Here is a 228842-nt window from a genome sequence, read left to right on the forward strand (position 1 = left end):
CGAACTGCCGAACTGCCGAACTGCCGAACTGCCGAACTGCCGAACTGCCGAACTGCCGAACTGCCGAACTGCCGAACTGCCGAACTGCCGAACTGCCGAACTGCCGAGCAGCCTGATCCGCCGGGCAGGGTGGCGTGGGCGTGGTCAAGTGCCGAGTCACTGTGAGGCGAACGCTGCGAAGCGACGAGGTGTGCCCCGAAGCCGCGGCGGAGGAGAAGGGGCGGCCTTCGGCATGCGTAACCCCGCCCCGCCGCCCCTCCTCCGCGCAACTACCCCGCCGAGACCCCCTCCGCCAGCCCGTCGAAGCGCTCGGCCTCAGCCTGCGGCGCAGTCTCCCCGCCAGCCCCGTACCCCACCCCGGCCCCGCCACCAGCCCCGTACCCCGCCCCGCTCCCCGGCCCACCTCCCGCCACCGGAACCGGAACCACAGCGCCCGCCACCCCCACACCCCTCGATGCCCCCGAACCCCCTGACGCCCCCGCCATCCCCGTCAGCACGATCCGGTCCAGGTCCGGCTCCGGCGGCCCGACCCCCACCCCGCCCCGCGACCCCACGCCAGACCCCGCCCCCGCCCACACCCCATCCGCCCGCTCAAAGGTCGCGAACCCCCACCTCAGGTCGTGCCCGACCGCCCTCGCCTCCACCTCGTACCCCGCCTTCCGCACGCCATCGTCCATGTAGCTCTTCCCCCCGAACCTCCCGTGCACGATCACCGGATCCCCCTTCCCCACCGACTCGAACACCCGGTCCGCCAGCTCCCGCCAGCAGGTCACCTGCACGCACAAACTGTCGCCCTCGTACCACTCTCCGGTGTCGCGGCGGTACTTGCGGGTGGTGGACTTGAGCAGGAAATCGGTCACCGATACCCCCGAGGGCTGAAGTCGGCGGCGGCTCGGTTTGGTCATGACATTGCCGATGACGGTCAGCGCGGTGTCGGACATGAGACGGCTCCAGGTCTGTCGGGTGTCTTGTGGTGTTCTCGACGATCCCGCAGGTCGGAGGCGATGCCCAGAGGTGGGAGGGTGGGGCTGTGGATTACCGGCCGGTTGTGGATAACTTTTGGGGCGGCCGGTTGCCAAAACACACGGATACGGCGTGGGGCACCGGGAAGATGGATGATTCTTCCTGATGCCCCACACCGTTTCGCTGACCCACCATACGAATAGCCGTAATTGCATACGCGAGTCAAGTCGCAGCGCCGTAGATGTTATGCGGATGTTACCGCGAGCGGACTGGCCGTCATCGATCGTGACGGCGGGATAACCCCGCCGCACCCGACCTGACCTGGGAGTCTGATGGAGACCGGTCGCTTCGGCGAACTCGCGGAGTCCATTCTGGACCGTCCGTCCTTTTTGGGGGGTATTCGGGCCGTGGCCGTCGACGGCGGCACCGGCGCGGGCAAGTCCACAGTGGCCGACTCGCTGGCCGGAGCCCTTCGCGCCGCCGGTGTCTCGGCCTACGTTCTGCACACCGACGACCTGCTCGACGGCTGGTCCGATCTGGACGGTTCCGGCCGCCGGCTCACCGCGCTCGTGCTCGACCCGCTGGCGGTGGGGCGACCGGCCGCCTATCGCGCCTACGACTGGCACGCCTCCCGCTTCGGTGATCGCGAACACCACGTCGGATCCCCCGACGTCCTGATCCTCGAAGGCGTCGGCAGCGCCCGCCGCGCCAACCGCCGCTTCCTGTCCTTCATCGTCTTCGTCGACGCCCCCGTCGAGGTGCGCGAAGCGCGTGTCCTCGCCCGCGACGGCGCGCAGGTCGCCGCGCCCCTGCGTCGCTGGATCGCCGACGAGACGGCGCATTTCGCCGCCGAGGGCACCCGCTCGTGCGCCGACGTCGTGATGGACGGAAACGCGCGCGTGGGGCACGATCATGAAACCGAGTACGTTCGCCTCGACCCGCCCCCGGGGCAAGGAGCCTGAGCCCATGGCCGACGCCGACCTGACCCAACGCCGCCGCACCGTCCTGCGCGGCATCAGCACCCGCGCCTGGGAGCACCCCGCCGACCGCGGCGCCCTGGTCGCCCTGCGGGAGCTGCGCGGCTTCGACGTCGTCTTGCGCAAGCTCTTCGGCATGTTCGACGAACGGGCCTTGAGACTGCGCTACCTCGGCTCGGCGATCCGCGCCGACCACCGCCAGTACTCGAAGGTCCACGCGATCTACGCCGAGGCCGCCGCGACCCTCGACCTCGCCGAACTTCCCGAGCTCTACGTCAGCCGCGACCCAGATCTGGGTGCGATGACCATCGGGATGGACAAGCCCTTCATCGTCATCACCAGTGGCACCGTGAACCTCTACGACGAGGCCGAACTGCGCTTCGCCCTCGGCCACGAACTGGGCCACGCGGCCTCCGGTCACGCCGTCTACCGCACCATGCTCGACCTGATGGTCAACCTCGCCCTCGGCGTCTCCTGGATTCCCATCGGATCCCTGGCGCTGCGCGCGATCGTCGCGGCCCTCTACGAGTGGAGCCGCAAGGCCGAACTGTCCGCCGACCGCGCCGGGCTGCTGGCCGGCCAGGACCCGGCGGCGGCCATCCGCGCGCTGGCCAAACTCGCCGGCGGCGGTGATCTGTCCGATGTGGACATCACCGCCTTCCTTGCGCAGGCGCGGGAGTTCGAGTCGGCCGGCGATATCCGCGACAGTCTGCTCAAATTGATGATGCTCGAACGGCGCACTCACGATTTCGCCGTCGCGCGCGCCGCTTCTCTTCAGCAATGGGTCGATGAAGGCGAATATGGCAGAGTTCTGCGCGGAGAATATCCGCGCCGGGACGATGACGACAAAGTCTCCATCACCGACGAGGTGCGCGCCGCCGCCCGGTCTTACCGGGAGGCTTTCAGCAGGTCACAGGACCCGATCGCCGGCCTCGTCCGTCGTCTTCGCGGACGAGGCGACATCGACTGAACGTATGGAAATCCATTAGTCGACAGGCTCCCCGTAACCAATCCCTCCACATTCCGTTATGCAGAATTGGAGCGCCCACTGTCTGTGGGTGAGTGGGGACGATCCATGGGGAGTCGTATGGAGACAAAAGCTGTGCTTAAAATGGTCGGGGGCCTTGCCGCCGTCTTCGCGCTGACCGGGCTCGGGGTTCTCGCCCTGCCCTCGGTCGCCGCCGCCGAAGGCGGCCTCAGTCTCAGCGGGGTCGCCTCGGAGCCGACCGCGGACGGCGCGGGGCGGGTCGCGCTCACGATCGCCAACAAGGCCGAGGACGCCGTCCGCCTCACCGGTCTGACCGCGCCGGCCGGGTTCACCTGCGCGGAGGCGAGCCAGATCCTCCAGCCCGGCGGCACCGCGACGCTGCACTGCGACGGGAAGTACGGCGAGCTCACCGCCGCGCCCTTCGGCGTGACCGGGCTGACCGGCGAGACCGGACGCACCGAGTCGGCGGCGAGCACCATCGTGCCCCTGCCGGTCACCGCGACGGAGGCCGAGGGCGTCCTGGCCGTCGACGTCAAGGCCGACAAGACCACCGTTCACGCCGGTGACCCGGTGACCTACACGATCACCGTGAAGAACGTGCACCCGTCCTTCACCATCCTCGACGTCGTCGTGCGCTCTCCCGACGTCGCCGAATGCGAGCGCGACCTCGGCGACATGGAACCCGGCCAGACCGAGGAGTACACCTGCGTCTCGCCCGCGCCGAACCAGAGCTTCACGGTCCGCATCCGGGTGCGTGGCTACGACTCCGGCGGCACGGTGATCGGCAACCACGACAACGATGTGGTGATCAAGATCGTGCCGAAGCCCAGTCCTTCGCAAAGTTCGCCCTCACCGAGCGGGCCGCCCTTGGCCGTGACCGGCACGACCGCGACGGTCATCGCGCTGTCGGGCGTGGCGCTCCTCGTCGGCGGCACGGGACTGTGGCTGCTGGCCAGGCGCCGGCGAGTCGGGGAGTACTGAGCCGCCCCGCGCGGCCGTAGAGCGAAGGCGCACATGGGAACGGGCGGCCCGAAGGCCGCCCGTTCCCATGACAAGCCCTAGCCCTTCGGAGCGAGGTTGCGCAGCAGGTACGCCTCCGCCAGGCACACCCGGGCGAACTCGCCGAGGTGCAGGCTCTCGTTGGGGCCGTGGGCACGCGCGTCGGGGTCTTCGACGCCGGTGACCAGGACCGCGGCCTGCGGGAACATCTCCTGGAAGGTCGCGATGAAGGGGATCGAGCCGCCGACGCCGATGTCGACCGGCCGCACGCCGTCCCACGCCTCGGCGAAGGCGTCGCGGGCGGCGTCGTAGGCGGGCCCGGTCGCGTCGATCACGCAGGGCAGGCCGCCCTGGTCGAGGCTGACGGTGACCTCGGCGCCCCAGACGTCCTGCGCCAGCAGGTGCTTCTTGAGGTACTCGAAGGCCTGCATGTCGTTCTCGCCGGGCGCGATGCGGATGCTGACCTTCGCCCGCGCGTAGGGCTGGAGGGCGTTGGCCGACTCCTGAGCGCCGGGCGCGTCGATGCCCAGCACGGTCGCCGTCGGCTTGGTCCACATGCGCTCGACGAGGCGGCCGGTGCCGATGAACTCGACGCCGTCGAGCATCCCCGCCTCGGCGCGCAGGCGCTCCTCGGGGTAGTCGAGCGGCGAGGCCTCGGTGCGGATCAGCTCCGGGATCGCCACGTCGCCCTTCTCGTCGTGCAGGGTCGCCATGAGGCGGCACAGGACGGTCAGGGCGTCGGGGACGGTGCCGCCGAACATGCCGGAGTGGACGGCGTGGGTCGAGGTGCGCACCTCGATGTAGGCGTTGACGAGGCCGCGCAGGGACGTCGTCAGCGCGGGGTGCCCGATGTCCCAGTTGCCGGAGTCGGCGATGACGATGACGTCGGCGGCGAGCTCCTCCTGGTACTCCTCGATCAGCTTCTCGAGGGAGGCCGAGCCGTACTCCTCCTCGCCTTCGACGAAGACGGTCACGCCCACGGGGAGGTCGTCGCCGAAGGCGCGCAGGGCGGCGACGTGGGCCATCACGCCGGCCTTGTCGTCGGCGGCGCCGCGTCCGAAGAGGCGGCCGTCGCGCTCGACGATCTCGAAGGGGTCGTCCTGCTCCCACTCGGCGGGGTTGCCGGCGGGCTGCACGTCGTGGTGGGCGTACAGGAGCACCGTCGGGGCGCCTTCGGGCGCGGGGCGGCGGCCGATCACTGCGGGCTGGCCGGGGGTGCCGTCGGGCGCCGTCGTCGACACGATCTTGACGTCGGGCAGGCCGGCTCCCTTCAGGAGCTCGGCGACGGCCTCGGCGCTGCGCCGCACATGGCTGTGGTCGAAGCCGGGGAACGCCACGCTCGGGATGCGTACGAGGCGCTCCAGGTCGGCGCGCACGCCTGGAAGGACGGCTTCCACCGCGGAACGAAGATCACTCATGCCGCCATCGTATGACCCGCCCGGGAACCCCGGGGGATCCACCGCCGCACGTAGGCGACGGCGTTGTGGATGTGCGCGATCTGGCCGGCGGAGGTCACCGGCAGGCGCATCGTGTACTTGCCGGTGGTGTGCCGGATGGTGACCTTGACGTGGCCGCTGAACACTGTTTCCTTGACGGTGAGCAGCAGGAGGCTGAGCCCCAGCGTGAAGGGGATGCCGACCAGCCCGGCGACCGTCGCCCACTCGGGGGTTTCCTGGAACGCGCCGACGCGGTTGTCGACCCGCCACGACACCTCGCGCAGCGGCAGCGTCACGGCGGGCGTGTAGACGCGGCGATCGGTGACGCGAACCGGTCCGATGGAGGTGAGGAAGACCTCACCACTGCGCCGAACGGTGCCGCGCGAACGCTGCGACGGGGGACCGGTGACCGGGACCGGCAGCACCGGGACGCCGTGGGGCGCGGCGTCGAGCGAGAACTCGTTGAGCGGGTCGCTCGCGGTGCGGAAACGGGCGGTCGTCATACGCCAGAACGTACAGGTTCCCCGCCATCGACGCGGTCCCCGGAAAGTGCCTCCTTGGAGTCCCCGCGCTTCTCCTTGCGGGCGAGGATGACCAGCCCGATCGGGATGAGCGCGGCGAACAGCCACCACTGGTAGGCGTAGGCGAAGTTCTGCCAGCTGCGCTGCTCGGGAACCGGGATCGCCTTGAAGCCCTCCTCGGGCTCGTCGGGCGTCATGTACCCGGCCAGGACGGGGTATGGGAGGGCCCCGCCGATCAGCTCGGGGTTGAGGCGGCGGGTCTGGAGCGCGCCGTTGAGTTCGGCGATCTCGCCGATCGCGGTCTCCGGCGGGCGGATCCGGCCGTCGACGGTGACCTCGCCCGACGGGACCGGTGCCACGTCCGGGGGGTGCGTCGCGCCCTTGTCGCCCTGCGGAACCCAGCCGCGGTCGACGAGGACCGCGCGACCGTCGGGCAGGACGAGCGGGACGACGACCTCCCAGCCGGTGTTGCCGTCGACGGTCCGGCCGCGCAGGAAGATCTGGTTGGCGGCGTCGAAGGTGCCGGTCGCGGTCACCAGCGTCCACTGGTCGTCCTCGGCGAGGCCGGAGCCGGGCGGGAGGACCTCGCTCAGCGCGCGCGGCTGGGAGTCGGCGGCGGCGGTTACACGGTCGTTGGCCGCGGCGCGCTCCTCGTAGCGCCCGTACTGCCACTGGGCGAGGAACGCGCACAGCGCCATGGCCACGATCCCGCCCGCGATGATCCCGAGCCAGCGGGGCGAGGCGAGGAAGCGGTAACCGGGCGTCGACACGGCGGCGAGTTTACGCGCCCCGCCTGTGCCCGCCCCGGGCCACCGGCGCCGATGCGACCCGGTACACCGGGATTTGCCGAAGCCGGGCACTATTTAAGGCTCGCAACCATCCATCGGAGGAGTAATGACCGCCATCCCCCGTTTCATCGTCGCCTCGCCCTCCTCCGGGCACGGCAAGACGGCGGTCACCGCCGGCCTGCTGGCCGCGCTGAGCTCGCGCGGTCTGAAGCCGGCCGCCTTCAAGGTCGGCCCCGACTACGTCGACGCGGGATACCTCGGCCTGGCCGGCGGGCGGGTCGGGCGCAACCTCGACCCGCAGCTGACCTCGCCGGCGCTGCTGTCCCAGCTGTTCGCGCACGGCTCCCAGGGCGCCGACGTGGCGGTCGTCGAGGGCACCCTGGGTCTGTTCGACGGGCTCGGCGGGCGCGCCGACACCGAGAGCACCGCCCAGGTCGCCGGGATGCTGCGAGCCCCGGTCATCCTCGTCGTCGACTGCGGCTTCACCGGCCAGTCGGTGGCGGCGCTGGTGCACGGCTTCAAGTCCTTCCACGAACCCCTGTGGCTCGGCGGTGTGATCCTCACCCGGGTCGTATCCGACCGCCACGAGCACATCCTGCGCGAGGCCCTCGACGCGATCGAGGTCCCCGTCCTCGGTGTCCTGCGCCGCCGCGACCAGGTCGTCCTCCCGCCCCGCGCGCAGGGCCTCGTCCCGGTCGTCGAGCGCTCCGTCGAGGCGGTCCGCGCGATCCGCCGCCTCGGTGAGCTCATGCTCGACTCGGTCGACCTCGACCGCCTGCTCGGCATCTGCCGCTCGGTCCCCCCGCTGACCTCCGAGCCGTGGTCGGCCGAGAGCGCCATCGGCGACCCCGTCGAGTTCGAGGGCGAACCCCCGCTGATCGCCGTCGCCGGGGGCAGCATCTTCAGCTACTCCTACGCCGAGTCGCTCGAACTCATGACGGCCGCCGGCGCCGAGATCGCCGTCGTCGACCCCCTGCGCGACAGCGCGCTCCCGGCGGGCACGAAGGCCCTGGTGTTCGGCGGAGGCTTCCCCGAGCAGTACGTCGACGAGCTGTCGGCCAACGAGGAGCTGCGCGACGCCGTCGCCGAACTCGCCCGCTCAGGCGCGCCCGTGGTCGCCGAGTCCTCGGGCTTCCTGTGGCTCACCAAGGAGTACGACAACCGCCCCATGGGCGGCGTCCTCGACGCCGAGGCGCACTCCGCGTCGATGCTGGTGCTCGGCTACCGCAACGCCGTCGCCCAGTCGACGAGCGTGATCGCCGACGAGGGCGACGAGATGACCGGGCACAAAGGGCACCGCTCGATGGTCATGCCCCGTACCGGCGACGCTCCGGCCTGGCAGTGGGACGGCGGACAGCCCGAGGGATACGTCTGGCGCAACGTGCACGCGTCCTACCTGAACCTGCACTGGGCGGGCTACCCGCGGATCGCGCACCGGCTGGTCGCGGCGGCGGACGTGTCGACGTGAGCACTCGCCGGGGCGGACCGCTCCGGGCCCGCGCGCACCGCGCCGAACCGGGCTGACCTTCCCCTAAGGGCCGTTCCCAGGGATTCCTCAGGAGATGGTCAGCCTGAGGAAGGATTACCTACCGGCTATGTGGCACTAACGTCATCCATGTGTCTGTCATAGCAACCGAGGAACTCACCAAGCGGTATCCGCGTGTGACCGCCCTCGAACGCCTCTCCGTCGACGTGCCGGTCGGTGTCACCGGCCTTGTGGGCGCCAACGGCGCGGGCAAGTCGACGCTCATCAAGATCCTGCTCGGCCTATCCCCGGCCACCGAGGGGAAGGCCCGTGTCCTCGGGCTCGACGTCGCCACCGAGGGCGCCACCATCCGCGAACGCGTCGGCTACATGCCCGAACACGACTGCCTGCCGCCCGACGTGTCGGCGACCGAGTTCGTCATGCACATGGCGCGCATGTCGGGCCTGCCTGCGACGGCCGCGCGTGAACGCACCGCCGACACCCTCCGGCACGTCGGCCTCTACGAGGAGCGGTACCGGCCCATGGGCGGGTACTCCACGGGCATGAAGCAGCGCGTCAAGCTCGCGCAGGCCCTCGTCCACGACCCCCAGCTCGTCCTCCTCGACGAGCCCACCAACGGCCTCGACCCGGTCGGCCGCGACGAGATGCTCGACCTCATCCGCCGCATCTACACGGAGTTCGGCATCTCCGTGTTCGTCACCTCGCACCTGCTGGGCGAACTGGAGCGGACCTGCGACCACGTCGTGGTCGTCGACGGCGGGAAACTCCTGCGCGCACAGGCGACCAAGGACTTCACCCGCACCATGGGCGTGTTCACCGTCGAGGTCGACACCCACGAGGACGGCGCCGACGGCACCGACGACGCCTACACGGCGCTGGTCGGCGCGGGCCTCCAGGTCGAACGCGACGGCCGCCTGCTGCACGTCGGCGTCGACACCGAGACCGGCTACGACACCATCCGCGACACCATCGACGCGCTCGGCGTCGGCCTCGTCCGCCTCCAGCAGCGCAGGCACCGCATCGCCGAGGTCTTCCAGAGCCCGCAGACCGAGAAGGAGACGGCCGATGCCTAGCTCCGAAGCGGCCCACCAGGCCGCCCCCAGGGGTACCGGCGTCATCCACGACATCGGCTACCGCCACTACGACGGGCAGCGCGGCGGGCGCCGACAGATCCTGCGCGCCCTCTACGTGCACAGCCTCCGCGGCGTCTTCGGCCTCGGCCGCGCCGCGAAGTCGAAGATCATGCCGATGAGCCTGGCGGCCTTCATGGTCCTGCCCGCCGCGATCATCGTCGCCGTCATGATCTTCATGGGCGCCGACGAACTCCTCGTCCCCTACACGAGCTACGCGATCATCGTGCAGGCCGTCCCGGCGATCTTCCTGGCCGCCCAGGCGCCCCAGACGGTCTCCCGCGACCTGCGCTTCCACAGCCTCCCGCTGTACTTCTCCCGGCCGCTGACCGACCGCGACTACGTGGCCGCGAAGTTCGCCGGAATGACCTCGGCGCTGTTCATCCTGCTCGCCTCGCCGGTGGTCATCCTCTATGCCGGCGCGCTGCTCGCGAAGCTCGACTTCCTCGACCAGACCGGCGACTTCCTGCTCGCCCTGGTCGCGGTACTGCTGCTGGCGGCGCTGCTGACCGGGGTCGGCCTGCTCATCGCCTCCCTCACGCCGCGCCGCGGCCTGGGCGTCGCGGCGATCATCACGCTCCTGGCGGGCAGCTACACCGTCGTCACCGCCGTCCAGGGCATCACCTACGAGCTGGGCAACGAGAAGCTGGCCGGCTGGGCCGGGCTGTTCTCCCCGATGACCCTGTTCGACGGCGCGCAGGTCGCGCTCTTCGGCATCGAGCCGAACACGCCCGCAGGTCCTCCCGGGACCGTCGCGGAGGTCGTGTTCGTGGTGGTCCTGCTGGCGGTCATCGCCGGGACCTACGCCCTCCTGTCCCTGCGCTACAAGAAGGTGTCCCACTCATGACCACCATCAGCGTCGACCGGGTCTCCCGCTGGTTCGGCAACGTGGTCGCCGTCAACGACGTGACCATGACGATCGGTCCGGGCGTGACGGGACTGCTGGGGCCCAACGGGGCGGGCAAGTCCACCCTCCTGCACATGATGGGCGGATTCCTCGCCCCCTCGACCGGGACCGTCACTCTCGACGGGGCCCCGACTTGGCGCAACGAGGACATCTACCACCACATCGGCCTGGTGCCCGAGCGCGAGGCGATGTACGACTTCCTCACCGGCCGCGAGTTCGTGGTCGCCAACGCCGAGCTGTTCGGCCTGCCCAACGCCGGGTTCGCCGCCCAGACCGCGATCGACACGGTGCAGATGGAGTACGCCGCCGACCGGCGCATCGCCACCTACTCCAAGGGCATGCGGCAGCGCGTCAAGATGGCCTCGGCCCTGGTGCACAACCCGTCGGTGCTGCTCCTCGACGAGCCCTTCAACGGCATGGACCCGCGCCAGCGCATGCACCTGATGGACCTGCTGCGCAAGATGGGCGCCGAGGGTCGCACGGTGCTGTTCAGCTCGCACATCCTCGAAGAGGTCGAGCAGCTGGCGCACCACATCGAGGTCATGGTCGCCGGGCGGCACGCCGCCTCGGGCGACTACCGGCAGATCCGCCGTCTCATGGTCGACCGGCCGCACCGCTACACCGTCCGCTCAGACGACAACCGGGCGCTGGCCTCGGCCCTCATCGCCGACGAGAGCACCGCCGGCATCGAACTCGACCTGCGCGACGGGGTCCTGCACATCCAGGCGATCGACTTCGTCCGCTTCACCCGCAGGCTGCCGCACGTGGCGCGCGAGCGGGGGATCCGGCTCTACGAGGTGTCGCCGACCGACGAGTCGCTGGAAAGCGTCTTCACGTACCTGGTGGGTGCCTGATGCGGGCCACCCCTTCTGAGGAGTCGAAGTCATGAACCGCACCATCGCCCGCCTGACCATGCGCGGGCTGCTCTCCCCGCGCAGGCTCATGCTGCTGTCGCTGATCCCGCTGGTGCTCCTCGCCGTCGCGGGGCTCCTGCGGGGCCTGGCGGAAGGGCTTGAGATCGACACGGCGACGACGATCCTGTCGTCCCTGGCGATCGGGACCGTGCTGCCGCTGATCGCGCTCATCTGCGGGACCGGCGCCATCGCCACCGAGATCGACGACGGGTCGGTCGTCTACCTGCTGGCCAAGCCGATCGGCCGCCCGACGATCGTGCTGACCAAGTACCTCGTCGCCCTGTTCGGGACCATCCTGCTCGCGGTCGTGCCGACGGCGATCGCGGCCTTCATCCTGGCCGGCGCCGACAAGGGAATCGTGCTCGGCTTCACCGCCTCGGCACTCGTGGGGGCGCTCGGCTACTCGGCGCTGTTCCTGCTGCTGGGCGTCGTGACCAGGCACGCGGTGGTCGTGGGGCTGCTGTACGTGCTGATCTGGGAGAGCCTCGTCGGCGGTGCCGTGCCGGGCGCGCAGGCGCTGAGCATCCAGCAGTGGTCCCTGTCCATCGGCGAGAAGATCGCCGCCGACGGGCTGATCGCCTCGGCGGTGTCGCTGCCCGTGGGCGCGTCGCTGCTGACGGCCGTGGCGCTGTTCGGGTTGTACTTCGCGGTGCAGCGGCTCCGGTCGCTGACGCTGGCGGGGGAGCAGTAGGGAGAGGCAGGGCACGGCTGGAAGACCCGCGGGGGCGGGAGAAGGGCCCCGGCGTCCGGAAGGGGCGCCGGGGCTTTCGCGTGGGCGGGGGTGCTGGGGGCGGAGCCACCCAGCCGGGTTGAGGTGAGGAACCCGACGGGACGCAGTCCTGCTGAGAACTCGCCACCGGGAGCCACAGGGAGCGGTATCGGCGGCAGGCGGCGGGGCGGTGCTTGGCGGTGCGCTGGGGAAGTGCTGGTGAGTGTCAAGTGGCGTCGACTGTCAAGTGGCGGCGAGCAGTGAGCAGTGAGCAGCGAGCAGCGATGCGGTGGGTGGCGCCGGAACGGTGCATGGCGGTGGCGGCGCGGTTCAGAGCGCTGGGGAGTGTTGAGCGACGACATTGTGAGAGCGGTGATGAGCGACCTGCCGCCGAGCCACTGAGCAGAGGGCGGTGGGTGCGAGGGCCACCAGCGTGGTGGGAAGTGCTGGTGGATGCCAAATACTGGTGAGTGCCAAGTAGCAGTGAATGGCGAGTGGTGGTGAGCGTCGAGGGGCGGTCGTCGTGATGCTGCGAGAAATGCTGGTGAATGCCAAATGCTGGTGAGTGTCGAATGGTGGGTGAGTGGCGTGGGGAAGCGCATCGCGATGCCGCGCGAAGTGGCGGTGAGTGCCAAGTGGCAGTGAATGGCGAGTGGTATTGAGCGGCAATGCGGCTCGAATGTCGAGGCAGGCGGGCAGGCGGGCAGGCGGTGCGGGAGCCGGCGAGCACCGGGGCGGCGGGGCGGCGTTCAGCAGTGCGACTGGGAGGCGAGTGACAAATAGCAGTGAGTGTCAAGTGGCAGTGAGCGGCGGCATCCGAGTGCGAGACGTGCCAGTAACCGGGGAACGGTGAGTCGCGGGTGCGGGGGCATCAGAAGTGCCGGTAGATCAGATGTCGATGCGCGAGTGCCGACTAGCGGCAGACGGCAGACGGCAGGCGGCGAGTGGCGAGTGGCGTCGAGTGGCGATGCGGTGAGCGAGACGCACCGACGATTAGGGGCAACGTGGAGGAAGCATCGACGAGCGGCGGCGTTGTGGGGAGCGCGGGGAGCAGTGAGCGGCGAATGGCCACGAGCGGAGCGCGGTGATGGCGAGACGGGTGGACGCCCAGACCGCCCGGGCACCCAGAGTTCAGACGGACGCCGACAAGCGGTGGGCGGCGATCGCTGCGAGTGGAGCGCGGCCAAGTCCAATGAGCGCTGAGCCCTGAGCCCTGAGCCCTGAGCCCTGAGCGCTGAGCGCTGAGCGCTGAGCGCTTACGAGCGACGACGAGCGAACGGCGCCCCACCCTGCCCCCATCCCACCCCCTGTCCCAGCCCCCACCCGCACGCCAACACATTCACCCCCTCCAATCCCCACAACTTGGCGCGTTACCACCCATTTCCACACCATCTGCCTTAGCGTCAACGCTGTGACGCTGCAGGGGATTCGGCAAGGCGCAAGGGGAGCGGCTCTCGGTCTTCGCAGTCTGGTGCGCATCGGCGTGATAGCCGGACTGCTGGTCGCGGTGATGCTCTTCCCATTGGTGGCGCTCGGGGGTCTGACGGTCAAGTCCAGTGTGGACAACCTGGAGGACGTCTCCGAGGCGCTGGCGATGGACCCGCCGCCGCAGACGACGTACGTGTACGCCAACGACGGCAAAACGCTGCTCAGCATGTTCTACGACGAGTTCCGCCGCTACGTCCCGCTGTCGGACATCGCGCCGGTCATGCAGCAGGCGATCGTCTCCAGCGAGGACTCCCGCTTCTGGGACCACAACGGGGTCGACCTCAAGGGCATCGTCCGCGCCATGACGGCCAACCACAGCGCCGGCGAGGTCTCGCAGGGCGCCTCGACGCTCACGATGCAGTACGTCCGCGGCGCGCTCAAGCAGAGCGCCAAGACCGCCGAGGAGGTCTTCGCCGCCACCGACCGCACCAGCGAGCGCAAGATCCGCGAGATGCGGCTGGCCGTGCAGATCGAGGAGGAGCTGTCCAAGGAGCAGATCCTGGAGCGCTACCTCAACCAGGTCTACTTCGGGCACAACGCCTACGGCATCTACGCCGCCGCCTACATCTACTACTCGAAGTCGCCGCGCGACCTGACGCTCCCCGAGGCGGCCATGCTCGCCGGGCTGGTCCAGGCGCCGTCCTCGTACGACCCGGCGGCCACCGACAAGAAGGCGGCGACCGACCGGCGCAACTACGTCATCGACCAGATGGTCCGGCTCACCTACGTCCCGGCCGCCGAGGCCGAGGTCATCAAGGCCGAGAAGATCAGGCTGAAGCTGCGCAACCCGGTCAACTCCTGCATGATCCCCGCGAAGAAGGACCTGGGCTACGGCTTCTTCTGCGACTACGTCCGCCACTGGTGGCGCGGGGAGAAGGCCTTCGGGGCGACCCCGCGCGAGCGGGAGTCGAACCTGCGCCAGGGCGGCTACACGGTCATCACGTCCCTCGACCCGGACACGCAGAAGGCCGCGCAGCTCAAGATCGACGCGTCGGAGAAGAAGACGAGCAAGTTCGCCATCGGCGTCACCTCGGTCGAGCCGGGCACCGGCAGGGTGACCGCGATGGCCACCAACCGCCTCTTCAGCCTCGACCAGAGCAAGAACCTCGACCACTCGAACCCGGTCGCCCGCGCCGACGGCGTCAAGGGCAACTACCCCAGCACCGTCAACCCGCTCATGGGCGGCGGCGAACTCTCCGGGTACCAGGCCGGCTCGACCTTCAAGATCTTCACCATGCTGGCCGCGCTGGAGTCGGGCATGGGCCTCAATCACACGATCCAGTCGCCGGGCCGGGTCGTGACCAAGTACCCGGTCGCCTCCGGTCCCGCCTCCTGCGGCGGGCTGTGGTGCCCGTCGAACGCCAGCGGCGGCATGGCCGGCTCGCGCACGATGTGGTCGGGCTTCGGGATGTCGGTCAACACCTACTTCGCGCAGCTGATCCAGCAGGTCGGCGCGGACAAGGCCGTGAAGATGGCCGAGCGCCTGGGCCTGCGCTGGCGCAGCTCCACCGACAAGTACTTCGCCGACCCGGCGCGCTCCTCGGGCTGGGGCTCGTTCACCCTCGGCGTCGCCGACACGACGCCGCTGGAGATGGCCAACGCCTACGCGACCCTCGCGGCCGACGGCATGTACTGCAAGACCACGCCGATCCTGAAGATCATCGACTCGCGCGGCCAGGAGCTCGACGCGGCGGCGCCGCAGTGCCACCGCGAGCTCGACAAACAGGTCGCCCGCGCCGCGACCGACGCCGCCCGCTGCGTCACCGGCTACAAGTCCTCCCGGGGCAGCTGCGGCCCGTGGAGCACGGCGCCGAGCGTGTACCCGAAGGTCGGCTCACCCGTGGCGGGCAAGACCGGTACGACCGACCAGACGCGCGCGGCCTGGTTCGTGGGCTTCACGCCCTACCTGGCAGCCGCCAGCTTCATCGCCGACCCGGACAACCCCTTCAACGCGGTGGGGGACGGGAACTCGATGAAGCCGATCGACACGGCCTCGGCGGTGCTCAAACAGAACGCCGACGAGAGACCGAAGAAGGACTTCAAGCCACCCGGCGACAAGATATCCAGCCGAGGTTTACGGCAGTGACATGACGGCGGGCCGCGACGCGAGTCGCGGCCCGCCGCACGCTCGCCACCCCTCCCAATGCCTGGACCGGCCCCTCGCCACCGGGCAAGCCCCAAGATCTCGGACTACGCTCGGGAACCGTGAGCCTCTACCCACTCGGCCTCCGCCTCGCCGGCCGCCGGGTCCTCGTCGTCGGGGGAGGCGTGCTGGCCACCCGGCGCGTCCCCGCCCTCATGGCGGCCGGCGCGCACGTCGACGTCGTGTCGCCGGTCGTGACCCCCGCGCTCCAGGACCTCGCCGACAAGGGCCGCATCGGCTGGCACGGCCGGCCCTTCGAGCCCTCCGACGTCGACGAGGCCTGGCTGGTCCTCGCCGCGACGAACGAGCAGGCCGTCAACGCGCAGATTTCGGCCCGCTGCGAAGCCCAGCGCGTCTTCTGCGTCCGCGCCGACGACGCCGAGGCCGCCACCGCCTGGACGCCCGCCGTCGCCCGCCACGGCGAGGTCACCGTCGCCGCGTTCGGCGGCGGCGACCCCCGCCGCGCCGCACGCCTGCGCGACGAGATCGGCGAACGCCTCGCCGACGGCTCCCTCACCGGCAAGTCCTTCCGCGACGCCCCGAAACAGGGCCGCGTCACGCTCGTCGGCGCAGGGCCCGGCGACCCCGAGCTCATCACCGTCCGGGGGCGCCGCGCGCTCGCCGTCGCCGACGTGGTCGTCGTCGACCGCCTCGCGCCGCACCTCCTCCTCGACGAGTTGCGTCCCGAGGTCGAGATCTTCGACGCCGCGAAGATCCCCTACGGCCGCTACGCCGCCCAGGAGGAGATCAACGCGTTCATCGTCCAGCGCGCCAAGGCGGGCTGCGACGTCGTGCGGCTCAAGGGCGGCGACGCGTTCGTGTTCGGCCGCGGCGGCGAGGAGGTCGCCGCTTGCGTCGCCGAGGGCATCCCGGTCACCGTCGTGCCGGGAGTGACCAGCGCCATAGCCGCCCCTTCGGCGGCCGGAATCCCCGTGACGCACCGGGGAGTGGTCCACGACTTCACCGTGGTGTCCGGGCACGTCCCGCCGGGGCACCCCAAGTCGCTCGTCGAGTGGCCGGCGCTGGCCCGCATGAAGGGCACCCTCGTCCTGCTCATGGCCATCGAGAACCTCCCGGCGATCACGGCCGCGCTCATCGACGGCGGACGCGATCCGCACACCCCCGCGGCGGTCATCGCCGACGCGACGACATCGAGCCAGGAAGTCGTCCACGCGACGCTCGGCACACTCGGCGAACACGCCCTGCGACCGCCCGCCACCGTGGTGATCGGGCAGGTCACGGCACTCGCGGAAGAACTAAGGGGCACAGTTCGGTAAAGGTCGGGCTTTCCGGCAATCGGGGACTGGCGAGCCGTTGCCGGGCCCCAGTAGGCTGCGCGAGGTCTGTGTTGAGTACCTGCGGAGTCCTGGGGAGGACAGCCCACCATGCCAGGCGCAGCCGTTCGAAAGCTCAAGAGCAAAGGCGCGGTCATCAGCCTCGTCACCACCGTGGCGCTGATCGCCGCCATCGTCGCGACGCTGCTCGGCACCGGCTTCTTCAGCACCGCCGTGGCCACGCATGACGCCGCCGCCTGGCTGTGGACGGTCACCAGCGGTGAGATGGCGCATGTGAACGGTGACACCGGGCGGGTCGACATCCGCCACGAGCTCACCGACGCGCAGGGGCACGACGTCGAGATCGTCCAGACCGACGAGCAGATCCTGCTGCGCGACCTCGACACCGGCAAGATCAACGCCATCGACCCCGCGACGCTCCAGGTCACCGGCTCGGCCGAGACCCCGCCCGGCCAGGGCGTCAACGTCGCCCTGCACGACGGCAAGGCGTTCATCGTCGACTCCGTCCAGGGCATCGTCCGGCAGGTCGACGCGCGCACCCTCACCCCGATCGGCGAGCCGCTGCGCTTCGCGGCCGGCCTGACCGGCGGTGTCTTCGACAACGACGGCACGCTGTGGTTCGCGGTGCCCAAGGAGGGCACGCTCGTCGGCATCGCCCCCGGCGCCGACGGCAACGCCGCGACGGTCGCCAGCACCATCGGCGTCGCCGAGCCCAGCCACCAGCTCGTGCTGTCCGTCCTCCGTGAGGGCGTCGCGGTGCTCGACACCACCGGTGCGAAGCTGACGACCGTGTACGGCAGCGACGACGTCCGCAAGGTCGACGTGCCCCTCAACGGCATGGCGATCATGCCGATCAGCACCGACTCGACGATCGCGACCATCACCATCACCGACGGCCGCCGCGTATTCGCCGTCGACGGCACCAGCGTCAAGGACTACGCCGTTCCCGGTGAGGGCACCGAACTCGGCGCGGCCATGGAGTGGTGGGGTCGCATCTACGTCGCCGACAACGCCACCGACAAGGTCTACGTCTTCGACAAGGACGGCAAGGTCGTCGACGAGGTCGACATCCCCGCCGGTGACGGCCTGATCGAGATGGTGGCCCGCGACGGGCACCTGTTCATCAACGCGCCGTACACCAAGAACGCTCTCGTCGTCGACGAGAACCACAAGGTCAAGAAGGTCGACAAGGGCATCGGCGGCGTGCTCGGCGCCGACATCCCGCCCGAGGAGAAGGTCCAGGCCGACCCGCCCAAGCCCAAGGAGGGCCCGCCCGGAGCGCCGCGCAACATCCGCGCGACCCCCGGCGACGGCTCGGCGACCTTGAGCTGGGACGCCGCCCCGAACAACGGCGCCGCCATCACCAAGTACGTGGTGGAGGGCGCGCCGGAGAAGACCTACGAGGTCGCCGGGAACCAGCAGGTCCTCAAGATCACCGGCCTGGACAACGGCACCGAGTACAACCTCTCGGTCTACGCGGTGAACAAGAAGGGCGACGGCCCGAAGGGCTCGGCGAACCCGGTCGTGCCGACCGCAGAGGTCCCCGACGCGCCCGGCGCGCCCACCGGGACCGCCAACCCCGACGGCACCGTCACGATCCAGTGGCCTGCCGCCGACGGCCAGGGCAACACGATCGCCGGTTACAAGATCGACTCGGTCGGTGCGGCCGGCGCCTCGCAGCCCGTCGGCGAGGTCGGCGACGAGACCACGATGACGGTCCCGGCCGGTCAGCTCGCCTACGGCCAGCAGTTCGCGTTCACCGCGACCGCGATCGCCGAGAGCGGCGCGGCCTCCGAGCCCTCGCCCCCCAGCGCGACCGTCGTGCCGTTCACCAAGCCCGGCGAGCCGGACAACCTCCAGGCCAACACCGCTAACGCCAAGGGCGCGGTGCACGCGACCTGGACCGCCCCGATCGACAACGGCCGCCCGATCACGGGCTACAAGGTGACCGCCAACGGCCAGACGCAGACCGTCACCGGCACCGCGGCCGACATCGGCGGCATCGGCGACGGCGAGACCGTGCAGGTCGACGTCGTGGCGATCAACGAGGCCGGCGAGAGCGAGGTCGCCTCGACCACGGCCAAGGCGATGTCGAAGCCGACGGTCAGCATCGGCCAGCACAGCTCGACGACGAACGCGGTGACGGTCAACTTCAGCGCCAACGACGGCGGCGGCAACGCCACCTGCAAGCTCACCGTCGGCGGCAAATCCGTCGACGGCGGCTGCTCCTCGATCACCGTCGGCGGACTGTCGGCCTCCTCGAACTACGAGGCCGTGGTGACCGTGACCAACGCCGCCGGGCAGGCCACCGACAAGAAGAACATCGTCACCAACACGCTCTCCGGCGTCGTGCGCTGCATCAACGGCCAAAACGGTGAGACGGCCGTCTACTGCGACACCGGCATCGCCATTTACCCGCAGCCCAAGCAGAGCGGCACCCCGGACGGCCGGCTCATGAACGGCACCCGCAAGGAAGCCCTCTGCAAGGCCGATCAGGGCGACAAGGTCTTCGCCTCGCACTACAACAACAACAAGGAGAGCGCCTGGTTCGTCAAGATCAGTGGCGGGTCTTACATCCCCTGGGCTTGGTTCAACCTGGACTCGGGCGACAACCTTGACCTCCTGGCCCAGTGTTAGCAGGAGGCGACGTTGACCCATCCACTCTCCCCGCAGGAGGCGCAGTCCTTCGCCGATCTCTTCGACCGGCTCGCCGGCCAGATCGGGCAGATCGTGCTCGGCAAGCCCGAGGTCGTGCGCCTCGCCCTGGTGGCGCTGTTCGCCGAGGGGCACGTCCTCCTGGAGGACGTGCCCGGCACGGGTAAGACGACGCTCGCGCGGGCCATCGCGGCCAGCGTGCACGGCATCTGGCGCCGGGTGCAGTTCACGCCCGACCTGCTGCCCTCCGACGTGACCGGTGTGACGATCTTCAACCAGGCCAGCCGGGAGTTCGAGTTCCACCCTGGCCCGGTGTTCGCCAACATCGTCATCGCCGACGAGATCAACCGCGCCTCCCCGAAGACCCAGGCCTCGCTGCTGGAGGTCATGGAGGAGCGCAACGTGACCGTCGACGGCACGCGCCACCCGGTGCCGCAGCCGTTCCTGGTCGTCGCCACCCAGAACCCGGTGGAGATGGACGGCACCTACCGCCTTCCCGAGGCGCAGCTCGACCGCTTCCTCATGAAGCTGTCGGTCGGCTATCCCTCGGAGGACGTGGAGATCGAGGTCCTGCGCGGTGCGGCCCACCGCTCCCCGGAGGACCTGCGGCCGGTCGTGGACACCGAGACGGTGGCGCTGATGGCCCAGGAGGCGCGGCGGACCTACATCGCCGACCCGCTCTACACGTACCTGGTGCGACTGGCCGCCGCGACTCGCGAACTGCCGGAGGTGCGCGTCGGCGTGTCCCCGCGTGGGGTCATCGCGCTGTCGCGGGCCGCGCGCGTCTACGCGCTGTCGGCGGGCCGGACCTACGTGGTCCCCGAGGACGTCAAGGCGCTGCTCCGTCCCGTCTTCGGGCACCGGCTCGTGTTGGCTCCCGACGCCGCGATGCGCGGCGCCAACGCCGCCGACATCCTCGACCGCATCGCCGCCCAGGTCCCCGTCCCCGTTCCCGCCAACGCCTGAGGCGACCGACCATGGAGCGCCGCGCCATCACTCCTGCCCGTCCGCGATCACGTGAGGTGCGCCCGTGGTGACCTCACGCGGGTGGGGGATGGCCGTGGCGGGCGCGCTGCTGCTGTTCGCCGGCTTCTACTTCGGCTATCCCGAGCCGGCCACGATCGGCACGGCCGCCGCGACGTCGTTCCTGGTCGCGCTGCTGGTGGCGGGCTGGCGGCCGAAGCTGACCGTCACACGCTCCATCGAGCCCGAGCGGGTCGAGCGCGGTGAGACGTGCACGGTGACGCTGACCGTCCGCAACGAGGGAAAGCTGCGCGCGGTGAGCATGGTGGCCCACGACGTCTGCGACCGCATGCGCGTCCCGGTCCCGCTGCACCGCGTGCGGCCCCGTAAGGAGGCCGTCGTCGACTACCGCGTCCCGACCGAGCGCCGGGGAGTGCTGCGGCTCGGGCCGCTCACCGTCGGCCGCCGCGACCCGCTGGGGCTGGTGAAGCTGTCCCGCTCCTACGGGGACACCGGGACCGTGTGGGTCCACCCCGTCGTGCATCCGCTGTACACCTCCCCGCAGGGGGTCGCGCGCAGCATGGACGGGCAGGTCGACCGCATCGAGCACGGCAGCCTCACCTTCCACGCGCTGCGCGAGTACGTCGTCGGCGACGACCTGCGCCACGTCCACTGGCGCACCTCCGCGCGCATCGGCGACCTGATGATCCGCGAGCACATGGACACCTCGCTGCCGCACATCGTCGTGCTCCTCGACGACCGCGCCGAGTCCTATCGCCACGACGGCTTCGAGACCGCCTGCGAGGCCGCCGCCTCGGTCGTCGTCGCGGCCCTGCGTGAAGGACTGTCCGTTGCGATGGCACTGACCAGCGGCAAGACCGTCGTCACCGGCGGCCGCGACGACTACCTCGACGCGCTCTCCGAGGCCGAACTGACCCTCGACGAGGACGCCCTCAACGCCACCGTGAACCGCCTGCGGCACCAGCGGCTCGGCGACACGCTCATCTACCTGACCGGTTCCGGTCGTCCCTTGGAGACGCCCCAGCTGGCCTCGCTGCGCGGAGGGCATCCGGCGATCCTCGCCGCCGTCCTCGGGCCGGACAACCCCGGTCACGGCAGTGTCGGCGGCTTCCCGGTCCTGGGCGCCGCCGACGGCACCGAGTTCGCCGCCGCATGGCACGGAGCGGGCGCGTGGTGAGCCGGCTGCGGCTGCTGATCGTCCCGCTCAGCCTGATGGGGATGATCACGCTCGCGGGTGGGGCGCTGGGCCGCATCTACCTCAACGAGCTGCTGCTCTACCTCGTCGCCGGCGCCGCGTTCGTGTCCGTGGCGGTCGGGACGCTCCTGCGCAACCGCAGCCCCGTGTTCCTGCCGCCGCTGACGGTCGTGCTGCTGTTCGGGTACACGATCCTGTGCGTGCAGCTGACCGCCGGGCGCGCCACGATCAGCGGCACCTTCGCCGACATCTACGTCGACGCCGTCCGCAACAGCGTCCCGCGACTGCTCACCTCGATGATCCCCGTGGAGTCCCAGCCGGACACCGTCCTCGTGCCGGTGGTCGCGAGCTGGGCGGTCGGGCTGATCTCGACCGAACTGGCCGTCCGCTACCGGCGGGTGCTGCTGGGCTGCGTCGCGCCGATGATCCTGTACGGCGGTTCGCTCTACCTCGTCGGGCCCAACGCGTCCGGCCTCATCTGGTACGCGCTGCTGTTCGCCGCTCTGGCGGGGCTGGCGCTGGCGGTGTCGGCGATCGAACCGGCGCCCGAGGGCACGGTCGTCGCCGCGCAGGCGGGCACGGCCGGGCGCAGCGTGCGGTTGCGCGCCATCACGACCGGCGCGGCCGGGCTGGCGGTGCTCGTCGGGGCCGTCGCCGTGCTGGGGCCGGTCGCCGGTGGCGCGGTCAGCGGTTCGCCCAGCGACCCCCGGCAGTACGTCGTGCCGCCACAGCTCAACGACATCGACGCCAACCCGCTGATCCGCATGTCCGGCTGGGCGCAGAACCCCGACCAGCCGCTGCTGACGACGAACCTGTCGGTCGACTCGCGCCTGCGGCTGGCCGTGCTTCCCGACTACGACGGCATCACCTGGAAGGTCGGCGCGATCTACCGCGCGGCCGGGCGCGTGCTGGCGCCGCCGCCGAGCACGATCTCCCCGACGCAGGAGGTCACGCAGAAGATCACCATCGCCGAGCTGACCGGGCGCCTGGTGCCCTCGGTCGGCGACCCGGTCCTGGTCGAGGGCATGCGCGTCGCCTACGACCGTGAGACCGGCACGCTGATGAACCCGACCGGGCTCGTGCAGGGCGAGAGCTACACGGTGAAGTCGGCCGAACCTCAGATCCCCGTGAACCGCCTGACGACCGCCTCGACCGGCAGCGGCGAGCAGGTCGCGCGCTTTCTCGCGCTGCCTCCCGAGCTGCCCAAGGAGCTCGTCGACCTCGCCGCCTACCTCGATGACCAGGGCGGCGGTCCCTACCAGCGCGCGACGACCCTCGAACAGTTCCTGGCGTCGCACTACGCGTTCAAGGCCGACGCCAACAGCGGCCACTCGCTGCCCCAGCTCGGGTTCTTCCTCGGCGCGCCCCCGCGCGGCGGCGGGCAGCAGGGGACCTCCGAGCAGTTCGCGGCCGCGTTCGCCGTCATCGGCCGGATGCTGGACCTGCCGACGCGCATCGCCGTGGGCTTTCGCGCCTCGGCCGGCGAGTACACCGTCCGCGGCGCCGACGCCCTGGCCTGGCCCGAGGTCTGGTTCGAGGGAGCCGGCTGGGTGCCCTTCGACCCGATGCCGCAGCCCGACCAGAACATCACCCCGCCCGAGGACGAGATCAAGCCGCCGGAGGAGTCGAAGCCGCCGGAGTCCTCGGCGCCCCCGCAGGACTACGACGACCCCTCGGTCACGCCTCCCTCGGGCGACGACTCGGGCGTGCCCGGAGCGTCGGAGCCGACCCGGGAGGGCATTCCCGCCTGGGTCTTCGGCGCGGCCGGCGGCCTGCTCGTCGTCGTGCTGGTTCTGGTGACGGTGCTGGGGATGAAGAGAGCGAAGACCTCGAAACGCCTGTGGCAGGGCAGCGGCGCCTCGCGGGTGCGCGGGGCCTGGCAGGAGATCCACGACGCGTTGCGGCTGGCGGGCAAGCGACCGCCGCGGACCCTGACGGCGACAGAGGTGGCGGGCTTCGCCGTCGAGGCCCTCAAGGGCCGCGAGGGGCCGAGCATGGTGGCGCTGGTGACCGCGATCAACGAGGTCGCCTTCGCCGCCGACGCCGTGCGCGATGACGTCGCGGAGGCCGCCGTGCGGACCGCCGAGACCTATGTCGCGGCGCTGCGGGCGGCGAGGCCGTGGATCGGCCGCGTGCTGTGGACGGTGACGCCCAGGCCGCTGTTCTGGCGCGACGCGCCGCTGCCGAAGGCGCGCGGTTAGCCCACGTCCTCCAGGACGGCCGACAGCTCCTGCTCGGCCCACTCCTCCAGCACGCTGAACGCCGTGCCGCGTGAGGAAGCGGCGGGGGCGGGCGCCGACCCCGCGTATCCCGCCGCCACGAGCCGGGCGAGCAAGTCGGTGAACGCGGGATCGTCGTCGGCCAGAGCCACCGTCAGCCGCAGGATTCCCGCCCGGGGCGAGTCGCCCTCCGCGTCGGCCCACGCGCGGATCTCCGCGACGGGCGCCGTCTCGTCCGGGCACGCGGCGGCCAGCAGCGCCAGGCTGAAGCGGACGGCCTCGCATTCGTGATCCCACCGGTCGAACAGCGCCGGCGCGCAGGCCTCGACCGCCTCGCGGGCCGCGACCTCGCCGGCGTCCTCGTCGTGGGGGAGTCCCAGGGAATCGCGCCGGTCGGCGTCGGCGGCGGCGAGCCTGCACCCGACGGTGGCGGCGAGGAACAGGAAGTCGACGAGGATCGCCCGCAGTCCCGGGTGGACGTCGTCGCGGGCGGCCAGGGCCGCGAGGAGCGGCACCTCGGAGGCCGTGTGCGGATAGCAGGTGCCCTGGTGCATGAAAGCGTCGTAGAGTTCGAAGACCAGCTCGACGTCCGGGATCTCGGCGAAGCCGTCGGCCGCCTCGGACCGCCACCAGGAGTCTGCCGGAGCCGCGGCTCGCAGCGTTTCGAACAGCGGCGGATGGGCGGCGGTGCAAGGCGCGAGGGAGAGCGGGTCCAGCGGTTCGGGTGCCGGGACCGGCGTGGGCAAGCGCGCGATCCAGTGGTCTCTGAGGTCGTGGGCCTCGGCCGCGTCGAGGGCGTGCGCCACGTTGTCGGTGCCGAAAGTCTCCAGCGCGGTCGTCCGCTGGGAGACCATTCCGCCGCGGTGATAGCCACCGTGCTGCCGGGCGAGGGCGGCCACGGCGACGGACTCGTGTTCGGCCTGGGCCCACTCCCACTCGCTGTCGGCGGCGGGTTCGTCCACTAGGGACTCGACGAGATGGCGATCGTCCGTCGCCCGTACCCGCACGAAACGGTGCCCTCGCCTCGCCAGATCCGCCGCCAGCGCCCGCGCCGAGCCTTCATCGGGCACGTTCACCGTGTAGGTGTGGATCATCTCGCACAGGCGTCGCTCCGGCATCGCCCCAAGCTACCCTCACCTCCATGGCCCTCACCCACGCCGAACTCGCCGCCCTTCACGCCCGCGTGATGGAGACCGCCGTCGCCACCGTCCACAAGGTCCGGCCGGCGCACCTGGAAGCCGCGACCCCTTGCGCCGACTGGAATGTCGGCCAACTGCTGGCGCACATGATCGCCCAGAACGACGGTTTCGCGGCCGCCGCGCTCGGCGAGGTCAGCGACCGTTCCATGTGGACGCCCAGGCCCGTGCCGTCCGACGACGGCGCGGTCGGAAAGGCCTTCGAGGTCTCGGCGCGCTCGCTGCTGCGGGCGGTCGCCGAGGACGGATCCCTTGACCGTCCATGGGTCCTGCCGGACTTTCGGCCCGAACCCTTCCCGGGCTCGCAGGCGCTCGGCTTCCATTTGATCGACTATGTCGTGCACTCGTGGGATGTGGCGGTGTCCGTCGGTGAGCGCGTCGAGTTCGAGCCGGATGTGCTGGCGGCGGCGGAGGCCGTCGCGAAGGCGGTGCCCGACGGGTCGAACAGGCAGCGGACGGGCGCGGCGTTCAAGCCCGCGTTGTCACCCGGTGACGGCGGGACCTTCGACGACGTCCTGCGCTGGCTGGGCCGTGATCCGGGCTGGGGTCAGCGGGACGTGCAGATCTGATTCGACTTCGGGACCTTCTCGATCGAGTAGAGGGCGCCGACGCTGAAGCAGTAGTTCTGCTCGGGGTTGAGGCCGCTGATCGTGGCGGTGGTGGTACCCGGCTCGATGGTCTGCATGACCTCGACCTGGGCGCCCTTGCGTCCGCCGAACACGATGAAGGAGAGACTTCCCGCCGAGGGATCCGTCCACTCCAGACGGACGCCGTTCTCGTCGTCGGACACGATCTTGAGTCCGGTGGGCGGGTTCTCGGCGGTCACGTCGGTGGTGCCGTCGACCTGCTCGGGGCCGTTGTCCTTGTCGGCAGCGGGGAGCACGAAGCCGATCACGACGATGAGGATCGCCACGACCAGTAGGCCCGCGCCGCCGCCGAGGATCAGCGGCAGGCGGCTCTTGCCGCCGGGCTGTTGCGGTGGTCGGGGCGCGTACTGGGGCTGGTGCGGTGGCGCCGAGACGGGCGGGGCGGATACGGCGAAGGGGTTGTTCGGCGGCGCCGAGACCGGTGGCGTGTAGGGCTGCGCCGACACCGGCTGTGCCTGCGGGATGCGCAGCGGCACGGTCTCGGCGGTCGACGGCGAAGGCGGTGGCGTGTACGCCTGCGGCTGGTATTGCGGCGGCGGGGTGTACGCCGCCGGCGACGCGAAGGGGTCGGTGGCGCGGGTAGGCGGCGGGGGTGCCGGGGGCGTCATCGGTGCCGGCGATGACATCACCCCCGCCGCGGTCGCACCCGAAGGGGGGAAGGCGAAGGTGGTCAGTTCGTCGGAGGGGTCCGGCATCGGGGGCTGGACGGTGGCCGAACCGACCGAGGCGGAGGTGATGGCGCCGTAGGAATGGCGGCGCAGTTCCTCGGCGAAGGCGTAGGCGCTCTGGTGGCGGGCGGCGGGGTCCTTGGCGAGGGCGCGGGCGAGTTCGCGCTGGAGCCAGTCGGGGACGTCCGGGCGGGGCACGGAGGGGGCCAGGGAGTACTCGACGCGCTGGCGGAACTCGTCGGGGTCGGTGCGGCCGGCCGGTGAGGAGAAGGGGCCGCGGCCGACCAGCAGGTGCCACATGGTCGAGGCGAGGCTGTAGACGTCGCTGGCGGGGGACTGCTCGTCGCGGCGGAGCGCCTCGGGCGCCGAGTGCAGCGGGGTGAGCTTGTCGATGGTGCCGGTGGCGGCGAGTTCGTCGGCGGCGCGGGCGATGCCGAAGTCGGCGAGGGCTGGGCCGAACTTGGTGCGCAGGATGTTCTGCGGTTTGACGTCGCGGTGCAGGATCGACACGGTGTGGGCGGCGTGCAGGGCTTCGCCGATCTTGACGCCGACCTCGACGACGTCGCTGACGGGCAGCGGGCCGTTCTGCTTGAGGATCTGCGAGTAGGAGCCGCCTTCGCAGTACTCCATGACGATGTAGGGCTGGCCCTGACCGGAGGTGCCGGTGTCGATGATGGAGACGATGTGCGGGTGCGCGGAGAGGGCGACGGTCGTCTCGAGTTCCTTGGCGACCGAGGCCTGCGTGGTCATGACCTCGTCGACGCTGAGGACCTTGATGGCCACGTCGCGGTCGAGGCGTTCCTGGCGGGCGCGGAAGACCAGGGCCGTGCTGCCGTGCGCGATCAACTGCAGGTCTCGGTAGCCGGATATGTCCGGACCGGCTGACAGGTTATGGCTCAAGTGACGTACTCCTTCGCGCCCTGGGCAGGCTACCGCACGAGTCAAGGTGGAGACGAATTCGCATGTCTCGATCCAGAGGGGAAATGTCGGGTTCGTTGCGGCCGGTTGGGCGTACGCGCCCCGAACGCCTAGGTTCGCTCCATGACAGCACCTCAGCCGCCGTGGGTGGCTCCATTCGTCCTCGACAGTCCCGACGTGCCGCGTGAACGGCACGGACACTGGGACCTCTGTCTTCCCGACGCCGACGGTCCCCGGCCGCTGGTCGTCTTCGTGCACGGCGGCCCGGTGAACCCCTCCTGGCCGGCGTCCCCGCGTGACTGGCACGTCTACCGGGGCTACGGCGCCCAGGCCGCCGCGCGCGGGTTCACCGCCGCGGTCGTCGACCACCGCCTGTACGGCGTCGAGGCCTACCCGCAGGCGTACGAGGACGTGCTGGAGGCCGTCGAGGGCGCCCGTGCCGACGAGCGCGTCGACGCCGGCAGTGTCGCGGTGTGGGTGTTCTCCGGCGGGGGGCCGATGCTGGCGCCGCTGCTGCGCGAGCGGCCCGGCTGGCTGAAGGCGCTCGGCGCGACCTACCCGGCGCTCGACGCCTTCACCGACGCCGAGTTGCCGCAGGGCTTCCGGCCCCTCGAACTCGTGCCCGAGGGCACCCCGATCCCGCTGGTGTTCACCCGGGTCGGCCTCGAACACGACTTCCTCGCCGCCGCGCAGCCGAAGTTCGTCGAACTGATGTCCGGTGGACCGGTCGAGGTCGAGGTCGTCGAGGTCCCGAACGGCGTGCACGGCTTCGACCACACCGACTACACCGCCGAGTCCCGCGAGGCCGTCGAGCTGGCGCTGACGAAGGTCCTCGGCCACCTGGCCTGACCTCCCCGCACGCGCGCCGCCCCGCGCGTGCCCGGCGTGGTCCACGCCCGGAGTGTTGCCGCACAACGGGATCACGCCGACGGGTTCGCACGGTCGACACAGGACCGTCCACATGCGGCCGCGCCTGGACTTCAGGCCCTCTTTTCGGCGGCCTTCCGCTCGATGTCGTCGGCGACGTAGGTCGCCCAGTCCCGCAGCGCCGTCATGTTCAGCACGCCCAGCGTCGCCTGGTAGCGGTTGAGGTCGGAGTCCATCGACTCCGCGAGCGACTTGAGCCGGTTGACCCGGACCTGGTAGACGGCCGCCTCCGCGCGCAGCAGCGGCAGCGACTCCTCCGGGTCCAGCAGCGGGAGCATGAACAGCCGCAGGCACGCCTCGCTGCGCACGTCCCGGTTCGGGTCGGTCTCGATCAGCCAGCGCCGCAGCTCTCCCCGCCCGCCGTCGGTGATCTCGTAGGTGCGCTTGTTGCGCGCCCCGGACTCTTCCACGGCGGTGACGGCGCCGTCGGCCTCCATCTTGCGCAGCTCGGGGTAGATCTGGCTGTGCTTGGCGCTCCAGACGTTGCTGGTGGACAGGCCGAAATGCTTGGTGAGGTCGTAGCCGCTGGAGGGCCCGGCCTCCACCAGGAGGCCGAGCAGGGCGATGCGCAGGGACATGGGGGCAGTCTACGGCAACTTTGACATGTTGAAGTTGACAGGTCTGGATTCATATGTAAGTTTTTACATGTCAACCTGAGTCATCCCTTGGAGAGCCCCGTGTCAACCCAGACGTCCACCCCGGCGCAGCCCGCTCCGTCCGCAGTGAAACCCTAGGTCAAAGGCCTCGGGCTACTCCTCATCGCCGTCTTCGGCGGCATGTTCCTCGCCCTCCTCGACACCACGATCGTCGGTACGGCCCTGCCGCGCATCGTCGGCGAACTCGGCGGAGTCTCCCTCTACACCTGGACCGTCACCGCCTACCTGCTGTCGTCGACGATCACCGTCCCCATCTACGGCCGCCTCTCCGACGCCTTCGGCCGCAAGCCCTTGCTGATCACCGGCCTGACGCTGTTCCTGATCGGCTCGGCGCTGTGCGCGCTCGCCCAGGACATGGGCTTCCTCATCGCCGCCCGCGCCGTCCAGGGCCTCGGCGCCGGCGCCCTCATCCCGCTCTCCCTGGCCCTGGCGTCCGACATCCTGCCGCCCGAACGCGTCGGGAAGATGCAGGGCGCGGTCGGCGCGCTCATGGGCGCCAGCATGATCGGCGGCCCCTACCTCGGCGGCGTCCTCACCGACAACGCCGGCTGGCACTGGATCTTCCTGATCAACCTCCCCCTCGGCGCGCTCATCCTCGCCGTGATGCTCTGGAAGCTCCCGCGTCCCGTCCGCGACCGCTCGGTCCGCGTTCGCATCGACTACGCCGGGATCGCCGTGTTCACCGTCGCCGTCAGCTCCCTGCTGATCGGCCTCACCCAGAAGAGCTCCACCGAGAGCGGCGGCACCGGCCTGCGCGAGTGGACCGACCTCCAGGTCGCCGGACCGTTGGCGCTGTCGGCGGTGCTCCTGGTCGCCTTCGTGCTCATCGAGCGCAAGGTCGCCGAACCGCTCATCCCGCTGGGGCTGTTTCGCGACCGGGCCTACACGACCTTCAACCTCGCCTCGTTCTTCAGCGCCTTCGCCCTGATGACCGCCACGGTCTTCCTGCCCCGCTTCTTCCAGGGCGCGCACGGTGTCAGCGCCACCGAATCCGGCCTGCGAATCTACCCCATGATGATCGGCATGACCCTCGGCAGCATGCTCGCCGGGATGCTCATCAGTCGCACCCGCAGCTACCGCGGCCTGCTCCTCGGCGCCGCCGTGTCGATGATCGCCGGCACCGTCCTCTTCGGACAGTTGACCGCCGCCAGCCCCTCCTGGCAGATCGCGGTGTGGATGGGACTTCTCGGCCTCGGCGTCGGCCCCATGCTGTCCGGCCTGACCATCGCCGTGCAGGGAACCGTCGCACCCCGCCACATCGGCATCGCCACCGGCAAACTGTCCTTCTTCCGCCAGATCGGCGGCTCGGTCGCGCTCGCCGTCGCCGGCACCATGTTCACCCAGGAGATGGTCGACAAGACACCCGTCGACGGCCTCGCCGAAGCCACCTCGTCGGCGACCGGCACCATCCTCATGTGGGTCGGCGCCACGGGCGCCGTCATCACCCTGCTCGCACTGCTGGCCGCGCCCGCCCGCAAACTCGCGCTGCGACGCTGAACCCGGCCGTCCCCGGTGCCCACGCGGGCGACCGGGGACGGCCGGGTTCGCAGATTCGTAGATTTCCTTCTTCCCTGACCGACCCAATGTAGATAAAGTGCGGCCATGGCCCAACCTTTAACGAACAGGGGAACCATGAGCGTCCTCCGCAGACCTACCGGCAGGCGCGGGCTCGCCGCGGCCACCACCGCCGCCGTGCTGCTCGCCACCGGAATCGCGGCCCTCGCCCCGGCCGCACCCGCACTCGCCGACCCGGTCTCCGACCGGCAGGCCCAGTACACCGCCGCGGCCACCGAGTTCGGCGTTCCCGAGAGCATCCTGCTCGGAGTGTCCTATCTGGAGTCCCGCTGGCTCGACCACGCCGGGGACCCCAGCACCGGCGCCGGATTCGGCCCCATGCACCTCACCGACGCGACGGCCGTCGCGGCTGAGGACGGCACCCACCACGACGAGGGCACCGAGGACCCGCGCGGCGACGACAGCCGCCCCGCGCCCGAACTCGCCCCCATGCCCGACGCCCCCACCGAGGCCTCGCTCCAGACCCTCGACACGGCCGCGGCCCTCACCGGCGTCGACGAGACCACCCTGCGCACCGACCCGGCCCAGAACATCCGCGGTGGAGCCGCCCTGCTCGCCGAGCACCAGCGCGCGCTCAATGTGGACAGTGACGCGCCCGCCGACTGGTACGGCGCCGTCGCCCGGTACAGCGGCGCCTCCGACATCGGAACCGCCGCGCGCTTCGCCGACGACGTGTTCGCCACCATCCGCACCGGCGCCTCCGAGTCCACCGACGGCGGCGAGGTGAACCTGTCGGCGGACCCCGGCCTCCAGCCGTCGGCCGAACAGCTCGAAGCGCTCGGTCTGCGCGCCACCAAGGACGGCACCCGCACCGACTGCCCGCGCTCCCTGGGCTGCGAGTGGATCCCGGCGCCCTACGAGCAGTACGGCCCCGCGGTCGGGCAGTACGGCAACCACGACAAGGCCGACCGGCCCACCGACCTCGACATCCAGTACATCGTCATCCACGACATCGAGGGCTACTACCACACGGCCATCGACATGGTCCAGGATCCGACCTACGTGTCCTGGCAGTACACGATGCGCTCCACCGACGGGCACACCGCCCAGCACGTGAAGCCCGAGGACGTCGCCTGGCAGGCCGGCAACTGGTACATCAACTCGCACTCGATCGGCATCGAGCACGAGGGCTTCGCGGCCAACGGAGCCTGGTACACCGAGACCCTGTACCGCACCTCGGCGCGTCTGGTCGGCTACCTCGCCGACCGCTACGACATCCCGCTGGACCGCGCGCACATCATCGGCCACGACAACGTCCCCGGCATCAGCCCCGCCAAGATCCCCGGCATGCACTGGGACCCGGGCCCTTACTGGGACTGGTCGCACTACTTCGACCTGCTCGGCGCGCCCTTCCACTCCTTCGGCGGCAAGCACTCCGGCATGGTCACCATCAACCCCGACTTCCAGAGCAACCGGCCGGCCATGATCGGCTGCGACTCCAAGCAGCCCGCCCTGCCGTGCCCCGACCGCCCGTCGAGCACGGTGTTCCTCTACAGCGAGCCGAGCTTCGACGCGCCGCTGCTCTACGACGTCGGCATGCGGCCCAACGGCAGCCGCGCCACCCGGCAGGTCAGCGACCACGGCAGTCGCGTCTCCACCGGGCAGCGCTACGCCGTCGCGGACAGGCAGGGCGACTGGCTGGCCATCTGGTACCTCGGCCAGAAGGGCTGGATGTTCAACCCGGCCGACAACCCCGTCGCCACGCCCACCATCGGGTTGGTCGTGACGCCCAAGCACGGGCGCGTGAACGTGCTCACTCACGGTCGCGCACTGCCGGAGGAGGCCGCCTACGAAGGCACCGGCGCCACCTACCAGCCGCTCACACCGCTGCCCTACGTGCTGAACGTGGGCGAGCGCTACAGCCTCGGCGACTTCTCGCCCCAGACCGAGTACTACTGGGCGAAGACGCTGGAGGGTCCGAACATCGTCGTCAACGGTGACACCAGGTACTACCAGATTCAGCTGGGCCACCGGATCATGTACGTGAAGGCCGACGACGTCTACGTCGTCCCGTCCTTCCTAGGGGCGCCCTGACGCCTCTGACCTCGAACGCCCGGGGTCCGCGCTCGTGCCGGGAGCGCGGACCCTCGGGTCCCCTACAGGGTGGGGCCCTGACTTAAGTAAGGGGTGAAATCCTCCATCGGGCCCATGTGCCGGCTTGCGCGCCCGGCCTACCGTATGGAGGACGCGAACCCGACGGATTGGCCGGACTCGATGACCCAGAACATCATGAACTTCATGGAGCAGCTGATGAGCTCTCCATGGATCTACCTGGGGATCTTCCTGATCGCCCTGCTCGACGGCTTCTTCCCGGTCGTGCCCGCCGAGACGGCGGTGATCACGGCCGGTGTGTACGCCTCGACGACCGGTGAGCCGATCCTGTGGCTGGCCATCGTCGTCGCCGCGGCCGGAGCCTTCGCCGGTGACCACATCTCGTACTTCATCGGCCGGACCGCCGGGGGCGGCATCCGCCGCAAGATGAAGCCGGGGTCGAAGAAGGCGAAACTCTTCGACTGGGCCGAGAACGCCCTCGCCGAACGCGGGGGACTGGTGCTGATCATCGCCCGATACATTCCGGGCGGCCGCACCGCCACGACGCTGATCACGGGGTCGGTCGGCTACCCGCTGCGCAGGTTCGCGTTCTTCGACTCGATCGCGGCTATTTCGTGGGGGCTCTACTCGGCCGGGATCGGATTCTTCGCCGGGCACGCCGTCGAGGGAGATCCGATCAAGGGGCTCCTGCTGGGCTTCGGGATCGCGGTGTCGATCACGGTGCTGCACGAGACGGTGTCGTTCCTGCGCAAGCGCGCCAAGCGGCGCCGCGAGGCGCTGCTCGGGGTCGAGTCCGCGGGGGCGGTTGCGGGGGCCGCCGGAGTGACGGCGGGGGCGGAGACGCTGGTGACCGAGGCGCTGGTGCCGGAGGTTCCGGCGACGGCGGCGATGGCCGACGCGAAGGCGGAGTAGGCGGGGGAAGCGGGGAAGGTGTTGTGGCCGGCGGGGGCGTGATGCTCCCGCCGGTTTTTTGGGCCTAGCTCGGGCCGGCCTGCTCGACCCCGTCCCGCGCTGCTTCGCCCCGCCCCGCCCCGCCCCGCCCAGCGCTGCTTCGCCCCGCCCCGCCCAGCGCTGCTTCGCTTGGCGACGCTTCGCTTGCCCCGCTGCCGCCTGCTGCCCAAGCGGGGAGCGGCGCGCATCATCGCTCACTCGCGAGGTGTAGACCCCATTGCGCCCTCACGCCAACCCCGCGCCGCCCTCGCCGCTCGCACCCCCGTTGCCTCGTTGCCCCGCCCACTCCACGGCACGGACCCCTTGAATCCTATCGGATTAGTAGGATATCCTCGCCTCATGAGCAGGCGCACCGTCCACACCGGACCATCCGCGACGCGGTCGGTCGTGGTGACGTGCCGCGTGCCGGCCGCCGGGGCCTGTCGGCCCGGCCGCTGCCGCTGATCTCCGCGCATTCCCGCGCCAGCACCTCGCCGCCGCTGCGGCCTTTCACGGCCGCGTGCCCGCAACCACCGCCTCGCCTCTCCGCCGACTCCTGACCAGGGGGAACCACCCAGATGACCATCCAGCTCGACCACCCGCCGACGACCCGCCTTCCCGTACCCGCCACGGCACCCGCACCGACCGCGCCCCCCGTCACCGCACCTGCGCCCCTCGCGCCCACCACTCTCTCGCCCCCACCTCCTCCCGCCCCCCGAACCGTCCCCCGACCCGCTCCGCCCGGCCTCACCGTCACCATCGAACTCTCCGCGCCCGACTCCGCCCTCAACGAGGAACTCCTCGCCGCCCTCGACGCCGCGCGCGAGCACATCGCGCACCTCGGCGCGGTCACCGTGACGGTGCGGGCGGCCGAACCGCCGGCGACCGCGCTCGTCCAGGCACCGGCGGTCGACCCGGCCGACCACGTCCACATCTACCCCGACTCGCGGGTGGTCCGCCTCGGCGGGGACGAGCTGCCCCTCAGTCGCCTTGAGTTCGACCTCCTCCTCTTCCTCGCCGAGCACCCCGGCCAGGTCTTCAGCCGCTCGCGACTGTTGGAGGCGGTGTGGAACGACGCCCATGTGGGGCGCCGCACCATCGATGTCCACATCCGCCGCCTGCGCGCCAAGATCGACGACCGCTTCCCGCTGGTCACGACCATCCGGGGAGTCGGCTACCGCTTCGACGGCCGAGGCAGGGTCAGCGTGACGCGTTCTTGAGCCTGTCGAGGGCGTCGTCGGCGGGGCAGCGTCCGCGTTCGACGTACCTGGCGACGAAATCCGCGACGGCGTCGGCCACCGGGCCGCCGGCGCCGAGCCGCCCCAGCGCGTCGTGGGCGGCGGTGAAGCAGCCCAGGGCGGCCGCGGCGAGGTCGGGGTCGGCGAGGCCGTGGTGTGCGGCTCGCCACCAGGGGTCGTCGCCGGAACGCTTGCGCGACAAGGGTTCGAGCGCTTCGAGCGCCTTGTCGGCGGCGTAGCGGTCGTCGAGGAGGGCCGTGGCGACCGCCAGGGGCACGATCCAGTCGTCGCCGGCCTGCGCGTCGATCATCCGCAGTTCCAGATACCCCCGCGGGCGGACCGGCGGAAACAGCGTCGACAGGTGGTACTCCAGATCGTCCAATGTGGGCCGACGCGGCGCGCCGAACCTGACCCAGTCGGCGAAGCTGAGGCGGGTCGGCACGAGCCACGGACGGTCGGGGAAGCGGATCATCATGACGTCGGCCGACATCGCGTAGCGCGCCCAGGCCTCCCGCGGATCACCCGCGCCGACCGGCGCGGTGCGGCCCGGATCCATCCGCGACCACACCGACTGCCGCATCGACTTCCAGCGCGTCGGCCGCCCCAGTCGCACCGGCGAGTTCGCGAAGGCCGCCGCCAGTACCGGCCCGAGCTCGTGCGCCAGCCGCCAGCGCTCGCGGAAGCCCAGCGGCCCGGGCCGTTCGTAGCCGGCGTCGAGGCAGATCTGCACCGAGGCGGTGTTGGCCATCATCCAGCGACCGGCGCGGCCCTCCCGGTCGAAGTACTGCTCCATGGCGGTGTATCGCGGCGAGCGGGCGACCCGGCGCGGCGGGCGCTCGGGGTCGAGTCCGCTGCCCAGCAGGCGGATGCCGAGGGCGTCGAGCGCCGCGCGGACCCTGGTGAGGTCGGCCGACATTTGCCGGACGCACTCCGCGAGTCCGTCGGCGGGGTGGGAGCTGAGCTCTAAAGCGCCGCCCGGCTCGAAAGTGACGTGACCGTGTCTCGGCGCGGTGCCGGTCTCGTTCAGCAGCGCGTCGATGATCGAGGGGCGGGTCCGCGAGAGGCGGTCGTGCGAGGGGCGGACGAGCCACTCCAGCTCGACGCCGACCTTGGTCGGCGGACCGGTGCGGAAGGCGTGGTCGGCGATGTGCCGGAAGGCCTTCTCCTCGGTGAGCGCGTCGTGGTCGGCGGAGGTGCGGGCCGTTGCCGTCGGTGCGTCGAACATGCGCGGCTCCCTGTCGCGAGGCGGAACTCTGCGTGAGCTTCCATTGACCATAGGCGTACTGCTCGCAGGGGGCAATACCCTACTGTTCATATAGGACTACTTGGCTATGTCGCATGGTCGACACCGGGTAGAGGGGCCGATCCATTGTGGACCGGCCCCTCCGGTGGTGGCGGCGGATTCGCGGTTAAGCGCAGGAAGGGCACGGCGCGGACGAGGCCCGTGCGCGCCCATGGTTTGCCGAGGCCGAGCGTGTCGCCGCCCCGGACGAAGGCCAGGCCGAGCATCATCACGGCGTAGATCAGGTGCTCGTCGAGGAACGGGTTGGTGGTCAGCGGCAGTGAGGCCATCCACATGAAGACCATCAGGATCGTTCCGGTGATCGCGGCCAGCCACATGCCGATGCCGAGGATCAGCGCGAGACCGATGCCGGCGAGCCCGATCATGAACAGCCAGTCCGCCCACGTCTGACCCGCCATGGAGTTGAAGAAACCCTTGAAAGGGCCCTCGACGTTGTTGAGGTATCCGCTCGTCGGGCTGCCGCCGTTGATCCAGGACGCCTCCGACGGCGTCGACTTGCCGAGGCCGAAGAGCTTGTCGAGGAAGGCCCAGAAGAACACCCAGCCGAGCAGGATGCGGGCCAGCGCGAAGAGGTAGCGCCCCGGGGCCGAGGTGACGGCCATGCCGAGCGTCATCGCGCGTATCGGCGCCGAGTCGTTGTCCGTGGTGGTCGCGTCGGCCGGTGTCACGACGCCCGCCGCCGGCATCGCCGGTGCGGCCGCGGCCGGAGTCGCGGTCGTCGTGGACGTCGCGTCGGCCGTGGTGTTGGCGGCCGTGGCCTCGTCGGCGGCCTCGCGGGCTCGCTGCGCGGCCTCGTCGGCACCGATTCGCGAGGTCTCCGCCTGGTCGGCGGCGTCGCGGGCGCCGGTGTTGAAGGCGGAGATGCCCTCCTCGCCGGCGATGTTGCGGGTACCCGCCTCGCCCGTGGCCGGGTCGTTGAGGTTCTCGGGATCCGGTGCGGGCTCGGCGGCTCTCTCGCCCGCCTCTCGCCAGGGCTCGCGGCCCGTCGCTGAACTGCTCATGTCACTCCCGCCTCTCGCCATCCCGTAGCGGTCACGGACGAGATCAAGTCTAGGAGGATATGGGCGAACAGTCCCTAATTCATCCAACTCTCTCAATTCCTGCCGAAGGGGCCCGGGCAGAGCCCGGGCCCCGCCGTTCAGCGCAGCAGCGGGATCCTGCGCACGAGCGCCGTGCGTGACCACCACCGGCCGAGACCCCAGGTGTCTCCGGCCTTGGCGAAGGTCAGTCCGATGATCGTGAGCAGGTAGACCAGGTGCTGGTCGAGAAAGGGGTTGGCCGAGATGGGCAGCGAGGACGCCCACAGCGAGCCGAGCAGCAGAACCCCGCCCACCGACGCCGGCCGCAGGCCGATGCCGAGCACGAGGGCGATGCCGAGTCCGGCCATGCCGCCCATGAAGAGCCAATCCGCCCACGCCATACCGCTCATCGAGGCGAAGAGCCCGCCGAACGGGCCGTCGACTCCGCTGAGGTAGCCGGAGGTCGGGCTGCCGCCCTCGATCCAGCCTCGTCCGGATGGCGTGGGGTGGCCGAAGCCGAAGGTCTTGTCGAGGAAGGCCCACAGGAAGATCCAGCCGAGGGCGATCCGGGCTATCGCGAGCGCTCGTGCGGCCGCGGGGGTTGCGACGTCGGTGTTGCCGTCGCGTGTGGCGCCGTATAAGGGGTCGGGGCTGGTGTCCTGGCGCGCCGTGATGCCGGTCATGGAGCACCTTTCGGTGGTTTGTGCGCTTTGGTGGCGTCAGTATGCCCGAGAGCGCGGTTACTGTAAAGAGTCCGAGCTGATGTCGCGTTTCGCTGAGTTCGCCGCCAGATGGCCTAACCTGTTCCCAACATTCCCAGGGAGGCCGGATGTCCGCCGACGTCATTGCCGGGTTCATCAGTCTGGTGCTGCTCGAGCTGGTGCTCGGGATCGACAACATTGTCTTCATCTCGATTCTGGCGGCAAAGCTCCCCGAGAATCAACAGGACAAGGCGCGCAAAATCGGGCTCGGCCTCGCGCTGATCATGCGGTTGCTGCTCCTGCTGACCCTGTCGTGGGTGGTCAAGCTGACCGCGCCCCTGTTCACGGTGTTCGGGCAGGACATTTCCGGCCGCGACATCATCTTGATCCTGGGCGGGCTCTTCCTGCTGGCGAAGGCGACCTTCGAGATCCACGACAGCCTCGAAGGCAAGGAGGGCCACGACAACCCCAAGGGCGCGGTCTCCTTCGGTGGAGTGCTCGTGCAGATCATGCTGCTCGACATCGTGTTCTCGCTCGACTCGGTCATCACCGCCGTCGGCATGGTCGACGAGATCTGGGTGATGGTCGCCGCCGTGGTGATCTCGGTGGGGATCATGCTGATCGCGGCCGGACCGCTCGGACGCTTCGTCAACAGGCATCCCTCGGTGAAGATGCTGGCGCTGTCGTTCCTGCTGCTGATCGGCATGACGCTGGTCGCCGACGGCTTCGAGCTGCACATCCCGAAGGGGTACATCTACTTCGCGATGGCGTTCTCGCTGGCGGTGGAGCTGCTGAACATCACGGTGTCGGCGCGACGGGAGCGGCGGGCGGCGGCGAAGCAGAAGCCGGTGGAGCTGCACCGGCGGTACAGCGAGGACGAGGTGGAGGGGCAGGGGTAGAGGTAGAGGGGCATGGGTAGGGCAGCGATGGGGGAGGGCGGTACGGCGTGGGCGAGCGGGGAGGGCGCACGCCGGGACAGGGGTACGGAGCCGGGTTGGGGATGGCGGTCGGCGGCGGCGCGCGATGGCCGTGCGATGGCTGGATTCAGCGGGCGGGGATGGCTGTTCGGCGTGCGAGCGGGGAGCATTGTGGGGATGGTCTTCGAAGTCTTGCGGTGAGCGGCGCTCGACCGAGGGCGGGCGAGTAGTGGCCGTGGGGCGGTAGCCGGGGCGGGCTTCCAGCGTGTCGGGGATGCGTGCGAGGCGCTGGCCAGGGTGTGCAGCGGCCGGGGGAGGCAGTGTGCTGCGATTGCGGGGCCGGCCGGCGTGTGCACGCTGCCGGTTCGGCGGCGAGGCGGCCTGGCCCCACGAGTTGCGGAATGTCGGCGGGCGGTGCGGTGCAGCGGAGGACGGCAGCGGTTCGATGACCGCAGGGATGGCCGAGCGTAAAACGCGTGGCGGAGAATCCACCAGGCGCCGCGCTCGGCGAACCGCGCGAGCCCGCGAGCCCTGGGCGGCGGGCGCTCGGCGTTGGGTGACCGTGGCCGGTAATGAGGGCGGGCAGGGAGAGACCGGGCGGCGGTAGCGAGCAGAGCCCGCCGAGGCCGAAGCCATGCGTGTCCCACCCCGCCAGGCGAGATCCGGTGCGAGAGCGGAGACCCGGCTGGGCGAGCGCCGAGATGCTGCGAGGCAGCCGAACGCGGGGTTGCTCCGAGACGGCCGGGCGAGCGCCGGGATGCTGCAGGACGGCTGGGTGCCGAGCACCTGGAACGAGGCTGAATGCTCGCCGAGCGCTGCGGCGAGGCCGAGTATGCGGCCAAGCGGCAAGACGCTGCGGGCGGTGGGGTGCGCGGAGATGCTGTGACGCGGCCAGGCGGCGAGCAGCGGTGAGTCGGCCGGGCGGGGAGAGGTTGCGGAGGCGGTCGGGTGCGCGCTGAGGTGCTGCGGGAGGGCCGGGTGTCCAGTGCGGAACACCGGGGTGGCGGGGTGCGTGGCGGGCGGGGGTGCTGGGGCCAGGTGAGCGCCGAGAAGCTGCGGGGGGCGGCTGGGGCGAGCGTCGGGGCGCTGCGAGACCGCCGAATGGGTGCCGAGGGCCTGCGGCGCGGCTGAATGCTCGCCGAGCGCTGCGGCGTGAGGCCATGTATACGGCCAAGCGGCGAGAAGCTGCGGGCTGCCGGGAGAGCGGCGAAAGACGCGGGGCGACCGGGGTGCGCGGAGGTGCGGAGGTGCTGTGACGCGACCAGGTGGGCGACCGAGCGGCGAGAGGCTGCGAGACGGCATGGTGCGTGGGGCGGTGCTGCGAGGCGAGCGGTGAGAAGTCATCGGCTCGGTGTGGCGGGGTGGCGGGGTGGCTGAGTGGCGGTGCGGCGGGCGGCGGGCGGCGGGCGGCGGTCAAGCCGTTCCCGGGATGTCGGCGGTCTCGCGAGAACCATGCGGCTCTCAGCCGGACAGCCGCAGCGATACTCGCCCACAGCATCCTGCGCCCCGCCCGCTGCCCTCCGTGCCACCCGCGTGCAGTCGTCTGCGCCCACCCGCAGCCAGTCGCGCCCCCGTGGCCCCCACGCCCTCCCGGCCCACCCCGCCCGCTGCCCTCCGTGCCACCCGCGCGCAGTCGCCTGCGCCCACCCGCAGCCGCTCGCGCCCCCGTGCCACCCCCACCCCCACCCCCACCCCAAGACGAAGCCCGGCCCGCGGGGCACGTCCGCGGGCCGGGCTTTCTGTCACCGCCACCCCCCACCGGCCTGGTGACCGTCGTGGCCGGTGGGGGGCCACCGCCTCACCGGTGGCCGGGGGTGGCGGCTAAGCCGCCTTCACCACTTCGGGGATGCGGCGGCGGCCGAGTGCCTTGGAGAGCACGGCCATGGTGACGGCGGCCATGGCGACCATGGCGAAGGAGACGCGCATCGAGGTGAGGTCGGCGATGCCCCCGATGGCGGCGGGTGCGATGAGGCCCGCGGTGAAGGTGATCGACATGACGCCCGCGACGCCCTGTGCGGGAGTGGCGCCGAGGCGCCCGCCCGCGGCGGCGGCGAGGGGGATCGTCACGGCGGCACCGGTTCCGATCATCATGAACCCGGCGATGCCGACGGCGGGGTGGTTTGCCAGGGCCACGGTGAGGGCGCCGAGGGCGGCCAGCGACGCGCCGGTCCGCACGGTCAGCGCCGGGCCGATCCGGCGCACGACCTGGTCGCCCAGAAGCCTCGACACCGCCATGGCCGCGACGAAGGCGGCGTACCCGAACGCCGCGACGGCGGCGGTCGATCCGGTGATCTGCTCGATGTAGATCGCGGTCCAGTTGTGGCTGGCGCCTTCGACGAACGAGGAGCAGAACCCGACCAGCCCGATCGCCACGATCGCCTTGGTGGGCACACCGAAGCGGGGCGGCGGGGGAGCGGCGCCCGGGACCGGCGCGGCCGCCGCGGGCAGGGTCGCGCAGGCCAGCTGGGCGAGCGTGACGGCCGTCAGCGACAGCAGCACGAAGTGCAACCGCACGTCGAGTCCGATGAGGACGGCCAGCGCGCCGATCCCCGCGCCCGTCAGGTTTCCCACGCTCCACATGCCGTGCAGCCCGGTCATGATGGACCGCCCGTACGCGTGCTCGACCACGACGGCCTGCGCGTTCGTCGTGACCGTCGAGGTGCCGGCCGCCGCGCCCATCACGAACATGGCCGCCGCGAAGGTGTAGATGTTCGGCATCAGCGCCGGCAGCGGCAGCACCATCGTCCACGCCAGCATCGACAGGCGCAGGGCCCCGCGCTCGCCGAAGCGGTGGATGAGCCGGCCGGCCATCGTCATCGCGACGAATGCGCCGAAGGCCTGCCCCATCAGGGCGATGCCGAGCTGTCCGGTGCCGACGCCGAGTTCTTCCCTGATGGACAGCAGCCGGGCGGCGAAGGTGCCCGAAACCGTGCCGTGTACTGCGAATACGAGTGCGATGGCGATGCGCGCGCGCCGGGGGTCCATTGTCGACTTTCCAGGTGGTGGGGCGGTTTCCACCGGCAAAACTATCAGTGAGGCTGCCTATTAAAAAGTGATTCCGATCATGCCTTCGCCAAGGTCTCGGCGTCTGCCGAGGTCGTCGCCGCCCCGCGCTCGCGGACCGCGCCGGCTAGGACGAGCATCACCACCGCGACCCCGCCCAGCATCACGAAGGACCACGGCAGTGAGGTCACCTCCGCGACCCCGCCCATCGCGCCCGGCGAGACCAGCCCGGCCGGGTACATGATCGTGACGACGCCGGCGATCGCCTGGCTGGGCACGGTACTGGCGCGCCCGGCCGCCGAGATGGCCAGCGGGATGATGACGGCCACGCCGAGTCCGATGAGGACGAAGCCCGCGATCGCGGGCACCGGGTCGCGCGACACCGACACCACGAGCGTCCCGGCGATGGCGAGGATCCCGCTGCCGCGCACGGTCCAGACCGGCCCGATCCTCTGCACCACCATGTCGCCGACGATCCGGGCGAGCGCCATCGTCGCGGCGAAGAAGCTGAAGGCGAGGGCGGCGGTGCCCTGGCTGGACTCGGTCACGTTGGCGACGAACACCGTCGTCCAGTCGTGCGCGGCGCCTTCGATGAAGGCGGCGCAGAAGCCGACGATGCCGACGCCGATGATCGCCTTGCCGGGCAGCACGAAGCGCGGGGGCTTGGCGTCCTCGGGCCGGGTTCGGGCTTCGGGCAGCCGACCGCAGAAGTAGAGGCCGACGACGATCATCAGCGCCGCCATCACGCCGAGGTGGACGCGGGCGTCGACCTCGGCGTAGGTGATGGCCGCGCCGATGCCGGCGCCGACGAGGGCGCCGACGCTCCAGAAGCCGTGCAGGCTCGACATGATGGAGCGGCCGAGGCCGCGCTCGATGAGCACGCCCTGGGCGTTCATGGCCACGTCGGAGGTGCCGGCGGCGGCGCCGTAGAGCAGCAGCGCGACGCACAGCGCGGGCAGGGAGGGCATGAGGGCCGGGACGGCGAGGGCCATCGTCCACAGCAGGATCAGCAGGCGGGTGGCCGAGCGGCCGCCGAGCCGGTGCACGATCCCCGACGCCATGGGCATGGTGAGGAAGGCGCCGATGGCCGGGCAGATCAGGGCGAGGCCGAGTTCGCCGTGGCCGAGTTCGAGCCGGTCGGCGAGCCACGGCACGCGAGTCAAGAAGCTGGCTCCGACCATGCCGTGCACGGCGAATACCATGGTGATCGTGACCCGGTCGCGCCTGGTCATCGGTTGTTCCACGGTCGACCTTCCATCTGAGGGCTCTGTCCGGCTGGGTGACCGGGCCCGGCAAAACTAACAGGTAGGCTCCCTGATGACTAGTCTTTATCGAGGAGGACTCAAGTGACGGTTCGCACCGCGACTCCGCGCCTGGCCCGGGCGATCAACGACCGGGTCGCGCTCGACCTGCTCATCGCCCACGGTCCCCTCTCGGCGCCCCGCCTCCGAGAGCTCACCGGCCTGTCGCGCCCGACCGTCTCCGACCTCCTCGACCGCCTCGGTGAGGCCGGCCTCGTCCGCGCCGTCGGCGAGGAGGGCGCCGACCGGCGCGGCCCCAACGCCAAGATCTACGGCCTGGTCGCCGAGCATGCCCACGTCGCCGGCGTCGACGTCCGTCACGACGCCGTCACCGCCGTCGTCGCCGACCTGACCGGCAAGTCCGTCGCCACCGCCCGCCGCGCCCTGGCGCCCGGCGCGGTCCTCCAGAAGGTCGTCAAGCAGGCCGCCGCCGACGCCGCCCGCCGCGCCGGGGTCACCCTCGGCGGGCTCCACAACCTCGTCATCGGCGCTCCCGGCATGGTCGACCCCCGCACCGGCGACATGGCCTTCCCCGGCTGGCCCGCAGTGCCGCTTCCGGACCTGCGCGAGCTGCTCGGCGTTCCCGTCGTCGTCGAGAACGAGGTCAACCTCGCCGCCATCGCCGAACACGATGCCGGGACCGCGCAGGGTCACGACGACTTCGCCCTCCTGTGGCTGGACCGGGGCATCGGGGGAGCCGTCGTGATCGGCGGGAGGCTGCGGCGCGGCGCGAGCGGCGCGGCCGGTGAACTCGGCCGCCTTCCCCTCAACGAGAACGACGTGCCCGGCAGCGAGGTCTGCACCGGCGGCTTCCAGGACCTCGCCGGCAGTCCCGCCATCATCGACCTCGCCGCGCGCCACGGCGTTCCCGGTGACCGCCCCGCCGAGATCGTCGACGCGGCCCTGGCCGCCGGGAACACCGGCTTCCTGGACGACCTGGCCGAGCGCGTCGCCTTCGGCGCCGCCGCGGCCGTGGTGGTCTTCGACCCGGGCCTGGTCGTGCTGGCCGGGGAAACGGGACGGCACGGGGGAGAAGAGCTGGCGGGGAGGGTGGCCGAGCGGCTGACGGCGATCGCGCTGGTGCGGACCGAGGTGCGCCCGACCGCGCTGTCGGACAACCCGATCCTGGCGGGGGCCGTGCGCACGGCGCTGGAGTCGGCGCACGACGAGGTCTTCGGCGGCTCGGGGACGTGGACGGCGGAGCCGGCGGGCTAGGGCGCGGCGGAGCAGGGCCGGGGAGCTCAGGCCCCGGATACGCCGGAATGGCCCGAGTCTAGAAAGCCTGCCGGTGCCCCGTGCGTGCCGGCTGCCCGGCGCCGATCCGTTCTCCCCGGTCGCCGAAGAAGTGCAGCTGGCGCGTGTCGATCTGCACGGTCAGCCGGTCCCCGGGGCCGAGCCGCGGGTAGGGCGCCAGCCGCAGGGTCAACTCGATCGGCCGCTGGAGGTGCCGCTCCTGGCCGGGCGTGGCGGGCGGCGGGTGCGCGGCGATGGCCTGGAGCTCCCGACGACGGAAGAGTCCGCGCTTGGCCGTCCGCGGCGCAGGTTGCGGCACGGCTTCGGTCATCTCTATCGGCGCGGCGGTGGCGCCGACGTCGAGGTGCGCCAGCGACTCGTGCCCGGCGTGCTCCAGGTGCTTGACCCTGGTGTGCAGCAGCGGGTTCTGGCTGTTGGGGTCGGGCAGGCGCAGTGCTTCGGGCCGCATGCCGACGATGATGTTCTCGCCGTGGTAGTGCCGCAGCATGTGCGCGGTCACGTCGTGGCCGGGCAGGTCGATGGACTGCTCGCCGATCTGGAGCAGCACGCGCTTGTCGAGGTGCGCCATGACCCGCGCCTGGATGAGCGTCATCCGCGGTGTGCCGAGGAACGCGGCGACGTAGGCGGTCGCGGGGTGGTGGTAGACCTCGTTGGGCGTGCCCACGTCCTGAAGAACCCCGTTGCGCATCACGGCGATGCGGTCGGCCATGGTGAGCGCCTCGGTCTGGTCGTGCGTCACGTAGACCGTGGTGACCTTCAGTTCGTGGACGAGGTTGGAGATCTCGGCGCGCAGTTGCGCGCGCAGTCCGCTGTCGAGGTTGGACAGCGGTTCGTCCATCAGGAAAATCCGGGGTTTGCGCGCCAGAGCCCGGCCCATCGCCACCCGCTGGCGCTGACCGCCGGACAATTGCGCGGGTTTGCGGCCGAGGGTGTCGGTGATATCGAGAATCGTTGCCAGTTGGGAGACCTGGGCGTCGATATCGTTTTGCGCGCGCTTTCTCAACCGCAGCGGGAAACCGATGTTCTCCTCGACGGTCATGTGCGGATAGAGGGCGTAGTTCTGGAAGATCATCGCGATCTGCCGCTCGGCGGGGTGCACGTTCCCGACGGGTTCACCGTCGAGCAGCACCTCTCCCGAGGTGGGGTCCTCCAGGCCGGCGATCATGCGCAGCGCGGTGGACTTCCCGCAGCCCGAGGGGCCCAGGAGCACGAGGAACTCTCCGTTGTCAACGGAGAGATTGACATTGTCGACGGCGTGGGTGCCGTCGGGGAAGACTTTGGACAGTCCTTTTAGCTCGATAGCGGTCACTGTCGATCCCTGGCGAGAATTCGGGAGTGGAGACGCCGCGCCACATGTGACATGCGTGTTGCGACACTATGACCTCCGGGGGAATCGGGGCCATCCCCTGAATGTCCGACCTTGGGAAACCGACCGTGGGAACTTTCGGTACCTACGGAGCCGAAAAAAGGCGGCGGTCCACAAAGGACCGCCGCCGCACTCCTCGATCATCGGACCGGTGCCCGGCTAAACCGCCTTCCGGATGCGAAATCGGGCAGGCGGCGCGCCGAGTGGGCGAAGATCAGATTCCGGCGCTCAGATGAACCTTGGCACTTCCCTCGGTATCGCGGGGCGTTCCCATCCCGGAGATCAGATTCCCCGTCGACACGACCGTCAAGGACGCACCGTTTCCGATGTAATAACCGAGGCCGATGTCCTTGGCCGTTCCGTGCCCGACGGCGGCGTTGCCGGTGACCGTCGCGAAGGCGGCGCCGGTGCCGTTGACGCCGTCGAGGCCGATGTAGATGTGCGTGCCGGCCGGGGCGGGCCCGCCGTTCTCGGTGAAGAGGTTGACGCGGTTGCCGGTGATCGCGTTCGGCACGTCCTCCTGGAGGGTGCAGCGGATCCCGAAGTACCACTCCGCGGCGGTGCCCTGCTTGCCGAAGTCCTCGACGTAGTTGTCGTTGATCCCGGTGTTGAAGCAGCGGTGGGCGCTGATCGCGTGCACACCGACGCCGTAGAGGTGGTTGTTGCGGATCTGCCAGCCGGCGGAGTTGTCCAGGTCTATGCCCGAGCCGCCGCTCTCCTCGATCCAGTTGCGTTCGAGGATCCAGTCGGTGGCGGCGTTCCCGGGGTCGTTGACCCGCACTCCGCTGCCGCCGTTGTGGTGGATGTAGGAGTCGCTGATGATCGAGTTGACCATGGTCTGGCCCGAGGCCAGCGCCGTCCCGTTCGCCGACAGCGTGTCGATGTGGATCCCGTTTCCGGCGGCGGCGTGGATCTCGACGTCGTGGACGCGGCTGTCCCAGGCCTTGAGCACCAGTCCGTGCGTGCGGGTGTTCTGCGCGGAGTTGGCGTCGATGGTCAGCCGCTCGATCCGCACGCCGGTGTTGACCCAGTTCTGGTTCTTCGTCCAGGTGTCGGTGGAGACCAGCGCGGCGAGGTTGCGGCCGGCCGCCTGCCGCAGGATCGTGGCGTTTCGGGCGTCGCCGCGGTAGGTGCGCGCGTCGGCGAGTTCGATGGTCTTGATCAGCAGGCAGGTGCCGGAGATGACGATCTCATCGCCGGGTGCCGAACCGTTGATCTTGTCCTGGACGATCTTCCAGTCGCCGGTGGTGGTGCCGTTGCCCGCGGTGTTGGTGCAGGCGACGTCGTGGCGCGCTGCGGCGGCCGGGCGCACGTCGCCCAGCAGGAAGGCCCCGAAGAGCATGCCGAAGGTCAAGGACACGCCGACGGCCCACGACAGCGTGCGGTCGCGGACCTTCAGGGTGGGGCTCGTCTTGGGCGCGAGGGTCGTGCGCACGGTTCCTCCAAGCCTGGCGACCGGGGGATCCGGGCGGCCATGGCGCGGACGCTACCGGACCGGTGTCCTATGTGGAGGAACCAAGATCGTGGGTGCGGACGGCGGCACCCGCGACCTGCGTGTTCACAGTGTCATCTTGAAACCGATATGCGATCCGCTGTATCCCAGCCGCTCGTAGAAGCGGTGGGCGTCGGCGCGTGCGGAGTTGGAGGAGAGCTGGATCAGCGAGCAGCCGAGCTCCTTCGCCCGCGCCGCGGCCCACTCCATCAGGACGGTGCCGAGGCCGTTGCCGCGCTCGTCGCGGTGGACCCGCACGGCCTCGACCTGCCCGCGTGTGGCCGCCTTGAGCGACAGGCCGTAGATGACGGTCAGCTGGAGCGTCCCGACCACCCGGCCGCCGCGCTCGGCGACCACGATGTGCTGGTGCGGATCGGCGTCGGCGACGGCGAAGGCGGCCAGGTAGGGCGCGAGGTCGGCGGTGTCCTCCCGGGACTTGCCGAGCACGTCGTCGGCGAGCAGCGCGACGATCGCGGGTACGTCGCCGGCGGTGGCGGGGCGAATGTGCAGATCACTCATGATCTTGATCGTAAACGGCCGCCGGCGTCCTGCCGCACGCCCGGGTCGAGCGGGGGCGCGTCGTAGGCGCAGTGCGTGTGCGCGGCCGGGCGCGGGCAGTCCGGCTCGCGGGCCGGGTCGCGCACGAACAGCGCCGAGATCACCGCACCGGTCGCCAGCAGGCCCGCGCACCAGAACGTGGCGGTCCGAAAGCCCGAGGTGAAGGCCGCCGGGTCCTCGTAGGCGTCGCCGGTCAGTCCCGACAGCAGCGGCAGCGCGGCCACGGCGAGCAGGCTGGCGGCCCGCGCGACGGCGTTGTTGACGCCGCTGGCGACACCGGCGTGGCTCTGGTCGGCGGCGGCCAGCACGCTCGCCGTGAGCGGCGCGACCGTGATCGTCATGCCGATGCCGAGCAGCAGCACGGCGGGCAGGACCTCGGTGAGGTAGTCGGCCTCGGCGTCGATGCGCAGGAACAGCAGCACGCCCGCCGCGGAAAGGGCCGGGCCGACGGTCAGCGGCCGGCGGGGGCCGATCCGCTCGCCGAGCGCGCCGGCGCGCGAGGAGAACAGCAGCATCAGGATCGTGAACGGAAGCAGGGAGATGCCCGCGGTCAGGGCGGAGTAGCCCGCGACGACCTGGAGGTAGAGGACCAGGAAGAAGAGGACTCCGCCGAGGGCCGCGTACACGAAGAAGGTGGTGGCGTTGATACCGCTGAACTGGCGTGAGGCGAACAGCGTCGGCGGCAGGACGGGGTCGGCGGCACGGCGCTCCCAGATCAGGAAGGCCGCGAAGGACGCGACGCCGATGACCCCGGCGGCGATCGCCGGCCCGAGCGGGTCGGTCTGCACGAGCGCGTAGGTGATCCCGGCGAGGCCGACGGCGCCCAGGACGCTGCCCGCCACGTCGAAACGGCCGACGGCGCCTTCGCCGCGGCTCTCGGGCACCCACTTGAGCGCGGCCAGGACGGCCAGCACGACCACCGGCGCGTTGATGAAGAAGACCCAGTGCCAGCTCAGCGCGTCGACCATCCAGCCGCCGAGGAAGGGCCCGGCGGCCGCGGCCACGCCGCCCAGCCCCGACCACATGCCGATCGCGGCGGCCCGGTCGCCGCGCCGGATCGACGACTGGATCATCGCCAGCGAACCGGGGGTCAGCAGACCCGCGCCGATTCCCTGGAGGATCCGCGCGCCGACCAGCAGCGGCGTGTTGGGGGCGACCCCGCACAGCATCGACGCCACGCCGAACCAGATCACGCCGATCAGGAACACCCGGCGGCGCCCGTAGCGGTCGCCGAGGGCCCCGCCGAGCAGCACCAGCGCGGCCAGCGTCAGCGTGTAGCCGTTGACGATCCACTGGAGGCCGTCCATCTGCGCGCCCAGGTCACGGGCGATGTGGGGCAGCGCGACGTTGACGACCGTCCCGTCGAGCATCGCCACGCTCGACCCCAGGACCGCCGCCGCGACGACCCCCCGCCCCGCCGCCGAGCGCAGTGGAACGGTCGGTGCGGCGCTGTGATCCATAAGGCCTATTAAGACACGGTCGGGTCGGCGGCGGGTGAGGACGCCGGGACCCAGGCCTTCAGTACGTCGATCATGTACTTCGGGCGCATCCCGACCTTCTCGTAGATCTTGAACGCGCCCGTCGAGTTGCCGGTGTCCACCGAAAGCCCGACCCACGTGCGGCCCTTCTCGGCGAACAGCGCGAAGGCCGTGCCGAGCAGCAGCTGCGCCAGCCCGCGCCCCCGGAAACCGGGGTGCACGACCAGGTTGCGGATCCAGCCGCCGTTGTCGGCCGCCCCGATGTTGGCGGTCTGGAGGACCGCGGCCGGCTCGCCCTCGACGAACACGACCCGCCACTCGTCGTAGGGGGTGTTGCCGCTGGCGGCGGTGTTGGCCCACCAGGTGTCGAAGGCGATGCTCACGTGGTCGTCGAGGTCGGCGAAGCCGGTGTCCATGATGCGGTGGTGGATCCGCGCGGCCTCGTCGCGGTCGGGCAGCTCGGTGAAGACCTTCACCTCGACGCCCTCCGGCGGCTCCGGCGCGCGCTCGTCGCCGGTCAGGTCGATGTTCATCCGCCCGTAGTAGCGGTCGAGCTCGAAACCGGCCTGCTCGTAGACCGCCCGCAGGTCGGTCGCGCCGTGCGGGGCCGAGGCGCGCACGCGCATGCCCTCAAGGCCCTTCTCGGCGGCCAGTTCACCGGCCCGCGCCAGGAGCACCTCCACGAGGGCCTCGATCACCGGCCGGGCGTTGTCGGGGCGGGCGTTGACGTCGATGCGGACGCGCTCGCCGCTGTAGCTGTCGTCGACGTAGCCCCAGGCGGTGAGGGTACCGGCGGCGTCGGAGACCAGCCATTCGTCGGCGTCGAGGTGGTGGCCGGGTTTCTGCATCAGCTCGAGGACGTCCTCGATGGTGATGTCGGGTTCGCCGATGGTCGCGATGTCGTGCGCCCGCACGACGTCGAGGATCGCTTCGGCGTCGTCGATGGTCGGGCGGTGGATGCGGAACCCGTCGGGCAGAGCAGCAGACATCACGTCATTCTGGTGGCTCGCGGGTATCGGTGTCCACTCGGATGACCCCCGCGCGACACGCCGGCGAAACGAAGCGGCGGGCCGATCTTCCCCGCTCAGGCGGGGCCGAGGGCGATGACGTCCCCGGCGACGGGTGCGGTGATCACCCCGGCGAAGCCGGCGCGGGCCTCGGTGATCGAGACCGCCGGGTCCGCGCCGGGCCACAGGTGGGTGAGGACCAGGCGGCGGGCGCCCGCGTCGTGCGCGGCGCGGCCGGCATCGGTCGCGGTGAGCAGCAGGTTCCCCGAGGGGCCCGGCGGCGGGCCCTGGTCCATGGCGTTGACGACGAAGACGTCGGCGTCGCGGCCGAGTTCGGCCAGCGCCGGACTCGGCCCGGTGTCGCCGGTGTAGGCCAGGGTGAGGCCGGGTGCCGACAGTCGCACGCCGAAGTTGGGGACGTGGTGGGGGAGTTCGAAGGGCGTGAGCTCGAAAGGCCCGATGCGGACGGTCTCGGGCCAGGGGTGGATGTCGAAGGCCTGCGACAGCCCTTCGCCGGTGTCCAGACCGTTGACGCGCTTCACGACGCCCTCGGTGCAGAACAGCGGGATGCGCGCGCCCTCGGGGTGTCCGTACAGCCGCACCCGCATCAGTGCGTGCAGGTCGGTGCAGTGGTCGGCGTGTTCGTGGGTGATCACGACGGCGTCGACGGCGCCGTCCGGCAGGTACTCCAGGAGCCGCCCGACGGTGCCGTACCCGAGGTCGATGGCGACGGTGAAGCCGTCGTGCTCCAGAAGGTAACCGCTGCAAGGATTGTGGGGCTGCGGGTAGGCGCCGGATGAGCCGAGGACGGTCAGCGAGGACATGCCGGGAGCCTACGCGGGGCTTCATTCGGGCAGCCGGGCTTTATCGGCGCGGGCGCGCCGAGCCGGAGTAAGGGGGCCCTACCTCCGGGTGTCACCCGTTGGGGTTCAAATCCGCTGTCAAATCCTGTACACAGATCGACATGACTGTCTGACAGACAGGTACTCGGCCACCCCACTGTGAGCGGAGCATCTGAAGAGAGGACGCCGGCGTGACACCCCTTGACCGCAGCAGCGACCGCGCCATCTACCGGCAGATCGCCGACGACCTCCGGGCGGACATCACCGGGGGCGTGCACGGCCCTGGCGACCGCCTTCCCTCCGAGAGCGACCTGGTCGCCCGGTACAAGGTCAACCGCCGCACAGTCCAGCACGCCTTCGCCCTGCTCATCGCCGAAGGACTGGTCTACTCCGAGCACGGCAGCGGCCGTTTCGTGCAGGGCCGCCCGCCGGTGCGGCGCCTGGCCTCCGACCGCTTCGCCCGGCGGCACCGGCGCGCCGGGAAGGCCGCCTTCACCGTCGAGATGGAACAGGCGGGCCGTGCCTACGATCCGGCGACCGACGTCGAGATGCTCGACCTGCGGACCGGCCCGGCGCCCGACCCGATCGCCGGGCGGCTCGGCCTGACCGGTGACGGCGACCGGGTGCTGATCCGGGCGCGGCGCTATGTCGTCGAGGGCCTGCCCTTACAAGTCGCCACCTCCTACGTGCCGCTGGACCTGGCCGAGGGAACCGCGATCATGGAGACCGACACAGGGCCGGGCGGCATCTACGCGAGACTGGAGGAGGCCGGCCACCGGCTGACGCGGATCACCGAGGACCTCGCCGTCGAGGTAGCCGCCGAACCGGTGCAGCGGCTGCTGAAACTGCCGGTCGGCGCCCCCGTCATCCACCTGGTCCGTACGGCCTTCGCCGGCGACCGCGCCGTCGAGGTCTGCGACACCTACCTCAACGCCACGGCCTTCGAACTGTCCTACGAACTGCCCGCCCGCTGAGGGGGCCTCGGGGAGTGGCCGGGGTTGCCTAAGCTCGCCGGGGCGGCCCGACGGGGGCCGGCGTGTACGGCGGGAGCGGAACCGTTGAGAAGTGACGTCGAGACCGAGGACGCGCGCGAGGTCGAGTTCGACATCGTGCCGGAGAACCCCTACGGGCAGCGGTCGCCGGAGCCGCGAGCGCCACGGGACCGAGGGCTCTTCGGCGACCTGCGCGCGCGGCTGCTGCGGCCGTGGCCGAGGCCGGCCCTGGTCGCGGTGACGGCCGTGGCCACCTGCCTGCTCACCGTCGCCGCCGTGCGGTCGGGTGAGGAGGGCCCCGACCGGGCGGTTCCCGCTCCGGCGGCCTCGCAACCGCCGCTGCGGCCGGACGTCGAGCGGGAGTTGCGGGCGCGTGCCATGGCGGCGCTGCCGGCGCACGCCGACGGATACGGCAGCGTGCCCGCGCTCGCCCCCCTCGACTTCCCCGACATCACGGCGGGCCACTACCTGCTGGACGTCGCCTGCGCCAGCACCACCGTGGGCGTCGCCGTCGACCTGGTGGCCACCAGCCTTCCCAGCGGCACCTGGCAGCGGGTGACGGTCGAGGCCGACGGCGCCGTTGTCGAGGTCGAGGTGGACGTCGCCGAGGGCGGCGGGCTACGTCTGTCCCCTGTGGACAGCGCGGGTACCGCCTGCGAGTTCGCGATGCGCCTGGACTGAGGCCTTCCACCGTCCACTTTGATCCGATACGGTGACGGGCGTCCGATCATGGAAGCGTTCCCATGAATCGCCCGATCCGAGGAGGACCATGCCGCAGCTCTCCGCCCGGCATCCGGTGCGCGCGCTGGCGCTGATGACCGTCGCCGCCGTGCTCGCCACCGGCGCGCCGGCGCACGCCGAGGAGTCCTCGGCCGCCGCGGCGTTCCAGGTCGGCGTCACCTTCGAGAAGGCCAACGCAGACTCCTGGAACGATCCGGGCTCGGTCGCCGACGCCAAGGAGATCCTGGCCTCGCTGGGGCCCCTGCAGAACCAGCACATCATGGGCTTCGGCGCCGAGGATCCCGAGCCGAGTCCGGGCGTCTACGACTGGGGCAGCCTCGACGAGCGCATGGACCTCATCGCCGAGACCGGTGGCACCGCGGTGATCACGCTGTGCTCGGCGCCGGGATGGATGAAGCCCGGATGGGCCGAGGCCGCGGCGATCGAGGGCGAGGAGGAGCGCGAGGAGGCCCTCGACGCGATCCGCTGGAACATGGACCTCGCGCCGCTTCCGCAGTATTACGACGAGTTCGCCGCGCTGTCGGCGAAGGTCGCGCAGCGCTATCCGCAGGTGCGGTACTTCCAGGTGTGGAACGAGTTCAAGGGCTTCTGGGACGACGCGAGGAACCGCTGGGACCACGAGGGCTACACCGCCATGTACAACCAGGTGTACGCGGCGGTGAAGGCCGTGCGGTCCGATGCGCAGATCGGAGGGCCCTACGTCTCGCTCAACACCTACTGGGGCGGCCAGTCGCATCCCTCGACCGAGCTGAAGGACGCCACGTGGGGGACCGCCGACCAGCGCGACCTCGACGCGATGACCTACTGGCTGGCCAACAAGACCGGGGCGCAGTTCTTCACCATCGACACCTGGTCCCGGACCCGCGACGGCCACCACCAGAACGCGACCGCCACCAAGGAGATGTTCGCCGACATCACGGCGTGGGTCAGGTCGAAGACGACGCTGCCGATCTGGTGGTCGGAGTTTTACGCGCCCGCCGCTGCGGGTAGTGAAGCCAGTACACCCGCCCTCATGCGAGCGGCCGTCGAAGGCGTCCGGGACGGCGGCGCGAGCGTCGCCCTCTGGTGGGGACCGGAGTGCGACTCCGTCCTCCCGTGCCTGTGGACGTCGACGCAGAACCCCGGCGGCGGGCAGGTGACGGGGTACACCGCACTCGCCCGGGAGTTCTCCGGGCGGTGATGACGCCGGCGCACCGGGTTTCGCCATGCCCGGTGCGCCGGTTCCCCTGGCGCGTATGGCGAGGCCTCGGCCGCCTCCGGTTCTCCAGGACCGGTGGCGGCCGCTTCGCGTAGGGGACGGGACTCGGCGGAATACCGGATCCCGTCCCCGTCTGCGGATACCCGCGTGCGTTCATCCGTTCGGCGCGCGGGCATCCCGGACGTGCGGGCCGAGACCGTGTCTCCGCGGCGGACGGGGCGAGGTCGGCGTCCGCGGCCGGTTTCCGCTCCACTCGCCGTCGGCGGGGTATCGCGGCGGAACCGAACCGTATCGTGAGTCCATGCCGGCCGCCGCTGCGGCCGCGCTCCAGGGCCGGTGGGCAGTCGGGTCCGGGACCTTCGTCCCGTGCCGCTGCGCGACCGCCGGGACACGCGAGCGTCGGCCGTTCGGTCAGACCTTCGACGGCGGCTCCGACCCGGTTGACGCCCGTCGGCGGCGCTAACTAGCCTTACTCGGTATATCCCATCGGTGTACTAGGAAATTGCGGGTCGCGAGGCCCTCGAAGGAGTTCTGATGAGTTCGCGAAGGTACCGCCTCGGCGCGGTGATCGCCGCAATCGTGCTCGCGGCGGGAGCCCTGACCGCCTGCGGCGGCGATGACGCGGGCGGTTCGGGAGGCGACGGCGGAGCCCTCCGCCTCGGCTACTTCCCGAATATCACCCACGCACCGGCCCTCGTGGGCGTCCAGAACAAGATCTTCGCCGAGAAGCTCGGCACCACGACGCTGGAGACCAAGACCTTCAACGCCGGCCCCGAGGCGATCGAGGCCCTGTTCTCCGGAGCCATCGACGCCACCTACATCGGCCCCAACCCGGCCATCAACGGCTGGGCCAAATCCGAGGGCACGGCCCTGCGCATCATCGCCGGCAGCACCTCCGGCGGCGCCGGCCTCGTCGTCCGCGAAGGCATCAACGCCCCGGCCGACCTCAAGGGTAAGAAGATCGCCACCCCGCAGCTCGGCAACACCCAGGACGTCGCCCTGCGCGCATGGCTGAAGGCCAACGGCCTCAACGCCGACCAGGAGGGCGGCGGCGACGTCTCGATCCTCCCCACCGCCAACTCCGACACCGTCACCTCCTTCGCCGCCGGCGACCTCGACGGCGCCTGGGTCCCCGAGCCCTTCTTCAGCACCCTCGTCGGCAAGCACGGCGCCAAGGTCCTGGTCAACGAGAAGGACCTGTGGCCCGGCGGCCAGTTCGTCACCACCCACCTCATCGTCCGCGCCGAGTTCCTCGAAGAGAACCCCGAGGCGGTCAAGAAGCTCCTCGACGGCCACATCGCCGCCGTCGACCAGGTCAACGCCGACCCCGTCGCGGCCCAGACCGCCGCCAACGCCCACCTCGAATCCCTCAACGGCAAGAAACTCGACCCCGCCGTCATCGCGGCCGCCTGGCAGAACCTGACCTACACCGTCGACCCCGTCGCCACCTCGCTCCAGGCCAGTGCCCAGCACGCCCAGGACGTCGGACTGCTCGAACCGGTCGACCTCAAGGGCATCTACGCCCTCGACCTCCTCAACGAGAAACTGCGCGCCCTCGGCAAACCAGAGGTCAGCGCCGGAGAACTCGCGAAATGACGGTGACCGCTCGCGGCACCGACGCCGGGACGGACGCCACCACCGAGGTGGCCGTCCGTCTCGACGGCGTGTCCAAGACCTACGGGAAGGGCCGCACCGCACTGCTCGCGCTCGACGACGTCTCCCTCGACGTCCGGCGCGGTGAGTTCGTGTCCATCCTCGGCGCCTCGGGCTGCGGCAAGAGCACCCTGCTGTCCCTCGTGGCCGGACTCGACCCGCTCACCGGCGGCACCATCGACACCGCCGGGCACCGGCTCTCCCTGATGTTCCAGGAACCCGCGCTGTTTCCCTGGCTCACCGTGGCGGGCAACATCGAGATCGCCCTGCGCATGCGCGGCGTGGAACGCGCCGCCCGCAAGGAGCAGGCCGGACGGCTCCTGGAGGTCGTGCGACTGGAAGGCTTCGGCCGCAAACGACCGCACGAACTCTCCGGTGGCATGCGGCAGCGTGTCGCCCTCGCCCGCGCGCTCGCCCAGGACGCCGACGTCCTCCTCATGGACGAACCCTTCGGCGCCCTCGACGCCATGACCCGCGACATCCTCCACGACGAACTCGAGCGCATCTGGCGCGAGCGGGAGCTGACCGTGCTGTTCGTGACCCACAACGTCCGCGAGGCCGTCCGCCTCGGCGACCGCGTCGTCCTGCTCAGCAGCAGACCCGGCCGCGTCCTGGAGGAGTTCGCCGTCGAACAGCCCCGGCCCCGCCGGATCGACTCGACCCAGGTCGCCGCGCTCGCCTCGGCCATCACCGACCAGCTGCGGGCGGAGGTGTCCCGTCATGCCGGCTGACACCGAGGTGAAGACCGCCGCCGACCGGGTCGCCGGACTCGACCGGCTCGAACTGGGCCCCGCGACGCGCGACGAGGCGGTACTGGGCACCTGGGCGCGAAAGGCGTGGAAGGGGACCTGGCCGAAGGTCCTCGCGATCGCCATCGCCGTCGGCGCCTGGCAGCTCGTGGTGCTCTCCGAGTGGCGGCCGGTCTTCGTGCTGCCGCCGCCCGCCCGCGTGCTCGACGAGCTCGTCCAGGTCGTGCCGACGGCGAAGTTCTGGGACTCGGTGCTGCTCACCATGGGCCGCGCCGCCACCGGATTCGCCCTGGCGGTGGTCATCGGAATGGTCATCGGGATCGCCGTCGCCCGCTTCCAGCCGCTGCGCGCGGCCATCGGCTCGCTGATCACCGGCATGCAGACGATGCCGTCGATCGTGTGGTTCCCCTTCGCGATCCTGCTCTTCAAGATCAGCGAGGAGGCGATCCTCTTCGTCGTCGTGCTGGGCGCGGCGCCGTCGATCGCCAACGGACTGATCAGCGGGATCGACTACGTGCCGCCCACCTGGAAGCGCGTCGGGCAGATCCTCGGCATGCGCGGCTTCTCGCTGTACCGGCACCTGATCATCCCGGCCTCGCTGCCGTCCTTCGTGACCGGACTCAAGCAGGGCTGGGCCTTCGCCTGGCGCAGCCTCATGGCCGGCGAGCTGCTGGTGATCGTGCCGGGCGCGCTGTCGATCGGTGTGCGCCTGCAGACCTCGCGCGACCTCAACGACGCGCCGGGACTGCTCGCCTACATCATCATCGTGCTGTGCATCGGGATCCTCGTCGACATCGTGTTCAGCACGGTCGACAAGGCCCTGCGCAAACGTTGGGGGCTGACCGTCTAGGTCTTGTCCGGTGGTGGACGCGATCCCCGTTCCGTGCCCGGGACCGCGTCCACCACCGGCCGTCAGAAGCCGAGATCCTTCGCGGAACCCGAGAGCCCGTCCGACGAGCCGATCGAGATCCGGTTGATCCACGGGAGGAGAACGGTCTCACCGACCGTCCCGTCGGTGGCGTCGATGAGCCTCAGGCTCGGCGCGGTATCGCCGCCGACGTCGAACCAGACGACCGTCCGCTCGTCGTACCAGCCGACCGCGCGCCCCTGGAGCGGGATCGTCAGCACCTCGCGACCGGTCTCGAGGTCGACGACCAGACTCTGCCAGGACCCCTGCTCGTCCCCGCTCTCACCGGTGGTCACCAGCAGCCGTCGCGAAGGCGAGAACAGCTCCGCCCCTCCGACACCGGCCTGTGCGACATCGAGGCGCTCGCCGAGCTTCCCGTCGGCCTCGATGTAGAGCAGCGAGTCGCCCTCGGCGGGCAGGGCCAGATATCGCCGTGAGTCCGCCGCCCAGCCGATGTCGAGCGGCGTCCGGCCGAGGTCGACCGCGATCTGTTCGTAGTCGCCTTCATCGAGGTCGTAGCGCCAGATCGTCACGGCCGGTCCCGACGCGGCGCGCACGAAGGTCATGAGCGCCTTCCCGTCGGGCGACCAGCGCACGTCGCCGTGGTCGACCGGGATCTCGTCGAGCCAGGTCACCGCCGCCTCGCCGGACGCGAGGTACTCGTCCCGGTCGGCGACGCCGTCGCGAGCGGGCCACTGGCCCTTGACGAGGACCGTTTCCAGGTCCGGTGACGGGATGACAGGGTGGGGGACCTCGCGGTACTCGCCGCTCTCCGGATCGAGCAGCCGCGCGGGGCCGGTGTGGTTGAGGTTCTCGTAGTAGGAGTGCACGACGATCGGTCCACCCCCTTGCCGAGGAACCTCGGCCGGGGCGGAGGGCCTCACGTGCTCCGGGGCCGTGGGGGTCGGGTCGGCTCCGGCATGGGTGCCGGCGGGCTCTTCGCCACCGAGCACGATCGCCGGCACGGCCGCCGTGGCCACGACGGCCAGCGCGGCCGCCAGAACCATGTGGCGGGTCCGCCGGACCGTGTTCCGGCGCAGGACGGTGTCGGCCAGCCCGGCCGGAAGGATGAGTTCGTGCGGGCGCGGTGCCTCGTGCAGCTGCGTGCGCAGCCGGTCCTCGTCGGTCACGACATGATCTCCATTCGGGTCTGGTCTGCGGTGGCGCGCAGTTTCGCCAGGCCCTTCGACGCCTGACTGCGGACGGTGCCGAGGGAGACGCCGAGCAGGCGCGCCACCTCGGCCTCCGGTAGGTCCTCGTAGTAGCGCAGGACGACGACCGCACGCTGCCTCGGTGGCAGGCGGCGCAGCGCGGTGACGACACCGGCGCGGTCGGCGGTGCGGGCGGCGTGGTCGTCGCCGGGCGTCTCCGGCGGACGGTCGGTGACCGACTCGGGCCGCCGGCCCCGGCGCCGCCACCAGTTGATCTGGTGGCGGTACATGGCCTTGCGGACGTAGGCGGTCGGCTGTTCGCGGTCGCGGATGCGGTGCCAGCGGCGCGCGCAGGTCATGAGTGCGGTCTGCAGCAGGTCCTGGGCCAGGTGCACGTCGCCGGTGAGCAGGTAGGCGACATGCAGCAGGGAGTCGGAGCGGTGGGCGACGAAGTCGCGGAACTCGCGTTCGTGTTCTGGGGTCATCGCGGGCTCTCGGTAGGGGACGGTGCGGTGCATGGGTAGAGACACCGGCCCATCGAGCCCACGATGCCCGCGGACGAATTCTCCGCGCGGCGGTCTTCCTTAGCGCGGTTCCCAGGCGTCGGGAGCGGTCACCAGGCGGCGCACGCGGGCGGGGAGTTTCCCGCTGGCGACCTGGGCGAGCGTCACCTCGTCGAGGACGTTGCGGACCGCGGCCCGCACGGCGATCCACAGGTCGGGCAGGTGTGCGGCCGCGCCGCCGTAGGTCACGTCCTCGGGTCGCTGGCCCCGGACGCCGGCGAGAGGGCCGTCGACGGCGCGGAGGATCGCGCCGACGGTGGTCGTCGTGGGCGAGTGGGCGAGGCGGTAGCCGCCGTCGGCGCCTCGCACGCTGCGGACGAGCCCGGCGCGCCGCAGGTCGGCGAGCACGGCTTCGAGGAACTTGTGGGGGAGGGACTGCTCGTCGGCCAGGGTCTGCGCCGAGACCGTGTCCGGATGTGCCGAGGCGAGCGCCACCGCCGCGCGTACGGCGTAGTCACCGCGTGCCGATACCTGCATGGTCATATTCTGCCGCCCCGGCGCGCGTGGTGGCGCGACACGTCGTCTCGAATAGCCCATTATTCCTATCGAAGAAGTAGGATTATGCTCCAGGTTCAGGCCTCTGACCTGTAGTTTTCGGCAATGTTTCCGTAGGGAGAACCAGATGACGCTCACCCGGATCGACCACCTCGCGCTGGCCCGGGAGTACGCGGCCCTGCCCGAGTGGCCCGTACAGCCCCGCTTCGACCCCGATGAGCGCTGGTACACGCGCCTGGCCGCCGGGCCCGACCACGAGGCCTGGCTGCTCACCTGGCTGCCCGGGCAGGAGACCGAGCTGCACGACCACGGCGGCTCCGAGGGCGCCTTCCTGGTCGTGCGCGGCGTCCTCAACGAGCAGACGGTCGTCTCCTCGCGTGACGGCCTCTGGCTCGCCGATCGCGACTATGGTTCGGGTGTGGCCAGGAGATTCGGCGCGAGGCACGTCCACCGCATCCGCAACACCGGCACGGTGCCCGCGATGAGCGTGCACGTCTACGGACCGGCCCTGAGCACGATGAACAAGTACGAGATCGACAACGGCCGCCTGACGGTGACCGCGACCGACGTGGCGGGGGAGGCGTGGTGACCGCGCCAAAGGGTTCACGCGGCATCGACCGCATCCTCGCCGAGGCCCGCGCGCGTCTGCGCCGTCTCGGCCCGCACGAGACCTCCGTCGCCCAGCGCAACGGCGCCGTCCTCGTCGACATCCGCCCGCAGGCCCAGCGGGCGGCCAACGGCGAGATCCCCGGCGCGCTCGTCGTCGAGCGCAACGTCCTCGAATGGCGCTTCGACCCGCGCAGCGACGCCCGCCTGCCGATCGCCGACGACTACGACCTGCGCGTCATCGTGTTCTGTCAGGAGGGCTACACGTCCTCGCTGGCGGCGGCGGCCCTCATCGACCTCGGACTGCACCGCACGACCGACCTCGACGGCGGCTTCGCGGCCTGGCTCGCGGCGGGCCTGCCGATCGCCGGCACCGTCAGCGGGACCGTCGACCAGCTCGCGCACTGACATCGGCGTTCGGGTGCGGCCGGGTGATCGTTTCCGGTAAGACGGGGGTATGAAGGCATTTCAGCTGCTGGAACCCGGTGTCGCCGAACTCGTCGACGTCGAGGTCCCCGAGCCCGGACCGGGGGAGGTCCTGCTCAAGGTCGCCGGCGCCGGCGTGTGCCACTCCGACCTGCACATCCTGCACGCCGACGCGTGGCAGCCGCTGCCCATGACCATCGGGCACGAGGTGAGCGGGCACGTCGCCGCCGTCGGGACCGGTGTGACCGGCTGGGACGAGGGGGCCGGCGCGCTGGCGTACCTGTGCTGGGGCTGCGGGAAGTGCCGCACCTGCGCGGCCGGTTTCGAGAACTACTGCGAGGCCTTCGGCCGGGGCATCGTCCCGGGCCCGGGCCTGGGCTACCAGGGCTGCATGGCCGAGTACGTCCTCGTGCTCGCACGCTTCCTGGTGCCCCTCGGCGACCTCGACCCGGTCGACGCCGCGCCTCTCACCGACGCCGGGCTCACGCCGTACCACGCGGTGAACATGGCCCGGGAGGCTCTCGTCGCCAAGTCCACCGCCGTCGTCATCGGTGTCGGCGGCCTCGGCCACATGGGCGTGCAGATCCTGGCCGCCACGACCGGCGCGCGCGTCATCGCCGTCGACCTCGACAAGGCCAAGCTCGCCCACGCCGCCGAGCTCGGCGCGGCCGAGACCGTCGTGTCCGACGAGCGGGCCGCCGCCCGGATCCTCGACCTCACCCACGGCCGCGGCGCCGAGGCGGTCTTCGACTTCGTCGGCGCGCAACCGACCCTCGGCCTCGCCGCCTCGGTCATCGCCCCGCACGGCCGCATCGTCGTGGTCGGGCTCGGCGAGGGCACGCTGCCGTTCACCGCGACAAGTCCGCCGGCCGCCCTGCCCTGGGGCGCCGGGGTCGTCAAGCCTTACGGCGGAACGCGCGCCGACCTGCACGACGTCCTCGCCCTCGCCCAGCGCGGCGCCATCTCCGTGACGGTCGAGCGCCATCCGCTCGCCGAGGCGAAGGAGACCTTCGAACTGCTCCAGCTCGGCAAGGTCGCCGGGCGTGCGGTGCTGGTCCCCTAGGGCGTGTCCGGTGGGATCACCGGACCCGCCCTGAACCGGTCAGGAATCGAGAAGCGCCGGCCGTCGGCGCGCACATAGCCTGGTCAACGTAGCGAAACGACTTCGGGAGCGATCATGAGCGACTCGTCAACGCAGGGCGTCAAGACCATCCTGCACCCCGTCACCGACCTGGCCGAGGCCAAGCGGGTCTACACCGCGCTGCTCGGCACCGCGCCGATGGCCGACGACACCTACTACGTCGGCTACGAGGTCGAGGGGCAGCACATCGGGCTCGTCCCCGGCGGCGCCCAGCAGGGCATGGCCGGGCCGGTCGCCTACTGGCAGGTCGCCGACATCGAGGCGAAGCTCGCCGAGGTGACCGCCGCCGGCGGCACCGTCAAGGACGCCCCGCGCGACGTCGGCGGCGGGCGGCTCGTGGCCACGTTCACCGACCCCGATGGCAACGTCCTGGGAGTCCTTCAGGACAGTTGAGGCCCGCCGATCGGGGGGACAGCGCGCCGGTGCAGGGGATCGGACGCGTCGCGCGAAGCTGGTTGAATCGAGCGAGGCGACGCCGGCGGAGACCGTGCCGGCGGCCCGCCCGACGGATGGAGACGAAGAACGCATGGCCACCAGTAAGAAGGCGCGGTCGCCCGAGCAGCACGCCGCCGACAGTCACGACCTCATCCGCGTGCACGGCGCGCGGGTCAACAACCTCAAGGACGTCAGCGTCGAGATCCCCAAGCGGCGGCTGACGGCCTTCACCGGCGTCTCCGGCTCGGGGAAGAGCTCGCTGGTGTTCGGCACGATCGCCGCGGAGTCGCAGCGGCTGATCAACGAGACCTACAGCTCCTTCGTGCAGGGTTTCATGCCGAACATGGCCCGCCCCGACGTCGACGTGCTCGACGGCCTGACCACCGCGATCATCGTCGACCAGGAGCGCATGGGCGCCAACCCGCGCTCGACCGTCGGCACCGCCACCGACGCCAACGCGATGCTGCGGATCGTCTTCAGCCGGCTCGGCAAGCCCCACATCGGGTCACCGCAGGCCTTCTCCTTCAATGTCGCCTCGATCAGCGGCGCCGGCGCGGTGACGCTCGAAAAGGGCGGCCGCACCACCAAGGAGCGGCGCAGCTTCCAGATCATCGGCGGCATGTGCCCGCGCTGCGAGGGCCGCGGCTCGGTCAACGACATCGACCTGACCGAGATCTACGACGAGGAGAAGTCCCTCAACGAGGGCGCGCTGAAGGTCCCCGGATACAGCATGGACGGCTGGTACGGGCGCATCTTCGGCGGCACCGGCTTCTTCGACCCCGACAAGCCCGTCAAGAAGTTCACCAAGCGGCAGCTCGACGACCTGCTCTACAAGGAGCCCACCAAGATCAAGGTCGACGGGATCAACCTCACCTACGAGGGCGTGATCACCAAGCTCCGCAAGACGACCCTGGCCAAGGACGTCGACTCGCTCCAGCCGCACCTGCGCGCCTTCGTGGAGCGGGCGGTCACCTTCACCACCTGCCCCGACTGCGAGGGCACGCGCCTGAGCGCCGAGGCCCGCTCCTCCAAGATCAAGGGGATCAGCATCGCCGACGCCTGCGCGATGCAGATCAGCGACCTCGCCGAGTGGGTCGGCAAGCTCAAGGAGCCCTCCGTGGCGCCCCTGCTCGAAGCGCTCGGCGAGACCCTCGACTCCTTCGTCGAGATCGGCCTGGGCTACCTCAGCCTCGACCGGGCCTCGGGCACGCTCTCGGGCGGCGAGGCGCAGCGCACCAAGATGATCCGCCACCTCGGCTCGTCGCTCACCGACGTCACCTACGTCTTCGACGAACCCACGATCGGCCTCCACCCGCACGACATCGAGCGGATGAACGACCTCCTGCTGCGCCTGCGCGACAAGGGCAACACCGTGCTCGTCGTCGAGCACAAGCCGGAGGCCATCGCCATCGCCGACCACGTCGTCGACCTCGGACCCAAGGCCGGCAGCGGCGGCGGCGAGGTCGTCTTCGAAGGCACCGTCGACGAGCTGCGCGCCAGCGACACCATCACCGGCCGCCACCTCGACGACCGGGCGGTCCTCAAAGACGAGGTCCGCAAGTCCGACGAGGCCCTCGAAGTCCGGGGAGCCGACACGCACAACCTCCAGGACGTCGACGTCGACATCCCGCTGGGGGTGCTCACCGTCATCACCGGCGTCGCCGGGTCGGGCAAGAGCTCGCTGATCCGCGGCTCGGTGTCCGGTCGCGACGGCGTCGTCTCCATCGACCAGGGCGCGATCCGCGGGTCACGGCGCAGCAATCCGGCGACCTACACCGGGCTGCTGGAGCCGATCCGCAAGGCCTTCGCCAAGGAGAACGGCGTCAAACCGGCGCTGTTCAGCGCCAACTCCGAGGGCGCCTGCCCCAACTGCAACGGCGCCGGGGTGATCTACAGCGACCTGGCGGTGATGGCCGGTGTCGCCACGCCCTGCGAGGTCTGCGAGGGCAAGCGCTTCCTCGCCGAGGTCCTCGACTACAAGCTCGGCGGCCGCGACATCGCCGAGGTCCTGGCGATGTCGGTGGCCGAGGCCGAGGAGTTCTTCGGCGACGGCGCGGCCAAGCTGCCCGCCGCGCACAAGATCCTCGAACGGCTCCGCGACGTCGGCCTGGGCTACCTCAGCCTCGGGCAACCGCTCACCACGCTGTCGGGCGGTGAGCGCCAGCGGATCAAGCTGGCGAACCAGATGGGCGACAAGGGCGCCGTCTACATCCTCGACGAGCCGACGACGGGTCTGCACCTCGCCGACGTCGAGCAGCTCCTCGGCCTGCTGGACCGGCTGGTCGACGCGGGGAAGTCCGTCATCGTCATCGAGCACCACCAGGCCGTCATGGCGCACGCCGACTGGATCATCGACCTCGGCCCGGGCGCCGGCCACGACGGGGGCCGGATCGTCTTCGAGGGGACGCCGGCGGATCTGGTCGCCGACGGTTCCACGCTCACCGGGCAGCACCTCGCGGCCTACGTCGGCGGCTGAGCGACCGAGAGACTGAGCGGCGGCACGGGCCGGGACGGTCCGTGCCGCCGAGCGCTTCAGCGCCGCTCGCGGATGCGGATCAGGTTGCCCGCCGGGTCCCGGAACGCGCAGTCGCGGATGCCGCCGGCCCGCTCGGCCGGTTCCTGGACGACCTCGGCGCCGCCGTCGCGGACGCGCGCGAAGGCCTCGTCGAGGTCGGAGGTGGCCAAGGTGACCCCGGCGTAGACGCCCTTGGCCATCAGTGCGGCGATCGTGCCGCTCTCCTCATCGGTGATGCCCGGGTCGGTCACCGCCGGGGTCAGCACGATGGAGATGCCGGGCTGCCCGACGGGGCCGACGTTGATCCAGCGCATCCCCTGGTAGCCGACGTCGTCGCGGACCTCGAAGCCGAGGACGTCGCGGTAGAACGCCAGGGACCGCTCCGGGTCGTTGTGCGGGAGAAAGCTCGACTGAATGGTGACGTCCATGCGACCACGCTAGCCGCGGGCACGGCCCTGGGGCTTCTCGATTCCGGATCCGCGCGCCTCGGACTCGCGCGCCCCTCAGGTCGCCGGGAGTTTCGCCGCCGAGGACAGGTCGACCCCGCGCAGCTGGCCGCGCGCCGAGACGCCGACCTTCGTGAACACCTTCGCCAGGTGATAGCCGACCGTGCGCGGGCTGAGGAACAGCCTGGCCCCGATCTCGCGGTTGCTGAGCCCGCGCGCGGCCAGCGCCGCCACCGTCAGCTCCCGGGAGGTGAGGCCGGCCGCGGCCGTCGCCGCTCGTGGAACGGCGTCGCCGCAGGCGCGCAGCTCGTCGCGCGCGCTCGTCGCCCACGGGACGGCGCCCAGTTCGTCGAAGAGCCTCGCCGCCCGCCGCAGCGGCTCACGGGCGTCACGGGGGCGACGGGCTCGTCGCAGCCACCGCCCGTAGGCGAGCGCCGCGCGGGCCAGCTCGTACGGCCGCTCGGCACCGTCCAGAAGAGACAGTGCGTGCAGGAAGCGCCGCTCGGGCTCGCAACCCGAGAGCGCCAGGGCCAGCTCGACGGTCCACTCCGGACCGTCGACGCCCGGCTCGGGGGCGGGCGCCGAACCGCACCGGACGGCCGCCTCGACGGCGTCGGGCAGCGACTCCGCCCGCACCGCGCGGTGACCGCGATCGTCGCGGCCCGAACCGATCGCGGCGAGCAGTTCGACGGGACGGGCGGCGTCGCCGCGCAACGCCGCCGCCCGCCCCGACGCCCAGGTCGCCCGCGCCGCCGCGAGACGGTTGCCGTGCGCGCGGGCGAGATCCAGTGCCCGCGACGCGCAGCGCTCGGCCTCGGCGAGCTCGCCCCGGTCGGCGTGCAGGAGCGCCAGGAGGGCCAGCAGGTCCGCCTCGGTGACGGGCTGGCCGGAGTCGCGGGCCAGCGCGAGTCCTTCGCGGGCGTGTTCGAGGGCCTCGGTCCACATGCCGAGCCGGTGTTCGAGTTCGGCGAGCCAGAGGGTCGGTGTGGCGCAGAGTGCGAGCATGCCGGTGGCGCGCATCTGTTCGCAGGCGGTCAGGGCGAACTCGCGGGCCCGGCGCGGGTCGGAGCTGCCGCGGCCGATGGCCAGCGGGAAGATCCAGCGGTGCGCGCCGGAGCGGGCGATGGTGGCCGGCGCGGCGTCGTGGACGGCCCAGGGGTCGGCGGCGCTCGCGTCGAAGCGGCCGGTGGCGGCCGTGGCGAGCCAGCGTCCGTAGCGGCGATAGGCGGGGTCGGGATGGGTCTCGGCGACGCCGGTGGCGGCGGCGACGGCCTCGTCGCGCATGTCGGCGTGGAGGGCGGCGTCGACGGCCATGAAGGACAGCTCGGCGGCCTGGTCGAGGTGCCCGTGGCGGCGCAGGTTCGCCGCGCCCCGGACGAGTTCGGCGTAAGCGGTGGCGCGGTGGCCGCTGTGGAGGTCGATGAGCCCGCGCAGCCGGATGAGCTCGACGCCGCCGGCCCCGGCGCGTTCGGCCGACTCGACCAGGGAGCGGGCGAGCGTGGGGTGGCCCGACTTCCAGGCGGTGTGCGCGGCGTGCGCGATCCGGCGGGCCCGGTCGGCGGGGCGGGTGGACAGGCGGGCGGCGTGCAGGAGCGCCGAGGTGGTCGCGGCCATGCTGCCGCGTCCGCCGTCGGCGCGGGCGTCGCGTTCGAGGGCGGCGGCGAGGTTCTCGTCGGGGCGCTCGGTGGCCAGCGCGCGGTGCCTGCGGGCCCGCACGTGTTCGTCCACTTCGGACACCGCGGCTGCCAGGGCCGCGTGCGCCGCGCGGCGGTCGGGGCCGGTGGCCGCGTGGTAGGCGACCGAGCGGGCCAGCGGGTGCTCGAACTCGCCGGGGACCTCGGGCAGGCCGAGCTGTTCCCTGGCGGCCGCGATGATCTCGGCGCGGCCGGTGTCGTCGGCGGCGGCGACGAGCAGCGAGCGCCGCTCGGGTTCGGGCAGGGCGTCGAAGCGGTCGCGGAAGACTCTGCGCAGCACGTCGTCGACGGGGACCGAGCCGGTGAGCAGTGCGTCGGCGGTCAGCCGCGAGGGATCGGCGGCGGCGAGGCGGGTGAGGGCGAGCGGGTTGCCGCGCGCGGTGTCGAGGAGCAGTTCGAGGGTGCCGGCGTCCGCCACGTCACCGATGAGGGCGGCGGCCTCGTCCCGGTCGAGACCGGTCAGGCGCAGTTCGGGGAGGTCGTGGGTGTCGACCGCCCGGCGGCCGGGATCGCGGACGGCCATGAGGATCCCGAGCGAGGTGCCGGTCAGCCGCCGGGCGCAGAACAGCAGGACGGCCAGGCTCGCGCGGTCGAGGTGCTGGGCGTCGTCGGCGACGATCAGCAGCGGTTCGCGCTCGGCGGCCGTCGTGAGCAGTTCGTGCGCCGCCGCGCACACGCGCAGGTCGGTCGCCGGACCGTCTCCGTCGAGGGCCGCCCGCAGGGCCTCGGCCCGGTTGCGGGGCAGCGAGTCCACTTCGGACCGCAGTGGGGTGAGGAGCCGGTGCAGGCCGCTGAAGGCGAGTTCCACCTCCGACTCGACCCCGCGCACGCGAAGCACGCGCGGCACGTCCTCGACCGCCCGGTCGATCAGCGTCGTCTTGCCGATCCCCGCCTCGCCCCTGACGACGAGAACCCCGCCTTGTCCGCCCCTGGTCGCCGTGACCACCTCGGCGAGCGCGTTCCGCTCGAGGTCTCGTCCGTAACCCATGCGCCGAAGCTAGGCGAGAGGCACTGAGAGGCGGCTGAGACCGGTCACCGTGACAGATGGCGGACGGTGCCGGCCCGGACAGGCTTCGGGGTATGACGAACACCGATGACAAGCACGACAAGGCACTCGACGGCGAAGCGGTCGACGGTCCGCCGGCACCGGAGGCCGCACCGCCCGGGGAGAAGACGCACAGCCGCACGCGACGGCGTGTCCTGGCCGGCGCGGTCGGCGCCGGAGTGGGCCTGACGGCCGGCGCGATCGGGGCGGCGGCGGCCCTGCAGGGCGCCGGGACGCCACCGGTCGTCGAGCCCGGGGCGGCCCGGCGCTTCGAAGGGAAGGTCGTGCTCATCACCGGCGCCACGTCGGGGATCGGCCGGGCCGCCGCGAAGCTCTTCGCCGACGAGGGCGCCCGCGTCTCCTTCTGCGGCAGGCGCGAGGAGCTCGGCCGCGAGGTCGAGCGCGAGATCCGCGACGCCGGCGGTGAGGCGACCTACATCCGCGCCGACGTGCGCGTCGAGGAGGACGTGCGCGCCTTCGTCGAGCAGACCGTCGCCGTCCACGGCGGCCTCGACGTGTGCTTCAACAACGCAGGGATCTCCATCGAGCGGCGCCTCCACGAGATGACGGCCGCCGAGTGGGACGACGTGGTCGGCACCGACCTGCGCGGAGTCTTCCTCTCCATGAAGTACCAGGTGCCCCACCTGATCGAGCGCGGCGGCGGCAGCATCGTGGTGACCTCCTCGTCCAACGCGATCGCCACCAGCGAGACCCGCTCGGCCTACGCCTCGGCCAAACGCGGCCTCATCGGCCTCGTCCAGGCCGCCGCGCACGACTACGCGGCCGACGGCATCCGCGTCAACGCGCTGGTCCCCGGCACGACCAACACCGACTTCGTCCGCCGCCTCGCCGGCGCCGACGGCCTCCCCGACGAGGTGTGGGAGACCATGGCGACCGCTTTCGGCAAGGCCAGCATCCCCGGCCTGGCGCGAATGGCCACGCCCGAGGAGATCGCCGCCGGCGCGCTCCTGCTCGCCTCCGGCGACCTGCCCTACATGACCGGCAACCAGCTGGTCCTCGACGGCGGCAAGACCGCGCGTCAGTGACGAGCGAGGGCCTCCCCGGCGGCCGTCGCCGCCCGGCGCAGCGCCGCGACCGCCGCCCGGCCGATCGTGGTCCGGGCGGCGAGGCCGATCGCGCCCACCGCCCGCCCGTCCGGGCCCGGGATCGCGACGGCCGCCTCGGTCTGGCCTCGCCGCCACTCCTCACGGGTCACCGCGACCTCTCCCGACCGGACCCGAGCGAGGCGTGCCGCGAGCAGGCCGGGCGCCACGACGGTGTGCGCGGTCAGGCGCACGGAAGCCGTCATGACGTCGGCGCGGAGCTCCTCCCTCGCGTACGCCAGCAGGACCAGCCCGGCCGCGCTGGCGTGCCACGGCAGCACCGAACCGTCGGCGACCAGTCCACCGCGCTCACCGACGACCACGGCTCCGGCGCCGTCGGCGACGACCGCGTGCGACGCGTGGCCGGTCTCGGCGTGCAGCGCGGCCAGCGGCCCGGCCGCGGCGTCCCGCAGCCGCCGAGGGCACGGAGCACGCGTGCCCAGCGACCACAGCCGGGTCCCGACCCGGTAGGAGCCGTCGCCCTGGCGTTCGAGACCGCCCCAGGCCACCAGCTCGCGGACCAGTCGCAACGTCGTCGGCACGGGCAGGCCGGTGCGGCCTGCGATGTCGGTCAGCCGCAAGGACGGCGCTCCGTCCGCGAACGCGTCGAACACCGAAAGACTCCTCGCCACCACGGACATGCGCCACGCCTTTCACCTCGTGAAACCGCTTCCTTGCCGATCAGTGCAACGTCCTACGACGCTGGTGCTTCCCGACGGAAGGATCACGATGCGACTTCATCTCTCGGCCGAGGAGGTCCTGTCGACGACCAGGGCCGTGCGCAAGCGCCTGGACTTCGACCGGCCGGTTCCGCGCCACCTCATCGAGGAGTGCGTCGACCTCGCCACCCAGGCGCCCACCGGACGCAACCGCCAGCGCTGGCACTTCATCGTCGTCACCGACCGCGCCCGCATCAAGGCGCTCGCCGGGATCTGGCGGCGCGCCACGTCCATCGCGCAGGGCGCGCCCCTGACCGAGCGCGACATCGAGCGGATGTACGCCGATCCACGGTCGATGGACAAGGTCATGGACGGTTTCACGCACCTGTACGAGAACCTCCACCGTGTTCCCGCGATCGTCATTCCGGCGGTGGAGGGGCGCACCGACCGCGCCGACATCACCGAGCAGGCGGGGACCTGGGGGTCGATTCTCCCGGCGGTGTGGAGCTTCATGCTCGCCGCGCGCGAGCGGGGACTCGGGACGGTGTGGACGACCGGGCAGGGGCCGCTGGAACGGGAGATGGCGCGGTTGCTGGGAGTACCCGGCCGCGAGGTCATGCTCGCGGCGTTCATCCCCCTGGCTTTCACGGTGGGAACGGAGTTCCGACCCGCCAAACGCGTTCCCCGCGACCAGGTCCTGCACTGGGACCGCTGGAAGTGACGCGCCGGGAAACCTTTGTGGACGGACCGGCCGCCGACAGCGCGTCCACACCGATTGAAGCGACCCGGAAGCGGGTATCGACGATGCATGAATGTGGCAGCAGCAGTACTGACGGTCGCGCTCGGCGCGATCTTTACCTTCGTGGTCGACTGGAACGTCGGCGCCTTCGACCTCAGCATCGTCGGCCTGACCCTGATGGTCGGCGGCGTCATCTGGGCGCGCTACCTCCTCTCCGGCGAGAGTCACCGGCGCGCCGTTCGCCACTCCGCGCTCGGGCGCAAGTAGCGCGGTCGCCGACGGAGGGCTTCGGCGTTCACGCCCCCGGCAGCTCCACCGTGACCACCAGGCCGCCCTCCCCGCGGGGCTCGGCTCGCACCGCCCCGCCGTGGCCCCTGGCGATCGCGCGGACGATCGACAGGCCGAGACCGGCACCCGGCCGCGAGCCCGCCGCCGTCCGCTCATGCTCCAGCCGGCGGAAGGGCTCGAACATCGCCGGGACGTCGTACGGTGCCACCGGAGGCCCGCTGTTCTCCACCGCCACCACGACCTCGCCTCCCGCGCCGAGACCGCACGCCACCCGGACCCACCCCCCGGGAAGGTTGTAGCGCACCGCGTTCTCCACCAGGTTCTGCACCATCCGCTCCAGCAGGACCGGGTTGCCCATCACCGGCGCCTCCTCGGCATGCGCCCGCACGACCACGTCGCCGTGCGGCACCCAGGCGCTGACGTGTTCGACGATGTCGGCGAGGTCCACGTACGACCGCTCCCCGATCTCACGCTCCGAACGGGCCAGCAGCAGCAACCCGTCGATCAGCCGCTCGTGTCTCCCGTTGATCTCCAGCAGGGTGTCCCCGAGACGGCGGATATCGGGTGTCGCCTCGCGTCTGCTCACCGCCACCTCCAGAAGCGCCCGGTTCAGCGTCAGCGGTGTGCGCAGTTCGTGGGAGGCATTGGCGATGAAGGTGCGCTGGGAGTCGAAGGAGTGGTCGAGGCGTTCGAGCATCACGTCGAAGGTGTCGGCGAGTTCCCGGATCTCGTCGGGCGGGCCCTTCAGCGCGATGCGTTCGTGGAGGCCGCGCTCGCCGGTGCGCGGGTCGGCGATCCGGCGGGCCGTCTCGGTGATCCGTTGCAGTGGCTGGAGAACGCGGCCGGCGATCAGCCAGCCGAGCGCGACGGAGGCCGCGGTGACGATCACCAGCGCGCTCCCACCCCGCGTGACCAGCGTCCGCAGCGAGTTCTCCCGCGCGTCGTCGGCGACCTTCGCCAGCATCCGCTGGGTACCCGGCGACGGGATAGGAGCACCTTCACCCTCCGGGCCGACGACGTGGCTGCCGTCGGGCAGCTGTTGCGCCATGAGCACGTAGGTCACGCCCAGGATGACGATCCCGGCGACCAGCAGCAGCCCGCCGTACACGAATGTCAGCCGCGCGCGCAGGGTCAGCGACGGGAATCGGGGAGCCCTCATCGGATCCGGTACCCCACTCCCGGCTCGGTCAGCACGATCGGCGGCTCGCCGAGTTTGCGACGCAGCTTGTGGACCGTTATCCGCACGGCCGTGGTGAAGGGGTCGGCGTTCTCGTCCCACGCCTTCTCCAGCAGCTGTTCGGCCGATACCGCCGCGCCGTCGGCCCGCAGCAACTCGGTGAGGACGGCGAACTCCTTGCGCGACAAGGGCACGTACCGCCCATCGCGGTGCACCTGCCGCTGATGCTGGTCGAGGCGGATGCCCGAGCGCTCCAGCAGCGGCGCCACCGCCGGTCGTGAGCGTCTGCCCAGCGCGTTCACCCTCGCCGACAGCTCACGGAACGCGAAGGGCTTCGGCAGGTAGTCGTCGGCGCCGATCGCCAGGCCGGCGACCCGGTCGTCGATCTCGCTCGCGGCGGTGAGCATCAGCACCCGCGCGTCACTGTCGGCGGCGGCGATCTCGCGGCACACCTCGTCGCCGTGCACGACCGGCAGATCACGGTCGAGGACGACCACGTCGTAGGCGTTGACGCCGAAGCGCTCCAGCGCCGAGCCGCCGTCCAGCGCGATGTCGACCGCGTGCGCCTCGTCGCGCAGCCACTCGGCGACCGCCCCGGCGAGCAGGGGTTCGTCTTCGACCACCAGGATCCGCATCCGTCCATCATGATCCGCTCGGTGTTGCGCGGGCGTTTCCGTTTCCGTCCACGACCGCGCAACGCCCGCTCGTCTGTACTTCTCGGCACGGTCGGCGAACGTCCGGCCGGGAGACGGAAGACAAGACGATGCGCATCAAAACGACGCTGCTGCCGGCGCTCCTCGCGCTCGGCCTCGGCCTCAGTGCCTGTGGGTCCGGTGAGGGAGGAGACGGCATCGCCAGTGCCGGCGGAGACGGGGCGGAGCCCTCGTCGAGCGCCGCGCTCACCAACGAGGAGGCCGCCCTGCGCTTCGCCGAGTGCATGCGTGAGCAGGGCATCGACGTACCGGACCCGGACCCCGACGAGGACGGCTTCCGGATGCGCCTGCCCGAGGGCGTCGACCCTGAGGCGGCCAAGGCGGCCACCGAGGTGTGCAAGGAGTTCATGCCCCACGGCGGTGAGCCCCCGGCGCTGAACCCCGAGGACCTGGAGAAGCTCCGCCGGTTTTCGCAGTGCATGCGCGACAACGGCATCGAGGAGTTCCCCGATCCCTCCGGCGACGGCGGCGGCATCCAGGCCGATGAGGGTGCCTTCGACCCGGAGAGCCCGGAGTTCAAGGCCGCCGAGGAGACCTGCGCGGCGTACCGGCCGGAAGGCCCGGTCAACGGCGGAGTGGTGACGGACTGATGGCCGGTGCACGCAGACGCCGCATCGGCCGGGCCGGCCTCATCGCGGCCGTGGTCCTCGCCGTCGCCGCGACCGCCGCGGCCACCTACGGCTTCGGCTTCGGCGGAGCCGACGAGACCGCCGACGGCGCCGACCTCCCCCCGGCGACCGCCGAGGTCACCCGCCAGACCCTCGTCGACCGGCGAGGCGAGACCGGCGAACTCGGCTACGGCGAGGACAAGACCTACACCTCACGCCTCAGCGGAACCCTCACGCGCCTGCCGAAGGGCGACGCGACCATAAAACGCGGCAAGGCCGTCTGCCGCATCGATGACCAGCCCGTCGTCCTGCTCTACGGTTCGCTGCCCGCCTACCGGGAGCTGGCCGTCGGCAGCGAGGGCGCCGACGTGGAGCAGTTCGAGGAGAACCTCGCCGCACTCGGCTACGGCGGCTTCACCGTCGACGAGACCTACTCCGACTCCACCGCGACCGCCGCGGCCGCCTGGCAGTCCGACCTCGGCCTGCCCGAGACCGGCTCCCTCGAACTCGGCCGGGTCGTCTACGCCCCCGGGTCGGTGCGGGTCAAGTCCCTCGACGCGGGCGTCGGCGACGCCGTCGGACCGGGCACGGCCCTGCTCACCTACACCGGCAAGGACAAGGTCATCGTCGTGGAACTCGACGCCGAGGCCGCCGGTCTCGTCGAGGCCGGCGACGAGGTCGACGTCCAGCTCCCCGACGGCGCGCAGACCGCCGGGAAGGTCGACCGCACCGATACCGTCATCGTCCCCGGCGAGGGCGACGCCGACCCCGAGACCAAGATCGAGGTCACCGTCACCGTCGCCGACGCCGAGGCGCTCGCCGACTACGACAGCGCCTCGGTGAAGGTCCTGTTCACCGCCTCCCAGCGCGAGGACGTGCTGACCGTCCCGGTGACGGCCCTGCTGGCCCTCGCCGAGGGCGGCTACGGCGTCGAGGTCGTCGAAGGCGGCTCCACGCGGATTCTCACCGTTGAGACCGGTCTGTTCGCCGACGGCCGCGTCGAGGTCACCGGCGAGGGCCTGGCCGAGGGCATGACCGTCGGGATCCCGTCATGACCGGGCCGGTGGTCGTGCTCGACGGGGTCACCAGGACCTACCCGGGCGGGGTCAGCGCCGTCCGGGGCATCTCGCTGACCATCGAGCACGGCGAGATGGCCGCGATCGTGGGGCCCTCGGGGTCGGGGAAGTCGACGATGCTGAACCTCATCGGCACCCTCGACCGGCCCACCTCCGGCTCGGTCCGCATCGACGGCCACGACGTGGCCTCCCTGACCGACCGGCGCGTCTCGGCGCTGCGGGCGCAGCGGATCGGCTTCGTGTTCCAGTCCTTCCACCTCGCGCCGGGCCAGTCGGCCACCGACAATGTCGCCGACGGTCTGCTGTACTCCGGCGAGCCACTGCGCGAGCGACGCAGGCGCGCGACGGCGGCACTGGAGCGGGTCGGCCTCGGCGACCGCGTCTCGCACCTGCCGCACGAGCTGTCGGGCGGTGAGCGGCAGCGCGTCGCCATCGCCAGAGCGGTGGTCGGCGAGCCGCCGCTCCTGCTGGCCGACGAGCCGACCGGGAACCTCGACTCCGCGTCGGGGGCCTCGGTGATGGCGCTGCTGCGCGGTCTGCACGCGGCCGGGACGACCGTTCTGGTCATCACCCACGACCGGGACATCGCGCTGGGACTGCCGCGCCAGGTCTCGATGCGCGACGGGGAGGTGACGGCGTGAGCGGGGACACGCGTGCCCCGGCTGCGGATCTGACCCCGGCCCGGATGCGCTTGCCGGACGTCCTGCGGGTCGGCAGTGCGGGCCTGCGCACGCGGCCGCTGCGGGTCTTCCTCTCGGCGCTGGGCATCGCGATCGGCATCGCCGCGATGATCGCGGTGGTCGGGATCTCCTCGTCGAGCCGCGCCGAACTCGACCGGCGGCTGGACGCGCTGGGCACCAACCTGCTCACCGTGGCCCCGGGCGACACCATGTTCGGCAGCGAGGCGACCCTGCCCGCCGAGTCGGTGGAGATGATCGCCCGGATCGGGCCGGTCACCGACGTGGCGGCGGTCGGGAAGGTCGCCGACGCCGCCGTCTACCGCAACGACCGGATCCCCGAGGGCCAGACCGGCGGGATGAGCGTCAAGGCCGCCACCCTCGAACTGCTGGACACGGTCGGCGCGACCGTCGACGAGGGCCGGTGGCTCAACGCCGCCACCGAGCGGTACCCGGCGGTCGTCCTCGGATCCGAGGCGGCCCAACGGATCGGCGTCGCCAAGGCCGGCGCGCAGGTCTGGCTCGGCGGGCTGTGGTTCACCGTCGCGGGGATCCTCGACCCGGTGCCGCTGGTGCCGGAGCTGGACTCGACGGCGCTGATCGGCTGGACCGCCGCGGCCGAGTACCTCGGCTTCGACGGGTACCCGACGACGGTCTACACCAGGTCGCGGGAGGAGCAGGTCGAGGCCGTCCAGGACGTCTTGGCCTACACCGCGAACCCCGCGAACCCCAACGAGGTCGAGGTTTCCCGCCCTTCCGACGCACTGGCCGCCAAGCAGGCCACCAACGAGGCCTTCACCGCCCTCCTCCTGGGGCTCGGGGGAGTGGCGCTGCTGGTCGGCGGGGTCGGGGTGGCCAACACGATGGTGATCTCGGTGCTCGAACGACGGCCCGAGATCGGGCTGCGGCGCTCGCTGGGCGCCACGCGCGGGCAGATCAGGTTGCAGTTCCTCGCCGAGTCGCTGCTTCTGTCGGCGCTCGGCGGGCTGGGCGGGGTCTTGCTCGGGATCACCGTGACGGCGCTGTACGCCACGAGCCAGGGCTGGCCCTCGGTCGTGCCGGTCTGGGCGACGGCCGGCGGGGTCGCCGCGACGCTGGCGATCGGCGGGATGGCCGGGCTCTACCCGGCGATCCGGGCGGCGCGCCTGTCGCCGACGGAGGCGCTGACCGCCCGGTGACGGCCGGGGCTCCGCCGCCGGGCCCCGGCTCAGCACGACGTCCGAAAACCGCCGGTCGGCGGGCCGCAACCGCGCGAGTCTTGGTCCATGACCTCCCCGCGCACACCCGGCCTGCCGGCGGGCGCCCCGCCGTCACCGCACACCCCGGCCGAACTGGCGACGCTGCTGAGGCTGGTCACCGGCTCCAAGGCCGAGACCGTCGCGGTCGGCCACGGCCGTGACGACGCCTCCCGCGCCGCCGCACGCGCCTTCGTCGAGGAGTGGGAGGCGGCCGGGCGGCACGTCACCGCCGTCGTCGACTGGCCCGAGGAGGCGGCGTCCTGGCTGCGCGCGGCCCGTCGTCTCACCGAACCGCTTCCCGATGCCTGGGTCGTCGCCGGGGCCCCGCATGGCTGGGCCCGGCTGAGCCGCCGACTGCGGCACAGCACCGGCTGGGATCCGTTGCGCAGCTTCGGTTTCGCCTCCCTGAGCGACCCGGCGGTGGTCCGGCTGTCGGGCGCGGCGGTCCTCGGGATGAGGGGCGCGGGCGCCGACGGCTCGGTGTGGCAGACCGGTTGCGGGCGCATCACCCACCGCCTGCATCCGGCGAGGTTGAGCGCCGGGAGTTAGCTCAGTGCCAGCCCTGGTGGCTCAGCGCCCGGCAGACCAGTACCGGGCCGCCGGTGCGCGCGGACAGTTCCCGCCCGTCGTGGAGGGCGAAGCGAACCGGCCAGCTCGCGCCGAGGAGCTGGTGGCGGCGGTCCTCCCCGGGCGGCAGTAGCAACTGGAACGGCTGCAATGGCAGATCGGGGCCCTGCCGGACGTCGGGCCGCCACACCCGTACCTCCCGCCCGGCGTCGTACAGTGCGACGCGCTCCAGCAGCGACAGGCTCGTGTAGCCCATGGGGATCGCACGTTGCAGATCCGCGCCCGGCGGGTCGTAGTCGTCGGGGAAGACACGGGAGGGACGCTCGTGGCCCCAGTAGAACCGGCCCGCCTCCGGTGCCTGGCCGTCGAAGGGATCGCCGCCGCCATCCGGCCAGTCGACGCCCTGATGCCCGTCGCTCATCGTTTCCCCTAATCCACGTCGGTCGCCAGTGAGGCGTCCTTGTGGTGAGCCAGCAGCAGCGCCAGCTGCTCGGCGGTGGTCCGCCCGGTCGACAGCTCCGGCAGGTCCTCGACGGCGAAGAAGCCGACGTCGCTGGTCTCGCCGTCGAGACCGGCCTGCGGGGCGGCGTCGTCGGTGCGCTCCACCAGGAAGAAGAGCTTGTAGACGTGCCACGGACTGACCGGGTTATGTCCATTGTGGATGCTGCCGTCGTGCACGGCGGCCAGCCTCGTGGTGCGCACCCGCAGCCCGGCCTCCTCGGCGAACTCCCGCTCGGCGGCCGCACGCGGCTCGTCGAGAGCGTCGACCCAGCCGCCCGGCAGCGTCCAGCGGCCGTCGCGGACCTCCTTGACCAGCAGTACCCGGTCGCCGTCGAACAAGGCGCCCCGCACGTCGAGCTTCGGCGTGGCGTGGCCGAGTTCGAGGTCGAGTCCGGCGCGAAGCTGCGCCGGATCGGTCGCCGAGATCAGTTCCAGGATCTCCCCGGTCATCTCGCGCATCCGCCGGTAGCGCGCCAGATCGTACTTGTCGGTGGCGTAATAGAGCCCGTTTTGGGCCATCGCACCCAGTTCCACGGCCATCGTGTGCAGGGTGCGTACCGGATCGATCGTCATGACGGGAGCTTAGGCGCCGGGGCGGCCAGTTCCCGGACCACCTCGGCGAAGCCGCGCACGTGCGCGGTCTCGACGTCCTCGGCCCACGCCAGCGCCACCCGCAGCGGCTCGACGTCGGTCAGCGGCACCCACACCAGGTCGGGACGGGCGTAGTAGCGGGCCATGCTCGCCGGAGCGAAGCAGATCGCCCCGCCGCCCGCGACGGTCTCCAGCATCTCCTCGACGTTGTCGTTGCGCGGCCCCCACACCGGGCTCGACCCGTCGGGCCGCGGATTCACCGCCCACCAGTCGACCCAGGCGCGCGGCGCCTGGTCGGTCCACATGAGAGGCTCGCCGGCCACCTCCATGATGGACAGTTCGGACCGGTCGGCGAACCGGCGGGCACCGGCGCGCGAACTCCGCCCGCGCCCTCGTCGTCAGCTCGCCGGCACCGCTCGCCTCGAACCCGACACGCAGCACCGAAGCGGCGCCGTCGCGATGCCGGGCGGCGGCCGCGGTGATCCGCTCGGCCTGCCGCAGTGTCCGCCGGGCCTCGTCGACGATCTCGCTCCCGGCCGCCGTCGCCGCGACCCCGCCCGGATGCCGGTCGAACAACCGCACCCCGAGCTCCTTCTCCAGCTTCCGCAGCGCATAGGACAGCGCCGGCTGGCTCACGTACAGCACCGCCGCAGCCCGCCCCAGGTTCCCCTCCTCGGCGATCGTGACCAGATACCGCAGCTCGCGAAGCTCCATGCAGGCAGCATAAACACCGTTTATGACGCGAGAGGAAACCTGTCTTGGGCGTCACCGCGCCCACCGGGAGATAACTGATCCGTACACCGGAACCGAGGAGAACCACCGTGAACAGCACCCCCACCCGAACCGCCGAAGGCCGCGTCTGGCTCATCACCGGCGCCTCCGCCGGCTTCGGCCGCGCCATCGCCGAGACCGCGCTCGCCACCGGAGACACCGTCGTCCTGACCGCACGACGCGTCGCAGCCCTCGAAGACCTCCGCGCCCGGCACCCCGACCGCGTCGCCGTGCTCGCCCTCGACGTGACCGACCACGCGCGCATCACCGAGGTCGTCGCCGAGGTCGTCCTCTGGTACGGCCGCGTCGACGTCCTGGTCAACAACGCCGGACGAGGGCTCGTCGGCGCCGTCGAGGAGACCACCGACCGTGAACTGCGCGAGCTGATGGACCTGCACCTGTTCGGCCCCGCCGCCCTCACCCGCGCGGTCCTGCCGCACATGCGCCGGCGGAACTCGGGCGCGATCGTGCAGATGAGCAGCATGGGCGGACGTTTCACCTTCCCGGGCGTCGGCGGCTACTCGGCGACGAAGTTCGCCCTCGAAGGCCTGTCCGAGGCGCTCGCCGGCGAGGTCGCGCCCTTCGGGATCAAGGTGCTCATCGTCGAACCCGGCTCCTTTCGCACCTCCTTCGCCGGCGGCTCGCTGGACCTCGCGGCGCCGATCGAGGCCTACGCCGACATCGTCGGGCCGGTCCGTGAGGCGCTGCCCGCCAGCGACGGCAAGCAGCCCGGCGACCCGGCCAAGGCCGCCGCGGCGATCCTGCGGGCCCTCGACGCGGAGTCGACGCCGCTGCGCCTGGCGCTGGGCGACGACGCCGTCGACGGGGTCATCGCCGGCGCGGAGCGCAACCGGGCCGAACTCGCCGCGTGGGAGAAGGTCGGCCGGGACGTGGAGATCGACTGAGAAGCGAGCGAAACTCCCGGTGGTCATGTTCGATCCTCTGTGATTAAGTGTGAACGCGGTGGACTGCCCCGCCGCCATGCCACCCTTCAGCGGAGTCGATTCGAGACATGACGCACACCCTCACCGGAGCCCCCGTGGTCCTCACCGCGGGGGCCGCCAGCATCGTCATCGACACCACCGGCCCGGGCCTTCCCCGGGTCCTGCACTGGGGCGGCCGGGTCACCTCCGCGCCGTCCGTCGAGCAGTCCCGCGACGTCCTCGGCGCCGTCCTCCTCCCCGCCCAGTGCGACGGGTGGATGGGCCGCCCCGGTGTCTCCGGCCACCGCGACGGCGGAGGATCGCACCTGCGCCTGACCGTCGCCGCGCCGCCCGCCGTCCACGTCGATCCGGCCGGCGGCGGTGGCATCACCGTCGACGCGATGGACGACCTAGCCGGGATCGACGTGCGCAGCGAGCTGCATCTGTCGCCCGAGGGCCTGCTGCGCGTCCGCCACACCGTCTGCAACACCGGCAAGGGCACCTGGACCGCCGACGGCGTCCTCGCGCTCCTCCCGGTGCCCGCCGAGGCCGCCGAGATCCTCGACACCACCGGGCACTGGGGCCGCGAGCGCTTCCCGCAGCGCGTCCAGTTCGGACAGTCCACAGTGGTCCATGAGAACCGCCGCGGCCGTACCGGCTTCGACTCGCCGCCGCTGTTCGTGGCGGGCACACCCGGGTTCGGCTTCCGGCACGGCGAGGTCTGGGGCGTGCACGTCGGCTGGAGCGGAAACCACCTGCACCTCGCGCAGCGCCTGCACGACGCCGACGCCGTCCTCGGCGGCGGTGAACTCCTCACCGCCGGGGAGGTCCGCCTCGCGCCCGGCGGCACCTACCGAACGCCGTGGGTCTACTTCGCCTACTCGCCCAACGGCCTCGACGGGCTCTCCGACATCACGCACGCCTGGATGCGCGGTCGCCGGACCCACCCGTCGACCGAGCGCCCGCTGACCCTCAACGTCTGGGAGGCGGTCTACTTCGACCACGACCTGGCCAAGCTCAAGGCCCTGGCAGACAAGGCCGCCGCCATCGGCGTCGAACGCTACGTCCTCGACGACGGCTGGTTCCTCGGCCGCCGCGACGACACCTCCGGCCTCGGCGACTGGCACGTCGACCCCGACGTGTGGCCCGAAGGCCTGCACCCGCTGGCGCGGCACGTCCGCGAGGCGGGGATCGAGTTCGGCCTGTGGGTCGAGCCGGAGATGATCAACCCGCGCTCGAAGCTGGCCGAGGAGCACCCCGACTGGATCCTCGCGGCCCCGGGCCGCCTGCCGGCCGAGCAGCGCAGCCAGCACGTCCTCGACATCGCCCGCCCGGAGGCCTTCGCGCACATCCTCGAACGCCTCGACGCGCTGGTGACCGAGTACGAGCTGACCTACCTGAAGTGGGACCACAACCGCGACCTCGTCGAGGCGGTCCACGACGGGCACGCCGGAGTCCACGAGCAGACGCTGGCCGCCTACCGGCTCATCGACGAGCTGAAGGCGCGCCACCCCGGCCTGGAGATCGAGTCCTGCTCGTCGGGCGGCTCGCGCGTCGACCTGGGCATCCTCGCCCGCACCGACCGCGTGTGGGCCTCGGACATGACCGACGGCCTCGAACGCCAGCACATCCAGCGCTGGGTCGGGCAGCTGATCCCGCCCGAGCTGGTCGGCGCGCACGTCTCCGCCCCCGTCAACCACCAGATGGGCCGCGCGACCAGGCTGCGGCTGCGCACGGTCACGGCCCTGTTCGGCCACGCCGGCATCGAGTGGGACATCACCACCTGCACCGAGGAGGAACTGGCCGAACTCGCCGACTGGGTGGCCGCCTACCGGCGCCTGCGCTCGACTCTCCACACAGGACGGACCGTCCGCGTGGACCACGCCGACGAGTCGGCGCACCTCTACGGGATCGTGTCACCGGACCGCTCGCACGCGGTGTTCGCCTACGCGCAGCTCGCCACGTCCGCCTCGACGGCGCCGGTCCGCCTGCGCCTGCCCGGACTCGACCCGCAGGCGGAGTACTCCGTCGCGCTCCTGCCGGAGATCCCGGCGCCGGACTGGCGGCGCGGGGAGCCCTGGAAGCTCGACGTCGTCCGCTCCGGGGAGACCCTCGCCGGATTCGGCCTCGCCGGCCCGGTCCTGGCCCCGGCCGACGCCTACGTGCTCGAACTGCGCCGGATATAGGGCTCGCGGTGAAGGCCGGGTCTCGGCCCGGCCTTCACTTGGGTCGAAGCGGACGCCCGAACGCAGCGGAGGACCGGTTCGACCGGCTCCAGCCTTCCAGCCCGGCGGCCCCGGCGGAAGAGGAAAGCTGACAGTGGAAACGACGGGTTGGCGACCCGGGCCGCCCTGAAGTACGGCCGCCGAGCCTCGCCGCAACCGCCATACCGTGCTTTCCTGTTATCTTCTCAACATCCATAACAGGGAGGTGTCCCGGTGACCGGACGACACGTGTGGGCGGGCGTCGACCTCGGCACCCAGAGCGTCCGCGCGGTCCTGGCCGACGACGACGGCACCGTGCTGGGCCGTGGATCGGCCACCCTGACCGGTACCCGCGACGGCGAGCGCCACGAGCAGGACCCCGAGTCCTGGTGGCGCGCGGCCGTCGCCGCCCTCCGCCGGGCCACCGCCGACGCCGGGCGCCCGCCGGTCGCCGGTGTCGCCTGCTGTGGCACGTCCGGCACGATCCTCCTGGTCGAGGACGCGCCCGGCGATCCGGCTCGCCCGCTCACCCCGGGCCTGATGTACGACGACGCCCGCGCGGTCGCCGAGGCCGCCCGGGTCGCCGCCGCACCGGCCCCCGCCTGGGCCGAGGCCGGCCTGCGTCCGCAGCGCACCTGGGCCCTGCCGAAGGCCCTGTGGCTGCTCCGGCACCACCGCGACCACCCGCGCGCCCGCATCGCCCACCAGGTCGACGTCATCACCTCACGCCTGACCGGCCACCCGGCCGCCACCGACACCAGCAATGCCCTCAAGACCGGCGCCGACCCGGTGTCGGGCACCTGGCCGCTCGCCGACCTCGCCCGGCTCGGCCTGCCCGCCGATCGCCTGCCGCCCCTGGTTCGCCCCGGCGACACCCTCGGGCAGGTGAGCCCGGCGGCGGCCGAGGCGACCGGCCTGACCTCCGGCGCGCCCGTCGTCGCGGGCATGACCGACGGCTGCGCCGCCCAGATCGCCGCCGGCGTACTGGAACCCGGCCGCTGGAGCTTCGTCGCCGGCACCACGACGGTCCTCAAGGGAGTCGCCGACACGCTGCCCACCGACCCGACCGGCGCCTTGTACTCGCACCGCTCACCCGACCGACGCTGGTGGCCCGGCGGCGCGTCCAGCGCCGGCGCCGGACTGCTGACCCGCGAGTTCGGCGGCCCCCGGCCCGAGCTGGAATCCGGCGGCTCCGGCGCGGTCACCTACCCCCTGTCCGGACTCGGCGAACGCTTCCCCTTCCAGCGCGCCGACGCGCGGGCCTTCACACTCGGGACCGTGGCCTCCGACCGCGACCGCTACACCGCGATCCTGCGCGGAGTCGTCCTTGCCGCCCGCTTGAGCCTCGACCACGTCGCCCGCCTCGGGCTACCCGTCGAAGGCGCCGTGACCGTCACCGGCGGCGCGAGCCGCAGCGACCACTGGATGCGGCTGCACGCCGCCGGCCTGCGTCGTGAGATCCGCGTCCCGGCCGAGGCCGAGGGCGCCTTCGGCATGGCCGTGCTCGCCGCCGCCTCCGCGAACGGAGGCCTGGTCACGGCCGCCCGGCGAATGCTCGGCCCCGCGCGGACCTTCGCCCCCGAACACCCCGGCCCACTCGACGAGGCCTACGCGCGACTCGTCGGCGAACTCGCCGCGCGAGGCTGGATCGACGCGGGCCTCGCGGCCGCCGCGGCACCCGGAGGAGACCGATGAGCCGGCACACGATCATCGCCCTGATCCGCCACGGCGAGACCCCCTGGCACCGGGAGAACCGCTACTGCGGCCGGACCGACCTGCCCCTGACCGAGACCGGCGAGCGGCAGGCCGCCGAGCTCGCCGGCTGGGCCGCCGCGACCCCCGCCCTCAGCGCCGTGCACAGCTCGACGCTGACCCGCGCGATCCGGACCGCCGCGCCCGCCGCGGACGCCGCCGGGCTGCCGCACCTGACCGACGATCGCCTGGTGGAGCTCGACTTCGGTGCGGCCGAAGGGCTCACGGCCGAGGAGATGAGCCGACGGTGGCCGCGCGCACGCGAGGCCTTCGTCGCCGACCCGGTCGCCAATCCGCTGCCGGGCGGTGAAGACCCGTGGGACGCCATCGCCCGGGGGAGCGCGGCGGTGGACGACGCGGCGCGCGCCCACGTCGGGGGAGTCGTGCTGGTGGTGTGCCACAGCACCTTGCTGCGGCTGGTCGCCTGCCACCTGACGGGAGCCGATCCGGCGGAGTACCGGCGGCTGTATCCGAAGGTGGGCAACACGAGCGGGGCGATCCTTCGCCGCCCCGTCGACGCGGCGGCCGAGGCATGGGAGCTGCTCGCCTTCAACCCGGTGCTGACCCGCGAGGGGTTCGGCGCGGCGTGGTGAGAGCGGCTGGATCTGGTACCGGGCAAGGGATTTAACAAGATTCGTCGTTAAGAGGCCTTGACCTCGTGTGAACAACGCTCATATGCTCCGGACACCACTTGCGAAATCACCCCGAAACCCCGCCATCACCGCCCGCCCGCTTCCCCCGCGCGGGCACCGTTCCCACCTCGACCCCGGAGGCAAGAACGCCATGAACAGCGAACGATCCGCGCGCCACGGCATCGGCCGCCGTGAGCTCCTTCGCCTGGCAGGGCTGGGAACCGCGCTCTCGGCCGCCGCCCCGCTCCTGTCGGCCTGCGGCTTCGGCGGCGGACCCGCCGACGAGGGCGGCTCGGCCGCCGACGACGTCACCGGCGCCTTCGACTGGAAGAAGCACGACGGCAAGACCGTGAAGCTTCTGATGAACAAGCACCCCTACACCGACGCCCTCAAGGCGCACCAGGCCGAGTTCACCGCCAAGACCGGCATCACCCTCCAGATCGACGAGTTCCCCGAATCGAACTACTTCGACAAGGTCACCCTCGAACTCCAGTCCGGCCAGGGCGGCTACGACGCCTTCATGCTGGGCGCCTACATGGTCTGGCAGTACGGCCCGCCCGGATACCTCGAAGACCTCAACCCGTGGATCCGCAACGCCTCGGCGACGCACGCCGAGTTCGATCCCGCCGACTTCTACCCCAACCTGCTCACCGCCGGGCAGTGGGACTTCACCAACGGCAACCCGCTCGGCGGCGACCGCCAGTGGATGCTGCCCTGGGGCTTCGAGAGCAACGTCGTCGCCTACCGCAAGGACGTCTTCGACAAGCTCGGCCTCGTCCCCGCCGAGGACTTCGACGGACTCATCGAGCTGGCCAAGACCATCGACTCGAAGGCCTCGTCCAACGGGTTCGGCGACATGTACGGCATCGCCGTGCGCGGCTCGAAGGAGTGGGCGACGATCCACCCGGGCTTCATGACCATGTACACCCGGCTCGGGCTCAAGGACTTCGCCGTCGAGAACGGCCGCCTCAAGCCGCTGATGAACTCGCCGGAGGCGATCGCCTTCACCGACAAGTGGGCCGGGATGGTCCGCGACTCCGGGCCCGCCGGCTGGACCTCCTACACCTGGTACCAGGCCTCCAGCGACCTCGGCGCGGGCAAGGCCGGGATGCTCTTCGACGCCGACATCGCCTCCTACTTCCAAAACGAGAACACCGCCGCCGCCGGGAAACTCGCCTGGCACCCGGGACCGAAGGGCCCCGATGGCAACCTGAACACGAACCTGTGGATCTGGTCGCTGGCGATGAACTCGGCCTCCAAGAACAAGGAGGCGGCCTGGTGGTTCCTCCAGTGGGCCGAGTCGAAGGAGCACCTCCAGTACGCCGCCACCCAGGGCCAGCACATCGACGCCGTGCGGCAGTCGGTGGCCACCTCGGCGGAGTACAAGGACCGCCTCGCCCCCAACACCGGTTTCCTGGAGACCTTCGAGCAGGTCATCGACTCCACGAAGATCCAGTTCACCCCGCAGAAGAACTTCTTCGACGCCACCACGTCCTGGGCGGCGGCGCTCCAGGACGTCTACGGCGGCGCCGACGCCAAGGCCACGCTCGACGAACTGGCCACCAGCCTCGAACCGAGGGTCAACGACTGATGTCGGTGACCACCCCGTCCGAAGTGGACCGCGCCGAACCCCCGGCGCGGCCACCCTCGGGTCCCGAAGGACGACGGCCGACGGTGTCGCGGCGCCGGCGGCGCCTGCGCCCCTACATCCTGGCCGTCCCGGCGGTCCTGCTGTGCGTCGGCATCCTCTACCCGTTCTTCGTCGGGGTGAGCTACACCGTCTTCAACTTCTCGGCGGCCAACCCGAACCCCGCATTCGTCGGGCTGCGCAACTTCGCCGAGATCACCACCAGCGCGCCCTTCTGGAACTCCGTGCGGGTCACCGGCTCCTTCGCGCTGACCGCCACCGCCGTCGAGACCGTCCTCGGCGTGGGCGTGGCGCTCCTGCTCTACCGAGGCGGGATCCTCGGAAGGATCCTGGAACGCGCCCTGATCGTCCCGCTCATGGTCGCCCCGATCCTGGCCGCGATCATGTGGAAACTGCTGCTGCTCCCCGAGGTCGGCTGGGTCCGCCCGATCCTCGAAGGACTCGGCGTGACCGGCTACACCGGCACCGACAGTCCACTGTGGGCCTTCCTCTGGTCGGTCGTCGTCGACGCCTGGATCTACACGCCCTTCGTGGCGATCATCGCCCTCGCCGGACTGCGCTCGCTGCCGGCCTCGCCGTTCGAGGCCGCGGCCGTCGACGGTGCCGGCTGGTGGTTCACCTTCCGCCGGCTCACCCTGCCGATGCTGTGGCCCTACGTGTTCGTCGCGGTCATCTTCCGGCTCATGGACAGCCTGAAGATGTTCGACATCATCTTCGGCCTGACCACCGGCGGACCCGGCGACTCGACGACGACCCTCCAGATCAACGCCTACCTGGAGTCGATCAGCTACGCCCGCTACAGCCGCGGCATCACCTACATGGTCGTGCTGTGGGCGGCGGTCTACCTCATCTCGATGATCCTCGTCGGCTACCTCCGCCGGCTCCAGAACCGCACCGCCGGGGAGGCGGCATGACCGCGCCAGGACGCCCGCCGGGCCCCGAGACGCGCCGCAGGTCGCCGGTCGCGGCCGTCGCGGCCAACATCGCCCTCGTCGTCTACTTCGCGTTCTCGTTGCTGCCCATCGCGTTCATCATCGCGCTGAGCCTCAAGGCCGACCGCGACCAGACCACCACCTACCTGTGGTTCTCGCCGACCTTCGACAACTACCGCACGGTCCTCGGCCTCGACGGCGGCGGCTCCTCCTACGTCCGCTTCTTCCTGGCCAGCCTGACCACCTCGGTCGGCGCGGTGCTCGTGTCCCTGGTGATCGGCATCCCCGCCGCCTACGCCGCCGCCCGGTGGCGCTTCAAGGGCAGCGACAACCTCATGTTCACCCTGCTCAGCTTCCGCTTCGCGCCCGAACTGCTGGTGATCATCCCGCTGGCGGTCATCTACCGGCAGCTCGGCCTCTACGACACCGCCGTCGGCATGATCTGGGTCCTCCAGCTGGTCACCATGCCCCTGGTGGTGTGGATCCTGCGGTCCTTCTTCGCCGACTTCCCCGTGGAACTGGAGGAGGCGGCCCTCCTCGACGGCTACAGCCGCAGGCGCGTGTTCGTGAAGGTCGTCCTGCCGCTGGTGCGGCCGGGCATCGCCGCGGTGAGCCTGCTCGCCTTCATCTTCGCCTGGAACAACTTCATCTTCCCGTTCACGCTGACCTCCAGCAACGCCCAGACCGTCACCGTCAGCTCGCTGGCCTACCTGGGCGGCAACCTGGTCCGCTTCAACCTGGTCGCGGCCGGGGCGGTCATGGCGGCGCTGCCGCCGCTGGTGCTGGCCCTGTTCATCCAGCGCTACCTGGTCCGCGGACTGTCGTTCGGGGCGGTGAAGGGCTGATGGCCTCGGTCGAAGTGCGCGGGCTGCGCAAGAGGTACGGCAGGACCACGGCCCTCGACGACGTGTCCTTCGAGGTCGCCGACGGCGAGTTCTTCTGTCTGCTCGGCCCTTCCGGGGCGGGTAAGACGACGACGCTCAAGACGCTCGCGGGGCTCGTCGAACCCGACGCGGGCGAGGTCGTCATCGACGGGCTGCCCTCGAACGACGTCGAGCCGACCCATCGAGGTCTGGCGATGTGCTTCGAGAGCTACGCCCTCTATCCGCAGCTGGACGTCTACGGCAACCTCGCCTCACCGCTGAGGTCGCCGCTGTTCCGGTTGCCCGCGTCCGAAGTGGACGCCAAGGTCCGGGCGGTCGCCGGGACGCTCGGGATCGACGGTCTCCTCGAGCGCCCGGTGACCCGCCTTTCCAACGGCCAGCGGCAGCGCGTCGCGCTCGGCCGCGTCCTGGTCCGCCCGGCCCGCGCCTACCTCCTCGACGAGCCCCTCGCGCACCTCGACGCCAAGATCCGCGCGTCGATGCGCGCCGAGCTCAAGACGATCAGCCGCGACCTCGGCACGACCACCGTCTACGTCACCCACGACTACGTCGAGGCCCTGTCGCTGGCCGACCGGATCGGCGTGATCCGCGACGGCCGGATCCTCCAGGCCGGCACACCCGAGGAGGTGTGGGCCCGCCCGGTCGACGCCTTCGTGGCCCGCGCCTTCGGCAAACCCCGCATGACGCTGGTCGGCGGCGGTCTCACCGACTCCGCCGATGGTCCCGCCTTCGTCAGCGACGACGGCGCCCTGCGGCTCCCGCTGCCGCCTGTCGATGCCGCGCCGGGCGAGGCCGTGCAGGTCGGCGTCCGCCCGCGCGACCTGCGCCTGCGCTTGGGCGCCGACGAGGTCCCGGAAGGCTGGTCGGCCGTCGAAGGACGCGTCTGGGTGCTCGAACACCTCGGACGCGCCACCGAGGTCACCGTCGCCGTGGGCGCCGCCCGCCTGGCGGTGGTCGCGCCCCGAGCGGCGGTCGCGGGCCTGACGACGGATGACAGGGTGAGTCTGCTCATCAGGCCATCGACCGTCCATGTCTTCGCGACTGGGGACGAGGGGAAGCGGGTGTCACCGTGACGGGAAAGCAGCGCGGGTCGGAAAGTCCCGAGCAACGGCAGAAGAGGATCGCCGAGGTCGTGCTGGAGCGCGGCAGCCTCTCGGCACAGGAGCTGGCGCAGATCTTCGACGTCAGCGTCATGACGGTCCACCGCGACCTCGACGAGCTCGAACGGCAGGGCGTCGTGCGCAAGTTCCGCGGCGGTGTCACCGCGCAGCCCTCCGGTGTCTTCGAGTCCAATGTGGCCTACCGGCAGAAGTCGATGCGCGACCAGAAGCGCGCGGTCGCCGAGGTCGCCGTCGGCTACGTCGAGGCCGGCATGTCGATCATGCTCGACGACGCCACCACGACGGCCGCGATGATCCCCTTCCTCGCCGGGCGGACCCCGCTGCGGGTCGCGACGAACTACCTGGAGGGCATGCGGCAGCTCAGCCAGATCGGCGGCATCGGGCTGATGGCGCTCGGCGGCGACTACGACCCGTTGCACGACTCCTTCCTCGGCGGGACCTGCCTGGAGTGCATCGAGTCGATCCGCGTCGACGCCGTGTTCGTGTCCACCTCGGCGGTCTCCGGCCGCTACGCCTTCCACCAGGAGGACCGGATCGTCGCGGTCAAACGCCGGATGCTCGATGTGGCCGCCAAGCGCTACCTCCTGGTCGACCACACCAAGCTCGGCAAGGTCGCCCTGCACCGTCTCGTCCCGCTGTCGGTCTTCGACCTCGTGATCGTCGACGCCGGTGCGGACAAGGCCGACCTTGCCGAACTCGATCGCGACGGCATCCCCTACGAGGTGGCGAAGTGAGCGCGGTCAAGGGCGTCATCTTCGACATGGACGGCGTCATCGTCGAAAGCGAGCAGTTGTGGGAGGAGAGCTGGGCGGCCTGCTGCGCCAGGCGCCACACGGCCTGGACCCTCGACGACACTCGCACCTGCCAGGGCATGAGTTCACCCGAGTGGGCCGCTCACGTCGCCGCGAAGATCGGTGATCCGGCCCTCGCCGGCACCGTCCGCGCCGAGTGCGTCGGGCATGTCGCCGACGCCGTCCGAAGTGGACGCGCGCCCCTGCTGCCCGGCGCCCCCGAACTCGTCGCCGAGGCCCGCGACCGCGTTCCGATCGCCCTGGCCTCCTCGGCCGCGCGACCGGTGATCGACGCCGTCCTCGACCACTACGGCCTCGACGGCTTCGCCGCCACCGTCTCCAGCGAGGAGGTCGACCGCGGCAAACCCAGCCCCGACGTCTACGCCGAGGCCGCCCGCCGCATCGGCCTCGACCCCGCCGACGGCCTCGCCGTCGAGGACTCCGGCAACGGCATCCGCTCGGCCCGCGCCGCCGGACTCCACGTCGTCGCCATCCCCAACCGCGACTACCCGCCCGACCCCGAAGCGCTCGCGCTGGCCGACCACGTCGCCGCTGACCACGCGGGAGCGCTCGCCTACGTCCGTTCCCTGCTCCGCTGAGAGGAGTACGCCCATGACCAGGCTGTTCAACGACCCCGTCGCCTTCAAGGACGACATGGTCGAGGGCTTCGTCGCCGCCTACGGTCGCTACGTCCGGCGGGTCCCGGGCTGCTCGGGGGTCATGCGCGCGTCCGGGCCGGTTGCGGGCAAGGTCGGCGTCATCGTCGGCGGCGGATCGGGCCACTACCCGGCCTTCTGCGGCCTGGTCGGCCGGGGATTCGCCGACGGAGCGGTCATCGGCGACATCTTCACCTCGCCCTCGGCCGAGCAGGCCTACCGCGTCGGCAAGGCCGTCGACTCCGGCGCCGGGGTCTTGTTCAGCTTCGGCAACTACGCCGGCGATGTGATCAACTTCGGCATCGCCGAGCGCCGCCTGCGCGACGAGGGGATCGACTCCCGCACCGTCCTGGTCACCGACGACATCGCCTCGGCGCCACCGGAGGAGGAACCGAGTCGGCGCGGCATCGCCGGAGACTTCTGCGTCTTCAAGATCGCCGGTGCCGCCGCCGAACGCGGGATGCCCGTCGACGATGTCGAACGCGTCGCCCGGAAGGCCAACGCCCGCACCAGGACCCTCGGCGCCGCCTTCGCCGGCTGCACTTTCCCCGGTCGCGACGAGCCCCTGTTCACCGTGGACCCGGCCAGGATGGAACTCGGCCTCGGCATCCACGGCGAACCCGGCGTGCGGACCGTCGACCGCCTCAGCGCCGCCGGCCTCGCCGCCGCCCTCACCGACGCCGTCCTCGCCGAACGGCCACAAGGCGCCGTCGGCCGCGCGGCGGTCATCCTCAACGGCCTCGGCTCGACGAAGTACGAGGAGCTGTTCGTCGTCTGGAAGGACGTGCTGCCAAAGCTCACGGCCGCCGGAGTCGAGGTGGTCACACCCGAGGTCGGCGAACTGGTGACCTCCCTCGACATGGCCGGCTGCTCCCTGACGCTGTGCTGGCTCGACGACGAGCTGGAGGAGCTGTGGAACGCGCCGGCGGACACCCCGGCGTTTCGGCGCGGCGACCTGTCGGGCCCCACCTTCCGGACCCCGGCGGCGGCCGCCGCCGCCGCCGAACGGCCGCTCGCCGAAGCCGCCGAGATCCCCGCCGCCACCGAGGATTCCCGCCGCGCGGCCGCGACCGTCCGCGAATGCCTCGGTGCGATGCTCGCCGTCGTCGAGGACAACGAACGCGCGCTCGGGGAACTCGACGCGGTCGCCGGGGACGGCGATCACGGACGCGGCATGGTCCGTGGCCTGCGCGCCGCCCGCCGAGCCGTCGAGGGACCGGATCTGGGGGCGGGGGAGACCCTGCGTGTGGCCGGTGCGGCCTGGGCCGACAACGGTGGTGGGACCTCCGGCGTCCTGTGGGGCGCTTTACTGCACGCCCTCGGTGACGCCGTCGGTGACGAGGACGCCCCCGACCTCACGACCCTCGCCGGCGGAGTGGCCGCCGGGATCGTCGCCATCACCAACCTCGGCAAGGCCACCGCCGGAGACAAGACCCTTCTCGACGCGCTGATCCCGTTCCAGCAGGCCCTCGCCGACGCCGACGGGGACGCGATCGGTCCCGCCTGGCGTGATGCCGCCGAGGTCGCCGCCAACGCCGCCGAGGCGACGCGCGACCTCGCACCGAAGGTCGGCAGGGCCCGTCCGCTCGCCGAACGCTCGGTCGGCACTCCCGACCCGGGCGCGGTCTCGCTCGCCCTGTGCGCGCGGGCCGTCGCCGGGATCCTCGACCCCGGAGGTGCGGTGTGACCGTCCACAAGTGGCGGATCGCGGTCGGCGCGGACGCGGCCGGATTCGAGTACAAGGAGGCGATCGCGCGCGATCTGGCCGCCGACGAGCGCGTCGCCTCCGTCACCGACTTCGGCGTCGGCGCCGGGGAGCCGACGCCTTACCCGAACGTCGGGCTCAGCGTCGCCGAGGCCGTCGCGCGCGGCGAGGTGGATCGCGCGATCCTCGTCTGCGGCACCGGGATCGGCATGGCCATCAGCGCCAACAAGGTCCCCGGCGTCTACGCCGCGACCGTCGGCGACAGCTACTCCTGCGAACGCTCGGTGCGCTCCAACGACTGCCGCGTGCTGACTCTCGGGCAGCGCGTCATCGGCCTCGAACTCGCGCGGCGGCTGGTCGCCGAGTGGCTCGGCTACGAGTTCGACCCCGCGTCCCCGTCGGGCGCGAAGGTCGGCGTCATCCACGCTTACGAGGAGGGCCGGGCGTGAGCGACCTCGAACTGGCCGGTGTCCGCAAGACCTTCCGGCCCAAGGGCCGGCCCGAGGTGGAGGCGGTGCGCGGCTTCGACCTCTCGGTCGGCGGCGGTGAACTCGTCGGCCTGCTCGGGCCTTCGGGCTGCGGGAAGTCGACGACACTGCGCATGATCGCCGGGCTGGAGGAGGTCACCGACGGCGACATCCTGGTCGGCGGCCGCTCCCTGGTGGGGCTCGCGCCGCAGCGCCGCAACGTCGGCGTGGCCTTCGAGAACTACGCGCTCTACCCGCCGCTGACCGTCGCGGAGAACCTCGCCTTCGGTCTGGCGGCACGGGGAGTCGGGCGCGCCGAACGCAAGGCGCGCGTCGCCGACGTCGCCGAACGCATCGGCATCACCGGGATCCTCGGGCAGCGCCCGGCCGGGCTCTCCTCCGGCCAGAAGCAGCGCGTGGCGCTGGCCCGCGCGGTCGTGCGGGCCCCCGACGTGCTCCTCCTCGACGAACCGCTGTCGCACCTCGACGCCGCCCAGCGCGACGTGACCCGCCGCGAACTGCGGCATCTCCAGCGCGAACTGGGCTACACCACCATCCTGGTCACCCACGACCAGGAGGAGGCGCTGAGCCTTGCCGACCGGGTCGTGGTGATGAACGACGGCGTGGTCTGCCAGGTCGGCACGCCCGACGAGATCTACGACGACCCGTGCGGCCTGTTCGTCGCGCGCTTCGTCGGCGAGCCGGCGATGAACATCCTCGAAGGCGTCCACGACGGGCAGGGCGGGGTGCGGCTGTCCGGCGCGGTGACCGTGCCGGTCGGTGTTCCCGCGAGCGCCGGGCGAGAGGTGCTGGTCGGTGTGCGGCCCGAGGATCTCGCCATCGCCGAGAACCCCGACACCACGGGGATCGCGGTCGTCTACGAGGACCTGCGCGAGTACGGCCTGGTGACCGTCGAACTCGACGGCGTCGACGGCAGGGTCGTGGTGCAGACCGAGGCGGGCCGGGCCATCGCGCCGGGCGACCGGCTGCCGCTGGCCTTCGGGCGCGAGCGCACCTTTCTGTTCGACAAGGAGACGGAGGAACGGCTGCGATGACCGAACACGCGATCCTGGCCGTGGGAGACGACTTCGTGCGCACCGGCCTGTTCGTGGCCGCGCTGCGGGCCGAGGCGGGCGTCGACCGTCAGATCAGGGAGCTGCGGCTGCCCTGGCCCGGTGTGCCGTGGGGGAAGGTCGGGGAGGTCCACGAAGCCGCCGGCGACGAGGAGACCCTCATCGCCGCACTGTCCGGTGTGGACATCGCCGTGACGCACCTGGCCCCGTTCACCGAGCGGGTCTTCGCCGCCGCGCCCGACCTCCGGCTCGTCGTCGTCTCCCGCGGCGGGCCGGTCAACGTCAACCTCGAAGCGGCGGCCCGCCACGGCGTGGCCGTCTGCTACGCCCCGGGCCGCAACGCCGTCGCCACCGCCGAGTACGCCATCGGCCTGATCCTGGCCACCCTGCGCAACATCGCCCGTTCCCATGCCGCTCTGTCGGCCGGCGACTGGGCCGGCGACTACTTCGACTACGACAACGCCGGACTGGAGATCGAGGGCTCCACCGTAGGCGTTGTCGGACACGGCGCGATCGGCGCGAAAGTCGCCCGGATCCTGGCCGCCTTCGGTGCCGAGGTGCTGGTCCACGACCCCTACGCCGATCCGTCGACCGTGGACAGCGTCCCCCTCGCCGAACTGCTCGCGCGCTCGCGCGTCGTCACGCTGCACGCCCGCGCGACGCCCGAGACCGAGGGCATGATCGGCGCGAAGGAACTCTCCGCCATGCCGCGCGGTTCGGTCCTGGTCAACTGCGCCCGCGGATCCCTTGTGGACCACGACGCCCTCTGCGACGCGCTCGACGCCGGCCATCTCTCCGGCGCCGGGCTCGACGTCTATCCCGAGGAGCCGGTCACCGCGGGCTCCCGTCTGCTGCGCACACCGAACCTGGTCACCACTCCGCACATCGCCGGATGCAGCAAGGAGGTCGCCGAGAAGGCCGCCCGCATCTGCGCCGCCGAGGTCGGCCGCCACCTGCGCGGCGAGGCACTCGCCAACCGGGCGGCGTGACATGTACCTGGGCGTCGACATCGGCACCTCCGTCACGAAGGCCGCCGCCTTCGACGAGGAGGGCGCCCTGCTCGCCGTCGAGGCCCGCCGCACCAGGCTCGACAACCCCGCGCCCGGCCGGGTCGAGCAGGACCTCGAAGACGTCCTCGGCTCCGTCGGGGAGGTCGCGCGAGCGGTTGTGGCCAAGGCGGGCGCCGTGCCCCGGATCGTCGGCATCACCGGTCAGGGGGACGGCGTCTGGCTCACCGGGCCCGACGGCCGCGCGGTGCGCCCGGCGATCTCGTGGATGGACTCGCGGGCGGCGCCGATCGTGCGCCGCTGGCTCGCCGAGGGCGAGATCGAGAAGAGCTTCCGCCGCACCGGCAACGCCATGTTCCCCGGCGCCGCCGGCCCGATCCTCGCCTGGCTCGACGCCGAGGAGCCGGCGAGTCTCGACGCCGCCGACACCGCCGGATACTGCAAGGACGCGGTGATGCGCAGGCTGACCGGCGTTCGCGCCACGGACGCCTCCGACGCCTCGCTGCCCTTCCTCGACCCGTGGACGCGCGCCTACGACACCGAGGTCATCGACCGTCACGGCCTCGGCCACCGGGCCGGACTCCTGGCGCCGGTCGCCGACCCGCTCCCGGTCGGTGAGCTGACCGCCGAAGCCGCGCCGTTACTCGGGATCCCGGCCGGAACACCGGTCGTCGCCGGCCCTTTCGACCTGCCGGCCGGCGCTCTCGGATCGGGCGTGGTCCGGCCCGGCGACGGGCACCTCATCATCGGCACGACACTGGCCTGCCAGGTCCTCGTGGACACTGTGGACACCGGCGGCGAGCCGGTCGGGATGACCCTGGCCACCGCGACCCCCGGCCGCTGGCTGCGCGCGATGCCCGCCATGGTCGGCACCGCCGCCCTCGACTGGGTCCTCGGCCTGACCGGCGCCACGCATGAAGCCCTGGACGGGATGCTGTCGGCGAGTCCGGTCGGCGCGCACGGTGTCGGCTGTCTGCCCTTCTTCTCCCCGGCGGGCGAGCGTGCGCCTTTTCTGGAGCCGGCCGCCCGAGCGAGCTTCCACGCGCTGACCGTCCACAGCGATCGGACAGACTTGACCCGTGCGACCTGCGAGGCGGTCGCCTATGCCGCCCGGCACTGCTTCGAGGCCGCCGGGCTGGGCGGGGGAGTGGCGACCTGCGGCGGTGGCACTCGCAGTGCCGCATGGCTGCGGATCTTCGCCGACGTTCTGGGCCGCCCGATCCGCCTCGCCCCCCAACCCGAGACGGGCGCCAGGGGCGCCGTGCTGGCCGCCCGCCTGGCGCTGGGCGAGGATGTCGACCTGGCGGCCTGGACGGCCCCGGTCGCGGTGATCGAGCCCGATCCGGGCCGAGCGGCCCGCTACGACGAGCTCTACGCGCGCTACCGCTGTCTTGTGGACGGCGCCCGGCTCGGCTGGAGCGCGGCCTGATGGCGCGCCATGAACTCGATCCCGCCCACCGCGAGCGGACGCTGCGCCACCTCGCCGAGCGCGAGTACGACGTGATCGTCATCGGGGGAGGCGTCACCGGTGCCGGGGCCGCCCTCGACGCGGTCTCGCGCGGGCTGTCGGTGGCGCTGGTGGAGGCCGCCGACCTCGCCAACGGCACCTCCTCACGTTCCGGGAAGCTCTTCCACGGCGGGCTGCGCTACCTCAAGCAGCTCAACTTCTCCCTCGTGCGCGAGGCGCTGAAGGAGCGCGACCTCATGGTCGGCAGTCTCTGTCCGCACCTGGTGTCGCCCGAGCGCTTCACCTTCCCCTTCCGCCACTGGTGGGAGCGCGTCTACATAGGACTCGGTGTCCTGCTGTACGACCTGCTGCGCCTGACCGTGACCCGCACCGTCAAAGGGCACCGGCACCTTTCGCGCAAGACCGTTCGCCGTGAGCTGCCCGCCCTGGGGCCGGGCGTGCGCGGGGGAGTGAGCTTCTACGACGTCCGCGTCGACGACGCCCGCCACACGATGATGCTCGCCCGCACCGCCGCCGGTCTCGGCGCCGACGTCGCCACCCGCACCGAGGTCACCGGCTTCCTGCGCGACGGCGAACGGCTCACCGGAGTCGTCGCCCGTGACGCCGAAAGCGGCGCCGACGTGCCGATCCGTGGTCGCGCGGTCGTCAACGCCACCGGTGTGTGGGCCGAGCGCGTGCAGGAACTGGCCGGCGTCGCCTCGCTGTCGGTGACCGCCGCCAAGGGCATCCACCTCGTCGTCCCCGCCGACCGGATCGATCTGCGCACCGGTCTCATCGCGCAGACCTCCGACAGCATCTTCCTCATCCGCCGCTGGTTCGGGCACTGGCTCATGGGCACCACCGACACCAAGTGGGATCACACGCGCGACGACCCCGCTCCCACCGGGTCCGATGTGGACTACCTGCTGGCCCAGGCGAACCGGTGGCTGGAGAAGCCGCTCACCCGCGAGGACGTCGTCGGCGTCTACGCGGGGCTGCGGCCGCTGGTCAGCGGGAAGGGGGCCACCGCCGCACTCTCCCGTGACCACACCGTCGCCGAAGGACCCGCGGGTGTGTTCACCGTGGTCGGCGGCAAGTACACGACCTACCGGATCATGGCCCGCGACGCCGTCGACGCCGCCGCCCGCCACCTCGGCGGCGACGTCCCCGCCTCGGTCACCGAACGGATCCCGGTGATCGGCGCCGAAGGACTCGCGGCCGTCGCCGCCCAGCGCGCCCTCCTCGCCGAACGGCACGGGCTGACTCCACAGTGGATCGGCCATCTCCTGGACCGCTACGGCGCCCTCGCCCTCGATCTGCTCGACCTGATCGCCGAGCGCCCCGAACTCGCCGGGCCGATCGACGGCGCACCCGGCTACCTCGCCGTCGAGGCGGTCTACGCAGCCACCGCCGAAGGCGCCGTCCACCTCGACGATGTCCTGGTCCGCCGCACCCGGATCTTCATGGAGACCGCCGACCACGGCCTCACCGCCGCCGTCCACGTCGCGGCCCTCATCGCCCCCGCCCTCGGCTGGGACGACGAGCGCCGCGAATGGGAGATCGAGCGCTACGGCGCCGAGATGGCCGCCGACCTGGCCGCCGTCGCCGCCCTCACCGACGACGAGGCCATGGCCGCCCGCGCCGCCGTGCGGCCCGCGCCCTGGACCGTGCGGCCGCGCTGATCAGGACTTGGCGCCCAGGGTCTCGACGAGGCTCGTGAAGCCCTTCTCGCCGAGCCCGGCGTCGACGCCCCTGCGGAACACCTCGGCGACGGCCGAGGCCAGCGTGGTGTCCACGCCCGCCTCGGCCGTCGTGCGCAGGACGTGCTCGACGCTGATCAGGCCCATGCTCAGCCGCTCCAGATCGGAGGGGTAATCGCCGGCGTCGGCCTGCGCGGCCATCTGCGGGAAGAAGTGCGGGTTCGACTCGGTGGCCGACAGCGCGTAGGGGAGCAGGTCGGTGGCGCTGATCCCGTTGGCGCGGGCGATCGCGATCGTCTGAACGTGGGCGAGCATCGTCGTCCAGAAGATGTTGATGACGAGCTGGTAGTAGAGCGGGCCGAGGCCCGGGTCCTCGCCGCGGTAGTCGGGCGCGGCGATGAGCGAGAGCGTCGCGGCGTGCTCGTCGAAGAGTTCCCGGGGGCCGCTGTAGAAGGCTGAGGCGGCTTCGGTGGCGACGAGGTCGGGGGAGGCCATCATGGCGCCCGACAGATAGCCCGCGCCGTGCCCGGCGGCCCACGCGGCCGCTTCGCGCGCGCGGTCGGGCGTGTCCGAGCTGAGGTTGACCACGGTCTTGCCGGCCAGCGCGGCCGTGGCGGGTTCGATGATGGTGTACATCACGTCGAAGTCGGTGAGGCTCAGCACGATCAGGTCACCGGCGGCCAGCGCCTCGGCGGGCGTCGCGGCCAGTACCGCTCCCTGCTCGACGAGTCCGGAGGCCTTGGCCGGCGTGCGGTTCCAGACGGTGACCGGGTGCCCGGCTCGCAGGAAGGCGGCCGACATCGCCCGCCCCATGGGGCCGAGGCCGATCACGGTCAAAGGGGTCTTCGTCATGGTGCGACTCCTCGCTAAAACGAACGTTCTATCTGGAGTCCCGACCGTAGCAGGTTGCTGTAACGAACGTTCTATCCGGTAGGATTCGGCCCATGCCGAGCACCGTTGCGCCAGTTCAGGAGATGCAGACCCGCGAACGCATTGTCTGCACCGCCGCCCGCCTCATGCAGCGGCAGGGATACGAGGGCACGGGCATCAAGCTCATCGCCCGCGAGGCGAAGGCCACCCTGGGCTCGGTCTACCACTTCTTCCCGGGCGGGAAGAAGGAGCTGGCCCTGACCGCCATCGCCTTCAGCGAGAAGGAGTTCGGCGACCTGCTGGCCAGTTCGCTGGCCACCGAGAACGACCCCGGCGCCGCCATGCAGGCCTGCGCGAACACCCTGGCGGAGTACCTGGCCGCCGACGGCTGGGCCGACGGCTGCCCGGTGACGGCCACCGCCCTGGAGACCCTCGACGACCCCGACATGCGCGCCGCCTGCGAACACGCCTTCGCCCACTGGCGCGGCATCGTGTCGGAGGCCCTGGTGGCGGGAGGCGTCGGCGAGCAGGACGCGCAAGACCTGGCCTACACGGTGATCAGCGTCCTGGAGGGCGCCGAACTGACCGCGCAGGTCGCGCGCAGCCCGAAGGCGCTGGAGGTGGCGGGAAGGCACCTGGTGAGGTTGCTGGGGACCTACCGCTAGGCAGTACGGGTTCGCAACTCGACCGTGACTCCGCCATGACGTAGCTCACTCATCCTCGAACCATGCCCGCCATACGCGTCGCGATGCGATGGGTAGCCCACCCGTCGACGATCGCCGCCGCCCTCGTCCTGCTCGTCAACGACCACATCCTCAAGGCCGCGTTCCCGGGCCTGATCACCGGCAAGCTCAGCGACTTCGCCGGACTCGCGGCGGCCCCGGCGCTGCTCGCCCTCGCCGTCGCCCTGATCGTTCCGCGCCTGCCCGCCACTGCCCTGGCCGCCACCGCACTGACGCTCACCGGCGCCGGTTTCGTCTGGGTCAAGGCCACCGGGGCGGGAGCCGAGGCGGCCTCGGCTGCCTGGAGCGTGATCACGGGCCCGTCGGTGATCCTCGCCGACCCCACGGACCTGCTCGCCGTGCCCGCGCTCGCCCTCGCCTGGTGGACATGGCGCCGGGTGCGCCCGGCACCGGACGTGCCCGCGTCGACGCTCGCGCGGGCACGACTGTTCGTCGCGCTTCCGCTCATCGTCCTGGCCACCGCCGCGACACCGGCGGATCCACTACCCGACGCGGTGCTCGCCGTTGAGGAAGAGGCGGGCGAGGTCGCTCTGCACACCGGCTACGGCATCACGCGAGGCACACCCGACGGTGCCTGGTCGCCGATCGAAGATCTCCCCGACGGCGCCGCCGAGAAGGATCTTTCGAACGCCTCGGCCTGCGCGCCCGACGACCCGGTGCATTGCTATCGGCTGCACGAAGGCGAGGCCATCGGAGTCGACGAGACCTTGGACGGCGGCGCGACCTGGCGCACGGCCTGGGAGCTACCACCGGATCGGTGGCGATGGCTCTACCGGAGCCACGAACTCGACTCCAGCAACCGCCCGGGCATCGGCGACGTGCTCAAAGGCCTCGACATCCTCGTGCGGGCCGTGCCCGCAGGCCATCAGGTCGTCGTCGCCGCCGGGGTCGAAGGCCTCGTCGTGCGCTCGCCCGAAGGAGAGTGGAGCCGCGTGTCGGTGGACGCCGTCGGGGGCGCGTACGGGCCGTCGACGTTCCACGCCGGCCCGCTTCCCCTGACCGCGTTCGGCAGCGGGGCCTCGCGGGAGATCGGCTACGCCGTCCTGCTCGGTGCACTCGCCATGCTGCTCGCGACGACGATCTCGACCAGGCGCTCCCGGACACCGGTCGCGCGCATCTGGGGCATCATGTCGGCGGCGGCCCTCGCAGGGGTCGTTCCCGCCGTCGGGTTCACCATCCTCTCGGGCCCGGTCTGGACGGTGCTCTGCCCTATCGCGGTCCTCGTCCTCCATGCCGTCTTCGTCTTCCGCGGCCGCGCGCTTCCACGGGGCAGAACCCTGGCGAGCCTCGCGGTGGCCCTGCTCGTGGCGCCGGCCTTCGCCGCGCCGTACCTGGGCTGGAGTGTCGCGCGGCCGGCCGACTACGGCGTGGCCACGGCCGTCGCGGCGGCGTCGGCGGCCCTCGCGCTGCTCGTCTCCGTGCTGGTGACACTTCGCCTGTTCAAGAAGCGGGTCCCGCAGCCACGGCAGTGGTGACCCCCGAACACGTTTAGGCCCCCGCCGGCTTCACCGGCGGGGGCCTTGTCGTTCCTGTTCTCTACGCCTGACGGATCGCCGAGATGTCGAACTCCAGCGTCACCTTCTCCGAGACCAGGACCCCGCCGGTCTCCAGGGCGGCGTTGAAGTTGATGCCCCAGTCCTTGCGGTTGATCACGGTCTTGCCCTCGAAGCCCGCGCGGTTGTTGCCGTACGGGTCGACCGACGCGCCGGTGAACTCGAAGTCGATGGTGACCGGCTTGGTCACGTCCTTGATGGTCAGGTCGCCGGTCAGCTTGTAGTTCTCGTCGTCGACCTTCTCGACGCCCGTCGAGGCGAAGGTGATCGTCGGGTAGGTCGGCGCGTCGAAGAAGTCGTTGGTGCGCAGGTGGCCGTCGCGCTGCTCGTTGCTGGTGTCGACGCTGGCGACCTGGACGGTCACGGTCGCGTTGGACTTCTCGGGGTTGTCGAAGTCGAGGAAGCCGGTGCCCTCGTACTCCTTGAACTGCCCGCGGACCTTGGTGACCATCGCGTGGCGCGCGCTGAAGCCGAGGCGGCTGTGCGACCCGTCGAGGACGTAGGTTCCGGTCAGGGCGGGGTCGAGAACGGTGCTGCTCATTGTTTGACTCCTCGTTGCATGTTGTTGATGTATCAGCAAATATAGCGAAGGAAGGCTGACGTGTCAACAACAGGGTAAGATCGAGTCATGAGCGACCCCCGATGGCTCGACGAGAGGGAATCACGTGCGTGGCGCGGGTATCAAAACCTGCGCCGCGACCTCGACAGCACCCTCGAACGCCGCCTCTCCCGCGACTCCGGCCTGTCCGCCGCCGACTACCAACTCCTCGTCGTCCTCTCCGAGACCGAGGGCCAGCGCCTGCGCGCCCGCGAACTGCGCAACGAGGTCCGCTGGGACCGCAGCCGCCTCGCCCACCAGGTCCGGCGCATGGAGCAGCGCGGCCTGCTGCTGCGCACCGAGTGCGAGACCGATGCCCGCGGCACCATGGTCGAGCTCACCCCGGAGGGCCGCCGCGCGATCGAGGAGGCCGCGCCCCCGCACGTCGAGGCCGTCCGCAACTACTTCATCGACCTCCTCACCCCCGAGGAGCTCGACGTCTTGACCTCCATCGCCGAGCGCGTGCGCGCCAAGGTCGGCGACGAGGGCTGTGACGAGTGAGACGCCTCTCACGTCCCTGAACGGATCGCGCCCCCGACGCCCGTACCCCGGCCGCGTCCGGCCTCACCTCACAGCGGCGACGCCGTGAAGATCCGCCGGATGCGGTCGAGCGCGACGTCCCCGTCGGGCTCCGAAGCCGGCCACGGCTTCGTGGTCCGCCCGCGCGCCAGCCTCTCCAGCAACCCGTGCTGCTCGATCACCCCGCGCGCGGCGTCCAGCACCGCGAAAGCCTGCTGGGCCTCCCGACCCTGCCGGTGCGCGGCGGTGATCCGCTCGGCGACGGTCGCGGCCTCGTCGACCGGCCAGGCCACGGCGTTCGACAGGTGGCAGTAGAGCCGGTCGAAGGCATCGGTGTCGACGCCGACCGCCGCGTCGTCGGCGAGGATCGCCACTCCCGCGACGGTCGTGACCGCGTCGGCCGAGGCCAGTTCGGGACCGCTCAGCGGGCGTTCGCGCAGCAGCCCGACGACGCGTTCGGCGTTGTCGAGGATCCAGCTCGCCTTCTCGTACCAGCCGGGCTCACCGGTCTCCGTCTCGGCGGCCGGCACCGCCCGCAGGGCCTCCAGCGCGTCGAGCCAGGCGGCGGCGTGCGCGCCGGTGACGCCGATCGCGGCGAGGAACGCGGCGACCGCCGCCGCCGGCGGCCAGGTGCGCCTGCCGGGCTCGCACAGGTCGGCGAGCGTGCTCACCGGCACGGGTTTGGGCGCGCGGCCGCCGGTGTGCTCGGCGGTGCGCCGGGAAATCTCGCGCAGGCTGAGGTCGGAGGCGAGCCGAAGGTGCCGCATCGCGCGGGCGAAGTCCTGCGGTGAGGCGACCGAGGCGGGCGTCGGGTTGCGCGACCGGACCAGCGCGGTCACCTGTTTGAGCAGCTGGAGGGCCATGTCGTCGTCGACGGACGGCTCGCCGGGCTGGTCGGGCTGCCGCTCGTCGAGGGCGGCCTTCGTGCGCCGGTGGCGCTCCCGCCAGTCCCGGACGCCGGTCTCGTCGACGTCGCAGGCCCGAAGGTAGGCGCGGGTGGCCTCCCAGCTGGGCAGCGTGTGCCCGGAGGCGGCGCGGCACAGAACGCTGTGGGAGTAGCGCACGGCCTCGCCCATGTCGCGGTAGGTCGGCGACCCTGCGCGGCTTCGCAGCTCGCGCAGGTCGCGGGCGAAGGCCGCGAGCGGCCCGCCGGTGGTGATGACTCGTTCCCTGCGGGGCATCGGCTCAGCCGGTGACCGGGACGGGGCGGGATACGGGCATGGGTGTCCCCTTCGGGCGCTGTCCGCCGGCGGCGGAGCTTGGTGGGGACGGCCCGGTTCGGGCGCGTCCCCTCGGCGTGGGTCGTCTCACCCGGCGGCCGTGAGCGGCTCCGCGGTCGCATCCGCGGGGACCGGGCTCACCGGGTCCCGCAATCGTCGCCCGGCCGACCGTCCCTTGTCGACCGACGGTTGGTGCCGATCAATCGGCCCGGTGCGAATTCCCCCGCCTCCGGCGTGCACCAAAGCACGGTTGGTGCCGCACCAACGATTCCGGCGCAGGTCACCGCCGCCGATGGTCGCGTTTCGTCCGGCCGTCTGGTGCCCCGTGGCGCTTGGCTCCATGCTGGGAGCACCGGCGCCGAACCGCTTTCGGCGCCGACGGGATCGGCCCTCGTTGGCGTGGGTGAGTCTCGGCGGGGCCTCCCGTCGCATCGGGAGGCCTCCGCTCACGACGCGCGCAACCGTCGCCGCGCCAGCCACAACCGGTGCGAGAACAGACCCGCGTAGACCGCGAGGACCCCGGCCAGGATGAGCACGCCGTCGCCGGCTCCGTCGCGGAGCAGGATGTCGGCGATCACCCCGACGAGCGCCGCCGCGACGATCAGCGACACGTGGTTGGAGGCCCAGAACACGATCGGGGTCATCTTCTCGGCGATCACCTCGCGCATGTCGCCGCGGCGCAGGCGCAGCACCAGCCACACCGACATCGGCGCGGTCGCGGCCATCGGAAGCCAGACCAGCCAAGGGATCCAGCCCGACATCGCGAAGCCGGTCAGCAGCGCGTACGCCAGCACCTGCGCGGCGCCGATCACCAGGACGGCCCGATCGTGGCCGATCATCACCGGGATCGTGCGCTTGCCGACCGAGGCGTCGGAGACCCGGTCGCCGAGATTCATGATCATCATCCGCACGGTCTGCAGGATCGCCGTGGGAGCGAGGATCGCCACCAGCGGCCACGGCACCGTCCCGGCCTGCAGGATCACCGCGACCGCCGGCCACAGTCCATTGAGGATCGCCGCGACGGTGACCTCACCGAGGCCCCGGTAGTTGAAGCGCAGCGGCGGCGCGGTGTAGAACCACGCCAGCGCCAGCGTCACCGCGCCCAGGACGCGCGACTGCCAGGTCGGCATCATCACGACCAGCCCGAGACCGGCCGTCCACAGCACGAACGACGCCGCCAGCGAGGTCTCGGGCTTGACGAGCCCGTCGACCAGCGCGCGGCTCCCGCCGGTCCACGGCGTGAAGTACACGTTCGCCCGGTCGGCCTCCAGGTCGAAGTACTCGTTGCAGTAGTGGGTCATGACGTGCACGACCCAGGCGAAGACCTGCGCGAAGACGTACCAGCGCAGGTCGAGCGGGTATCCCAGGTGGACGGCGACGGAAGCGCCGAGCCCCACCGGGAGAACGTTGTAGAGCAGGAACTTGAAGCGGGCCAGGCGCAGGAAACCCTTTAAGCGCTCACCGGATGACACGGTCATGACGTCGACCACGACTACCCCCGTACGTCGGTTTGTCCAGTCCTCACCGTAGGCAATGCCCGCCGGTGAGCGAAGAGCCGCGCGCCGTGACGCTGGACACTTTGCCTCCAATGTGGAGCAACACGGCGTGGGGGATCATGGACGGATGCCGGAGCGAAACGCGCACGACCTCGTCGTCATCCTGTGGGACGTCGACCGGACCCTCGTCGACACCGCCGGCTTCGGCCGCGAGGTCTTCGCCGACGCGTTCCTCGCGCTGCACGGCAGGCCGATGGGCGCCTTCGTCGACACCGCCGGCCGCACCGACCTCGCGATCCTCGCCGAGACGCTCACCCTCAACGACGTGGCCCACACCGGCCCCTACCTCGCCTACTTCGAGGCCATCACCGCCGCCGCCCAGGCCCGCGCCGCCCTCGTCGCCGAGACCGGCCGGGCCCTGCCCGGCGCCGCCGAGACGATCGCGGCACTGGCCGCACCCGACGTCGTCCAGACCGTCGTCACCGGCAACCTCCGCGCCATCGCCCACCTCAAGCTCGCCGCCTTCGGACTGCACGAGCGCCTCGACTTCGAAGTCGGCGGCTACGGCGACGACCACCACGACCGCGCCGAACTCGTCCGCCTCGCCCACCGGCGGATCCAGGCCGAGTACCGCACCACCGTGGCGCCCCACCGCCTCATCGTCATCGGCGACACCGTCCACGACGTCAAAGGGGCCCTCGACACCGGCGCCCTCGCCGTCGGGGTCGCCACCGGCGGCACGACCGCCGACGACCTCCGCCGCGCCGGCGCGCACATCGTCGTCGACGACCTCACCGACCCGGCCGGACTGCGGGCGGCGATCCGGGAGAAGGTCGACGGTCCCCGCACCGCCTGAGCGGCCACCCCCACGTCCCCGGCCCGATCCACTACCCTGTGCCCCGTCGCCTACCCACGGAGCCTTCGATGTGGACACCAGCTCGCCGCGCACTCGCCTTCACGGTCACGGCGCTCGCCTGCCTCACCGCCGCGACGCTCGCCGAACCCGCTCCCGCACAGGCCGCCTCGGTGACCGTCCACATGAGCCCGTCGGGCAGCGACTCCGCCGACGGCGGCTCGGCCACCCCGGTGAAATCCCTCAAGCGAGTTAAGGCGCTGCTAACCGCAAGCAGTGCCACGACCGCCACGATCGTCGTTCGCGCGGGCACCTACTACGAGACCGCGACCGTCGCCTGGAACGGCGTCCCGCAGGACCTGCTCTCGTTTCGCCGCGAGGGAACCCAGCGCCCCGTCTTCGACGGCAGCCGCGTCACCGGCACCACCCGGTACTGGATGAACTCCGCCGGCGGCCCGCGCCTGGACGTGCGCGAACTGACCGTCCGCAACTACCGCACGGGCGCCCTGCGCCTCGACACCGACGGCAACACCGTCCGCAACATGATCTTCGAGCGCATCGGCAACAAGTACGTCCCCGACGGCCCCGGCTACGCCGCGGTGCACCTGCTCGGCTCCTCGGGCAACGCGATCGTCAACAACATCATGCGAAACCTTGAGAACACCGACTGCCCCGGCTGCGTCCACGGCGTCTACGCCGCCAACGAGAGCAGCCGCAACCTGTTGCAGGGCAACACCTTCAGCAAAGTCACCGGCGACCCGGTCCGGCTGCGCAACGGCACCGACGACAACATCGTCGAGGCCAACACCTTCACGACCTCGGGCCTGCCCGGAACCGACCGCGCCCTGATCACCTTCTGGCGCTTCACCGCCGACGAGGTCTGCGGCACCGGCAACAGGGCCGACGGCAACACCTACGACGGCCGCTTCCACACCGGCGCCGCCGGCCAGCGCGTCATCGGCTCGGGAGCCGAGGACGGCCTCGCCCGCTGCGCCACCGCGCTCACCGGCAGCGGAAACGTTCTGGGATAACCGATTCAGCGACCGGCCGACGCGCGCAGGAAGTCGGCGTTGAGCCGGCCGATCGTGGTCAGCGGGATGCCCTTGGGGCACACCGCGGTGCACTCGCCGGTGTTGGTGCAGCCGCCGAAGTCGGCGTCGTCGTGTGCCGCGACCATGTCCAGCACGCGCTCCCGGCGCTCCGGCTGGCCCTGGGGGAGCAGCCCCAGGTGGGTGATCTTCGCGGCGGTGAACAGCATCCCCGAGCCGTTGGGGCAGGCCGCGACGCAGGCGCCGCAACCGATGCAGGTCGCCGCCTCGAAGGCGTCGTCGGCGTCGGCCTTCGGCACCGGCGTGGCGTGCGCGTCGGGGGCGCTGCCGGTCGGCGCGGAGATGTAGCCGCCGGCCTGGATGATCCGGTCGAAGGCCGAACGGTCCACGACCAGGTCCTTGACGACCGGGAACGCCCGCGCCCGCCACGGCTCGATGTCGATGGTGTCGTTGTCCTTGAAGTGCCGCATGTGCAGCTGGCAGGTCGTGGTGGCCCGCTCCGGTCCGTGCGCGACACCGTTGATCACCAGACCGCACATGCCGCAGATGCCCTCGCGGCAGTCGTGGTCGAAGGCCACCGGCTCGTCACCGGCGAGGGTCAGCTCCTCGTTGAGCACGTCGAGCATCTCCAGGAACGACATGTCCGGTGACACGTCCTCCACCCGGTACTTCACCATCCGGCCTTTTTCCTCGGGGCCGGTCTGGCGCCAGATGCGCAAGGTCAGGTTCACTTGTAGCTCCGCTGGCTCAGGTGGACGTACTCGAAGTTCAGGTCTTCCTTGTGCAGCACCGGCGGTTCGTCCCCGCCGGTCCACTCCCAGGCCGCGACGTAGGTGAAGTTCTCGTCGTCGCGCAGCGCCTCCCCTTCGGGAGTCTGGCTCTCGGCGCGGAAGTGCCCCCCGCAGGATTCGGTGCGGTGCAGCGCGTCGACGCACATCAGCTCGGCGAGCTCGAAGAAGTCGGCGACGCGGCCGGCCTTCTCCAGCGCCTGGTTGAGCGAGTCGGCCGAGCCGGGCACCTTGACGCGGCGCCAGAACTCCTCGCGCAGCCCGCCGATCAGCTCGATCGCCTTGCGCAGCCCCTCGTCGCTGCGCTCCATGCCGCAGTACTCCCACATGATGCGGCCGAGCTCGCGGTGGAAGGAGTCGACGGTGCGGTCGCCGTCGACGGCCAGCAGCCTCGTGATCTGGTCGTCGACGGCCGCGCGCGCCTCGACGGCGGCGGGGTGCTCGGCGTCGACGGGCGCGAAGGTCTCGGTCGCGAGGTAGTTGTTGATCGTGTTCGGCAGCACGAAGTACCCGTCGGCCAGGCCCTGCATGAGGGCCGACGCGCCGAGCCGGTTGGCGCCGTGGTCGGAGAAGTTGGCCTCGCCGATCACGAACAGGCCGGGGACGGTCGACTGGAGGTCGTAGTCGACCCACAGGCCGCCCATCGTGTAGTGCACGGCGGGGTAGATGCGCATGGGGACCTCGTTGGGGTCCTCGCCGGTGATGCGCTCGTACATCTCGAAGAGGTTGCCGTACTTGGCCTCCACCGCGGCCTGGCCCAGACGCGAGATGGCGTCGGCGAAGTCGAGGTACACGCCCAGCCCGCCCGGGCCGACGCCGCGGCCCTCGTCGCAGACGTTCTTCGCCGCGCGCGAGGCGATGTCGCGGGGGACCAGGTTGCCGAAGGCCGGGTAGATGCGCTCCAGGTAGTAGTCGCGCTCATCCTCGGGGATCTCGGCGGCCGGCCGCGGATCGCCCTTCTGCTTGGGAACCCAGACCCGGCCGTCGTTGCGCAGCGACTCCGACATCAGGGTCAGCTTCGACTGGTGCTCACCGGCCTGCGGGATGCACGTCGGGTGGATCTGCGTGAAGCACGGGTTGGCGAACAGCGCGCCCTTGCGGTGCGCCCGCCAGGTCGCCGTGACGTTGCAGCCCTTGGCATTGGTGGACAGGAAGTACACGTTGCCGTAGCCGCCCGAGGCGAGCACGACGGCGTCGGCGAAGTCGGTGGTGATCTCGCCGGTGACCAGGTCGCGCACGACGATGCCGCGCGCCTTGCCGTCGACGACGATCAGGTCGAGCATCTCGTGCCGGGAGTGCATCTCCACGGTCCCGGCCGAGACCTGGCGCTCCAGGGCCTGGTAGGCGCCCAGAAGAAGCTGCTGGCCCGTCTGGCCGCGGGCGTAGAAGGTCCGCGAGACCTGAGCGCCGCCGAAGGAACGGTTGTCGAGGAGACCGCCGTACTCGCGGGCGAAGGGCACGCCCTGCGCGACGCACTGGTCGATGATCTCCACCGACACCTGCGCCAGCCTGTGCACATTGGACTCGCGCGAGCGGAAGTCGCCGCCCTTGACGGTGTCGTAGAACAGCCGCTGCACGGAGTCGCCGTCGTTGCGGTAGTTCTTCGCCGCGTTGATGCCGCCCTGCGCGGCGATCGAGTGCGCCCGGCGCGGACTGTCCTGGTAGCAGTAGGACTTCACGTGGTACCCGGCCTCGCCGAGCGTCGCGGCGGCCGCCCCGCCCGCCAGGCCGGTGCCCACGACGATGATCGTGCGCTTGCGCCGGTTGGCGGGGTTGACCAGCTTGCCCTCGAAACGGTGGCGGTCCCAGCGGGTCTCGATCGGCCCGCTCGGCGCCTTGGTGTCGGCGACCGGGTCGCCCTCTACGAACAGAGTCACGTGATCAGTCCCGTCGTGACGGCAAGTGGAACGGTCAGGAATCCCGCGCACAGCACCACCGCCGCGCCGAGCGCCACGAAACGGGCGCGGCGCTCGCCTGCCGGTGTGCGCTGCCCGAGGGAGCGCATGGCGCTGAAGATGCCGTGGCGCAGGTGGAACCCGAGGGCCAGGACGGCCAGGACGTAGAAGGCCGTGACGTACCAGCGCTCGGGCGCGAAGTCGGCGACCACGTTGGCGTAGGGGGTGGAGCCGTCGCCGACCGGGTTGAGATGACCGGTGGTCAGGTCGAGGATGTGGTAGACGACGAACAGCACGATGATCACGCCGCCCCAGCGCATCGTGCGGGCGGCGTAGCTGCCCTGGACGCGGTTGCGGTGGGCGTACTTGACCGGTCGCGCGGCGCGGGCCCGCAGCGCCAGGGCCGTCGCCGACCAGATGTGTCCGAGCACGGCGGCCAGGAGCACCACGCGCTGGATCCAGAGGTAGACCGTCTCGGGGAGGACCGGCGCGCCGATGGTGCGCAGCCAGTGGGCGTAGTGGTCGAAGGACAGCCCGCCGGCGAAGACCTTGAGGTTGCCGAGCATGTGGAGGAAGAGGAAGAGGATCAGCATGACGCCGGTGACGGCCATGACGACCTTCTTGCCGACCGTCGTGCCGACCATGTGGCGCCGGGTAGCCAGATCCATAGGGCTGAGACTAGGAAGAGTGGATCTATTCGTCCAATGCATGACGATGTAGGAGTCGATAGCAATAGGCTATGGAGGTGCAGATCCAACACCTCCGATACTTCGCAGCGGTGGCCGAACACCGACATTTCACCCGAGCGGCGGCCAGTCTCGGTGTGGCGCAGCCGACACTGAGTAGGCAAGTTCACACCCTGGAGACCGACCTGGGGGCCGAGCTGTTCCATCGCGAACACGGAACGGTGACGCTCACGCCCGCCGGGGAGGTGCTGCTGCCCATCGCCCGCCGGATCCTCGCCGACGCCGACACCGCCCGCCGTGAGGTCAACGAGCTCGTCGGCCTGCGCCGGGGGCGCGTGCGGCTGGGCGCCACCCCCAGCCTCGCCGCCGCGCTCGTGCCGCCCGTCCTGCGACGTTTCCGGGCCGCCTACCCCGGCATCGAGCTGCATATCGAGCAGAGCGGATCCCACGACCTCGTCCGCCACCTCACCGGCGGCGAACTCGACCTCGCCCTCATCATCGTCCCCGAGCAGGGCACCGACCCCGCCGTCCAGGCCGAGACGATCCTGCGCGAAAGCCTCGTGGTCGTCTCCGCCCGCGACGAGCCCTTCACCGCGCCCGTGCACATCGCCGACCTCCGTGACCGCCCCCTGGTGATGTTCAGGGCCGGCTACGACCTCCGCGACGCCACCCTCGACGCCTGCCACCGCGCCGGTTTCGAGCCGAACTTCGTCGTCGAAGGCGGCGAGATGGACACCGTGCTGGGCTTCGTCGAAGCCGAGCTGGGCATCGCGCTCGTGCCGGGCATGGTCCTCACCGGCCGCCCCCGCCTGCGCGCCACACCCCTCGCCCCGCCCGGCATCCGGCGGACCGTCGCGCTGGCCCACCGCCGCGAGTCGCCGCTGAGCCACGCCGCCGCCGCGCTGCGCGAAACGCTGCTGGGGCATGTCGCGGAGGCGGAGCTGCCGGCGGGCGTCGACCGCGACCCGGGGGTGGCGGGAGCGCGCTGACCCCTGCGGAGCCTCCTCCCTCCACAGTGGAGAAATCGAGGCCACGGAGGCCCGGCCCGTCCCGCTCGACCGCCACCCTTTTCGGCCGAAACGCCCGGCTCCGCCGCCCCGATCGAGCAGGATGGGAAGCCATGGAGACCATGATCTTCCCGAACCTGCCCGTCAAGGACCTCGACGCCGCCAAGGCCTTCTACCAGGCTCTCGGCTACTCGATCAACCCGAACTTCACCGACGAGAACGCCTCGGCCGTGGTCATCTCCGACACCATCGTCGTGATGCTGCTGCGCGAGGAGTTCTTCCGGACCTTCACCACCCGCGCCATCGCCGACACCTCCACGACCGTGGAGATCCTCAACGGCCTCGGTGTCGCGAGCCGGGACGAGGTCGACCGCCTCGCCGAAGCAGCCGCGGCGGCCGGAGGCCGCGCCACCCGCGAGCCGCAGGACCAGGGCTTCATGTACTCGCGGACCTTCGCCGACCTCGACGGCCACGAGTGGAGCGTGCTGTGGATGGACCCGTCGGCCGCGCAGTGAGGCCGGTGCCGCGGAGCTAGAGTCTCGACGATGCGGCTGCTGTTCGGTTCACGCTCGTCGGACTCACCGTGGATCGACGCGGTGTGGACGTGCGCGAGCGACCGGGTCACCGAGATGACCTCGGTCGCCTCGCCGACCTGGGGCCTGGTGTTCTGGGCGCAGCGGGGCGAGTACTTCGCCGCCGTCACCGGTCCCGAGAGCCGCTGCGGCAACGCCCCTGTGCCCGAGGGCGCGAGCTTCGTGGGCATCCAGTTCGCCGTCGGCACCTCGCTGCGGGCCGTCGCCGCGCCGAGTCTCGTCGACGGCGGGATCCTGCTGCCCGACGTCACCGGCCGCGGCTTCCGGCTCGACGGCGGCCGCTGGGAGACGCCCGGCCCCGACGACGCCGAAGCGCTCGTCGGGAGGCTCGTCCGCGACGGCACCGTGCTCCGCGACCCGCTGGTCACCGAGCTTCTGCGAGGCGGCCGGCCACCGGGCACCGACCGCACCCTGGAGCGCCGCTTCCGGGCCTCGACCGGCCTCACCCAGGGCGCCGTCCGGCAGATCGGGCGCGCACGCGCGGCCGCGGCACGGCTGGCCTCGGGCGAGGCGGCGAGCGAGGTCGTCGGCGGGCTCGGGTTCTACGACGAGCCGCACCTGGCCCGCGCGCTGCGCAGATACGTCGGGCGCACCGCGCGGCAGCTCCAGGGGAGCGCCGGCGGCGCGATAGCACTCGATCTCACGGTTCAGCGCACCACGTCGTAGACGAGCTTGGCGACACCGTTGGAGTAGGCCGCCGAGTCGCGCAGACGCAGATTGCGCTTGTCGCGGTCCTGTCGGCTGAACAGACTCTTGCCGGCGCCGAGCAGGACGGGGAAGACCAGCAGGTTGTAGCGGTCGATGAGATCGGCGTCCGACAGGCTCCGGGCGAGTTCGGCGCTGCCGTGAATGAAGACGGCGCCGCCGTCGGTCCGCTTGAGCGCGGCGACGTCGGCGGCCGAGCGCAGGATCGTGGTCGGTCCCCAGCCCTCGGCGAGCGCGTCGTCGGCGAGCGTGCTGGACACGACGTACTTGGGCAGGTCCTTGTACGCGGCGTGGTCCTCGGAGTCGATCCACACCGGCGCGAAGGCCTCGTAGCTGCGCCGGCCGAACATCAGCGCCGTCGTGTCGGCGAGTTCCTCGCCTTTCAGGGAGTACGCCTCGGGCACGAACTCGGTCTCGAACACCCATCCGCCGCTGCGGTGGCCCTCGCTCACGCCGCCGGGGGAGTCCACCACACCGTCGAGCGACATGAAACCGGTGTAGACGAGTTCGCGCATCACACTGCTCCTCAAGAGAGGCGGCGTGGCCGCCGCCGACCGTCGTCGAGCGGCTCGGGCCGCCCCACCTTCAGATTATTGAGGAACGGGGCGATGGTCTTGGACGAAAACGACAGTCGGCGCGGCCGCCCGCCGAGCTGGATCACCCTTCCTTTCCCCTGGCAGGCGGCTTATGTTCGGATGAACCCGCTGGGAGTCCCGATGCCGGCCGATCACTCGAAGCCCGACGAAGCTCCGCTCGCCAAACGGGACCGGCTGCTGGCGGCCGGCCCGTTCAACGAGGCGCTCCGCGCCGCGGTGGCCGTGCGCGGCCTCGGCATCGAGCGCCTGTGCGCACGCCTGGCCGAATCCGGCACCCCGGTGAGCGTCGCGACGCTCAGCTACTGGCAGTCGGGACGCAGCAGGCCGGAGCGACGCTCGTCGATGGCCGCGCTTTCCGCCCTGGAGAAGGTCCTCGGCGTGCCCGCCGGTGCGCTCGCGGCGTTGCTGGGGCCACCCCGGCGCCGCACCGCGACGACCACGAGGCCCGCGTTCAGCGCCTACTGGCCGCAACCCGACGAGGTCGTCGGGCTGGTGGACACAGTGGACCTTCGCTGGGACGAGCGCCTGACCCGGATCAGCCAGCACGACCGGGTCAGCGTCGGACACGAGCGGGGCGAGCGCTCGATCCGTTCGCGGCAGGTGCTTCGCGCCGAGGCCGACGGCGCCGACCGCTGGATCGCGGTCGTCCACATCGACGATCACGCGCTGCCGCTCCCGGGGATCAGGCCGGTGCGGTACTGCCGGCTCGGTCGCGTCGTCGGGCGTCCGGGGAAGGGCCTGATCGCCGCCGAACTGCTCTTCGAACGACCGCTGCGGCGGGGGGAGACGGTGATCCTCGAACACGAGGTCGTCGGCGCGGCGCCGTATCCGCTGGCGACCAACTACGAGCGCAAGTTCCGGCTGCCGGTGCGCGAGTTCACGCTCGAACTGTGCTTCGACCCGTCGATGCTGCCGCCCCGGCTGTGGCGTTTCGCGCAGGCGGGGGACCTCCCCGAGCAGGTCGAGGAGGTCCCGATGGGGTCGGGCGGCAGCGCGCACGCCGTCACCTTGAACTTCGGTCCCGGTCGCTACGGCTTCCGCTGGGACTGGGCGGGTTGAGGGAGCGTCAGCAGGATCCGCGCGCGCTCCAGTGGCCCCAGTCCCAGCGGCTGCCGGGCTGGACGCCGTAGGAGCTGTTCGTCGCGAGCCATTCCCTGCCGTTGAAGGAGACCAGGTCGCCGGCCCGGTACCACGTCCACTGGTTCCACGCCGCCGCCTCGCATCCGGGCGGATCCTCGCCGAGGACCGTCAGGCTGAGCACCGCGCTCTTGTCGACGGCGGTTCCGTCGCCCGTCACGGTGATCGAGGAGGTCCCGGCCGCCGCGCCGGCGGCGACGGTCAGCGTCAGCGTCGAACTGCCGCCGGCGGTCACCGACGCCGGCGCGAACACCGCGCCGACGCCGCCGGGAAGCCCCGTCGCCTTAAGTGCCACCGTTTGCGTGGCCCCGTTGGTCACCTGCGTGTTGACCGTGACGGTCGCCGAAGTACCCGGCGCCACGCTCACCGAAGTCGGTGAGAGCGCGAGGCTGAAGTCGTCGTCCACCGGCGGAGCGTCCTCCGTGTAGAGCGTCAGGTTCCACTTCCCGAGTGCCTCGCGCACCGGCTGGAAGATCGACTCGTCGCCGGGGCCCGGGTTGGAGACGCACTGCGATGGTCCGCCCGAATGCAGTCCCACCGCCAGATCCCCGGCGAGCCACGCACCCCCGGAGTCACCACCGCGCGAACAAGCGGTGCTCGTCGCCAGCCCTTCGATCACCACACTGCCGTAGTCGATCGTCTGGTTCACCCGCCGCACGGTCCCGCACTGCCACTTGGACGTGTTGCCCGAGTGGCACACAGCCTGCCCGACGACCGGATCCGTGGAACCGGTGACAGCCACAGCCCCGCCGCCCCACGTGTTGACGTCCGCCGACAGCGTCCAGCCAGCCTCGGTGACCGCGACGACGCCCATGTCGCCCTCACGCGCGTTGACGCTGCGCCCACCGCCCACATTGGACGTACCGATGCGGTTCGACTGGCCGCTCTGCCCGTACGCCGCCTGATTGACGTCGTTCGTGCAATGCCCGGCCGTCAGCACGTGCAGACCACCTGACGAGTCGGTCGCACCGAACCCCATCGAGCAGTTCGACTCACCGCCCGGCCACCACGGATCCCCCGGATTGGCCTCGCCGGCCTGCTGCCGAGGAGACGACGACGTCTCCACCACCGCGACACCATCACCCAGAGCGGCCAGCGCCCCCACAAAATCCCTGGCAGAACCGTTGGCCGCCACCACGTTCACGTACACGACCACCCGATTCGACGCCGGATCCACCCCCCAGCTGTCGATCCCCACCGCCCCATCGGGAATGAGGTCTTCGACCTGCTCCCGCAGTCGAGCGAGCTCCCCCCGATACCGCGAGACCAGGACACCCCGCACACCCACATCACGGGCTAGGCCGACCGCGTCGGCAGAAGTAACGGCGACAACTGCCTCGCCGGTCACCTCGTCGAGCCACCGCCCCACGACCTCGTCGCCAAGACGGTCGGGCAAGGACCTCAACTGCCCAAGCGATGCCGCCTGCCGATCGAGAAGTTCACGTGCGTCGCCCACCGACATGCCGTAGGCGTCGGCAAGCCCTTCGGCGACAGGATCGGACACCGGAGGATCGGCCGCCGCCGCCGCCGCCGCGGCGGTCGTCGACGGAATGGATAACGCCCCGGCGAGAAGAACGCCGCAGACGATGGTTCTGAAGATGCGCATGACGCTTCCTTTCTGAGTCGGACGCCATGATCCTAGAAAGCACAAAGCCCACGGAGAACCCGCTGACGTGCCTTAACACTTAACTTGGCCGCAGAACCGGGATCCGACCGCACCGCTCAAAGCGCCAATCTTGCGCCGTTCACCAAGAATCTTGAGCCGACCTTGCCCCAACCTTGAACGCCCCCGGCCAACGCCATTTCAACTGGTAGCGTCCCCGCCATGCCGACCCCCATTCGCGTGATCCTGCACGTATTCCAGGGAATCTTCCTACTCGCCACCGTCATCTGCCTCCTGGCGGTATTGACCGAACTACTCGGCTCCGACGGCTCCTACACCTGGAGCGCCGACGACGAACTCTCGACGATCGTCGCCACCCTCTTCGGCCTCCTGAGCATCGCCTTCTCCCCAAGGCTCTGGTCAGTCGAACCACGCGCCAAGGCCGCCGCCCCGACCTACCCGCAGCACCCCACCGCCGGCTACGACCCTCAGCGCCCGCCCACGCAGAGCGGGCCGTACGGCGGATGAGTCCAGCGCTTGGATACAGCACCCATCGCCGATCGCCGTGAGCCGTGGATCGTCTGTGACGACCTGGCTCTAGACCCTGGAAGGGAAGACGGGATCACCGGCGGATCTGTTGCGAGGACTGGGATCGGGGCAGATCGCGCTGACCCATGAGGCGTTCCATACCCTTCAGCCCTTGCGGGCCGCACCGCACCTCAGGGAACTGCTGATGGTGCCGGGTCCTGCCCGCTATCGACAAGCAGCTCTGCCTGTCCGAGCGGTGGCTCATTGAGCACTGGCCGGGATCGACGATCCCGCGCACGACCGGATCATCCGCCGCTTCGTCAACTGGTTCGCTGTAGGGCAGCATGGAAGCGTGTGGAAGACCCTCGTCAAGGCGCTGGGCCGGACGGTCGGCGCGCTGCTCGGCATCGTCCTCATCGGAGTGACCGCCGGCGCCTTCGGTCCCCTCCCCGGCTGGATCCTCGGCGACCGGGCCGCCTCCGGCCTCAACCCCAACGAGTGGGCCACCGCCGAGGCGGGCGTGCGCGGCGCCCTCCTTCAAGCCGTCGCTGGCGCCCTGCTGGTCCTCGGCGGGCTCACCGCCTGGCGACAGATGCTCATCGCCCGCCAGTCGCACCACCTCAGCCGCCGAACGGCCGTCACCGAGGCGTTCAGCCGGGCGGTGGAGCAGCTCGGGACCGCTGGGGAGTCCACGGCTGTCCGGCTCGGCGGCGTCTACGCCCTCGACCGGATCGCCGAGGACGATCCCCGCGAGCGCGGCCGCATCGCCGAGATCCTCGCCGCCTTCATCCGCGAGCATGGCGCCGCCGGGCAGGTGCCGCGCGACGTCTCAGCGGCCGTGACGGTCCTGTGCGGGCGCGACTGGCCCTCCGGGGCCGACCTCGCCGGTATCGGCCTGGCCGGGCGCCGACTCGCCGGGGCGCGGCTGCGCTCGGCGGCACTGGCGGGGGCAGACCTGTCCGGGGCGGACCTGCGCCGGGCCGACCTGTCCGGGGCCGACCTGTCCGGGGCCGACCTGCGCCGCGCCCAACTCGCGCGAGCCGACCTGTCCGGCGCTGAGCTGGCCGGGGCGCTGCTATCGGGCGCGGTCGGCGACGCGCGGACCCGCTGGCCGGAGGGCTTCGCGCCCGCCGATCACGGCGTGCTGCCGGAGGCCTGAGCGGCGTCCTCCTCAGCCGCCGACACCACGGCGAGGGCAGCGCCGAGCGCCGGGCCCAAGCGCACGTCCGGTTTCTCGCTCAGCAGCACCCCTCCGCCGGTGAGGCGGGGGACGAACAGGTAGGCCATGTCGTCGTTGACGAGCGGGCGCCGCTCAACGTACTCGACGGCCTCGGCGAGGCGCCGCCGGGCGCCGGCGACGTCCCCGGAGGCGAGGATGGCGATGGCGGCGTTGTAGCGGCTGAGCGCCGCCTCGTCGTTGGTCTCGGCCAGCTCAGCGGCCTCGTCGGCGCGCACGGCGGCCGTCGCGTGGTCGCCGAGGCTCAAGGCTAGGTAGGCGGCGGTGTTCAGCACCGACCACGAGCGCGTCAGCCGCTGCGCCGCCTCCATCTCGGCCAGTGCCCCGCGCCGGTCGCCCGCCCCGTAGAGCTTGAAGCTGCGGTTGCGGTGGGTATCTGACATGAAGTCCCGCTCATCGCCGGTGCTCGTCGCCTCCACCCAAGCGGCGAAGTCCGCCCGCACCGGCAGGCGCAGCCGCTCGGCGGTGAGTTCGCCGCCGAGCTCCGCCGCCTGCGCGGCCACCGCCGCGAAGCCGGGGTCGGCGGCGAGGTCGACGTCGGCGGTGTCGGCCGAGTAGATCCAGCGCACCCGCTCCTCCCCGCCGTAGGAGCAGCGGACCGCCGTGATGTCGACGGCGGCGGGGTAGCCCGACCAGACGACCGCACGGTGGACGTACGCGGCGTAGATGTTGGCCGGCTTGCTCCGGGAGACGCCGGTGAACTGCGCCACCCCTTGGTCGAGTTGCGCGGGGTGCATCCCGGGGCAGCAGGTCGGTAGCACCTGGGCGTCGAGCTCCTTGCAGACGCCGTGGAGCAGCCGCTCCAGGTTCGCGGTGAGCAGCTGGTCGAGGGGCCGCGTGCCCAGTACCGGATGGCCGTCGTGGGGAGAGAGACCGAGCCGCCGCATGCTCCACGAGCGGGCGTAAATCCGCTCGGGCATGCCACCGGCGAAGCCCACGACCCCGTCACGGATCTCCAGGAGGCCGTCGGCGACGAAGCGCGAGAGGTGCCCGAAGACCCGCTCGCGGGTCGTGGCGGCCTTGCCGGAGACGGTGTGGGCGAACCAGGCGTCGTCGGCGCTGACCTCGTGCAGGCCCGCCCCGAGGATGTTGAGCGACAACAGCTCGTCGTCGTCGAGTCCGCGCACCTTCGCCAGCACCGGCCGCTCCCCGGGCGCCAGGCCAGCCGTCAGGATCTGGTGGGTGTGGTCGAGTAGGGCGGGGGTGAGCGCCATGTACTCTTCGGCGCCGGCGCGCCAGCGCTCGAACATGGCGTGGCAGTAGAGCAGGGCGCCGTAGGGGCTGCCATCGCTAAGTTCGAAGAGGTCGCCCGCGACCTCGTGCTCGGCGTGACCGAACGCCAGGTGGACGTCAATGCCGACCGCGGTCAGCGGCTTGGATATGCACTCGAGGACCTCGCCGCTGTGCTGGAAGCGGTTCACCCGGACGTACTCGAACTGCCGCAGCAGGTGCTCGAAGACGCGGTGTACACGCTCCAGCAAGTCCGGCGTACCTGCGAGGACGAAGACGTAGCCGCGCAGGACCGCGCCGAGGGCGCGCAGGACGGAGAGGACGTCGTCGGACTCGGCGACGAGCTGGGCCTCGTCGACGAACAGCGCCACGGGCCGCCCGAGCCGCGAGGCCAGCCACTCCAAGTCGGTGCGCAGGGCCAGCTCCGAGAAGCGTCCGCCCGCCGCCGCCAGCGCGTAGGCCTCCGGGAACTCCAGCGGCAGGTCGCCGACGGCGCCGCCCATCGTCCGGCGCACCGCCCGCACAGTGACCGGCGCGCCGTCCTCGCCGGTCAGGCCCGCCTTCGCGGCGGCGCCGACCAGCTCCTCGTAGACCTTGCCGAAGAAGCCGACCGGGTCGGCGTCGCCCGGCACGAGGTGCACGCGCACCGGCAGCAGGCCCCGGTCCCGCGCCATCAGCGCCGCCATGTTGAGCAGGCTGGTCTTGCCGGCCGCGCGCTCGCCGTGGACGGCGAGGAGGCCGACGGGCGCGTCGAGCGCGGCCTGGTCGAAGACGCGGCCGAGGCGGTCGAGCTCCTCGCGGCGCCCGGCGAAGAGCCGGGGGTCGCTGACGGCGTTGCCGTAGTCGTACGGGTTACGCATGTCGTTGATCCGCACCGTCGTCCCCTTCCGTTGCGAGCTGCCCTTGTCCATGCTGGCGCCGGTGGGCGGCGGGGTATTCGCTCGACCATGCCCGCAGAGCTGCTGCGAAGCCTCGGACCGGTTTGTCCACTGTAGCCAGGCGGCCTAGTGGCGGGCTACGGTCGCACTCAGTCCACCGCCTGTCTGCTGGAAGGGATGAGTGTGGTGGTGCCGCCGCCGCTGTGGCCGAGGCGGCCGGCGATGGTGCGGACGTCGATGCTGGCGGCGATGAGTTCGGTGGCAGAGAAGTGGCGGAGATTCTTGGTGGTGGTGTCGATCCCTATGGCGCGGCGCATGCGGGCGTAGCGCTGGCTCACCGTCAAGGGCGTCAGCCAGGTTGAGTGGTTGGGGTCGTTAGAGAAGACGCGGCCGTCGGGGGCGATGGTGACGCCGAGCTCGGCGGCCTGCTGTTCGCGGCGTTGACGGTAGGCGCGGAGGATCACGATGTCGGCGGGGGTGAGGGCGACGTCGCTTGTGGTGGGTCCTGGTGTCCTTCTCCCAGGTGTCGGTGTCGTCTTGGGCGATTGAGGTTCTGATTCGCAGGGTGCTGGCCTCGAGGTCGAGGCGGTCCCAGGCGAGGGCGCAGATCTCGCCGCGGCGGGCGCCGGTGCGCATCTTCAGCCAGACCAGGACGCCCCAGTCGGGGTCCTTGAAGGCTCGGGTGAGGATGCGGGCCATTTCATCGGCTGACGGGGGCTGCGGGTCTGGTGCGGGGGCCGGCGGTGGTTCGGCCTGATGGGGCTGACGGCGATCCACTTCCATCGGACGGCGCGTTTCAGGGCGCCGGACAGGACACTGTGAATCTTGCGGACGCTCGCGTCGGCGAGGGGGGCGGCACCCGCGGTCGTGGCAGCGTTTGTCGCGCTCGTGTGTCCTCGGTGCGATGTTCGACGAAGGGTCGGCCGTCACAGTGGACGCGGCAACGCTGCAGTTGCGCGTAGAAGGAGTCGAAGATGTCGGCGTCGAGGCTGCCGACCTGGAGGTGACCGATCAGCGGTCGGATGTGGTTGTCGGCGTAGCCGAGGTAGGTCTTGCGGGTGGTGCGGCCGATCCGCAGCGGTGTCTGTGCTTGGTCGAAGTAGCGCTCGAGGAGCCGGTTGACCGTGGCTTTGGTGCGCGGGTTCCGGCGTTCTTGGATCTGGGTGCGGAACTTGTCCCTGACTGCCTCCGCAGCATCCCAGGCGGCCTTGCTCTCCTTCGCGGTCGCGTTCTTGGCAAGCGAGACGGTCTCGGTGAGGTAGTGTCGGCGGCCCGAGAGTGGATCGATGCCCGCCTAGACGCTCACTCTGAGTGAGCCGCTAGGGAGCGGGCGGATGCCTCCATGGTCGCGCTTCTTGGGGTTTCGTGCTGCGGCCATACCCCTGATTTTCGACTATTCGCAGCACGAGTGGCTGCATGTCGAAAGCCCGACCTTCAACGAAGGTCGGGCTTCAGGGGCCTGAACTGGGGCTTTGGCTGGTGCCCCCGGCAGGGTACGTCGCAGATGGGAACTGGGCTGACCAGCGGAAGCGCTCAAGGGCGACTCATCCTGGAGGCGGCCTTCCCGCTCAGTGACTTCGTGATCCCTTCCGGCAGATGAGAAGCAGTGTGCACTGAACTGCCGGACTGCTGGGGAGCAGCGCAAGCGCTGCGGCTAGCATTCGGCGGGAACAGCGTCCTGGTCCTCGCGGTCGTAACCGTGCGCCTGCAAGTATTTGTCGGTCTAGCGTGGCACGATCACTGGCGCCGGGCCGAACGGCTGGTTCTGTCGGCGCGGGGCCGACAAGTGGACGTCTAGGAGGCGATGATGGTGGAAGGCCCCTACACGTCTGTTGAGATATGTGCCGGTGCAGGAGGCCAAGCGATAGGACTTCATCAGGCGGGGTTCAAGCACCGTGCGCTAGTCGAGATCGACCCCTGGGCTTGTAAAACTCTCCGTTCGAACGCCGCAGCTCTGGGCGGAAACGCCTCAATCGTCCATCGGCTGGACCTGACGCGCTTCGTGCCTGACTGTGATGACAGGGAGCCCGGAGAGTTCGGCCTCACCGAACTTGGGGTTGCAAAGGGCGAGATTGACCTGCTGGCTGGTGGTGTTCCATGCCCGCCCTTCTCGTTCGCTGGGAAGCAACTAGGTGAGGACGACGAACGCGACCTCTTCCCTGTGATGCTCGAGTTGGTTGAAGCTCTCGCGCCAAAAGCCGTCATGATTGAGAATGTAAGGGGCCTGCTTGAGCCCGAACGGCGCTTCAGCGCTTATCGCATGAGGATCTTGGAGCGGCTCAGAAGTCTCGGCTACGAGCCGCTGGCCTGGGAGATCCTTGAGGCGCAGGACTTTCGGGTGCCGCAGTTGCGGCCACGGGCGATCCTGGTGGCGATGCAGAGCAGCTATGCCCCGCACTTCGCGGGGATGCCGAAAGGCGACCCAGATGGCACTGCCACGGCTTGGGAAGCTCTCAACGGCTCGATGCTCGTCCGGTTTGGGGCCTTGCGGGGCACAGAATTCGAGGAGCAGGCGGAGCGGGCGAAGCAGCGTTGGGTCGAGAGGGGACGTACCGTCGGCGGGGTGGCTCCGACACTGGTCGGCGGGTCGAAGAAGCACGGCGGAGCAGATCTTGGGCCGACACGCGCAAAGAAGGCGTGGGCCGCTATGGGCGTTAATGCCATGGGTGTGGCCGACTCAGATCCCCTCTCGAAGCCAGAACGCCATCTCCTGCGCGACGAGGGGCCGATGCTGACCGTGGAGCAGGCCGCGATAATTCAAGGGTTCCCGAGCTCGTGGAATTTTGAAGGTCCGAAGACTGCCGCCTACCGCCAGGTCGGGAACGCGTTTCCACCCCCGGTTGCCGAAGCGGTAGGCAAGGCTATCCTTGCTGCACTTAAGGCTGGGAGCAGCGAGTCAGGGGTGCAGCCGGACGGCGCTTCATCGGCCGCCGAGCTGCTTTCGGCGGTTTAGCACTGCAGCCTTGACTGCTTCGGCGCATTCACTTGCTGCCTGGTGCTCCCAGAATCTCAGTACAAGCCACCCTTCAGCAGCCAAGCGCTCGTCTGTGTCACGGTCGCGGACACAGTTGCGGTTGATCTTGTCCCGCCAGTAGTCGGGATTGGTCTTCGGCGGCACGAAGTGCTCAGGGCAGCCGTGCCAGAAGCAGCCGTCGACGAAGACCGCTATCTGCGTGGGACGGAACACGAGGTCAGCTGTACGGCGCATGCGTGGCAGTGGCTTGGCTGCAACGCGGTACCGGAGCCCTGCAGCATGGACGAGGGATCTGAGCGCAAGCTCGGGTGAAGTGTCCCGGTTCCGATTGCCGAGCATGCTCCTACGGTTGCCCGCCGAGGATGCCCAGGAGCCCACCGGCGGAGCCCATGGGCTGCCAGGTGCCGGGCCTTCAGCTCCAGTCCGGGTACCAGGATCCGATGCTGTCATCCGTCACTCCCAATAGTTCGGAGCAGGCCGTACCGCCCCGACGTTCTCCGCGTCCTGCTTGGAGGCCATTGACGCGCCACGACTCGGGCGAGAGCAGCCGCGGCTCCCCAGTCAATACTCGGTGCTCACATCAGCAGAGTCAAACGCGGCTACCCTCGAGCAGCGTCCGCACTTCATCCCGGGCTCTCGCGGGAAGATGGCAGTACGCAGCCCATGCTCGCTCCAACAAGGTTGGTTTGCGGCCGTCCTGAACAACCCATTGGAGCAGCTGCCGCTTCGATGCAGTGTCCAGGCTTTTGATCTCGGCGACGACTACGGTGGCGTCGACTGCTGCGATGCCGGAGCCGACGCGGCACCACTTGCATTCTGTGGTCAGCACCGTTTGGGGCTGGGCGCCGGGGAGGGCCAGGTCCCGCCTGCTGACGGAGAGCACGGCGGTCTGGTTGGAGTCCTCAGGATACGGTTCGCCGGCTGAGATCCCGCACACGGTGCACAAGTACCCGTCACGAGCCAGTGTGGCCTGCCGCTCCTTCGCACTGACAGCCTTCTTCGGGGCTGCCGCACTGCGGGCTGCCTGGTCCCAGATCGGCACACCGGCTTTCTCGAAGCGCTGCTCCTCGGCTGTGAGGGATGCGTCCTCAGTGTTGGTGGTCAGGAGCCAACCGTACTTGCGGAGCTCGCGCGCCCTGCGGTCTGCCTGGGAGACGCCAGGGAACGCCTCACGGAGCTGCTCCTTGGTGAAGGTGTTGCCTTCCCCGACCTCGTGGACGAGCCACAGGGCGCACCTGACCATGGTCCCAGCTTTCAGCTCGGGGTCGTTCCAGGACGGCAGCGGCACCCTCTTCTCCGTTCTCTGCTGGTGTGCACGATTGATGTCCTACACGTCTGCCATGATGCCTTGAGGACGGGAAGGCGCCTAGTGCCGGAGGGGACTGACATGCCAGCAAAGTTCGGTGTACCGCCAGAGGGGGCTCGGATTCGCTCTCTGATAAAGGAGCGGCTGAACCAGGCGGTAGCTGAGGACGGAGCGAAGATCACGATTGACTGGCGTGGAGAGCAGAAGCACCTGCATGTGATCTCCATTCCTGTGGACCTGCTGTACTTCAATCCGGACACGCATCGCATTCGGGCCCAGCGGACACTCGATCCGGAGCGGGATGGACTCCTCGAAGAGAAGCCCTGGGCGCCGGAGGCGCAGGAGTACCTGCACCACCTCCTCACCCGAAAGGCGGCTCTTCCAGACGAGCTTGATGCCGAGTACGAGGTGCTGAAGAACGAGCTCAAGGAGTTCGGGCAGAAGGAGCCGGGGGTCATCAGCCCTGACGGGATCTTGGTCGACGGCAACACTCGGTGTGCAGCGCTCCGTGATCTCGGTGTCAAGGACATCCGCGCCGGTGTGCTCCCGAACGACACCTCGCGGGACGACATCAACAGGGTTGAACTGGCTGTGCAGCTTCGCCGGGACAAGCGCCGCGAATACTCCTACATCAACCGGCTCATCGCCATTGAGGAGCAGCTCGCGAGTGGCCGACTGGAAGAAGATGTCGCCCGCGCATTCAACATCAGGCCGAAGACGCTCCGAATCGATCGCGGCGTCTACCAGATGATCATGGAAGCGATCCGGCGTAGCCGCACCGGAGGAGACCAGATCACCCTCAGGCTCGTTGACCTCGAGAGCCACCAGGAAAGCCTGCGTGAATTGATCAGGGACTACTCCGAGCTTAAGAAGAGTGACCCCGACGGAGCCGAGATTCTCAAGGAATCACGGTTGGCGATGGTGATCCTGGACTACCCGAAGACGTCGCTGCGGCATGCTGAAGGCGACTTCTTCAGCCGCTACGTCGACGAGCGGCTGCCGAGCGAACTGCGGCCGACCGCTCAGGAAGTTGAGCCGGTGGAGGTCCCCGGACTGGGCGTGACGATACCGGACGCCGCATCCGCGGTGAAGACCAGCCGTGCGCTGACAGACGCCCTCCTCCAGGCCAAAGCCATGGCTCTCGCAGCGGACACTCTGGAGCCGGGAGCGGTAACGGCTGCAACTGGAGTACTCCAGAAGGCCGGCAAGACCTTCGACGATGCTGTCAAGCTCGCCGGGAGCCACAACACGCTGAAGAAGCGGAGAGCTGCTGTCCCTGAGCGCCTCACCGATGCCGCTGACTACATTAACCAGTGCGCAGCCGAGTTCGCTGAGGCCAAGGCGAAGCGGGCCTTGGACGAGGACGCCTTCGACGAGGCACTTGTCGTCCTCAGGTCAAGCCTGATCCGCCTGGCCCGGCTCGCAGGCCGCACCTTCCCTGCCCCCGGCGACGGAGTCGAGTGGCTGCTCAGCGCCGCCAGGGAGGACTGATGCAGGCAGACGGCTCCGCGAGTTTGGAAATCGGCTTCGGAGACAGCGCAGCCACCGCACGGCTCAGAGCCGCTGATGGCTGCGAGGAGGACTTGAGGCGCCTCGCTTCGCATTTCCGTAGCGGCGTCCAGCGGACGCCCCGAACGCTCGATGTCGATATCGACGAGTTGCTTGTCAGCCTGGCGGCACTCACTGCGTGGCCCCAACGGGAGAGCGTGGCCTGGGACGACGAGCTCGCCAGGCTGGCGAAGGATTCGGTCGTTGATGCGCGGTCGCTCACCGGGTACCTTGATCCCGGTGCAACCGTGGCGGGGCCACAGCTAGATGCAGCAGACCTCGACCCGGTTCTCGGTACGGACTGGACAGGCGCGTTGACGTCCTTCCAGTGCCGGGACATCGCGAAGCTGCTCTCACTGAAGCACGGGGCCAACTTCTCAGTACCCGGTGCCGGCAAGACCCGGGTCGGACTCGCGGTCTTCCAAGCGCTGCGGAAAGAGGGGCTTGCTGAGCGGCTCCTGATCGTCGGGCCGAAGTCGAGCTTCGAATCCTGGCTCTACGAGAACGGCGAGTGCTTCCGGGAACCGCTCCGCATGGAGATCTTCACCCGCAACGCCGACCGCTCAGCCGAAGCGATCGTGATCAACTATGAGCGCCTTGATGGTGCCGTCGACATGCTCGGCCGGTGGCTTGCCTCCCGCCCGTCCATGCTTCTGCTCGATGAAGCGCACCGCATGAAACTCGGTGCGAATGGGACGTACGGTTCAGCCTGCCTGGCGCTAGGTCCCCGAGCCCGCCGCCGACTGATCCTCACCGGGACCCCTGCTCCCAACGGCTCGAAGGATCTCGAGAACCTGCTCGGGTTCGTCTGGCCCGGACACGGGAGGCAGAAGGTCGTACAGGCAGTCGCGGGCGGCGACCTGGCGAAAGCGAGCCGCGTCCTTCGCCCGTTGTTCACCCGGACGACCAAAAGCGAACTCGGACTCCCTCCGGTCACCACCAATCTCCGTATACAGCCGCTCCCGCCGCTGCACAAGGAGATCTACGAGGCCCTAATCGGCCAGCAGTCAGCGCGCGCCGCAGGCTCCGCGAACGACTTCATCGCACTCGGAAAGATCGCACTGTACCTGCTTATGGCAGCAACGAGCCCGGCCCTGCTCGCGGTCGGCACCACCCGCTACGAGCCCTTGGCCTATCGGATCCCGCCGCTCGACGTGCCTGAAGGGTCTCCCCTGTTCGACCTGATGCGCGACCTACCCAGTTACGAGCTCTCCCCGAAGTACACCGAAACGCTTGCGATCGTCGCGGAGAACGCCGCGAAGGGCCGCAAGACACTGGTCTGGTCGACGTTCATCCGGAGCCTGAACACGCTGCACCGGATCCTCAGCGAGTTCAAGCCAGCGATGGTTCACGGCGGTACGGAGGAGCGGGAAGCGGAGATCGCGCGATTCCGCAGTGACCCGGACTGCATGGTGCTGCTCTCGAACCCAGCTACCCTCGGTGAGGGCATTAGCCTGCACCAGGACTGCCACGACGCGATATACGTCGACCGCGACTTCGCCGCAGGCCGCTTCCTTCAGAGCCTCGACCGGGTCCACCGGCTCGGCCTCAACCCCGACACCGAGACCCGGATCACAGTTCTCGCCTCCGAGAACACCATCGACGAGGTGGTGGATCAGCGGCTAGGTCGGAAGCTGCGGTTCATGGGCCAGGTCCTGGACGACCCAGCAGTGCGCGAACTCGCTGACCTCGACGAGGAGCCGACTATCGGCGGAGGCCTCGACCAATATGACATCCAAGCCCTGATGGGCCACCTGCGTGCCGATACAACCTGAACCCGTCCTCCGCGCCGCAGTCCGCTGGCTTGAAGGGCTCCCTGCCAGCGGCGCGGCCCGGTGCCGCGCCCTGTTCACCACGCACAGCGACTTCAGCGACATCACCCCGACGCAATACGAAACCGCATACGGGTGGCTAAATGACGCTGGCCTCCTGGGGAACAAGGATGCACACGGCTCACCTGAGCTGCAGGTCTACGAGGCGGCACTGCTGTCCGGCAACACACCGTGGTTCCCTGATTCTGACGTCCTTATCCGTGAGCCGGAAGAACTCCCGGAGGATGCCCTCCGCGCAGCTGAGGGCCTGGGGCTCAGCCGGACGCAGGCGTACGAGCACCTCGTGGCGATGTGGGGGAAAGTCGATGCGGAAGCACGCGCGCGGATCGGTACAGCCGGCGAACTGGCACTCGTCCGACTCCTGACCGCCTCGCTGCGAGGAGGCCAGGTCGAACATGTCGCTGCCAGGTCAGACGGCTACGGGTATGACATAGCTGTGGATGCTGACGGCAACTCCCTTCACATAGAAGCAAAGAGCACGACGCGTAGAAGCCGCCTCACAGTCTTCCTATCAAGGCATGAGTACGAAACCATGCGCAGAGATCCCGCATGGGAGCTTGTGGCCGTGCGCCTCACCCGAGACCTCCAGGTAGCCGCAGTCGGCTCAGTACCCAAGGAGTGGATTGCCGCCCACGCTCCGCGCGACGGCGGAGCGAATGGTCGATGGGAGTCATGTCGCCTTGACATCCCGCCATCAGTTCCGAAACCGGGTATCCAGCGGCTCCTGCTCGCCTTGACTGGAGCATCAGCGCTGCTTGACGGCACCACTGGGTGGACAACCGGACGGTGAACTCGGCGCGGATTCCTATGCCGACGTGCCTTCGATACCGTCACTGCTCAAGGTTGGCGAAGTACCCGGACATGGGGCCGCCAAAGGTCCCGATCACCAGGCCGCGGTCGAGGAAGCGGTTGAACTCCTCACAACTGGTCTCTGGCACCAGAGCGCAGCCGTGGCAGGCGGCGAGGTTGCAGGAGTCGGGGCCCTGGCCCGTTTTCCCCACCTCCATGCAGACGGGGTCGGTCGAGCACCACCGGGCATTGTCGATCGCTGAGACGAAGACAGCACGCAGGTTGTCAGGGCGCGCCATGCGAACCAGGCCCCCCATGGTGCCTTCGGAGTCACCTGCCGCCGTGTATATCAGCAATCCGGCCATTTCACGCCCCGGTGCTGTCGACACGTAGATACGCTCACGCAAGGACGCCGAACTGTAGCCGCAATCGAATATCAACTGGTTGATCAGCAGGTGGCCCAAAGTGTGGAGCAGCACGAAACGGGGCTCCAGCGGCCTGTCCTGCAGACCGCGCTCGGCCGCCGTCTGCCGGTAGCGCGCGGCGATCCTATCTGCCCTGCGCACGACATCGGTGCGCCGCTCCCATGCTGCCAGCCGATCGGGGGCGAGCTCCAGGTAGATGCCCTCGCCTTTTACCACGTAGGCCGGCAGCCAGTCCTGGGCAGGTAGTAGCGGATCACGCCTCAGGAGCGCTTTGCCCTCGCTGAGCTTGAGCACATCGTCATTGACACGCGTGAAACCGCGGAGTGCTCGGGTTTCACGAAGGACGTCGACCGATCGCACGCGCTCCAGGTACGGCAGGAGATCCTCGTGCAATCCGGGATCGGTGGTCGTCAGGTAGTCGTCTTTCGGTGTCTTCCGGATCTGGCCGAACTCCGGGTATCGCCAGACCTCATTGCGGGTCAGTAGCTCGACGTCGCCGGTGCTTGTATCCAGGGCTTCCTCTGAATCAGCACCTAGCAGGTCGCGGTAGCCCGCCATCAGCTCGTCATCTGAGACCGGACCGAAGAGTTCCGGTGGAACGTTTTGCTGAAGCTGTTGTCGCAGCTGCGCCGCCTCCAGGGTTGCTCCAAGGATGCTGTGCAGGGTGCGCATTGTGCCGCTTACGGCTGGGTGGCGCATCAGTGCGTGCATCTGCGCGCTGACGGCCCCCTCCTGCCGAGGCAGGTATATGGAAGACTCCACCTTCGGGAAGTAGACGTTGCCAGCGGCACGCAGCGCGCCGCGAACCGCCGAGGGGCAGCCGGGGCCGTCCAGCTGAGCGAGCCAAGGGCGGGCCCCGGTGCAGTAGTAGGGATCATCGGTAGCGGCCAGCCGATCGGTGAGGACGGTGTGCTCCTCACCGTCCAGCCCCTCGAGCGTGCTGGTAATACCCAGCAGCGAGCGCTCCTCGCCGCAGCCGAGACGCTCGTTGCGCTTGCCTCCGGCGTCGTATCCACAGGTGACGACCTGGCCGTCAAGACCGCCGCCGCCACGCGACTGAAGCCGCAGCCCAGTCTCGCAGCGAGGGTCGTTCGAGCGGTGGACCCACTTGCTGAACGGGAAGTCGTCGATGTGTCCTCGTCGGCAGATCGCGACGAACGGCACCTGCGCCATGTGGGGTTTGTACTGCCAGGAGTTGTGGGACTTGTCCGGGCAGGCCTCCTGCTGCTGCATAGTGAGAGTGCTCAGCTTGAGCCGCTTGCAGTACATGCAGAAGCTCCATCGCGGGAAGCGGAGCGCCGGCACGGTGAGTTTGATGTTGCGGGTATCGCTCCCGGCGCCCTGGTTCCGCCAGTCGGGTGGCAGGCGGAACGCCGAGACGTTCAGGCGGGCCTCCAGGCGCCAGTCGTGCTCTTCGAATTCCTCCAGGGCTAGGGACCCGGAGTCCCCGATGGCGTACCAGTGGTCAAGCCCCGCAGTGATCACAGAGGTTCCGTTGACGAGCACGCTCATAGCGCCGACACCGAATGGTGCAACTAGTTGGGCGCGCCGCATGCTTCCAGTACTCACGGCGTGTCCTCCTCGTCGGCGTCAGCTTGCACGTACGCCGTCGAGATCTTCAGGCGGCACTCAGCGTCGACGTTGCGCATGCTCGTCGGCACGTCCCAGATGGGCGCCCGGCTGTCCAAGGAGGGCAGGCTCCCGGCGAAGCGCATCAAGCCCTGCTTGGGATCGCCGCCGATGGCGTTGGCTTCCCACTGTGTGCGCTCCCAATTCGCCCACTCGCGGGCACGCCTGTCGGCCATGCGGTCCAGCGTGCCGACCGCGCCAGGGTCGGCGATCTCGGCGCGCTCGCGGAGCAGTGCGATCGCCTCTTCGTATTCAGTCTGAGGGAACGGGTGGGGTTCGATGCCGGGTGTCGCCTGGCGGATGTGCGCCACCGCGGCAGCGTGCAGCGCACGGCGGAGTACAGGAGTGGCGAACGGCGTGACTGATGTCGGCTCTACTTGTGAGTAGAGCTGCTGGTGGTAGGTGCGGAAGCGCTCGTAGTGACTGCGGTCTCGCGGCTTCGCGGCACCATAGATCGTCAGGACGAGTCCCGGGCTCACGTCTGCTCGGCGGCCGATGCGACCACTGACTTGAATGTACTGTGCGGTGGTCTTGGGCTGGCCGACGATGGTCATCAGTCCCAGGCGGTCGATATCGACGCCGACTTCGATGATGTTCGAGGCTAGGCAGATGTCCATGCAGCCCTGCTGGCCGTACGCCGTCTCCAACTGCTGGATGGCTTTAGGGATCTCATCGCTGCGGCGGCGCGAGGTGAGCTCCATTGTGTACTTTGGCCAACGCAACTCCTCAATGCCGTCTCGTCGGCGCAAACCCGTCAAGTAGTCGGGCACATCGGATTCCAGGAGAGACACGGTGTTGCCGAGCTCGCGGAGGCTGTTGAGGAAGTTGAGGTTGGTCCAGTAGCCGTCGCGGTCGGCTTCGGGGATCAGGGTGGCACCCTGCAGGGTGGCTGATGCTACCCGTACCTGCACCGTCTGCGTGGATCCCAGGGACGCGCTCATGATGCCGAGATAGCGGCGCCCCGGCTCCGGGCTTCCGTCAGGGAGCGTGGCGGGTTCGGAGAAGAAGGAGTGGCTCTCCTCCAGCCCATGCGGCGGGAAAAGCGCGACGTCTTCACGGCCGAAAAGGCCCTTGATCTGATCCTCGTACCGGCGGATCGTCGCGGTCGATGCAATGATCTTCGGTGGGATCGGCTGGGCACCGCGGTGGTCGGTGCACAGGTCGTCGATGACAGGCTCGTACAGGCCTGCCATCGAACCGAGTGGACCTGAGATCAGGTGTAGCTCGTCCTGGATGATGAGCCCGGGCGGTGAGACCTCGCGCTCGCCGGCGTTTCCCAACCCGAAGATCCGCCGCGCCATCGGGCGCCAGGCCATCATGGCGAACTTGTCGATGGTGCCGATGATGATCGACGGGCGGACGTCGTAGATATCGTCGTCGATGACGTGTACTGGCAGGCCCTTGCGGTTCGCGAAACGGCAGGACTGGTCGACGCAGCGCAGTAGGACTTTCTGGCCGACCTGTTCGTAGCCGATGACGTCCTGGCCGCTTCGCCCCCGCGCCTTCGTACCCATCTGCGTCCCGCACCAGGGGCAGCGCAGCAGTAGGAAGAGGTTCTGCTCCTGTGGGTGTTTCCGCATCCGCTTCAGGCTGGCAACCGCTTGTTTTCTCGTATTGGGCGTCGAGGAGCTTCCGAGCCAGATCCCGATCCCGAACGGCTCCTTGCCCAGCTCCGTCACCTTCCTGGATCTGATGTCCTCAAGTACGCAGATCAGTGATGCAGCGCGCAGAAACTGCTGAGCGGTCAGCAGCCGCAGCGTGTATCGCATCAGGGTGTCCGTACCGGCGTCGGCGGGATCTCGAAGGCGGCGGGCGATCAGGCTGATCGCCGAGGCACCTAGGTACGCCTCGGTCTTGCCACCACCGGCCGGGAAGAAGATCAGGTCAACCACCTTGCGGCGTGGCCGGTTCGGCTCCACGAGCTCGGGCAGGCTCGCCAGGATGAAGGCGATCTGGAAGGGGCGCCAGTTCCCCTGCCCCGGCTGCGGCGTCGCGGTCGGGTGTGCACCGACTGGGCGGAGGGTGCCGTCTCGCCTGCTCTTCACCTCGCGGTAGGGGAGGCGGGAGCGCACCTGCTGGAAGTGCATCGCCTCATTCGCCAGCTGGAAAGCCCGTTTGGCGATCGGGTTTGCCCTCACCAGGGCCCAGCCCGTGTGCATCCGGCCGAGCGCTTCGCGGCAGAGCCGCATGTGCCGACGCGCGGCGGCCTGGAATGGTGTCGGCAGGGCAGGGATCTCAGCCTCGCGTTCGGCGATCCACTCTTCGTAGAGGCGGAGCACGATCTCCAGCTGCTGGGACCCTTCCGGGCTGCCGTCGGCAAGCGCAGCCATGCTGACAGTCACCCGTCGGCGCTCGCCGTCAAGACCCGAGAGGTAGATATCAGGTGTCAAGCTCACGACCTCGTACGCGGGCAGAGGATCGGCGCGTACCCAGTCGACGATCCCGCCATCGGGCTTCCCCCCACCCCAGTCGGCAGCGCAGCCATGACCAATCGCGAACGTGCGCTTCTTCCGGTAGAGCAGACCGATGGACTGCTCTTCGTCTCCGCGACTACTCTGCTTAACCTCGGGGTACGCCTTGATCGCGAGGCCGTCCACCGAGGCAGCGGTCAGACCCATCTGAAACAGCGCGCTACTCGGTCCCGTCCCCGCCGCCCGATTCAAGAGGGCGATGGTGACGAGCCGAAGTTCCGGGTCGGTCTCGCCACGCACCGGCCTGCTGAAGATCTGCACAGTCGGCGCGATCCGCAGTGGCTGGTCGCCAGCTTCTGCCACCGGCACTTCGAGTAGCTTGTTCGTCGAGCCTTGAACTACCGCGCCTGCGACGGAACCTGAAAGCTCGAAGGGCACACGGAGCCACCATGTGCGCGGTTTGGCGACGCCGGGGATACGCGCGCTCAGGCGGTCGTAGTACGCGCCTGACACCGTCAGTTTGAGCGAGCTCCCGTTGCAGACACGCACCTTGAAGGAGATGGCCATCGCGGACGGCTTGAAACGATTCGCATCGGTCAGATCGAAGTCGTCGGAGTCAGCCTCGTCGAAGCGGAGCCTGCCCCTGATCTCGATCGGCCGCCCTTCGGGGTTCTCCTCGTTCTCGGCGAGACCAGGCATCCCGGTGATGTCTACGTCCCGGATCCCGGCATCGCTGCCGCTGTCTGGTGCAGTCGTGCCCCCGCTAGCCTGCGAGGCACCGTTGTAGAGAACTCCGATGCCGTAGCGACGCAGCGGGTCGGACTGCGTCAGGATTTCCTGCCCGCTGGTCGCCTCATGGAACTGGCCTCGACTCGCCTCGGCCGTGTCGAAGTGGATGGTGCCGGTCCGGCAATCAAGCGGGATGCCGGCGGGCTCGTCACCCGGCAGCGGGCCGAACAGCTCCCGGCGGACCGTCCCCTCGATGACAGCCCGCGCCTCAACACCAGTCATGTCGTACCTCCTATAGCTGCACGGAGCGTGCCGGACTCAACGACAGCGAACAAACGATCGGTGGCGCGCGTCAGCCCCACGTACAGGAGTGCCTCGAATCCCGGTATGCCACGGCGATCGAGATCGGTTACCACTACTGCAGGCGCCTCAAGACCTTTGTAGGCCTGGATGGTGCTATTTAGCAATTGCCCCGGTCGGCCACGGCGGCCATCGGCCGGATAAAGCACCTGGCGGAGCCAGGTGTCGGTGGTTGTTTCCGCGGTCGAGCCCTCGCGCAGCGGGCTCAGAACCACGATCTCGTTCAGCTTGTAGCCGTCGGCGCGCAGGGTCTTCACCGCATGGGAGAGCAGCGGCGACTGGTCGCTGCCGACCGTGTATGGGATAGGGGCCGGATCGATGCCGTCATCCTGCCGACGGAACCGCTGGTAGCCGGGCTCCAGTTTGGCCAGCAGGTTCACCTGGTACCCGATGCGCGGCAGGTTCCGGCAGTTCGCTGAGAGCCGGAAGTTGGTCTGGTGCGGAGCGCGAGCCCGCAGGAGCGCGCGGCCGTCGCCCGTCTCGAAGATGGCCTGACGCTCGAAATCCCCGAAGAGCAGGACACGCCCGCTCCGCAGGCCACCGGTCACCAGCAGGTCCAGGACGTCGAGGAAAGGCCCCTTCGCGATGTCCTGGACCTCGTCGACGATCACGAAGTCTCCGGCGAGGTCTGGACGATTGAGCAGCACCTCCAGCGCCCTATCGGGCAGCTCCTGCTCCCAGAAGCTGGCCCTGGCGCCCGCTGGTGCCGGGACACCTGTGATGCGAAGAAGCTCCTGGTGCAGCGTTCCGACTGTCAGTCCCGCGACGTCTGCCAGATCGGCCGTGAGCTGCTTGGCGAGGAGCCGGTTGAAGCAGAGCAGGCGGCCCCGCCTACCGACGGCCACTTCGCGGCAGGCTGCCTCCATTGCGAGCCAGGTCTTGCCCGAGCCCGCAGGGCCGGTGAACAACACTGTCGGGTTGTCTGCCATGGCATCAAGTCCGAGGTACTGCTCCTCCAGGAAGGCGGTCATCTGCGATTCCCGGGTGCGGCGCGTGTCGCGGCGGCCCTCGCCACTTCAAAGCGCGGACGAAGCAGCGATACGATCCGCTCAGTCGTGTCGGGGGCCGGGCCGGTGCCTCCGTACGAGAAGTATTGAATCTTCCTGTCGAGATGCTTCGTGCCAGCGGCTAGCGTCCGCAGCACAGCCGAAGCCGTGCCATGCTTAAGATCCTCCGAATCGAGCACCTGCCAGTCGTGCCACTCGGGTGTTGCTGGGAGCATTGTGCGCGCTCGAACAAGGGTGAACCAGACTGCGCTCACCATCGGAACGCCTCGGAGGTCCACGCCCTTTTTCTTGAGGAAGTCGCGGATGCTGTGGAGGGCCTCGCGCACCTGCTGGAACGGCCCCCTTGCCACTGGCGGATTGCTGCCAAGCTTCCAGCGTCCGTCGGGAAGCCGGTCAACCGTGTAGTGCGACTTCACCTCGATGACCACTACCCCGGCGTTTGGCACGACAATGACAAAGTCGGCTTCCCCCTCGACCTGACGGAAATGATCGGCAATCGCCAGCGAGTGCAGGACGATCCAGTCCTCGGCATCGTCGCTGCGCTGGAGCGTGACGTAGACGAGGTGCTCACCTGGTGGCGCACTCTCCGGGCAGTAGGGGGGCATCATTCGAGCCACTGCCCGCTCCGATCCTGAAACGGCACCCGGGCATCGTGGCGCGAGATGATCTCCCTGTAAGGCGATATCGCCAGCACTCGGGTCGCGATCAGGCCGCGGATGCCTTCATGCTTGCTCTCGGTGAGCCAGTGCCCGTCCCGCTCCAGAGCCGAGAGGTCTGCCTCCGAAACCGCCCGCTCCAGTTGCTCGCGCAGGTCAGCGCTCGCCTGGTGGTGGGCGCGGCGAAGCATCGTGGCATAGCCAAAGGTCGGCTGGATTGGGATGTCAAGCCACTGCAGCAGCGTCTCGAAGTCCTCGTCACGATTCGGGCGCAACAAGCTGGGCTCGGTCCACGCCCGAGCCCTCTCAGCTGTCCTAACGCCGCGGGCGCGCAGCTCGCTCACGGTTCGCTGGTACGACAACTCCTGAAGGCGACGGCTGAGTCTGTCCTTCCATGCCTTCTGCGCAGTTTCGATGACCGGCGCTTTGCCCGGAAGGCGCGCCAGGGCCGCGCGGTACAGCGCCCCGAGCTCGTTCTCTCCCCGGCGGAGCAAGAGAAACGTGCCGTAACGAACCGCCTTCACCTCTGTGTAGACGACACGTTCCCCCAGCGGCTGCTCCGGGGCCAAAGCCCGTATGCGGTCGCCATCATCGAGCCAGATCGCCAGATTGCCGCTGAGCAGTACCTTGCGTGCTCCAACCTCATCGGCACTGGGCTCACGGTCAACAAGTCGGTCGGTGCCCCAATTGGGCTGCGGCAGGAACTCGTCCTCGACCTCGCCGACGGCGTCGTCGTCGTCGTCGTCGTCGACCACAGGCTCGCTCACGTCACCTTCAGTGAAGAGCCTGGCCTCAACCCGAATTGCACCGTCCGCATAGGCCGCGATCGCCGACTGGGGGATCGAACGATCACCGAACCATGCTGGCAGGATGAAACTGACTTCCTCAGTCACCGGCGCTGTCACGAGAGACGGACTGTAGAGGCAGGGTGGACCAACAACGTATGCCTGGTCGACTGCCAACTGCCCGCGCCCCAGCTCCCCAGCCGCCAGTACCCGGACGCCCCGGTCTCCGAGCCACCCCGCAAGCGCCGTCTGGGCGGCCTTGCCCGCAGCGACAACTACGCACTCAGCAGCGCCGACTTCCTCGATCGAGCGCAGAAGCAGGTCACCGAGACGAGGATCAGTCGAACCGACAGCTTCGGAAGCACTGAGAACTTCATCGAGAAGGCCGTCGTCTGCGACAGCACCTTTCAGGCGGCTCACCTGGCCTTGCACCCTTGCTGCGGCGGCGATCAACGCAGGATTCAACTCGATCGGCTGCGGCTGCGTTACCAAGCGCCAGCGCAGCGCTTTCGCTGCTCCGACAAGGTCTTCCCAAAGTTCTGGGCTGTCATCCTGCGCCGTCACCACGAGGCGGCGCACCGCAGCATTGAGACGGGCGCCAGATGGGTCCCCGACGGCCACGACCTCAACGCCGCTGCGCGTGACCTTGGCCGATGCGGCGTATCGCCGATTCAGATCCCCAATCCGGTTCACAAGGCCACCGTGAAAGCCAACGCCTCGACCCCGGCGGGCGGACGCCAGCCCAGGTCCGTCCGTACGGAAACCGGCTCTCCGCGCGTGTTGCGCATCTGGACGATGTTCTCGGCGGCCGTCTCATCAGCCACCGAGCGGTCAAGGATGCAAACCACCACCGGAGTCTCGATTTCAGCCAGATGATTGATCGCCCCGCTACCGTCGAGCACCACAGCACGCAGGACCGATGGCAGAGGCAACTGGTCCGCGAGCCGTGCAGAGGCATACACCTTGGTAAACGCTGTCGACGCCTTCGGGATCTCCGGTAGAACGACATCCAGCAGCGAACCATGCCCGAACCCGACCCGGTACGCTGTGCCCCTCTCAGTTGCTCTGGCCAGGTCCTCAACAAGTGCCTTGGACAACTGGCACTCGTCTCCCTCACGGCTCAAGAAGACGTCGAAGTCATCGCGCAGCCAGGAACAGGTGCCAATGATCCCAAGGTCTACGCTCGCTGCCGCCAAGCGGGTATCCCAGGTGTTACCAAGACGGGCAATTCGGCCGATCGCCCCGAGATGAGGTCGTGCCATCCGCCGAGGAAAGTCGCGCTCGACACCATCGATTACCGCCACCGCCCGGATGGCTGTCGCCTCCCATAGCGTATCCGAAAGGTGCAGCCGAGGAGGATCAGTGGTTTGATTGAATCTTGTAAAGCGATCCAGGATAACCTCACGTTCAGTCACTACTCGAACTACGACACCCCTCTTGGCTGTGCGAAGGATGTCCAGTGGGGCGGCGAGCGTCGGCGCAGGACGGGTCATCACCCAGCCGGACGCAATCAGTGCCGCCGCAAAGTCGCGGCGCGGCACGGATAGGGCCACGATGAGTTGCTGGCCCGAGTGGGTGGCGGCGTATCGTGATACCCGCGCTCCAAGCGCCAGCATGGGGCCAATCCATGGAGCTGGCTCTGCTGCAGCAAGCGGGTGCTCTGCGAGCGCCAAGTGGACGGGTGTCGTTGTCGCCTGGGGCGCCGCCACTCGACACCTCCCATCGCTCGTATGTCGTCTTGTTCGCCGAGAAGCCGCCAAATATGCGACACCCGGTGGTCCTTGGTCATCAAACTCGGATAGTCACGGTTCGAATCATATGCTAGTGACTGCAGTCAGCGCATTCCTTGTCGAACTGGGTCGTCGATGGCTGACGGATCGTCGCTCCTTCGGTACCGCACCTTTGCAATCTTCGGTTGCTGCAGCGCTTCTCCTGGTATGCCACTGTCATCTGCGGGCTCCAACCAGGTCGCCACCGGGTCCTCGGCATCGGACTCGATCTTGCTAGTGGGTTGCTCGTTGGTCCCCAGAAAAGCGGAAGCATTCCAATCAGGCCGCTGGCGCTTTCCGGGGCGTCGACGATCTGACTGACGCCGTCGGGAGTGAAGAACAAGGTGACCGCCGCGATGATTACCAAAGCCTGGGCAAGCTGGATCACGAAGCAGGGAGCAATAGCTCGCCACCAGGTGAAAGCGATCTGCTTGGTGTGCGGATGAGTAGGTCTGCTCCGAGCCGCCCACTGGTTCGGCGATCGTTGTGTCAATGTGGGGTTCAGGGGTTGGATGGCGCGGGTGGGGTTGGGTGCCGATGTCGGTGTTGCCGTGTTGGAGGCGCAGGATGTGGTCTTCGGTGATGACGGCGACGGTTTCCCGGCGTAACTGATACCGACTTTGAGGCGTTGCCCGCCGACGATTCGCAGCACGAGTGGCTGCACGGACCCGGCAAGCAAAAACGGCGGAGGCTCGAAAGCCTTGCCGCCGTTCCCATCTGAGTCGTGCCCCCGGCAGGATTCGAACCTGCGCACACGCCTCCGGAGGGCGTGAAAGACACATGCCCTGAGCTGCGTAAACGACACCGGCGGCGAAGGTTCGGCCACAGGATGGCCATCGCAGCCATAGTTATGCACCGGTCAGCCCCCGGAAACTATCGGCGGGCTGTCCTATCGTGGGACTGTGCCCCTCCATGATGTGAACGCCCCTCACGTCCAAGCCGCGGTCGCCGAGTTCAACCACCTCGGCCGAGACAAGTTCCTCACCGTCACAGGCTTCGGCCGCTCCCGCGAGTACTACCTCAAACACGACGGCCTGCGCTACGACGCCGAACCCATCCTCAGCTACGCCCACAAGCAAGCACACGGCCAGCTGCTCCCACCCGATGACCTGCCCGCAGGCAAGGACCTTAAGTCCTTGCTCGAAGGACTCGGGTTCACCGTGACCATGTACCGCGACCCCGACTGGACAAGAGAAGAGATCGTCCTGGCCTGCGTCATCACCGCAGACAACCGCTGGAAGCAAGTCAACGACACCGACCCGCGAGTCAAGGAACTCTCAGACCTGCTCCAAGCACCTGGTATCCACTCAACCGCGGTCCGCACGGGCAAGTTCCGCAACCTCGCCGGCGTCTCCCGCAAGTCCGCCGACATCGCCACACAGCACCCGGACTACAAAGGCGCCGCCACCAACGGCAACCGCCTCGACCGGGTCGTCCTACTCGAATACCTTGCGGACCCCGAGAGAATCCGCAGGGAAGCCACCGCGATCCGGCAAGCCCTTGCCGCAGGCATCGACGTCGATGCACCGGGCATCGCTGAGCCTGACCTAGACGACATCGAGCAGGCAGAAGGCCGCCTGCTGCTCCGTGCGCACTTCGAACGCGAACGCAAGCCAGGCCTCAAGGCCAAGAAGCTAGCCCAGGTCAAGCGGCAGGGCAAGCCGATCGCGTGCGAGGTCTGCGCCTTCGACTTCGCCAAGACCTACGGCGCTCATGGTGCCGACTACATCGAATGCCACCACCGCACCCCGCTCTTTGTCACCGGCGAGACCTCCACCAAGGTGGCCGACCTCGCTCTGATCTGCTCCAACTGCCACCGCATGATCCACCGCAAAGGCGCCGACTGGCTCAGCATCGAAGACCTCGCCGCGATCGTGCGCGATCAGCGCACTTAAGCCCGTCGCGAACCAGTCTTTCTAATAGCTCGACCAGGAGGTGACGGCTCCGCGAGTTAGCTGCGACTGCGGCTTTACTCATGGGCTTTGATTCTATCTTCTCAGTCGGATCTGCAGGAAGGATTAAGGCCGATTGTAGTGCGTTAGTCATTTCCGTAATCACCGCTAAAATCTTGAGAATTAAGGAATAGTTCTTCGAGGCTCTCCGATTCGGTTCGAGTGTAGTGTTGCGCGAGCCCGGCGCATTTCAGCGTACCAGTCCCGTCGAGCTCGAGGTCGCAGACATGGCACTTCAATCCTTTGGCGACGTAGATTACTTCCCGAAGAACTTCGGTTTCTTCCAATCGTTCTGACGTCACCCTGAGTGCTTCTAGTGTGAGTCGTACAGCCTCTCCGCAAGCAGGGCACTCTACGGTCGGCACGTATTCGAAACGCGGATTTCCGCAGATGGAAGGCAGAGATGCTCGTCGACTTGCGATTTCATCGTCTCGAAGTTGACTAAAGAATCTTTTCGCTGTAGCGATTCGTTGTCGCACTTCGTTCTCTAGCTTCTGGTCCTCGATATCGACCAGTGATCTTCCGTGAGTGACAATGTCGCCACCTAGGAGATCCGCGGCATCGATTTTCAAGTGTGCACATATACAGTCTACGACGCGCATAAATCGCGGCATCCAGGCATCTGGAGCAACAGAAAGCGGACTCAGTCCCGTATGTAGTTCTCTATTGCGAAGCCCAGTTAGGAGAATTGCATCTTTCGCTACTTGCCCCGAGAAATCTGGAACTATCCGCTCCAAACGATCGATGACCGTCTTCGCTTGGATAGATTTTGGCTCGGCGCTTCCAGTGGGACCCGGGAAACCTGCCGCATGCAAGATATCATTGCCTCGAGGGTCGGCGAGGAGTGTCGGATGCACCGCGGCAAGGGGAGCCCGCATCAAGAATTCGAGGCCTAGAAGTAGCCATATTGCAAACTCTTCATCGTCCCCATATGGGTGCTGTTCTGCTCGCTCAAAATATGCCTTGGTCTTACCCAAGAGGCTATCGAAGTCCCACATTACGTCTCCCATACGTAGGTTCTCTCGAGCTTCCGTCTTGCTGTCGGAGATACTCCTGGTCGTCGATGCAGTGCGTGAAAGTTGTCAATAACGAGTACTCCTTCACAGGTGTCCCATCGAATCTTTCCGGTTGGCTCTTGGCTTTCCATATGAGTGATGGTTAGGCCTGATTTTGGCGCGCACGTCCGCGGGTCCCAACGCAGGCGGTAACTGTCATTTTGCGCCGGAACATGCGCTGGAAGATAGCGCAGTTGATTTAGGTGGTTACGTGCCGAAAGTAGGGTGCGTTTCATCAGTTTGATCACGGCTTCGTTTGGAAGCAGGATCTCCGTGAAAGTTGGCTCTGCCGCTTCGAGTGCGCGTATAATCAGCCAGCGGGGAGGATTAGAAGAAATAGCCCCATCGGTATGCCACGGAAATGCCCCTGTGCCGTAGACGGCAGATAGACTCCCTGGCCTGGCCGCATCGGTGGAGATCGGCACAAGATGCTGGGGCAAACCTGGCCTTCCCAGCGCAGTGGCGACAGCAGTGCTTGACGCGGTAGGTAGCCAGCAGAAGCCGTCGGCGCGTAGCACGACGCTGAGCTTATCTAGCATGGGATCAGTCAATCAGAACTAGGCAAGTGTTGCCCTAAAGATTGCCCAAGCGCAGCCAAGGTCGGAATAGGCTGTTCAGTCTTAGCCTGAAACCGATCGGATGCTCGTGGGGCGCACGGCAGGTTTGCCTTGCGGGCGCATGCCCGCGACCTACAGCCTGCACACCTGCTCGTTGACTCGCAGATGTCACGATGGGGTTCGGGACTAACGGGTTGAGGCGCGCCCGAGACGGGACCGCACGAAGGGACGTTCCGAATGTCGAACGTGAACAGCACATCCGCCACACCCGATCCAAAGGCCGAATGGTGGACGACCTCCGACATTGCTCACTACTTGGGCGTTCGCGTAGGCACGGTCAGCTCGTACCGCTTGCGCGATCAGATGCCTGCATCGGACCTCACCGTCGGGCGCACTCATATGTGGCGGCCGACTCGTGTGATCGAGTGGCACCAAGCTCGTCCCCGGCCAGGTGTGGGCGGCCGTCCGATCACTGAAGGGGGTGAGTAGACCCTGGAGGCAAAACTTCCAGAACATGGCCCTGAGGTGGCCCCCTTCTATGGCGAGAGGTCGGCGAACGCTAGCGCCGCGTCATCGTGGCGCTTCGTGCGCGGGTGGCGGACGCCGTCGGGGTCGTCGGTCTCGATCTCGCGCACGTAGCGAAGCATCTCGGCTGGCCCAATCTTCGCGAGGCGATCGAGGTAGCTCGGCCAATCGTCGGAGTTGAGTTGGTCGACCGGCCGTGAGGCGCCGTCCGACATGATCGCCACTCGTCGCACGTCGGCTCTGGCGACTGATCGTACTAGGGCGTAATCGGCTGCTTCGGGTGCTGCGGCTGCACACCACCATCCGTCCTCCCGGTTGCGGGTCGCTGTCTGCTTCGCCACCAGTGTGGCGATCGCCGCGGCGTGCTCCGGCGTTCCGAAGCGCCTGCCGCGCACGGCGTCAGGTTCGGTGCCGGACAGTTCCTCGATTGCGAGGTCACATGTGACGATCGGGCCTGCGTCGGTGTCGACGACGACGGAGACGTCCGACAAGGCGAGTGTGTCCACGGTGTCTTTACCGATGCGCAGGATGCCGACGGCTGCGCAGGGCGTGCCCGGGTTGGTGAGATCGCAGGTGTTCTTGTGCCGTCCGACGACGTACTCAATGCCGGCCCGGAGGATCAGGCGCAGGTCTTCGTTCGGCGCGTGCACGAGCGCCGCCATCGTGCCGATGCCGAGTTGCCGGGCGTACCAGACGACGCCGTGTTCGCAGCCGCCGAAGGGGATGCCGGCGCCGTCGACGATGACCGCTGCTTCCGGGGTGACTACGACGAAGTCTTCGTTGGGCCGACCCGGTGCCGCGTCGGTCGCGATGGAGAACAAGCTGCTACCTCCCGTTGTCATCTGGAGCCGCCGCCAGCATGTCACGCATGCGTTGGGCGAGGGGCCTCTGTTCGCCTGGCGCAGGCAGGCCTTACGACCTTGACCCTTCCCGCCTTCTAGATCTGGCTCATGGCCGGACGCCACCGATCTCAAGTGCATCCGGGTGCCCGAAACATCAGGTGCCCCACTCGTTGGCAATGCCGTTCTAGAACGGCATTATCGAGTATCGTGCATAGGCACGTGTAGAGAGGTGGCCGAGTGGCAACGCCGGATCAAGTTGCAGCCCGTCGGAAGCTCGGGAACGAGCTTCGGCGGCTCAGGGTGGACCGCGAGCGCAGCGGGGCGGAGGTCGCCGAGGAACTGGGTTGGAACCAGTCGAAGGTGAGTCGTATCGAGCGGGCACAGACCATGGCTCAATTGGAAGACGTTGTGGCGCTGCTCGACTGCTACGGCATCGCAGCGGCCGAGCGCGCCGAACTGCTCCCGCTGGCCGCCGAGTCCATTGGCGGTCCCGGTGAGTGGCGCAACAGCACGCGATCGGGCCTCGCCCGCCGGCAGGCCGACTTTATCGCGCTAGAGCGCAGCGCCCGGACGATCCGGCACTACCAGCCGCTCTTCATACCCGGGTACATGCAGTTCGAGCCCTATGCCCGCAGCATCATCGAGATGGCCGGCGCCCGCGACGTAGACCGCGCCCTGGCCTTCCGGCTCGCCCGCCGCGAGACCATGACGGCACCGCACGGCCCCGCCTACGCCATCACGCTCATGGAGAGCGCCCTGCACTGGCGCCCGGTCGAGGTAGGCGACATGGCCGCCCAGCTCGCTCTCACGCTTGAACTGGCACAGCGCTCGAACGTCTCGCTACGCATCGTCCCGTTCAGCGAGCGACAGAGCTCGTTCATTCAGCACCCGCTCATGATCTTCGACTTCGAGGGCGACACGCCGACCGAAGCTCTCGTGGAGACCACGACCGCAGACCACCGCATCACCGATCCGAAGCCGATAGAGGCTCTGTCCACTTTCTTCGAACGAGTGACTTCCTCGGCACTGTCCGAATCTGCTTCAATGGCGCTGATCCAACGGATCATGACCGCTCTACAGAGTGGACAGACGGACTAGAGCTAGCGAGGTCTAATGACAACTGCCAGCGAGTTCACCACCGCCAAGTGGCGCAAGTCGACCGGTTCCGGCGACGGGAACTGTGTTGAAGTGGCGTCCGTAGCCGCTTCGACCGGGGTTCGGGACAGCAAGGTCAGTGACAGTCCGGTGCTGGTCACCGCGCACGCCGAGTGGCGCGGGTTCCTCAACGACCTGCGCGAAGGTGCGTTCGACCTGTAACCATCGTCAGGGCTCGCGCCGGTGGTGCGAGCCCTGCCACCCCCAAGGAGCGTTTTGACGGCCTCACCGGCGAAGGAAGATGAGCACGCCACCTCTCCGCGGCGTGGGTTCCCCCTGCTCTGGTCATCTTCGGCGATCTCGGCCGTCGGCGACGGCACGTACAAGGTCGCCGCGCCCCTTCTGGCCGCCTACCTGACTCGTGATCCCGTCGCGGTGTCCCTGGTCAGTGCTGCGGCGGCGCTGCCGTGGTTCCTCGTCGGGTTCTGGTCCGGCGCCGTGGTGGATCGGCTTCCCCGTCGCGCGGTGATGCTCTGCGCAGACCTGGCACGCGCCGCTGGCTTGGCGCTGCTGATTGCCCTGCTCGTGTCCGGCGTGGGCTCGGTGCCCCTGCTTGCGGTCACGTCGTTTCTGATGGTGAGCGGGCAGGCTTTCTTCGACGCGGCTAGCCAAGCGTTGGTGCCTCACCTTGTGGGAAGAGACGACGATGCGCTAGCGCGCGCGAACGGCCGGCTGTTCTCTGCTGACACCGCCGGACAAGCGCTCATAGGTCCGCCTTTGGGCGGCGCTCTCTTCGTGGTCGCGCCATGGGTGCCGTTCCTGCTCACGGCGTTCACGTTTTCCAGCTCTGCTGCGTTTCTCGCTGGCCTGCCGAAGGTGCCGCGCCCTGTCCACGAGACTGAACAGAGCTTGATCGCCGCCGCGAAAGAGGGCTTTCGGTACCTGTTCCGCTCCCGCACTCTGGTGCTGCTCGCGCTGGGCCTCACGGCGTACAACGTCGCTTACAACATCGGTTCCGCGACGCTTGTTCTGTACGTGCAGGACGATCTACGGCTGAGCGAAATTGTGTTCGGCCTTCTCATGGCCGCTTCATCTGTTGGGGCGGTGGCGACTGGCTTGGCCTCCGCCCGGATCCTAAAGGTCTTGGGCACGTCCGGCGCGGTCGTCGGCGGTATCGGACTGCAAGCGGTCGGCTGGCTCGCGCTCCTCTTCGCCCCGTGGACGTGGTTCACCGCCTTGGCGTTCGTGCTGCTCGGAGCGGCGTCGACGGTCGTCACGGTCGGCGCCGTAACGGCGCGTCAGCGAGCGGTTCCTGACCGGCTGCTGGGACGGGTCGTTTCAGCTTTCCGGTTGATCGGCAACGGCGCTGCACCGATCGGGTCGGCAGCCGGCGGTTTCCTCGCGGCTGGCGCCACCTTGCGTGTTCCCATGGTGGTCTCGGTGATCCTGCTGGTCATCACAGGTTCCTTGATCGGGCTCGCTCTTCGACGAGCGAACTAACCCAAAAAATTCTGCACTCAGTCGCACCGAACCGCTTGACATCGTGCATAGGCACGATTTAAGTTTCTCCCATGCTCCACATCGTGCATATGCACAATGTGCGGCATCGAAGGGAGGCCCGGTGGTTGCACCCGCCGGACCTCGAAACCGGGTCACCAACCTGGAAGGAGAGCTGACCCATGACGATCCTTGCACCTCACCCGGTCGAAGACTGGGACGACCGGGAGCCGACCGCCGCCGAGCTTCGTGCGATCGAAGCCGAGTGGCCGCGGATCGCGGCGGAGGTCGCCGACCTCGATAGCGCCTTTGAGCGCTACTCGGTGACGCTGGACGTCGCCGACCTCGAATACCGGCCGGAGGCGCCGGCGACCGGCCGGACGCTGGTGTTCACCGCCCGCCGCGACCTGGCGCAGGCCGAGCGTGACTCGGCGATCCTGGCGACCGCGAACGCCTTCCACGCCGAATGCGGCGTGTACTACTGGACGGCGGCGGCGTGATGCGGCTGTCGCGAGTGCACCGGGATGACTGGACCGTTGCCGGGCTAGTCCCGGCCATGTACGAATCCACGTTCGGCGACGACTACGCCACCGCTGCGGTGATGCTGATCGAGGGCCACGGCATGTGGCTGCGACGCAGCGAGTTCCTCGACTGCATCAACGCCGACTGGGAAGACGACGCCATGAGCGTCACCGTCAACTGGATCGGACTCGGGCGGGTCACCAGCTCCGATGCCGCTGATGAGGTCGAGGTGTTGCACCTGGCCGCGTCGATGGCCAGCCCCGACGTTCACGTCTCGATCGCCTGGGCGCTGCCCAGGCTCATCCCCGCCACCGGCTACCAGGTCTTGGCGTCACTCGCCTACGCCGCGGGTCACGCGCTCGTGCTGGGCGGTGACCAGTCGTGAGGGCCTTCGACTACGACCCCGACGGCACCCGACACGCGGGCATGCCCACCTACCCCTACCGCATGGCACCGGCCGGTCTGGCCACGCGCCGCCAGCTCGCCGCCATCGGCCTGACCCCCGGCACCAGCGAACCCAAGGCACAGATCGTGTGGCGCCTCGGTGCCCGCGTCGCGTTCCTCTACGACGTCGCGACGGCCCGGCCGAAGCGACCGGCCACACCGGCACAGCTCGCCGCGCTGACCAAGGCAATGCGCGCCCGCCGGGTCTGCGAGCAGTGCCAGACCGAACAGCCCTACTGCGTGTCCACGAAGTACGGCGCCTGCGCATCGTGCATCACCGAGTGGGAGAAGGCCGCGTGATGGCCGCGCCCACGGTCGCCGCCGCCTACCGGCTCGCGGCCTGCGCACCGGCCGACGTGCGTTTCGCCGGCGGCGCGGCCTGCCCGATGTGCGACGCGGATCTGACCGCGACGCGCATCGGCTGGACCTGCCGTCCTTGTGCGGCCGGTTGGGACTTCCGCGGCCAGCACGGCACCTGGCACACCACCCCCGTTCACACCTCTCGATAGGAGCCCCGTCATGACTCACGTTCCCGCCACCACGCAGTTCCCCGCGACCGTCACCGTCGAACTCGACTACGACCCCGCCACCGGTGCGTGGCCGGCCTACACCGTCGTCTTCGACGACGCCTACAGCCTGCGCAAGCTCATGCACGACATGAGCAACGACCCCGGCGCCTGGGTGCACCTGCCCAACGGTGACGACACGATCGTCGTCCGCGTCCGCCGCATCCGCCAGCTCACCGTTCACGGTGATGTCGAGGGCGGTGACGAGTAGTGGCCTCGCAGCCTCAGGCACAGACCCCATCGTTCGGGCATGTCGTCATGACCGGCGCGGCGTCGTTGGTGGTCACCACCTCCATCCTCGCGGTCGTCGCCGCGGCGTTCGCGTTGTCCTTCGACGCGACGACGGCGGTAGCGCAGGCGGCGCACATGCGCGCCGAACTGGCGTGGCTGCTGTCGATCGCCATCGACGGCGCGATGATGGTCGGCGCGATCGCCGCTCTGGTCATGCAGCGCATCCGCGGCAGCCACCGAGCAGCGCTCTACCCATGGTCGGTCGTCGGCGCCGGCGCACTGATCTCGATCGCCTGCAACGGCCTGCACGCCATCGGCGAACCCGGCGCGGCGTTGGAACTGTCGCCGGACACCCGGTTCATCGTCTCGGCCATCCCCGCCGTGATGCTCGCGCTGACCGTCCACCTTGTCGTTGAGCTCATCAACGCCGTCACGTCGAAGCCACGCCGAGCGGACACCACGCCGGACACGACGGACACCACGCCGAACGGCCCGAACGCGGCCCCGGTCGCGCCGTCCAACGGTGTCCGACCGGTACCGGCCGCAGTGGACACCACAACGGACAGCGTGACCCGCGAGCCGTCGCGCGAACTCGTGCCGGTGGACACCGCGCCGGACGCACTGGACGTCACCGAACCCGACTCGGGACCCGTCGCGGTGCTGTGGGATGCCTACTGGGAGCGCATGGACGTGCCGCCGAACTCCAAGGGCGGCGCGGCTGCCGCGGAGTACTTCCGGCGGGTCCTGGCGCGCGAACCGGTGAGCGTGCGGATCGTGGCCGAAGCCGCCGGCGTCTCGACCGGCGTCACCGGCAACGTGCTCCCGCAGGCTAAGGCCGCCGCCGTTGCGCTGGGGGTGCTGTCGTGAGCACCGAAACGCTTCCCGACACCACCCCGCAGGCCACCGCCGCAGAGATGCCCGCGATGGGCGCCGACAAGGGCACTGAGCTGCCGCAGGTGCCCGTAGAGGTCCCCGGCGTGGGTGCGGCTCGCACGGTGGTCGTGTGGGGCGGTGCGGGGGCGGTGCTGGTCATGGCCACCGTGGCGCAGCTCGCCGGGCGCTGGCCACTCGCGGCGGCGGGTGTGGCGGTGTCGCTGCTGCTCGGACTGTGGGCCTGGCGCCGTCGCGCCGCGGCCCGGAAAGCCGCTGCCGCTGCCGGCGGGAAACTCGGCGGGAAGCTCGGCGCGCACCGCTCCGGGGGACTTGGGAAGGGCTCGCGTGCCCGTCGCCGCGCGGCTCGTAAAGCCGCCGCCGCGGCCAAACGGGACCGTAAAGCCGCCGCGACGGGTGGACACGCCGGAGGCAAGTCCGGACGGTCGAAGCGCGCCGATGGACGCGCGGCGAACAAGGCTGGACGGAAGCGTTCGGGTGCGTCCAAGTCGCGCGGTGGCCTGTCCGGCGGTGGCCGCGCTGGCGGTGGCCGGAGTGGACGGCTTAACGGGTCGTCGGCTCGCCGTGGCGCGGTGGGTGGACGCGCGGGGCGTCGGGTGTCCGGGGCGACCGGACGCGCCCGCCGGGCTGTCCAGAAACGCTCGCGCGGGATCCGGATTTGGGCTAGCTCGCGGGGCGCTTGGTGGGCCACGTGGCGGATCACGAGCGTCACGGGGGCGCTGCTGTGGCTGGCCGCGATCGGCGCATGGCGCCTGGGGCAGTTGCTCGTTCCGGCTGTCGGGTGGGCGCTGGGCGCGCTGGCCTTGCTCGGCGCTCGCATGGCCGGAGCCATCTGGCGCGGTATCCGCCGGCGCCTGCACACCCACACCACCCGTCGACTGTCGCATCCGACACCCCGCGTGGCGCGTACCGCCTGGCGCTCCCTGATCTATGTCGCCATCGCCGAGCGCACCACCCCGGCACGACCCCCGGTTCCCGCCCACGGTGGCACCCGCCCGGCACCGGCCTCACGGCCGATGTCTCCGATCCCGCTCAACATCGAGTTGCTTCTCAGGGGCGCTCGACCCGTCACACCCGCACCGACACGGAGGTTCTTCGACATGCACCCCGCTCTGGTTTCCCTGGTAGAGGCCGCGTCCGACCTCGGCGCGTGGCAGCCCGACACCGCCTCCGACGGTTCCTACCTGGTGATGGACCTGCACCGGTTCTTCCAGGCCGTCCCCACCGCGATGGAAGCTCTCGCCGCGGCGTTCGTCCAGGTCGCCAACAACCTCGACGGCACGACGTACTTCACCGGCTATGAGAACGCCGGCGGCATGGCGCAGCTCCTCAACGTCGTCAAGGACGGCGCCGACGACGCCGCGCACCGCTTCTACCTCTCCGAGCAGACCGAGATTGACCGGCTCACCAACGCCCGCACCGACGAAGCCGGCCGCGACGCGATCGCCAACGCCGACCACAGCTAGCCGACTCGGGGCCGCGCCCACCTCGCGGCGCGGCCCCACCCCGAGAGAGGACACACCCGCCATGACCAGCAGCGGAACCGGCTACACCTACTACGTCTCCTACTCCCACCCCACCGGGTTCGGCGCCACCGCCGTCACCTACCCCGAACCCCTGGCGACATGGGACGCGGTGATGGATCTCAGCCGCGACATCGCCGCGCGCAACACCTTCACCGGCCCGGCGATCGTCATCAGCTTCCAGCTCCTCACCGCACCGACCGCGCCCACAACCGTCCACATCGGTCAGTAAGGGGTTCCCGAAATGGCTACTCAGCAGCAGATTCAAGCCCTGAAATCTCCGCTGTGGCGGGCGGTCGTATCGCAGCCGTGGCCGTGGCGCGGGTACTGCTCACCGCCGCCGCTGGCGGTGCTCGCCTACGCCCTCGGCGTGGTTCTCTACCCGATCCCGCTGGGCACCGGATCGCTGATCGTCGGCCTGTTGGGCGCGGCGCTTGCGGTGACGATCGCCGTAGCGTCGAAGCACGTTCACATCCTCGGACTGGCCTATGCCGCCGCCGCTACGGCCGCGGTCGGCGCGTGGCTTATCTACGCCAACATCAACCCCACGTTCGCCGTGTTCGACATGGCCATCACCGGGGACGCGTTGACCGTGCTCGGCATCGGAACCGCGGTGCTGCTGCCGCTGTGGGTGGCGGTGAAGCGGTGGGCGCGACGGCACCCCGACGGGTTGCCGATCCCCTCGCCGGTCGCGCAGGTGGCGCAGGCGCTGGGCATCGACTCCGATAAGCGCCTGATCGAGCGGGCCGCGGCGCTGGCCGGACTGCGCGGCGTGTCCTACGTGGACACCATCACCGCACCTGGCGGACGCCGCATCACAGCCACGACCTCGCCGGCCGGTTCGACCGTGGACGACGTGTTGCGCTCCGCACGCCGCCTTGAGCACGCGATGGGAGCGGCCTACAAGGGCGCGCTGCGCGTCGAAGGCGCCACCGACCGCCCCGGCGTCCGGGACTTCTACCTGCACGTGTCCGAGACCGATGCCCTCGCCGAAGACGTGACCTTCCCCGACGACACCTCGCCGCTGTCGATCGTCAACCCGCTGTGGATCGGCCGCTACGCCGACTCGACCGCGTTGGAAGTGCTGCTGCCGGAGAACTCCGGGAAGATCTTCGGAGTCCGCGGGTCGGGCAAGTCCGGCGGCCTGCACGCCATCATCCGCCAACTGACCCGCTGCACGGACAACGTCACGTTGCTCATCGACCCCAAGCGCGGCCCCCTCGCGGGACCGTGGGTGGCGCCGTGGGTGCTCGGGCGAACCGACCACCCGGTGATTCCCATGGTCGCCGGCACCCTCGCCGAAGCCGAACGCATGATGGAAATGCTGCTCGCGATCGGCGCCGACCGCGTCTCACGCCTGGTCAGCGCGGACAAGGTGACGATCTCGCCGAAGCTCCCGCACATTCAGGTCATCATCGACGAGCTTCCCCAACTGGTGAAGTCGGCGAAGTTCACGACGCGACTGCAAGAGCTGGTGGCGCTCTACCGCGCCGCCGGCATCGACGTCATCGCCGCCGCGCAGCGCGGAACCGGCCCGCAGACCGGCGGCCGTGACCTCATCTCGCAGCTCCCGCTGTCGCTGGTCTACAAGGTCGCTGACCCCGCCGAAGCCTGGCAGGTGTTGCAGGGCAACGGCGCCAACCGCATCAAAATCGAAGACTTCGAGCACCCTGGCAGCCTCAAAGCGTTCAACACCGGCGCCACCGACCGCGACATCCCTGCCCGCACCGCCTTCACCCCCGTCGATGACATCCCCGCCATCGCCGAAGCCCACGCCGCCAACACCACCGACCTCGACCCCGACGCCCTCGCCGTAGCGCGCCGCTTCGGCTGGGACGACCGGTGGACGACCGGGACCGGCCTGCACATCATGAACGCCATCCGCACCGAAAACGGCGTCGCGCCCGACGGCGCCGACCTCGACATGTTGCGCGACGCTGTGTCGGTCATGCCCGACACCGACAAGCTCACCACCGAACTACTCGCCACCCGCCTGGCCGCACACAACCCGCGCCGCTGGGCCGACATCACCGCACAAGACATCCGCACCGCCATGGACACCGCCGGCGTTCCCCGCAAGGGACTCAAAGAGTCCCCACTGTGGCCGGAGATGTCCTCCCCGCGCGGGTACCGGCTAGACGACATCACCGCCGCGATCGTCCGCCACAACCGGCCCTAAAAGGGGTGCTCCCTACCCCTGCTCCCGGGGTGCTCCCGCACTGCTCCCGTAGCACCCCGGGAGCAGGTAGGAAGCAGCCCCAGGGAGCACCCCGAAACCAGTTCTCACCTGCGCGGTAGCAGTCCGCACCGCGAAAACACCCAACACCATGTCTGGAGACCCGCTGTGCCAAAAACGCCCCACACGACCCCGCTCGTGTTCGACCCCGCCATGATGTTCCACCCCGCATCGCTGCGCTTCGGCTACCTCGCCCGGCAGTGGCCCGGCGACGCCTTCCCGGTCTGGCGCTGTGTCCACCGCGCCTTCCTCGACACCGCCCGCGGCGTCGCCGCGTTTGGTACCCCGATCGAGCATCACGCCCTCGTCGACGCCTGCGCCTACGCGCTCATGGACTACCTGACCTTCGCCGACCTCGCCCCGCGCGGCTGGGCCGATTCGGTCGAACCCACCTGGCAGCACCTCGGCCACGCCCTCCACGTCTGGCGCATGCCCGACCGGCTCCTCAAACACCAGATCATCACCGACGTCCAGGCGCTCATGACCAACGCCGCCGCCCACATCCGCAACGCGCGTCGGGAAGGAAGCGGCTGATGTACGTCATCGACCGCACCATCACCGTCGTCATCTGCTGCGACACGTGCGGCCAGGACTGGGAAGGCACCCGCACCGAACCACTCACCCTCAGCCCCGACGACGCCGCCGGCGAGCCCTGGCGCGACCAACTCACCGGCGACGGCTGGACGCTCATCGACGGATGGGAGCTGACCGAAGCCATCACCTGCACTCGCGTTCTCTGCCGCGAATGCGCCGCCGGCCGAACCCCCGACATCTGCTGTCGACACTGCGGAACCGTCCTGACCCGTTCCGACTCCAGCGAGGAAGGAAGCGCCTGATGAAACCCGAAGACGCCCAGATCCAAGCGACCGAGGAAGCCGCCTACGCCGGCGTCTGCCGCGAAGTCAGCACCGGCTTGCGCTGCCGATTCTGCTGGGAAGCCGCCTGCGACTGCTGCCCCGGCTGCGGCATCGCCCCCTCTTACGACGGCGTAGAGGACTGCGTCTGCGACGACTTCACCGACTGGCCCGAAGGAGACGACGATGTCTGACCACCTCGCTGCCGCCCTCGCCGCCGCCGAACGCGGCTGGCACGTCTTCCCACTTAAGCCCGGAGAGAAGCGCCCGGCCGTGCGCGACTGGGAGAACCGCGCCACCATCGACGCCGCCCGGATCGAACGGTGCTGGAAGGCCGGACCGTTCGGCGTCGGCATCGCCTGCGGCCCCTCGCGCCTGATCGTGGTCGACCTCGACCGGCCCAAGCCCGGATTCGAGTGGCCGCCGGCGTGGTCGATGGTCGGTGTCTTCGACGGCGCCGACGTGCTGTGCGTGCTCGCCGAGCGCGCCGGACAGGCCGTGCCGCTCGACACTCACACGACACGAACCGCCTCCGGCGGTACTCACCTCTACTTCCAGGCGCCTGCCGGCGCGGACCTCCGCAACACCTCCGGCGACAAGGGACAGGGGCTCGGGCCGCTCATCGACACCCGCGCGAACGGCGGCTACGTCGTCGCCGCCGGAACGATCCTCGCCGACGGCAGCACCTACACGACCGTCTACGACCGGGATCCGGCGCCGCTTCCCGCCTGGCTGGTCACGGCGCTGACTCCCGCACCGCCTCCGCTGCCCCCGCCGCCAGTGCAGCTCAAGCCGGGCACCGGGGACCGCAAGGAGCGCTACATCGCTGCGGTCATCGCCCGCCAGGTCGAGGTGATCCGGCAGGCCGCCCGCGACAAGACCGGCCGCAACAACGCACTGTTCATGTCCGCGCAGAACCTCGGGCAACTGGTCGCCGGTGGGGTCATGGCTGAAACACGCGCGGCTGCGGAGCTGGAGCGCGCCGCGGTCGCCGTCGGCCTGCCCGTCATCGCCAGCCGCAAAACCATCGCGTCCGGACTGCGTGCCGGCGCGAAGCGGCCCCGCACCTTCGCGGAGGTGAGTGGGTGATGCCGCGTTTGCTTGACCTCTACTGCGGGCAGGGCGGAGCATCCGCCGGTTATGCCGCAGCCGGGTGGGACGTCACCGGGGTGGACCTGTTCGCCCAGCCCCGCTACCCCTTCACCTTCGTGCAAGGCGATGCCCTCGAATACCTCGCCGCACACGGGTCTGAGTACGACGCGATCACCGGAGGCCCGCCCTGCCAGGCCTTCACCAAGGCGTGGCGGATCCAGCAACGCAAGCACCCGCGGCTGATCGCTCCGACCCGCGACCTCATGACCGCCACCGGGCGCCCGTGGGTCATCGAAAACGTGGAAGAGGCACGCACAGAGCTTCGCCATCCGGTGCTGTTGTGCGGAGCCATGTTCGGGCTGCGCACCTACCGTCACAGGCTCTTCGAAACCGGCGGCGGGTTCACCCTCACCCCGCCAGGACACCCGGTGCACCTGGCGCCGCTGGCCAAGATGGGCCGCCCCCGCAAACCCGGCGAGTTCGCCCACTACGTCGGCAACTTCCCCGGCGTAGCCGACGCCCGCGCCGACATGGGCATGCCCTGGGCCAACCGCGACGGCATCCGCGAAGCCATCCCCGTCCCCTACGCCAAGACCATCGGAACCCAACTCCTCAACAGCATCCGCATGGAGGTGACGACATGACCGAATACGACTGGACCGGCATCCCCACGACCACCGAACCACCGTCGGCCGCGGCGGGTTGGGACATCCCCGTTCCGCTGTCGGGTCCGCCGCCGTGCCCACCGTTGCCGACGACCGGGTTCCCTGAGTGGGTGCGCGACATGATTGCCGCCGCGGCGCACTTCACGCAGACCGATCCGACGATGGCGACGACCGTTGCCCTGTCGGCGCTCTCGGCGTGCGCGGCCGGCCGCGTCGAAGTCGAAGCCAAGCCCGGATGGGTCGAACCGGTGTGCCTGTTCACTGCGGCGGTTGCTGCGCCCGGTGAGCGCAAGACGCCAGTCCACGGGATGTTCACGCGGCCCCTGGTGGCCGCTGAGAGGATGCTCGCCGAGCGGATCGCGCCGTTGGCCGCCGAAGCCGCGGCCATGCGCGAGATCGCCGAGCGGGCCGCGGAGAAAGCCAAGTCGGATGCGGCTCGCGCCGACAGCGACCGGCGAGACCAGCTCACCGCCGAAGCTGTTTCAGCCGCTCTTTCCGCCGCCGAGATTGCCGTACCGGTCGAACCTCGCTTGCTCACCGACGACGCCACGCCCGAAGCACTTACCGGGCTCATGGCCGCTAACGGTGGGCGCCTGGCGGTCATCTCCGACGAAGGCGGAATCGTCGACGTCATCTCCGGCCGGTACTCCGCGGCACCGAACCTCGACCCCTACCTGAAAGGACACGCCGGTTCCCCGATGCGCGTCGACCGCCGCGGGCGCGACACGGAATACATCGACAAGCCCGCGCTGACCGTGGGCGTGATGATTCAGCCGTCGGTGCTGCGCGCCCTCGGCGGGAACGCTGACCTGACCGGCAAAGGGCTCGTGGCGCGGTTCGTCATCACCATGCCCGCGTCCTATGCCGGATGGCGTGACCCCGAAGCCGCCCCGGTGCCCGAAGCCGTCGCCGACACCTATACCCGGCGCATGACCGCTCTGGCGATGCACTTCGCAGAGCAGTCCGACGCGGTGACGCTAACGCTGGCACCCGACGCGCAGGCCGTGCGCGCCGAGTGGGCACAGCAGGTCGAGGTACGGCTACGGCCCGGCGGTGACCTCCGGGAGACGCCGGAGTGGTCGGCGAAGCTCGTGGGGCTCACGCTTCGGCTGGCGGCGCTGCTCCACACCGCCCGACACCTCACCCACGCCGGCGACCACCCGATCTCGGCCGAGACCATGACGGCCTCGGTGGAGCTGGGGGACACCCTGGCGCTGCACTACCGCGCCGCGATGCACACCGCCGCCTCCGACCCCGCGACCGGCACCCTCGCCTACGTACTCGGCGTCCTCACCGACAAGGACATGAACACCTTTACCCGCCGCGAGCTCCAACGGCGAGTCCAAGCCAAGCTGCCGACCGCCGCCGTCGTCACCGAGGCGCTGAACGACCTCGCGGCCCTCGGCTGGGTTCGACCGGTGCAGGGCACGACCTACGAACTTCACCCGCAGGCCGCCGAACTCCGAAAATCCAATGACACAGTGACAAACGCGCTTGAGAGCGCCTTCTCTGCAGGTCAGAGGCCACTTGGAAGTGTCATTGACACGAATGACACCCCAATGACAGCAGTGACAAACGGCGCCCGGTGACCCGGAAGTGTCATCGGTGTCATCACCGTGTCATTGCCGTCAATGACACTCGCAGACCCGCCTTGACCAGCGGAAACACCCGCCGATCAAGCGATTGTCACGGTGTCATTGCCAAATCGGCCTCCGGCGCTGCGGCAGGGTCTCCGGCCACGGCCGCCGCCGCCCGAACCACCGTGATCCACAGTCGACAGAAGCCCTACAGAATACCCGATTTCAAGCCAGACCCTATGTGGACTATGCAAACCCACCCGATAGGGCCTGTACGGACCTCTCAACGGGTCATGCGAAACCCGCTCAGTGTGTCTCTGTCGGCACTCCGCACCGACCCTCACACAACCGGCCTTCGTGCCGGATCGCCCGTCACGTCCAACCAAAACGCGGCCCCGGCACATGCCTGGAAGCTCACCGGGGCCGCCACTCCTGACAGGAGCACCCACATCATGCCCCGCACGACCACCGCGCCGCCTCGTACACCCAGCGTTCGGGGGTGGATGACCGTCGACGAAATCCTGACCGACCTCGGCGTCGCTCGCCGCACCTGGCAGGAATGGCGCGCCGACGGCCGCACCCCGAAGTGCCGGCGGCTGCCCAACGGGCAACTCCGCATCAGCCGCGCCGACTACAGCGCGTGGCTTGACTCGCTTCCTCAGGAGGTCGCGTGAACACCAGCTATGACGTGGCGATCTACGAGGTTCGCGAGCGGAAGGACAGCAAGACCAACCCGTTCAACGTCCGGTGGAGGGTCGCGGATAAGACGCGCAGCAAGGTGTTCCGGACGCTGGGCCTGGCGAAGGGCTTTCGAAACAGGTTGCAGGACGCCGCGCAGAACGGCGAGCCCTTCGACGTCCTGACCGGCCTGCCCGTCAAGCTCGCGCTGAAGGAACACGCGAGGCTCGCTGCCGCCAACGCAGTCAGCACCCACGCCCACTTCGCCGAGTACATCGACCACAAGTGGCCGGTGTCGGCCGGCAACCGCCGCAAGGCGCTGGCCGAAGTCCTCACCGACGTTACGTGCGCGCTGCTGCCCGAACGTCCCGACCGGCCCGACGCGACGACGCTCCGGCAGGCGCTCTATCGGCACGCCTTCAACACCCGCGACCGTAGCCTGGTCGCCGCCGAATGCACCGCCGCGGCGCTGCAATGGGCCGCCGACAACGCGCCGCCCCTGACGGACCTCGCCGACCTCGCGAAGCTTCGGGCGCTGCTCGATGCCCTCAGCCGCAAGCAGGACGGCAAGCCGGCGTCCGCGTCGTACTACTCCAAGCGCCGCCGGATCCTCTACAACATGCTGGCCTACGCCGTCGCTCGCAAACGGCTGGCTACCGTTCCGCTCGATGACCCCGAACTGAACTGGCAGAAGCCCTCCACCCTGGAAGTAGAGGACGCGATCGACCCGCGATCGGTCGGCAACGTCGACCAGGTCGAGCGGATGCTCACCGCCGTGAGCTACGTCGGTCGCAGCCAGGGGCCGCGCTTCGTGGCGTTCTTCGCAACGGTCTACTACGCCATGGCCCGGCCCGAAGAGGTCGCCGACCTCCGCCGCGACCAATGCGAGCTACCGGCAAAGGGGTGGGGACGGCTACTGTTCGCCAGAGCCGCCGCGGCTCCCGGGGCCGCGTGGACCGACGACGGCGACGCTCACGAGGTCAGAGCGCTGAAACACAGGGGAGAGAAGGCCGTGCGCGTCGTCCCGATCCCGCCGCGGCTGGTGAGTCTGCTCAGGGATCACCTTGCGAGGTTCGGCACGGCCGGCGACGGGCGGCTGTTTCGCACCCTCAACCGCACGCGCATCCTGCCGTCCACGTACTGGCGAGTGTGGAGCGCTGCGCGCGGGTTCGGGCTCACGCCGGTCGACCGGGGTACGGCCCTGCTCAAGAGCACCTACGTGCTTCGACACTCCGGTGTTTCAGCCCGCTTGTACGCCGGGGTACCCGACCGGCAGGTAGCCGAGTGGGCCGGCCACAGCGTGGAAGTTCTCCACCGCGTGTATTCGCGGGTGCTGGAAGGGTTCGACACGCAGTGGAACAGCAAGATGGACGGCGTGTTCGGCGGCGACGGTCCCGACGGTCCCGAAGACGAGCCGATCGAGGGGAGTGGCGAAGCCACCTAACTAAGTCCCGTCCACAGGTCGTCCACAGATAGCCGCTACTGACCGCCAAACCTCGCACCCACCCGCACACGCCAAAAACCCCGCCTGTCAGCATCACTGCTGGTCAGGCGGGGTTTTTGCTGGTCTTAGGGCTGTGCCCCCGGCAGGATTCGAACCTGCGCACACGCCTCCGGAGGGCGATGCTCTATCCCCTGAGCTACGGGGGCTCGGGACCAGACGAGATTACCAGTCACCCGCGTGGGGCCGCCGCTGGGTATCGCGGTGCGGTCTGGGTGGTGGCGGCGGGGTGGCCGTAGTCGTCGTACTTGTCCTCCTCGGCCTTGTCGCGGAGCCAGGTGAGGGTCCAGAGGATGGCCAGTACCAGTAGCACTGTGCCGACGATGACGGCGATGGTGGCGAGTACGCGGTTGAGCTTGATGAACCCGGTCTCGGCTTCGCGGCGGGGTGGTGTCGCGGGGGGTGCGGGGGTTGCGGGCGGGGTGGGGTCGAGGCGGGGGGCGGTGGGGGGTGGGCCGATGAGGGGGGTGCGGGCTGTGGGGATGCGGGGGATCTCGGCGGTGGGGGCCTCCAGGGAGGGGCGTGGGGGCCAGCTGCCGGGGGGTGGGGGTGAGGGGCGCGTGTGGTGGGGCGGGGGTGGGGGCCACGCGTCGGGAGGGGGCGGGGGAGGGGATGGGTAGCTCATGAGGGGAAGACTTCCTACGTCGCTGGCGCCCCGAGAGCGGTCAGCTTGTCGCGGAGGGCGGCGATTTCGCTTTGCTGCCCGTTCTTCATAACCTCTGCGAGGTGCGTCACCCGAGGATCGTCCGAACGGTCGAGTACCGCATCGGCCATGTGGACCCCTCCGAGGTGGTGCTGGATCATCAGCTGCGCGAACAGGATGTCGGAGTCCTTGCCCCTGGCGGCGTCGAGCCGCTCGATGTCCTCCGGCGACGCCATGCCCGGCATGCGGCCGTCGACCAGCGTCATCTCGCCGTCCATCCATCCCATGGCGGGTTCGGTGGTGGTGGGGTTCAGCCCCCAGTCCGACAGCCAGGTCTTCATGATCCCGATCTGCGCCTGCTGGGTCAGCCCGATGTCGTACCCGAAGCGCCGCGTGTCGGGATCCTCGCCGTTGCGGTACTCCATCATCCCCATGTTCACGGCCTGGGAGTGGTGCACGATCATGTCCCGCGCGAAGCCCGCTTCGGCCGAGTCGTCACCCGGCGACGCCGGCCGCGCGATGGTCACCCCGATCGCCAGACCGAGGGCCAGCGCCAGCGCGACGGCGAGCCCGAGAGTGATCAGCGGACGCTGCCGCAGGTGCTGTCGCATCGGTTCCTCGTGAAGTGTCGGGGCGCGCCGGGGGTTATCGCGTCGCGGCCCCGAGAATAGCGCGGATACCATGACCGGGTGACTCCCGAGATGCTCGCCGAACACGTACTCACCGCTGCTCAGGCGGCCTTTGCCGCCCAGGGACTCGACGCCTCGGCGCTGCCGTCGGCCACCACGGTCGAGCGACCCCGCCAGCCCGAGCACGGCGACTACGCCTCGACGCTGTGTCTCCAGCTCGCCAAGAAGGTCGGCCGGCCCCCGCGCGCGCTCGCCGAGTCCATCGCCGCCGAGCTCGCCAAGGTCGACGGCATCTCCGCCGTCGACATCGCCGGCCCCGGCTTCCTCAACATCCGTCTCGCCGCCGCCGCGACGGGCCAGATCGCCGGCTCCGTGGTCGCCGCGGGCACCGCCTACGGCTCCAGCGACGCCTTCACCGGTCAGAAGCTGAACCTGGAGTTCGTCTCGGCCAACCCGACCGGCCCCGTCCACATCGGCGGGGTGCGCTGGGCCGCCGTCGGCGACGCCCTCGGCCGCATCCTCAAGTTCGCCGGCGCCGAGGTCACCACCGAGTACTACTTCAACGACGCCGGCACCCAGATCGACCACTTCTCGGCGTCCCTGGTCGCCGCCGCGAAGGGCGAGCCGACCCCGGAGAACGGCTACAAGGGCGAGTACATCGCCGAGCTGGCCGCCACCATCGTCGAGGCGCATCCCGACGCCCTCGCCAAGGACGACCCGCGCGAGTTCTTCCGCGTCGAGGGCATCACGCTCATGTTCGCCGAGGTGAAGAAGTCCCTCGCCGACTTCGGCACGCACTTCGACGTCTACTTCAACGAGCGCGACCTGCACGTCAAGGGCGAGCTCGACCGCGCCCTGGAGCGCCTGCGCGAGCAGGGCAACATCTACGAGAAGGACGGCGCGACCTGGCTGCGGTCGAGCGACTACGGCGACGACAAGGACCGTGTCATCGTCCGCTCGAACGGCTCCTGGACCTACTTCGCCGCCGACTGCGCCTACTACCTCGACAAGCGCGAGCGCGGCTTCGACAAGGTCGTGATCATGCTCGGCGCCGACCACCACGGCTACATCGGCCGCATGAAGGCCATGGTCTCGTGTTTCGGCGACGACCCGTCGCAGACTCTTGAGATCCTCATCGGCCAGATGGTCAACCTCCTGCGCGACGGCGAGCCGGTCAAGCTCAGCAAGCGCGCGGGCACGATCATCAGCATCGACGACGTGGTCGACGCCATCGGCGTCGACGCCAGCCGCTACGCCCTGGCGCGCTACTCCAGCGACTCCACGATCGACCTCGACCTGGACCTGTGGGCCCGCAAGAGCAACGACAACCCGGTCTTCTACGTCCAGTACGCCCACTCGCGCATCAACCAGATCCTGGTCAGCGCCGCCGAGCTCGGCATCGAGTTCGGTGACACCTACGACGCCGCCCTGCTGGTCCACCCCCGCGAAGGCGACCTGCTCAAGGCGCTCGGCGAGTTCCCGGCCGTGGTCACCACCGCCGCCGAACTGCGCGAACCCCACCGGGTCGCGCGCTACCTGGAGGACCTCGCCGGGGCCTACCACCGTTTCTACGACGCCTGCCGGGTCCTCCCGCGCGGCGACGAGGAGTTCACCGAGACCGGTCGCGCCCGGCTGTGGCTGATGGACGCGACCCGCGTCGTACTCGCCAACGGCCTGCGTCTGCTCGGCGTCTCCGCACCGGAAAGGATGTAATGCGCGCGCACGAAGCGGGCGCCATGCACGCGGAGGCGGCGCAGCCGGCTCCCGCGTGGTTGCGCGAACCAGAAGACGTCAACATCCTCCTCCCGCAGTTGTGGGCCAAGACCGTCAGGCGCGGCGACGACGGCGCGCTCGAGGTCGGCGGGGTCTCGGTAACCGAGCTCGCCGCCGAGTTCGGCACGCCCGCCTACATCCTCGACGAGGCCGACTTCCGCGCACGGCTGCGCGAGTACCGCGACGCCTTCGCCGGCGCCGACGTCTACTACGCCGGGAAGTCCTTCCTGTGCAAGGCGGTCGTGCGCTGGGTCCACGAGGAGGGCCTGAACCTCGACGTGTGCAGCGGCGGCGAACTGGCCGTCGCGCTCGCGGTGGGTTTCCCGCCCGAGCGGATCGGCCTGCACGGCAACAACAAGTCGGTGTCCGAGCTGACCAGGGCCGTCGAGGCCGGGGTCGGGCGGATCGTGCTGGACTCCTTCCACGAGATCGACCGGCTCACCGACATCGCCCGCGAGCACGGGGTCCGCCCGAAGGTCCTCATCCGCACGAAGGTCGGCGTCGAGGCGCACACGCACGCCTACATCGCCACCGCGCACGAGGACCAGAAGTTCGGCCTTGCGGTGCCCGAGGCCGCCGACGCCGCCCGCAAGATCCTCGCCGAGGGCGTGCTCGACCTGCGCGGCCTGCACTCGCACATCGGCTCGCAGATCTTCGACACCTCGGCCTTCGAGGTCGCCGCCCGCCGGGTGCTGGGCCTGCAGGCCGACATCCGCGACGAGCACGGCGTCGAACTGCCCGAACTCGACCTCGGCGGCGGTTACGGCATGGCCTACACCACCCAGGACGACCCGATCGCGCCGATGGAGATCGCCGACCACCTGCGCAAGATCGTCGACCACGAGTGCTCCGCCTACGACCTGGCGACCCCTCACCTGTCGGTCGAGCCCGGCCGCGCCATCTCCGGGCCCTCGACCTTCACGCTCTACGAGGTCGGCACCGTCAAGCAGGTCGGCCTCGACTTCGGCGCCTCGCGCACCTACGTCAGCGTCGACGGCGGCATGAGCGACAACATCCGCACCGCCCTGTACGACGCGAACTACTCGGCGACGCTCGCCTCCCGCGTCTCCGAGACCTCGGCGCTCCTCGCCCGCGTGGTGGGAAAACATTGCGAGTCCGGGGACATAGTTGTTAAGGATGAGTTCCTGCCGGCGGACGTTTCGCCGGGAGATCTGATCGCCGTACCCGGCACCGGGGCGTACAGCCGGAGCATGGCGAGCAATTACAACCACGTACCGCGGCCACCGGTGCTCGCGGTGCACGACGGCGCCGCACGGGTGATCGTGCGTCGCGAAACCGAAGAGGACCTGCTGCGGCTCGATGTCGGGTGAGTCGCACGGGTGAAGGAGTGAAGCGGTGAAGATAGCGCTGCTCGGATGCGGCAACGTCGGTACCGAGGTGGTCCGGCTGCTGCACGAACAGGCCGACGACCTCGCCGCACGGATCGGTGAGCCGCTCGAGCTCGCCGGGATCGCCGTACGCCGTCCGGACAAGGACCGCGGCGACCTGCCCGTGCGCAGGGAACTGTTCACCGCCGACGCGCAGGCCCTGGTGTCGCGCGCCGACGTGGACATCGTGGTCGAGCTAGTCGGCGGGATCGAGCCGGCGCGAACGTGGATCACGACGGCCATGGCCGGCGGGAAGAGCGTCGTCACCGGGAACAAGGCGCTGCTGGCCGAGGACGGCGGCACGCTCCACGACGCCGCCGCCGTCGCCGGCGTCGACCTCTACTACGAGGCCTCGGTCGCCGCGGCGATCCCGCTGCTGAGGCCCCTGCGCGAGTCCCTGCACGGCGACCGCATCACCAAGGTGATGGGCATCGTCAACGGGACGACCAACTTCATCCTGTCGCGGATGACCGAGACGGGCGCGACCTTCGCCGAGGCGCTCGACGAGGCCGGCGACCTCGGTTACGCCGAGGCCGACCCGACCGCCGACATCGAGGGCTTCGACGCCGCCTCGAAGGCCGCGATCCTGGCCGGGCTGGCGTTCCACACGCGCGTCGGCGCGGCCCACGTCTACCGCGAGGGCATCACCGAGGTCAGCGCCTCCGACGTGGCCAGCGCCGAGCAGATGGGCTGCGTGGTCAAGCTGCTGTGCATCGCCACCCGCGAGGGCGACGACGTCACCGTGCGCGTCCACCCGGCGATGATCCCCAAGAGCCACCCCCTCGCCGGCGTCAACGGTGCCTACAACGCCGTGTTCGTCGAGGCCGAGGCCGCCGGGCGGCTGATGTTCTACGGCGCCGGAGCCGGTGGGGCGCCGACCGCCTCGGCCGTCCTCGGCGACATCGTCGCCGTCGCCCGCAACCGGCGCTCCGGCGCCCGCGCGGCCAGCGAGTCGACCTACGCCGACCTCGCCGTGCGGCCCATGGGCGACGTCACCACGAGGTACCACATCTCCCTCGACGTCGAGGACGAGGCGGGCGTGCTCGCCGCCGCGGCGCAGGTCTTCGCCGACCACGACGTCAGCATCCAGACCGTCCGCCAGGACGGCCGCGACGACGACGCGCTGCTGGTCGTCGTCACGCACCAGGCCACCGACGCGGCCCTCGCCGCGACGGTCGACGAACTCGCGAAGCTGCCCGCGGTGCGGCAGGTGGCCAGCGTGATGCGCGTAGAAGGCGGTTAGCTCCGTGGCACCCCTGGAATTTGCCCGCCGGGCGGCCTCGCGCCGCGCGGCTCGTAGAAGGCGACAAGCGCAGTGATCTGGAAGGGCCTCATCGAAGGGTTCCGCGACCGGCTCCCGGTCACCGCGGACACCCCCGTCATCACTCTCTACGAAGGAAACACTCCGCTGCTGCCCGCGCCGGGGCTGTCGGCCCGCACGGGCTGCGACGTCTACCTGAAGGTCGAGGGCGCCAACCCGACCGGTTCCTTCAAGGACCGGGGGATGACGCTGGCGGTGTCGAAGGCCGTCGAGGACGGCGCCAAGGCCGTCATCTGCGCCTCGACGGGCAACACGTCCGCCTCGGCCGCCGCCTACGCCGCCCGTGCGGGCATCACGTGCGCGGTGCTGGTGCCGCAGGGCAAGATCGCGCTCGGGAAGCTCGGGCAGGCGCTCGCCCACGGCGCCAAGCTGCTTCAGGTCGACGGGAACTTCGACGACTGCCTCGCGCTGGCCACGAAGCTGTCCATCGACTACCCCGTCTCGCTGGTGAACTCGGTCAACCCCGACCGCCTGCAGGGGCAGAAGACGGCGTCCTTCGAGATCGTCGCCGCTCTGGGCGACGCGCCCGACGTGCACTGCCTCCCGGTCGGCAACGCCGGCAACATCACCGCCTACTGGATGGGTTACACCGAGGACCATGCGGCGGGCAACGCGACGAAGACGCCGAAGATGATCGGTGTGCAGGCGCAGGGCGCCTCGCCGCTGGTCGGTGGGGAAGTGGTGCGCGAGCCGCAGACCATCGCCACCGCCATCCGCATCGGCAACCCCGCCTCGTGGGGGCAGGCCATCGATGCGCGCGACGACTCCGGCGGGCAGATCCGCGCGGTCACCGACCGCGAGATCCTGTCGACGTACCGGATGCTGCCGCGAAGTGAGGGCGTGTTCGTCGAGCCCGCCAGCGCGGCCTCGGTCGCGGGGATGCTCGCCGCCGTCGAGGACGGGACGATCGCGCGGGGCTCGCGCGTGGTGTGCACGGTGACCGGGCACGGGCTGAAGGATCCCGACTGGGCGGTGGCGTGCGCGCCGTCGCCGGAGACGATCAAGGTCGACGTGGTCGCGGCGGCGCGGTCGCTGGGGTTGTAGGGGTTCGGGTTTTGGGTTTTCGGGGCGCCCGGCGGTGGCCGGGCGCCTTTGGTTTGGGGGAGGTAGGGCGATAAGCAATGTTTATGTCTGGCGGGCCCGGCGCTCTGCCGACGTTGCGGGCGAAAGGCGTGGTCGGCAACCCGAATCTGCCGCGCGAACTCGGGGTCGCGCTGGGTTCCGACCCGGATCCCTACGTTCGTCTCCACGTCTCCATGCACCCCGGCCTCACGGAGGCCGAGCGCGCGGCGGTCGACTACGAGGTGAAACCGCAAGACCGGTTGCGCCGACTGACGTAGATCACCGAGAGCGAGGATCTCGACCTGCTCTCGACCGCGGCGCACTCCGCTCACATCGGCCTGCGCCGCTCGGCGGCCTGTAACCCGCGCCTCACCAGCGAACTGGTCGCGCTGCTCGCCACCGACGACGACCTGGACCAGTCCGTGATCGAGGACTTCGGTCGCGATCCGGACCTGCGCCGCGTCGTCGCCGGGGACCCGCGACTTCCACTCCCGCGTGTCCTCGAACTGCTCGACGACCCCGCGACCTCCCAGGCCGCCGCCCGCAACCCGAACCTGCCCGTGCCGGTGATGGAGCGCATCCTCGACGAGGCCGGCGTGGCCTGAGGGCGGCGGACGCCTCACCCGAGCTGGATCGCCAGCGACCCGGCGACCAGCAACGCCAGCCCCGTCAAGCGACCGGGGTTGAGCGGCCGGCGGGGAAGCCGGAACAGTCCGAAGTGGTCGATGAGCGCCGACGCGAGCTGCTGGCCGGTCACGGTCAGCGCGATCGTCGTGGCGGCGCCGATCTCGGGGATCAGCAGGAAGGTCGCGGTGACGTAGACGGCCGCGCAGGCACCGCCGAGCCAGCCCCACCACGGCACCTTGCCCAGCGCGCCGAGCTTCGGGGCGGGCGTGCGGTCGAGGGCGCGCAGCACCAGCAGGACGATCGCGATGGTGGTCGTGGCGACGACGAAGCTGACGACGGCCACGGCCAGCGGCTCATCGAGGTCGGCGCGCAGCCGCCCGTTGACGGCGCCCTGGACGGGGAGCACCGCGCCGGCGATCAGTCCGAGCAGGACCCAGCCGGCCCTGCCGACGCCTTGCGGGGCCGGCGTCGCGGTCGGCGCCGAGCGCTTGGCGCCCCTGATGACGATGGTGATGCCGCCCAGGACGGCGAGGGCGCCGAGGACCGTTCCGGCGCTCAGCGGCTGCCGGGCGACGCCGAGCAGCCCGAACAGGTCGAGGGCCAGTGAGGCGAACATCTGCCCCGTGACGAACAGGCCGACGGCGGCCAGCGCACCGATCCGGGGGAACAGCAGGATCCCGCTGGTGATGTAGAGAGGGCTGGCGAGCCCGCCGAGGAGGTGCCAGGGCTCGACGTCGGCGAGGTGGCCGAACGCTCCGAACGCGCCGGTGACCAACGCGGCCAGCGCGAGGAGGCCGGTGGCGACGCCGAGCTGGACGGCCGAGGCGCCGTACGGGGTGCCGACGGCGGCGTTGAGCTGGAGGTTCACCGAGGCCTGGACGGCGAGGAGGCAGCCGATGAGGAGGGCGGCGGCGAGGAGTGTGAGGTGCATGGTTCCTTCAGGCGGCGATAAGTGGACAGTGTGTCCGCCTAGTGTAGGCAGATAAACGGACACTGCGTCCACTTGATCGGCGAGGGTGTCTAGGATCGACCCATGGACATCGCCGCTTCGCCGCCGGAAGGTCGCGAGAGGGCCGACGCCGCCCGCAACCGCGCCCGGGTGCTCGCCGCGGCCGAACGCCTCTTCAGCACCGCCGATCCCGGCACCGTCACGATGGACCGGATCGCCAAGGAGGCGGGCGTCGGCCGGGCCACCTTGTACCGCCGCTACCCCGACGTCGGGTCGATCGCCATGGCTCTTCTCGACGAGCACGAGCGCGCGCTGCAGCAGCGGCTGCTGTCAGGAGAACCGCCGCTGGGGCCGGGCGCCGAACCGGGGGACAGGCTGGCGGCCTTCTACGAGGCGATGCTCGCTCTGCTCGACCGGCACCTGCCGCTGGTGCTGGGCGCCGAGACCGGCAGCGCGCGCATGGCGACCGGCGCCTACGGGTTCTGGCGCGTCCACGTCCACTCGCTGCTCGTCGCCGCCGGGACCCCCGACCCGGACGCGCTCGTCGACGCGCTGCTGGCGCCGCTGGCGCCCGAGGTCTTCCGCTACCAGCGCGAGCAGCGGCGACTGTCGACAGTGGAGATAGGGGCGGCGCTCGACCGCCTCGCCCACCGTGTGCTCGGTTGAGGGTCAGCGCTCCTCGCGCACGGCCGAGGCCAGGCGCGACAGCTCGTCGTCGGTGCCGGCCTCGTCGAGTGCCTTCGACAGCACCTTCTCGTAGGTAGCCTTCGCCTGCCGGTGCGTCACCCGGCCCTTGGCGGTGAGTTCGGTGAACACCCCGCGACGGTCGTCGGCGCACGTCGTGCGGCGGGCGAGGCCCGCCTCTTCGAGCCGCGCGGCGAGTCGGCTGACCGAACTCTGGTTGAGGCCGATGGCCACCGCCAGGTTCTGCACCCGCATGGCCCCGCCCCTCGTCGCGGCGAGTTCGTCGAGCGCGCGGAACTCCGACAGCCCGAGATGATGGCCGCGGTGCAGACCTTGCGCGAGTGCCTGCTCGACGAGGTGGTGCAGCCGCAGCGCGCGCTGCCAGTGGACGCTGATCGCGGTGGCCTGTCTGGTAACCATCACTGTCCTTTCCGGACGGACCGGTCATTCATCCCACCTCCGCCACCATATGCCGGGGCATGCATGGTCGCCAGTGAGTTGTGTGGGGGATACCCGTTTGGGCGGCGGGGAACCGCCTCCGCGCTGCCATCCGGACATCGGTGAGCCTTGAGCCGCTTGCGCCGACACCGGGACCCGCGTGAAATCGCCCGAGTGTCGAATCGCGGACAGTGTCGAGAGCGGCACGCGCAGTCCTGAATCGGTTAGGGTCAGGCGCATGGCGTTGCCCCCGGAACCCGACGATCCCCTCGTCGGAGCTCGCGCGGGTGTTCGCGCCGCGATGACCCGATTCGCGGGCGCTTTGCGTACCGCTGCCCGCCCCACGATCACGGCGGTCCTCTGCGCGGGAGCCTGCGCGCCGATCGCCGCCGCCGTTTTAGGCAGCGGAGCCGCCGCCACGGCCGCGCTCGGCGTCCTCGGGGGAATCGGCGGCGGCACGCTCACCAACGTCGTCGCCGAGGCGATCAAAGGGCTCAGACGCGACCGAGGCGCGGACGGCACCCCGGCGGAGATCGAGGACGCACTGGCCGAGCGCTTCGACGCGCTGCTGGCCTCCGACGACGAGGACACGGCGGAAGCCCGGCAGGCCGTCGCGGAGATCCTCAAAGAGGTCCAGGCCGCCCGGATCGCCACGGAGTTCGCCGTCACAGCAGGCGACGAGGCGCTGCTCGATCTGCTCGTCAGTGAGTTCAGGGACCTGGGCGCGGCTTCCGAGGATTTCGCGTTCCTGCTGCGCGACACCCGCGAGGCCGTCGAGGAGACCCGGCAGGGCGTCCGACGACTGGAGCTGGCACAGCGGTCGGGCCACGACATCCTCCGCCGGCAATCGGTACTGCTCATGCAGATCCACCATCGGCTCGCCGCGGAATCCAGCGACGACGGGCACCGTGACCGGCTCCAGTCGCCCTACCGCGGCCTCCTTCCCTTCGGTGAGGAGCACCAGGACGTCTACTTCGGGCGGACGCGTGTGCTCTCCGAACTCATCGCCTACTGCGCCTCACGCATCGGATCGGGCGGGATGATCGCGGTCACCGGCGCATCCGGTGCCGGAAAGTCGTCACTGCTGCGCGCCGGGCTGATGCCGGAGTTTCGCAGAGGCGGGCTTCCCGTCGAAGGCGCGGAAGCCTGGCCTCAGCTGGCGCTGACTCCCGGAGGGGCACCTCTGGAGGCGTTCGCGGTCGCACTCGCCTCCATCGGCGGACCGGATGCCGTGGCGACACTCCGTTCCCTCACCGAGAAACCGGACCAGGCCCATCTCCTGGTGCGTCAGCGCCTGCCCGAACTCGGCGTCGGCGAACCCGCACGCCTGCTTCTGGTGGTCGACCAGTTCGAGGAGCTGTTCACTCTTGCCGGCGAGGATGAGCGGGACGCCTTCATCACCGTGGTCTTGTCGATAGCCCGCGACGACGCGGGCCTCGTGGTGTTCGCCCTGCGCGGCGACTTCGTCGACCGCTGCGCCACTGACCCGGGACTGGTGGAGGTTCTCCAGGACAACCTCTTCCTCGTATCCCCGATGAACTCCGGGGAGTTGAGACAGGCCGTCACCGGGCCGGCCGCCGTGGCCGGGCTCGATCTCGATCAGGGCTTGGCCGATGACATCATCGCCGACCTGCGAGGCGCGTCCGACGACTCGGCGGCACTTCCGCTGCTGTCCCAGACGATGCTCTTGGTCTGGGAAGGCAGAACGCAGGGACGTCTCACTCGCCGCGCATACGGCTCATTCGGTGGCGTCGTGAACGCGGTGAGGGCCGGTGCCGAAGCGGTGTACAGGGCTCTTGGCGACCCGGATCAGCAGGCGGCCGCGCAGGACATGTTCCGGCGCCTGGTGAGCGTCGGACGCGACGGGACGCTTTCGCGCCGACCGGTACCGCTGTCCGAACTCGACTCCGGAAGCCCTCACCACGCAGCCGTCCGCGAGGCGTTCACCACCGCGCGGTTGCTGATCGCCCACGCGGGCGCGACGGAGATCGCCCACGACTCCCTGCTGCGGTACTGGGACCGGCTGCGAAGCTGGGTCGAGCCCGACCGCGCCAGCCTCGCCCTGCTCAACCAGCTTGAGGAGGACGCCGGAGCGTGGGACGACGGCGGCCGCGATCCATCGTTTCTGTACCAGGGGACGCGGCTCGAAGCCGTCGAACACGAACACCGGAACGTCTGGACGCCGAACGCCGACCGGTTTCCCGCGCTCGCCGGCGCCTCGCCGGCATTCCTGGCCGTGGCACGAAGTCACCAACGACGCCGAGGTCGCCTCCGCAAGGTGGTGACAGGTGCGCTCGCCGGTCTGACGGCGATCGCGATGGTCATGGTGGCGCTGGTCTTCGACGCCAACGCCGAACTCACCGACCAGCGCGACGAGGCATTGGCCGCGCAGCTGGTGAGCGCCAGCGCCGACCTGCGCGCAACCGACGGCGAACTGGCCAGGCTGCTCGCGGTCGCGGCATGGGAGCTGGCAGGGACCGACAGCGCGTACTTGTCGATGACGAACGCCGTGAACGACCCGTCGACCGGCCGCCTCATCGAAGACGGAGTCGGCGAGGTGGACTCCCTCGCGTTCAGTCCGGACGGGTCACTCCTGGCGGCCCGTGCCAGCAAGGGCATCATCACGCTCTGGCGGACCGACACGTGGGAGACCGAGCGGCTGGACCCACCGCTGATCCGAGGCGGCCTTGCCAACGTGGAGTTCAGTCCTGACGGGGCTTTGCTCGCGGCCAACTCGATCGACGGCGTGCGGATCTGGGACGTCCGAACGCGCACCTTGGCGCGCACCATCGCCGATGCCACCGAAGTCGGCGACCTGGCCTTCAGCCCCGATGGCTCGATGATCGCCTCGGCCGAGGTCGAACGGACGAGGATCTGGGCCACCGACACCGGTGACCGCGTCGCGGCCTTCGGCGGAGAGTTCGACGACGTCCTCGCCTTCTCGCCGGACGGAACCGCGCTGGTCACCGGAGGTAGTGACGGCGTGGTCGAGAGCAGAGACATCGGGAGCGGGGAGTCGACGGGGTCGCAGGACCTCGGCGATTACGTCCGCTTGCTGCACGCAGGCGTGCCGGGCGCCGACGACATGACCGCGTGCAGCGCCACCGGTTGCTATACCGCGGTGAACGAGGGCCGCTGGATTTGGCGCACGCCCGCAATGTTGCTTCCCGTCATAAGCCCGGACGGCGGCATGTTCGCAACCGCCGACGGGAGTTTTGTGAGCCTGTGGGGCGCCGCGACCGGGCAGCTCGTGGCCAGTTTCCAGACCGACGCGTCGATTATGGGCTTGGCCTTCCAGCCCGGCGGGTCGGCTCTCGTCGCGGCCACCGACGCAGGACTACAGAGATGGGACGTGGGCTTGGCGCTGAGCGCGTCTACGAATCTATTGAGGAGGCTGGACGGCGTCACCCGGGGCTGGCCGCTCAGGGTCGACTACGCCGCGGCCGCGGGCCTCCTGGCGGGAATCGGTTGGGAAGGAACGAGGCTGTGGAGGTTCGACGGCGGTGCCGTCGACGGTGAGATCGTCGGGACCCGCCCGGAAGGTTCGGAATTGCCCAGCGCGATCAACTCCGACGGGTCCCTCTTGGCGTTCGCGGCATCGGCGGACCGGCGGACGGAGATCGACCTGCTCGAAACGGCGACAGGAAAGGTCAGGGCGATCCTGAACGGCCACGTCGGCGCGGTCGTCGCCGTCGAGTTCAGTCCCGACGGTGCTGTGCTGTACAGCGCGGCCGACATGCACGGAGACGTGCTGATGTGGGACACGGCGACGGGCAAGGAGCGCCTCCGTCTGGGCGGACATGGCGAAGGTGTGAGGGCGATGGACCTCAGCCCTGACGGACGATTGCTCGCCACCTCGGACGACTTCGGTGTCGTGCGGGTCTGGGACGCTCACAGCGGAACGCTGACCGCGACGCTGCGCGGCAACCAGGACCCGCCCTCGGCGCTCGCGTTCAGCGCCGATGGGACCAGACTCGCCGGTGTCGGAACGCATTCGGTGGCGCTGTGGTCGGTCGCCGACGGCAGCCACCAGGAGGTGGCGACCGAAGGACTCGACGACCTGGCCCGTTACACGGTGGACTTCTCGCCGGACGGTAGGTTCATCGCCCTTGTCCGAACGGGCGTGGACGGCGGTGTCGACCTCTGGGACGTGGAAAGCAATGGGCTCGCGTTCAGCATGCCGACTCCCGCTCTTCCGCACGACCTGGTGTTCGCTGCCGACGGCTGGCGCGCGGCCGTCGCGACGGACATGGGCGTGTTCGTGTACGACCTCGGATTCCTCGCCGATCCGCGCTCGGCGGCCTGCGCCCAGGTCGGCAGAGAACTCACGGAGCCGGAATGGGAGACGTACTTGCCGGGGTTGCCGGTGGGGGCGCTGGGAATCTGCGGCGACATCGCCTGACGACCGATGGCCGGCACCCGTGAGGTGCCGGCCATCGTCTTCCGCGGAACTACTGCTTGCCCCCGATCACGTCCGACGGCCTGCCCCGCAGTGCCACGCGGCCCGGCAGCACCGTCGACACCAGTGCCAGCAGCGCCGCGCCGGCGATGACCGTCGCGTACGTCACGAACGGCATCGAAGGCTGGGCAGCGCCGGTCATGCCGACGCTGAACGCGGTCAGCGTGGCCACGGCGATGCCGGTCCCGAGCACCACCGCGATGAGCACGGCCATGCCGGTCTCGGTCCGCAGCATGCGCATGACCTGCCGCTTCGTCGTGCCGACCAGCCGCAGTAGCGCGAACTCGCGGGCGCGGTCGGCGGTGGCCATGGCCAGGGTGTTGACGACGGCGATGGCGGCGAAGGCGATGACCAGGCTCATCACCAGCAACTGGACCTCGGCGTTCGTCGACGCCACGGTGGAGCGGGCCTCCTCGACTTCGGCGTCACCGAGCACGGCGAGGGTCGGGTAGGTCTTGCCGAGGGCGGTGCGGATGTCCTGCGGCGTAACGGATCCGGAGACCAGCACGGTCGACGACAGGGGGTTGTCGACGTGGGCCGCGACGACTTCGTGCGGCAGTGTCAGGTCGCCGAAGCCGAGGTGGCGCTCGTAGATCGCGACCAGGGTCAGGGTGACGTGCACGCCGTCGCCCATGGTCACGTCGATCTCGTCGCCGACGGAGGCGGCGCGCTGCTCGGCGGCGAGCTCGCTCATGGCGATCGAGGTGCCGGCGAAGTCGTCCATGGATCCCTTGGTGACGCCCAGGTCCAGGTTGGCCGACACGCCTTCGGGTGTGACGCCCTTGGCGCGGTACTTGTCCTGGCCGATGCGGACGGTCGAGCCGATCGTCTCGGTGGCGGCGTCGACGCCGGGCAGGTCGCGGACGGTGGCGGCCGCCTCCGACGGGATGCCCGGGCCGGGGGCGGTCAGCGTGTAGTCGGCCTTGGTGCCGTCGCGCAGTTCGCCGGCGGCGGCGTCGCCCATGGTCGTCGGCACGAACAGGATCGTCACGGTCAGGGCGACGAGCAGTCCGAGCGGCGTGATCACCGACGCCAGCCGGCGCGCGCTGGTGCGGGCGTTGGCGGCGGCCAGATAGCCGCCGGCGCGCAGGATCCAGCTCAGGAGCGGCGTGAACACGTAGGCCGCGACGCGTGCCACCACGGGCCCGAGCAGGGACAGCGCGACGACCAGCAGGATCGCGGTGAAGAAGGTGACCGGGCTGGCCGCGGCCTCCGTCGACAGTCCACTCAGGACCACTAGCAGCACCACCCCGCCCGCCAAGGCGAGCAGGCCGAGGATCGAGCGGACGACGCCGAGCCTGGGCGTGGGCATGGCCGCGTCCGACAGGGCCTCGGTGGGGCGGATGCGGATGACGTGCCGCGCGGAGATGCGCGCGGCCAGGAAGGCCGCGGCGAGGGTCGCGATCACGGCGGCGGCGATGGGGAAGGGACTGACGACCAGGTCGAGGTTGGCGGGGATGACGCCGTAGGAGACGAAGCGGTTGCGCAGCCATCCGCCCAGGAAGATCCCGGCGAAGGCGCCGAGCGGTGCGGCGATCGCGCCGACCATGAGCGCCTCGCGGCCGATGAGCTGCCGCATCTGGCGGGGTGTGGCCGCGATGGCCCGCAGGAGCGCGATCTCGCGGTGGCGCTGCTGCATCGACAGCGCGAAGGTTCCGACGACGACCAGGACGCCGACCAGCAGCGAGGTGCCGCCGATCGCGCCGCCCATGCTCAGCAGCTTGACGCGGGCGCCTTCGGCCTCGACGAACTCCAGTGGGCCGCGCGCCGCTCCGGCGTAGACCTCGCCGGGTGTGCCGTCCAGGGCCGCGGTCAGGTCGCGGTGGAGCTGTGCGAGGTCGGTGCCGGCGCTGGGGAGCACCCCGATCGCGGTGAGCTGCCCGTCGTGGCCGGCGAGGGCGCGGGCCTCCTCGTCGGAGAAGAAGATCGTCGACTGCGCGGCGAGGTCGCCCGCTTCGGGCGTGACCAGCCCGACGACGGTGTAGGTGCCGGGCACGGTGGTGCTCTGCACGGACGCGGTCTGGCCGACGCCGATCCCGGCCCGCGCGGCGAGTTCGGTGTCGAGGGCGATCTCACCGGTGGCGGCGGGGGCGCGTCCATCGGTCACCGTGAACGGCGTCAGGGGGGCCGAGGCGATGCCGTGCCCCCAGGAGTCGCCGTCTTCGGGGCCGGGGAGGGGGAGGCCGCGGTCGTCGAGGAGGTAGGCGGGGAAGGTGACCTCGGGGACGGCCTGGTCGACGCCGGGGACGGCCGCGACGGTGCCGGCGAGGTCGGCGGGGATCCAGGCGCGCTCGGTCAGCGGCTTGGACTTCGTCTTCGTCTTGACCTCGCCCTCGCCCTTGTCCTTGGTGGTCGTCCAGTGGACTTCCTGGTCGCCGGCGACGACCACAGGGGCGCCGGCGTAGCGCTCGACGGGGATCTCGCCGCGCAGGCCGGTGTCGAGGAGCATGCCGCAGGCGGCGACCATCGCCGCGGCGCACATGAGGGCGACGAAGGCGCCGACGAATCCGGCCAGCCGGGACCGCAGCGTTCGCAGTGCGAAGGTGAACACTACGACCACGCTCCGAGGTGGGTCATGCGCTCGGCGACCTTGTCGGCGGTGGGGGAGGGCATGGCCTCGACGATGCGGCCGTCGGCGAGGAACAGGACGGTGTCGGCGAAGGCGGCGGCGACCGGGTCGTGGGTGACCATCACGACCGTCTGGCCCATGTCGTGGACGGTGGAGCGGAGCAGGCCGAGGATCTCCTTGGCGGTGACGGTGTCGAGCGCGCCGGTCGGTTCGTCGCCGAAGAGGACCTCGGGGCGGGTGACCAGGGCGCGGGCGATCGCGACGCGCTGCTGCTGGCCGCCGGACAGTTCGGCCGGGCGGTGCGAGGCGCGCTCGGCGAGGCCGACGCGGCGGAGGACCTCGGCGAGCCAGCCCTTGTCCACTTTGGAACCCGCTAGGCGGAACGGCAGGGTGATGTTCTGCGTGACCGTCAGGGCCGGGACGAGGTTGAAGGCCTGGAAGACGAAGCCGACGCGCTTCCTGCGCAACTTGGTCAGGGCGGTCTCGTTCATGCCCGACAGGTCGGTGTCGCCGAGCCGGACGGTGCCCGAACTGGGGTGGTCGAGCCCGGCCGCGCAGTGGAGGAAGGTGCTCTTGCCCGAACCGGAGGGGCCCATCACGGCGGTGAAGCTGCCGCGGGGGATGGCGACGCTGACCTCTTTGAGGGCGGCGACGCGGCCGGCTCCCTTTCCATAGGTCTTGGAGACCCCGTCGAGTCGTACGGCGGCCGTCTTGCGGGCTGGGGAGAGCGTTGCGGCGGTCATGAGGGTGTGTGCCAATCAGTCTTCGTCGGAATCGGCGGTGGGCGCCGAGGGGGCGGGAAACGCGAGGAAACGTGTCAGTACGGTCCGGGCGTCGTCCCGGTCGGAGTGGGCGTAGCGGTTGAGGAGTGCGATGTACTCCTCGAAGAAGTCGCGAAGCTGATCCATGGAGACGCGGATCGTGCCGCGCGAGTACGGGAGGCCGTCGACCCACTCGCCGTCCTCGGCCGTCTCGGCCTGGGAGCGGTGGAAGGCCTCGACGTCGGCGGCGAAGGACTGGCGGGTCATCTCGTCGAAGACGACCCGGGTGGCCTCGTCCTGACCGCCGCGCGGGGCGAAGCGGATGTCGCGCTTGACGTAGCGCCACCACCGCTGCCGGCCGTGGGTCTGGTCGGGCACCTCCTCGACGAAGCCCTGCCGGGCCAGTTCGCGCAGGTGGTAGCTGGTGGCGCCGGTGTTGAGGTCGAGGGCGCGGGCGAGGGTCGCCGAGGTCGCCGGGCCGTGCATCGTCAGGTGCTGGATGATCTGCTGCCTCCTCGGCTGGGCCAGGGAACGCAGGACCTCGAGCTCGGTGATCTCGCGCCGCTCGTCGTCGCTCATGAATGCAAAGGTAAATGTGCACAGCAAATTATGCAAGGGAATCTGTGCACTACTTTGAGTGAGATTTTGACCGGTCGGTGTGCCGCTGTATAGCATGGTGATATCACTTCGCTAGCCCTCGGAGGTAGCCATGGAGCGCGCCGCGTTCCGCATCCCCGGACTTCTCGCCACGCTCGCGGTCATCGCCGTCCTGGTCGCGTGCGGGGCGATGTTCGTCCGCCACGCCAGTGACGGCGACGACGGCACCCTCGCCGCCCTGATCGCGGTCGCCGTCCTCGCCGTGGCGGTCCTCGTCACCGGCATCGTCGCGGTCAACCCCAACGAGGCCGTCGTCGTCCAGCTCTTCGGCCGCTACGTGGGCTCCGTCCGCGAGCCGGGCCTGCACTGGGTCCTGCCGCTGACCAACAAGAACCGCGTGTCGCTGCGCGTCCGCAACTTCGAGACGCCACCGGCCAAGGTCAACGACGCCGACGGCAACCCCGTCGAGATAGGCGCCGTCATCGTCTGGCGCGTCGTGGACGCCGCCAAGGCCACCTTCGCCATCAACCTCTACCAGGCCTACGTCTCCATCCAGGCCGAGGCCGCCGTCCGCCACATGGCCACCTGCTACCCCTACGACAGCCACGGCTCCGACCTGATGAGCCTGCGCGACGGCGCCGCGGTCGCCGAGGAGCTCACCAACGAACTCCGCGAGCGCGTCGAACTCGCCGGCGTCGAGATCCTTGAGACGAGGATCACCCACCTCGCCTACGCGCCCGAGATCGCCCACGCCATGCTGCGCCGCCAGCAGGCCACCGCCGTCGTCGCCGCCCGCTCGAAGATCGTCGAAGGCGCCGTCGGGATGGTGCGGATGGCCCTCGACCGCATCTCGGCCGAGGACATCGTGGAACTCGACGACGAGCGGCGCGCCGCGATGGTGTCCAACCTGCTCGTCGTACTGTGCTCCGACCAGTCGACGCAGCCGGTGGTCAACACCGGTTCGCTGTACCACTAAGCCGATCCACATAGGGGAATGGCGTGCCACCACGCAAGAACGTCCTATTGCGACTCGACCCGGCGGTGCACGACGCGATCGCGAAGTGGGCCGCCGACGAGTTGCGCAGCGTCAACGCGCAGATCGAGTACGCCCTGCGCGCGGCGCTGAAGCAGGCGGGGCGGGAGCCGCGTGCGGACAAGGAGTGAGTGCCGCCGGGTCTGTGCCCGGCGGGCCGCGCGGGTGAGGGTAACGTCACGTCCGTGACCCGATTCACCACCGGTGCCGTCACCGTCAGGGTGCCCGCCACCAGCGCCAACCTCGGCCCAGGCTTCGACTCCCTCGGCCTCGCACTGGCCCTTCACGACGAGGTGACCGCCGAGGTCACCGGCGACGGCGTCGTGGTCGAGGTACGCGGCGAGGGCGAGGGAAACCTCCCCGCCGACGAGACCCACCTGGTCGCACGCGCGGCCTTCCTGGCATTCGACCGCATCGGCGCTCGCCCGGCGGGCCTGCGCCTGTCCTGCCTCAACCGCATCCCGCACGCGCGAGGGCTCGGCTCCTCCTCGGCGGCCATCGTCGCCGGCATCAGTCTGGCCGCAGCGCTGTGCCCCGACGCCGGCTTCGGGCTCGACGCGCGCCTGCGCCTCGCGGGCGAGATCGAGGGCCACCCCGACAACGTCGCGCCCTGCCTGCTCGGCGGCTTCACGATCGCCTGGACCGACGGCGACGGCTCCCGCGCCGTGCGCTTGGAACCTGCCCCGGGCGTCGCGCCCGTCGTATATGTACCCGCAGGTCAGGGCCTCACCGCGCACGCCCGAGCGGCACTGCCCGGACGCGTCCCGCACGTCGACGCCGCCTACAACGTCGGACGCGCCGCGCTGCTCGTCCACGCCATCACCGCCGCCCCCGAACTGCTCCTCGAAGCCACCGACGACCGCATCCACCAGCAGTACCGCTCGGCGACGATGGCCCGCAGTGCCGCACTGGTCGCCGAACTGCGTCACCAGGGCGTCCCGGCGGCCATCAGCGGGGCAGGTCCCAGCGTTATCGCCTTCGGCGACGCGCCCGGGGACGTCGACGGATTCGAGGCCTTTAAACTGGCGGTGGCCGAGGGCGCGAGCGTGATCTGAGCCCCCGGGAGGAACACGCCGGGACCCAGGTGTTGTACGCGGGGACGTAGTTGATTATCCTTATGAACAGCACAGCCGCAGTGTTCGTCACGAAGTCACAGCACTTTGCGCGCACACAGCTCTTTCAGCGGCAGCCGCGGTGTTCCGGCGCGTGCCTGGTCTCTATAGGGGAAGACCCCCGATTTTAGAAACCCTGCCACCTGCCACGGTCATGTCTGGGGAGGACTTCCCACTTCTGGTCCGATTCCGGCACGGTGTGCGACCCAGCCACGCAGAAGACTCCGCACCCCAAAAGGGCCGAAGGCCCACACGTCCACGCATCGAAGCACGTGGTGCTCGACGTGAAAAGCGCGTAGCCCGAGGCCGGTTCCTACCGGCCTGCCAAGGGAAGGAAACCATTGAGCGACACCACCGACGTTTCGCCGGACGTCACCGACGACGCCACCACCCCGTCCGTGACCGGCAACGCCCGGCGTAAGCGGACCGGTACCGGCCTTGCGGCCATGCTCATGCCCGAATTGCAGCGACTCGCCAGCTCTCTCGGCATCACCGGCATCGGCCGGATGCGCAAGAGCGAGCTCATCGTCGCGATCCAGGGAGCACAAGGCGGCGGCTCGTCCGCACCGGTCAACGGCGCGTCCGACGAGACGAAGGGCTCGGCACAGCCCACTTTGGAGCCCGCGGGCTCCGCTGAGCGTCCGCGCAGGGCCACTCGCCCCGCCGGTCCTCCGCAGCCTCGCGGCACCATCACCGAGGCGGTGAGCGAGACGGCCGCGCCCGAGGCGCCGGCCGCCGAGCCCGCCGCGGACAAGCAGTCCGACGGCCAGGCCGATGGCCAGTCCGGCGCCGAGGGCGGCGAGCAGCGCCGTGAGCGCCGCCAGCGCGACCGCGGCGACCGTCAGCGCGACAAGCAGCCGGTCGCGCAGTCCGCCGAGGGGGACAAGAAGCCCGTGAACAACAAGGACCAGAGCGGCGAGCGTCAGCGCGACCGCGATCGCGGCGACAACCGCCAGCAGGGTTCCGACCAGCAGGGCAACCGCGACCGGGACAACCGGGACAACCGCGCCGACGATGACGACGAGGGCGGCCGTCGCCGCAACCGCCGTCAGCGTGACCGCGACCGCCGCCGCGGCGGCGAGCGTGGAGAGCGCAACGAGCGAAGCGACCGTGGAGACCGCGGCGACCGCGGGGACCGCGGCGGCCAGGGCGACCGTCAGCGCGGGGGTGGCGGCGGCGAGCCGCAGATCCGCGAGGACGACGTGCTCGTGCCGGTCGGCGGAATCCTCGACATCCTCGACAACTACGGCTTCATCCGGACCACCGGTTACCTCGCCGGCCCGAACGACGTCTACGTGTCGATGTCGCAGGTCCGCAAGTACGGCCTGCGTCGCGGTGACGCCGTCACCGGTGCCGTGCGCGCGCCCCGCGAGGGCGAGCAGCAGCAGCAGGGGAACCGTCGCGACAAGTACAACCCGCTCGTGCGGCTGGACACCATCAACGGCATGGAGCCCGACGAGGCCCGTCGCCGTTCGGAGTTCTACAAGCTCACGCCGCTCTACCCGCAGGAGCGTCTGCGGCTGGAGACCGAGCCGCACATCCTCACCACGAGGGTGATAGACCTCGTCGTTCCGCTCGGTAAGGGCCAGCGCGCCCTGATCGTGGCGCCGCCGAAGGCGGGTAAGACGAGTGTCATGCAGGCGATCGCCAACGCGATCACCACCAACAACCCCGAGTGCCACCTCATGGTCGTCCTCGTCGACGAGCGGCCTGAAGAGGTCACCGACATGCAGCGCTCGGTCAAGGGTGAGGTCATCGCCTCCACCTTCGACCGTCCGCCGGCCGATCACACCACGGTCGCCGAGCTGTCGATCGAGCGCGCCAAGCGTCTCGTGGAGCTCGGGTACGACGTGGTCGTGCTGCTCGACTCGGTGACGCGTCTGGGCCGTGCGTACAACCTGGCGGCGCCCGCCTCGGGTCGCATCATGTCCGGTGGTATCGACTCGACCGCGCTCTACCCGCCGAAGCGTTTCCTCGGCGCGGCGCGCAACATCGAGAACGGCGGCTCGCTGACGATCATCGCCACCGCGCTCGTCGAGACCGGTTCGATGATGGACACGGTCATCTTCGAGGAGTTCAAGGCGACCGGCAACGCCGAGCTGAAGCTCGACCGCAAGCTCGCCGACAAGCGGGTCTTCCCGGCCGTCGACGTGCACGGCTCGTCGACGCGTAAGGAGGAGATCCTCCTTGCTCCCGAGGAACTGGCGATCATCTACAAGCTCCGCCGGGTGCTGTCCGGGCTGGAGCAGCAGCAGGCTCTGGAGCTGCTGCTCGACCGCCTGAAGAAGTCGAAGACGAACATCGAGTTCCTGATGCAGATCGCCAAGACCACGCCGGGCGGCGGGGAGTAGGCAGAAGTACCAGGGGCACGACGAAAGCCCGCCGACCGAAGGGTCGGCGGGTTTTTTCGTGGGGTGACGTGCGGAGAAAGAGGGGGCAGGTGACGCGCAGAGAAAGAGGGGGCGGGGAGCGGGCGGTGGGCCTGGGGCGGGACGACAGGAGTGGAGTGGGCGAGACGCGGGTGTGGGAGGGAAGTGGGTGGGACGCGGGCGTGGAGCGGGGCGAAGGTCGCGGGTAGGAGAAGACCGGCGGCGCCGAGAACGCCACGCGACCAGTCGCCACTCCGTACGGCCCGCAGCCCAGGCTGAGGACCGGGTCCAGGGACGGAGTTCCTGGCGGGGTCTGGGGCGGAGCTCCAGCGGGGGTCTGGGGGCGGAGCCTCCCAGCAGGGTTCGGGACGGAGTCCCGGCGGGGGTGCTGGGGGCGGAGCCACCCAGCCGGTTTGAGGTGGGGGAGAAACCACGCCTCGCTGCCTCGCTGCCCCGTGCTGGGCCGTGGCCAGACGCCTCGCCGCGCTTGCCGTGGTGGGGCAGCGCGTCCCGCCGCCGTCGGTCACCGGGATCTCGATGAGCCCGAGAACGAAGTGGTGGTCCTCCCCGTCCGCCACACAGGTGCCGGATTGCCGGGCATCCACCCGCTGGCCGGATCCCAGTACGCCGGAGCGGGCGCGGTGTAGTTCATCGGCGCATCGGGATGGCTTTCGCCGCAACAGGAGCAGGTGAATCCGGAAGTGGCCAGGGGCCAGGACTCTGAACACCGCCCGCCGCACGCGCGCCCACCCCAAGATCACCCGAAGTTTTCCTACCATCCACCCGATGCCCACGAAGAAAACCTTGCAACCGCAACGCACCTGGAGTTGAATGCCTACAGTCCCACCACTCTGGCCGTCGCCATCCGGCCCAAGACTCCCAACCCCAACCCACCCCCGGAGGGTTCGTGTCCACTCGCACGCGACCGCCCACATTGGCCGCCGCGCTCCTCTCGCTGATAGCGGCGGGCATCGTCGTCACCGCCCCGCCGGTGCACGCCGACCCGGCCGCGGCTCCCGCGGCCGCCGCGGGCCCGATCGAGACCCTGCGCTCCACCGACCGCCTCGCGCCGGGAGTCACCCACGACTCCTTCGACCGCTGGCAGGCCGACGGCTGGCTGCGCGCCGACTCCCTCACCGTCGACCTGACCTCCGGGGCGAAGGTCGAGTACCTCTCGGCCGACCCGGTCGCCAGCGTCGAGCCGATCTCCGAGCAGGTCGCCGACATCCCGAACGCCGTCGCCGCCGTCAACGGCGACTTCTTCGACATCAACGACACCGGGGCGGCCAACGGCGTCGGCATCTCCGACGGCGAACTGGTCAAGTCCGCCAACGACGGCCGGGCCAACGCGATCAGCCTCGACCCGCAGGGTCTGGGCCGCATCCTCCAGATCGACTTCGACGGCACGGTCACCACGCCGGCCGGCACGGTCCTCGACCTGGCGGCCTTCAACGCCAACACGCTCACCACCGACGCGATCGGCGAGTACACGCCGCTGTGGGGCGCGATGAGCCGCACGCGTGTCGTCGTGGGCGCCTCGCGCACCGCCGAGGTCGTCGTCACCGACGGGGTCGTCACCTCTGTCGGCGCCACGCCGGGGGAGGGCGAGATCCCGCAGGGCTCGGTCGTCCTGGTCGGGCGGGAGAAGGGCGCCGACGCGCTGCTCGCGCTCAAGGTCGGCGACGCCCTGTCCATCGCCTACTCGCCGAAGACCTCCGACGGTTCCGTCGCGCGCACGGCGATCGGCGGCAACCAGCTCCTCATCGTCGACGGGCAGGTGCAGACGCATCCCGACGACGGCCAGGCCGCCCGCTCGGCGGTCGGGTTCTCCGCCGACGGCGCCACCATGTACGTGCTGACCGTCGACGGCAAGCAGACCAACAGCGCCGGCATCACCGTTCCGCAGATGGCGGCGATGATGGCCGAACTCGGCGCCCACAACGCCATCAACATCGACGGAGGAGGCTCCTCGACGATGCTGGCCCGCAAGCCCGGAACCGACGACCTCGGGATCGTCAACAGTCCCTCCGACGGCAGCGAGCGCCCGGTCGCCAACGGCTTGGCCGTGACCGTGCCGAAGGGCTCGGGGAGGCTCGACGGCTTCACCGTCGACACCGCCGCCGACCCCGCCCGCGCGCCGGGCTCGACCGCCGTCGCCGGTGGCAGCCCCGATCGGGTCTTCCCCGGTCTCACGCGCGGCCTGACCGCCGTCGGCCACGACGAGAAGTACGGTCCGGCGAAGGGCCGCCCGTCGTGGAGCACCGACGACCACCGCGTCGGCCACGTCGACTCCAAGGGCGTCTTCCACGCCCGCCGCAGTGGCGAGACGACCGTGACCGCCAGGTCCGGCCGCGACAAGGGCTGCCTCGACCTGGCCGTTCTCGGTGAGCTGACGCGACTCGACGGGACCGTCGAGCGGGTCGGCCTGGCCGACGCCAGCGCCAAGGGGCGCTTCGGCGTGGTCGGCTTCGACGCCGGCGGGTACTCCGCGCCGATCGAGCCGCGCGACCTCGACCTGAGCTACGACGAGTCGCTGCTGACGGTCACCCCCGACGCCGACGGCAACTTCACCGTCGAGGCCAAGGCCGGCGACGGTTCGACGCTGATCACCGCGACCGTCGACGGGATCGAGACCGTCATCCCGGTCACCGTCGGTCTCACCGAGCAGTCGGCGGCGTCCTTCGACGACGCCTCCGGGTGGAAGTTCAGCGCCGCCCGCGCGACCGGCTCGGTCGCACCCGCCGAGGGCCACACCGGCCAGGGCCTGAAGATGAGCTACGACTTCAGCACCTCGACGGGCACGCGCGCCGCCTACGCCGACCCGCCGCAGATGATCGAGGTCCCCGGCCAGCCACAGGCCTTCGGCATGTGGATCCACGGCAACGCCACGGGCGAGTGGCCCTCGCTGCACCTGGTCGACTCGCAGGGCACCAGCACGATCCTGCGCACCGACCTGATCACCTGGACGGGCTGGAAGTACGTCGAGATGGCCGTCCCGGCCGGGGTGTCCTACCCGGTGAAGATCCGCCGCTTCTACGTCGCCGAGACGCGCCCGACGGTGGCGTACAAGAGTGAGGTGATCATCGACGACATCGTCGCGAAGGTCCCGCCGACCGTCGACGTGCCCGCCGAGCCGCTCCCGGTCGACCCGATCGTCACGGCGACCGTCGAGGGCAAGCAGTGGCGCTTCGCGGTGATGTCCGACGCCCAGTTCGTCGCCCGCGACCCCGACAGCGACATCGTCGCCTCGGCCCGCCGCACCCTGCGGGAGATCAAGGCCGCCGCGCCCGACTTCCTCATCATCAACGGCGACCTCGTCGACGAGGCCGCCCAGGCCGACCTCGACCTGGCCAAACGCGTCCTCGACGAAGAGCTCGGCGGCACGCTCCCGTACTACTACGTGCCGGGAAACCACGAGGTCATGGGCGGTTCCATCGACCTGTGGAAGGCCAACTTCGGTGAGGCCCAGCGTGTCTTCGACCACAAGGGCACCCGCTTCATCACCCTCGACACCTCCCGCCTGAGTGTTCGCGGCGGAGGCTTCGACCAGGTCGCGATGTTCCGGCAGGCCCTCGACGAGGCCGCCGCAGACCGCTCGGTCAACTCCGTCGTCCTCGTCGAGCACGTCCCGCCGCGCGACCCAACCCCGCAGAAGGGCAGCCAGCTCGGCGACCGCAAGGAGGCGGCGACCATCGAGGCGTGGCTGTCCGACTTCGGGCGCACGACCGGCAAGGGCACCGGCTTCATCGGCTCCCACGTCGGTGTGTTCCACGCCTCGCACGTCGACGGCGTGCCGTACCTGATCAACGGCAACTCCGGCAAGGCTCCGGCCGCGCCCGCCGACGAGGGCGGCTTCGTCGGCTGGACCGAGTTCGGCGTCGACCCGGTGAGCACCCGTGAGCAGGCCCAGCGCCGCGCCCAGCCCTACGGCGAGCCCTCCGACTGGCTGGAGGCGCAGCTGCGCCCCCAGGTCGACCAGCTGACCCTCACAGCCCCCGTGACCCTCAAGGCCGGCCAGAGCGCGACGGTCACCGCCGTTCTGCTCCAGGGCGCCCGCGAGGTGCCCGCGGCCTATCCGGTGAGCGTCGAGTGGTCGGGGTCACGCGACCTCTGCCTCGGCAAGGGGCATCATTGCGTGGCCCGCTTCGACCCGTCGACGGGCACGTTCACCGCGCTCAAACGCGGAGTGGTCACGCTCACCGTCACGGTCAACGGCGTGTCCAAGGAGGCGACGGTCACGATCACCCGGTGACGTGCGGGAATTATCGAACCCGGTAGGATGTTCCGGTTGCGTGCCGCTTCTGGAGACCGAAACCAGGGCGCCCCGGTCACCCGGGGAAAGCGGACGCTCACCTGCACCTACCGGTACCGGTTCACGCACCGCGGCCACCCCGCCGCCGGGCGACCCGGCGACCGAGATTGACGAGGATGACATGAAGGCCGAGATCCACCCGACGTACGTCGACACCGAGGTCACCTGCTCCTGCGGAAGCGTGTTCACCACCCGCAGCACGGTCGGTTCCGGCAAGATCCACGTCGAGACCTGCAACGTCTGCCACCCGTTCTACACGGGCAAGCAGCGCATCCTCGACACCGGTGGCCGCGTGGCCCGCTTCCAGCGCAAGTACGCCAAGGCGCAGGCCGCCAAGGCCGAGAAGTAGCGACTCCAACGGCGTCCACCCGGCCCTCGCGGCCGGGCGGACGCCGTTTTCTCGTTCCTAATCCGACTCCTCGCCACAGGGAGAACCGATGAGTGAGTCACAAGGCGGGAACCGGCTGGCGGACATGCTCGCCGAGCACTCCGAACTGGAGAAGCAGCTCGCCGACCCGTCCATCCACGCCGACCAGGGACTCGCGCGCCGCGTGGGCCGCCGCTACGCAGAACTGAGCCCCATCGCGGCCACCGCCGCCGAACTCGACGCCGCGCGCTCCGACCTGGCCACCGCCCAGGAGTTCGCCGCCGACGACGCCGACTTCGCCGCCGAGGCCAAGGAGATCGCCGCGCGGATCCCCGCGCTGGAGGTCCGCCTCGGTGAGCTGCTCCTCCCGCGCGACCCCGACGACGCCCGCGACGTCATCGTCGAGATCAAGGCCGGCGAGGGCGGCGACGAGTCGGCCCTGTTCGCCGGCGACCTGCTGCGCATGTACTCCCGCTACGCCGAACGGCGCGGCTGGCAGATCGAGGTCATCGGCTCCGAGGAGACCGACCTCGGCGGTGTCAAGGACATCTCCTTCTCCGTCAAGACCAAGGGCGTGCCCGAAGGCGGGTACGGCGTGTGGTCGCGGCTGAAGTACGAGGGCGGCGTCCACCGCGTCCAGCGCGTCCCGGCGACCGAGTCGCAGGGCCGCATCCACACCTCCGCCGCCGGCGTGCTCGTCCTCCCCGAGGCCGAGGAGGTCGACGTGCACATCGACATGAACGACGTCCGCGTCGACGTGTTCCGCTCATCGGGACCCGGCGGGCAGTCGGTCAACACCACCGACTCCGCCGTGCGGCTCACGCACGTCCCGACCGGTCTGGTCGTGTCCTGCCAGAACGAGAAGTCGCAGCTCCAGAACAAGGAGTCGGCGATGCGGATCCTGCGCTCGCGCCTGCTGGCGCTCAAGCAGGAGGAGGCCGACGCCAAGGCCGGCGACGCGCGCAAGGCGCAGGTCCGGACCGTCGACCGCTCCGAGCGGATCCGCACCTACAACTACCCGCAGAACCGCCTCACCGACCACCGGATCGGCTTCACCGCGCACAACCTCGACAACGTGCTCCAGGGCGAGCTCGACCCGGTCCTCGACGCGCTGACCGACGCCGAGCGCAACGCCCGCATGGAAGGCGAGGAAGGGCTCAGCCGCAAGGGGTGAGGCTCACGTGGAACTCGATCTCGTGGCGCCGGGGTGGCAACGCCTATGGCGCCACGAGTGGACGGTCAGGCTCGTTGTGTGGAGGTGACCGCCGTGACCGAGCGTGACGCTACCTGGGTGGATCCTGACCCGAAGGTACCGCCGAGCGACCCGAACGAGGCGCTGTGGCGGGGAGCGCTCGATCACGTCGGTCCGTGGACGGAATCCGACTTCAACGCCCTGCCCGAAGGGTTCGGCGTGGAACTCCACGATGGGCTCTTGATCTTGACACCTTCACCGGCTGCCGAGCACCAGTGCGCGCGGCAGACCGTCGCGCACTATCTCACCGAGGCGATTGGTGACGAGACCTCAGGCCGCTAACCCCTCCTCGGACTCCTCCGCCTCGGCGAGGGCCTGCGCGGCCCGCTTCGACTCGTACATCGCCCGGTCGGCGACCTCGAAGGCGGTGGCCAGCTCAGGCTTCCCGCCGCGCCGGTCGTCCATCCCCTTCAGCTCGGCCCAGCCGATGCTCGCCGACAGCGGAGTCCCCGGCACCAGCGACGCCCAGTCCTCGGCGGCCAGGGCGCTGGTGATCCGTTCTCCTATTTCGGCGGTCTTGTCCATGCTCGCCGAGGGCAGGATCAGCACGAACTCGTCGCCGCCGTAGCGGGCCACGAAGTCCCGGCGGCGCATGATGCGGACCAGGGCGCCGGCCGCCTTCTGCAGGACGGTGTCGCCCGAGAGGTGGCCGTGGACGGTGTTGACCGCCTTGAAGCCGTCGATGTCGAGGACGCCCAGGACGCCGTCCTCACCGCGTTCGGCCATCGACTCCACGTAGCGCTGGAGGTGCCTGCGGTTGGGCAGGCCGGTGAGCGGGTCGGTGAGGGCCTCGTCGGCGTAGCGGGCGACCGTCATGCGCAGGTCCTCGTGGTCGAGGCGCGCGACGACGCCGTCGACGAAGAGGGTCTGGAGCCGGTCGAGGCTGCCGGCGGTGAGCTGGAAGGCGGCGCGCTCGGCGGCGTAGGCGGCCGCGTAGTCACCGGCGGCCAGGTGCGCCAGCGCCCGCAGGCGGGCGCTCTCGCCGGGGCCGATCTTCGACAGCTGCGGGTTGTAGGTGGCGCTGTCGATCCGCTGGAGCCGGTCGAGCGCGGCTTGGGGGTCGCCGGCCGCGATCGCGCGGCACACCTCGCCGTAGGCGCGCAGGTCGGCCAGTTCGGCGTCCCCGCCGGCGGCGTAGAGGTAGGGGCGCGGGTCGCGGTTGTCGCCGGCGTCGAGCGCGGCGAGGCGGGTGACGGCGTAGCCGAACCAGGGGAGGTTCATGTCGGCGACGTCGGGGAGCCCGTCGGGCCGTTTGGGCGCGTGGCCCGCGTCGCTGATCAGGGCGCGCAGGACCCGTACGCAGCCGTCGGTGTCGCCGCGGTGGTCGAGGTAGAGGCCGAAGCGGACCTGCACCTCGGGCAGTGACAGGCGCCAGTCGCGGCCGAGTCCGGCGGCGACCTCGCGGGCGCGCCCGGCGGCGTCGGCGGCCTGGTCGTGGAAGCCGATGTTGGAGTAGGCGACGGCGAGGTTGTGCCAGCCCGCGGCCACGGTCACCTCGGGCTTGTCGACCTCGGCCAGGAAGCGCCCGCTGCGCACCAGGTGCGTCACGGCCCGTTCGAGTGAGCCGTCGGTCATCGCGACCTGCGCTGTCAGTGCGTGGAAATAGCCGAGGGCGCCCGGGTCGCCCAGGTCGCGCGCGGCCGCCGCGGCCCGGTCGACGGTTCCGGCGTACTCCGCGGTGTGCTCCAGGTTGATGATCCCGGCCAGCCGCAGCATCAGGAACCAGGTGCGCTCGGTGGCGTCGGAGGCGGTGGGCAGGCTCTCGTCGACGAGGCGGACGGCGGCCGACGAACGTCCCGCGCGCAGGAGGGCACGGGCCTCGCTCACCCGGGGATAGTCCTCGGCACTGGCCACTGCGCACCTCCCTTCGCCTAAGCATGCCGTATCCCGGCAAACCGGCGGAGGCGGCTCGCCCTGCCCGTGAAGACGGTGGAAACGGTACCTAGGACGCCAAGCGGACAACTCCCGGATCGCGGGACGGCGGGGACACCGTCGACACGACGATCGTCGCGATTCCCACCACGCGACCCGAGTCGTCTCTACGACATTAGTGCGCGCGCCGCCGAAAACGTCGTCCGGCCGGTGGGCGGCGTGAGCGCCGCGCCTGCCGATAAGTTGTACCGCGTGGCGCGAACGTGGCGGGACCGAATTGTCGAGGCGGCCGGGCGATTGTCGGAGGCGGGCGTCGCCTCTCCCCTGGTGGACGCCGAACTCATGGCCGCGCACGTGGCCGGGACCTCACGCGGAGGGCTGATCCTCGCCGACCCTCCCGACGACGAGGCCGCGGCCCGTTTCACGGCCCTGGTCACTGAAAGATCGGCCCGTGTTCCGCTCCAGTACCTCATCGGCGTCGACTTCGTCGGCGTAGAACTCGCTGTCGGCCCGGGTGTGTTCGTGCCGCGGCCGGAGACCGAACTGCTCGTCGAGTGGGCGCTTCGCAAGCTCGCCGGAAAGCCCGCGCCGGTGGTCGTCGACCTGTGCTCGGGATCCGGCGCGATCGCCGTGGCGATCGCGGTCAACCGGCCCGACGCCGAGGTCTACGCCGTCGAGCGCAGCCCCGAGGCCCTGGAGTGGCTCCGGCGCAACGCCACCGGCCACGATGTGGAGGTCGTCGCCGGCGACGCCACTGACTCCTCGACGCTGGCGTCCCTCGACGGCCGGGCCGACGTGGTCTTGTCGAACCCTCCTTACGTCCCCGAGGCGACGGCCGTTTCCCCGGAGGTGCGCCACGACCCGCACCGCGCGGTCTTCGGCGGTGAGGACGGCCTCGATGTGATCCGGCCCCTGCACCGCCGGGCCTGGGACCTGCTGCGCGACGGCGGGCTGTTCGCCGTCGAGCACGACGACACCCACGGGGTGGTCGTGCCCGTCCTGCTGCGGCAGGCGGGCTGGGCGCACGTCCGCGAGCACCGCGACCTGGCGGGCCGTGCGAGGTTCGCCACCGCGAGCAAGGGCGACGCGCCATGACCGAGGGAGCGGGGTTCACCCGCACCGTCGAGGACTTCACCTGCGCGCACTGCGGGCGCGTTGTCCGCGGCACCGGTTACACCAACCACTGCCCGCGCTGCCTGTGGTCGCGGCATGTCGACGTCAACCCCGGCGACCGGGCCGCCGACTGCGGTGGCCTGATGCCGCCCATCTCGGCGATGCTCAAGGGCGAGCGGTTCGTGATCATGCACGAATGCGAGCGGTGCGGACATCGCAGGCCTAACCGGGCGTCTCCGCGCGACGACCGCGACCTGCTCATTTCCCTCATGTCGCGGCCTTTCCCCTCCGCGTGACCCCGCCGGTGTGATTTAGGGCAGGGTCGCGGGAAACTCTCAGACAAGGGCTCGTAACGTTGGCGGGCGTGAGGCTATTTGACTGCACCAGTGTCGACGAGCGCGACCGCGCCATCGAGGCCGCCATCTCCGCGGTGCGTTCGGGAGACCTGGTGGTCATGCCCACCGACACCGTCTACGGGATCGGCGCCGACGCGTTCAAGTCGTGGTCGGTGGAGGCGCTGCTGCGCGCCAAGGGCCGCGGCCGCGATATGGCGCCACCGGTGCTCGTCGGGTCCCGGCGGACCCTCGACGGGCTGGTCCTTTCGCTGCCGTCCACTGCCAGGGACCTCGTCGCGGCCTTCTGGCCGGGCGCGCTGACGGTCGTGGTCGAGCACGCGCCGACCCTCGACTGGGACCTCGGTGACACCGACGGGACCGTCGCGGTGCGCATGCCGCTGCATCCGGTGGCCCTCGAAGTCCTCAGCGAGACCGGCCCGATGGCGGTGTCCAGCGCCAACAAGTCCGGTCAGCCTCCGGCCTCCACCGCGACCGACGCGCGCGAGCAGCTCGGTTACGGCGTGAGCGTGTACCTGGAGGCCGGTCCCTCGGCCGACATCGTGCCGAGCACCATCGTCGACTGCACCGGCGACGTGCCGATCCTGCTGCGCGCCGGCGCGCTGTCCCTGGAGCGCATCCGCGAGGTGGTCCCCTCGACGCGCGGTCCCGAGGAAAAGGGCTGATGACGCCGCCGTTCACCGTCCTTTCGGTCTGCATGGGCAACATCTGCCGCTCCCCGATGTCGGAGCGGCTGCTCGTGCTGCGGCTGCGCGAGGCGCTGGGTGACGACGCCGAGCGGGTCGACGACCTGCTGCTCAGCCACTCCTGCGGGCTGGGGTCGTGGCACGTCGGCGAGGGCATGACCGAGGCGACCGCCGACGTCCTGCGCGAACGCGGCGGTGAGGGCGAGGGCTTCCGGTCGCGGCAGATCGGCTCCGACAAGGTCGACATCTCCGACCTGATCCTGACCGCGACCACCGAGCAGGTCGACTACATCCGCTACAACCACCCCGAAGCGCTGGAGCGCACCTTCCTGGTCCGTCACTTCGCGGCGCTGCTCGACCACGTCGACGAACGGACGCTGCCCGCGTTCGACCCGGAGCCGGAGGCCTTCCAGGCGCGGGGTGTGGCGATCGTCAAGGCCGTCGACGCGCTGCGCGACCGCGGCGAGGAGTCCGAGCTCGACGACCCCTGGGGTCTCGACCTGACGACCTACCGGCGGATCGCCGACGAACTCGACGCGGCGCTGGTGCCCTTCGCCGCGCTGCTGACGGGTGGGACGCGGTGAAGCTCAGCCGGCGCGTGCGCATGGTCCGCCCCTCTTTGATCACCTCGGCGTTCCTGGCCGTCCCGCTGGCCGTGGCCGGCGGGATCTGGAAGGGCCTTCCCGGTGTGATCGGTGCGCTGGTGGGCCTGCTCATCGTGGCAGTGATGTTCACCGCATCCTGGTACGCGATCGCGTGGGTCGAGGTGTGGGACGTCCGGCTCGTTCTGCCGGCCGGGATGATGGCCTACACCTTCAAGATCATCGTCTTGATGGCGGCTCTTCTCGTGGCAAGCCGTCTGAAATGGGATGGATTGCACCCAATGGTGGCCTCGGTCGCGGTGTCGATTGTGGCCTGGCTGACAGTTCTGATGATTTGGGGCGCACGAGCGAGGTTCCCCTATGTAGAGGAAGAAAAACACGTGGAGTAACTTCTACGTCACGTACGGATGACTCGTCGTCAGAGTCGCATACCCCCCTAGGGAGCGACCCGGACGGCTGATAATCTCTGCGCCAACATGACCAACGACCCGTCACCCAAGCGCCAGCAGCACTCTGGCGGCGATCAAGGCTGGGCCGTGATCAGCTACCTACTCGCGGGCATGCTCGTCTGGGGTGGCGTCGGCTGGCTCCTTGACTGGTGGCTGAACATTCCGAACCACCTCGCGACCTTCTTCCTAGGGGTGGGCGGGGCCGGAGCGGGTTTGTACATGGTCGTGAAGAAGATGGGCCAATCCGAGTGACAGGCGAAAGGCGGACAAGGTGACTGGAGCACCCGCGATCCTCGCGGAGGAGCCCCACTTTCCTCCGGGTATTGACAGCTTCAATTTCGCCGACTGGATTCCCGGGCTGCCCACGGGCCTTCTGACGACCATCACCTTCCTCGTCTTCCTCGGCGTCGGGCTGATCATCCTCGGCTTCATGCTGGCCTACCGCAATCCCCAGCTCGTCCCGACGCGCGGACAGTGGATCGCCGAATCCCTCTACGGATTCGTGCGCAACGGCATCGTGAAGGACATCATCGGGCCGGAAGGGCTGCGATTCGCGCCCTACTTCGCCTCGCTGTTCGCCTTCATCCTGCTGATGAACGTGTTCGCGATCGTGCCGTTCGCCCAGATCTCGCCGATGTCGCACATCGCGTTCCCGGCGGTCCTGGCGATGCTGTCCTGGTTGCTCTACAACTACGTCGGCATTCGCAAGCACGGCTTCTGGAAGTACATCAAGAACAGCTGCATCCCGAACGGAACGCCCATCGGGATGTACCCGATCATCGTTCCGATCGAGTTCCTGTCGAACCTGATCCTGCGCCCGGTCACCCTCGCGGTCCGGTTGTTCGCGAACATGTTCGCCGGCCACATGATCCTGCTGGTCTTCATCCTCGGCGGCGTGACGCTGCTGAATTCCGAGAGCATCTTCCTCAAGGCGGTCTCGCCGGTCTCCTTCTTGATGGCGATCGTCATGACCTTCTTCGAATTCTTCGTGCAGCTGCTCCAGGCATACGTGTTCACCCTGCTCACCGCGGTCTATGTCCAAGGATCGCTCGCGGACGAGCACTAAAGAACACGCGCAGCGCCCCAGGCGCGCCGCACAGGCCAGCAAGACCAGTAACACCAAGCACAGCCACGTGCGCGTGACGGACACGCCACGCAACCAATGAGGAGAACACTCATCATGTTCGGCAGCCTTAGCGTCATCGGCTTCGGTCTTTCCGCCATCGGCCCGGCCATCGGTGTCGGCCTTATCTTCGCGGCGTGGATCAACTCCACCGCCCGTCAGCCGGAGTCGGCCAACATCACCCGTCCGATGATGTTCGTCGGTGCCGCGCTCGCCGAGGCGCTCGCCCTGTTCGGCCTGCTGCTCGCGTTCATCCAGAACACGCCGCCCGTTTAACACTCAGCGACCGTAAGCAAAAGACGGGAGCAACCCCATGAACTACGCAGCTGGAGACAGCACCGGGATCATCATCCCGGTCTGGTCCGAAGTGATCGTGGGCACGATCGCCTTCGCGCTGCTCTGCTTCGTGCTGATGAAGTTCGTCTTCCCCAAGATGGAAGAGACCTTCAAGGCCCGGGTGGACGCCATCGAAGGCGGCATCGAGCGTGCCAACAAGGCGCAGGAAGAAGCCAACGCCCTGCTGGAGCAGTACCGCCAGCAGCTCGCCGAGGCCCGCACCGCCGCCGCGCAGATCCGTGAAGAAGCACGGGCCGACGCGCACGGCATCCGTGCGGACATCCTCGCCAAGGCCGAAGAGGACCGCGACCGCATCCTCACCGCCGGACGCGACCAGCTCGCCGCCAACCGCCAGCAGCTCATCCGTGAACTGCGCGGCGAGATCGGCGAACTCTCGGTCGAACTGGCCGGCCGCATCGTCGGCGAGTCCCTCGCCGACCAGGCCCGTCAGAGCGGCACCGTCGAGCGTTTCCTCAACGACCTCGACGCCGAACCGGCCGGGCGGGCGTGATGCACGCGGCCAGCAGGGAGACGTACAAGGCGAGCGTCGACGCGCTCGCCTCGTACGCCAAGCGCGTCAAGTCCGACACGGTCCGCGCCACGGCCGACGACCTCATCTCGGTCGCCGGCCTCCTCGGGAGCGAACCGCGTCTTCGCCGGGCACTGTCCGACCCGGCCCGGGACGGCAAGGACCGGGCCGGGCTCGCCGATTCGGTGCTGAAGGGCAAGGTCTCGGCCGGCGCCCTCAAGCTCGTCACGGTGCTCGCCGGGGGCCGCTGGTCCCGGGCCACGGAGCTGCTCAACGGCACCGAGGCGCTGGGCGTCGAGGCCTACCTCGTCGCCGCCGGCAAGGACGGCAACCTCGCCGAGGTCGAGGACGAACTGTTCCGCTTCGGGCAGGTCGTCGCCGGTGACTCGGGGCTGTCCAACGCCCTGTCGGACAGCAGCGTCCCGGCGGCACAGCGTTCGACGCTCGCCGCCGCGCTCCTGGAGGGCAAGGCGCAGCCGGTAACGCTCCGGCTGGTCGACGTGGCCCTCGCGGGCTTCGGTGGTCGCGGATTCGGCCCGGGCATCGCCCGGCTCGTCGAGCTCGCCGCCGAGAAGCGCGAGCAGCAGTTGGCCTTCGTCACGGTCGCGAGCACGCTGACCGAGGACCAGGAGCAGCGGCTGACCGCGAAACTGGCACGCATGTACGGTCGAGAGGTGTCGGTGAAGGTCACCGTCGACCCGGACATCGTGGGCGGAATGAGCGTTCGGGTCGGAGACGACCTGTACGACGGCACGGTGAGCCGCAGGCTCACCGACGCCCGGCACGCGCTCGCCGGCGACCACTAATCCATTACGCATCCAGTCAGCCGACCGGGCTGACACACCGCTTATCAAGCAGGGACGAGGGAAACACAGGATGGCCGAGCTGACCATCTCCTCGGACGAGATCCGTAGCGCGCTTGACAGCTACGTGTCGTCCTACCGGCCGGAGATCTCCCGCACGGAGGTCGGCGTCGTCGCCGAGGCATCTGACGGTATCGCCATCGTCGAGGGACTTCCCTCGACCATGGCCAATGAGCTACTTGAGTTCGGCGACGGCACCCTCGGTGTCGCGTTGAACCTCGACCTCCGTTCGATCGGTGTCGTGGTTCTCGGCGACTTCGACGGCATCGAGGAGGGCCAGGAGGTCAAGCGGACCGGCCGTGTCCTCTCCGTCCCCGTCGGGGACAAGTTCCTGGGCCGGGTCGTCGACCCGCTGGGCAACCCCATCGACGACCTCGGCGACATCGAGAACGAGGGCTTCCGCGAGCTCGAACTCCAGGCCCCGAACGTCATGGCCCGGCAGAGCGTCTCCGAGCCGATGGAGACCGGGATCAAGGCGATCGACTCCATGACCCCCATCGGTCGTGGACAGCGCCAGCTGATCATCGGCGACCGCAAGACCGGCAAGACCCAGATCGCCATCGACACGATCCTCAACCAGCGCAAGAACTGGGAGTCGGGCGATCCGAAGAAGCAGGTCCGCTGCATCTACGTCGCCGTCGGTCAGAAGGCCTCCACCGTCGCCGGTATCAAGGGCGTGCTCGAAGAGCACGGCGCGATGGAGTACACCACCATCGTGGCCTCCCCGGCGTCCGACTCGGCCGGCTTCAAGTACCTCGCCCCGTACGCCGGTTCGGCCATCGGCCAGCACTGGATGTACGCCGGCAAGCACGTCCTCATCGTGTTCGACGACCTGTCGAAGCAGGCTGAGGCCTACCGCTCGGTTTCCCTCCTGCTGCGCCGCCCCCCGGGCCGTGAGGCCTTCCCCGGTGACGTCTTCTACCTGCACTCGCGGCTCCTTGAGCGTTGCGCGAAGCTGTCGGACGAGCTCGGCGGCGGTTCGATGACCGGTCTGCCGATCATCGAGACCAAGGCCGGCGACATCTCGCAGTTCATCCCGACCAACGTCATCTCCATCACCGACGGCCAGGTCTTCCTCGAAGAGGGCCTGTTCAACTCCGGTGTGCGTCCGGCGATCAACGTCGGTACGTCGGTGTCGCGTGTCGGTGGCGCCGCCCAGCGCAAGGGCATGCGGAAGGTCACCGGAACGCTGCGTCTGGACCTGGCGCAGTACCGCGAGCTGGAGGCCTTCGCGGCCTTCGCCTCCGACCTCGACGCCGCGTCCCGCGCGCAGCTCGACCGGGGCATGCGGATGGTGGAACTGCTCAAGCAGGGCGCCGCCTCCCCGCTGGCCATGGAAGAGGAGATCGTCTCGCTCTGGACCGGCACCGCCGGCAAGATCGACGACATCCCCGTCGGCGAGGTGCGCCGCTTCGAGTCGGAGTTCCTCGGCTACATGCGCCACAGCAAGGCCGACACGCTCACCAACATCCGCGAGTCGGGTGAGCTCAAGGACGACTCGCTCGCCGCGCTGAACGAGGCCGTGGACCACTTCAAGCAGATGTTCCTGGCCAAGGACGACGAGGTTCGGGTGAACGAGGCTCCGGCCGACGCGCTCGACGAGGTCGGTCAAGAGAAGGTCACCCGGATCGTCTCCGACTCCGAGGGCAAGTAGGCCATGGGAGCGCAGCTACGAGTCCTGCGTCGGCGCATCGCGTCGACGCAGTCGATCAAGAAGATCACCAAGGCTCAGGAGCTCGTCGCGACCAGCCGCATCGGCAAGGCACAGGAACGGGTCGCGGCCTCGCTGCCCTACTCGCAGGCCATCACGGGAGTGCTCACGGCGCTGGCGTCGAACACCAGCGTCGACCACCCCCTGCTGGTCCCGCGTCCCGTCGTGCGTCGTGCCGGCGTCCTGGTCATCACCAGCGACAAGGGCATGTGCGGCGGTTACAACAGCAGCGTGCTGCGCACCGCCGAGCGCCTCGTCTCCCGGCTGGCCCGCGAGAACAAGAACCCGGTGCTGTACGTGACCGGCCAGAAGGGCGCGGCGTTCTACAAGTTCCGCGGTCGCGCGCTGGCCGGGGAGTGGACCGGTTTCTCGCAGAGCCCGACCGTCGCCGACGCCCAGGAGGTCGCCAAGACTCTCATCACGGCGTTCGTGAACGGTGCCGACGACGACCTGGAGCACCCGGGTCCCGACGGCATCCTCGGTGTGGACGAGCTGTTCATCGTCAGCACGAAGTTCGTCTCGATGGTCACGCAGACCCCGCAGGCCCACAACCTCGCCCCCATGCAGGTGGAAGAGGTCGAGGGCGACCGCGGTCTGCTCCCCGCCTACGAGTTCGAGCCCGAGGCCGAGGAGCTGCTCGACGCGCTGCTGCCGAAGTACCTGGTGACCCGCATCTACGCGGCGCTCATCGACTCGGCGGCCAGTGAGTCGGCCGCTCGCCGTAAGGCGATGAAGAGCGCGACGGACAACGCAGAAGAAATGATCAAGACCTTGACGAGGCAGCGCAACGCCGCCCGTCAGGCCGAGATCACCCAGGAGATCAGTGAGATCGTCGGCGGCGCCAACGCGCTGGCTGCGGCAGGAAGTGATGACTAATGACCACCGCTGTTAACACCGGCGTGGGCCGCGTCATCCGGGTTATTGGCCCGGTCGTCGACGTCGAGTTCCCGCGCAACGCCATCCCGGAGATCAACAACGCCCTCAAGGTGGACGTTGAGCTCTCCGGCGGTAAGAAGACCCTGACCCTTGAGGTCTCGCAGCACCTGGGCGACAACCAGGTCCGCGCGATCTGCATGGCGCCCACCGACGGCATGGTGCGCGGCACCGAGGTGCGCGACACCGGCGCGCAGATCTCCGTGCCCGTCGGCGACGGCACCAAGGGCCACGTCTTCAACGCCATCGGCGAGTGCCTCAACCTCAAGTCGGGCGAGGAGATCGACGCCGACGACCACTGGGGCATCCACCGCAAGCCCCCGGCGTTCGCCACGCTGGAGCCGAAGACGGAGATGCTGCCGACCGGCATCAAGGCCCTCGACCTGCTCGCCCCGTACGTCAAGGGCGGCAAGATCGGCCTGTTCGGCGGTGCCGGTGTCGGCAAGACCGTGCTCATCCAGGAGATGATCATCCGTGTCGCCCGTAACTTCGGCGGTACCTCGGTCTTCGCCGGTGTCGGTGAGCGTACGCGTGAGGGCAACGACCTCATCGCCGAGATGACCGAGGCGGGCGTGTTCAACGACACCGCGCTGGTCTTCGGCCAGATGGACGAGCCGCCCGGCACGCGTCTGCGGGTCGCTCTGTCGGCCCTGACGATGGCCGAGTACTTCCGGGACGTCAAGAACCAGGAGGTGCTGCTCTTCGTGGACAACATCTTCCGGTTCACGCAGGCCGGTTCCGAGGTCTCCACGCTGCTCGGCCGTATGCCGTCGGCCGTGGGCTACCAGCCGACCCTGGCCGACGAGATGGGCCAGCTCCAGGAGCGGATCACCTCCGTCCAGGGCAAGGCCATCACCTCGATGCAGGCCATCTACGTGCCCGCCGACGACTACACCGACCCGGCGCCGCACACCGCGTTCACCCACTTGGACGCGACCACCAACCTTGAGCGGAAGGTGTCCGACAAGGGCATCTACCCGGCCATCGACCCGCTGGCGTCGAGCTCGCGCATCCTCGCGCCCGAGTTCGTCGGCGACGAGCACTACGCGGTGGCCACCGAGGTGAAGCGGATCCTGCAGAAGTACAACGAGCTGCAGGACATCATCGCCATCCTGGGTATGGACGAGCTGTCCGAGGAGGACAAGCTGGTCGTGGGTCGCGCCCGTCGTATCGAGCGCTTCCTGTCGCAGAACACCTACGCGGCCAAGCAGTTCACCGGCCAGGAGGGTTCGACGGTCGACGTCAAGGACACCGTCGAGGCCTTCAAGAAGATCGCCGAGGGAGAGTACGACCACTTCCCCGAGCAGGCCTTCTTCATGTGCGGTGGTCTCGACGACCTCGAGCGCAAGGCCGCGGAGCTGCAGAAGTAGCGGTCCGCGAAGCGAGACGATCAGAGCCGCCCCCGGTGCGCCGGGGGCGGCTCTTCGTCGTGTGCGGGGCGTCTCCTCGACGGGCCGGGCCGGGCGGCATAGATCCGGGCGGGTCGCGCTGTCTTGGGGGTTGCCGCTCGTCTCGTGCGGCCTCGCCGCACGGATCGGAGCTCCGCATGCACCAGGACCCCCGGCAGACCATCGCCCGCCGTCGTTTCCTGCGCGGTGGCACCCTTTTCGGCGGGGGACTGCTTCTCGGGGGCGGTGGGGCTCTCCTCGGCTCCCGCACGGTGTCCGGCGACCGGGCGGAGGCGGCCGAGCCCGACGGTGCCTCCATGGCGGCGTCCGGGCCGGCCCCGACTCCCGAACCCGTCCCGCCCAAGGCCGTGCGGCCGCCAAGGCTCGTGCGCGGCGACAAGGTGCGCCTGGTCTCCCCGGCGGGTCCGCCCGACCACGCCGCTGTCGAGGTCGGCATAGCCCTGCTGGAGGGCTGGGGGCTGACCGTGGAGGTGGCCGAGCACGCCCTCGGCCACGCCGGCTACCTCTCCGCGTCCGACGGGAAGCGGCTCGCCGACCTCGACGACGCCTTCGCCGACCCCGAGGTGCGCGCCGTCATCGCCACGCGCGGCGGCTACGGCGCCCAGCGCATCGTCGACGGCGTCGACTACGCCGCCGTCCGCGCCGACCCGAAGCCCATGGTCGGCTACAGCGACATCACCGCCCTGCACACCGCGCTGTGGCGCCGGGCTTCGGTGGCGAGCCTGCACGGGCCGATGGCGGCCTGGAAGAGCGACCTGAACACCGCGGCGGGGGAGCGGGCACTGCGCGACGCCCTGATGAGCGCCCGCGACGTCGTCCTGGAACGCGATCCGGGCGACCCCACGGCTTCGGTGAAGGTGGCGGGCAGGGCCACCGGGACACTGCTCGGCGGGAACCTGTCGACCCTGGTCGCCGAGCATCGCAACCTTCCCGACCTGACCGGCGCGATCCTCTTCCTGGAGGACGTCCACGAGGAGCCCTACCGGATCGACGCCATGCTCACCGGCCTCTTGCGCGCGGGCGCCCTCGACGGCGTCACCGGCGTCGCGGTCGGCCAGTTCTACGAGTGCGTCGGCGGTCAGGGGAACCAGACGGCCGCCGACGTGCTCACCGACCGGCTCGGCGACCTGGGCGTGCCGGTGCTCGGTGGGCTGCCGGTCGGGCACGGATACGGTCCCCTGTCCATGCCGCTGGGCACCCGGGCCGAACTCGACGCCAAGGCCGGCACGTTGACGATCGAGGCGGCCGTCACATGATCCGGCCGGATCGAGGGCCCCATCAGGCCCTCTCCCATGGCAAGATCCGCTCATGACCTGCCCGCCGCCGGGGCGAGACTTCCCATCGGCGGGCCCCGGACGGGGCGAAGGAGTCGATCGCTTCACATATGGCCACCACTGGCGGAGAGCCCGGGCGGCCCGTTGTCTAGACTTACTCGATCCCCGAGGTGCGTAAGGAGCGGTAGTGGCTGAGCTGCTGAACGTTGAGATTGTCGCCGTCGAGGCGAAGGTCTGGTCCGGCCAGGCCGAGATGCTGATCGCCCGCACGACCGAGGGCGAACTCGGCATCCTGCACGGCCACGCGCCGCTGCTCGGCGAGCTCGCCGAGCCCGGCGAGGTCCGGATCAAGAAGCCCGGCGGCGAGGAGATCGCCTACACGGTCAACGGCGGCTTTCTGTCCGTGACGACCGAAGGCGTCACCGTTCTCGCGGAGACCGCCTCGCCGGCGACCCCCGCCGCGAGCAGCCACTAGTGACGACGGCGGTGTGAGGAAATGGGAACGACTCTCGCCGTCATCGGGATCGTGCTTCTGGCGCTGGTCTGCGCCATCGCGCTTCTGTACGCCCGCCGCGGGGTTCTGACCCGAGGCGGCGCCATCGTCATGGCCGTGCGCCTGACGTCGAGCGTTCCCGGCCGCGGCTGGGCGCCGGGCTTCGGGCGTTTCGAGGCCGGACGGCTCCAGTGGTTCCGGATGTTCTCCTACGCGCCGAGGCCGAAGGTCTCCCTGGTGCGCGACGACACGGTCGTGGAGTCGCGCCGCAGACCAGAGGGACCGGAGACGCAGGTGTTCCCGCCGAGCGTGCAGGTACTGGTGTGTAAGACGCCCGCCGGGCTGGTGGAGGTCGCGATGACCGAATCCGCCCTCACGGGCTTTTTGTCCTGGCTTGAGGCCGCCCCGCCGCGGGGCGGCCTTTCTGTTTGAGGGCGTCGGGTGTTCGTGTGACCCGACCTCACCTGTCTGGCTGTCGGATGGACGACAGCGACTCCGACGTATTAGGGTTGCCTAAACTAAGCGTCGTCTCTTGAAGGTCGGGCTACATGTCGGAAAAGCCGGAACGCAAGCCCCGCAAGGCCAAGGTGCTGGAAGTCCTGCGCACCGAGCGGCTCTCGCCGCACATGATCCGCGTCGTCCTCGGCGGTCCCGGCATCGCCGAGTTCACCGACAACGACTACACCGACCATTACGTGAAGCTCCAGTTCCCGCCGGCGGGCGCCGAGTACCCCAAACCCGTCGACCTGGACTGGGTCCGGGAGAACCTCCCGCGCGAGCAGTGGCCGGTCTCGCGGACCTACACCGTCCGCTCCTTCGACGCCGAGGCCGGCGAACTGGTCATCGACTTCGTGCACCACGGCGACGAGGGCATCGCCGGCCCCTGGGCGGCCGCCGCGAAGCCCGGTGACGAGTTGGCCCTGATGGGCCCCGGCGGCGCCTACGCGCCAAGCCCGGCGGCCGACTGGCACCTCCTGGTGGGTGACGAGAGCGCGATCCCGGCCATCGGCGGCGCGCTGGAGCGCATCGGCGTCGGCGTCAAGGCCAAGGTCGTCATCGAGGTCTCCGGACCGGCCGACGAGCAGGAGCTGCCGACCCCCGGTGACGCCGAGATCGTGTGGCTGCACCGCGGCGAGGCCGCGCCGGGAACCACCGACCTGCTTTTGGAGCACGTCGCCGCGATGGACTTCCCCGAGGGCAAGGTCCACGCGTTCGTGCACGGCGAGGGCGCGATGGTCATGAAGAAGCTGCGCCCGCACCTGTTCAAGGAGCGCGGCATCGCCCGCGACCAGGTCTCGATCTCCGGTTACTGGCGCCACGGCCGCACCGAGGAGAGCTTCCGCGAGTGGAAGTCGCAGCTCGCCGAGGCCGACAAGGCCGGGCAGCTCGCCTGACGGCTTCACGGGACGGGTGGCGGAGGAGATCGGGTTCGCGCGGTCGTACCTGGATCTCTTCCGTGCCTTCGCCGGTTGAGGGCGGCTTTGACGGGTTCCGCTTGCGGACCGCGAGCAGCGGCTCGCCGCCGTCGAACTCGAGGGTCGGGGTCGGGCCGTCCTCCTTACCTGCCTTGTCCGTGGTATCGGCGTGGTCGGTCGCGGCATCGTCGCGCAGGCAGGCCCGGTGGGTGTTGACGGTCTTCTCCATGGCGTCGCCGAAGTTGGCCCACAGGTGATCAGGCCGGACGTAACGGTCGGCGATCTGGATGACCTCTGGTGCACCGGTGCGGGCGCCTTCGGCGTATGAGCCGCCCCAGTCGCGGCAGATGATCTGGGTCCCCGGGTGTTGCCGGAGCCATGCGGCGAAGGTCGCCGCGGTGCGATCGGGTAGTACATCGATCGGGCGGTGGCCGTCCATGTCCAGCAGGATCGTCGCGTAGGTCATATGGGGAAGCAACACGTCGATCAACTTCGCATCAACATCGACCATGATGGACTTACGAACGGGCCCCGGGCATGTCGATGACGTAGGCCGCCCCTTCCGCCCCCTGGAAGACCAGCACGCCCTCGTCCCAGTGGTGCTCGACCGGCGCGCCGTCGGCGCGTACGCGCACGCCGGGACCCTGGCCGAACCACTCGGCCCACACCCGGACCGTGCCGTCGCGCCCGCAGAGGATGCGGACCGAGGGCGCCCGCGCGTGCTCGGCGGCGAGGTCCCAGTCGATGTCGACGGTGTGGCCGCCGCGCACGCGCAGCCCGCGGACCGAGCCCTTCGGCCACGCCAGCGGCAGCGCGGGGAGCAGGTGGACGAGGCCGCCGTGGCTCTGCACGAGCATCTCGGCGACACCGGCGGTCGCGCCGAGGTTCCCGTCGATCTGGAACGGCGGGTGCGTGTCGAGCAGGTTCGGCAGCGTCGAGTGGCGCAGCAGCTCGCCGAGCAGGCGGTGCGCGCGGTCGCCGTCGTGCAGCCTCGCCCAGAAGTTCACCTTCCACGCCTTGCTCCAGCCGGTGCCGCCGTCGCCTCGCGCGTCGAGCGTCACCCGGGCCGCCCGCGCGAGCGCGGGTGTCGCCTCCGGCCGGATCGTGTCGCCGGGGTGCAGCGCGTAGAGGTGGGAGACGTGGCGGTGTTCGCCGGCGGGGTCGTCGAGGTCGGCGCGCCATTCCTGGAGTTGGCCCCACGACCCGATCCGCAGGCCGGCGTCGAGGCGGCCGACGGCATCGGCGAGCCGGGCGACGAACTCGCGGTCGTCGTCGCCGAGCTCCCGGGCGGCCTCGTAGGTCGTCGAGAGCAGCTCCGACACGATCTGCTGGCTCATGGCCGCGCCCGCGGTGAAGGAGCCGTGCTCGGGGGAGTAGGAGGGGGAGACGAGCAGGCGCCCGTCCTCCTCGACGAGGAAGTCCAGCCAGAACTCGGCGGCCTCGGCCATGGCCGGGTAGGCGCGGTCGCGGAGGAAGTCGAGGTCGGCGGTGAAAAGGTAGTGCTCGTAGAGGTGGCGGCACAGCCAGGCGGCCGACTCGGGGAACCAAAAGGCCGTCGCCCAGTCCTGGAGTCCGGTGTGGCCGAAGACGTTCGTGGACAGCGTCGACGTCCAGCCTCCGGCGCCGAAGACCTCCTTGGCGGTGACCCGCCCGGGGGCGCGCAGGGCCTCGATGAAGTCGTAGAGGGGCTCGGCGGTCTCGGCGAGGCCCGTGACCAGGGCCGGCCAGTAGTTCATCTGGGTGTTGACGTTGACGTGGTAGTCGCAGTTCCAGGGCGGCGTCGGCGACTGGTTCCAGGCGCCCTGGAGGTGCGCGGGCAGGCCGCCGGGGCGTGAGGACGCGATCAGCAGGTAGCGGCCGTACTGGAAGTGGAGTGCTTCGAGGGCGCGGTCGTCGGCGGAGCCGCCACCGGTGTAGGCCGCGCGGAGCCGGTCGGTGGGCACGTCCGGCGCGGACTGCCCGATGTCGAGGGAGCAGCGCTCGAACAGTGCCCGGTGGTCGGCGACGTGGCGCTCGCGCAGCGCCGTCCACCCGAGCGCCTCGGCGGCGTCGAGAGCGGCCCGCACCCGCGGCTCGGGATCGGTACCCCGGTAGTGCGGGTAGACGGGGGCGTAGTCGGTGGCCGAGGCGTACAGGACCGTGACGCCCTCGCCGTCGGCGACGACCCGGTGCTCGGCGTGACGGCGCATCCCGTTGTCGACGGCCCCGGTGTAGGCGAAGTCGACCTCGGCAGGGTGCCCGCCGGTGAGGTGCACGGCGACGACCCCGTCGGGATGGCTCGCCAGGTACTCGCGGCGGTGGGCGACACCGTCCACTTCGTACTCGACGCTCGCCACGCCCTCGGCCAGGTCGAGCGCCCGCCGGTACCCGGTGACCTCGCCGGTGTGCGCGAACTCCAGCCGCAGGTCGCCCATCGGCTGCTGGTCGCCGAAGGCGCGGGGCTCGCGGCCCAGCCGCTCGGCGACCCACTGCGGGTCGGCGCCTCCCTCGGCGGCCAGCCTCACGCGGACCTCGGCGATCGCGGCCGTCCTCGGCGCGTTCCCGTGGTCGTAGCCCTCGGCGCCGGGACCGCCGGTCCACAGTGTCTTGTCCGACAACTGCACGCGCTCGCCGCGCACGCCGCCGAAGACCATCGCGCCGATGTCGCCGTTGCCGATCGGCAGAGCCTCGCTCTCCCAGTCGCCCGCCGGGGCGTCGTACCGCAGAATCACCTGCGCAACCTAACGACCGCGTCCTACGCTGCCTGCCAGGGGGTGCGCATGGCGGACGCGATCGTGGCGAAAGGCCTGATCAAGACCTATGGAACGGTGAAGGCCGTCGACGGACTGGACCTCAACGTTCCAGAAGGGACGGTCCTGGGGCTGCTCGGCCCCAACGGCGCCGGCAAGACCACGACCGTGCGGATGCTGACCACACTCGTCACGCCGACCGCCGGGGAGATCTCGGTGCGCGGCATCGACGTGCTCGCCGACCCCACTTCCGTGCGCCGCGTCATCGGCGTCTCCGGACAGTACGCCGCCGTCGACGAGCACCTCACGGGCTTCGAGAACCTCGAGATGGTCGGCAGGCTCTACCACCTGGGCAAGAAGAGGGCCCGGGCGCGCGCCCGGGAACTCCTCGAGCGCTTCGACCTCACCGAGGCCGCCGACCGCCCGTCGAAGACCTACTCCGGCGGCATGCGCAGGCGCCTCGACCTCGCCGGCGCGCTCGTGGCCGCCCCGCCGATCCTCTTCCTCGACGAGCCGACCACCGGCCTCGACCCCCGCAGCCGCATCGGCATGTGGGACGTCCTCGGCCAACTCGTCCGCGAAGGCACCACCCTCCTGCTGACGACGCAGTACCTGGAGGAGGCCGACGAACTCGCCGAGGACATCATCGTCATCGACCACGGCCGGGCCATCGCCCGGGGAACGCCCGACCGGCTCAAGCGGCAGGTCGGCGGCGAGCGCCTGGAGATCACGCTCCACTCGGCCGACGACGCCTCGGCGGTGGTCGCGGCGGTGGCGACGCTGGGCATGGGCGGGCATACCGTCGACGAGGTCTCGCACAAGGTGGTCGTGCCCGTCGCCGAGGGCACCGACGCGCTCTTCGAGGCCGTCCGGCGTCTCGACGCCGCCGGGATCAGGCCGGCCGACCTGGGCGTGCACCGGCCGACGCTCGACGACGTGTTCCTGCAACTGACCGGGCACGCGGCTGAGGACGCCGACGAGGAGGTGAAGCGGTGAACGCGCTCGTCGACGGCTGGGTCGTCTGCAAACGCAACCTGATCAAGATCAAGCGGGTTCCGGACCTGCTGATCTTCAGCACGATCCAGCCGATCATGTTCGTGCTGCTGTTCGCCTACGTCTTCGGCGGCGCGATCAACGTCCCGGGCGGGAACTACCGTGAGTTCCTGATGGCGGGCATCTTCACCCAGACGGTCGCCTTCGGTTCGGCGATCACGGGCATGGGCCTGGCCGAGGACATGACCAAGGGCATCATCGACCGCTTCCGCTCGCTGCCGATGTCGCGCGCGGCGGTCCTGGTGGGCCGGACGACCTCCGACCTGATCAACAACGTGCTCGTCGTGGTGATCATGGCCGTGTGCGGCCTCATCGTGGGGTGGCGCACGCACACCGACGCGCTCCGCGTCGCCGCCGGTTTCGGGCTGCTCTTCCTCTTCGGTTACGCGATGAGCTGGATCTCGGCCACCATCGGGCTCTCGGTGCGCAGCGTCGAGGTGGCGCAGTCGGCGGGGTTCATCTGGATATTCCCGCTCACCTTCCTGTCGAACGCCTTCGTGCCGACCGACACGCTGCCGACCTTCCTCCAGTACGTCGCCGACTGGAACCCGATCTCGGCGGTCGTGGCCTCGCTGCGCGACCTGTGGGGGAACGCGCCCGAAGGGGCGGCGCGCGGCTCGGGCTGGCCGATGGAGCACCCCGGCACGTACGCGCTCATCGCGATCGGGGTGATCCTGGTGGTCTTCGTGCCGCTGTCGATCCGGGCCTACCGCAGGGCGGCGCGCCGTTGAGGGGCATGGGATCGGGTGGCGGCCCACCGGTGCCGGGTTCCCGGCGTGGTGGAGCCGCCGCCCTGTCGCGCTCAGGCGTTCTCGGCAGGCTTCCAGAGGACGTCCTGGCCGCCGTTGGCGGCGCGGGCCAGCACGAACAGCAGGTCGGAGAGCCGGTTGAGGTACTTCACCGGGAGTTCGTGGGTGGTCTCGGCCTCGGCCTCCATCAGCGCCCAGGTCGAGCGCTCGGCACGGCGGGCGACGGTGCAGGCCTGGTGCAGCAGTGCCGCGCCCGGCGTGCCGCCGCGCAGGATGAAGGAGTCGAGCTTCGGCAGGTGCTCGTTGAACTTGTCGATCCACTCTTCGAGGCGGGTCACGTAGGCCTCGGTGATCCGCAGCGGCGGGTACTTCGGCGACTCGTGCACCGGCGTCGACAGGTCGGCGCCGACGTCGAAGAGGTCGTTTTGGACCTGCCGCAGGATGCCGTTGACCTCCACGTCCAGCGCGCCGAGGGCGACCGCCACGCCGATCACGGCGTTGGTCTCGTCGACGTCGGCGTAGGCGCCGATGCGCGGGTGCGTCTTGGGCACACGGCTGAAGTCGGACAGCCCGGTGGTGCCGCCGTCGCCGGTCTTGGTGTAGATGCGCGTGAGGTGAACGGCCATGCCCTTGAGCCTACGGCTACCTTAGGGATCGGTAAGGTGGGGAAGGTTACTCATCGGTAGGGAGTGCGGTATGGCAGGTTCACTGGCGGTCATCGGGTCCGGGCTCATGGGCTCCGGCATCGCGCAGGTCTCGGCGGTCGCGGGCTGGACGGTCACCGTCCACGACGTGTCCGAGGAGGCCCTGGCGCGTGGGCGCGCGGGCATCGAGAAATCTTGTGCGAAGTTCGTGTCCAAGGACAAGATCAGCCGGGCCGACGCCGACGCCGCGCTGGCCCGCATCACCACCAGCACGGACCTGGAGAAGGCCGCCGCCGACGCCGACATCGTCGTCGAGGCCGTCTTCGAGCAGCTGGAGATCAAGCAGGACATCTTCCGCCGCCTCGACGCCGTCTGCAAGCCCGGCGCGGTCCTGGCCACCAACACCTCGGCCATCCCGATCACCCAGATCGCGGCGGTCACCGGCCGCCCCGAGTCGGTCGTGGGCACGCACTTCTTCTCGCCGGTGCCGATGATGGCGCTGTGCGAGCTCGTCCGCGGTCTCAAGACCACCGACGAGACCCTGGCGACCGCGCGCGCCTTCGCCGAGGAGATCGGCAAGACCTGCGTCGTGGTCAACCGCGACGTGGCCGGTTTCGCCACGACCCGCCTCATCTGCGCGCTGGTCATGGAGGCCGTCGCCCTCGTCGAGAACGGCGTCATCTCCGCCGAGGACCTCGACACCGCCTGCAAGCTCGGCTTCGGCCACGTCATGGGCCCGCTGGCGACCACCGACCTCACCGGCCTCGACGTGCTGCTGTCGGCCACCAAGAACATCCACCGCGACACCGGCGACCCGAAGTTCTTCCCGCCGGAGCTGCTGGCGCGCATGGTCGCCGCCGGCGACCACGGACGCAAGACCGGCAAGGGCTTCTACGACTACGCCTGAGCCGCGACCGGGGAGGCTTCCACGCTGTCGTCGGTGACGGGTTCGGTGCGTTCGAGGAACAACAGCGCGCCGAGCCCGGCCACGATGGGCGTGATGCCCTGGATGCTCAGCACCGCGACGATCGGCAGCCAGCCCACCAGCCACACCGCCACGCCCGTGCCGATCAGCATGGACGCCGACATCACCGTGCCCAGCGCGGCGAAGACCCGCCCCCGGTAGGCGTCGGAGGTCGAGCGCTGGAGCAGCGTCATGGCCGCCGCGTTCATGATGACGCCGGGAACGCCGACGATGATCATGCCGATGATTCCGGGCGAGACGTTCACCAGCAGCAGCGGGTAGGTGAAGATCGCGAGGTCGATCGCGCCGAAGAAGACCATGCCGACGCCGAACAGCAGGCGCGGCGACCAGCGCACCGCGAACCAGCCGCCGACCAGGCCGCCGAGGATCCCGCCGACGGCCTGTGCGGCGATCAGCCAGCCGAGTTCGGGGGCGTCGCCGTGCAGCACGTCGGTGACCCACACCGCGAACAGGCTGCCCATGATCCCCTCGCCGACCGACAGGACCGCGCACACCACGAGGATGACCAGCAGCGTCCGGTTGCGGAAGGTCGTCTTGAGCCCGTCGGTGAACTCGACGGTGAACTTGCGCAGGAAACCGGCCGGGGCGTCGGCGGTGTCGGCTTCGGGTTCGGCGCGGTGCCGGCCGGAGACCAGCGCGATGAGGCCGGCGGCGGCCAGGAACGTGACGGCGTCGGCGATCGCGACGCCCATCAGACCGAACCACAGGGTCGCCACACCGCCGACGAGCGGGCCGACGAGTCGGGCCAGGTTGTTGTTCAGCGAGTTGAGCGTGTTGGCCGTCGGCAGGTGCTCGTCGTCGACGAGCCGGGGGAGCAGGGCGTTCTCGGCGGTGCTGGTGAAGGGCGCGATCGAGGCCGACAGCAGCGTGACCGCCGCGCAGATCCACAGGTCGCGGGCCTGGTGCACGGCCAGCAGCGGCATCAGTGAGGCGGCCAGCGCGATGTTGGCGATGATGAGGATCTTGCGGCGGTCCCAGCGATCCACGAGCACACCGACGAGCGGACCGATCACCAGTTGCGGCACCACCGAGGCGGCCACGATCGCGGCGACGGCCTTGACCGATCCCGTCAATTCGAGCACGGTGATGGGCATCGCCACCTGGAGCATGCGGCTGCCGAGCAGGGAGATCAGCCCTCCCCACCACAGCAGGCCGAAATCACGCTGGCGCAGAACGGTCCACGTCGACTTGTCCACGGGCACTCCTCGGGCTGGGTGGCGTCATTATGGCGTCACTGCACTGGCGTGCGCAAGGGTGCTGCCGGACAAAGTTTTCGGGCCTTTCGGGAGGTGTTCCCGGACGGTCGTGACGTCCTACTGACGGCACCTTGGCCGCGAGTTCAGCCGGCTATCGCGGGTGCCTTGGCGGGCTCACGGTCACCTTCGGCGGCCGGTCTCGCGCCACCGCTCTTCTTCGGCAGGAACACCAGCGCCGCGACACCCGCCAGAAGCGGGAAGACGCCCTGGATGTTCAGCATCGTCACCACGTCCACGCGCCCGTCGAGCAGAACCACCATCCCCGACCCGAGCAGCACGCACGCCGAGGTCACCGTCCCCCGCGCGGCGAAGATGCGGCCCCGGAACTCGTCGACGCTGTGCCGCTGGAGGAGCGTCTGCGCCGAGGCGAACATGAACACCGAGGGCACACCGACCACGATCATCGCCACGATCCCCGGCAGCACGTGCACCCACAGCTTCGGATAGTTGAAGGTGAACAGGTCGATCGACCCGAACAGCAGCGCCCCCACCCCCAGCAGGATCCGCGGCGACCAGCGCACGGCGAACCACCCGCCGACCAGCCCGCCCAGCACACCGCCGACCGCCTGCGCGGCGATCAGCCACGCGTACTCGTCGGCGCCACCTCCCAGCGTCCGCTCGGTGTAGACGACGAAAACGCTGGCGAACACGCCCTCCCCGAACATCGTCAGCGCGAAGAACGCGAAGACCACCAGCAGCACCCGGTCACCGAAAGCGGTCCGCAGCCCGTCGGTGAACTCCCCCGCGAAGCGGCGGAACATCCCCGTCCGCCCCGACTCCGAGCGCACGGCCACATGCCTTCCCCGGACGGCGAAGATCAGCCCGCCGGCCGCCAGATACGTCAGCGCGTCGGCGAGGGCCACACCCGGCAGCCCCAGCCACAGCACCGCCACACCGCCCAGCATCGGACCGACCAGCCGCGCGAGATTGTTGTTGAGCGAGTTGAGCGAGTTTGCCGCCGGCAGATGATCGTCGGCCACCAGTCGCGGCAGCAGCGCGTCCTCCGCGGTGCTCACGAAAGGCCCCACCGCCGCGCCCGCGAACATCACCGCCGCGCAGATCCAGATGTCACCCCCGTCGGCGACCATCAGCAGCGGAAGCAGCGCCACGGCCTGGACCACGTTGCCGACGACCATTACCCGGCGCCGATCCCAGCGGTCCACCAGGACACCGGCGAACGGTCCCACCAGAAGCCGCGCGGTCACCCCCGTCGCGACGATCGCCGCCGAAGCGCTCGCCGAGCCGGTCAGGTCGTAGACCGTGACGGGCAGGGCGACCACCAGCATCCAGTTGCCCAGATAGGAGATGAGGCCGCCCCACCACAGAAGGGCGAAGTCGCGCTGCTTGAAGACGGCGAGGGACGCATTGGCCATGGAGGACTCCAGTCGCGGTGTGCGGGCGTTGCGATCGTGTGCCCACAACCGGCCGGTATCCCGTGATCGGGTGCTTCGTCCAGGCTCTGTGGTCGCCGCGAAAGCGGACCTCGAACCCTACCCAACGGGCCCGGGGAACCGTTCGGGTGGAGGACCGAACGGTTCCCCGGGCCCGGGGACGCGCGCCGGCGAGTTCACCGGCGCGCCGGTCATGGAAGCGGGCTGAGCACGCGCGGACGCCGGGCGACGTCCGCGCCGACGGCTTCGACGGCGGTGGGCTGCGCCCGGTTCCACCCCGGCACGAGGAGTTCCGGCGCGAAAGGCTCGCTCGTCGCGGCCGCGCGCTCCCGCATGCCCGCCACCAACCCGGCCAGCGCCTCGTGGACGACGGCGGCCTCCGCGCGGGAGGCGAGACCGCGGCGGTCGCCGACGGCCTGGAAGGGCTCGGACGCGATGACGTGCAGCCGCAGCCCTCTCGTGCGCACGACCCTGCGCAGCGAGGACAGGAAGGTCTCCTCGCCCAGGAAGGCCGCCGCGGTGGTCGGCGTGCCGTCGGCGAGGGTGAACCACAGCGTCACCGGCGCCACGGTCGCCTCGGCGTCGATCGCCGCCTGGAACGGCGCGCGCCGGAAGCGTCCCCGCGCGGGCAGGCACCAGGTCGTCGCCTCGGGGAAGACACCGACACTCTCACCGGCGCGCAGGCGCCCGGCGATGGCCCCCACCGTCGCCGGAAGCGCCCGCAGGGATCCGCGGTCGACGAAGATCGCACGCGTGAGCCTGGCGAGCCGCCCGACGAAGGGCCAGTCACCGACCTCCCGCTTGGCGATCATCCGCACCGGAGCGCCGGGACCGCCCAGCGCCGTCAGTGCCACCACGTCGAGCCAGGACGAGTGGTTGGCGACCACCAGCGACCCCGGCGCGACCGGACGCGGGCGCAGCGGCACGAGCACGCCGACCGCGCGGATCGCCGCCCTGGCAAGGCGCGGGCCGAGCGCGGGCGCGAACGGTAGGAGCACCGCCGCGACCGAGAGCACCGACGCCAGCGCGAGGGTCCGCGCGGCGCGGCGCAGCGGCCCGACCGTCGGCAACGCGGCGCCTTCCGGAAGGCACGAGGGTGTGCAGTCCGAGGCCGGGAACCAGCCGCGGGTGCTCATGCGGCCCGCTCCGGGGTCAGCGCGCGCGGGCCGCGCTCGCCGAGCCCTTGCTCCCCGAGAAAGTGCTTGAGGTAGCGGGGGTGGGCGTCGTCGAGGTCGAGCACGATGTAGAAGTCGGCGACGCCGAAGTCGGGGTCGTACGCCGGCGGGCCGCACACCTTGGCGCCAAGGCGCAGGTAGCCGCGCAGCAGCGGCGGGACCGCCTTGAGGTTCGCGCGGGCGGGCGAGAGCGGCCACGGGTTCAGGGGCGTGACGCGCAGGCCGGGCGCCGACAGGTGCCGCTCGGCGATGTGGGCCCAGACCTCGTCGGCGTCGGCGGCCGGCACCGAGGCGCACCCGGCGAGCAGGCGGTGCCCGGTCAGCAGCAGGTACCGGGCGATGCCGGCCCACATGAGGTTGATGACCGCGCCGTCGCGGTGGGCGGGGTCGACGCAGGAGCGGCCGGTCTCGACGAGCCCGCCGCGCAGGCCGTCGAGGGCCGAGAGGTCGAACTCGCCGTCGGAGTACAGGCGCGGGGTGCGTCCCGGTGGGAGCATCCGGTAGGTGCCGACGACCTCTTCGGTCGGGTCGTGCACGACCACGAGGTGGTCGCAGTGGGCGTCGAAGGCGTCGATGTCGAGGCCCTCGGTGGGGGAGTGCAGGGTGGCGCCCAGCTCTCCGGCGAAGACGCGGTGCCGGAGGCGCTGTGCGGCGCGGACCTCGGCGGCGTCGGCGACGCGGATGGAGTAGCGGGTGTTGTCGGTGGCCAGTCGGGTCGAGCGGCCGGAAGCTTCGGCGCGTGCGGGCGCCGGTGCCACGGTGGCGTTGTCGGGGAGCATGGCGGCCTCCTTAACAGGCGCCTTCATGCTCAGTGCCGAACACGACCGAGAGGTGACCGGTCCAGGGCGGTTCGGTGACCGGCGACGTGCGGCTGCGGTAACGCCCGGCCACCATTCGCCGTACGGGGGTCACCCTGCGGGAGTACCTACATCATCAGCATGGGGACGGCGATGACCAGCGCGATCACGCCGGCGCCGATGAGCAGCCAGATGTGCTGGGGCCGGGGGCGCTGCCGGTGGCGCAGGCCGAGGTAGACGCTGGCGATGGGCAACCCGATGAAGGGGCCGAGGAAGACGCAGACCAGCGCCAGCGGACGCAGCGCGAGAGCCGCGCCGTCGTCGCCGTCCCCGGCGGCGCCGAGGATCAGCCGCGCGCCGACCACGGCGAGCAGTCCGCAGGCGGCGCCGATGAGGGCCATGAGACCCAGGACGTACTTCGGGGGCGGGAACTCCAACTGGCCGCGGCGGGCCAGCGCGAGCGTGCGGCGGGCGCGGGCGAGGAGCACGGCCGGGTCGGGGACCTTGGGCGGCTTGGGCTTGCGGGGACGCGAAGGGCGCGCGCCGATCGCGGTCAGCGGGCTGTCGCTGTCGGGGACGTCGCGAAGGCGCGGCGGGATCCGGCCGGAGCCGACGTAGCCGAGCAGGTCGCGCCAGAGCCCGGCGGCGGCGCCGTCCACCTCGTCGACGGTCACCGCGGTCTCCCCGGCGGTCTTCTGTGCGGCGTCGCGGGCGGCCATGGCCTCCGACACGCGCTGCCGGATGGTGGCGATCTCGCCCCGGTGCTGGCGGTGGAGGACCTCGTGGCGGTCGCGCTGGGAGGACAGCGTGCGCGACAGCGTCGTCGTGGCCGCCTTGTAGGCGTCCCGGGCGCTCTGTTGTGGACGGTCAGCCGGCATGCGTCTCTCCCAGCAGCATCGACCCGCGAGGGGTGGTGGCCTCGCTCGTGTCGTACGGGATCACCACCTCGGGGTGCCGGTGCACCGCGCGGTCGAAGAACAGTCCGCGCCGGGGACGCGGGTACCACGGCGGGCCGCCGGGGGTGGGAGACAGCGGCGCCAGCTCAGGGCCGTGCACGTCGAGGGCGAGCCAGGCGTCGATCGAGTCGAAGCGCGCTGCGAAGCCGCCGAGGTCCTCGCGCAGACGCGGCACCGAGCGCCACCAGCCGAGGGTGTGGATCTTGCGTTCGGGACCGGTCAGCAGCAGCTGCCGGAAGCGTTCCTTGGCCACCGCGTCCATCGAGCCGCTGCCGGCGTCGACGGCGTAGAGCAGCACCAGGTGCGGGTCGGCCGAACCGGACTCGGCCGACAACTCGCCGATCACGTCGGAGAGTCTGTTGTGGACCTCGGTGTTCATGCCCATCGAGGTCAGCGTCATCGACAGCCGGTCGGCGGCCATCCGCGCGTCGGGATCCGGGCAGCACAGCGTGAAGCGGGCCGTGCCCTGCTGCGCAACGGTGATCGCGGCCGAGGCCAGGATGTCGCAGGCCTCCTCGGTGCGGGTGCCCAGGACGGCGAGGTTGCGGCCGACGGTGCGGGTCAGGCGCAGCCGCGCCGAGCGGGTGGTCACGTCGATGGTCTGTCCGAGCAGTGCGGTCGGGACGTTCCCGCCGAAGTCGACGGCGTCCGACAGCTTCGGCACGTGGTCGCCGTCGAAGAGCCGCGGCTCGTCGTTGTCGACCGGGCGGGCGTTCCACAGCCGCTGCTGAAGCGGGTCCCAGGCGGTGCGGTTGCTGGCGTCGGGGACGCGCACGACCTTGTTGGCGCTGGTGACACCGGAGTCGGAGTTCACCACGGCGTGGTAGCGGGGGATCTCGTCGGCGGCGGTGTTGGTCTCGGCGAGGATCCGGCGCGCCTTGGGCAGCGCCACGCGCAGGGTGAACTGGGCGACCAGCGCCGGGCGTCCCCACAGGGCCTCGATGCCGGCCACGTCCTGGCTGGCCAGGACCAGGTGGATGCCCTGCGAGCGGCCGCGGCGGGCGAGGTCCTCAAGGAGGCCGACAGCCTCGTTGCTGACGGTGTCGCGGCCGTCGAGGAGCACCTGGAACTCGTCGATGATCGCCACGATGCGCGGCCAGCGCCCGCCGGGATCCTGGTGGCGCAGCTCTTCGAGCTTGGTGGCCTCGTGCTGCTTGGCGGCCTCGGCCCGGCGGCGCAGCTCGTCGCGCAGGTGCCGCAGCAGGGCGAGGCCGAACTCGCGGTCGTCGTTGATGTTCACGCCGACCAGCCGCACGTGCGGCAGCCAGCTCGGGTCGCGGCGGCCCTTGGCGAAACGCGCGAAGGACACGCCCTCCTTGAAGTCGAGGAGGTAGAGCGCCAGCTCCTCGGGCCCGTATCGGGCGGTGAGCGCGCCGATCCAGGCGTACAGGAGGTTCGTCTTGCCGGCGCCCGACGGCCCGCCGATGAGCGCGTGCGGAGGGTTGTCGCCGAGGGTCACGTCGATCAGGCGGCCCTCCGCGCCCTCGCCGATCGGCGCGGTCAGCCCCGACGCCGAGGAGAAGGTCCACAGGTCGGCGTCGTCGTCGGGCAGCAGGTCGCCGAACACGGCCGGCTCGGGACCGGCCGCGACGCGCTCGGCGATGGCCCGGCAGGTCGCGGTGACCAGGGAGGCCGGGGGCGGCGGGTCGAGGCGCACGTCGAAGTCGGCGGTCATCGTGGTGCGGTGGTCCTCGATGATCTCGATGTCGTTGCCGGTCAGCGCCGCCGGATCACCCTGGATGATGACGTGGACGCCGCAGGCGACGCCCGCGCGCAGGATCCGCGCGAGCTGCGCGCGCTGCTTGCCGGTCCAGTCCTCCTGGCCGCTGTCGTCGAGGAGGACGGCGACCCGCCAGGGCTCCGGCCTGCGCCCGGTGCCCAGCGCCAGGTCGCGCAGGGAGCCGTACTCGCCGGCCAGGACGGTCTCGTTGATTCGGCGGACCTGCTCGACCAGCTCGTCGAGCATGTCGGACAGCCCGTTGGGGCCGACGAAACTGAGCAGCCCGGCCGGTGCGAGCGGCGCCAGCCCGGCGAGGCTCCCGCCCAGGCGCTCGGGGTCGTAGACGGTCAGGTGCACCGAGCCCGGCGGAGTCATGCCGAGGGTGCGCAGGAGCAGGCCGGGAAGCAGCCCGGCCGGATCGGTGCGGCACACCAGGTGCGCCTGGTCGAGCAGGGGGACCAGGGCGGGCGGCTCGCCGGGCGCCTCGATCTCCCCGATGCGCAGCAGTCCGGGGACGGTGCCGCGCGCCAGCGGCGTCGGATGCCAGTCCTCCCAAGGGCTTCCGGCCGCACCCGCGGCGTACTCCGAGGCCAGACCGGAAAGCCTGGCGAGGGTCGCCGACATAGCCTGGGCGGCGCGGTCGTCGAGTTCGGCGCCGCGCTCGCGGTGGGCGGCGGCCAGCCGGGTCTGCTCGTCCTTGCCGGCCTCCAGGATGTTGCGGGCGTTCTCGGCGGCGTAGGCGGCCTCGGCGAGCGCGTGCTCGTGGAGCGCTCGGGCGGCGTCCTTGGCGGTGGCCAGATCGCGGCTGACCGTGTCGGCGAGAACCGTGCGCCAGCCGCCCATCAGTCCTTCTTCCCTCGTGCCTTGATCAGTGCCGCGACGAGTACCGGGCCCATCGCGGCGATGTCGACCGGGTTGCGTTCGGGCGGCTGCGCGACGTGGCAGGCGGCGGCCAGTTCGACCTCCCCGGCCTTGTCGTCGAGGCCGGGCAGGATGCTCTTGACGGGGTCGCGGGTCTTGGCGCGCAGTCTGTCCATGGTGGACGCCGTCGGCGTCTCCCCGAGCATCTCACCGGCCAGCACACGGATCTGGGGCCACGTGAGGGCGGGCAGGCGGATTCCGACAGCGGGGTCGGTCGCCTGTAGTTCGCGCCGGTACTGGTTGCGGTCGCCGCTGCCGGCGACCTTGACCAAGGTCTCGAACAGGGGCGTCAGTTCGGTGTGCCTGATCTCGCCCTCGGGGTCGGCCTTGCCGTCGTCGTCGGCCTGGGTGATCTCGTCGACGCGCGTCAGCCACCACGAGCGCTTCCCGCCGGGGGCGGGCGAGGCCGGGGCCGAGCCGGGGATCACGACCTCGCCCTTGTCGCCGCCAGGGGCCAGGCCGATGGCGACGAGGTAGTCGTCGAGGTGCTCGGACGCGGCGATGAGCTGGGTGATCGCGCGGTCCAGGTGGGTCTGCGCGCGTGAGATCTCGGGGAGTCCGGCGGGTTCGACAGACTCGGTGAGGGCCTGGGCGAGGATCCCTCGCGCTTCGTCGAAACGGGCCGCGGCCTGGGCCGTGCCGCCCAGGGGCAGCTCGGCGGCGGCGGTGCGTACCGCCTGGCCGAGGTCGGTTATCGACGCCATGAGGGCTACAGGGTCGCCGCGTAGGATTGGGCCTGCTCGGCCGCCGCGAGGGTGGCCGCCATGCACTGTTCGAGTTCGGCGCCGGCCTGCGCCAGCGCCGCCTGGGCGGACTCCACCGACTGGTGCTGGCTGCCCTGGAGGATCGCACCGAGGACCTGCTGCGCGCCCTGCAACTTCTCGCCGGCGATCTTGATGGCCTCCTGGCCGTCGGAGACCTGCTGCATCGCGGCGGCGATAGCCGCCTTGAGTTCGGCCACGCTGATACTGGTCACCGGCCCATTGTCACCGATCATGCGGGGAAACCGTGTATCCATTCCGACAGCGCGTCCAACTGTCACATCTCTGACATAGGACTTGTGTACACGAGTACTCGACACTCGACAGTGCAATGTGGACTGTCCAGGCGGGAGTCACGCCTGGCGAGGGCCCCGGTAGGGGAGGGTCTGGCGGTACACGACGTTGGTCGTGGTGCTCCCCAGAAGGGCCAGTTCGCCCATCAGATCCTCAAGGTGCGGCATTGAGGTTGCGGACACTTTCAGGACATAGCAATCCTCGCCGGTGGTCCGCAGGCACTCCAGGATCTCGGTGCGCTCGGCGAGCAGCCGGTGCAGCGGCTCGTGCCGGTTGCCGGGGAACTTCAGGCGCACCACCGCCAGCACCGGGAAGCCCGCCTTCGACAGGTCCACCTCGGCGCGGTAGCCGGTGATCACGCCGGACTCCTCCAGTCGCCGCACCCGCTCGGTCGCCGCGGAGGCGCTCAGGTTCACCCGCCGGCCCAGCTCGGTCAGCGAGATCCGGCCCTGCTCCTGGAGGGCGTTGAGGATCGCCCAGTCGGTCGCGTCGAGATTCCCGGTCATCGTGCGAATCTACGCCGCATTCCCCGGCCTTCGCCCCCGGGAGCAGGGCGAAGTCCCTTCCGGTCGTGGATCTTCGCGGATAGCCTTGACCAGTGCGTATAGGAGTGAACGTGCCCAACTTCGGGCCAGGCGCCGACCCGGAGATGATCCGGGACTGGGCGCAGACCGTGGAGGGCCTCGGTTTCGATCTGCTCATGGTCTCCGACCATGTCGCGATCACGTCCGACGTGGCCCGGCAGTACCCCGCGCCGTTCTACGAGCCCTTCACGGCGCTGTCCTGGCTGGCCGGGATCACCCGGCGGGTCCAGCTCGGCACGACCGTGCTGATCATGCCGTACCGCCACCCCCTACTCGTGGCGCGGATGGCGGCCAACCTGGACCGGCTCGCCGGCGGGAGGCTCGTGCTCGGCGTCGGCGTCGGCTGGGCCAAGCAGGAGTTCGCCGCCCTCGACGTTCCCTTCGAGCGCCGGGGCAAGCTGACCGACGAGTACATCACCGCCGTCCGCGAGGCCTGGCGCGACGAGGCCGACTACCCCGGAGCGGCCCGCATCCCCTTCTGGATCGGCGGGAACAGCGACGCCGGCATCCGCCGGGCCGTGCGCCTCGGCGACGCCTGGCACCCGCTGCGCAACACGATTCCCTGGCTCACCGAGGCCGTCGGGCGCCTCGCCGCCGAAGCCGAGGCCGCGGGTCGCGAGGCCCCCGCCTTCGTGCCCCGGATCGTCCTGCACGTGACCGACCGGCCCCTCGGCGAGGACCGTCGCGCCGGTGAGGGCACCCCCGAGCAGATCCGGGCCGACCTGGCGAGCCTCGCCGCACTCGGCGCCGAGACGGTCGTCCTCGACCCCTTCGGCGGCGACCCCGAGGAGACGCTGCGGCCGACGGCCGCGTGGAAGGACCTGGCGGTCGTCGCCGCCCTACGTCAAGGAGGAAACGAGTGAACACCGAACTGCTGCGCCGTGCCATCGCGCTGGCCGCCGAGGCCCGCGAGAAGGGCGACCCGCCCTTCGGGTCGCTGCTCGCCGCCGCCGACGGCACGATCCTGGCCGAGGAGCGCAACACCACCATCAGCGAAAGCGACATCAGCCTCCATCCCGAGCTGAAGCTCGCCGTGTGGGCCGCCCGCGAACTCGACCCCGCCACAGCCGCCGCCACGACCATGTACACCAGCTGCGAGCCCTGCGGGATGTGCGCCGGCGCGATCCAGCGCTCCGGCCTCGGCCGCGTCGTGTACGCCCTGTCCGGCGACCAGCTGGGAACGCTCAAGCCGCCGGTCGCCGCGGCGCCTGCCGTCGAGCTGGAAGGGCCGGCGCTGTTCGACGAGGTGCGGGCGGTGGTGGAGGGGTACTACGCGTGACGGGGGTCGGGAGGCTCGGGTGAGGGGGCGTCGCCGCTGGGATCGTTGCCGTTGTCGGGGGCGAGTCGCTCGGCGAGTTCGAGGAGTTCGCGGCTGAGGGCGGCGGCCGGCGCCGCCTGGACGACCTTGATCTCGGCACCTCTCGACCCCTTGCTTCAGCAGGCTCAGCAGCGCGGCGGTGAACGCCGAGTTGCGTGCTCCGTCGGGAGCGTGGGCGAGCCGGGTCGCCGAGGTCGCGGTGGACCTCGCCCGGTGCGGCAGCCGGGCGCTCACCCGTTCCTGTGCGGTCGTTCGTCCTGCGGCCGGAGGAGGGCGAGCAGCAGGGCCGCCGGGCTCAACTCCGGAAGTCCGCCCCCCGCCTCCCCGCCCCATCCCCGGACGCCGTCCGGCCCCTCCGCCAGCGAGGGAGCGGAGGGGCCGGACGGCGCGGGAAGGCTACTGGTAGTTCTTCCAGGTCGCGTAGTCGCAGTAGCTCAGCGTCGTGCCGCCCTCGTTGGCCTTGCGCAGGCAGATCTTGAACTCGAAGTAGTTGCCCTCGGCGAGGTTGTGGGAGCCGCCCTCGGAGGCGCGGTTGGTGGCGCAGTTGCCGTTGCCGCCGACCCAGAACGAGTACTTGAAAAGGTTCTGGCTCACGTCGGTCACGCTCAGGTAGACACCCCAGCCGTCGGCCTCGATGTCGCAGATGGTCACGATGTCGCCGTACCACGAGACCTGCACGCGACCACCAGGGTCGCCGTCGTCGGTCTTCATTTCGTTGTCGGCGGCCATCGCGGGGCTGGCGATGGCGAAAGACATGAGTATGGCGGTGAACACCAAGGCGACTCGTGTCGCGATCTTCTTCACTGTCCGCTCCTTTCGGATGTCGGCCCGGCGCCGATTCCTCCGCCGATTCGCATCGGCGGTCTCCCATTGGTGATCGGGGAGTCGGGTCGAACGTTATGAACGAGCGGTAGATCCGATGTAGACAATGCGTAGACGGCCCGGATACCGCCTCACAGCCGGGCGAGTTTCCCGCGGACCTCCTCCGCCTGCGGATTGCCCAGCTCCTCCAGCACGTCCAGGGCCTGCCGCCACACCAGCCGCGTCGCGTCGGTGGCGCCGGTGTCGAGATAGGTGTGCCCCAGGTGCACCAGCGGCGTCACGACGTTGAAGCGGTCGTCGAGCTGCCGGTAGAGCCGCACCGAGTTCCGGTAGGCGTCGATGGCCAGGTCGTGGTCGGCCAGCTCCCGGTGCACGAAACCGATCGTGTCCCAGGTCGAGGCCTGCCCGCCGGGGTCGTTGACCTCCCGCAGCACCGCCAGCGCCGAGAGGCACTCGTCGAGCGCGCTGCGGTGGTCGCCCAACCTCGCCCGGTACCAGGCGAGACTCGCCAGCGCCCGGCCCTCGCCCGCGCGGTGGCCGGCCCTCCGGTACAGCGCGAGGACCTCGCCGGCCTCGCCGAGCGCGCCCTCCCAGTCACCCTTCTCCTCGTACTGCCAGCACATAAGGAAACGGCAGCACGCCTGTCCATAGTGGTCCCCCAGTTCCCGGTAGCGGGCCAGGGCCGCCTCCACGTGCTCCGCCGACTCCGCCCGGCTCCCATGCCGGTATTGCGCCACCGCCATCAGGTAGTGCGCGGTCGCACGCCCCTCCACATCGCGGGACCTGGCCGTCGCCCGCAGCGCGGTGCGCATCGTCGCGATCCACTCCCGGCCAAGGCCCTTCCGGCGCAGGAACGGCGTCAGCGCCCACGCCAGCTGCCACGCGTGGGTGTCGAAACCGCACTTGTGCGCGGAGTCGACGGCGTTGAGCAGCACCCGGTGCTCGGCCCGCAGCCACGACACAGCGTCGTCGTGGGTCACGTGCGACTCGGCCGCCACACCCGGCGCGCGCTCCCCGACGGCGAGGCCCTGCCGGTTGGGATCCAGCAGGGTGCTGGCCCGCACCGCGGTGTGCAGGTAGTAGTCCATGAGCCGCCGCAGCGCCTCCTCGCGCTCCTCGCGATGCCCGCAGCAGTAGGCCAGCTCGCACGCGTAGGAGCGCAACAGGTCATGGAACGCGTAGCGGCCGGGGACGTGCTCGTCGAGCATCCGGGCCTGGTCGAGTTCGAGGAGCAGCCGCCGGGCGCGCTGCGGCGTCACGCCCGCGAGGCTCGCCGCGGCCTGCACCGAGATGTCGGGACCGGCGTGCAGACCGAGCAGCCGGAACAGCCGCGCCGCGTGCGTGCCGAGCGCCTGGAAGGACCAGGAGAACGTCGAGCGCAGGTCGGTGCCCGGATCGCGGCTGTCGAAGGCGTCGAGGACCCCGGCGGAGGCGTCGAGCTCGTCGGCGAGCACGTCGAGCCCGAAGCCGGGCTGCACGGCGGCGCGGGCGGCGACGATGGCAAGCGCGAGGGGCAGGCGGGCGCAGCGGTCGATGATCCGGTCGACGGCCTCGGGTTCGGCGGCGACCCGCGGACGGCCGAGCCGGACCGCGAGCAGGTCGGCGGCCTCGTCGCGGCTGAGGACGTCGAGGTTGACCGGGTGGGCCGTCCCGGCGGCGATGAGCCCGGTCAGCTGGGTGCGGCTGGTCACGACCGCGAAACCGGCGCTCGCGGCGGGAAGCAGCGGCCGGATCTGCTCGACGTCGCGGGCGTTGTCGAGCACGACGAGGACGCGGCGGTCGGCGAGGATGCTGCGGTAGAGCGCCGACTGCGCCTGGAGCCCGACGGGTATCCGCGAGGGCGGAACGCCGAGGGCGTCGAGGAACCCGCCGACGGCCTCGGCCGGATCCATCGGCGACTTCTCCGGGTCGAAGCCGCGCAGGTTCACGTAGAGCTGGCCGTCGGGGAAGCGGCCGCGCACGGTGTGGGCCCAGTGCACCGCCAGGGCGGTCTTCCCGACCCCGGCCGTGCCCGAGATCGCGCACGTCCGCGCCCCGGAGCCGTCCTGGCCGAGCATCGCGTCGAGACCGGCGAGGGCTTCGGCCCGGCCGCTGAAGGCGGTGATGCCCATCGGCAGCTGCGCGGCGGCCGGTGCCCGCGGGGCGGCGGGCGGGCCGTCGCGGTCGGCGTCGGGCTCCAGGGCCGGGTCGGCGCGCAGCATCCGCTGGTGCAGGTCGCGCAGTTCCGGGCCCGGCTCGACGCCGAGTTCGTCGACGAGCAGGTCGCGGGTGTCGCGGAAGACGGCCAGGGCCTTGTCCTGGCGGCCCGAGCGGTACAGCGCGAGCATCAGCAGGGCCGCGACGTGCTCCCGCAAGGGCTGGCGGGACAGGACCGCGCGCAGCTCGCCGATCAGCTCCATGTGCTCGCCGAGGTCGAGGCGGAGCTGGAAGTACTGTTCCTCGACGTTCTCCCGGCGCTCGCGCAGATCCGAGCGCAGCCATTCCAGATCGGATTCCAGTTTCACCCCGTCCAGCGGATTACCGCAAGACAGCGCCAATGCGTTCTCGAATTTCCGCGCGGCCGTGAGCGGTTCTCCTTCGCCCAATGCCCGGCGCGCTTGTCCACATAGCTCGGTGAATTTCCACAGATCGAGTTCGCCGGGCCGGATCACGATCCGAAATCCATGCTCGGTGACGATTCTGGCATCCGGATTCTCGGGGTCGTGCAACGCTTTGCGCAACTGCCAGACGAATTTGCGCAGATTGGCCTCCGCCGAGGTCGGCGGGTCGTCCCAGCACAGCTCGATCAGCCGTTCGGCGCTGAGGGATTTGTTGGGGTGCAAAAGCAGGGCGGCCAGCACGGTGCGCTGGCGCGGCCCGCCGAGGGGCACGCTCCGGCCGTTTCGCAGAACCTCCAGCGGGCCAAGGATACGAAACTCCATGCCACACTCCGTCCTCTGGTCACGGGTCCGACGCCTACGAATTTTGGCACGGGCGAAGGCTGCTGGCAATGGTCGAATTCACCGCCCGCCGGCACGGTCGCCTTTGGACGGAAGGTGTGCGTATACGCGTCGTCTACACGCCGTCTACGGCGGCTCGATAGGTTGCCGCGAGCGCATTCGAGTCGTCTCCGCCGGTGTTCTGGCGGGATGTCTCGTGCGGTGCCGTCCGCCGCAGCGCGTCGATGAGGCCGAGCAGTGCCGGCTGTCCGAGGGATGTCTCGCGGACGGCGGCGTGGATCGCGCGGAAGGGCCGCGGGTTGCGCACCTCGCGGACCTCGACACCGGGATGGCGCGTGCCCAGACCCGTCGCGGGAATGAGGCAGACGCCGAGCCCGGCGGCGACGAAGCCCTGTGCGGTGGCGTAGTCGTCGCTCTCGACCACGAAGCCGGGTGTGAAACCGGCGGCCGCGCAGCCGTCGAGCAGGATGTCCAGGCAGGGGCCGGCCGTGCCCTCGGCGCCGACCCACGGCTCGGCGGCCAGGTCGGCGAGCTCGACGACGGGCCTTTCGGTGAGCCGGTGGCCTTTCGGGAGCACCGCCAGGTACGGGTCGTCGAGCAGGTGCACCAGCCGGACGCCCTCGCGCGCGCCCCCGCGGGGGCGCACGACGATGGCGAGGTCGGCCTCTCCGCGCTCGACCTCGGGCAGCGGGTCGGCGGGATCGATGAGTTTGAGGTCGACGGCCACGCCGGGATGTTCAGCGCGCAGCCGGGCGAGCGCGGGAGGCAGCAGGGCGGCCCCGGCGGTGGCGAAGTAGCGGACCGAGAGCCGTCCGGTGCGGCCTTCGCGCAAGTCGGAGAGGGCCGTCTCGGCCTGCGCGACCTGCTCGCCGATCACCGCCGCGTACTCGGTGAGCAGCCGGCCGGCCGCGGTCGGCCGGACACCGCGCCCGACGCGTTCGAGCAGCGCCGTGCGGGCCTCCTTCTCCAGGGTCGCGACCTGCTGGCTGATCGCCGAGGGGGTGTAGCCGAGGTTGGCGGCCGCCGCCGTGACCGAGCCGCTGGTGACCACCGCGCGCAGGATCTGCATCCTTCTCACATCGAGCATGTAGCACAGCTTAACGGTATGTGCAGATCTTTTCGCTTGTCCTTCCGAGTCCGGGCGGGCAGCGTGCAAGCCGTGAAGACCCACAGCCTCGTCCGCATGGCCGTGCTCGCGCTCCTTTGGGGCTCGGGCTTCCTGTGGATCAAGGTCGCGCTCAACGGCGGCCTCGGTCCCGTCCAGATCACCGTGATCCGCTGCGCCCTGGGCGCCGGAGTCCTCACGGTCCTGGCCCTCATCGCGCGGCAGCGCTTCCCGCGCGGCCGGCGGATCTGGGGCCACCTCGTCGTGGCAGCGTTCTTCTGCAACGCCGTGCCCTTCGCGCTGTTCGCCATCGGCGAGCAGACCGTCGACTCCGGAGTCGCCGGTGTCCTCAACGCCACCACCCCGCTGTGGTCACTGCTCATCGGAGTGGGCATGGGCACCGAACGCGGCATCCGGCCCGTCCGCGTCGCCGGACTCACCCTCGGCTTCGCCGGCACGCTGCTCATCTTCGCGCCCTGGCAGGAGGCCGGCCTGGCGAGCTGGGGCGCGCTCGCCCTGCTCCTGGCGGCGGTGAGCTACGCCGTCGCCTTCGCCTACATGGGCCGCAAGCTCGTCGACTCCGGTACCGGGCCCGTCGCCGTGTCGGCAGCCCAGCTGCTCACCGCGACCGGCCTGAGCGCGGTCGCGCTGCCCGCCGGGGGACTGTCCTGGACGGGGATCACGCCGACGGCGCTGGCGGCCGTCGCGGTCCTCGGCGTGTTCGGCACGGGCGTGACCTTCTACCTCAACTACCGCATCATCGCCGAGGAGGGCGCGACCAGCGCTGCCACCGTCGGCTACCTGCTTCCGGTCGTCTCCGTCGCGCTGGGGGCGATCGTTCTCGACGAGGGGCTGAGCGCGCGGGTGCTCGCCGGGATGGCGGTCGTGCTGCTCGGCGTGGGCCTCACCCGGCTGAAGCGGCCGGCCCCCACCGACCGGATCCGGCCGCCCGTCGACGGGACAGGCCCTACTCCGGCTCCTCGCGCAGCAGAGCCGCGATCCGCCCGGCTGCCGAGCGGTCTCCGAGGCTGACCTGGACCCGCAGCGAGTCGACCAGCAGGGAACGGCCGGCGTCGATGTCGCCGGTGTAGAGGCGGCGCTCGCCGATGGTCTGCCGGACGTAGGCGGCGCAGTGGTGGTCGCCGAGCCCGTCGAGGATCGCCAGGGCAGCGTCGAGCAGGCCGTCGGCGTGGTCGGGCTCGACGTGGGCGAGGCGGTGCATGGCCTGGGCGCGGCGGTGGTCGTCCCCGACGGCTTCGGCGAGGTCGAGGGCGGTGGCGAACCAGTGGCGGGCTTCACGGTGGTCGTCTCGGGCCAGGTGGATGCGCCCGATCGACATGCGCACGAGCGCTTCGCCGGAGCCGTCGCCGGCGGTGTGGAAGAGAGCGAGGGCGCCGTGGTGGCTGACGAGGGCGCGGGTGTGCTCGCCGGTGACGCGGTGGAGGGCGCCGAGGCCGGAGAGGGTCACGGCCCGCCCGATGGTGTCGTCGAGGTCGGTGAAGATCGCCAGGGCGGTGTCGAACGCCTCGCGCGCGGGTGCGTACCGGTCCTGGTAGAGGTGCGCCTGGCCCAGGTTGCGGGTGAGGACGGCGTGTCCGTAGCGGTCGCCGGAGCGCTCGGTGGCGGTCAGCGCGCATCGGTGGGTCGTGGTCCACGCGTCGTAGCGCCCGCGCAGGTCGAAGTAGGGGGCGGTCGCGGCGGCGATGCGCCAGGCGTGGGCGTCGAGACCGTGGGCGACGGCGAGGTCGACGGCGGTGATGAGGTTGGCGTGCTCGGTGTCGTACCAGGCGAGGGGGTCGCCGACGGGATGCGGCGGCGGTGACGCGGCCGGATCGAGGGGCACGCCGAAGAAGGGGACGGGCATGTCCGCCGCGGCGGCCGTGGTGAGGGCGAGCCAGGTGTCGAGAAGGCGGCCGACGGCGGCGGTGCGCTCGGCGGGAGCCTCGGTCTCGGCCTGTTCGCGGGCGAAGCATCGCAGGAGGTCGTGCAGCCGGATGCGCGGGTGGTCGGCGTGATCGGTGACCGGCTGGACGAGGAAGGTGTCGAGGAGGGTCTCCAGCGGGTCGGGACCGTCGACGGGATCGGCGAGCGCGGCGGCGGTCCACGCGGGGAGCGTGGTCTCGCCGAGGAGGCCGAGCCGGCGGAAGGCGGACGCGGCGGGCCTGGGCAGGTGGCGGTAGCTGAGGGCGAGGCTGGTGCGGACGTCGAGGTCGCCGGCGCGCAGTTCGTCGAGCCGGTGGCGTTCGGTGTCGAGACGGTGGGCGAGATCGCGGGGCGTCCAGGTGGGGTTGCGGCTGAGCCGGGCGGCGGCGATGGTGATGGCCAGGGGGAGGTGGCCGCAGGAGCGGAGCACGGCGGTGGTGTGTTCGCGCTGGTCGGGGGTGTGGTGGGCGGGTCGGGTCAGGGAGGTGAAGAGCTCGGTGGCCTCGGCGGTGGTGAGGGCGTCGACGGTGACGGCGAGGGTCGTGGGGAGCCCGGTGAGATGGCCGCGGGAGGTGACGATGACGGCACTGGGGCCGGTTCCGGGAAGGAGCGGGGCGGCCTGTGCGGCGTCGGCGGCGTCGTCGAGGACGACGAGGATGCGGCGGGTGGCGAGGTGCGACCGGTAGAGGGCGGCCTTGGCGGCGAGGGTCTTGGGGATGCCGGGGCCGGGGACACCGAGGGCGCCCAGCGCGTCGGAGAGGGCGCCGGCGGGGTCGACGGGATGGTCGCCGGTGCCCTGCAGCTCGATGTAGAGCCGGCCGTCGGGGAAGTAGTCGGTGAGGCGGTGCGCGGTGTGCACGGCCAGGGCGGTCTTGCCGGCACCGGGCGGTCCGGTGAGGGTGGCCACGGGCGGTGGTGTGTGGTCGACGCGCGGGGTGGAGAGGTGGTCGGTGAGGGCGGTGATGTGGGCGGTGCGGCCGGTGTAGTGGGGAGCGTCGATGGGGAGCTGGTGGATGTCGGGGGTGTCGGTGCGGCCGAGGACGGTGTCGAGCGCGGCACGGAGCCGGGGGCCGGGCTCGATGCCCAGTTCGGTGCGCAGGCCGGTGCGGGCCTGGGAGTAGGCGGCGAGGGCTTCGGCGGTGCGGCCGTCGGCGTGCAGGGCGAGGATGAGGTTGTGCCAGGAGCCCTCGTGGAGGGGGTCGGTGGCCAGTCGGGCGCGGAGGTCGGCGATGGCCTCGGCGGTGTGCCCGGTGTGGATGTGGATGCCGGTGGCGAGTTCGGCGAGGGCGTCGCGGCGGGCGGTGGCGCGGGCGGCCTCGGCGGTCCAGGCGAGGTTGTCGGGGAGGTCGGCGAGGAAGGCGCCGCGCCACAGGTCGAGGGCACGGGCGATGGTGCCGAGTGCCTCGGGGGCGTCGCCGTCGCGCCAGTGGTCGCGGGCGCGGTCGGCGAGGTCGTGGAAGACGCTGAGGTCGACGTCGGCGCGGTCGACGGCGAGGTGGTAGGCGTCGGGGCGGGTGTGTATCCGCTGGGGGAGGGCGTGGGCGTTGAGGAAGGTGCGCAGGCGCGAGATGTGCGTGCGGACGTTCGTGGTGGCCGAGGGCGGCGGGCGGTCGGGCCACAGGGTGTCGGTGAGGGCGCCGACGGTGAGAGTGTGGTCGGGGCGCGCGAGCAGGGCGGCGAGGATCGTCTGGGGCATGCGCCCGGGCACGGGCCGGTCGCCGAGCGGAGTGCGGACGACTAAGGACCCGAGGACGTTGAAGGTGGGGCGTTGGGTCGTCATCGGGCTCATGGTGCCCGACGGGCGCCACGTGTCCACCGTGGACGGCCGAGGCCCGAACCGTCTCGGTTCGGGCCTCGGTGGCGGGGCGGTCGCGGGTCAGCCGGCCGCCGGGTAGTAGGGGGTGCTCCAGCCGCGGTAGCTGGCGTGTGCCTTGTATCCGGCGACGCCGACGCGACCGTTGACGGAGGTGCCGATGACCTTTCCGTCGCCGATGCTGATGGCGACGTGGCCGGTGCCGGCGGAGTTGTGGTACCAGACGAGGGCGCCGCGCGGCGGCACGCCGGACTTCATGCGACCGTGGCTCACCATGTAGTCGCCGCCGATCTCGGCGGTGTTCCAGCCGGAGTAGGACCAGCCGTACATGAGGGCGGTGAACCGCAGGCAGAGGTTCTCGTAGCCGGTGGAGCCGCGCTTGCCGAAGGCGGCCGAGATGGCGTTGTCCATGGAGCGGGGGTTGGCGCGCGGCGGGCTGCCGGCGTACGGGCAGGCGCCGGGTGTCGAGGCGGCCTTGACCTTGGCGGCCGGGACGAAGCCGCCCTTGCCGACGAGGTACCAGGTCTTGGACGTCCCGTAGGTGCCGCTCATCTCCTGGCCGCTGGTGCGGCACTTGATGCTGACCGTCGAGCCGGCGGCGGCGGTGTCGACGTTGACGCTCGACACCTTCGGCGCCGACTGGACGACGACGTTCTGCGCGCCGGTGACGTGTCCGCTGACGGCGGCGTTGGCGGTGCCGCCGAGACCCGCGACGATCGCGCCGGCGGCGAGGGTCACCAGCGCCGTGCGGGCCAGCGCCCGGCGGGTGAGCAGTCTTGCCATGAGGTTTCTCATGGGTCGAGTGTGGACATGGCACATACACGCCGGATACATCACCGAGCGTGATGGAATCGTGGTGGGTGAAGGAATCGTCACGGCGTCCCGGTGTCGGCCGGTCGTGACAGAGCGGTGTCAGAACGCTGTCAGCCGCGCGGGGGACAGTGGCCACGACAGTCGATTCGAGAGGAAATCCGATGAGTGAGACGGTTCCCGTTCCGCACGGCCTTCCGATGGACCGCGACGCCGGCCCCTTCGACCCGCCCAGTGAGATCACCCGTATCCGCGACGCGCGCCCGGTCAGTCCGCTGATCTTCCCCGACGGGCACGAGGGCTGGCTCGTCACCGGCTACGACGCCGTCCGCGGGCTCCTGGCCGACACCCGGTTCAGTTCCCGGCAGGACCTCGGCATCCTCCACATGCCCTACGAGACACCCGGCATGCCGGCCCCCACCGAACCGTCCCCGCAGACGCCGGGCCTGTTCATCGCGATGGACCCGCCCGACCACACGCGCCTGCGGCGCAAGCTCACCGGCGCCTTCACCGTCAAGCGCATGAAGCGCCTCGAAGAGCAGATCGTCGACATCGCCGAGCGGCGGCTCGACCGGATGGCGAGCCTCGCGCCACCGGTCGACCTCGTCAAGGAGTTCGCGCTGCCGGTGCCATCGCTGGTGATCTGCGAACTGCTGGGCGTGCCCTACGCCGACCGGGAGACCTTCCAGGTCAACTCCGCGAAGTTCCTGGAGAAGGAGGTGACGCTGGAGGACAAGATGGCCGCCTATGGGGCGCTGACCACCTACCTCGCCGAACTGGTCACCGGCAAGCGCGCCGCCCCCGGCGAGGACATCCTGTCCGACCTCGCCCGTGACGAGGACCTGAGCATCGAGGAACTCGTCGGCATCGGCTTCCTGCTGCTCCTCGCCGGCCACGAGACCACCGCCAACATGCTGGCGCTGGGCGCCTTCGCGCTCCTGGAGAACCCCGCGCAGCTCGCCGAACTGCGCGCCGACCCGGACCTGACGCCCGGTGCCGTCGAGGAGCTCCTGCGCTACCTGACCATCGCCG

206 protein-coding genes, 1 tRNA gene and 3 pseudogenes (1 of these 210 running past the window's edge) are annotated in these 228842 nt (G+C 70.2%); 134 read left to right on the forward strand and 76 right to left on the reverse strand.

Translation table 11 applies throughout. The annotated features are described in order from the left end of the window. Positions 1 to 269: 269 nt before the first annotated feature. Positions 270 to 941: a single-stranded DNA-binding protein gene (locus tag AB0I28_RS09025; protein WP_357491200.1), complete on the reverse strand. Its 672-nt coding sequence runs from the start codon at positions 939 to 941 to the stop codon at positions 270 to 272. Between the two features lie 354 nt (positions 942 to 1295). On the opposite strand from AB0I28_RS09025, the gene AB0I28_RS09030 reads away from it, so the two are divergent. The 3 genes from AB0I28_RS09030 (at position 1296) to AB0I28_RS09040 (ending at position 3909) form a co-directional block, all read left to right on the forward strand. Then, complete coding sequence (locus AB0I28_RS09030; RefSeq protein WP_357491202.1) at positions 1296 to 1925, forward strand: hypothetical protein; 630 nt, start codon at positions 1296 to 1298, stop codon at positions 1923 to 1925. Positions 1926 to 1929: 4 nt separating this feature from the next. Next, complete coding sequence (locus tag AB0I28_RS09035) at positions 1930 to 2910, forward strand: M48 family metallopeptidase (RefSeq protein ID WP_357491204.1); 981 nt, start codon at positions 1930 to 1932, stop codon at positions 2908 to 2910. Between the two features lie 117 nt (positions 2911 to 3027). Further along, positions 3028 to 3909: an LPXTG cell wall anchor domain-containing protein gene (locus AB0I28_RS09040; RefSeq protein ID WP_357491206.1), complete on the forward strand. Its 882-nt coding sequence runs from the start codon at positions 3028 to 3030 to the stop codon at positions 3907 to 3909. A gap of 77 nt (positions 3910 to 3986) precedes the next feature. Here AB0I28_RS09040 and AB0I28_RS09045 read toward each other — a convergent pair whose 3' ends face one another. From AB0I28_RS09045 to AB0I28_RS09055, 3 genes are read right to left on the reverse strand one after another with little or no spacing between them, the layout of a single operon-like run. Beyond that, entirely contained in the window at positions 3987 to 5345 is a 1359-nt protein-coding gene (locus AB0I28_RS09045; RefSeq protein WP_357491208.1) for a dipeptidase, read from the reverse strand. Then, a complete protein-coding gene (locus AB0I28_RS09050; RefSeq protein ID WP_357491210.1) occupies positions 5342 to 5866 on the reverse strand; it encodes a hypothetical protein in 525 nt (174 codons plus the stop codon). The genes AB0I28_RS09045 and AB0I28_RS09050 overlap by 4 nt, the downstream gene beginning before the upstream one ends. Continuing rightward, complete coding sequence (locus AB0I28_RS09055; RefSeq protein ID WP_357491212.1) at positions 5863 to 6654, reverse strand: SURF1 family protein; 792 nt, start codon at positions 6652 to 6654, stop codon at positions 5863 to 5865. The genes AB0I28_RS09050 and AB0I28_RS09055 overlap by 4 nt, the downstream gene beginning before the upstream one ends. 124 nt (positions 6655 to 6778) lie before the next feature. Between AB0I28_RS09055 and AB0I28_RS09060 the strand changes: the two genes are divergently transcribed. The 11 genes from AB0I28_RS09060 (at position 6779) to AB0I28_RS09110 (ending at position 23779) form a co-directional block, all read left to right on the forward strand. After that, on the forward strand, positions 6779 to 8140 hold the full coding sequence (locus AB0I28_RS09060) for a cobyrinate a,c-diamide synthase (protein WP_357491214.1): 1362 nt from the start codon (positions 6779 to 6781) through the stop codon (positions 8138 to 8140). A 149-nt stretch (positions 8141 to 8289) separates the two neighbouring features. After that, entirely contained in the window at positions 8290 to 9231 is a 942-nt protein-coding gene (locus AB0I28_RS09065; protein ID WP_357491216.1) for an ABC transporter ATP-binding protein, read from the forward strand. Next, positions 9224 to 10135, forward strand: coding sequence for a hypothetical protein (locus AB0I28_RS09070; protein ID WP_357491218.1), 912 nt, complete (start codon positions 9224 to 9226; stop codon positions 10133 to 10135). The genes AB0I28_RS09065 and AB0I28_RS09070 overlap by 8 nt, the downstream gene beginning before the upstream one ends. Continuing rightward, entirely contained in the window at positions 10132 to 11049 is a 918-nt protein-coding gene (locus AB0I28_RS09075; RefSeq protein WP_357491220.1) for an ABC transporter ATP-binding protein, read from the forward strand. Before AB0I28_RS09070 ends, AB0I28_RS09075 begins: the two co-directional genes overlap by 4 nt. 31 nt (positions 11050 to 11080) lie before the next feature. Continuing rightward, positions 11081 to 11800, forward strand: a complete 720-nt coding sequence (locus AB0I28_RS09080; protein WP_357491222.1) for an ABC transporter permease subunit — start codon at positions 11081 to 11083, stop codon at positions 11798 to 11800. A 1429-nt stretch (positions 11801 to 13229) separates the two neighbouring features. Then, on the forward strand, positions 13230 to 15392 hold the full coding sequence (locus tag AB0I28_RS09085; protein WP_357491224.1) for a transglycosylase domain-containing protein: 2163 nt from the start codon (positions 13230 to 13232) through the stop codon (positions 15390 to 15392). Positions 15393 to 15511: 119 nt separating this feature from the next. Continuing rightward, the gene (gene cobA, locus AB0I28_RS09090) at positions 15512 to 16726 is read left to right on the forward strand and encodes a uroporphyrinogen-III C-methyltransferase (protein ID WP_357491226.1); all 1215 of its coding nucleotides are present in this window, start codon (positions 15512 to 15514) and stop codon (positions 16724 to 16726) included. A 108-nt stretch (positions 16727 to 16834) separates the two neighbouring features. After that, positions 16835 to 19381 carry a fibronectin type III domain-containing protein gene (locus tag AB0I28_RS09095; protein ID WP_357491228.1) on the forward strand — a complete coding sequence of 849 codons (2547 nt, stop codon included), beginning with the start codon at positions 16835 to 16837 and terminating at the stop codon, positions 19379 to 19381. 12 nt (positions 19382 to 19393) lie between these two features. After that, positions 19394 to 20365: a MoxR family ATPase gene (locus AB0I28_RS09100; protein ID WP_357491230.1), complete on the forward strand. Its 972-nt coding sequence runs from the start codon at positions 19394 to 19396 to the stop codon at positions 20363 to 20365. An 88-nt stretch (positions 20366 to 20453) separates the two neighbouring features. Beyond that, positions 20454 to 21560: a DUF58 domain-containing protein gene (locus AB0I28_RS09105; RefSeq protein WP_357491957.1), complete on the forward strand. Its 1107-nt coding sequence runs from the start codon at positions 20454 to 20456 to the stop codon at positions 21558 to 21560. Next, positions 21554 to 23779 carry a transglutaminaseTgpA domain-containing protein gene (locus AB0I28_RS09110; protein WP_357491232.1) on the forward strand — a complete coding sequence of 742 codons (2226 nt, stop codon included), beginning with the start codon at positions 21554 to 21556 and terminating at the stop codon, positions 23777 to 23779. Before AB0I28_RS09105 ends, AB0I28_RS09110 begins: the two co-directional genes overlap by 7 nt. Here the strand turns inward: AB0I28_RS09110 and AB0I28_RS09115 are convergent. Then, a complete protein-coding gene (locus AB0I28_RS09115; protein WP_357491234.1) occupies positions 23776 to 24915 on the reverse strand; it encodes a hypothetical protein in 1140 nt (379 codons plus the stop codon). The genes AB0I28_RS09110 and AB0I28_RS09115 overlap by 4 nt on opposite strands. Positions 24916 to 24938: 23 nt before the next feature. On the opposite strand from AB0I28_RS09115, the gene AB0I28_RS09120 reads away from it, so the two are divergent. After that, positions 24939 to 25562, forward strand: coding sequence for a TIGR03086 family metal-binding protein (locus tag AB0I28_RS09120; RefSeq protein ID WP_357491236.1), 624 nt, complete (start codon positions 24939 to 24941; stop codon positions 25560 to 25562). Here the strand turns inward: AB0I28_RS09120 and AB0I28_RS09125 are convergent. Continuing rightward, positions 25541 to 27208 carry a protein kinase gene (locus tag AB0I28_RS09125; RefSeq protein WP_357491238.1) on the reverse strand — a complete coding sequence of 556 codons (1668 nt, stop codon included), beginning with the start codon at positions 27206 to 27208 and terminating at the stop codon, positions 25541 to 25543. The two genes, AB0I28_RS09120 and AB0I28_RS09125, sit on opposite strands and share 22 nt — an antisense overlap. 141 nt (positions 27209 to 27349) lie before the next feature. On the opposite strand from AB0I28_RS09125, the gene AB0I28_RS09130 reads away from it, so the two are divergent. Then, positions 27350 to 28075: an alpha/beta hydrolase gene (locus tag AB0I28_RS09130; protein ID WP_357491240.1), complete on the forward strand. Its 726-nt coding sequence runs from the start codon at positions 27350 to 27352 to the stop codon at positions 28073 to 28075. A gap of 131 nt (positions 28076 to 28206) precedes the next feature. Here AB0I28_RS09130 and AB0I28_RS09135 read toward each other — a convergent pair whose 3' ends face one another. Beyond that, entirely contained in the window at positions 28207 to 28731 is a 525-nt protein-coding gene (locus tag AB0I28_RS09135) for a PadR family transcriptional regulator (protein ID WP_357491242.1), read from the reverse strand. 180 nt (positions 28732 to 28911) lie between these two features. On the opposite strand from AB0I28_RS09135, the gene AB0I28_RS09140 reads away from it, so the two are divergent. The 4 genes from AB0I28_RS09140 to AB0I28_RS09155 all read left to right on the forward strand — a co-directional run bounded on the left by AB0I28_RS09140 (position 28912) and on the right by AB0I28_RS09155 (position 34586). Beyond that, positions 28912 to 30306, forward strand: coding sequence for an MDR family MFS transporter (locus tag AB0I28_RS09140; RefSeq protein ID WP_357491959.1), 1395 nt, complete (start codon positions 28912 to 28914; stop codon positions 30304 to 30306). 105 nt (positions 30307 to 30411) lie between these two features. Beyond that, on the forward strand, positions 30412 to 32418 hold the full coding sequence (locus AB0I28_RS09145; protein WP_357491244.1) for an N-acetylmuramoyl-L-alanine amidase: 2007 nt from the start codon (positions 30412 to 30414) through the stop codon (positions 32416 to 32418). A 180-nt stretch (positions 32419 to 32598) separates the two neighbouring features. After that, positions 32599 to 33348, forward strand: coding sequence for a DedA family protein (locus tag AB0I28_RS09150; protein ID WP_357491246.1), 750 nt, complete (start codon positions 32599 to 32601; stop codon positions 33346 to 33348). Positions 33349 to 33944: 596 nt separating this feature from the next. Beyond that, the gene (locus AB0I28_RS09155) at positions 33945 to 34586 is read left to right on the forward strand and encodes a winged helix-turn-helix domain-containing protein (protein ID WP_357491248.1); all 642 of its coding nucleotides are present in this window, start codon (positions 33945 to 33947) and stop codon (positions 34584 to 34586) included. On the opposite strand, the gene egtA is transcribed toward AB0I28_RS09155, so the two are convergent. The 3 genes from egtA to AB0I28_RS09170 form a co-directional block, all read right to left on the reverse strand. Then, entirely contained in the window at positions 34567 to 35829 is a 1263-nt protein-coding gene (gene egtA / locus AB0I28_RS09160) for an ergothioneine biosynthesis glutamate--cysteine ligase EgtA (RefSeq protein ID WP_357491250.1), read from the reverse strand. The two genes, AB0I28_RS09155 and egtA, sit on opposite strands and share 20 nt — an antisense overlap. A gap of 104 nt (positions 35830 to 35933) precedes the next feature. Continuing rightward, positions 35934 to 36908, reverse strand: a complete 975-nt coding sequence (locus AB0I28_RS09165) for a DoxX family protein (RefSeq protein ID WP_357491252.1) — start codon at positions 36906 to 36908, stop codon at positions 35934 to 35936. 137 nt (positions 36909 to 37045) lie between these two features. Beyond that, the gene (locus AB0I28_RS09170) at positions 37046 to 37609 is read right to left on the reverse strand and encodes a hypothetical protein (protein WP_357491254.1); all 564 of its coding nucleotides are present in this window, start codon (positions 37607 to 37609) and stop codon (positions 37046 to 37048) included. 146 nt (positions 37610 to 37755) lie between these two features. Here AB0I28_RS09170 and AB0I28_RS09175 point away from each other — a divergent pair, with 146 nt between their 5' ends. After that, entirely contained in the window at positions 37756 to 38526 is a 771-nt protein-coding gene (locus AB0I28_RS09175) for a TerC family protein (protein WP_357491256.1), read from the forward strand. A 1839-nt stretch (positions 38527 to 40365) separates the two neighbouring features. On the opposite strand, the gene AB0I28_RS09180 is transcribed toward AB0I28_RS09175, so the two are convergent. Further along, complete coding sequence (locus AB0I28_RS09180) at positions 40366 to 41529, reverse strand: MFS transporter (RefSeq protein WP_357491258.1); 1164 nt, start codon at positions 41527 to 41529, stop codon at positions 40366 to 40368. A 77-nt stretch (positions 41530 to 41606) separates the two neighbouring features. Continuing rightward, on the reverse strand, positions 41607 to 42779 hold the full coding sequence (locus AB0I28_RS09185; protein ID WP_357491260.1) for an MFS transporter: 1173 nt from the start codon (positions 42777 to 42779) through the stop codon (positions 41607 to 41609). A 114-nt stretch (positions 42780 to 42893) separates the two neighbouring features. Here AB0I28_RS09185 and AB0I28_RS09190 point away from each other — a divergent pair, with 114 nt between their 5' ends. Next, on the forward strand, positions 42894 to 44063 hold the full coding sequence (locus tag AB0I28_RS09190) for an ROK family protein (RefSeq protein WP_357491262.1): 1170 nt from the start codon (positions 42894 to 42896) through the stop codon (positions 44061 to 44063). 58 nt (positions 44064 to 44121) lie between these two features. On the opposite strand, the gene AB0I28_RS09195 is transcribed toward AB0I28_RS09190, so the two are convergent. The 6 genes from AB0I28_RS09195 to AB0I28_RS09220 form a co-directional block, all read right to left on the reverse strand. Then, a complete protein-coding gene (locus tag AB0I28_RS09195; RefSeq protein WP_357491263.1) occupies positions 44122 to 45411 on the reverse strand; it encodes an ABC transporter ATP-binding protein in 1290 nt (429 codons plus the stop codon). Positions 45412 to 45682: 271 nt separating this feature from the next. After that, a complete protein-coding gene (locus AB0I28_RS09200) occupies positions 45683 to 46903 on the reverse strand; it encodes a right-handed parallel beta-helix repeat-containing protein (protein ID WP_357491265.1) in 1221 nt (406 codons plus the stop codon). 123 nt (positions 46904 to 47026) lie between these two features. Then, positions 47027 to 47479 carry a GNAT family N-acetyltransferase gene (locus tag AB0I28_RS09205; protein WP_357491267.1) on the reverse strand — a complete coding sequence of 151 codons (453 nt, stop codon included), beginning with the start codon at positions 47477 to 47479 and terminating at the stop codon, positions 47027 to 47029. Continuing rightward, positions 47476 to 48978, reverse strand: coding sequence for an MFS transporter (locus tag AB0I28_RS09210; RefSeq protein ID WP_357491269.1), 1503 nt, complete (start codon positions 48976 to 48978; stop codon positions 47476 to 47478). The genes AB0I28_RS09205 and AB0I28_RS09210 overlap by 4 nt, the downstream gene beginning before the upstream one ends. 8 nt (positions 48979 to 48986) lie before the next feature. Beyond that, positions 48987 to 49985 carry a GNAT family N-acetyltransferase gene (locus AB0I28_RS09215; RefSeq protein WP_357491271.1) on the reverse strand — a complete coding sequence of 333 codons (999 nt, stop codon included), beginning with the start codon at positions 49983 to 49985 and terminating at the stop codon, positions 48987 to 48989. A 95-nt stretch (positions 49986 to 50080) separates the two neighbouring features. Continuing rightward, the gene (locus tag AB0I28_RS09220) at positions 50081 to 50827 is read right to left on the reverse strand and encodes an MBL fold metallo-hydrolase (RefSeq protein ID WP_357491273.1); all 747 of its coding nucleotides are present in this window, start codon (positions 50825 to 50827) and stop codon (positions 50081 to 50083) included. 209 nt (positions 50828 to 51036) lie between these two features. On the opposite strand from AB0I28_RS09220, the gene AB0I28_RS09225 reads away from it, so the two are divergent. The 6 genes from AB0I28_RS09225 (at position 51037) to AB0I28_RS09250 (ending at position 57028) form a co-directional block, all read left to right on the forward strand. After that, entirely contained in the window at positions 51037 to 51819 is a 783-nt protein-coding gene (locus AB0I28_RS09225; protein ID WP_357491275.1) for a GntR family transcriptional regulator, read from the forward strand. Positions 51820 to 51903: 84 nt separating this feature from the next. Next, on the forward strand, positions 51904 to 52518 hold the full coding sequence (locus tag AB0I28_RS09230) for a hypothetical protein (RefSeq protein ID WP_357491277.1): 615 nt from the start codon (positions 51904 to 51906) through the stop codon (positions 52516 to 52518). Between the two features lie 88 nt (positions 52519 to 52606). Beyond that, positions 52607 to 53758 (forward strand): beta-galactosidase, encoded by a 1152-nt coding sequence (locus AB0I28_RS09235; RefSeq protein WP_357491279.1) that lies wholly within the window; start codon positions 52607 to 52609, stop codon positions 53756 to 53758. 552 nt (positions 53759 to 54310) lie between these two features. Next, positions 54311 to 55372 (forward strand): ABC transporter substrate-binding protein, encoded by a 1062-nt coding sequence (locus tag AB0I28_RS09240; RefSeq protein WP_357491281.1) that lies wholly within the window; start codon positions 54311 to 54313, stop codon positions 55370 to 55372. After that, on the forward strand, positions 55369 to 56160 hold the full coding sequence (locus AB0I28_RS09245; protein ID WP_357491283.1) for an ABC transporter ATP-binding protein: 792 nt from the start codon (positions 55369 to 55371) through the stop codon (positions 56158 to 56160). Before AB0I28_RS09240 ends, AB0I28_RS09245 begins: the two co-directional genes overlap by 4 nt. After that, a complete protein-coding gene (locus tag AB0I28_RS09250; protein ID WP_357491284.1) occupies positions 56150 to 57028 on the forward strand; it encodes an ABC transporter permease in 879 nt (292 codons plus the stop codon). Before AB0I28_RS09245 ends, AB0I28_RS09250 begins: the two co-directional genes overlap by 11 nt. Positions 57029 to 57090: 62 nt before the next feature. Here AB0I28_RS09250 and AB0I28_RS09255 read toward each other — a convergent pair whose 3' ends face one another. The 3 genes from AB0I28_RS09255 to AB0I28_RS09265 all read right to left on the reverse strand — a co-directional run bounded on the left by AB0I28_RS09255 (position 57091) and on the right by AB0I28_RS09265 (position 59276). Continuing rightward, positions 57091 to 58215, reverse strand: coding sequence for a WD40 repeat domain-containing protein (locus AB0I28_RS09255; protein ID WP_357491286.1), 1125 nt, complete (start codon positions 58213 to 58215; stop codon positions 57091 to 57093). Then, on the reverse strand, positions 58212 to 58721 hold the full coding sequence (locus tag AB0I28_RS09260; RefSeq protein ID WP_357491288.1) for a SigE family RNA polymerase sigma factor: 510 nt from the start codon (positions 58719 to 58721) through the stop codon (positions 58212 to 58214). The genes AB0I28_RS09255 and AB0I28_RS09260 overlap by 4 nt, the downstream gene beginning before the upstream one ends. 99 nt (positions 58722 to 58820) lie before the next feature. After that, complete coding sequence (locus tag AB0I28_RS09265) at positions 58821 to 59276, reverse strand: Rrf2 family transcriptional regulator (RefSeq protein ID WP_357491290.1); 456 nt, start codon at positions 59274 to 59276, stop codon at positions 58821 to 58823. Positions 59277 to 59379: 103 nt separating this feature from the next. On the opposite strand from AB0I28_RS09265, the gene AB0I28_RS09270 reads away from it, so the two are divergent. From AB0I28_RS09270 to AB0I28_RS09290, 5 genes are all read left to right on the forward strand, one after another. Beyond that, entirely contained in the window at positions 59380 to 59883 is a 504-nt protein-coding gene (locus AB0I28_RS09270; protein WP_357491961.1) for a cysteine dioxygenase family protein, read from the forward strand. After that, positions 59877 to 60308 carry a rhodanese-like domain-containing protein gene (locus AB0I28_RS09275; protein WP_357491291.1) on the forward strand — a complete coding sequence of 144 codons (432 nt, stop codon included), beginning with the start codon at positions 59877 to 59879 and terminating at the stop codon, positions 60306 to 60308. Before AB0I28_RS09270 ends, AB0I28_RS09275 begins: the two co-directional genes overlap by 7 nt. A 49-nt stretch (positions 60309 to 60357) precedes the next feature. Then, positions 60358 to 61389 (forward strand): NAD(P)-dependent alcohol dehydrogenase, encoded by a 1032-nt coding sequence (locus AB0I28_RS09280; RefSeq protein WP_357491293.1) that lies wholly within the window; start codon positions 60358 to 60360, stop codon positions 61387 to 61389. 114 nt (positions 61390 to 61503) lie between these two features. Continuing rightward, positions 61504 to 61860: a VOC family protein gene (locus tag AB0I28_RS09285; protein WP_357491295.1), complete on the forward strand. Its 357-nt coding sequence runs from the start codon at positions 61504 to 61506 to the stop codon at positions 61858 to 61860. A 133-nt stretch (positions 61861 to 61993) separates the two neighbouring features. Further along, positions 61994 to 64378 (forward strand): excinuclease ABC subunit UvrA, encoded by a 2385-nt coding sequence (locus AB0I28_RS09290; protein WP_357491297.1) that lies wholly within the window; start codon positions 61994 to 61996, stop codon positions 64376 to 64378. Between the two features lie 56 nt (positions 64379 to 64434). Here AB0I28_RS09290 and AB0I28_RS09295 read toward each other — a convergent pair whose 3' ends face one another. Beyond that, positions 64435 to 64845 (reverse strand): VOC family protein, encoded by a 411-nt coding sequence (locus tag AB0I28_RS09295; protein ID WP_357491299.1) that lies wholly within the window; start codon positions 64843 to 64845, stop codon positions 64435 to 64437. A 75-nt stretch (positions 64846 to 64920) separates the two neighbouring features. Further along, positions 64921 to 67545 carry a LuxR family transcriptional regulator gene (locus AB0I28_RS09300; protein ID WP_357491301.1) on the reverse strand — a complete coding sequence of 875 codons (2625 nt, stop codon included), beginning with the start codon at positions 67543 to 67545 and terminating at the stop codon, positions 64921 to 64923. A gap of 92 nt (positions 67546 to 67637) precedes the next feature. Between AB0I28_RS09300 and AB0I28_RS09305 the strand changes: the two genes are divergently transcribed. Then, complete coding sequence (locus AB0I28_RS09305; RefSeq protein WP_357491303.1) at positions 67638 to 68648, forward strand: SDR family oxidoreductase; 1011 nt, start codon at positions 67638 to 67640, stop codon at positions 68646 to 68648. Here AB0I28_RS09305 and AB0I28_RS09310 read toward each other — a convergent pair. Further along, positions 68642 to 69346, reverse strand: coding sequence for a helix-turn-helix domain-containing protein (locus AB0I28_RS09310; protein WP_357491305.1), 705 nt, complete (start codon positions 69344 to 69346; stop codon positions 68642 to 68644). The genes AB0I28_RS09305 and AB0I28_RS09310 overlap by 7 nt on opposite strands. A gap of 88 nt (positions 69347 to 69434) precedes the next feature. Here AB0I28_RS09310 and AB0I28_RS09315 point away from each other — a divergent pair, with 88 nt between their 5' ends. Further along, positions 69435 to 70085: a nitroreductase family protein gene (locus tag AB0I28_RS09315; RefSeq protein ID WP_357491306.1), complete on the forward strand. Its 651-nt coding sequence runs from the start codon at positions 69435 to 69437 to the stop codon at positions 70083 to 70085. Positions 70086 to 70172: 87 nt separating this feature from the next. Further along, positions 70173 to 70370: a hypothetical protein gene (locus AB0I28_RS09320; protein WP_357491308.1), complete on the forward strand. Its 198-nt coding sequence runs from the start codon at positions 70173 to 70175 to the stop codon at positions 70368 to 70370. A gap of 28 nt (positions 70371 to 70398) precedes the next feature. Here AB0I28_RS09320 and AB0I28_RS09325 read toward each other — a convergent pair whose 3' ends face one another. Both AB0I28_RS09325 and AB0I28_RS09330 read right to left on the reverse strand, forming a co-directional pair. After that, the gene (locus AB0I28_RS09325; RefSeq protein ID WP_357491310.1) at positions 70399 to 71550 is read right to left on the reverse strand and encodes an ATP-binding protein; all 1152 of its coding nucleotides are present in this window, start codon (positions 71548 to 71550) and stop codon (positions 70399 to 70401) included. After that, positions 71547 to 72203 (reverse strand): response regulator transcription factor, encoded by a 657-nt coding sequence (locus AB0I28_RS09330; protein ID WP_357491312.1) that lies wholly within the window; start codon positions 72201 to 72203, stop codon positions 71547 to 71549. The genes AB0I28_RS09325 and AB0I28_RS09330 overlap by 4 nt, the downstream gene beginning before the upstream one ends. A gap of 128 nt (positions 72204 to 72331) precedes the next feature. Here AB0I28_RS09330 and AB0I28_RS09335 point away from each other — a divergent pair, with 128 nt between their 5' ends. The 5 genes from AB0I28_RS09335 (at position 72332) to AB0I28_RS09355 (ending at position 76429) form a co-directional block, all read left to right on the forward strand. Next, positions 72332 to 72871, forward strand: coding sequence for a hypothetical protein (locus tag AB0I28_RS09335; protein WP_357491314.1), 540 nt, complete (start codon positions 72332 to 72334; stop codon positions 72869 to 72871). Continuing rightward, positions 72871 to 73944, forward strand: a complete 1074-nt coding sequence (locus AB0I28_RS09340; RefSeq protein ID WP_357491315.1) for a peptidoglycan-binding protein — start codon at positions 72871 to 72873, stop codon at positions 73942 to 73944. The genes AB0I28_RS09335 and AB0I28_RS09340 overlap by 1 nt, the downstream gene beginning before the upstream one ends. Next, complete coding sequence (locus AB0I28_RS09345; RefSeq protein WP_357491317.1) at positions 73941 to 74606, forward strand: ABC transporter ATP-binding protein; 666 nt, start codon at positions 73941 to 73943, stop codon at positions 74604 to 74606. The genes AB0I28_RS09340 and AB0I28_RS09345 overlap by 4 nt, the downstream gene beginning before the upstream one ends. 44 nt (positions 74607 to 74650) lie before the next feature. Beyond that, positions 74651 to 75820 carry an ABC transporter permease gene (locus tag AB0I28_RS09350; protein WP_357491963.1) on the forward strand — a complete coding sequence of 390 codons (1170 nt, stop codon included), beginning with the start codon at positions 74651 to 74653 and terminating at the stop codon, positions 75818 to 75820. A gap of 87 nt (positions 75821 to 75907) precedes the next feature. After that, positions 75908 to 76429, forward strand: a complete 522-nt coding sequence (locus tag AB0I28_RS09355; protein WP_357491319.1) for a hypothetical protein — start codon at positions 75908 to 75910, stop codon at positions 76427 to 76429. Between the two features lies 1 nt (position 76430). On the opposite strand, the gene AB0I28_RS09360 is transcribed toward AB0I28_RS09355, so the two are convergent. The 4 genes and pseudogenes from AB0I28_RS09360 to AB0I28_RS09375 all read right to left on the reverse strand — a co-directional run. Then, positions 76431 to 76868, reverse strand: a complete 438-nt coding sequence (locus tag AB0I28_RS09360) for a hypothetical protein (RefSeq protein ID WP_357491320.1) — start codon at positions 76866 to 76868, stop codon at positions 76431 to 76433. Positions 76869 to 76876: 8 nt separating this feature from the next. Then, positions 76877 to 77521, reverse strand: a complete 645-nt coding sequence (locus AB0I28_RS09365) for an NUDIX hydrolase N-terminal domain-containing protein (protein WP_357491322.1) — start codon at positions 77519 to 77521, stop codon at positions 76877 to 76879. Further along, positions 77518 to 77886 (reverse strand): annotated as a pseudogene (locus AB0I28_RS09370) (LysR substrate-binding domain-containing protein); the annotation flags it as partial. The gene AB0I28_RS09365 and the pseudogene AB0I28_RS09370, both read right to left, overlap by 4 nt. A 196-nt stretch (positions 77887 to 78082) precedes the next feature. Next, positions 78083 to 78253: pseudogene (locus tag AB0I28_RS09375) on the reverse strand (LysR family transcriptional regulator); the annotation flags it as partial. 107 nt (positions 78254 to 78360) lie between these two features. Here AB0I28_RS09375 and AB0I28_RS09380 point away from each other — a divergent pair. The 16 genes from AB0I28_RS09380 (at position 78361) to AB0I28_RS09455 (ending at position 97234) form a co-directional block, all read left to right on the forward strand. Next, positions 78361 to 79215, forward strand: a complete 855-nt coding sequence (locus tag AB0I28_RS09380; protein WP_357491324.1) for an oxidoreductase — start codon at positions 78361 to 78363, stop codon at positions 79213 to 79215. A 107-nt stretch (positions 79216 to 79322) separates the two neighbouring features. Next, positions 79323 to 81419, forward strand: coding sequence for an alpha-galactosidase (locus tag AB0I28_RS09385; protein ID WP_357491325.1), 2097 nt, complete (start codon positions 79323 to 79325; stop codon positions 81417 to 81419). Positions 81420 to 81671: 252 nt separating this feature from the next. Next, entirely contained in the window at positions 81672 to 83132 is a 1461-nt protein-coding gene (locus AB0I28_RS09390) for an FGGY family carbohydrate kinase (RefSeq protein WP_357491327.1), read from the forward strand. Beyond that, the gene (locus AB0I28_RS09395) at positions 83129 to 83782 is read left to right on the forward strand and encodes a histidine phosphatase family protein (RefSeq protein ID WP_357491329.1); all 654 of its coding nucleotides are present in this window, start codon (positions 83129 to 83131) and stop codon (positions 83780 to 83782) included. Before AB0I28_RS09390 ends, AB0I28_RS09395 begins: the two co-directional genes overlap by 4 nt. Before the next feature lie 190 nt (positions 83783 to 83972). Then, entirely contained in the window at positions 83973 to 85412 is a 1440-nt protein-coding gene (locus AB0I28_RS09400) for an extracellular solute-binding protein (RefSeq protein ID WP_357491331.1), read from the forward strand. Between the two features lie 5 nt (positions 85413 to 85417). Then, positions 85418 to 86383, forward strand: a complete 966-nt coding sequence (locus AB0I28_RS09405) for a sugar ABC transporter permease (RefSeq protein ID WP_357491333.1) — start codon at positions 85418 to 85420, stop codon at positions 86381 to 86383. Further along, complete coding sequence (locus tag AB0I28_RS09410) at positions 86380 to 87246, forward strand: carbohydrate ABC transporter permease (RefSeq protein WP_357491337.1); 867 nt, start codon at positions 86380 to 86382, stop codon at positions 87244 to 87246. Before AB0I28_RS09405 ends, AB0I28_RS09410 begins: the two co-directional genes overlap by 4 nt. After that, the gene (locus AB0I28_RS09415) at positions 87246 to 88358 is read left to right on the forward strand and encodes an ABC transporter ATP-binding protein (protein WP_357491340.1); all 1113 of its coding nucleotides are present in this window, start codon (positions 87246 to 87248) and stop codon (positions 88356 to 88358) included. The genes AB0I28_RS09410 and AB0I28_RS09415 overlap by 1 nt, the downstream gene beginning before the upstream one ends. Beyond that, positions 88355 to 89140 carry a DeoR/GlpR family DNA-binding transcription regulator gene (locus tag AB0I28_RS09420; protein ID WP_357491342.1) on the forward strand — a complete coding sequence of 262 codons (786 nt, stop codon included), beginning with the start codon at positions 88355 to 88357 and terminating at the stop codon, positions 89138 to 89140. The genes AB0I28_RS09415 and AB0I28_RS09420 overlap by 4 nt, the downstream gene beginning before the upstream one ends. Next, the gene (locus tag AB0I28_RS09425; RefSeq protein WP_357491345.1) at positions 89137 to 89796 is read left to right on the forward strand and encodes an HAD family phosphatase; all 660 of its coding nucleotides are present in this window, start codon (positions 89137 to 89139) and stop codon (positions 89794 to 89796) included. The genes AB0I28_RS09420 and AB0I28_RS09425 overlap by 4 nt, the downstream gene beginning before the upstream one ends. A 13-nt stretch (positions 89797 to 89809) precedes the next feature. Beyond that, positions 89810 to 91540 (forward strand): dihydroxyacetone kinase family protein, encoded by a 1731-nt coding sequence (locus AB0I28_RS09430; protein ID WP_357491348.1) that lies wholly within the window; start codon positions 89810 to 89812, stop codon positions 91538 to 91540. After that, a complete protein-coding gene (locus AB0I28_RS09435; protein ID WP_357491351.1) occupies positions 91537 to 92007 on the forward strand; it encodes an RpiB/LacA/LacB family sugar-phosphate isomerase in 471 nt (156 codons plus the stop codon). Before AB0I28_RS09430 ends, AB0I28_RS09435 begins: the two co-directional genes overlap by 4 nt. Next, positions 92004 to 93080: an ABC transporter ATP-binding protein gene (locus AB0I28_RS09440; RefSeq protein ID WP_357491354.1), complete on the forward strand. Its 1077-nt coding sequence runs from the start codon at positions 92004 to 92006 to the stop codon at positions 93078 to 93080. The genes AB0I28_RS09435 and AB0I28_RS09440 overlap by 4 nt, the downstream gene beginning before the upstream one ends. Next, positions 93077 to 94087, forward strand: a complete 1011-nt coding sequence (locus AB0I28_RS09445; protein WP_357491356.1) for a 2-hydroxyacid dehydrogenase — start codon at positions 93077 to 93079, stop codon at positions 94085 to 94087. Before AB0I28_RS09440 ends, AB0I28_RS09445 begins: the two co-directional genes overlap by 4 nt. Before the next feature lies 1 nt (position 94088). Beyond that, the gene (locus AB0I28_RS09450; RefSeq protein ID WP_357491359.1) at positions 94089 to 95534 is read left to right on the forward strand and encodes an FGGY-family carbohydrate kinase; all 1446 of its coding nucleotides are present in this window, start codon (positions 94089 to 94091) and stop codon (positions 95532 to 95534) included. Beyond that, positions 95534 to 97234 (forward strand): glycerol-3-phosphate dehydrogenase/oxidase, encoded by a 1701-nt coding sequence (locus tag AB0I28_RS09455; RefSeq protein WP_357491361.1) that lies wholly within the window; start codon positions 95534 to 95536, stop codon positions 97232 to 97234. The genes AB0I28_RS09450 and AB0I28_RS09455 overlap by 1 nt, the downstream gene beginning before the upstream one ends. Here AB0I28_RS09455 and AB0I28_RS09460 read toward each other — a convergent pair whose 3' ends face one another. Continuing rightward, a complete protein-coding gene (locus tag AB0I28_RS09460; RefSeq protein WP_357491364.1) occupies positions 97235 to 98104 on the reverse strand; it encodes an NAD(P)-binding domain-containing protein in 870 nt (289 codons plus the stop codon). 92 nt (positions 98105 to 98196) lie between these two features. Between AB0I28_RS09460 and AB0I28_RS09465 the strand changes: the two genes are divergently transcribed. Next, positions 98197 to 98787, forward strand: a complete 591-nt coding sequence (locus AB0I28_RS09465) for a TetR/AcrR family transcriptional regulator (RefSeq protein WP_357491366.1) — start codon at positions 98197 to 98199, stop codon at positions 98785 to 98787. A gap of 62 nt (positions 98788 to 98849) precedes the next feature. Then, positions 98850 to 100340, forward strand: a complete 1491-nt coding sequence (locus AB0I28_RS09470) for a hypothetical protein (RefSeq protein WP_357491368.1) — start codon at positions 98850 to 98852, stop codon at positions 100338 to 100340. Between the two features lie 61 nt (positions 100341 to 100401). On the opposite strand, the gene AB0I28_RS09475 is transcribed toward AB0I28_RS09470, so the two are convergent. Continuing rightward, complete coding sequence (locus AB0I28_RS09475) at positions 100402 to 100959, reverse strand: YceI family protein (protein WP_357491370.1); 558 nt, start codon at positions 100957 to 100959, stop codon at positions 100402 to 100404. An 87-nt stretch (positions 100960 to 101046) separates the two neighbouring features. Here AB0I28_RS09475 and AB0I28_RS09480 point away from each other — a divergent pair, with 87 nt between their 5' ends. Further along, positions 101047 to 101517 (forward strand): MarR family winged helix-turn-helix transcriptional regulator, encoded by a 471-nt coding sequence (locus AB0I28_RS09480; RefSeq protein WP_357491372.1) that lies wholly within the window; start codon positions 101047 to 101049, stop codon positions 101515 to 101517. Between the two features lie 68 nt (positions 101518 to 101585). On the opposite strand, the gene AB0I28_RS09485 is transcribed toward AB0I28_RS09480, so the two are convergent. Together AB0I28_RS09485 and AB0I28_RS09490 are read right to left on the reverse strand one after the other, a co-directional pair. Next, on the reverse strand, positions 101586 to 102716 hold the full coding sequence (locus AB0I28_RS09485) for a helix-turn-helix transcriptional regulator (RefSeq protein ID WP_357491375.1): 1131 nt from the start codon (positions 102714 to 102716) through the stop codon (positions 101586 to 101588). A 485-nt stretch (positions 102717 to 103201) separates the two neighbouring features. Further along, positions 103202 to 104233, reverse strand: a complete 1032-nt coding sequence (locus tag AB0I28_RS09490) for a prenyltransferase (RefSeq protein ID WP_357491378.1) — start codon at positions 104231 to 104233, stop codon at positions 103202 to 103204. Positions 104234 to 104378: 145 nt separating this feature from the next. Here AB0I28_RS09490 and AB0I28_RS09495 point away from each other — a divergent pair, with 145 nt between their 5' ends. After that, the gene (locus AB0I28_RS09495) at positions 104379 to 105107 is read left to right on the forward strand and encodes a haloacid dehalogenase-like hydrolase (protein WP_357491380.1); all 729 of its coding nucleotides are present in this window, start codon (positions 104379 to 104381) and stop codon (positions 105105 to 105107) included. Between the two features lie 68 nt (positions 105108 to 105175). Then, the gene (locus AB0I28_RS09500; RefSeq protein WP_357491382.1) at positions 105176 to 106135 is read left to right on the forward strand and encodes a right-handed parallel beta-helix repeat-containing protein; all 960 of its coding nucleotides are present in this window, start codon (positions 105176 to 105178) and stop codon (positions 106133 to 106135) included. 5 nt (positions 106136 to 106140) lie between these two features. Here AB0I28_RS09500 and AB0I28_RS09505 read toward each other — a convergent pair whose 3' ends face one another. From AB0I28_RS09505 to AB0I28_RS09515, 3 genes are read right to left on the reverse strand one after another with little or no spacing between them, the layout of a single operon-like run. Beyond that, the gene (locus AB0I28_RS09505) at positions 106141 to 106884 is read right to left on the reverse strand and encodes a succinate dehydrogenase/fumarate reductase iron-sulfur subunit (RefSeq protein ID WP_357491384.1); all 744 of its coding nucleotides are present in this window, start codon (positions 106882 to 106884) and stop codon (positions 106141 to 106143) included. Then, complete coding sequence (locus tag AB0I28_RS09510) at positions 106881 to 108818, reverse strand: fumarate reductase/succinate dehydrogenase flavoprotein subunit (protein WP_357491386.1); 1938 nt, start codon at positions 108816 to 108818, stop codon at positions 106881 to 106883. The genes AB0I28_RS09505 and AB0I28_RS09510 overlap by 4 nt, the downstream gene beginning before the upstream one ends. Continuing rightward, positions 108815 to 109504 carry a succinate dehydrogenase cytochrome b subunit gene (locus AB0I28_RS09515; RefSeq protein ID WP_357491388.1) on the reverse strand — a complete coding sequence of 230 codons (690 nt, stop codon included), beginning with the start codon at positions 109502 to 109504 and terminating at the stop codon, positions 108815 to 108817. Before AB0I28_RS09515 ends, AB0I28_RS09510 begins: the two co-directional genes overlap by 4 nt. Positions 109505 to 109575: 71 nt before the next feature. Between AB0I28_RS09515 and AB0I28_RS09520 the strand changes: the two genes are divergently transcribed. From AB0I28_RS09520 to AB0I28_RS09530, 3 genes are all read left to right on the forward strand, one after another. Further along, the gene (locus AB0I28_RS09520; RefSeq protein WP_357491390.1) at positions 109576 to 110511 is read left to right on the forward strand and encodes a LysR substrate-binding domain-containing protein; all 936 of its coding nucleotides are present in this window, start codon (positions 109576 to 109578) and stop codon (positions 110509 to 110511) included. 131 nt (positions 110512 to 110642) lie between these two features. Then, positions 110643 to 111044, forward strand: coding sequence for a VOC family protein (locus AB0I28_RS09525; protein ID WP_357491391.1), 402 nt, complete (start codon positions 110643 to 110645; stop codon positions 111042 to 111044). A 30-nt stretch (positions 111045 to 111074) separates the two neighbouring features. Beyond that, positions 111075 to 111788, forward strand: a complete 714-nt coding sequence (locus AB0I28_RS09530) for a helix-turn-helix domain-containing protein (protein ID WP_357491393.1) — start codon at positions 111075 to 111077, stop codon at positions 111786 to 111788. Here AB0I28_RS09530 and AB0I28_RS09535 read toward each other — a convergent pair. Beyond that, positions 111770 to 112342 carry a dihydrofolate reductase family protein gene (locus AB0I28_RS09535; protein WP_357491395.1) on the reverse strand — a complete coding sequence of 191 codons (573 nt, stop codon included), beginning with the start codon at positions 112340 to 112342 and terminating at the stop codon, positions 111770 to 111772. The genes AB0I28_RS09530 and AB0I28_RS09535 overlap by 19 nt on opposite strands. Before the next feature lie 201 nt (positions 112343 to 112543). On the opposite strand from AB0I28_RS09535, the gene AB0I28_RS09540 reads away from it, so the two are divergent. After that, positions 112544 to 113482, forward strand: a complete 939-nt coding sequence (locus AB0I28_RS09540) for a hypothetical protein (protein WP_357491397.1) — start codon at positions 112544 to 112546, stop codon at positions 113480 to 113482. A 7-nt stretch (positions 113483 to 113489) separates the two neighbouring features. Here AB0I28_RS09540 and AB0I28_RS09545 read toward each other — a convergent pair whose 3' ends face one another. Next, positions 113490 to 115166, reverse strand: a complete 1677-nt coding sequence (locus AB0I28_RS09545) for a S1 family peptidase (protein WP_357491399.1) — start codon at positions 115164 to 115166, stop codon at positions 113490 to 113492. A gap of 219 nt (positions 115167 to 115385) precedes the next feature. Here AB0I28_RS09545 and AB0I28_RS09550 point away from each other — a divergent pair, with 219 nt between their 5' ends. Both AB0I28_RS09550 and AB0I28_RS09555 read left to right on the forward strand, forming a co-directional pair. Then, positions 115386 to 115691, forward strand: a complete 306-nt coding sequence (locus AB0I28_RS09550; RefSeq protein WP_357491401.1) for a hypothetical protein — start codon at positions 115386 to 115388, stop codon at positions 115689 to 115691. Positions 115692 to 116043: 352 nt separating this feature from the next. Further along, on the forward strand, positions 116044 to 116850 hold the full coding sequence (locus AB0I28_RS09555) for a pentapeptide repeat-containing protein (protein WP_357491403.1): 807 nt from the start codon (positions 116044 to 116046) through the stop codon (positions 116848 to 116850). Here AB0I28_RS09555 and AB0I28_RS09560 read toward each other — a convergent pair. Together AB0I28_RS09560 and AB0I28_RS09565 are read right to left on the reverse strand one after the other, a co-directional pair. After that, on the reverse strand, positions 116826 to 119033 hold the full coding sequence (locus tag AB0I28_RS09560; RefSeq protein WP_357491405.1) for an ATP-binding protein: 2208 nt from the start codon (positions 119031 to 119033) through the stop codon (positions 116826 to 116828). The two genes, AB0I28_RS09555 and AB0I28_RS09560, sit on opposite strands and share 25 nt — an antisense overlap. A 152-nt stretch (positions 119034 to 119185) precedes the next feature. After that, positions 119186 to 119500: a tyrosine-type recombinase/integrase gene (locus AB0I28_RS09565; protein WP_357491407.1), complete on the reverse strand. Its 315-nt coding sequence runs from the start codon at positions 119498 to 119500 to the stop codon at positions 119186 to 119188. A gap of 440 nt (positions 119501 to 119940) precedes the next feature. Between AB0I28_RS09565 and AB0I28_RS09570 the strand changes: the two genes are divergently transcribed. Beyond that, positions 119941 to 120351, forward strand: coding sequence for a hypothetical protein (locus AB0I28_RS09570; protein WP_357491409.1), 411 nt, complete (start codon positions 119941 to 119943; stop codon positions 120349 to 120351). 492 nt (positions 120352 to 120843) lie between these two features. Next, a complete protein-coding gene (gene dcm / locus AB0I28_RS09575) occupies positions 120844 to 121989 on the forward strand; it encodes a DNA (cytosine-5-)-methyltransferase (RefSeq protein ID WP_357491411.1) in 1146 nt (381 codons plus the stop codon). Here the strand turns inward: dcm and AB0I28_RS09580 are convergent. Beyond that, the gene (locus tag AB0I28_RS09580; RefSeq protein ID WP_357491412.1) at positions 121957 to 122349 is read right to left on the reverse strand and encodes a very short patch repair endonuclease; all 393 of its coding nucleotides are present in this window, start codon (positions 122347 to 122349) and stop codon (positions 121957 to 121959) included. The genes dcm and AB0I28_RS09580 overlap by 33 nt on opposite strands. Before the next feature lie 250 nt (positions 122350 to 122599). Further along, positions 122600 to 123298 (reverse strand): hypothetical protein, encoded by a 699-nt coding sequence (locus tag AB0I28_RS09585; RefSeq protein ID WP_357491414.1) that lies wholly within the window; start codon positions 123296 to 123298, stop codon positions 122600 to 122602. 99 nt (positions 123299 to 123397) lie between these two features. Between AB0I28_RS09585 and AB0I28_RS09590 the strand changes: the two genes are divergently transcribed. Genes AB0I28_RS09590 through AB0I28_RS09600 form a run of 3 tightly spaced genes read left to right on the forward strand, consistent with a single transcriptional unit; the run spans position 123398 to position 127486 of the window. Beyond that, positions 123398 to 124807, forward strand: a complete 1410-nt coding sequence (locus AB0I28_RS09590) for a ParB/RepB/Spo0J family partition protein (protein WP_357491415.1) — start codon at positions 123398 to 123400, stop codon at positions 124805 to 124807. Continuing rightward, the gene (locus tag AB0I28_RS09595) at positions 124807 to 126639 is read left to right on the forward strand and encodes a DEAD/DEAH box helicase (RefSeq protein ID WP_357491417.1); all 1833 of its coding nucleotides are present in this window, start codon (positions 124807 to 124809) and stop codon (positions 126637 to 126639) included. Before AB0I28_RS09590 ends, AB0I28_RS09595 begins: the two co-directional genes overlap by 1 nt. After that, a complete protein-coding gene (locus AB0I28_RS09600) occupies positions 126623 to 127486 on the forward strand; it encodes a DUF3883 domain-containing protein (RefSeq protein ID WP_357491419.1) in 864 nt (287 codons plus the stop codon). Before AB0I28_RS09595 ends, AB0I28_RS09600 begins: the two co-directional genes overlap by 17 nt. A 40-nt stretch (positions 127487 to 127526) precedes the next feature. Here the strand turns inward: AB0I28_RS09600 and AB0I28_RS09605 are convergent, their stop codons facing one another. From AB0I28_RS09605 to AB0I28_RS09630, 6 genes are read right to left on the reverse strand one after another with little or no spacing between them, the layout of a single operon-like run. Continuing rightward, positions 127527 to 129464: a DUF1998 domain-containing protein gene (locus AB0I28_RS09605; RefSeq protein WP_357491965.1), complete on the reverse strand. Its 1938-nt coding sequence runs from the start codon at positions 129462 to 129464 to the stop codon at positions 127527 to 127529. 11 nt (positions 129465 to 129475) lie between these two features. Continuing rightward, the gene (locus AB0I28_RS09610; RefSeq protein ID WP_357491421.1) at positions 129476 to 132961 is read right to left on the reverse strand and encodes a helicase-related protein; all 3486 of its coding nucleotides are present in this window, start codon (positions 132959 to 132961) and stop codon (positions 129476 to 129478) included. After that, the gene (locus AB0I28_RS09615) at positions 132958 to 134010 is read right to left on the reverse strand and encodes an ATP-binding domain-containing protein (protein ID WP_357491423.1); all 1053 of its coding nucleotides are present in this window, start codon (positions 134008 to 134010) and stop codon (positions 132958 to 132960) included. Before AB0I28_RS09615 ends, AB0I28_RS09610 begins: the two co-directional genes overlap by 4 nt. Beyond that, positions 134007 to 134654 carry a nuclease-related domain-containing protein gene (locus AB0I28_RS09620; protein ID WP_357491425.1) on the reverse strand — a complete coding sequence of 216 codons (648 nt, stop codon included), beginning with the start codon at positions 134652 to 134654 and terminating at the stop codon, positions 134007 to 134009. The genes AB0I28_RS09615 and AB0I28_RS09620 overlap by 4 nt, the downstream gene beginning before the upstream one ends. Further along, complete coding sequence (locus AB0I28_RS09625) at positions 134651 to 136180, reverse strand: hypothetical protein (RefSeq protein WP_357491427.1); 1530 nt, start codon at positions 136178 to 136180, stop codon at positions 134651 to 134653. The genes AB0I28_RS09620 and AB0I28_RS09625 overlap by 4 nt, the downstream gene beginning before the upstream one ends. Next, positions 136177 to 137103: a hypothetical protein gene (locus AB0I28_RS09630; RefSeq protein ID WP_357491429.1), complete on the reverse strand. Its 927-nt coding sequence runs from the start codon at positions 137101 to 137103 to the stop codon at positions 136177 to 136179. Before AB0I28_RS09630 ends, AB0I28_RS09625 begins: the two co-directional genes overlap by 4 nt. 1055 nt (positions 137104 to 138158) lie before the next feature. On the opposite strand from AB0I28_RS09630, the gene AB0I28_RS09635 reads away from it, so the two are divergent. Beyond that, on the forward strand, positions 138159 to 139151 hold the full coding sequence (locus tag AB0I28_RS09635) for an HNH endonuclease (protein ID WP_357491431.1): 993 nt from the start codon (positions 138159 to 138161) through the stop codon (positions 139149 to 139151). Between the two features lie 2205 nt (positions 139152 to 141356). Here the strand turns inward: AB0I28_RS09635 and AB0I28_RS09640 are convergent. Then, a complete protein-coding gene (locus AB0I28_RS09640; protein WP_357491433.1) occupies positions 141357 to 142166 on the reverse strand; it encodes a hypothetical protein in 810 nt (269 codons plus the stop codon). A 258-nt stretch (positions 142167 to 142424) separates the two neighbouring features. Between AB0I28_RS09640 and AB0I28_RS09645 the strand changes: the two genes are divergently transcribed. The 20 genes from AB0I28_RS09645 (at position 142425) to AB0I28_RS09740 (ending at position 157502) form a co-directional block, all read left to right on the forward strand. Next, complete coding sequence (locus tag AB0I28_RS09645; protein WP_357491435.1) at positions 142425 to 143285, forward strand: helix-turn-helix transcriptional regulator; 861 nt, start codon at positions 142425 to 142427, stop codon at positions 143283 to 143285. A 15-nt stretch (positions 143286 to 143300) separates the two neighbouring features. Continuing rightward, positions 143301 to 143504 carry a DUF397 domain-containing protein gene (locus tag AB0I28_RS09650; protein WP_357491437.1) on the forward strand — a complete coding sequence of 68 codons (204 nt, stop codon included), beginning with the start codon at positions 143301 to 143303 and terminating at the stop codon, positions 143502 to 143504. Between the two features lie 54 nt (positions 143505 to 143558). Beyond that, positions 143559 to 144782 carry an MFS transporter gene (locus AB0I28_RS09655; protein ID WP_357491439.1) on the forward strand — a complete coding sequence of 408 codons (1224 nt, stop codon included), beginning with the start codon at positions 143559 to 143561 and terminating at the stop codon, positions 144780 to 144782. Positions 144783 to 144961: 179 nt separating this feature from the next. Beyond that, positions 144962 to 145279, forward strand: a complete 318-nt coding sequence (locus AB0I28_RS09660) for a DUF6284 family protein (RefSeq protein WP_357491441.1) — start codon at positions 144962 to 144964, stop codon at positions 145277 to 145279. 56 nt (positions 145280 to 145335) lie between these two features. Continuing rightward, positions 145336 to 145686, forward strand: coding sequence for a hypothetical protein (locus AB0I28_RS09665; protein WP_357491443.1), 351 nt, complete (start codon positions 145336 to 145338; stop codon positions 145684 to 145686). A gap of 41 nt (positions 145687 to 145727) precedes the next feature. After that, positions 145728 to 146045, forward strand: a complete 318-nt coding sequence (locus AB0I28_RS09670) for an RRQRL motif-containing zinc-binding protein (RefSeq protein WP_357491967.1) — start codon at positions 145728 to 145730, stop codon at positions 146043 to 146045. After that, positions 146045 to 146254 carry a hypothetical protein gene (locus AB0I28_RS09675; protein ID WP_357491445.1) on the forward strand — a complete coding sequence of 70 codons (210 nt, stop codon included), beginning with the start codon at positions 146045 to 146047 and terminating at the stop codon, positions 146252 to 146254. Before AB0I28_RS09670 ends, AB0I28_RS09675 begins: the two co-directional genes overlap by 1 nt. A gap of 10 nt (positions 146255 to 146264) precedes the next feature. After that, complete coding sequence (locus tag AB0I28_RS09680; RefSeq protein WP_357491447.1) at positions 146265 to 146522, forward strand: hypothetical protein; 258 nt, start codon at positions 146265 to 146267, stop codon at positions 146520 to 146522. Next, positions 146522 to 147409 carry a DUF2637 domain-containing protein gene (locus AB0I28_RS09685; protein WP_357491449.1) on the forward strand — a complete coding sequence of 296 codons (888 nt, stop codon included), beginning with the start codon at positions 146522 to 146524 and terminating at the stop codon, positions 147407 to 147409. The genes AB0I28_RS09680 and AB0I28_RS09685 overlap by 1 nt, the downstream gene beginning before the upstream one ends. Further along, the gene (locus AB0I28_RS09690) at positions 147406 to 148899 is read left to right on the forward strand and encodes a hypothetical protein (RefSeq protein WP_357491451.1); all 1494 of its coding nucleotides are present in this window, start codon (positions 147406 to 147408) and stop codon (positions 148897 to 148899) included. Before AB0I28_RS09685 ends, AB0I28_RS09690 begins: the two co-directional genes overlap by 4 nt. Positions 148900 to 148960: 61 nt before the next feature. Beyond that, positions 148961 to 149188 carry a hypothetical protein gene (locus AB0I28_RS09695; protein ID WP_357491453.1) on the forward strand — a complete coding sequence of 76 codons (228 nt, stop codon included), beginning with the start codon at positions 148961 to 148963 and terminating at the stop codon, positions 149186 to 149188. Between the two features lie 12 nt (positions 149189 to 149200). Further along, complete coding sequence (locus tag AB0I28_RS09700) at positions 149201 to 151135, forward strand: hypothetical protein (protein WP_357491455.1); 1935 nt, start codon at positions 149201 to 149203, stop codon at positions 151133 to 151135. Positions 151136 to 151300: 165 nt separating this feature from the next. Beyond that, on the forward strand, positions 151301 to 151726 hold the full coding sequence (locus AB0I28_RS09705; protein ID WP_357491457.1) for a hypothetical protein: 426 nt from the start codon (positions 151301 to 151303) through the stop codon (positions 151724 to 151726). Beyond that, positions 151726 to 152028 carry a hypothetical protein gene (locus AB0I28_RS09710; RefSeq protein ID WP_357491459.1) on the forward strand — a complete coding sequence of 101 codons (303 nt, stop codon included), beginning with the start codon at positions 151726 to 151728 and terminating at the stop codon, positions 152026 to 152028. Before AB0I28_RS09705 ends, AB0I28_RS09710 begins: the two co-directional genes overlap by 1 nt. Continuing rightward, positions 152028 to 152240: a hypothetical protein gene (locus tag AB0I28_RS09715; protein WP_357491461.1), complete on the forward strand. Its 213-nt coding sequence runs from the start codon at positions 152028 to 152030 to the stop codon at positions 152238 to 152240. Before AB0I28_RS09710 ends, AB0I28_RS09715 begins: the two co-directional genes overlap by 1 nt. Beyond that, positions 152233 to 153135, forward strand: coding sequence for a bifunctional DNA primase/polymerase (locus AB0I28_RS09720; protein ID WP_357491463.1), 903 nt, complete (start codon positions 152233 to 152235; stop codon positions 153133 to 153135). The genes AB0I28_RS09715 and AB0I28_RS09720 overlap by 8 nt, the downstream gene beginning before the upstream one ends. Continuing rightward, a complete protein-coding gene (locus AB0I28_RS09725; RefSeq protein WP_357491464.1) occupies positions 153135 to 153782 on the forward strand; it encodes a DNA cytosine methyltransferase in 648 nt (215 codons plus the stop codon). Before AB0I28_RS09720 ends, AB0I28_RS09725 begins: the two co-directional genes overlap by 1 nt. Next, a complete protein-coding gene (locus AB0I28_RS09730; protein ID WP_357491466.1) occupies positions 153779 to 155392 on the forward strand; it encodes a YfjI family protein in 1614 nt (537 codons plus the stop codon). Before AB0I28_RS09725 ends, AB0I28_RS09730 begins: the two co-directional genes overlap by 4 nt. Before the next feature lie 491 nt (positions 155393 to 155883). Next, complete coding sequence (locus AB0I28_RS09735; protein ID WP_357491468.1) at positions 155884 to 156054, forward strand: helix-turn-helix domain-containing protein; 171 nt, start codon at positions 155884 to 155886, stop codon at positions 156052 to 156054. After that, on the forward strand, positions 156051 to 157502 hold the full coding sequence (locus AB0I28_RS09740) for a site-specific integrase (RefSeq protein ID WP_357491470.1): 1452 nt from the start codon (positions 156051 to 156053) through the stop codon (positions 157500 to 157502). Before AB0I28_RS09735 ends, AB0I28_RS09740 begins: the two co-directional genes overlap by 4 nt. A 134-nt stretch (positions 157503 to 157636) precedes the next feature. On the opposite strand, the gene AB0I28_RS09745 is transcribed toward AB0I28_RS09740, so the two are convergent. The 3 genes from AB0I28_RS09745 to AB0I28_RS09755 all read right to left on the reverse strand — a co-directional run bounded on the left by AB0I28_RS09745 (position 157637) and on the right by AB0I28_RS09755 (position 158813). After that, a tRNA-Arg gene (locus AB0I28_RS09745) sits at positions 157637 to 157708 on the reverse strand. 23 nt (positions 157709 to 157731) lie between these two features. Further along, positions 157732 to 158184, reverse strand: coding sequence for a hypothetical protein (locus AB0I28_RS09750; RefSeq protein ID WP_357491472.1), 453 nt, complete (start codon positions 158182 to 158184; stop codon positions 157732 to 157734). Positions 158185 to 158198: 14 nt separating this feature from the next. Then, positions 158199 to 158813 (reverse strand): DUF305 domain-containing protein, encoded by a 615-nt coding sequence (locus AB0I28_RS09755; protein WP_357491473.1) that lies wholly within the window; start codon positions 158811 to 158813, stop codon positions 158199 to 158201. Positions 158814 to 158891: 78 nt separating this feature from the next. Between AB0I28_RS09755 and argS the strand changes: the two genes are divergently transcribed. From argS to AB0I28_RS09785, 6 genes are all read left to right on the forward strand, one after another. Beyond that, positions 158892 to 160544, forward strand: coding sequence for an arginine--tRNA ligase (gene argS / locus AB0I28_RS09760; protein WP_357491475.1), 1653 nt, complete (start codon positions 158892 to 158894; stop codon positions 160542 to 160544). After that, on the forward strand, positions 160544 to 161935 hold the full coding sequence (gene lysA, locus AB0I28_RS09765; protein ID WP_357491477.1) for a diaminopimelate decarboxylase: 1392 nt from the start codon (positions 160544 to 160546) through the stop codon (positions 161933 to 161935). Before argS ends, lysA begins: the two co-directional genes overlap by 1 nt. A 31-nt stretch (positions 161936 to 161966) precedes the next feature. After that, the gene (locus AB0I28_RS09770; RefSeq protein ID WP_357491969.1) at positions 161967 to 163235 is read left to right on the forward strand and encodes a homoserine dehydrogenase; all 1269 of its coding nucleotides are present in this window, start codon (positions 161967 to 161969) and stop codon (positions 163233 to 163235) included. A 75-nt stretch (positions 163236 to 163310) separates the two neighbouring features. Further along, positions 163311 to 164357 (forward strand): threonine synthase, encoded by a 1047-nt coding sequence (gene thrC, locus AB0I28_RS09775; RefSeq protein WP_357491971.1) that lies wholly within the window; start codon positions 163311 to 163313, stop codon positions 164355 to 164357. Between the two features lie 83 nt (positions 164358 to 164440). Beyond that, positions 164441 to 164653 (forward strand): hypothetical protein, encoded by a 213-nt coding sequence (locus AB0I28_RS09780; RefSeq protein WP_357491479.1) that lies wholly within the window; start codon positions 164441 to 164443, stop codon positions 164651 to 164653. Positions 164654 to 164797: 144 nt separating this feature from the next. Further along, a complete protein-coding gene (locus AB0I28_RS09785; RefSeq protein WP_357491480.1) occupies positions 164798 to 164980 on the forward strand; it encodes a hypothetical protein in 183 nt (60 codons plus the stop codon). 14 nt (positions 164981 to 164994) lie between these two features. Here the strand turns inward: AB0I28_RS09785 and AB0I28_RS09790 are convergent, their stop codons facing one another. After that, positions 164995 to 165933: a DMT family transporter gene (locus AB0I28_RS09790; protein WP_357491482.1), complete on the reverse strand. Its 939-nt coding sequence runs from the start codon at positions 165931 to 165933 to the stop codon at positions 164995 to 164997. A 102-nt stretch (positions 165934 to 166035) separates the two neighbouring features. Between AB0I28_RS09790 and AB0I28_RS09795 the strand changes: the two genes are divergently transcribed. Further along, positions 166036 to 166617 carry a helix-turn-helix domain-containing protein gene (locus tag AB0I28_RS09795; protein WP_357491484.1) on the forward strand — a complete coding sequence of 194 codons (582 nt, stop codon included), beginning with the start codon at positions 166036 to 166038 and terminating at the stop codon, positions 166615 to 166617. A gap of 3 nt (positions 166618 to 166620) precedes the next feature. On the opposite strand, the gene AB0I28_RS09800 is transcribed toward AB0I28_RS09795, so the two are convergent. Continuing rightward, the gene (locus tag AB0I28_RS09800; RefSeq protein ID WP_357491486.1) at positions 166621 to 167055 is read right to left on the reverse strand and encodes a MarR family transcriptional regulator; all 435 of its coding nucleotides are present in this window, start codon (positions 167053 to 167055) and stop codon (positions 166621 to 166623) included. Between the two features lie 256 nt (positions 167056 to 167311). On the opposite strand from AB0I28_RS09800, the gene AB0I28_RS09805 reads away from it, so the two are divergent. Continuing rightward, positions 167312 to 171475, forward strand: coding sequence for a hypothetical protein (locus AB0I28_RS09805; RefSeq protein ID WP_357491488.1), 4164 nt, complete (start codon positions 167312 to 167314; stop codon positions 171473 to 171475). Between the two features lie 49 nt (positions 171476 to 171524). Here the strand turns inward: AB0I28_RS09805 and AB0I28_RS09810 are convergent, their stop codons facing one another. From AB0I28_RS09810 to AB0I28_RS09820, 3 genes are read right to left on the reverse strand one after another with little or no spacing between them, the layout of a single operon-like run. After that, positions 171525 to 174083 (reverse strand): FtsX-like permease family protein, encoded by a 2559-nt coding sequence (locus AB0I28_RS09810; RefSeq protein ID WP_357491490.1) that lies wholly within the window; start codon positions 174081 to 174083, stop codon positions 171525 to 171527. After that, positions 174083 to 174844, reverse strand: a complete 762-nt coding sequence (locus AB0I28_RS09815) for an ABC transporter ATP-binding protein (protein WP_357491973.1) — start codon at positions 174842 to 174844, stop codon at positions 174083 to 174085. Before AB0I28_RS09815 ends, AB0I28_RS09810 begins: the two co-directional genes overlap by 1 nt. Before the next feature lie 15 nt (positions 174845 to 174859). Further along, complete coding sequence (locus AB0I28_RS09820) at positions 174860 to 175441, reverse strand: helix-turn-helix domain-containing protein (RefSeq protein ID WP_357491492.1); 582 nt, start codon at positions 175439 to 175441, stop codon at positions 174860 to 174862. Positions 175442 to 175571: 130 nt separating this feature from the next. On the opposite strand from AB0I28_RS09820, the gene AB0I28_RS09825 reads away from it, so the two are divergent. The 8 genes from AB0I28_RS09825 to AB0I28_RS09860 all read left to right on the forward strand — a co-directional run bounded on the left by AB0I28_RS09825 (position 175572) and on the right by AB0I28_RS09860 (position 186186). After that, positions 175572 to 176435, forward strand: coding sequence for an SPFH domain-containing protein (locus AB0I28_RS09825; protein ID WP_357491494.1), 864 nt, complete (start codon positions 175572 to 175574; stop codon positions 176433 to 176435). Between the two features lie 23 nt (positions 176436 to 176458). Further along, on the forward strand, positions 176459 to 176623 hold the full coding sequence (locus AB0I28_RS09830) for a hypothetical protein (RefSeq protein ID WP_357491496.1): 165 nt from the start codon (positions 176459 to 176461) through the stop codon (positions 176621 to 176623). Positions 176624 to 176677: 54 nt separating this feature from the next. Beyond that, on the forward strand, positions 176678 to 177547 hold the full coding sequence (thrB, locus tag AB0I28_RS09835) for a homoserine kinase (protein WP_357491498.1): 870 nt from the start codon (positions 176678 to 176680) through the stop codon (positions 177545 to 177547). Between the two features lie 398 nt (positions 177548 to 177945). Further along, complete coding sequence (rho, locus tag AB0I28_RS09840) at positions 177946 to 179955, forward strand: transcription termination factor Rho (protein ID WP_357491500.1); 2010 nt, start codon at positions 177946 to 177948, stop codon at positions 179953 to 179955. A gap of 925 nt (positions 179956 to 180880) precedes the next feature. Next, positions 180881 to 184225, forward strand: a complete 3345-nt coding sequence (locus AB0I28_RS09845) for a phosphodiester glycosidase family protein (protein WP_357491501.1) — start codon at positions 180881 to 180883, stop codon at positions 184223 to 184225. 181 nt (positions 184226 to 184406) lie between these two features. After that, complete coding sequence (rpmE, locus tag AB0I28_RS09850) at positions 184407 to 184634, forward strand: 50S ribosomal protein L31 (RefSeq protein ID WP_357491503.1); 228 nt, start codon at positions 184407 to 184409, stop codon at positions 184632 to 184634. An 88-nt stretch (positions 184635 to 184722) separates the two neighbouring features. Next, positions 184723 to 185826: a peptide chain release factor 1 gene (gene prfA / locus AB0I28_RS09855; RefSeq protein ID WP_357491504.1), complete on the forward strand. Its 1104-nt coding sequence runs from the start codon at positions 184723 to 184725 to the stop codon at positions 185824 to 185826. 93 nt (positions 185827 to 185919) lie between these two features. After that, a complete protein-coding gene (locus tag AB0I28_RS09860; RefSeq protein ID WP_357491506.1) occupies positions 185920 to 186186 on the forward strand; it encodes a hypothetical protein in 267 nt (88 codons plus the stop codon). On the opposite strand, the gene AB0I28_RS09865 is transcribed toward AB0I28_RS09860, so the two are convergent. Continuing rightward, the gene (locus tag AB0I28_RS09865) at positions 186175 to 187731 is read right to left on the reverse strand and encodes a GGDEF domain-containing protein (protein WP_357491508.1); all 1557 of its coding nucleotides are present in this window, start codon (positions 187729 to 187731) and stop codon (positions 186175 to 186177) included. The genes AB0I28_RS09860 and AB0I28_RS09865 overlap by 12 nt on opposite strands. 297 nt (positions 187732 to 188028) lie before the next feature. Between AB0I28_RS09865 and prmC the strand changes: the two genes are divergently transcribed. From prmC to AB0I28_RS09950, 17 genes are all read left to right on the forward strand, one after another. Continuing rightward, positions 188029 to 188871, forward strand: coding sequence for a peptide chain release factor N(5)-glutamine methyltransferase (gene prmC, locus AB0I28_RS09870; RefSeq protein ID WP_357491510.1), 843 nt, complete (start codon positions 188029 to 188031; stop codon positions 188869 to 188871). Next, the gene (locus tag AB0I28_RS09875) at positions 188868 to 189185 is read left to right on the forward strand and encodes an RNHCP domain-containing protein (protein ID WP_357491512.1); all 318 of its coding nucleotides are present in this window, start codon (positions 188868 to 188870) and stop codon (positions 189183 to 189185) included. Before prmC ends, AB0I28_RS09875 begins: the two co-directional genes overlap by 4 nt. 68 nt (positions 189186 to 189253) lie before the next feature. Continuing rightward, positions 189254 to 189907, forward strand: coding sequence for an L-threonylcarbamoyladenylate synthase (locus AB0I28_RS09880; RefSeq protein WP_357491514.1), 654 nt, complete (start codon positions 189254 to 189256; stop codon positions 189905 to 189907). After that, complete coding sequence (locus tag AB0I28_RS09885; protein WP_357491516.1) at positions 189907 to 190512, forward strand: phosphotyrosine protein phosphatase; 606 nt, start codon at positions 189907 to 189909, stop codon at positions 190510 to 190512. The genes AB0I28_RS09880 and AB0I28_RS09885 overlap by 1 nt, the downstream gene beginning before the upstream one ends. Continuing rightward, positions 190509 to 190919 (forward strand): hypothetical protein, encoded by a 411-nt coding sequence (locus AB0I28_RS09890; protein ID WP_357491518.1) that lies wholly within the window; start codon positions 190509 to 190511, stop codon positions 190917 to 190919. The genes AB0I28_RS09885 and AB0I28_RS09890 overlap by 4 nt, the downstream gene beginning before the upstream one ends. Before the next feature lie 87 nt (positions 190920 to 191006). Further along, a complete protein-coding gene (locus AB0I28_RS09895; protein WP_357491519.1) occupies positions 191007 to 191231 on the forward strand; it encodes a hypothetical protein in 225 nt (74 codons plus the stop codon). A gap of 70 nt (positions 191232 to 191301) precedes the next feature. Further along, positions 191302 to 192045: a F0F1 ATP synthase subunit A gene (atpB, locus tag AB0I28_RS09900; RefSeq protein WP_357491975.1), complete on the forward strand. Its 744-nt coding sequence runs from the start codon at positions 191302 to 191304 to the stop codon at positions 192043 to 192045. A gap of 114 nt (positions 192046 to 192159) precedes the next feature. After that, positions 192160 to 192378: an ATP synthase F0 subunit C gene (gene atpE / locus AB0I28_RS09905; protein WP_357491521.1), complete on the forward strand. Its 219-nt coding sequence runs from the start codon at positions 192160 to 192162 to the stop codon at positions 192376 to 192378. Positions 192379 to 192415: 37 nt separating this feature from the next. After that, positions 192416 to 192949 (forward strand): F0F1 ATP synthase subunit B, encoded by a 534-nt coding sequence (locus tag AB0I28_RS09910; RefSeq protein WP_357491523.1) that lies wholly within the window; start codon positions 192416 to 192418, stop codon positions 192947 to 192949. Beyond that, positions 192946 to 193773 carry a F0F1 ATP synthase subunit delta gene (locus AB0I28_RS09915; RefSeq protein WP_357491525.1) on the forward strand — a complete coding sequence of 276 codons (828 nt, stop codon included), beginning with the start codon at positions 192946 to 192948 and terminating at the stop codon, positions 193771 to 193773. The genes AB0I28_RS09910 and AB0I28_RS09915 overlap by 4 nt, the downstream gene beginning before the upstream one ends. 70 nt (positions 193774 to 193843) lie before the next feature. After that, positions 193844 to 195484 (forward strand): F0F1 ATP synthase subunit alpha, encoded by a 1641-nt coding sequence (gene atpA, locus AB0I28_RS09920; RefSeq protein WP_357491527.1) that lies wholly within the window; start codon positions 193844 to 193846, stop codon positions 195482 to 195484. A 3-nt stretch (positions 195485 to 195487) separates the two neighbouring features. Next, a complete protein-coding gene (locus tag AB0I28_RS09925) occupies positions 195488 to 196417 on the forward strand; it encodes a F0F1 ATP synthase subunit gamma (protein ID WP_357491529.1) in 930 nt (309 codons plus the stop codon). After that, positions 196417 to 197844 carry a F0F1 ATP synthase subunit beta gene (gene atpD, locus AB0I28_RS09930; RefSeq protein ID WP_357491531.1) on the forward strand — a complete coding sequence of 476 codons (1428 nt, stop codon included), beginning with the start codon at positions 196417 to 196419 and terminating at the stop codon, positions 197842 to 197844. The genes AB0I28_RS09925 and atpD overlap by 1 nt, the downstream gene beginning before the upstream one ends. A gap of 335 nt (positions 197845 to 198179) precedes the next feature. Further along, on the forward strand, positions 198180 to 199139 hold the full coding sequence (locus tag AB0I28_RS09935) for an LD-carboxypeptidase (protein ID WP_357491977.1): 960 nt from the start codon (positions 198180 to 198182) through the stop codon (positions 199137 to 199139). A gap of 205 nt (positions 199140 to 199344) precedes the next feature. After that, complete coding sequence (locus AB0I28_RS09940; RefSeq protein WP_357491533.1) at positions 199345 to 199632, forward strand: F0F1 ATP synthase subunit epsilon; 288 nt, start codon at positions 199345 to 199347, stop codon at positions 199630 to 199632. A gap of 21 nt (positions 199633 to 199653) precedes the next feature. Next, the gene (locus tag AB0I28_RS09945) at positions 199654 to 200082 is read left to right on the forward strand and encodes a DUF2550 domain-containing protein (RefSeq protein ID WP_357491534.1); all 429 of its coding nucleotides are present in this window, start codon (positions 199654 to 199656) and stop codon (positions 200080 to 200082) included. Positions 200083 to 200198: 116 nt separating this feature from the next. Beyond that, complete coding sequence (locus tag AB0I28_RS09950) at positions 200199 to 201044, forward strand: siderophore-interacting protein (protein ID WP_357491536.1); 846 nt, start codon at positions 200199 to 200201, stop codon at positions 201042 to 201044. A gap of 226 nt (positions 201045 to 201270) precedes the next feature. Here the strand turns inward: AB0I28_RS09950 and AB0I28_RS09955 are convergent. Together AB0I28_RS09955 and AB0I28_RS09960 are read right to left on the reverse strand one after the other, a co-directional pair. Then, positions 201271 to 201576 (reverse strand): annotated as a pseudogene (locus AB0I28_RS09955) (transposase); the annotation flags it as partial. 7 nt (positions 201577 to 201583) lie between these two features. Beyond that, a complete protein-coding gene (locus AB0I28_RS09960; RefSeq protein WP_357491538.1) occupies positions 201584 to 203776 on the reverse strand; it encodes a glycoside hydrolase family 95 protein in 2193 nt (730 codons plus the stop codon). A 48-nt stretch (positions 203777 to 203824) separates the two neighbouring features. On the opposite strand from AB0I28_RS09960, the gene AB0I28_RS09965 reads away from it, so the two are divergent. Continuing rightward, positions 203825 to 204790: an ATP-binding cassette domain-containing protein gene (locus tag AB0I28_RS09965; RefSeq protein ID WP_357491540.1), complete on the forward strand. Its 966-nt coding sequence runs from the start codon at positions 203825 to 203827 to the stop codon at positions 204788 to 204790. Beyond that, positions 204787 to 205578: an ABC transporter permease gene (locus tag AB0I28_RS09970; RefSeq protein ID WP_357491542.1), complete on the forward strand. Its 792-nt coding sequence runs from the start codon at positions 204787 to 204789 to the stop codon at positions 205576 to 205578. Before AB0I28_RS09965 ends, AB0I28_RS09970 begins: the two co-directional genes overlap by 4 nt. A 71-nt stretch (positions 205579 to 205649) precedes the next feature. On the opposite strand, the gene AB0I28_RS09975 is transcribed toward AB0I28_RS09970, so the two are convergent. Next, entirely contained in the window at positions 205650 to 206222 is a 573-nt protein-coding gene (locus AB0I28_RS09975) for a cob(I)yrinic acid a,c-diamide adenosyltransferase (RefSeq protein ID WP_357491544.1), read from the reverse strand. Between the two features lie 70 nt (positions 206223 to 206292). Here AB0I28_RS09975 and AB0I28_RS09980 point away from each other — a divergent pair, with 70 nt between their 5' ends. Beyond that, a complete protein-coding gene (locus tag AB0I28_RS09980; protein WP_357491546.1) occupies positions 206293 to 207147 on the forward strand; it encodes a 3-hydroxyacyl-CoA dehydrogenase family protein in 855 nt (284 codons plus the stop codon). Here the strand turns inward: AB0I28_RS09980 and AB0I28_RS09985 are convergent. From AB0I28_RS09985 to AB0I28_RS10025, 9 genes are all read right to left on the reverse strand, one after another. Next, on the reverse strand, positions 207138 to 208421 hold the full coding sequence (locus AB0I28_RS09985) for an MFS transporter (protein WP_357491548.1): 1284 nt from the start codon (positions 208419 to 208421) through the stop codon (positions 207138 to 207140). The genes AB0I28_RS09980 and AB0I28_RS09985 overlap by 10 nt on opposite strands. Positions 208422 to 208564: 143 nt before the next feature. Beyond that, a complete protein-coding gene (locus tag AB0I28_RS09990; RefSeq protein ID WP_357491550.1) occupies positions 208565 to 209854 on the reverse strand; it encodes an MFS transporter in 1290 nt (429 codons plus the stop codon). Positions 209855 to 210063: 209 nt separating this feature from the next. Further along, the gene (locus AB0I28_RS09995) at positions 210064 to 211008 is read right to left on the reverse strand and encodes a lysophospholipid acyltransferase family protein (protein WP_357491552.1); all 945 of its coding nucleotides are present in this window, start codon (positions 211006 to 211008) and stop codon (positions 210064 to 210066) included. Next, positions 211005 to 211826 carry a GNAT family N-acyltransferase gene (locus AB0I28_RS10000; protein ID WP_357491554.1) on the reverse strand — a complete coding sequence of 274 codons (822 nt, stop codon included), beginning with the start codon at positions 211824 to 211826 and terminating at the stop codon, positions 211005 to 211007. Before AB0I28_RS10000 ends, AB0I28_RS09995 begins: the two co-directional genes overlap by 4 nt. Positions 211827 to 211972: 146 nt before the next feature. Beyond that, positions 211973 to 212722, reverse strand: coding sequence for a hypothetical protein (locus tag AB0I28_RS10005; RefSeq protein WP_357491556.1), 750 nt, complete (start codon positions 212720 to 212722; stop codon positions 211973 to 211975). Further along, positions 212712 to 215363, reverse strand: a complete 2652-nt coding sequence (locus AB0I28_RS10010; protein WP_357491558.1) for an FtsK/SpoIIIE domain-containing protein — start codon at positions 215361 to 215363, stop codon at positions 212712 to 212714. Before AB0I28_RS10010 ends, AB0I28_RS10005 begins: the two co-directional genes overlap by 11 nt. Continuing rightward, positions 215363 to 216145: a hypothetical protein gene (locus AB0I28_RS10015; RefSeq protein ID WP_357491560.1), complete on the reverse strand. Its 783-nt coding sequence runs from the start codon at positions 216143 to 216145 to the stop codon at positions 215363 to 215365. The genes AB0I28_RS10010 and AB0I28_RS10015 overlap by 1 nt, the downstream gene beginning before the upstream one ends. Positions 216146 to 216150: 5 nt before the next feature. Next, positions 216151 to 216369: a hypothetical protein gene (locus tag AB0I28_RS10020; RefSeq protein ID WP_239122231.1), complete on the reverse strand. Its 219-nt coding sequence runs from the start codon at positions 216367 to 216369 to the stop codon at positions 216151 to 216153. Between the two features lie 186 nt (positions 216370 to 216555). Continuing rightward, a complete protein-coding gene (locus AB0I28_RS10025; RefSeq protein WP_357491562.1) occupies positions 216556 to 217002 on the reverse strand; it encodes an Lrp/AsnC family transcriptional regulator in 447 nt (148 codons plus the stop codon). 110 nt (positions 217003 to 217112) lie between these two features. Between AB0I28_RS10025 and AB0I28_RS10030 the strand changes: the two genes are divergently transcribed. Beyond that, positions 217113 to 217943 carry a TIGR03619 family F420-dependent LLM class oxidoreductase gene (locus tag AB0I28_RS10030; protein WP_357491564.1) on the forward strand — a complete coding sequence of 277 codons (831 nt, stop codon included), beginning with the start codon at positions 217113 to 217115 and terminating at the stop codon, positions 217941 to 217943. Further along, positions 217940 to 218359, forward strand: a complete 420-nt coding sequence (locus AB0I28_RS10035) for a nucleoside deaminase (protein ID WP_357491566.1) — start codon at positions 217940 to 217942, stop codon at positions 218357 to 218359. Before AB0I28_RS10030 ends, AB0I28_RS10035 begins: the two co-directional genes overlap by 4 nt. A gap of 435 nt (positions 218360 to 218794) precedes the next feature. Here AB0I28_RS10035 and AB0I28_RS10040 read toward each other — a convergent pair whose 3' ends face one another. From AB0I28_RS10040 to AB0I28_RS10050, 3 genes are all read right to left on the reverse strand, one after another. Further along, entirely contained in the window at positions 218795 to 219202 is a 408-nt protein-coding gene (locus AB0I28_RS10040; RefSeq protein WP_357491568.1) for a hypothetical protein, read from the reverse strand. Positions 219203 to 219351: 149 nt separating this feature from the next. Next, entirely contained in the window at positions 219352 to 222141 is a 2790-nt protein-coding gene (locus AB0I28_RS10045) for a BTAD domain-containing putative transcriptional regulator (RefSeq protein WP_357491570.1), read from the reverse strand. 133 nt (positions 222142 to 222274) lie between these two features. Then, positions 222275 to 223246, reverse strand: a complete 972-nt coding sequence (locus AB0I28_RS10050) for a LysR substrate-binding domain-containing protein (RefSeq protein ID WP_357491572.1) — start codon at positions 223244 to 223246, stop codon at positions 222275 to 222277. A 72-nt stretch (positions 223247 to 223318) separates the two neighbouring features. On the opposite strand from AB0I28_RS10050, the gene AB0I28_RS10055 reads away from it, so the two are divergent. Beyond that, on the forward strand, positions 223319 to 224296 hold the full coding sequence (locus AB0I28_RS10055) for a DMT family transporter (protein ID WP_357491574.1): 978 nt from the start codon (positions 223319 to 223321) through the stop codon (positions 224294 to 224296). Here AB0I28_RS10055 and AB0I28_RS10060 read toward each other — a convergent pair. Both AB0I28_RS10060 and AB0I28_RS10065 read right to left on the reverse strand, forming a co-directional pair. Next, positions 224232 to 226967, reverse strand: a complete 2736-nt coding sequence (locus AB0I28_RS10060; RefSeq protein ID WP_357491576.1) for a BTAD domain-containing putative transcriptional regulator — start codon at positions 226965 to 226967, stop codon at positions 224232 to 224234. The two genes, AB0I28_RS10055 and AB0I28_RS10060, sit on opposite strands and share 65 nt — an antisense overlap. A 96-nt stretch (positions 226968 to 227063) precedes the next feature. Beyond that, entirely contained in the window at positions 227064 to 227795 is a 732-nt protein-coding gene (locus tag AB0I28_RS10065; protein WP_357491578.1) for a hypothetical protein, read from the reverse strand. A 179-nt stretch (positions 227796 to 227974) separates the two neighbouring features. On the opposite strand from AB0I28_RS10065, the gene AB0I28_RS10070 reads away from it, so the two are divergent. After that, positions 227975 to 228842, forward strand: the 5' portion of a protein-coding gene (locus AB0I28_RS10070) for a cytochrome P450 (protein WP_357491580.1). The gene runs 359 nt beyond the window's last position; 868 of the gene's 1227 nt are visible here — the first part of the coding sequence; it begins with the start codon at positions 227975 to 227977; its stop codon lies off the right edge, out of view.

The organism is Phytomonospora sp. NPDC050363, from assembly GCF_040655735.1.
Taxonomy (GTDB): Bacteria; Actinomycetota; Actinomycetes; order Mycobacteriales; family Micromonosporaceae; genus Phytomonospora.

Bases quoted from the DNA above. Each gene is read 5' to 3' on its own strand.
- AB0I28_RS09025 (WP_357491200.1), bottom strand. From the start codon at position 941: ATGTCCGACACCGCGCTGACCGTCATCGGCAATGTCATGACCAAACCG.
- AB0I28_RS09030 (WP_357491202.1), top strand. From the start codon at position 1,296: ATGGAGACCGGTCGCTTCGGCGAACTCGCGGAGTCCATTCTGGACCGT.
- AB0I28_RS09035 (WP_357491204.1), top strand. From the start codon at position 1,930: ATGGCCGACGCCGACCTGACCCAACGCCGCCGCACCGTCCTGCGCGGC.
- AB0I28_RS09040 (WP_357491206.1), top strand. From the start codon at position 3,028: ATGGAGACAAAAGCTGTGCTTAAAATGGTCGGGGGCCTTGCCGCCGTC.
- AB0I28_RS09045 (WP_357491208.1), bottom strand. From the start codon at position 5,345: ATGAGTGATCTTCGTTCCGCGGTGGAAGCCGTCCTTCCAGGCGTGCGC.
- AB0I28_RS09050 (WP_357491210.1), bottom strand. From the start codon at position 5,866: ATGACGACCGCCCGTTTCCGCACCGCGAGCGACCCGCTCAACGAGTTC.
- AB0I28_RS09060 (WP_357491214.1), top strand. From the start codon at position 6,779: ATGACCGCCATCCCCCGTTTCATCGTCGCCTCGCCCTCCTCCGGGCAC.
- AB0I28_RS09070 (WP_357491218.1), top strand. From the start codon at position 9,224: ATGCCTAGCTCCGAAGCGGCCCACCAGGCCGCCCCCAGGGGTACCGGC.
- AB0I28_RS09075 (WP_357491220.1), top strand. From the start codon at position 10,132: ATGACCACCATCAGCGTCGACCGGGTCTCCCGCTGGTTCGGCAACGTG.
- AB0I28_RS09080 (WP_357491222.1), top strand. From the start codon at position 11,081: ATGAACCGCACCATCGCCCGCCTGACCATGCGCGGGCTGCTCTCCCCG.
- AB0I28_RS09095 (WP_357491228.1), top strand. From the start codon at position 16,835: ATGCCAGGCGCAGCCGTTCGAAAGCTCAAGAGCAAAGGCGCGGTCATC.
- AB0I28_RS09105 (WP_357491957.1), top strand. From the start codon at position 20,454: ATGGCCGTGGCGGGCGCGCTGCTGCTGTTCGCCGGCTTCTACTTCGGC.
- AB0I28_RS09115 (WP_357491234.1), bottom strand. From the start codon at position 24,915: ATGCCGGAGCGACGCCTGTGCGAGATGATCCACACCTACACGGTGAAC.
- AB0I28_RS09120 (WP_357491236.1), top strand. From the start codon at position 24,939: ATGGCCCTCACCCACGCCGAACTCGCCGCCCTTCACGCCCGCGTGATG.
- AB0I28_RS09130 (WP_357491240.1), top strand. From the start codon at position 27,350: ATGACAGCACCTCAGCCGCCGTGGGTGGCTCCATTCGTCCTCGACAGT.
- AB0I28_RS09135 (WP_357491242.1), bottom strand. From the start codon at position 28,731: ATGTCCCTGCGCATCGCCCTGCTCGGCCTCCTGGTGGAGGCCGGGCCC.
- AB0I28_RS09145 (WP_357491244.1), top strand. From the start codon at position 30,412: ATGGCCCAACCTTTAACGAACAGGGGAACCATGAGCGTCCTCCGCAGA.
- AB0I28_RS09150 (WP_357491246.1), top strand. From the start codon at position 32,599: ATGACCCAGAACATCATGAACTTCATGGAGCAGCTGATGAGCTCTCCA.
- AB0I28_RS09155 (WP_357491248.1), top strand. From the start codon at position 33,945: ATGACCATCCAGCTCGACCACCCGCCGACGACCCGCCTTCCCGTACCC.
- egtA (WP_357491250.1), bottom strand. From the start codon at position 35,829: ATGTTCGACGCACCGACGGCAACGGCCCGCACCTCCGCCGACCACGAC.
- AB0I28_RS09165 (WP_357491252.1), bottom strand. From the start codon at position 36,908: ATGAGCAGTTCAGCGACGGGCCGCGAGCCCTGGCGAGAGGCGGGCGAG.
- AB0I28_RS09170 (WP_357491254.1), bottom strand. From the start codon at position 37,609: ATGACCGGCATCACGGCGCGCCAGGACACCAGCCCCGACCCCTTATAC.
- AB0I28_RS09175 (WP_357491256.1), top strand. From the start codon at position 37,756: ATGTCCGCCGACGTCATTGCCGGGTTCATCAGTCTGGTGCTGCTCGAG.
- AB0I28_RS09180 (WP_357491258.1), bottom strand. From the start codon at position 41,529: ATGGACCCCCGGCGCGCGCGCATCGCCATCGCACTCGTATTCGCAGTA.
- AB0I28_RS09185 (WP_357491260.1), bottom strand. From the start codon at position 42,779: ATGACCAGGCGCGACCGGGTCACGATCACCATGGTATTCGCCGTGCAC.
- AB0I28_RS09205 (WP_357491267.1), bottom strand. From the start codon at position 47,479: ATGAGTGATCTGCACATTCGCCCCGCCACCGCCGGCGACGTACCCGCG.
- AB0I28_RS09210 (WP_357491269.1), bottom strand. From the start codon at position 48,978: ATGGATCACAGCGCCGCACCGACCGTTCCACTGCGCTCGGCGGCGGGG.
- AB0I28_RS09215 (WP_357491271.1), bottom strand. From the start codon at position 49,985: ATGTCTGCTGCTCTGCCCGACGGGTTCCGCATCCACCGCCCGACCATC.
- AB0I28_RS09220 (WP_357491273.1), bottom strand. From the start codon at position 50,827: ATGTCCTCGCTGACCGTCCTCGGCTCATCCGGCGCCTACCCGCAGCCC.
- AB0I28_RS09235 (WP_357491279.1), top strand. From the start codon at position 52,607: ATGCCGCAGCTCTCCGCCCGGCATCCGGTGCGCGCGCTGGCGCTGATG.
- AB0I28_RS09240 (WP_357491281.1), top strand. From the start codon at position 54,311: ATGAGTTCGCGAAGGTACCGCCTCGGCGCGGTGATCGCCGCAATCGTG.
- AB0I28_RS09245 (WP_357491283.1), top strand. From the start codon at position 55,369: ATGACGGTGACCGCTCGCGGCACCGACGCCGGGACGGACGCCACCACC.
- AB0I28_RS09250 (WP_357491284.1), top strand. From the start codon at position 56,150: ATGCCGGCTGACACCGAGGTGAAGACCGCCGCCGACCGGGTCGCCGGA.
- AB0I28_RS09260 (WP_357491288.1), bottom strand. From the start codon at position 58,721: ATGACCCCAGAACACGAACGCGAGTTCCGCGACTTCGTCGCCCACCGC.
- AB0I28_RS09265 (WP_357491290.1), bottom strand. From the start codon at position 59,276: ATGCAGGTATCGGCACGCGGTGACTACGCCGTACGCGCGGCGGTGGCG.
- AB0I28_RS09280 (WP_357491293.1), top strand. From the start codon at position 60,358: ATGAAGGCATTTCAGCTGCTGGAACCCGGTGTCGCCGAACTCGTCGAC.
- AB0I28_RS09285 (WP_357491295.1), top strand. From the start codon at position 61,504: ATGAGCGACTCGTCAACGCAGGGCGTCAAGACCATCCTGCACCCCGTC.
- AB0I28_RS09290 (WP_357491297.1), top strand. From the start codon at position 61,994: ATGGCCACCAGTAAGAAGGCGCGGTCGCCCGAGCAGCACGCCGCCGAC.
- AB0I28_RS09295 (WP_357491299.1), bottom strand. From the start codon at position 64,845: ATGGACGTCACCATTCAGTCGAGCTTTCTCCCGCACAACGACCCGGAG.
- AB0I28_RS09300 (WP_357491301.1), bottom strand. From the start codon at position 67,545: ATGGGTTACGGACGAGACCTCGAGCGGAACGCGCTCGCCGAGGTGGTC.
- AB0I28_RS09305 (WP_357491303.1), top strand. From the start codon at position 67,638: ATGACGAACACCGATGACAAGCACGACAAGGCACTCGACGGCGAAGCG.
- AB0I28_RS09310 (WP_357491305.1), bottom strand. From the start codon at position 69,346: ATGTCCGTGGTGGCGAGGAGTCTTTCGGTGTTCGACGCGTTCGCGGAC.
- AB0I28_RS09315 (WP_357491306.1), top strand. From the start codon at position 69,435: ATGCGACTTCATCTCTCGGCCGAGGAGGTCCTGTCGACGACCAGGGCC.
- AB0I28_RS09320 (WP_357491308.1), top strand. From the start codon at position 70,173: ATGAATGTGGCAGCAGCAGTACTGACGGTCGCGCTCGGCGCGATCTTT.
- AB0I28_RS09325 (WP_357491310.1), bottom strand. From the start codon at position 71,550: ATGAGGGCTCCCCGATTCCCGTCGCTGACCCTGCGCGCGCGGCTGACA.
- AB0I28_RS09330 (WP_357491312.1), bottom strand. From the start codon at position 72,203: ATGCGGATCCTGGTGGTCGAAGACGAACCCCTGCTCGCCGGGGCGGTC.
- AB0I28_RS09335 (WP_357491314.1), top strand. From the start codon at position 72,332: ATGCGCATCAAAACGACGCTGCTGCCGGCGCTCCTCGCGCTCGGCCTC.
- AB0I28_RS09340 (WP_357491315.1), top strand. From the start codon at position 72,871: ATGGCCGGTGCACGCAGACGCCGCATCGGCCGGGCCGGCCTCATCGCG.
- AB0I28_RS09345 (WP_357491317.1), top strand. From the start codon at position 73,941: ATGACCGGGCCGGTGGTCGTGCTCGACGGGGTCACCAGGACCTACCCG.
- AB0I28_RS09350 (WP_357491963.1), top strand. From the start codon at position 74,651: ATGCGCTTGCCGGACGTCCTGCGGGTCGGCAGTGCGGGCCTGCGCACG.
- AB0I28_RS09355 (WP_357491319.1), top strand. From the start codon at position 75,908: ATGACCTCCCCGCGCACACCCGGCCTGCCGGCGGGCGCCCCGCCGTCA.
- AB0I28_RS09360 (WP_357491320.1), bottom strand. From the start codon at position 76,868: ATGAGCGACGGGCATCAGGGCGTCGACTGGCCGGATGGCGGCGGCGAT.
- AB0I28_RS09365 (WP_357491322.1), bottom strand. From the start codon at position 77,521: ATGACGATCGATCCGGTACGCACCCTGCACACGATGGCCGTGGAACTG.
- AB0I28_RS09385 (WP_357491325.1), top strand. From the start codon at position 79,323: ATGACGCACACCCTCACCGGAGCCCCCGTGGTCCTCACCGCGGGGGCC.
- AB0I28_RS09395 (WP_357491329.1), top strand. From the start codon at position 83,129: ATGAGCCGGCACACGATCATCGCCCTGATCCGCCACGGCGAGACCCCC.
- AB0I28_RS09400 (WP_357491331.1), top strand. From the start codon at position 83,973: ATGAACAGCGAACGATCCGCGCGCCACGGCATCGGCCGCCGTGAGCTC.
- AB0I28_RS09410 (WP_357491337.1), top strand. From the start codon at position 86,380: ATGACCGCGCCAGGACGCCCGCCGGGCCCCGAGACGCGCCGCAGGTCG.
- AB0I28_RS09415 (WP_357491340.1), top strand. From the start codon at position 87,246: ATGGCCTCGGTCGAAGTGCGCGGGCTGCGCAAGAGGTACGGCAGGACC.
- AB0I28_RS09430 (WP_357491348.1), top strand. From the start codon at position 89,810: ATGACCAGGCTGTTCAACGACCCCGTCGCCTTCAAGGACGACATGGTC.
- AB0I28_RS09445 (WP_357491356.1), top strand. From the start codon at position 93,077: ATGACCGAACACGCGATCCTGGCCGTGGGAGACGACTTCGTGCGCACC.
- AB0I28_RS09450 (WP_357491359.1), top strand. From the start codon at position 94,089: ATGTACCTGGGCGTCGACATCGGCACCTCCGTCACGAAGGCCGCCGCC.
- AB0I28_RS09455 (WP_357491361.1), top strand. From the start codon at position 95,534: ATGGCGCGCCATGAACTCGATCCCGCCCACCGCGAGCGGACGCTGCGC.
- AB0I28_RS09460 (WP_357491364.1), bottom strand. From the start codon at position 98,104: ATGACGAAGACCCCTTTGACCGTGATCGGCCTCGGCCCCATGGGGCGG.
- AB0I28_RS09465 (WP_357491366.1), top strand. From the start codon at position 98,197: ATGCCGAGCACCGTTGCGCCAGTTCAGGAGATGCAGACCCGCGAACGC.
- AB0I28_RS09470 (WP_357491368.1), top strand. From the start codon at position 98,850: ATGCCCGCCATACGCGTCGCGATGCGATGGGTAGCCCACCCGTCGACG.
- AB0I28_RS09475 (WP_357491370.1), bottom strand. From the start codon at position 100,959: ATGAGCAGCACCGTTCTCGACCCCGCCCTGACCGGAACCTACGTCCTC.
- AB0I28_RS09480 (WP_357491372.1), top strand. From the start codon at position 101,047: ATGAGCGACCCCCGATGGCTCGACGAGAGGGAATCACGTGCGTGGCGC.
- AB0I28_RS09485 (WP_357491375.1), bottom strand. From the start codon at position 102,716: ATGCCCCGCAGGGAACGAGTCATCACCACCGGCGGGCCGCTCGCGGCC.
- AB0I28_RS09490 (WP_357491378.1), bottom strand. From the start codon at position 104,233: ATGACCGTGTCATCCGGTGAGCGCTTAAAGGGTTTCCTGCGCCTGGCC.
- AB0I28_RS09495 (WP_357491380.1), top strand. From the start codon at position 104,379: ATGCCGGAGCGAAACGCGCACGACCTCGTCGTCATCCTGTGGGACGTC.
- AB0I28_RS09500 (WP_357491382.1), top strand. From the start codon at position 105,176: ATGTGGACACCAGCTCGCCGCGCACTCGCCTTCACGGTCACGGCGCTC.
- AB0I28_RS09515 (WP_357491388.1), bottom strand. From the start codon at position 109,504: ATGGATCTGGCTACCCGGCGCCACATGGTCGGCACGACGGTCGGCAAG.
- AB0I28_RS09520 (WP_357491390.1), top strand. From the start codon at position 109,576: ATGGAGGTGCAGATCCAACACCTCCGATACTTCGCAGCGGTGGCCGAA.
- AB0I28_RS09525 (WP_357491391.1), top strand. From the start codon at position 110,643: ATGGAGACCATGATCTTCCCGAACCTGCCCGTCAAGGACCTCGACGCC.
- AB0I28_RS09530 (WP_357491393.1), top strand. From the start codon at position 111,075: ATGCGGCTGCTGTTCGGTTCACGCTCGTCGGACTCACCGTGGATCGAC.
- AB0I28_RS09535 (WP_357491395.1), bottom strand. From the start codon at position 112,342: ATGCGCGAACTCGTCTACACCGGTTTCATGTCGCTCGACGGTGTGGTG.
- AB0I28_RS09540 (WP_357491397.1), top strand. From the start codon at position 112,544: ATGCCGGCCGATCACTCGAAGCCCGACGAAGCTCCGCTCGCCAAACGG.
- AB0I28_RS09545 (WP_357491399.1), bottom strand. From the start codon at position 115,166: ATGCGCATCTTCAGAACCATCGTCTGCGGCGTTCTTCTCGCCGGGGCG.
- AB0I28_RS09550 (WP_357491401.1), top strand. From the start codon at position 115,386: ATGCCGACCCCCATTCGCGTGATCCTGCACGTATTCCAGGGAATCTTC.
- AB0I28_RS09570 (WP_357491409.1), top strand. From the start codon at position 119,941: ATGTTCGACGAAGGGTCGGCCGTCACAGTGGACGCGGCAACGCTGCAG.
- dcm (WP_357491411.1), top strand. From the start codon at position 120,844: ATGGTGGAAGGCCCCTACACGTCTGTTGAGATATGTGCCGGTGCAGGA.
- AB0I28_RS09580 (WP_357491412.1), bottom strand. From the start codon at position 122,349: ATGCTCGGCAATCGGAACCGGGACACTTCACCCGAGCTTGCGCTCAGA.
- AB0I28_RS09590 (WP_357491415.1), top strand. From the start codon at position 123,398: ATGCCAGCAAAGTTCGGTGTACCGCCAGAGGGGGCTCGGATTCGCTCT.
- AB0I28_RS09595 (WP_357491417.1), top strand. From the start codon at position 124,807: ATGCAGGCAGACGGCTCCGCGAGTTTGGAAATCGGCTTCGGAGACAGC.
- AB0I28_RS09605 (WP_357491965.1), bottom strand. From the start codon at position 129,464: ATGCGGCGCGCCCAACTAGTTGCACCATTCGGTGTCGGCGCTATGAGC.
- AB0I28_RS09610 (WP_357491421.1), bottom strand. From the start codon at position 132,961: ATGACTGGTGTTGAGGCGCGGGCTGTCATCGAGGGGACGGTCCGCCGG.
- AB0I28_RS09615 (WP_357491423.1), bottom strand. From the start codon at position 134,010: ATGACCGCCTTCCTGGAGGAGCAGTACCTCGGACTTGATGCCATGGCA.
- AB0I28_RS09620 (WP_357491425.1), bottom strand. From the start codon at position 134,654: ATGATGCCCCCCTACTGCCCGGAGAGTGCGCCACCAGGTGAGCACCTC.
- AB0I28_RS09630 (WP_357491429.1), bottom strand. From the start codon at position 137,103: ATGCTGGCGCTTGGAGCGCGGGTATCACGATACGCCGCCACCCACTCG.
- AB0I28_RS09650 (WP_357491437.1), top strand. From the start codon at position 143,301: ATGACAACTGCCAGCGAGTTCACCACCGCCAAGTGGCGCAAGTCGACC.
- AB0I28_RS09660 (WP_357491441.1), top strand. From the start codon at position 144,962: ATGACGATCCTTGCACCTCACCCGGTCGAAGACTGGGACGACCGGGAG.
- AB0I28_RS09665 (WP_357491443.1), top strand. From the start codon at position 145,336: ATGTACGAATCCACGTTCGGCGACGACTACGCCACCGCTGCGGTGATG.
- AB0I28_RS09670 (WP_357491967.1), top strand. From the start codon at position 145,728: ATGCCCACCTACCCCTACCGCATGGCACCGGCCGGTCTGGCCACGCGC.
- AB0I28_RS09675 (WP_357491445.1), top strand. From the start codon at position 146,045: ATGGCCGCGCCCACGGTCGCCGCCGCCTACCGGCTCGCGGCCTGCGCA.
- AB0I28_RS09680 (WP_357491447.1), top strand. From the start codon at position 146,265: ATGACTCACGTTCCCGCCACCACGCAGTTCCCCGCGACCGTCACCGTC.
- AB0I28_RS09695 (WP_357491453.1), top strand. From the start codon at position 148,961: ATGACCAGCAGCGGAACCGGCTACACCTACTACGTCTCCTACTCCCAC.
- AB0I28_RS09700 (WP_357491455.1), top strand. From the start codon at position 149,201: ATGGCTACTCAGCAGCAGATTCAAGCCCTGAAATCTCCGCTGTGGCGG.
- AB0I28_RS09710 (WP_357491459.1), top strand. From the start codon at position 151,726: ATGTACGTCATCGACCGCACCATCACCGTCGTCATCTGCTGCGACACG.
- AB0I28_RS09715 (WP_357491461.1), top strand. From the start codon at position 152,028: ATGAAACCCGAAGACGCCCAGATCCAAGCGACCGAGGAAGCCGCCTAC.
- AB0I28_RS09720 (WP_357491463.1), top strand. From the start codon at position 152,233: ATGTCTGACCACCTCGCTGCCGCCCTCGCCGCCGCCGAACGCGGCTGG.
- AB0I28_RS09725 (WP_357491464.1), top strand. From the start codon at position 153,135: ATGCCGCGTTTGCTTGACCTCTACTGCGGGCAGGGCGGAGCATCCGCC.
- AB0I28_RS09730 (WP_357491466.1), top strand. From the start codon at position 153,779: ATGACCGAATACGACTGGACCGGCATCCCCACGACCACCGAACCACCG.
- AB0I28_RS09735 (WP_357491468.1), top strand. From the start codon at position 155,884: ATGACCGTCGACGAAATCCTGACCGACCTCGGCGTCGCTCGCCGCACC.
- AB0I28_RS09750 (WP_357491472.1), bottom strand. From the start codon at position 158,184: ATGAGCTACCCATCCCCTCCCCCGCCCCCTCCCGACGCGTGGCCCCCA.
- AB0I28_RS09755 (WP_357491473.1), bottom strand. From the start codon at position 158,813: ATGCGACAGCACCTGCGGCAGCGTCCGCTGATCACTCTCGGGCTCGCC.
- lysA (WP_357491477.1), top strand. From the start codon at position 160,544: ATGCGCGCGCACGAAGCGGGCGCCATGCACGCGGAGGCGGCGCAGCCG.
- AB0I28_RS09780 (WP_357491479.1), top strand. From the start codon at position 164,441: ATGTCTGGCGGGCCCGGCGCTCTGCCGACGTTGCGGGCGAAAGGCGTG.
- AB0I28_RS09790 (WP_357491482.1), bottom strand. From the start codon at position 165,933: ATGCACCTCACACTCCTCGCCGCCGCCCTCCTCATCGGCTGCCTCCTC.
- AB0I28_RS09795 (WP_357491484.1), top strand. From the start codon at position 166,036: ATGGACATCGCCGCTTCGCCGCCGGAAGGTCGCGAGAGGGCCGACGCC.
- AB0I28_RS09800 (WP_357491486.1), bottom strand. From the start codon at position 167,055: ATGGTTACCAGACAGGCCACCGCGATCAGCGTCCACTGGCAGCGCGCG.
- AB0I28_RS09805 (WP_357491488.1), top strand. From the start codon at position 167,312: ATGGCGTTGCCCCCGGAACCCGACGATCCCCTCGTCGGAGCTCGCGCG.
- AB0I28_RS09815 (WP_357491973.1), bottom strand. From the start codon at position 174,844: ATGACCGCCGCAACGCTCTCCCCAGCCCGCAAGACGGCCGCCGTACGA.
- AB0I28_RS09820 (WP_357491492.1), bottom strand. From the start codon at position 175,441: ATGAGCGACGACGAGCGGCGCGAGATCACCGAGCTCGAGGTCCTGCGT.
- AB0I28_RS09825 (WP_357491494.1), top strand. From the start codon at position 175,572: ATGGAGCGCGCCGCGTTCCGCATCCCCGGACTTCTCGCCACGCTCGCG.
- rpmE (WP_357491503.1), top strand. From the start codon at position 184,407: ATGAAGGCCGAGATCCACCCGACGTACGTCGACACCGAGGTCACCTGC.
- prfA (WP_357491504.1), top strand. From the start codon at position 184,723: ATGAGTGAGTCACAAGGCGGGAACCGGCTGGCGGACATGCTCGCCGAG.
- AB0I28_RS09875 (WP_357491512.1), top strand. From the start codon at position 188,868: ATGACCGAGGGAGCGGGGTTCACCCGCACCGTCGAGGACTTCACCTGC.
- AB0I28_RS09885 (WP_357491516.1), top strand. From the start codon at position 189,907: ATGACGCCGCCGTTCACCGTCCTTTCGGTCTGCATGGGCAACATCTGC.
- AB0I28_RS09895 (WP_357491519.1), top strand. From the start codon at position 191,007: ATGACCAACGACCCGTCACCCAAGCGCCAGCAGCACTCTGGCGGCGAT.
- atpE (WP_357491521.1), top strand. From the start codon at position 192,160: ATGTTCGGCAGCCTTAGCGTCATCGGCTTCGGTCTTTCCGCCATCGGC.
- AB0I28_RS09910 (WP_357491523.1), top strand. From the start codon at position 192,416: ATGAACTACGCAGCTGGAGACAGCACCGGGATCATCATCCCGGTCTGG.
- atpA (WP_357491527.1), top strand. From the start codon at position 193,844: ATGGCCGAGCTGACCATCTCCTCGGACGAGATCCGTAGCGCGCTTGAC.
- AB0I28_RS09925 (WP_357491529.1), top strand. From the start codon at position 195,488: ATGGGAGCGCAGCTACGAGTCCTGCGTCGGCGCATCGCGTCGACGCAG.
- atpD (WP_357491531.1), top strand. From the start codon at position 196,417: ATGACCACCGCTGTTAACACCGGCGTGGGCCGCGTCATCCGGGTTATT.
- AB0I28_RS09935 (WP_357491977.1), top strand. From the start codon at position 198,180: ATGGCGGCGTCCGGGCCGGCCCCGACTCCCGAACCCGTCCCGCCCAAG.
- AB0I28_RS09945 (WP_357491534.1), top strand. From the start codon at position 199,654: ATGGGAACGACTCTCGCCGTCATCGGGATCGTGCTTCTGGCGCTGGTC.
- AB0I28_RS09950 (WP_357491536.1), top strand. From the start codon at position 200,199: ATGTCGGAAAAGCCGGAACGCAAGCCCCGCAAGGCCAAGGTGCTGGAA.
- AB0I28_RS09965 (WP_357491540.1), top strand. From the start codon at position 203,825: ATGGCGGACGCGATCGTGGCGAAAGGCCTGATCAAGACCTATGGAACG.
- AB0I28_RS09975 (WP_357491544.1), bottom strand. From the start codon at position 206,222: ATGGCCGTTCACCTCACGCGCATCTACACCAAGACCGGCGACGGCGGC.
- AB0I28_RS09980 (WP_357491546.1), top strand. From the start codon at position 206,293: ATGGCAGGTTCACTGGCGGTCATCGGGTCCGGGCTCATGGGCTCCGGC.
- AB0I28_RS09990 (WP_357491550.1), bottom strand. From the start codon at position 209,854: ATGGCCAATGCGTCCCTCGCCGTCTTCAAGCAGCGCGACTTCGCCCTT.
- AB0I28_RS09995 (WP_357491552.1), bottom strand. From the start codon at position 211,008: ATGAGCACCCGCGGCTGGTTCCCGGCCTCGGACTGCACACCCTCGTGC.
- AB0I28_RS10000 (WP_357491554.1), bottom strand. From the start codon at position 211,826: ATGCTCCCCGACAACGCCACCGTGGCACCGGCGCCCGCACGCGCCGAA.
- AB0I28_RS10005 (WP_357491556.1), bottom strand. From the start codon at position 212,722: ATGCCGGCTGACCGTCCACAACAGAGCGCCCGGGACGCCTACAAGGCG.
- AB0I28_RS10010 (WP_357491558.1), bottom strand. From the start codon at position 215,363: ATGGGCGGCTGGCGCACGGTTCTCGCCGACACGGTCAGCCGCGATCTG.
- AB0I28_RS10015 (WP_357491560.1), bottom strand. From the start codon at position 216,145: ATGGCGTCGATAACCGACCTCGGCCAGGCGGTACGCACCGCCGCCGCC.
- AB0I28_RS10020 (WP_239122231.1), bottom strand. From the start codon at position 216,369: ATGCAGCAGGTCTCCGACGGCCAGGAGGCCATCAAGATCGCCGGCGAG.
- AB0I28_RS10025 (WP_357491562.1), bottom strand. From the start codon at position 217,002: ATGACCGGGAATCTCGACGCGACCGACTGGGCGATCCTCAACGCCCTC.
- AB0I28_RS10045 (WP_357491570.1), bottom strand. From the start codon at position 222,141: ATGGAGTTTCGTATCCTTGGCCCGCTGGAGGTTCTGCGAAACGGCCGG.
- AB0I28_RS10050 (WP_357491572.1), bottom strand. From the start codon at position 223,246: ATGCTCGATGTGAGAAGGATGCAGATCCTGCGCGCGGTGGTCACCAGC.
- AB0I28_RS10060 (WP_357491576.1), bottom strand. From the start codon at position 226,967: ATGACGACCCAACGCCCCACCTTCAACGTCCTCGGGTCCTTAGTCGTC.
- AB0I28_RS10065 (WP_357491578.1), bottom strand. From the start codon at position 227,795: ATGAGAAACCTCATGGCAAGACTGCTCACCCGCCGGGCGCTGGCCCGC.